We start from the raw sequence: 230,686 nt of genomic DNA, 5'->3' as shown, positions 1-230,686 counted from the left end.
GCGTGCGGGTGCCAGATGGTGTTATTTCATCAGCACCTAATCATATTATTGATACGATCACGACGGCTGTTTTTCAAGCAGAAGATTTTCAGGGTATTGGGCATATGATTGTTGGGTTAGACTTTCAAGTTATTGCGCCTGAATATTAACTACTATTTTCCCAAATTTTGAAATTATTTATGCGAAATATATGAAGTAGTAGGGTATGTCTTCCACTGCTCTTGAAGGGCCATCCATGTCACAGTTACAGAATACCCTACTACTTCATACTACAGGTATGGAACTCCACTAAACTTTATAGAAGATTTTATCTATTGTTTTTAATTTAAAAATCACTTCTAGCTTTTTTATTGTTTAGGGCACCTATAATAATTCACAAACTGGATACTCAAAGCGAATGGCTTTTAAGCGCGGCCGTCGAATGATGAATCTCCAAGGAAAGTCAACTAAGTTATTCGAGAAGAGTATAGAGTATTTAATAATGAAGGAACCTCTAATTATTAAGGATGAACCATTGCCTCCGAGCAGTAATTTGCAATGGTTACATAATGAAGGTATTAAAACCCTTGCTAAGTTAGCGCCCGATACCTGGACGGATCATAATACGAGTGATCCCGGTATTATGCTGTTAGAACAGCTATGTTTTGCGATTACTGAGTTAGGGTTAACATTGTCTTTTCCTATTGAGGATTTATTGGCGGTTAACCAAAAACTCGATAGTTTACAAACCAAACCCAAAAAACAATTTTTTACTGCTAATGAAATTTTAACCTCATCGCCTATCTCTCGTTTGGATTTACGACGGGTGTTGCTTGATCTTGAGGGTGTCAATAATGCTTGGTTAGAGCCAATTGGTCAAACGCAGCCCGTCATGTTTTGGTTGCCTCATTTACAGCGCCGTAGTTGGGTGTCGCAACGGGGTGCTAAGCCCATTAATTTACATGGTTTATATCGTGTTATTTTAGAGCCAAAAGATACCACTGTTGATGTGGCTGCCTTAAAAAAACAGGCGATAGCAGTATTAAATGCTAATCGTAATTTAGCTGAAGCCTTTGTTGAGATTATTAGTTTACCGGCAGAAACGCTGAGGTTGCGGGCAGCGGTTGACTTGGCAGAAACGGCTGTGCCTGAACAGGTATTGGCTGAATGTTATTGGCAAATACAACAGTATTTATTGCCATCCCCCCACCATCAATCATTACCGACGTTACAGGCTCAACAGCTTGCACCTGATCAAACCCATCAGGGTCCTATTCTACATAAAGGTTTTATGCTTGCTGAGCAACTGTTGCTTACCGAAAGACGACAGGATGTACGTACATCAGATTTAATAAAAATAATGATGGAGCAAGGTGGGGTCAATACAATTCGTCAATTGATGGTGACGTTACATGATTATCCATCAGAAAAAGACTGGGAACCCTGGAGTATTCTACTTTCTTCAGGGCGCTCTACCCATTTAATTCCCATAGCAGAATTAATTGACCGGCAAGAGCTAACTTTTTATAAGCGAGGCAATTTACTCAAACTAGATAAACAAAAAGTGCTGGATTATTATGCAACCGTTGTTGCTAAACACCAGCCAGAAAAAGCGGTTTATAGCGATTTACCGATTCCCTATGGGGATAGCCTGGTTTGGCAGGATTACCGTTCAATTCAACATGATTTACCCAGTATTTTTAAATTGGGCAAAGAGCCATTACTGGATCATTCTAATCCAACCCAATTGGCACAACGTAGTCAATTACAAGCTTATTTATGGTTATTTGAGCAAGTGCTGGCTATTTATGGTGAGCAAACAGCTAATGCAGCGAATCAGCTTGCGGTTGAGCCGAATACAGCAAATCCAGTAAAATTAGTCACTATACCAGGGCGTGAATTTTCGGTTGATACAGCAAAACTTGAAGCAAAAATTATCGCAAGTCAACAGGGTGAATATAATGGCAAAAAGGGCCGGCTATTAAGCCATTTATTGGCCAGGTTAGGGGAGCAATTTCCCGATGCCACTTCTTTGCAATTGACTGAAGAAATCTATTGGGAAAAACAACAAAATTATCTAACTGCCTGCGCGCACTTGGTAAGTAAGCGGTGTCAGGCCATTAATTTACAACAACCCAATAGTTCAACCAATAATGGGCTAGGGGCTGTTAAACGATTAAGTGCATTATTGGCATTAAATGAGCAAAACGGTGAGACGCTTACTGTTGTTGAGCCTATATTGCTGCGACCCGCTGGCTTTCCCATTCAGTCCATTGAAGCACAAGGTCAGGACTTGTTGTGTGTTTCAAAAAAACACCAGCTTAATAACCATGCTTCAGTTGAATTAGTCAATGCCATGGGGTTACAAGGCAAGTACCCTATAAAAAAAGTTAATGATGATAGTTTTATTATAAATGACCTGTCATTAGGGGCACGATGGCAGCCTGTAACACGTCAAGTGATTGAGCAGTTTAGCCAAACGGCGCTGGGCACTACAGCTTGCTTTTCACCTGCCCACGGTTTAAAAAACAACCAATTAATACAGCTAATGATTGCTAATGAAGCGTTTGGCCGTTGGCGAGTCAATAAGATTGATGAAGATAATTTTACGTTGGCTCGTCCGTTTCAGCCTAAGTTTGCATCACTAAGGGGTGAATGGCGTCGTATTACTGAAGGTGCAATTATTAACCCAATTAATAAAGTCAAGCTGAGTGATACCGTTTGGGGGCTACGTTGTTTTAGCAAACAGCATGGGCTGAGTGAGCAGGATGCGATTGATGTATCGTTAACCTTATTGGTTAATGATACACCTGGTGATGTTATTCAGCAGAATAAAGTAGTCGTTGTTAAAGTAGTGGATGAGCATAATTTTGATATTTCCCTATTAACTGGTTTACCAATAACAGCCGATGACAATATTGTTAATATTAGTCAAGGCCATTGGCGGCATTCTGCAAAACTACCCATTACCAAGCTGGAACAAGTAGAGAGTGCTGGGCCACAGCAAGATCAGCAAGCGTTACGCTGTTTTGTTCAAGAGCATGGGCTAAATGCTAACGATCGAATTGAGCTGTTTATTGGCGGGCAATTTTTAGGCGTGAACCAAGTGATTGGGAGTGAGGCGTCAGGTAATACGGCATATATAGATATTCAGCGTGAGTTCACTATGCGCTGGCAACCTATTCAGCAGTTAACCCAAATTGGCTATAATAAAACTAAGATTACCTTGATAGAAAAGGCTCAACATGAATTAGCACCCAATGATTGGGTGGAGTTATTAACGCAGGATAAACCACCTTATTTGTCGTATGGGTATTTTCCTATTACGCCGATACCTGAAGATAAACAATCTTTTTATATACCAAAACTATCAGCAATTAAGGCAACTGAAAATAACCAGCAACCGACCCTATGGTGGCGAAGGGTATTTCCATTAAAAGGGTTTTATCCTAAGCAGGAAGTAACAGCCAATAATACTATAAATAATTTAACTATATTATTCGTACCTCAGCGGCCTAGCAGGGAAATGAATCAAATTGAAATATTCATGGCCAGCGAAAGTGTAGGTTTTAGAGCTTTTGCCGGGGATAAGTTTGATAATAAAACCTTGCAATTAAATAATCAGCTCAATTTAGCCGCCAGCTGGGAAATATTTAGAGATAATGAGGTGACTAGCCCAAATACTCCATTTGAAATAAAAGGATTTTGGCAAGGGGAGGGTTTTACAGTATGCCTGTCAGATCGTATTAAAACCGCGGCGAACCCCAGTGGTGAGTTAGTGACCCCTGGCGATGTTATTAAAGTAAGTCAGCAGGGTGCACCGCTTGGGCTTTATACCGTTACCCCTGTAAGCAAAGATAAATTACCCGATTATGTGTTAAGTGCTTTAGATCAGCAGCAGGAGCTATTGAGTTATTTTCAGTTGGATCGCCCCGTAGATTTTAGAATGCATTGGCGTGATGTGAATGATTTGATAAATAAGAGCAGTTATTTTCCCCGAGCGGGTGTGCATTTTTTTGCTTCCCCTGGCCATGGTTTAACTAAAGGAGAGTGGGTAGCTATTAGTGATCGTGCTAGTGATATTATTTCCGATATTCAACAGGACACCGATAATCAAGGGGTTTATCATGTGACTGAAATTGAGTTAAAAACAGAGGGGAATAGTCAATACTCGGATAGCTTTGGGGTAGAGCTTATTACAGGACGCTGGGGACGATATGGCAATGTAAGTGGTTTTGAAGGGACTAAAATAGATTCAAATGATAACTTTCAGTATACCCTCTGTTTAGCTGACAAACACAGTTTATTTAAAGGCGATAGAGTACACCTTTTTGATAATACAGCTATCACCGGTGATTATGAAGTCATTGGTTTAACAGCCAAAGGTTTTATTATTGATCGTGAATACAGCGGCTTAAGGCTAACATCCCCAGCGGCAAAATGGGCCGAAATAAAACACCTAGCTAAAATAAGGAAAAATGGCTCGGGCGGGATAACTTGCCAAGCTAGAAATCATCAATTAACCGTAGGTGAAGCTATTGTTATCTATGATTTGGGTGGGAAAACCCAGTTTATGGATGGTGAGTACGCTTTTTATACAGTAATGAATGCCCAAACCAGTCAATTTAACATTGATAAATCACTTTATGCTATTCGTTCTTATCAACCTGATACAGCTGATCCTTTTTCGATGCGCGTAGTTTGGGTATTTCCTGCAGAAAAAGGTCGTTTTCAAACCAGTGAATTCCGTCAATTTGTTCAACAACTAATACGACAGGAAACTCCTGCTCATTTAGCTGCGCAATGTTTGTGGTTGGATCAAGCAGGATTAACTCTTTTTAATGCAGCATACCAACAATGGCTAGATGGCCTTACAAACACAGCTATATCAGTCACTGAAGTGGAACGAAGGAAAGCTAGGCTGTTTGAGATGGTTACTTACATTTAAAGGCACCTCTAAAAATGTACTTTTAGATAGTGTGAAATTAAAAAAGGAATGCTAAATGGCTGCGTTGGATAATACTAATCGCTTGACTGAAGCGCCGTTAGGTCAGGTGTTAAAAAGTGCTATTGATGGTATTGCTGAAGCGTATCAAAAACAATTACCGACAGAAAATAATACTCAACATAAATTTTCGTTAGAACAAGCTGAAATAGATCTGGCAGTTGCTTTATCTATACAAGAGCTAGCAGATACAGGGTTGTCAAACCCTGTTAAAACAGATATTCAGCTATTGGCGGCTCCCCTTAACCCTGATATTTGCCAGCAATATGGTTGTAGCCCAGGTGCGACCAGTCGTATTACGGCAAATTATCAGAAAACAACTTTATCAGGTGAAGAAGTTAATCAATATAAGCAACGTACTCAAAATGAGGTTAAGCAATGGCATGATATGATTCGGGATTTTGCTGCAAACAACAATGCCAGTGAATTAACGATAGCGATGTTACAAGGACTATCAATCAAAAATTTACAGGCTAATTGGTTGGAATATTATCAGCAAACTATAGCAGGGGTAACACCGGCTAATGTGGACACCCTTGAAGGGATTCAACAATTAATCGATAAAACCAATGCCAGACGACAGTTAATTCGTTTTCATCAGCTAGGGGTAGCGAACGGATTACGTTTAGCCATGTTAACCACGGCAGGGGTTAAACATTGTTCTGAGCAAAATCAAGCTGCTTACCAGCACTTAGTCGAAACGAGTAGCGAGTTGGATAATATCAATGACGGTGAGCTGTTTGTTAATAAGCTGCAAGCACTAGTGCTAAAGCGTAATTTTACTATTATACAGCAATTTGAGGCTGAATTTATTGGTAAAAATGCCACCAAACTTACTGCAAGCCAGTTAACAAACAGTGGTATTTTACGGGTTGTTGAAGATAATTTACTAACCTACCGCACCAGTATTAGCCAAGATCGTCGTTGGGCTGATGAGGAGCCTACTGCCCTGCTAAAATTGCAAAACAGAATTGATCGTATTAATTTAAGTTTGTTGCGTGAAGCCAGCTTTTCTTCGCAAAACAGCGGGCAAGAAAGTTTATCTATGCCTCAACTGGCTAGTACTCAGTTAGAGCGGCTTATTGATGACTTTATCCCCTTTTACAACAATATCCTGAATGAATCGAGTGCGGGCACTGGAGCATATCAACCAAAATCTAAACTATTAATTGAAAAGTTGAAGAATTATCGGGTTTTATTAGCTGGGGATAAGATTGCAGAATATTTTTCAGGTATTGGACAAATACCCTTAACCCCTCCTATTGAGTTACAACACTTGGTAGATGCATTAAATGGTGAGCTAATTACCACCCAATCGGAAGTAACAATAGCGCAGCTTCAGCAGGCAGGTATCGCTGATGAGTTGTTGATATCGACTTATTTACCTTTTTATCAACAGGCTCTGAATCAAGCATCAGTTTTATTTAACGAGATAATGAGTGATAACACCGTTGAACGGTTTGGCTTATTAATCCGTAGAGAAAATAGATTGGCTGAATTAAGGCAAGCCCGTTCAGAAGGTGATAGGGAACGCTTACAAGTATTGCTATTGGCCTTATCTGAGGAACAATTACACTTACCTGCCCAACTATGCTTGCAACGATTAGAAAAGTTAAATGACCTGCCATTAGCAATTTATCATGAAGTTATTTTCGCTTTTCAGGCTGGCTTTCCTGCTCGCTTAACTGATTTACAAAACTTAGTAGACCGAACGAATGCACTGATTATTGATGAAGCCAAATTAAGTGGTTATTTAGAAACATTGACGGACTATCAAGATACAGCAATTCAAGATTATTGGCAGGCATTATTAGCGAAACCTCAGGGACAATTGACCTTGCTTCAAACCTTAGTTAATCAAGTCAATGCATTGAATAACCTGGCAACCATGTGGCGTGCTGGTCGGTTAACGGAATTGACCATGTTATTACTGCATGAAACCGGTGTTGAAGCACTCAACACTGATCGTCTAGAGCAATATCGCTTTACCTTTGAAAAGTCTGCCTTATGGAGTCAATTAACCGCAGGCTTTAATCAATTGCGTAGTTTATTTAATAATAATACTTATCAAGCTATTCAAGGATTGATTACAATAACCAATGCAGTCATTGAAAAAACAGTTACGCTAGAACATTTAAAAGCGGTTGGTATTGAGCGATTAATTATCGAAAACAAAGCAATGTATCTTGCAAAACTTAATACACTGACTGAGGTTGATTTGGCTCTTGTGCAAAGCACTATTGATGAAATTAACTTAGCACAGGTATTAGCTTATATCGGTAAGGATACAAGTGATATTGAGCCTTCGTTACTGGTTAGTCAATTAAACGGTATTGAAAATCTAACCGTTGTAGCGGCGAATAGTACTGACTATGTTTATGGAATAAGTGATCCTACCATTGTGGGTATTGAGCCAGACGATATTAAGGATAACTTGAGTTTACAACGTTGGCTGCAAGCTGTGAACTCACTGGTAATGATTCGTCACTATCGTCAGCAGGGTAATTTAACAGCGTTGACAGTAGATGACCTATACCGTGCTAATATTCAACAAGTTGAACCCAACTATTTACCTCAATATAAAGCGGCTATTGCCCAATCGCTGTCGACTGTACATCGTGATCAGTTACAAGCTCTAATTTATCAAGTAAATAAAAACCAATAATTACTCTTCGTGAATGATTTTTAGGCTTTGTTGTCTTCTTTCTTGACCACCCATGGATGGTGGAAATGCAGTTAATGCAGGCTATTAACTGTCACCCCAGTCACTTAGTTTTGTCTAAGCTCTTGGGGCTTCATCTCTTGACGGCCTCGCCTAAAGAACCCTTCACTATGAGTATATACTATATTATTTTTTCTCTGAAAATGAGTAGTGATAGGTGTCGCTATGTCAAAAGTTATTAATTTTTTAGCGGATAGCTTTTTAAAGCTGCCTGCTGAATTAACCTTAACCCAGCAAGGATTTTTTACTTTAGAGTTATGGGCAAAATTAGCTCCAGAACAGGAAAGTGATAAATTATGGCTATTACATAAAGCTAATCAACAAAAAATACAATACGGCTTACAAATTATTCTTGAGAATAATATTGCTAAGTTACAGGGCTATTATGCTGAAAATGGTGTTATCAGCGAGACACTAACTGTTGATAGCCAACAATGGCATCATTATGTACTACAGGTGAGTTATGATGAAGCAACACAACAGTCAATGGCTAACCTGTATGTTGATGGCCTACTAATTGAAACCACCAGTGCTCTAGGGGAGCCAGGCAAAACTCCTAATGTGAGCGAACCGTTAGTGATTGGCGAAGATTTTATTGGGCAAATAGCTGAGGTGAGAGTTTGGAATGAAGCCAGGTCCGAAAGTCATATTCGCTCCAATCGTGTACATCCATTGACGGGCTATGAGTCGGGTTTATTAGCCTATTTACCTTTACACCAAGGTCATGAGTACCTTGTAGAAAAAGTAAGTAATACCCGAGAAATAGCAGCATTTAATATCAACTCACTCACGGAAGCATTTCCAATTCATTTGGCTACTGAGCCTTGTGTTCAGTTTGACCGACCAAAGCATTATGGGCTGTTGCCGGAAATAACTAATTTCCCTGATACCCGTTTTACTTTTGAAGCATGGATCAAGACGACTAACAGTAGCGACAGTTGTGTTTTGTTTGAGTACCGTGGAGCAGGAGAGAGTCAGCCTACAGTTACGCTGAGTAATGCTCATCGTTTAACGGTGACAATCATAGGAGAATCAGTATTTCATTCTGATGGGTCAACCCAAACGGTTAAAGTCGATGATGGTGTTTGGCATCACCTGACAGTGAGTTGGGATGCGTTAACTGGTGTACTATTGATTTATGTAGATGGTTTAGTTGCGATTAAAAACACAGTCGCTAGAGGTAAATTGCTGCCACAAAAGGGTATGCTTACCATAGGGCAAGCCACTAATATTGTTAACCCGCAACCACCCGATCAAACACCATCAGCCTTTAATGGGCTGTTTGCTGATATTCGGCTTTGGGATACGGTAAGAAGCCAACAAGGAATCATCAATGATCGTTTTTACCGTTTAACAGGCAAAGAAGTTGGTTTAATAGCCTATTGGCCACTGAATGATGGACAGGGTAACCAGGCAAAAGATTCTAATAGTAACAGACCTGCATTATCGTTAATTGGTGCTGATCTATGGATAGCAGCAGATTTATGGATAAAATCTTCTCTCATTAAACAACTTTATGAGTTGAGAGATAAACAGTTGAATGATGATTGTTATGATTTAAAAGAAAAAATCAAACAATTAGAAGCAGAAATTGCTCGATTGAAACAAACGCAACCCACAGAAATCTCTGTTGAAGCACTTATTAATAATATTTCTGAACAAGTAGCTGAAGCGAGAAAAGCCGCGAAGCAAAATAGAGAGTATTATCTAGGTAAAGTCACCATGAATATTAAAGCTGTACCAGTAGCCGGTGATACAGATCAAAAGGTGATTTTACCGAATAAAGAAGATTTAAAAAGTATGTGTGATGGGGTGTTGAGTGATATCTCAATCGAGTTAAACCCACAGTATACTCTTCGCGAATAATATTTTGGGTTTGTTGCACCCATAGGGCATCGAGATCTTCATTCCTAATCACCTATTACTTATAGGCTCATGAGGTTCCTCATTTGACGGCCTCGCCTAAAATATCCAGTAACACATTTTTAGAAATTAAAGGCGTTACCGCAAGTTTTACAGTAGTAAACTTGCCCTTCGCTTTGGATAAATAAGGTAATTTTCACTATGTCTGACAACCCTTACGATATTGATTACGATGTGCCGGAAGCCTTAGCAGCACGATTAAAAAATTATCAGCTAACTAATAAAGATATTGAATATATTAGTCACCATTTAATGGTGGCGATTAGTAGTCGAGCTAAAAAAAATGGTGGTGAAGAAGATTTTCAAGCCAATCAATTATTATGCAACATATTGAAAGTCATTGGTGATACGACAATCCAAGGTGGTTTAGTCCTAGTAAATGGCCATAAAATAACCGCTTTTAGTGATGAATCCTTAGATGTAGATGCTTCTACGGAGAGAGTACCTACTCAGCAAGCAGTTAAAACTTATGTTGATACCCTAGCTAACACCAAAGCTAATAAGGCCGGTGATGCCAGTCAAGACTTTGCTGCTAACCATCTAAATGCTGCAGGCAATATGTCAGTATCTGGTGATATTGCTATAGAAGGTGATGCAAACTTTGCTAAGTCTGTTTTAGTCAATAAAACCTTGACGGTGGACCAGGAACTAACAGCGAATGATCTGTTGGCCTGTGAAAAAGATGTAAGTATCAAAGGTAACCTGGTGACTACAAATGCAACAGTTGATAGCCATCTACAAGCACAGAGGTTAACTGTTACTGAAGATTTAGCCGTGCAAGGTAATGAAAGTATTGAGGCCAATCTATCAGTGGCGAAGGGGCTTTCAATTGGTGAAACAGTCACTTTGGGTAGTGGGCCAGTTATCAATAAGATTTCTCTAGATGGAAGCTTATCTACTAATAGTGATACTCATTTACCAACAGAAAAAGCTATAAAAACTTATGTTGATACACAAGATGGAATCAAAGCCAATATGGCTGGAGATATCGATCAAGATTTTTCTGTGCGAAGACTAACTACAAGTGAAGATATTTTTTGTAAAAAAAATGCTACTATAAGAAATAGTTTGAGTGTAGAAAGCGCAGATATTAATCAAAGATTAAATGTAGGTTTAATTAATGCTAATGGCATAACTATTAGTGGCGATGAAGCGGTAAGTGGAAGTTTGTCTGTGGATAAGACTCTCATTATAGGTGAGACATTTTCTATAGATGGTGGGCCTGCGATTAATAAAATTTCAAGCGTTTCGCCTACTGATAGTGCTAATAATAGCACTATACTTACAGAGTTTGCTATAAAAGCTTATGCTGATACAAAAGCAGAGATCGAGGGGAGCCTTCAACAACGTTTTAATGCAAAGAGTCTATTAGTTGAAGAAAATATTAAAGTTAATCAAGATGTTGAAATTAATGGTAAAATAAAAGCAGGTGAGTTTGTTGGCATACCTTTAAATAATGTTGTTTTTTTTGAAAAGCCAAAACATATTATTCTTCTAACTGATGAGGGTAATAAGAAATTTGAGGATAAAGAAGTGCCTCAACTGCCTGCTAAATCTAAGGCTCTCCTTGTTTCTATAACGACTTACTCAGAAAAAGCTCAAGGTTGGTTTGTGCATGGATTTGGGAGGAAACATAGCACGCCATCTGAGTTAAGAGAATTCAGGATAACGGCTTCTTATTTTTTATATGATATAACGCTTAGCCACTTTGGCAACAATAATAAGAACCAGGCAATGTTTCATGGTACACAAGTAATACCTCTTAAGGATAATAATACATTTGATGCAGAGTTACTGTTAACTCCGGATACTAGTAATAGACAACCAAGATTTTCAGGAGATAAACATTCTGTGATAATCCAGGTTGTTGGATATTTTGAATGATGCTTAAAATTTTGTAAAAACTTATTATAGCTGATTCGGGATGATTATAAATGGCAAAGCGAACTAGATTAGAGTTAAAAAAACTATTTAAAACAGGTGCTCGTCCAACAGAGTTAGACTTTATTGATGTGTTTGACTCATTGTTAAATGTGCAAGATGATAAAATAGAAAAACAACCAGATGCTTCACAACCGCTAAAAATCATCGCAAGTGGTGAGCAGCAAAATATTTTTGATTTTTACGACCAGCAAGGTTCACATAACTGGCGTATCAATCAATACCCAGATTCTAGTCAAGGGAAGCAATTTGCTGGCTTTAATATAGAAGATGGTCAGGCACAAACACGGTTTTTTATTGAACAAGATAATGGTCATATCGGTCTAGCAACCACTTACCCAAAAGCCAGACTGCATGTGGTAATGGAAAGTAGTAGTGGTGATGTTTTTCGCATAGATGATGCAGGGATTAATGCCGCAGGTGATAATGATGCAACCCCCTTTGTCATTAAAAATAATGGTGATGTAGCGATTGGAGCAGAAGAAAGTCAAGGGGCAAAACTGTATTTAAATGGATCACTGCAGGTTGTTAATGAGGAAAAGCAAGCGACCTGGTTTCATATTAATGAAGATGGCGCTATAGCTGTAAATGGAAAAGCGACAAAAGCCGAGCCTCATGTGGATATTAATGGAGATGTAGAGGTTAATGGTAAAATCGTTGGTGATGGTTCTCAGGTTACAAATTTAAATGCTTCAAATCTCTCTGATGGCACAATTCCTTATAATGTATTAGAAAATTCAGGACTAATAACAAAACAAGAAGTGGGTGATTTAGTGTTTTGGTATGGGGCAAAATATGGCTTACCCAAACCTGACTATTATTGGCCATGTGATGGATCAATAATTGATCATGAGAGGGCACACCCAAAACTAAAAGGTAAAAGAGCACCTGATACAAGAGGAAGTGTAATAGCAAATACTGATAGTACTCATAAAAATAATGATAAACACGGAAGACAAAATGTATATCTCTCGTCAAGTAATTTACCAAAAGTTAAAAGAAGCGTTACAACCGGTAAATTAACCCCAAGTGGAAGTATTTCAATTGATTATGGGTATGCTACAAAAGCAAATGCCTATGTTTGGACAATGAAGGATACAAGTGGTAAATACATTGAAGAAGGTGATGATAAAGGTGGTGATGGTTACTATTATGCGATGCAAAGTGGGCGACATCCTGGGACTGATAGTACATGGCATTCACATTCTGGTAGTTTTACGGGTAGTGAAGGAAGCGTTAGTGGTCAGACATGTAATCTTAATCCAGGTGATCAGACCTCAGTTGACTTATATCAGCCTACAATATATTGCGAAGAGTATATCGTTATTTATTAGTAGACTCTGTAATTAAAAGAAATCTTATCTTATATAAGGTGGCTTTATTTGTAAAAATGCTATAAGGGTGGTGTGTGGATAAGGTGAGTTATTTAATTGATTTAGACAACGTAGGTTTTATAATTAAGTCGGTTGAAGTATAGAGTAGTTGGTTTTACTTATATATGAAGTGTTGTTTGACAAACTAAGCCTTTTTTCTTTTTTTATAATTTCTTTTTGGTTGTTTTTTGAAACCTTGGCCTTTCCCTTTTAGCTGGCTAAAAGCACGCACATCTACCTGAGTTATTAGTTGATGAAGAGTGTTTGTCATCGGCTCCATAAAGCGTTGATAGCTAGTTTCTTTGTTGCTGATAGACGTCAGTTGCGATTCCCACTGAGCTGTCATATCTGGGGTAGTAGCAACTTCCGGTAAGCTTTCTATGAGTTGCCGTCCAGTCTCGGTCGAGCGAATTTGTTTGCCTTGTCTGGTTAAAAACTGCCTTTTAAATAATAACTCAATGATACCAGCACGGGTGGCTTCGGTACCGAGGCCATCGGTTTCTCTTAATATTTTTTTGATTTCCGGGTCTTTTACAAAGCGGGCAATACCTGTCATCGCTGACAGTAATGTAGCATCAGTAAAAGGCTTGGGGGGCTGCGTCATGCGTTCGGCCAGCTCACCTTGTAGGCACTGAACAATATCACCTTTTTTTAAGTTAGGCAGTTTTTGTTGTGTTTCTTGATCGTAGGTAGTTTCACCTTCTTTAATTTCACTGCCTTGTTCATTGAGATTATTTTGATTATTTAGTTTATCGCTTGTTTTTTCGTTATTTTTTATAAATAATTTTTTCCAACCTAAATCGACGGTTTGTCTTGCTGTTGCGACAAACTTCCCGCCGCTGATTTCTACTTCTATTTTTCGGTCATCGTATTGCCATGCTGGATAAAACTGAGCGAGATACTGTTTTGCTATGAGTTCATAGATTTGCAATTCGCTTTTAGCTAGACGACTTGGGTCGAGTTTCCGCTCAGTTGGAATAATGGCATGATGCGCTTCAACTTTTTTATCATTCCAGGCTTTGCTTTTTAAACTTAAGTCAGCTTCGTTTGTAGCTGTTCTTAATGTTTCGCATACATGATGAATGGCTGCAGTGACAGTATTTATTTGGTTTAAATGCTCTTTAGGTAAATAACGACAATCGGAGCGAGGGTAAGTAATCAGCTTATGTTTTTCGTATAAATCCTGGCAGGTACTCAACACCTGTTGGGCATTTAAGCCATAACGTTTGGCTGCATCAATTTGTAAAGCGGATAAGTTATAGGGCAGGGGAGCGGCCTGTTGTTTACGTTTTTTTGTGGCAGCGGTAATTAGCCCTGGTTGGCCGGTAATCCGTTTGACGACAGTTTCAGCCAGTTTTTTGGAAAGTACTCGACCTTCTTCATCTTGATAAGGCTGGCAGGCTTCGCTGGGTTGCCACTTGGCTCTAAATTGTTCGCCTTTTTCTGTTTCTAGTAGCGCAAATACTTCGTAGTAGGGCTTTGGCTCAAAGTTTTCGATGGTTTGATCGCGCCGAACCACTAAACCTAGCAAGGGGGTTTGGACTCGACCAACCGATAATACGCCTTGATAACCTGCCTTTCTCCCTTGAATAGAGCAGACCCGACTCATATTAATACCATATAACCAGTCAGCTCTAGCCCTAGCCAGGGCTGAAGTTGCTAAGGGTATAAAATCTTTGTTATCGCGCAAACTCGCCAGTGATTTACGAACAGAGTTTGGATTTAAATCACTAATAAGGCAGCGTTGGATGGTTGAGCGTTTGGTTGCAGGTATACCAATGAAATTAATTACTTCATCCACCAGAATTTGGCCCTCTCGGTCAGGGTCACCAGCATGGATGATATGGTCTGCTTGTTTTATGAGCTTACGTAACACACCGAGCTGCTTTTTGGTGTTTGCTTTAGGGACCAGTTGCCATTGGCTTGGAATAATGGGAAGGTGTTCTAGTTTCCACTGTTTGTAGGCTGGGTCATAGACATCAGGTTGTGCCTGCTCTAGTAAATGACCAATACACCAACTGACGTAATCGCCATTGCCAACTTGAATATACCCTTCTCCTTTTTGATGGGGCTTGGGGAGCACATCGGCAATGGCTCTGCCTAAACTGGGCTTTTCGGCAATAAACAGGCGCATAGGGTGTATCTTGCATCACTTATTAAACTGTTGATTTGTACAGTATGCTACCAGTTTGCAGGGTAAAGACCAAGTTAGGCTATTGTTAATGATCTGTCTTGTAATGAATAGCGACTTCTGCAGAGTTTAAGTTCTTGGATGAATTCATCAATATTCTATGTCATGATTGGCAATGACCTTATATTCTCTGCCCAGTAATCAAGGAGTGGATATGTAAAAGGGTTTGTATAATGGCTGAATATATACCCAATACGAATGGTTTTTAGGTGCGGCCATCGAGTGACGAAGCCCCATGAGCCTATATTAATAGGTAATTGGGATGAGGAATGAAGATAACAAAACCTAGAAATCACTCGTGAAGGGTATAGGTATAGGATGGCTAGGAATAGGAGAATTACACCTTCATCAGCCAGTGCCTTCAGCATTTTAAATGCGTTCTTTTATGCTGAATGGATAGCATATGAATAATGGAGTTTATTTTTATGGCAGTAACTGTTCCTTGTCTGAATAAGGATAATTTAATCATAACACTCCCTGATCCTAGTGAAGCTAACATTATTTTGCAGTATTACATGGATAATCGTGATCATTTAGCTCAATGGGAGCCTAAGCGGGATAGTCATTATCATACCTTTCAAGCTTGGCAAAGTCGTTTACGGTTGTATTTGGCTGATTATAGTTCCGGTCGAGGAGTATACTGGTCAGTATTTGATGGAGAACGTAAACGGATTTTGGCGGTTTGTAATTATAGTAATATTGTCCGTGGTGCTTTCCAGGCATGCCACTTAGGTTACTCGGTAGATTATCGTTACCAAGGGCAGGGGCTGATGTTTAAGGTGCTATCAAAGACCATTGAATATATGTTTAAAGAACATAAACTTCACCGGATAATGGCAAATTATATTCCAGAAAACAAAAGAAGTAGGCGTCTTTTACAACGCCTTGGTTTCGAAAAAGAAGGGTATGCAAAAAAATATTTGAATATTAATGGTCAGTGGCAAGATCATATATTAACTGCAAGAGTTAATGAGCAGTGGAATATATAGTGTTGATTTGACGTTTCCTATTATTGATCAAGATACTATAGGTTTTGTGGCAATTGTAATTTCTCCAGGCAGATACATAGTGCTTGATTCTGTAATTTTATCTATTTTGATGCGTTTGTTTTTTAACAGTGTTTTTGCTTGCTGTTGAGCGGTAAAAATGTCTTTAATCGCGTTTGGGGTGGTGGGGAAGTATTCTTTTTTGACAATGTCAGAGTGAATAGAGTAGTCAAATGTTATTTCACAGCCTATTGAGGTAAAACCCACTTCATGTAATAAAGAGTATAGTTCGTGGCGTAGTAGAAAATAACGATTTGTAACAGAGTCTGTTGCGCCGATAAGGTTATCTTTTATTCTCGTTATTTGAGTAAACTCTTCACGTTCACGTTGATTACTGAATAGAAACCCCAGGTTTATAAATACCCCTCCTGGCTTTAGCACATTAAATATACTTTTATAAAGCTGGAATTGTTTGGCAAATGGTATTTCGTGATTACCACTTTTTATCACAACTCGATCAAAATAATTTGCAGCTAATGCTTGCTGAGAAATGCGGTCGCTCATAGTAAGGACATCGCCATTAATAATGTTCACATTAGCTTCGTTAAAGGTTGTACGTGCCAATTCAGTTTGAACGGATGAGTATTCTAGTAGTGTGAAAGAAGGTAATTTAATGTTGTGATGGTGGCAGTAGCTCATCATTCGGTGGGTTAAATTGCCATTCCCTGCCATGGCATCCAAAACATGTTGAGCATTGTTGAGGGATATGAATTGAAGAAACTGGTTTAAAAATGCTTCATCAAATCCATTAATTTGATCTTGATTATAGGAGCCAACGCGGTCAAATGCAGAAAGGTTTTTTTTAATTAATACTGAGGTTTCTTCACTCATAATGTGCGATTTCCTTATATTCCCTTCACGAATGATTTCTAGGTTTTGTTATCTTCACTCCTCACCCTAATCACCTATTAATATAGGTTCATGGGGCTTCGTCACTCGATGGCCGCACCATCTGCATTAGAAGACATAGGATAGTCTTCTAATGCAGGATGAAAATTAACGCTTTACCGATTAAGACAACTTTTGCTGTAAAAGCTGATTTACCTGTCCTGGGTTAGCACTGCCTTTCGAGGCTTTCATAACTTGCCCCACAAAGAAGCCAATCATTTTCTTACGTTTGGCATCATCCGCTGCTTTATATTGCTCAACTTGTTCAGGATGCTGGGCAATAATCTCATCAACAATAGCTGCAATGGCATTGGTGTCGGTGACTTGCTTTAATCCTTTAACCTCGATCACCACATCAACATCATCAGCACCTTCCCATAGTGCCTCAAATGCAGCTTTAGCGCCTTTACCATTAATGGTTTGATCTTTTAAGCGGCTAAGTAATTTGGCTAAGCGATCTGCAGGTACTGGGCTTTCTGTAATCTCCAGGTTATTTTTATTTAGTCTTGCTGCTAATTCACCCATCATCCAGTTGGCTGCCAGTTTGGCATCATCACACTGCGTTGCCACTTGCTCAAAATATTCTGCTGTTTCTCGCTCTTCCGATAAAATCGTTGCGTCATACTCGCTGAGTTTAAACGCATCCATAAAGCGTTGGCGTTTTTGTTCTGGCAACTCAGGCAATCCATCTCTTATAGACTCCAAGTCTTCATCAGTAATGACGACGGGCAATAAGTCAGGACAAGGGAAGTAGCGGTAGTCATTGGCCTCTTCTTTACCCCGCATGGAGCGAGTTTCATCACGCTCGGAGTCATAAAGGCGGGTTTCCTGCACAACTTTATTACCGGCCTCAAGTACATCAATTTGTCGCTCTATTTCATAGTTAATGGCTTTTTCAATAAAGCGAAATGAGTTGACGTTTTTAATTTCGGCACGGGTACCTAAAGTGGTTTCACCTTTGGGACGAATCGATACGTTAGCATCACAACGCATGGAACCCTGAGCCATGTTGCCATCAGAAATCCCCAAGTAACGAATCAGGCCATGGATATACTTCAAGTAAGCCACTGCCTCCTTGGCTGAGCGAAGATCTGGCTCAGACACAATTTCCAGCAACGGTGTGCCTGCACGGTTTAGATCAATGCCGGTCATACCATGAAAGTCTTCATGGAGCGACTTACCTGCGTCTTCTTCCAGGTGAGCACGAGTCACCCCAATGCGTTTAATTTCACCACTTTCTAAAGGAATATCCACATAGCCTTGTCCCACAATCGGTAAATCCATTTGGCTGGTTTGGTAGCCTTTGGGGAGGTCTGGATAAAAGTAATTTTTACGGGCAAATATATTGGTTTGATTAATGTGAGCATGTATACCCAAGCCGAACATGACGGCCATGCGAACTGCTTCAGCGTTCAGTACAGGGAGTACACCAGGCAAGCCTAAATCCACTGCACAGGCTTGGGTGTTTGGCTCTGCACCAAAAGCAGTGCTGGCGCCTGAGAATACTTTTGACTTAGTTGCAAGTTGTACGTGAACTTCCAACCCAATAACCGCTTCCCATTGCATGATTGCTATAACCTCGTTGTTTACCTTGTTGATTAGTCAAGTGCCGCAGGGCGTTGGCGGTGCCAATCGGTGGCTTGTTGGAATTGATGGGCAACTTGCAGTAGTTTTGCTTCAGCAAAGTAGTTGCCAATGATTTGCAAGCCTATGGGTAAACCATCCACCAAACCGGCTGGCACTGACATAGCAGGCAAACCAGCCAGGTTAACTGCGATGGTATTAATATCTGAGGCATACATAGCAACGGGGTCATCCATTTTTTCGCCAATATTAAAGGCGGTAGTGGGTGCTGTTGGGCTCATAATGACGTCTACGTCATTAAATACATTCGTAAAGTCCTGTTTAACCAGGCGACGAATTTTTTGGGCTTTAATGTAATAAGCATCGTAATAGCCAGCTGATAACGCATAAGTGCCGACTAGAATACGACGTTTAACTTCAGCACCAAAACCTTCACCACGACTACGTTTATAAAGGTCTTCTAGATCTTTTGGCGCTTCGCAGCGATAACCATAACGAACACCGTCAAAGCGTGATAAGTTGGAGGAAGCCTCCGCCGGAGCAATGACGTAGTAGGCCGGTAGTGATAAAGCGGTATGCGGCAGGCTGACTTCTTTGATGGTTGCGCCAAGTTGGCGATAGACGTCAAGTGCAGCATGAATGGCTTTGCTGACATTACTATCAATACCCGCTGAAAAGTACTCTGTTGGCAGCCCTATCGTCAGACCTGTCAGTGGCTGATTAAGTGACTCAGTATAGTCAGGTACAGGTTGATCAACACAGGTTGAATCCTTGCTATCAAAACCTGACATCACATTAAGGAGGAGTGCGGCATCTTCTGCAGTACGCGTCATTGGGCCTGCTTGATCTAAACTAGAAGCAAAGGCAATCATTCCCCAGCGAGAGATACGGCCATAAGTTGGTTTAATGCCAGTGATACCACATAGCGCTGCAGGTTGACGAATAGATCCACCGGTATCTGTGCCTGTGGCTGCGGGTGTGAGTTGGGCAGCTACGGCTGCTGCAGAACCACCGGATGAGCCTCCGGGCACACGTTTGATATCCCAAGGGTTACAGACTGAGCCAAAATGGCTGGTTTCATTGGATGAACCCATGGCAAATTCATCCATGTTGGTTTTACCCAAGGTGATAAAGTTGGCTTGACTGAACTTTTCGGTGACGGTTGACTCATAAGGCGCAATAAAGTTAGCCAGCATTTTAGAGCCACAGGTTGTTTTTATACCCTTGGTGCAGAAAATGTCTTTATGGGCAATAGGGATACCTGCAAATTGATTCGCTTGACCACTGGCTCTGAGTTGATCTGCCTGTTTGGCTTGATTCAAAGCGTCTTCTTCGTTAACCGTAATAAAACTGTTGTATTTTTTGTCAAGTTGATTAATTCTGGAGATATAGTGTTGCGTAAGTTCTACGCTGGAGAATTTTTTATCAGCCAGCCCATGAACCAGCTCAGCGATTGTCAGTTCGTGCATTGCAGCAATATCCTGTTGAACCATTAGCCTTTAATCATTAGCTGTCTGGAACAGTTTCTCATTGAGTGCTAGGCAGCGCCGAATTCACTCTATGAGCTACCCAACAAATAGGGTATGTAACAGCTAGATGCAAAAAAGTGATGGTTTATCTATCTTTGGTGTAGCGGTAAATACTTTGCGGTATTGTTAAATAGTATTGGTGTGGTTATTCGATAACGTTTTACTCGATAACTTTAGGCACCAGGTATAGCCCATTTTCGGTTTGGGGTGCCAGCTGTTGAAAGTGGTCACGCTGGTTAGTCTCAGTAACCTCATCACTACGCAAGCGCTGAACAAGTTCAAGCGGGTGGGCTAAAGGCTCGATATTGTCAGTATTGACAGCCTGCATTTGATCAACCATGTGTAAAATGTCTTTGAGGGTAGCGGTGGTGTTTTCAATGTCTTGTTCATTGATCGCGATGCGAGCCAAGTGGGCAATACCTTCCACATCTGAGCGGTCAAGCGCCATGAGTATCTCCACAAATTGGGTTGAGAATTGCTTATCATAGACAATTATACCTGCAGGCTAAAGTGAAAAGCATACAGATACAGTACAAAATAAGCAGTTTAATTTAGGGGTATTAATACATAATCTCAAGCCGAAAAATGTCTATACCTCGATGAATGTGTATTGAACTTGCTCAAACTTGCTGCCGTTGTTAGAGTTCGGCAGCATTGGTTTTAGTTTTTTTGTTGGGAAGATAGCGACGCATGCTAAAAAAATTACGGGGATTTTTTTCCAGTGACCTGTCGATAGACCTGGGAACCGCCAATACCCTCATTTATGTTCGCGACAAAGGTATTGTACTGAATGAACCTTCAGTGGTGGCTATTCGCCATCATGGCAACCAAAAGAGTGTTGCGGCCGTGGGGATGGACGCGAAACGAATGCTTGGACGGACTCCTGGCAATATCACGGCTATTCGGCCACTTAAAGATGGGGTTATTGCTGACTTTAATGTAACTGAAAAAATGCTTCAGCACTTTATTAATAAAGTACATGAGAATAGTTTTATTCAGCCTAGCCCCAGAGTGTTGGTGTGTGTGCCTTGCAAGTCTACCCAAGTCGAACGTCGTGCAATTCGTGAGTCGGCCTTAGGTGCTGGAGCACGTGAAGTATACTTGATTGAAGAGCCGATGGCGGCAGCTATTGGTGCCGGTCTTCCGGTAGAAGAAGCGCGTGGTTCTATGGTGGTGGATATTGGTGGTGGTACCACGGAAATCGCAATTATTTCATTAAGCGGTATTGTTTACTCTGAGTCAGTTCGAGTTGGGGGGGACCGCTTTGATGAAGCCATTGTCACTTATGTGCGTCGTAACTATGGCAGTCTCATCGGTGATGCCACCGCAGAACGAATTAAACAAGAAATCGCTTGTGCTTACCCTACAGAAGAATTACGTGAAATAGACGTCCGTGGTCGTAATCTTGCCGAAGGTGTGCCCCGTAGCTTCACCTTAAACAGCAATGAAATCCTTGAAGCGCTGCAAGAATCCCTGTCTGCTATTGTGCAATCTGTTAAAAGTGCGCTTGAGCAGTCACCTCCTGAGCTGGCATCCGATATTGCAGAGCGTGGTATGGTGCTCACGGGTGGTGGTGCATTACTCCGTGGTTTTGACCAGCTGCTTAGCGAAGAAACAGGTTTACCTGTGGTAGTGGCAGAAGACCCACTGACCTGTGTTGCCCGCGGTGGTGGTCGAGCGCTTGAAATCATGGATAAACATGCAATTGATTTGCTATCCACTGATTAGCTTGTAAGCTATTCCCCTTCATCATGGGGATATATAGTGCTAGGGCCTGTTAACACTAAAATATAGCTGCATGCTTGAGTGGGGCTGATGAACATATCTGGCTTCCCCACATCTCTGTAAATGAATTGCCCAATACCTTCTGATGCGGTATTGGGCTTTATTTGTTATTTTTTTGTGACATATAAGAGGTCTTTCTATTAAGTCGTTATTTGCTAAACAGCGGTCTTTGGCTACACGACTGTTTTTGTGTGTTGTGCTTTCCGTAGCATCAATGATCGTTGATCACAAATATAATTATTTGGACACTGTACGTGCATGGTTAACAGTGATTGTGACACCTATTCAGTGGGTGGCTGACATTCCTGCGCGAATGTGGGGAATGGCGGATAATGCACTACAGACGCGTGCTGAGTTACTGGAAGAAAATGCTCGCCTGGAAGCCAAAAATTTAATACTAGAACGAAAGTTGCAAAAACTGGCAGCGCTGACGGCACAAAATATTCGTTTACGTGAGTTACTAAACTCCTCTCGCTCCATTGATGAAAAAGTACTTATTGCTGAGTTAATGGGGATTGACCCTAACCCTTACACCCACCAGATTATAGTCAATAAAGGTTCACTGGATGGTGTCTATGTGGGCCAGCCGCTACTGGATGCTAAGGGGCTAATGGGACAGGTTATTACTGTCAGCCCATTTAGCAGTCGTATTATGCTGATTACTGATACTCACCATAGTATTCCTGTTCAGGTTAATCGTAATGGGGTTCGTGCTATTGCAGTGGGAACAGGTAAGCTTGATGAGCTGGAACTAAGGCATGTGCCGGATACTACTGACATTCGTCAAGGTGATATTCTGGTGAGTTCGGGGTTAGGACAAAAATTTCCGGTGGGTTATCCGGTGGGTGAAGTTATTTCAGTGGTCCATGATCCAGGTAAACCCTTTGCTGTAATTAAAGTAAGACCTGCCGCTAAGTTAGATCGTAGTCGACATGTGTTGTTGGTGTTTACCCATCATCAAACACAAGCGCTGACTGATGAGATTATACAGGAAGACCAACGTGACGCTGCAGAAAGCTAATCGCTCTTGGATAATTTGGGTCACGTTATTTATGGCCTATGTGTTGTGTTTACTGCCGATGCCTTCCTGGCTAGCCATTGGACGACCTGAGTGGTTAGCAATGGTTGTCATTTATTGGGGAATGGCCCTGCCAGAGCGTATGGGCATTTTCACCGCTTGGACACTGGGTATCTTGCTTGATGTTATGCAAGGTGTGCTGTTAGGACAAAATGCATTGGGTATGGTGGTTGTGGCGTATGTTGCATTACGTTTGCATCGCCGGATTCGGGTTTTTCCTTTATTGCAGCAGTCGCTTTTTATTCTGGTGCTAGTGGGTATTTATCAGTTGATTAGTTTATGGGCACGATCGGTTGTTGGTCGTATGCCACCTAATTTGTTGTTTATGATGCCTGCTGTGGTGAGTGCCGTATTGTGGCCCTGGTTATTTATTATTCTTCGAGATATTAGAAGGCGCTACAAAGTGTCCTAAGAATATTTTTTGCTGTGACTATGTCCTCTTAGCAAACAGCTTGCAACGCTAGGGTTAGCATTGCTAAGGCTAGGTATACGGTACATTTAGTATTGTCTAAGGGGACATTGCTAGTTGTTCTTTCCGCTACTTTCGCGTTAAATCTATAGTCTATTAGCGTACTACCTCAGTATTGGCCCTTTTTTGAGCGGGGTTAGTTGTTTACTGCCACGGTATGTGCTGAATTAGTGAGATGCGATGAATTAGCTAGAGCGATCTTATTTTATATTGGTTAATCTTATATCACTCGTGTAGTCCCTTGTGGATTTTGTTTGTGCTAGCACAAAGAGGCATTGATGATTTACCTCGCTTCTCAGTCGCCAAGACGCCAGGAACTGTTAAAGCAGATTGGTGTTAAGTATGTGGTTATTTCAGCTGCAATTGATGAATCTCCCTATGCTGGTGAAGTTGGAGAGGCCTATGTGCTGAGGATGGCAAAGGAAAAAGCAGATGCTGGGTGGCACACATTGCAGGCTAAGGCGAATGCCGTAGTTAACAGTGCGAATAGCCCTTGTGTTTTAGCGGCAGATACCAGTGTCATTGTCGATGGCTGTATTATGGGGAAGCCCAAAAGTACAGCAGATGCGCAGGTAATGCTGATGCGTTTGGCCAATCGCACGCATCAAGTTATAACGGCAGTTGCCGTGCAATCCAGCAACCAGCTGGAAACCCGCTTGAGCATCAGCAATGTTACTTTTCGTGCGCTGACAGAGGCAGAGGTACAAGCTTACATAGAGAGTGGTGAACCTTTAGATAAAGCTGGTGCCTATGCTATACAAGGGCTAGGTGCAGTTTTTGTGCAACATTTAGCGGGCAGTTATTCTGGAGTGATGGGACTGCCCTTGGCTGAAACGGCTGAGTTACTCCAGTTAATGGGTGTACCCACAGGGCTTTCATCTTGGAGAAAACAACTAGAGCGTGCAGATGAGTGAAGAAATACTGATGAATATCACACCCATGGAGTCGCGGGTGGCTGTGGTAGAAAACGGTGTACTGCAAGAGGTGTACATCGAACGCACTCAACGTCGTGGTATTGTTGGTAATATTTATAAAGGCAAAGTAGTCAGGGTATTGCCAGGGATGCAGGCAGCGTTTGTCGATATTGGCTTAGAGCGCGCTGCGTTTATACACGCCAGTGAGATTATTCCTAAAAATAATGATGCGAAGGAGACTGAATCTTCCTCAAGCAATGACACTGAACCTCACATTAGTTATTTAGTCCATGAAGGTCAATCCATAGTGGTTCAGGTTACCAAAGATCCTCTGGGAACCAAAGGTGCTCGACTGACAACCCATATTTCTATTCCTGCTCGTTATCTTGTGTTTATGCCTCACACCAACCATGTTGGTATCTCGTTACGTATTGAAGATCAGCAGGAGCGTGAGCGGTTAAAGGTGATGGTGGAAACGCTCCTTGAGGAGCATGGGCTTCAAGATAAAGGCGGCTTTATTCTTAGAACGGCGGCGGAAGGTGTTGGTGAAGCGGAAATACTAAATGATATTTTTTTCTTACACCGCTTGTGGGATTCAATTTCAGAAAGTATTGCTTCCATTAAAGCACCTGTTGCAGTTTATGAAGATCTTCCTCTTTATTTGCGTACTTTAAGAGATCTGGTTGAGCCTATCATTGAAAAGGTTCGTATTGACTCTAAAGAAACCTACTTAAAGGTACTTAAATTTGTTAAGAAATTAATCCCGCAAATTGAAGATCGTGTTGAATACTATCCTGGCGAGCGTCCCATTTTTGATTTATACAGTGTTGAGGATGAAATACAACGTGCGCTCAGCCGAAAGGTTCCACTTAAATCTGGCGGCCATCTGATTCTTGATCAGACTGAAGCGATGACGACAATTGATGTAAATACAGGGGCTTTTGTTGGTCATCGTAATCTGGAAGAGACTATTTTTAAAACGAATTTAGAAGCAGCCACAGCAATAGCCCGTCAGCTCCGTTTGCGCAATCTTGGTGGCATTATCATCATCGATTTTATTGATATGGAAGATGAGGAGCATAAACGACAAGTCTTTCGTATGCTGGAAAAAAACCTTGAGCGTGATCATGCGAAAACCAATATTACAGGGGTTTCCGAGTTAGGGTTAGTGGAAATGACCCGTAAACGGACACGTGAAAGTCTGGAAAATGTGCTGTGCGAGCCTTGTCCAACTTGCCAGGGACGCGGTTCATTGAAAACTCCAGAAACCGTTTGTTATGAAATATTTCGGGAGATCCTTAGAGAAGCAAGGGCTTATGATAGCGATACCTACTTGGTATTGGCGGCACAAACTGTGGTGGATCGCCTACTGGAGGAAGACTCTGGTAATGTCGCTGACCTGGAAGAATTTATTGAAAAAAATATACGTATTCAGGTTGAACCTATGTATACCCAAGAACAATTTGACGTTGTCTTGGTATAAAGCAAGTTGCGTGTAATTTTATATTCCCTAATGAGCCTTCGTTTGGGATATAGGCTTGGTGTTTTGGATAGCTAAATGCTTTGGATTACCCGTTGGTTTTCTCGAATTGTTTGGTGGCTTGCAGTCACTTTGGTTGTGCTCGTAGCACTTTATGTCAGCCTCGGGCGTTTTCTTCTGCCACACTTATCAGACTACCGTGAAGAATTGGCTCAGACACTGACAGAGTACTTTAGTGCTGAGGTGTCAATTGGGCAGTTAGCGGGGAGTTGGCAAGGGTTTAATCCAGCATTGGTTGCGACTGATGTTGTGGTTAAAAGCCCACAAGCCCCCCAGCAAAATACACTGTCTGCAAAGCAAATCATCCTATCCTTTGATACGTTAGGCTCCATTTTGGCGGGGTCGTTAGTGTTTGAGCAGCTGGAAGTGAACGGTGCCAATGTCCAGCTACAGGAATACAGTGCCAAGCAGTGGCGCTTGCGAGGCTTTCAGGACACTCGCACTGGGGAAAGTGACTTTAGCCTGATTTCGAAGCTTATTTTACAGCAAAATCGCCTGCATCTACTGGACAGCACTGTTTTATTTGAGCCTTTACAAGGCACAACTCAAGCGCTGAGCGACGTTCAGCTGACATTCGAAAATACCCGTCAGGGGATTCATGTGACTGGCTCTGTTCGGGATAGTCATGCAGATCAACCTTCTGGACAGATATCGATTGCAGCCAAAATAAGTCAATGGGGGAAGACCTGGCAAAAAACTATACTGTCCGCCATGCTCGATGTTGAGGGTATTCATCTAACGCCCTGGTTTGCTATGTTTCTTCCTGAGTCTGTTCAAATGAATGTAGAACAGCTTAATGGGAAGCTATGGATAACGTGGAATGGGCAACAGTTAAATGCACATAGTAAGCTTGATCTGACTGAGGTCAAGGGCCGTTGGGCTGACTACCAACTGCCTGTCATCCAGCATTTCAAGATTAACAATAGCCAGCTACAGTGGTCTTCCAGTCAACAGTGGCAGTGGCGTGCTAAAGATTTAGCACTTGCGGTAAATAATCAACCGCTGTTAACGCTGCCATATATATCGGCAGACAGCCAGCTAACCGAAGTTACACGACTTAAACCGCCTACTACACAAAGAGATGTTGCTCAGCTTACCGCAACAACACAAAGCAGTCAGCCTGACTCTGTTAATCGCTCTAATCAAACCCTGACTAAGACACCACAAATTACTTTGGCACTTTCCGAAATTGATTTGGCTGCGCTGAAGAATATAACACTTTCCACCCAATGGCTGCCCAAAGAAGCACACCAGTTGTTGAGTACGCTAAATCCGGTAGGGAAATTACGACAGGTGTGGTTGGACTGGCAACCCGCTAACACATCCGCTTTTGTTGCCAGTGCACGCTTAGATCAAGTAGGTGTTGATGCATGGGAGAATGCCCCTTCTGGCTCAGGTATTTCAGGTTATACATTGATCACACCCGCCCAGGGCGTGATTTTGCTGGACACTAAACGCTTTAGTTTGGGTATGGAAAACCTGTTTCGTAGGACCTGGTACTACGATCAGGCGGCGGGGCGCTTAGAGTGGCGTATTTTTGATAACCAGTATGAGCTTTATACCCATGACGTAGCCTTGTCAGGGGATGATGGTCATTTTAAAGGGCAGTTTAGGCTCCAGTTTCCCTTTGATGATAGACCTGCACAAATGGCTTTAACGGTTGGCGTGACAGATGGCGATGCCCAGTACACTGGTCAGTATTTGCCAGCACGAGGTGGGATATCTGAAGAACTGGTCGACTGGCTTGATCAAAGTATTAAGCGGGCAGATATTGAGTCAGGCGCATTTGTTTATAACGGATCTCTTGATCCTGAGGATTTAGATTCTGCCAGCAATTTTGGTTTGTTTTTTAAGATTAGCCAGGGAACCTTGCAGTATGACCCCGCATGGCCAGTGGCTAACGGCTTGAAAGCATTGGTGCATGTCAGTAGTGATCACTTGAATGTTGAGGTCGAAGAGGGGGGGATATACACCAATAGTAAAATTGATGGTTTGCAGGTAACTGCAGATTTTACCGCGTTGGAAGATAGCCAACCGCTAGTGCTGAATTTAACTGGTAATGCACAGTTGGTGGGCAGTGATGCAAATAAGCTTCTTCATGAAAGCCCTATAGCTGAAGCGTTAGCTGAGGTTGATGTGCCATGGTCTGTTGCGGGTGACTATGATGTCAATCTAGGTTTAAGCATACCACTTGAGGAAAAGGCACAGCCAACGGGGGCGGTCGATATTGGTGTAAAAAATGGCCAAATAAAACTGCCTAAACAGGCTATCCACTTCGACAATATTAATGGCGCGTTGCGCTATGAAGCTGGGCAGGGCATGGTTGCGAAGGATTTAAGGGGAGAGTTTTTAGGTAGTCCATTGGCTGCAAAGCTAGCGGTGAAAAAAGAAAAGCAACAAACCGTGCAAACTATTCAGCTGCAAGGCCCTATACAAAGCCAGTCATTAATGAGTTGGTTGGGTGCACCGAAGCCTGTTCAGCAAGTGGTACAAGGCAAAACTGATGTTACAGCTGAACTAAAAGTGTATGCATCCCAGAAGCAGGCTCCACAATTAACCATTGAAACGGATTTGCAAGGGGTTGGCTTAAACCTGCCTATTCCTTTTGCTAAATCTTCCAGAGAGAAACGCCCATTACAGTTGAGCATTGCTTTTCAAGAGCCTTTGTTGTTGAGGGGAATGCTTCAAAATCAACTCAGCGCAGCACTATTACTGGGTAAACAGGGTTTAGTCTCAGCCAATCTGCTGGTGGGCCGCAGTGGGTTGATTTCGCCTATACCCAGAGGGATTCAAGTGGCGGGCTGGTTACCTGTGCTTGATGTTAGTCAGTGGCAAAAGCTATGGGCTGGCTTTGACAGTCAGGGAACGCCATCGATTAAACCCGTCACTATTCGCAACTTCGCGATAGATAAGTTAATTGCAGCAGAACAGCAGCTAAACAAAATCAATGTGTCGCTGCTGACGATGAGGGATCATTGGCGGGTGTTACTGGATAGTGCTGATTTAAAGGGGCAGGTCAATATGCCTTTTAGTCGAACTCAACCTATGGATATTTGGGTTGATAAAGCGGTGATACGAAGTCTTGCGGACAAAAAAGTAAGCTCATCCAAAAGCAATCAGGATACGACAATACAGCCGCAGTCTATTCCTGCTATGAACCTTCGAATACATGATTTAACACTGGACAAGCGAAAGATTGGCTCATTATCCGCCAATATCCGTCCAAATCCAAAAGGGCTTCAGGTACAAAATATCGTCGGGGATATGCAGGGGCTTTCCATTACAGGGGACTTGTCGTGGAATTACCAACGAGGTTTTCATCGTTCGTTTTACAAAGGTGTGATGCGCGCTAAAGATATTGGCAAAGTCCTCGAAAACTGGGGGTATGCAGCGACACTGACCAGTAAAAAAACAAAAGTTTCTATTGATGTCAATTGGCCCGGCTCACCATTGGCTTTTGCGTTAAAAACGCTCACGGGTAAAGTGGATAGTAAAATAGAGCATGGCCGTTTTGTGGAAACTGAGCGTTCTGCCAATGCATTGAAACTGCTGGGTATTCTTAATTTTAATTCAATTGCTCGACGTTTACGCTTAGATTTTTCTGACTTATTTTCCTCTGGTGTGAGTTTCGATAAGTTCAAAGTTTATGGGCGTTTTAATGGAGGGATTCTGACATTTGATAAGCCCGTAACCATCGAGGGACCCTCAGCCGATTTTCAAATGGATGGAGTGCTTAATTTTATTACGGATAAGGTTGATGCTTTTCTGGTAGTTACCCTACCAGTGACGGACAATTTACCCATTATTGCAGTACTGATGGGTGCTCCCCAAGTAGGCGGTGCCATTTATTTATTTGATAAGCTACTCGGTAATACCGTCCAACAGTTTGCCAGTGCGCGCTATCGTTTGACGGGAACACTGACCGATCCAAAAGTGTCATTTGATAAAATATTCAGTGCTGACACACAAAAGATGAATAAAGGGAAGAAATGAAACATAAAGTAGCTGCTGTACAAATGAACTCTGGTATGGATGTCGCAGAGAACTTAACGCATACTGAGCGTTTAATTAGTCAGGTCGCTCGACTCGGTGCTCGTTTGGTGGTGTTGCCAGAGTGTTTCGCTGCGTTTGCTGCATCTGATATGCTAGCCATAGGGCAGGGGGAGCAAACTAATGAAGGGCCTATTCGATCTTTTTTAGCGGAGCAGGCAAGAACTCATAAAATCTGGCTGGTAGCAGGCTCTATTCCTTATTTTCCCGAAGGGCAAACAGATGATCGCTGCTTGGCCAGCTGTTTTGTCTATAATGATCAGGGAGACGAAGTCGCGCGTTATGATAAAATCCACTTATTTGATGTCAATGTGGATGACAGCAAAGGGTCGTATCGGGAGTCAAAGGAGTTCCTGCCAGGTAAACATCTTGTCGTTATTGATACCCCGTTTGGTCGAGTAGCACCCGTTATTTGCTACGATTTACGTTTTCCAGAAATATTCAGGAAGCTGGCTGAGCAGCACGTCGATATTTTTTGTATTCCGTCTGCGTTTACGGCAGTTACAGGTGCTGCGCACTGGGAAACATTAGTAAAAGCTCGCGCGATTGAAAATTTTAGTTATGTCATTGCCGCCAATCAGACAGGTATGCATGGGGATAAGCGTGAAACTCATGGTCACTCAATGATTGTCGATCCTTGGGGACAAGCAATTGCTTCTACCACAAAAGGTGAAGCCGTTATTCTGGCTGATATTGATTTACAAAAAGTCAAACAAATTCGTGATCAGATGCCTTCATTATCGCATCGATGTCCTTATGAACTGGCTGTGATCAAGAAATAGGTTTCTTATTATTTATGACTGATTTATTACTCTCTGCAAAAGAACAACTGTTGATGCCTGCTGAGCTCACAGAAAATCATGTTGCCAATATTATTGATGGCATGTTGGGTCATCAGATTGATGCAGCAGACTTATATTTTCAAAACTCGCGTTTTGAGTCTTGGGTTTTAGACGATGGCATCGTTAAAGAGGGCAGCTTCAATGTTGATCGTGGCGTAGGTGTGCGCGCCATGAGCGGTGAGAAAACTGGCTTTGCTTATTCCAATGAAATCATTCTTCCCGCATTAAATCAGGCAGCAGAAGCGGCTCGGTCGATTGCAGTACGAGGGCAAACTCAGTCAGTACAGGCTTGGCAGCGTTCACGCCCGTTAGCACTGTATCCTGCCAGTAATCCTCTTAATGTGATGACACAGCAGGATAAGGTAACACTGCTAAAAGATATGGATCAGCAAGCACGACAACTGGATCCAAGAGTAAAACAGGTGACGGTTAGTTTAGCGGGAGGCTATGAAACAGTCTTAGTCGCTGCGAGTGATGGTACTTTAGCAGGTGATGTAAGGCCATTGGTGCGTTTAAATATTTCTGTGATTGTAGAGCAGGATGGGCGTCGTGAGCGAGGATCTGCTGGTGGTGGAGGGCGCACGGATTACCAGCTATTTATCAAAGAAAATCGTGCTCAAGATTACGTGCGTGAAGCTGTGCGTCAGGCGCTGGTCAACCTTGAAGCAGAGCCTTCTCCAGCAGGTGCTATGCCTGTGGTGCTTGGACCTGGCTGGTCTGGTGTATTACTCCATGAGGCTGTAGGCCATGGCTTGGAGGGGGATTTTAACCGTAAAGGTAGCTCTGCATATTCCGGTCGAATTGGTGAGCAAGTTACGTCTTCTCTCTGCACAGTGGTTGATGATGGCACATTACCAGGGCGGCGAGGGTCGCTGAATATGGATGATGAAGGGGTGCCAACCGAGTGTACGGTATTGATTGAAAAAGGTATTCTGAAAAATTACATGCAAGATAAGCAAAATGCTCGTCTGATGGGTATGAAAGCAACGGGTAATGGACGTCGGGAGTCTTACTCTCACTTGCCTATGCCGCGTATGACTAACACTTATATGCTGCCGGGTGAACATGACCCAGAAGAAATAATTGCTTCAGTTGATAGAGGTATTTACGCCGCGCAGCTTGGTGGTGGGCAGGTTGATATTACCTCAGGCAAGTTTGTATTTTCGACCAGTGAAGCTTATTTAATCGAAAATGGAAAAATTACACGGCCAGTGAGGGGTGCTACTTTAATTGGCAATGGCCCTGATGTAATGAACAACATCACGATGGTAGGTAATGATTTATCACTTGATCCTGGTATAGGTGTGTGTGGTAAAGAAGGCCAGTCAGTACCAGTAGGTGTTGGGCAGCCAACCCTAAAAATTGCAGAAATAACTGTGGGAGGCACAGGGGCATAAGCCCCTGTTTATGAGTTATACCTATAGCGCAGGACTATGGTTTTAACCTAAAAAGTTCTGCTGCAGGTCCAGCTCCCGCAGGTAACGAAAGAGTTTACGGCTAGCACTGGGCGGCTTATTGTTTGCCGCTTCTTTGTGAGCCTGTCGGATCAGCTGTCTTACATGTTGAACTTCAACTTCAGGGCACTGCGCCATTAATTCATTCAGGGATTCCTGGCTAGTAGACTCGTCAATTAACCGGTCACGCCAGCGTTCCAGCAAGTGAAAGCGCCGTGCAGATTCTTCGCTGGTACTGTCAAGGCGGTCTAATGTTGCAATAATTGCTTCAGTATCTTGGTCACGCATCAGCTTGCCAATAAACTGCAGGTGGCGTTTTTGGGCATTGAAGCTTTTAATGCGTTTACCTTCTTCCAGGGCTTGGCGTAACCTGTCGTTTAGTGGAAGCTGGTTAAGAATATCTGGTTTTAGCTCTAGTAAGCGCTGGCCTAACGCCAGCAAAGCATGCATTTCACGCTTGAGCTGGGATTTACTTTTATAGTCGTCAAATTCTTCAGGTAAGGCTTCGTCAGTCATCATTCTGCTAAGGAATCTTTGTTACAGTATGGCGCAATTGTAGCCTGAATCATCTTAGTTAACACTACTTGATTCATATACCCAATACGAAGGGTATAATCACGAGCCTGGATCACTTGACTCAGCCTGTTTAACACTAACAAGTTTAAATATATTTATGACTGTGCAACAACATTCTCACTCAATCGATCCTAAGGTCGAGCAAAAACAGCTGGAAAGCCTGGTTGAACAAATTCTAGCTGAAGCGAAACGACAAGGTGCCACAGCAGCTGAAGTCGGTGTTAGCTTGGATACCGGCTTATCTGCCAGTGTCCGCAAGGGCGAGGTTGAAACGGTAGAGTTCAACTGTGATCGAGGCTTTGGTATTACAGCGTATATCGGGCAGCGAAAAGGGTCAGCCAGTACGTCAGATAGCTCATCCCAAGCGATCGAGGATACTGTTGCTGCAGCAGTGAATATTGCTCGATATACATCAGAGGATAACTGTGCAGGGTTGGCTGATCCTGAGCAAATGGCTCAGCAAGTCCCTGATCTGGACTTGTATCATCCCTGGGGTATCAATCCAGAGCAAGCCGTGGAGTTGGCCAAAACGACTGAAGCTGCAGCCTTTCAACAAAGTGAGCTTATCAGTAACTCAGAAGGCTCAACGGTTGCTAGTCATCAGGGCTGCCGGTTGTATGGCAACTCCAATGGCTTTTTGGGTAGCTATTTATCCAGCCGCCACAGTATCAGCTGCGTTATGATTGCCCAGCAGCAGAATGAAATGCAGCGTGACTATTGGTATACCATTGCCCGGAATAGCAATGACCTGCAAGCTGCTGAGCAGGTAGGTATTAAAGCCGCTGAGCGTACAGCAGCCCGCTTGGGATCACGTAAAGTGGAAACCTGTCAGGTGCCTGTGCTTTTTTCGGCGGAGCTGGCGAGTAGTTTACTGGGGCATTTTCTTTCTGCTGTAACAGGTTCTAGTCAGTATCGCGAAGCATCATTTTTGTTAAATAGCCTTGGTCAACAGATTTTTCCTGATAATGTACGCATTCATGAGCAGCCACACTTAAAGGGTGCCATAGGAAGTGCAGCGTTTGATAATGATGGGGTAGCGACTTATGCAAAAGATTTTGTAGCAGATGGGGTGCTGCAAAGTTATATCTTAAGTACGTATTCTGCCCGTAAGTTGAAAATGCAGAGTACAGCAAATGCGGGTGGAGTTCATAACCTTTTCATTGAACCCAATAACCACTCTTTTGAGGATTTGCTGAAAAAAATGGATCGAGGGCTGTTAGTTACAGAGCTAATGGGGCATGGTGTTAATACAGTTACAGGGGACTACTCTCGCGGTGCTGCGGGCTTCTGGGTTGAAAATGGCAAAATCCAGTTTCCGGTGTCAGAGGTTACGATTGCTAGTAACTTAAAAGATATGTTTAGAAACTTAATTGCTATTGGCAATGATATTGACTGGCGAAGTAATGTTAAAACCGGTTCGTTGCTGGTTGAGCAAATGACAGTGGCTGGACACTAGTCATCATTACCTTTTAAGTTACATTAATTATTAAGTTCCTCTGATGCTAGCCTCATGCGAAAAAGTATGAGGCTAATCCAAGAAAAGCAACAAAGCCTACAACATCTGTGACTGTGGTTAGTATTACGCTTCCGGCTAATGCAGGATCAATACGCATTGCTTTTAACAATAGGGGAAGCGCAGCACCAGCAATGGCTGCTACTAATAAATTTGCGACCATTGCTAGTGCAATCACAAGAGAAATGATGGGGTCTTTAAACCATAGCATTGCTGCTATGGAGACGACTATGGCCCAAAGGCAGCCATTCAGGAAGCCAACAATACACTCCCGTGATAATAGCCAGCGCACATTGGATTGACCAATTTGGCCAAGCGCCATCGCACGAATGACCAGAGTGAGTGTTTGGCTTCCTGCAATACCTCCCATGCTGGCGACAATCGGCATAAGCACTGCCAGGGCAACGACTTTGTCAATGGTGTCCTGAAACATGCCAATAACCGCTGAGGCTATAAACGCTGTTAATAAGTTAATCCCTAACCAGATTGCTCGGCTGCGGGCTGTTTTCATCACCGGAGCAAAGGTATCGGCATCTTCATCCAGGCCTGCCATACTCATCAATGAGTGCTCACCTTCTTCACGAATGACATCAACCACATCATCAACGGTGATACGGCCCACCAGCTTGCCTTCTTCATCTATTACCGGGGCTGAAACTAAGTCTTGGCGCTCAAATAACAGCGCTACTTGGTTGGCTGACATGCTGGCGGGAATAGCCTGGATATCGGTCTGCATGACTTCTCGTACACTGATGGAGGGGTGAGTTGTCAGCATCTTGCTGATGGGCAATACACCAATAAATTCATCACGACGATTAACGACCAGTAAAGCATCGGTCATTTCTGGTAGTTCAGGATGGCGGCGTAAATAGCGAAATACAACATCCAGTGTATTACTGGGACGGACAGTAATCATATCCGTATTCATCAAGCCGCCAGCAGTATCTTCTGGATAAGATAAAACCTGCTCTACACGATGACGGTCTTGGGCATCCATGGATGCCAACACTTGTCGGGTAATAGTATCTGGCAGCAGTTGCAGCATATCTGCCAGATCATCGGTATCAATATTTTCAGTGAGGGCTGCCACCTCATCTACATTCATCTGCTCCAGATAAAATTGGCGCAGATCATCACCAAGCTCTTGAAGCACTTCTGCAGCAAGCTCTTTATCCAACAGCTGCCAAATAAGCGTTCTTACTTTGGGGGGGGAGGATTCCAGTAGATGAGCAATGTCCGCTGAGGTTAGGCTGTTCAGCATCATTGATACTTGGGGGGATACCCCTTGTTCCAGTGCCTCATTTAAGACCTGGATTTGGGTATCGGAAATGCTGCTTTGTTGTTGAGCCATAACCCCCCCTGTTGGGCAGTACAGAAGTTACAGGAAGCATAAGAGCGCAAATTCTAACGAAAATTTGCTATAGGCCAAAGTATCTTCTTGATTTGTTTTGCTAAATCAGAGTATGTAGAGGTTGGAATAGGCACCGTTAAGTGTGTTTTTGCTTGTTTTTGGGTAGTCTTAGTAGTTTGTTAAGATTGGCAAGAGGCAAAAGCAGAGGCTGACTTGGTGGTAACTACTCGCCTTCTTCAAAATAGTTATCAACCAATGCCTTAAGTGCAATAAATGCCTGCTCTTCATCTTTGCCTTCAATAAGGACATCAAGTGTTGTACCTTGGCTGGCTGCTAGCATCATTACAGACATAATGCTTTTGCCGTCTACCATTTTGCCTGCTTTACCAACACGAATTGTGCTGCCAAAGGCTGCAGCCGTTGTTACAAACTTTGCAGCAGCACGGGCATGAAGCCCTAGCTTATTTATGATGATGAGTTGCTCTTCTATCATGGTGACGGCTGAAGTCTTAACGTTTAATTAAGGAAGTTCTCGATGTCTAACTTGGACGTTACGGTACTTAGCTTGAAAAGAAGATGCAAGCCGTTCAGCTAAATAGACCGAGCGGTGATGCCCGCCGGTGCAGCCTATGGCAACAGTAAGGTAACTTCGATTGCAGGCTTCAAAGCTAGGTAACCATTTCTCAATAAACTTATAAATATCCTCAAACATCACTTCAACTTGAGGTTCAGCCATTAAAAACTCTTTAATGGGTTGATCTTTACCCGTGTACTGTCGTAAATGATTCACCCAATAAGGATTGGGTAAGCAGCGTACATCAAAAATATAGTCTGCATCATTAGGGGCACCTTTTTTAAAGCCAAAGGACTCAAATAAAAGGGCAATACTATTGTCCTGTTTACTGGCTACACGTTTATTAAATATATCCCGTAAATCATGCAGGGTAAGTCCGGTAGTATCCATTGTGAGATCAGCCAGGTTAGAGATAGGGTCTAAAACCTGTTGTTCAGCTTTAAGTGCTTCAGCCAATGAACAGTTATGGCTGCTTAAGGGATGTTTTCGCCGAGTCTCACTGAATCGCTTTAATAGCTCTTCATCATCAGCATCAAGATAAATAACTTCTGCATCAACTTGCTGCTGCTTAATTCGGTTAATTATTTCCGGAAAGCGTGATAGCTCTTGTCGTATATTTCGAGCATCAATACTTACAGCTACTCGGTCTAAATACGCCTTTTGCAGCTCTTTCGCTAAATCGGGAAGTAAAACCAGGGGTAAATTATCAATACAGAAAAAGCCTTGATCTTCAAGAACATGTAGTCCCGTACTTTTGCCTGAACCTGATCGACCGCTAATGATAACAAGTTTCATACGACTTTAATCTGTACCCTGGTAGTGAGTCGGCTTTAGTTAATTGCGCCATATTATTATTACACAGCAAGTATAGTGTACACCAAAATGACAGCTTCTTGTTGTAGCCAAGCTACAATGAAGTCCGTCATTTAGTGTAAATAAAGACGAAACGCTAAAATAAGTTGGTTGTGTGTGGCTTGTTAATTGGGAAGAGGAGCAATAGCAAGCTCAAAAAGCTCATGGTTGCTTTGAGCATTACGTAACCGGTTTCTGAAGCTGGCATTTTCAAATCGTTCGGCAACAAGTTGCAAAATCGCCAAATGCTCTGAGGTGGCTTCTTCAGGGACTACAAGTGCAAAAATTAGGTCAACAGGGTGATTATCCATAGCATCAAACTCAATAGGTTCACGCAGTTTTAGTAAGGCTGCCATGGGTTTATCACAGTTAGTTAATCGGCAGTGGGGCAGGGCAATACCTTTGCCAAATCCAGTGCTGCCCAATCGCTCTCGGGTAATAAGACTATCAAAAAGTTCGCTAGCACCTATGCCTGGCCGGAATCCGGCCAGGATATCTGCAATTTGCTCTAACGTTCTTTTTTTGCTGCCACCCTCAACATCACAAGCGGTGCACTCCGGGGCAAGAATCTGTTCGAGTTTCATTGCGTTTTTACAGTCTCCAGCAATCGCCAGTTTAACGGGCTCCTGCGCCCTGTAAACGGTCAAGGTTTTTCTCTTTGTGTTTTAGAAGTTGACGATCCAACCGATCGACAAGCATGTCAATCGCTGCATACATGTCCTCAGATTCCGCTTCAGCGCGAATATCTGCACCTCGTGTATGTAAAGTGGTCTCAGCTTTTTGTCGAAGTTTTTCGACACTTAAAGTGACTTGCACATTGGTAATGTTATCAAAGTGCCGCTCCAAACGCTCAAATTTATTGATGACATATTGGCGCAGCGGATCGGTAATATCAACGTGGTGACCACTAATGTTTATTTGCATGCATCGATCTCCTAGGTGATCCGATTTACAGTCTATCAGTAGAAACTGTGTACTACTACTGACTCCACACTCCCCTCCTTGAAAAGGGGCTAACTGGGGTGTTTGTCACCCTATAACGCTTTTTTACACCAACCGTTTTCGCTCGTTAGAAGGTGGAATAGAAAGTGATTCTCGGTACTTGGCGATAGTTCGTCTTGCCACTTTTATTCCTTGTTCTTCCAGAAGCTTGGCTATTTTACTATCTGATAAAGGTTTTCGTGCATTTTCCGCCGCAATCAATTTTTTTATGATGGCTCGGATTGCTGTTGATGAGCACTCTCCACCCGATGATGTACTAACATGGCTGGAGAAAAAATACTTCAGTTCGAATATACCACGAGGGGTGTGCATATATTTTTGAGTAGTTACTCTTGAAATGGTTGACTCATGCATACCAACCGCTTCAGCAATGTCATGAAGCACTAAAGGCTTCATGGCTTCTTCACCATACTCTAAAAAGCCTTTTTGATGCTCAACAATACAGCTGGCTACACGCATTAATGTTTCATTACGGCTCTGCAAGCTTTTAATGAACCAGCGGGCTTCCTGAAGGTGATTTTTAATGTAAGTATTATCAGAGCTACTATCTGCACGTTTGACTAATGAAGCGTAGCTGGCATTGATGCGAAGACGGGGAGTGGCATCCGTATTTAGCTCTACAGTCCAACGATCACTTCTTTTTTGGACAATAACGTCGGGAACAATATATTCAGAGTTCTCGTCTTGAATAACAGAGCCAGGCCGTGGATTTAAACTTTGTATTAGCAAAATCGCTTGCTTTAACTGCTCTTCTTTCAACTTTGCTTTTCGCATAAGTTGATTGTAGTCGTGATTGCCTAATAAATGGAGATACTTTTGGGTAATTAGCTTTGCTTCTTCCAGAAAAGGTGTGTCTGCACTGAGTTGCGTCAACTGAGTTAACAGGCACTCTTTTAAATCACGCGCGGCAACACCAACCGGGTCAAACTGCTTTAATAATCGGTGTACAACAACCACTTCGTCCAGGTCAATTTCTAACTCTGGATCAAAGCTTTCATGAATATCCTCAAGGCTACAGGTTAAATAGCCGCTTTCATCCACAGCATCAATGATTGCTATTGCAATAAGTCGGTCGTTATCACTTAAGGGGGTAAGGTTAAGCTGCCAATGTAAGTGCGACTGAATAGTTTCTGCTGTACTGTTTCTGGCGGTATAGTCAAAGTCTTCATCGGAGCCGGACGATGAGTTTCCAGTCGAAGGAGGTAATGAGTCATACACATCCTCCCAGGCAGTATCTACCGATAGTTCAGAAGGGATTTGCTCAGCCCATTGGTCTTCATAGAGTGAATCACTGCTTTCGTTTTCTTGATCTTGGGAAGAGGTGTTGGCTGTATCAGTGCTGTTGTCGTCACTACTGGAGTTTGAGGAAGCTTGTTGAGTAAGCTCATTCTGATGTTCATCAGAAGAGTCACTGGACTCGCTATTTGAGCCAGTATCAGAGGTATCTTCAATAAGTTCTAGCAAAGGGTTTGAGTCTAGGGCTTGCTGAATTTCTTGTTGCAAGTCAAGCGTAGACAACTGAAGTAGTTTAATGGCCTGTTGCAGCTGGGGGGTCATTGTCAGCTGTTGGCCCATTTTTAAAACTAGGGATGGCTTCATAGTTAGTTGATTTACCTACACTGCAACAAAGCAAATGCTAAAGTTTATCTATTAGTATGCCACTAACATTACCTGTCGTTGTGGTGAAATAATGCTGCCACATTAATTATTCAGTAAACAGTGAGTGATAATGATGAGTGGCCGCATCTCATACATTAACACATTATATGCGCGACCAGGCTACTTGTCTTAGATTTTGAATTGATGTCCAAGATAAACATCCTTGACTTTTTGGTTGGCCATTACATCACTCGCTGTACCTTGAGCGATTATTTGTCCTTCACTTACTATGTAGGCTAACTCACAAATATCAAGTGTTTCTCGAACATTGTGATCCGTAATCAGTACACCTATGCCTCTTTCTTTTAAGTGAGTGACTATCATTTTTATATCATTTACTGAGATGGGGTCAACCCCAGCAAAAGGTTCATCCAGTAGAATGAAAGAGGGTTCAGTCGCCAGTGCACGAGCAATTTCAACTCGTCGACGCTCACCACCTGATAAGCTCATACCCATACTATTTCTGAGGTGAGTGACATTAAACTCTTCAAGCAGATGGTTAAGTTTTTCTTCTCGTTGTTGACGATTTAAGTCTTTACGGGTTTCCAAAATACCCATTATATTTTCGCTGACGGTCAGCTTGCGGAAGATAGACGCTTCTTGTGGTAAATAACCAATTCCTGCACGTGCCCTGCCATGCATGGGTAGATGTGTAATATTGTGTTCATCTATTTGCACTTGACCATGATCTGATCGAACCAAGCCAACAATCATATAAAAAGTGGTTGTTTTTCCCGCACCATTTGGACCAAGTAGACCAACAATTTGACCACTTTCGATATGGAGTGAGACTTCTTTGACAACTTGACGACCTTTATAGCTTTTGGCCAGGTTTGTGGCTTGTAGAACGGGCATAGAGTTACTTCGTCTTTGTAGGTTGCAGGATCATCTCAACACGTTGCTTGCCGCCAGCTTTTGAAGAGTCGCCTTTAGCATTCACAGTTTGGGTTTTCATGTTATAGTCAATACGCTTGCCTGTGAACTTATTGCCTTCCTGAAATAATTTAGCATTAACAATAATTTCAACTTTTTCTTGAGGAATCATATAGTTGATTTGCTTGCCATAGGCGCGAATCAGTTCTTTGTTAGGTTCAGGCTTTTCTTCATAGTGTGCTGGGCTACCCAGAGCAATCACTTTGTTGATATTTCCCTGTTTGTCGGTATAAATGGTGACTTTGTGACCAGTAATTTTTATGGTGCCTTGAGTAATGACAACATTTCCCGTCAGTATACGCACACCATCTTTTTCGGCATTAGCACTATCAGACTTTGCGTGAATTGGTTTTTCTCTATCAGCAGGTAAAGCCCAGGCTGTTTGCTGGCTTATAAGGCTAAAAAGTAGTCCTAGTGTGAAAAGGTTAATCCTGCACTTCATATGTTCCCCTAACATTGGATAGCAACTCCACACGCTCCTCATCTAAATATGCATTCATGCCGACCGCGTTTACAACTGAGTTGTCAGTTTTAATGGTTACTGGACGTTTGGTTTTCGCTTGATTTTGTTCTGCGTAAACAGTCAGAAACTCTGTGGTTATAATCATGCCAGGATTTCCAGTTGTTTTCTGTTCCCTAATTACGACATTATCCCAGAGTTCCATCACATCTCCACCAGGAAGTATCCTTCCTTGCCGTGAGGTCGTATGCCAGTCGCTACTTTGTTTTCGCGTAATCAAAATATCAGGCTGATCAATCAGTGAAATATCATTATGAGGAAAGTGACTTACTTTCTCAGCAACAACAACGTAGTCTTGCTCACCTTTTGTTGTATATTGGGTAATAACAGGAGACTCCATAAAAACATCTGGAGAAACTGCAGTATTTTCTTTTTTATCACTTTTAGGTGCGGTTAAGTTAAATGCATCTGGCTGGTTTAAAAAAGTAAACAAGCCATACCCCAGTATGAGTAATAATGTCAGTGTAGTAATACGTTTTAAGCCCATGGTGAACAAAGCTCATAGCGTTAAGAAGTCAAAGACAGTTGCGTCATGTTAACAACATAAGTAAGGAGCTAGCTGGGCATCAAGCGTACCTTGGCTTGCCATTATAAACTCGCATACTTCTCTAGCAGCTCCAAGTCCACCAAGCTGTTGGGTGACACCAGCTGCATAGTGTTTTACCGTTGGATTTGCATTAGCAACGGCTAGGCCCAGACCAACATAACGGATTGCAGGGAGGTCGGGTAAGTCGTCTCCTAAATAGGCCACTTGTGCAGGTGTGAGTTCAAGCTGTTCAAGGATTTCTTTTAAAACGACCAGCTTGTCTTCACGCCCCTGATAAACAATATCGACACCAAGTGCAGCCATACGCTGGCTGACAACTTTGGATTTTCGGCCAGTGATAATAGCGATTTTGACCCCAGTTTGCTGCAAAAGTTTGAAGCCTAAACCATCCAGAGTATGAAATGTCTTAAATTCCTGGCCGTCTTCTGTAAAGTAAAGTCGACCATCAGTCAGTACCCCATCAACGTCACATACCAGCAAACGAACCGCAGCGGCTTTTGTGGCTAAATGCTGTAAGTTCATACTACACCTGCGCGTAAAAGGTCATGCATATTAAGTGCACCGATGGCTTTATGGTTGTCATCGACCACAATCAAACCATTAATTTTGTGCTTTTCCATAATGTTGAGCGCTTGTGCTGCGAGCATATCTGCTTGAGCGACTTTGCACTTTGCTGTCATTACACTGTCAATGGTGGCTTGCTGAATATCAACACTCTGGTCAAGTGCTCGGCGTAAGTCACCATCAGTAAATACTCCTTGCAGTAAACCATCAGCATCTACAATAGCGGTCATCCCCAAGCCTTGTTGAGTCATTTCCAGTAAGGCATCTCTTAGCGAAGTACCTGAGCGAACAGCAGGCAAGCGATCATCTTGATGCATAATATCTGCGACTTTTAACAGGAGTCTTCGACCTAGGCTACCGCCAGGATGCGAGAAGGCAAAGTCTTCTGCTGTGAATCCCTTGGTTTCAAGTAAGGCTATTGCTAATGCATCACCCATTACTAATGCGGCTGTGGTACTTGCTGTTGGTGCTAAGTCCAGAGGACAGGCTTCTCTTTTAATTGATACATCAAGGCTCACATCGGCAGCTTTGGCAAGGGTTGACTGAGGGTTTCCAGTCATGCTGATTAAAGAGGTACCGAGTCGTTTTAAAAGTGGCAGTAGGGTAACCACTTCTGCAGTGTTGCCTGAGTTAGACAGAGCAATAACAATATCATTTGAAGTAATCATGCCCATATCGCCATGACTGGCTTCTCCAGGGTGCACAAAAAAAGCTGGTGTGCCAGTGCTGGCAAGCGTTGCGGCAATCTTGTTACCAATATGCCCTGACTTACCCATTCCTACGACAACCACTCGGCCTTTACAGGCAAGAATAAGCTCACAGGCTGCAACAAAGTCAGCATTCACTGAAGCTGCCAATTGCTGCAGTGCCTCAATCTCAATGTCAAAGGTGCGTTTACCTGATGCTATAAGCTGATCTGCCTTGGTCATAATTTACCTATCTAAAGAGTGAATCAAAGGCGCATAACAGGGCTGCTTATTTAATATGTGTTGTGGGCAGTAATCACTAATAATGCTCATTAGAATTAGCTGGCGCGAATTATGACAGACTAAAGACTGTGAGTTAAGTAGAGAACAACGCAGTATCCCACATAACATGCAACCAGACAGGAGCCATTAACACGGCTTAGTGAAGACTGACGGATTTTACCCCAGAAAATCATACCAACCAGTAACCCCGTCAGTAACAACATGGTCAAGTAATCTCGTTGGAAAACCAGGCTACTGAAGTGGTCTGGATGTATCAGTGCAGGCATGGGTAATACGGCCAGTAAATTAAAGAGATTCGAGCCAACCACATTACCAATTGCAATGTCATGATGGTTTTTCTTGGCGCTGGCAATGGAGGCGGCAAGTTCTGGCAAGCTGGTGCCAATTGCAACAACTGTTAGCCCAATAATAAGTTCACTGACACCTAGCCATTGTGCAACTTCTGTGGCACCCCATACTAAAATTCGTGAACTGAAGAGGAGTAGGGCCAGTCCACAAATAAAAAGTACCGTAGCTTTTTTTTGAGAAATTTCTGGGATGGCTTCTTCTTCCTCAGTAATTAGAGGGTCTGTACCTTTTGAAGAGCTGCGCTGCCAGCGGTAAAAGAAGTAAAGTGTTGCTCCTAGTCCACATAGCAGTATGGTGCCATCCAGCAAGGTTAAGCCTGAGTCAAATAGACAAATACCAGCAAGCAAAGTTACTGCTAGTAATAGAGGGACTTCTTTGCGTAATAGTGAAGATTTTATGGGAAGCGGTGCTACCAGTGCAGTAATACCTAACACTAAGCCAATGTTGGCAATGTTGGAGCCTAGTGCATTCCCCGCAGCCAAGCCTGAGTGTCCATCTGTTGCTGCCATGATTGAGACTAAAATCTCAGGGGCTGATGTACCAAACGCAACAATGGTTAAACCAATCATCATGGTTGACATGCCTAGATTTCGTGCAGAAGCGGCTGCACCATCAACAAACATATCTGCACTCCAGATGAGTATGGCAAAACCAACCAAAACGGCGATAAAAGCTAATAGCAGAGACATAAATTCAACTCGTTTATATTCTCATGTAGTTGGGGCGCTATTAAAGGAAGTCTGTAAATGAAATGCAAGTAAAGAAAAAAGAATAAATATATGCTTTGTTGCGGGGGTGTAATGATACTAAGCCGTAAAGCTTGCTGGTAGTTTGCACTATTTATACTTTCACAATAATACGATGATGAAAATCATTACTCTGGTGGGATATGTTATACAGATCAGCGTTTTAGTAAGTAAGTGGTAATAATTTGCGACTTACTCCCCGCAGCCCCCTCTTCATTAACTGATAAGCTTGGCTTAGTTCTGTACGACAGGTGTTTGCTATACCCATCACAAATCATTTTTTTAGGTTTTTTGTCTTTAAAGCAACTGTGGTTACTATCGCTAGTCTTAACAGGTCAGATTAGCCCTACTAAAAAGGCTTTGAAATGGGTTTAATTATACCTTCTTTGTGAAGTATTTTGATGTTGATGGTAATGATATTTTCACAGGTGGTATTTCTATTTGCAAAACACTTATAAATAAAAAACTTTCAACTTTAAGTATTCATCTGCTGTAACCCTTGGCAAAGGGCATATTAGGGCAGCAGCACAGCTAAGCGCCTTACGTACAGTCACTACAAGCCGAAATTATTCGTTGTTATGAACTAGTTCTATCACGAGGGTTTAGCCGTGAAGCTTCTACCATTAAGTCGTGTGTTTCTCAGCAGTGCACTGTTAGCTACCATCAGTATTCCTGGTTGGGCGGATGATGGTTTTTGGATCACCATCGATAAAGAGACGCGAGAAAAAATACGAGCAGAAATGCCTTTCCTTTTAGAGGATGTTGATCTGTCATCAGTGGCAACAGATGAAGCGTTTTCAAGTAGTAGTTCGACTGTCGCCAAAGTTTCAGAGAAGAAAATTGATGCATTAAGCCAATTTATCCACTTGCGGATGAAGCGTTGTGGAGGCTTTATTGTTCATGATGATTTTCAACAAGCGCTGTCACTAGTAAAGCAGAATGAAAATACCCCCCTTAATAGCTTTGTAAAACCTGATTATACAATTGATCAAGGTGAAGTTGTTACTGCGCTTATTCCTTCTGTGCAGGAGTCATCCTTAAAAGAAACCATTAATAATTTAACGCGGTTTAATAATCGGTACTATCAAAGTGACACGGGTGTTGAGGCAGCCAGCTGGATTAAAAGTCACTGGGAGCAGTTAGCCAAAGGTCGTGAGAAAGTATCAGTTGAGCTGGTTAAACACAGTCAGTGGAAACAGCCTTCAGTGGTGTTGACCTGGAAAGGCAGTGAGTCACCTGATGAGGTTGTTGTTGTTGGCGGGCACCTTGATTCAATTAATCAAGGCAGTGGTGATAAAGTCCGAGCAAAAGCCCCTGGGGCTGATGACAATGCTTCAGGGATTGCATCAATCACTGAAACAATGCGCGTGCTTTTTGCCAGTGATTTTAATCCTAAGCGAACTATAAAATTTATGGGGTATGCTGCTGAGGAGGTAGGTTTAAGAGGCTCAGGAGATATTGCTACACGTCATAAACAAGGTAATACCAATGTTATTGGGGTTATGCAGCTAGATATGACGCTCTTTAATGGTTCACGTGCTGATGTTGTCTTTATGCAAGACAATACATCAAATGAGCTGACTCAGTTTACGGCTAAGCTGGCCGAGACCTATCTGCCAGAAATCAGTGTGGGCTATGGACGTTGTGGATATGCCTGCTCGGATCATGCTTCTTGGCACCGCAATGGATATCCGGCTGTTATGCCATTTGAAGCTCAGATGCGTGAGTCGAACAATAATATTCATACCACAAGAGATACGCTGGAAAGTGCTGGGGGGAATGGCTTGCATGCTATTAAGTTTGCCAAGCTAGCAACGGCTTTTGCTGTTGAATTGGCAAAAAGTGCTGGAGGTAACCCTGATACGCCAGATCCGACCACGCCGGACGATGGTTCCTATAGGACTTTAAAAAATGGCAAGGGCTTCTGCTTGGGAGTCAATAAGCAAAGTGGAAATCGGATAACAGCAAGCAAGTGTAATAATTCAGCAAACCAAAAATGGAAAATGGACGGCGCTGGCCGTATTCATCCAAAAGCCGATGAAAAACAATGTTTGGTTATGAAGTCTTGGTTTACAGGTGCCAACATGGCTCAATTGAATGCCTGTAAAACGACAGATAATACCCAGCGTTGGGCATTGGTTGGCGGCAAATTGCAAAACGCTGAGCACACAAAATTTTACTTAACCCACTTTGGTGAGAAGTATGGTGACTGGATAGGTGTTTGGCATGATCTATCCAATGACTACCAGCAGTGGCAGTGGAGTAACTAAGATTTCATAAATGACAACCTCACCCCTCCTTTTTATTTCAACGTAGGAGGGGTGAGGTTAAAGCTGTTTTCAAGTGATATTGCTACCGCCTTACATAGGCTTAGTTATCATTTTTGTTGTTGACTGTTTACGCTGTGTAATGTTTTTTTACATTACGCATGTGTAAATGTAAAAAATAGCCATTCTATTTATATTGGTATTGATGTTTGTCGCACAACATGTTGTTTATGAAAATAGGCTGAAAGTGTTTCGTTATTGTTAAACATGCTGTTTTTTTAGGTTAGTTGTGTGGTAAAAAAGTACTCATTGGAATGAGACAATATCGATACGGTCATTTTACAAGATGCAATTACATAAAAAATATGATTGTGCTTATATGACTGTGCGTAGTGTCGATGGGTGAAAAATAGACGAGTGTTTTAGATGCTCAGAGTTTTTGTGAGTACATTCACTTGTTGTTTGGTGTATAAAAAAGCTGCTTTTTGTTTCCCTCATAAATAGTGCTAAAATGCGCGCCCTAGTAACAAATTACTCATACTGTCAGTCAGTACTAAGTACTTCTACCTAACTATGGATCCATTTCCCTGCTGTAAAAAAGGGAGAGATGGTTACCTCTCTTTGTAGTTAAATAGTAGGTGGTTGTATAAATTGTGCACTATTTTCAAATAAAGCTTACGTAATCAAATAAAATGAGTGTGGTATTTATTTGGTCCAACCTGACTCACAGTTAATGTTGTTTTGTGTTTAACAAAGGTTAATAAGTTATGGCGTTTGCCTCTGATAATGTTGTCGAAATTAACGGCTTAACGTTTAGGCGTTCAGGTCGTGCTATTTATGACAATGTCACAATTCACATTCCCAGAGGAAAAGTGACAGCTATTATGGGGCCAAGTGGGACAGGTAAAACCACACTGTTACGCCTAATTGGTGCCCAGCTTAGGCCTGATGCTGGCGATATTATTGTGGATGGGCATAGTATTCCCTCTTTAGGGCGTAGTGATTTATTTAAAGTCAGACGAAAAATGGGCATGTTATTTCAAAGTGGTGCTCTTTTTACTGACTTGAGCGTGTACGAAAATGTTGCTTTTCCATTACGTGTTCATACTCAGCTTCCTGAAGCTATGATTCGTGATGTTGTACTCATGAAGTTGCATGCGGTTGGCCTTCGTGGTGCAAGAGACTTAATGCCAAGTGAACTCTCTGGAGGGATGGCACGCCGGGTGGCTTTAGCTAGAGCCATTGCTCTGGACCCGATGATGATTATGTATGATGAGCCTTTTGTTGGGCAGGATCCCATTGCCATGGGGGTATTGGTTCAACTGATTCGCTTACTGAATGATGCTTTAAACTTGACCAGTATTGTGGTCTCTCATGATGTTCATGAGGCTGCCAGTATTGCTGATTATATTTATGTAGTAGGTGATGCCAGTGTGTTAGGACATGGAACACCTGGTGAACTAATGAACTCTACGGACGATAGAATAAGACAGTTTATGAAGGGACTACCTGATGGTCCAGTGCCTTATCATTATCCCGCACAAGACTATCGTCAAGATTTGCTGATGGGGGAACTGTTATGAAGCAGCAACGACTCGATTTAATAACCAGCTTCATTACTTTTCTTCGTCGTCTTGGGCAATCTGGTATTATGCGGGTTGAGTCAATAGGCCGCTCAGGTGTCTTTTTACTGCTCGCAATCTTTGGTCGTTCAGGTTTTGGCTCGCGCTATCAATTATTAGTACAACAACTGTACTCAATAGGTGTTTTATCGCTGGTCATCATTTCAGTATCAGGACTTTTTATTGGAATGGTGCTGGGCCTTCAAGGATATAACATACTTGTTACCTATGGCTCTGAAGAGGCTGTTGGCCAGATGGTCGCGTTAACGCTATTACGAGAGTTAGGTCCCGTTGTGACAGCACTGCTTTATGCAGGGCGGGCAGGCTCTGCGCTTACAGCAGAAATTGGCTTGATGAAAGCAACAGAGCAACTGTCCAGTATGGAAATGATTGGTGTTGATCCACTAAAAAGAATAGTTGCACCACGCTTCTGGGCAGGTTTTATTTCAATGCCTTTACTCGCTGCAATTTTCAGTGTGATTGGCATTTATGGAGGGGCTATGGTCAGTGTTGACTGGCTTGGCATCTATGAGGGGTCGTTTTGGTCAAACATGCAACAGTCCGTTAACTTTGCGGATGACGTCTGTAATGGTGTGATTAAAAGTCTTGTCTTTGGTTTTGTCGTAACCTGGATCGCCGTTTTCCAAGGCTACGATACTTTGCCCACTTCAGAAGGTATAAGTCGAGCAACAACAAGAACGGTTGTTTACTCGTCATTAGCTGTACTGGGTTTGGACTTTATTTTAACGGCAGTGATGTTCGGAGAACTGTAATGGTGCGCATGAGAACCGTTGAGATCAGCGTGGGTGTTTTTATGCTGGCAGGCATATTTGCGCTGATCCTGTTGGCTTTGCGAGTCAGTGGATTATCCATTCAGACAGCCCAAAGTACTTATCATGTTCATGCTTTCTTTGATCACATTGGTGGTCTGAAAGTGCGTTCCAAGGTGGCTATTAGTGGTGTCAATGTAGGAAGAGTCGTTTCTATTTCCTATGATAAAACGGAAATGCGTGCCAAAGTTGTTATGGAAATTGACAGCCAGGTTAACAATATTCCAACAGATAGCACAGCAGCCATTTTGACTTCTGGCCTTTTGGGTGAGCAGTATATTGGTATTTCGTTAGGTGGTGAGGAAAAGACTTTGCAGGAAGGTGGGGAGATATGGAATACCCAACCAGCGCAAATTCTTGAAGATTTGATTGGAAAGTTCCTTAAACAATCAGTCAAAGAAGTTGAATAAAGATAAACAGGATTAGCTAGACGAAGGTATATTCATGAATTTGCGAAATAATTTTACTAAAGCGATAGCCGTAGTATTTGCGCAATGTTTGCTTATCTCAAGTGCTTTAGCTGTAACAGATAGCCCTGATCAGTTGGTGAAGCAAACCACTGAAAAAATGATTGCGGTTATCAAACAAGAAAAGCCTAACTATAAAACTAATCCACAACGCTTTTTTAATGAGCTGGATAAAGTGCTCTCGCCCGTTGTTGCATTCGATAAGATTGCCCGTAGTGTTATGAGTGTTCGTCACATTAAAAAAGCGACACCAGCTCAATTACAGCAGTTTGAAAAAGCGTTTAAAACCAGCATGATTGAGTTTTATGGGAAAGCGTTACTTAAATATGATAACCAGCGTATTGATGTAAAACCTATCCCTGCTAACCAACTCAGTAAGCCTCGTGTGCCCGTGCACATGACTATTTATGCTGCTGATGGAACAACTTATCCTTTAACTTACACGATGTTTAAAGATGGTGCTGGAGAGTGGAAGTTACGCAATGTTGTTGTTAATGGCATTAATATTGGGAAAGTCTTCCAGTCTCAGTTTGATCAAGCTATGCGTGAAAACCAGCGCAACATTCAAAAAGTGATTGATGACTGGTCTAATATCATGAAATCTGCTCAAGAAAAGACCCAGGCTAAAGGTGCTTAAGCTGTGACAACTGCAACAGTAGAGCTTATTCAGCCAGGTGCGCTTAAGGTTGCTGGTAGTCTTGAATCCGCCAATGCTGTTGTTATTGAGCAGCAGGGGCGGGATTTAATGAGTGGTGACAACTCAGTTACAGCCTGGCAGATTGATCTTAGTGGAATCACTGCCTGTAGTAGTGTAGGGCTTTCTGTCTTACTTTGCTGGCTGCGCTTTGCTAAGAAAAGCTCATACCAACTTAAATTCATAAACATGTCAGCTGATTTGTTTGATTTAGCCAGAGTAAGTGGTCTTGATAGTGTGCTTCCCTTAGGAATTGAGTAAAAAGTCAAATTTGCTATGGTAATTAAAACGCAGTTAAGGTTTCGCCGCTGCGTTTTTTTTTATATCATACTCCCCCTTTTTTTCAGCATTTTATGTTGAGGTAGCGATGGGACCAGAGCAAATAAAAGCACTATTAGAAGCTAAGTTGACAAACACTGACGTTATTGTTGAGGGTGAAGGCTGTAATTTTCAGCTGATACTTGTCAGTGATGAGTTCGCAGGTTTATCCCCAGTGAAAAAACAACAAATGGTTTATGCTCACCTCAACCACCTTATCGCTGATGGCACTATCCATGCGGTTACGATGAAATTCTTCTCGCCTGCTGAGTGGCAACAGTATCTCCAACAAAATGGACAGCAATAGAAATAAAATACTCCTTGTGCTGTCAGAGTCGATCTGGCTCAGTATTTAGTAAGTGCTTGAGGAATAATTAATGGATAAATTGATTATTACCGGTGGTAGTCGCCTGGATGGAGAGATTAGAATTTCCGGAGCGAAAAATGCCGCCTTACCCATCCTGGCAGCAACGCTTCTGGCTGATGAGCCAGTGACTGTGTGTAACCTCCCACATCTGCATGACATAACAACCATGATTGAGCTATTTGGCCGGATGGGCATTGAGCTTGTGGTTGATGAAAAGCTAAACGTTGAAGTTCATGCAAACTCAATTAAGAGCTTAAGTGCTCCCTACGAACTCGTGAAAACCATGCGGGCTTCCATTCTCGTGCTGGGACCCATGCTAGCGCACTTTGGTCGAGCTGAAGTCGCTCTGCCAGGGGGCTGTGCAATTGGCAGTCGACCTGTAGATCTGCATATCCGTGGTCTGGAAGCCATGGGGGCAGATATAAAGGTTGAAGATGGTTACATCAAAGCCAGTGTTAAAGACCGTTTAAAAGGTGCACACATATTTTTGGATACGGTGACCGTTACTGGGACCGAAAATATTTTGATGGCTGCTTGCCTGGCTGACGGGCAGACGGTGATTGAAAATGCGGCTCGGGAGCCAGAAGTGGTCGACTTAGCGCACTGCTTGATTAAAATGGGAGCGAAAATCTCAGGTCACGGTAGTGATACGATTGTGGTTGATGGCGTGCCAAAGCTTCACGGCTGTGTTTACTCGGTACTGCCTGATCGGATTGAGACTGGAACCTATCTGGTAGCGGCTGCGGTGACTGGTGGTCGGGTGAAAGTGAAAGACACTGATCCTTCTATCCTTGAGGCAGTGTTGAGTAAGCTAAAAGAAGCGGGTGCTGATATTACTGTAGGGGATGACTGGATTGAGTTGGATATGCATGGCAAGCGCCCGAAAGCAATCAGCTTAAAAACAGCACCTTATCCTGCTTTCCCAACTGATATGCAGGCGCAATTCACCACACTAAATGCAGTGGCTGAAGGGACAGGTAGTATCACCGAAACTGTATTCGAAAATCGCTTTATGCACGCCCTGGAAATGATGCGGATGGGTGCAAATATTACTATTGAGGGCAATACGGCTATTGTCACTGGTGTTGAAAAGCTTAAAGCTGCGCCCGTTATGGCAACTGACTTACGCGCTTCGGCCAGCTTAGTGGTAGCCGGCTTGGTTGCTGAAGGCGATACTGTGGTTGATCGTATTTATCATATTGACCGTGGTTATGAGTGTATCGAAGAAAAACTGCAATTATTAGGCGCAAAAATCAGACGTGTACCTTAGCATATGCTACTAAAACAATGAAAAATCAACTTACGATTGCGTTATCTAAAGGGCGGATTCTCGATGAAACCTTGCCCTTACTCAAAGCTGCAGGCATAGAGCCTGCAGAAGATCTTAAAAAAAGTCGCAAACTCATTATTCCCACCCATCACCCTCATGTTAACTTGCTGATTGTACGTACCACCGACGTTCCTACTTATGTTGAATATGGTGCTGCTGATGCAGGTGTTTCTGGCAAAGATGTTCTGCTTGAACATGGTGCCCATGGCCTTTATGAACCTCTGGATTTAAAAATTGCGCGCTGTCGTTTAATGACTGCTGGTCCTGTGGATGAAAGACCACAATTTGGCAGACGACGGGTGGCTACCAAATTTGTCAACATAGCTAAGCGCTTTTATGCTGCTCAAGGGCAGCAAGCAGAAATTATAAAGCTGTATGGTTCTATGGAGCTAGCACCTTTGGTAGGGTTGGCTGATGAAATTGTGGATGTGGTTGATACGGGCAATACACTTCGCGCAAATGGCTTAGCGCCTAGAGAGCTGATTGCTCATGTCAGCGCGAGGCTGATCATTAATAAAGCAGCTATGAAGATAAAGCATCAGTTATTGCAGACCCTGATTCAAGACCTGGAGTCAGCTGTGAATAAGCAGGAAGTGCTGTAATAGGCCAAATATTCTTGCTTATTTAATACCGTGCAGCAGTCTTGGTTGGAGAGTGGATTCATGTCTCTTGATATTCAGTGGCTAGATGCCACAGCAGAAGATTTTTCTACCCGCTTAAATGCATTGGTTGCCTGGGAGGCTGTTTCTGATCAGCAGGTGTTAAGCGCTGTTCAGTCTATTATTGGTGATGTGCGACATCGTGGAGATCAGGCTTTAGTTGACTACACCTGTCGTTTTGATCAACGCAAAATCACCTCGATAGCTGAGTTATGTCTTGAGGCAGAAGTACTTCAAGAAGCTCGTCAACGCTTGAGCGCTGGTGATCAGCAAGCCCTGGTCGCGGCGGCTGAACGGATTAGGCGTTATCATGAAAAGCAGGTCCAAAGTTCCTGGCAATACGAAGAAGAGGGTGTATTACTTGGGCAACAGGTTACACCTATGGAACGAGTGGGTATTTATGTTCCAGGAGGAAAAGCAGCCTATCCTTCATCGGTGTTGATGAATGCGATTCCTGCCAAAGTGGCTGGGGTAAGCGAAGTGATTATGGTTGTGCCTATGCCCAAAGATGTGGTGAATGACTGGGTATTAGCTGCAGCAGCCATAGCTGGGGTTGATAAAGTGTTCACCATTGGTGGTGCTCAGGCAATAGCGGCTTTGGCTTATGGTACCGAGTCGGTACCAAAGGTCGATAAAATTGTAGGGCCAGGTAATATTTATGTGGCTACTGCTAAGCAGTTGGTGTTTGGCCAGGTAGGCATTGATATGATTGCGGGCCCTTCTGAAATCCTGGTGATTTGTGATGGTAAAACAAACCCAGATTGGATAGCCATGGATTTGTTTTCTCAGGCAGAACATGATGAAGATGCTCAGTCTATTCTGGTGTCTCCTGATCGTGACTTCTTAAACAGGGTAAAAGAAAGTATACAGCGCTTGTTGCCAACCATGGAAAGAAAGGATTTTATTGAAGCCTCATTAAAAAATCGTGGCGCGTTTATCTGGACACCAGATATGGATACGGCAATTGATGTAAGTAATAAAATAGCCCCTGAACACTTGGAATTATCTGTAGAAGATCCTCAAGCACTCTTACCTGCAATACATCATGCAGGTGCTATCTTTATGGGACGTTATACGGCAGAAGCATTGGGTGACTACTGTGCAGGCCCAAATCATGTGCTACCTACATCTGGGACTGCACGCTTTTCTTCTCCTTTAGGGGTTTATGACTTTCAAAAACGCTCTTCACTGATAAGCTTTTCTGCTGAAAGTGCCAGTGAAATTGGACAAATTGCGTCAACACTTGCGAGAGCTGAAGGTCTGACCGCCCATGCGTGTTCAGCTGAGTACCGGATCGTAACCAAAGAGTGACGAAATAATAGCTAACAATAAGAAGACCACCTATGGCGAGTGATAATCGTAAACAGGCAGTAAGCGCTCGTGTTGAGCGCTGGGTGAGAACCGATGTCCAGGCTTTAAAAGCGTATCATGTACCGGCCATTGAGGAGCATGTCATCAAACTTGATGCTATGGAAAATCCTTATCATTGGCCGTCAGCAATGCAGCAGGCATGGCTTGATGCGCTCCAGCAAATTCATGTTAATCGTTATCCTGATGCAGATTGCTCTCAGTTAAAACAGGCTTTTCGCGAGGCTTTCCATGTAGCAGAAGACTACGAGCTGCTATTTGGCAATGGTTCAGATGAGTTGATTCAGCTATTGGCAATGGCAGTCGCAGGCCCAAAGCGAACGATACTGGCACCTGAGCCAAGCTTCGTGATGTATAAGATGATTGCACAATTCCTACAAATGAATTACGTAGGGATACCACTAGGCACAGATTTTTCTCTCGATGTCAGTGCTATGCTGAAGGCTATTGAGACGCATAACCCAGCCTTAATCTTTTTAGCTCAACCCAATAACCCAACGGGTAATGTCTTTGGAGAAGAAAAAATCCGGCGCATTATTGAAGCCACTTCTGGTTTGGTGGTCATAGATGAGGCTTATACAGCATTTTCCTCAAGTGATGGTTACCCTTTGCTGGCTGACTATAGCAATGTGGTCATTATGCGAACCCTTTCTAAAGTCGGGTTAGCAGGTTTACGTTTGGGTTATTTAATTGGCCATCCAGGCTGGTTGGAAGAAGTAAATAAGCTACGCTTGCCTTACAATATTAATGTGCTCACGCAAGCCAGCACGGCATTTGCGTTACAACATGTGGATGAGTTGTTTAAACAAACTGCTCAGATTTGTGCGGATCGAGAACTACTTAAAGAAAGGTTGTCTGCCTTTGATAATCTTCATGTTTGGCCTAGTGAGGCAAACTTTTTACTCTGCCGCACACTGGAACATGATGCCGCAGAGATCCAGCGCTTACTACTGGCAAGAGGCGTGCTCATCAAGTCACTACATGGCAGTCATCCCTTATTAAATAACTGCTTGCGGATTACTGTTGGCACACCCAACGAAAATGAAGTGTTGTTAAGAGAATTAGCAGCATTGTTAGCCAGTTAAGCCTGCTTGAGCAGAAATACACTCATCTTGGTTTTAGTTTTAGCCTGGATGAGTGGTGTTTAAATGCATTACCTTGAAAAAGTAGATCGATAACGTTTGACTAATGCCTTGAGCGAGAAGGCTCTTGCAAGCCTGATAGGGATGGCCTTAAGCCAATAATACATTTGATGTCTTGCTCAATACCATTACGAATAATTTTAATGGAAACTTCTTCGCCGGGGCGCATTTGAGCAACCTGATACATCACTTTGCGCCCTTCCCGCGCATGCATACTGTTTATTTCAAGAATTAAATCACCAGGCTTTAAACCGGCTTGAAAGGCAGGGCCATTACGGTATACGCCAGTAATTAAAATGCCTTCTATATGGGGAAGACCAAAAGCATCCGCTAGCTCACGAGTAAACTGTTGTGTTTCTAGCCCCAACCAGCCGCGAATAACTTTACCGTGCTTAACGATTGATAGCATGACATCACGGGCAATCTCTGAAGGAATAGCAAAGCCAATGCCTTGGGAGCCTCCTGACTTAGAAAATATCGCAGTGTTGATACCCAGCAGGTCACCATGAACATTAATGAGTGCACCACCAGAGTTACCAGGGTTAATGGCAGCATCTGTTTGGATAAAATTCTCGTAGGTATTAAGATACAGCTTACTTCGTCCTGTAGCACTAATAATACCCATTGTGACTGTTTGGCCAACCCCAAAAGGGTTGCCTATTGCTAATACTACGTCGCCAATTTCTGCATTTCTAGTGGGGGCCAAGGTAACTGAAGGTAAATTATCCAAGTCTATTTTCAGGATAGCTAAGTCTGTTTCAGGGTCAGTACCCACAACACGGGCGGGAGTCTCTCGGCCATCTTGAAGTAATATAAGGATTTCAGAAGCACCAGCAATTACGTGGTTATTGGTAACAACGTACCCCTCAGGACTCATGATAACGCCAGAACCTAAGCTCGATTGCATCCGTTTCCGTTTAGGCATTTGGTTATAACCAAAAAAATCCTGGAAAAAAGGGTCATCAAAGATAGGGTGCTGACGTTCTCGAATAATCTTGGTGGTATAAATATTCACTACGGCAGGGGCCGCTTTTTTGACCGCATGACTATAAGAACTGGGTCCAGTTCTAGCCGCTGAAACAGTGACATTTTCTTGTTTTATCACGACAGGATCTGTGGAGCTGATAGGACTGTTATTACTGTTGTATACTGCTTGAGTAACCTGTGGTGTATCTTGTTCGGCAGTATTATTTATTCCAACCAGACCGGGGAATTGCTGCATCAGAATGATGGCAACCAAGACACCGCAGATTGTTGGCCATGTAAGAAAATGCACTAGTTTTTTCATAGTCATGCTTTCGTATTAATTTGCCTTTGGCTTATAAAGTGAGGCCAAGCTATTCAGGTGTTGCAACCCCCTGGGCGTAATCATTATACGGATTCACGACTTATTCTGTCATCCCATATTCTGCTAATGTAAGACATATACACTATGGTTGAACGTAAAGTCCTTATAAATACTTTAAGTGAATGGTTGCAGCCGCAGCTATTTAAAGATTACTGTCCCAACGGCTTACAAGTGGAAGGCAAGTCGCATATTAAGAAAATTGTGACTGGTGTCACTGCGAGTCAAGCCTTGGTCGATCAAGCAATTAGTTTACAAGCGGATGCGCTGCTGGTTCATCATGGATATTTTTGGCGTGGTGAGGCGGAACCGGTTGTAGGTATGAAGAAAAAGCGTTTACAAGCGTTATTGGCTAACGATATTAACTTGTTAGCTTATCACCTGCCTTTAGATGCCCACCCTGAATTAGGTAATAATGCTCAATTAGCTAAGCAATTAGGTTGGAAGGTAACTCAAGGCATGGATGCTGATATGAATACCAGCATTGGCTTGGTGGGAGAAGTGCCTGATGAGCTGACAGTAGAGGCATTTTCTCAGCAAATAACCAAAGTATTGGGACGTTCCCCCTTAGTTATCCAGTCTGGTAATCAGCCCATTAAAAGAGTCGCTTGGTGTACTGGAGCAGCGCAGGGCTTTATCGAAAAAGCAGCACAACTGGGTGTTGATGCGTATTTGTCTGGTGAAATATCAGAGCCTACGGTACACAGTGCAAGGGAGTTAGGTATTCATTATTTTGCTGCAGGCCATCACGCAACGGAACGCTACGGCATTAAAGCCTTAGGGGCTGCGCTTGCGGGCCATTTTGGTCTTGAACACGTATTTGTTGATATCGATAATCCTGTTTAATCCTGTCTTATATTGTTCTGTATTTTAGCCGCAGCTTATAGTTTGAAGACATTGGGTTGTGGCTACCCCTCCCTCAGCGACAACAGTTATCCCCAAAAAACATATTTATATGATAAAAACGTCTAAATAGCCGGCTTATTATAATTATTATTAATTTGGTATAGTAGGTTTCTAGTAACATAACCCTGCTGGACAGGGGGATAAATGAAAGCTTGGCAACGGATCTGATAATCCATGCGGTAACCTTGTGACTTTCACAAGGGAACAAACCGTGTAATAAATTTAACTGCGATTATCCGTTTTGAAGTTAACTACGTGAAGAATCGCTATGGTAGCCTGAGATGCAAGCAAATAATCTGACCCACTTAAAACAGCTTGAAGCTGAAAGTATCCATATTATCCGCGAGGTGGTCGCAGAGTTTGAAAATCCAGTCATGCTTTATTCTATTGGCAAGGATTCTTCTGTCATGTTGCATCTCGCGTTAAAGGCTTTTTACCCAAGTAAACCACCATTTCCGCTGCTTCATGTTGATACGGGGTGGAAGTTTCGTGAAATGATTAGTTTTCGTGATCAACGTGCCAACGAAGTGGGTATGGAGCTGTTAGTTCATAAAAACCCTGATGGTGAAGCTTTAGGGATTAATCCATTTATTCATGGTAGTGCCAAGCATACTGATGTTATGAAAACCCAGAGCTTAAAGCAGGCACTGAATAAGTATGGTTTTGATGCTGCATTTGGTGGTGCTAGACGAGATGAAGAAAAGTCTCGTGCCAAAGAGCGTGTTTACTCTTTCCGTGATAAAAATCACCGTTGGGACCCTAAAAATCAACGTCCTGAATTATGGAATATCTACAACGGTAAAGTGAATAAGGGCGAAAGTATTCGTGTATTTCCTTTATCAAACTGGACTGAACTCGATATCTGGCAATACATCCATTTAGAAAATATTCCCATTGTGCCACTGTATTATGCAGCAAAACGTCCTGTTGTGATGCGTGATGGTGTGGATTTAATGGTTGATGATGAGCGCTTTCCTCTCCACGATGATGAAAAGCCAGAACTGAAAATGGTCAGGTTTAGAACCCTTGGCTGTTACCCCCTGACAGGTGCTATTGAATCCTCTGCTACAACTTTGCCTGATATTATCCAGGAAATGCTTCTGACTAAAACTTCAGAGCGACAAGGTCGTGTGATTGATCATGATGGTGCAGGCTCCATGGAAAAGAAAAAGCAAGAAGGATATTTCTAAGCTATGGACAATAACTGCCGTCTTATTAGCCAAAATAGCACTAATGCAGCCACCGGTGTGGTATTAACATTTGCAGCATTAAAAGTGGGGCCTGGGTATGTCACATCAATCTGAACTGATCGCTACTGATATTAATGCTTATCTAGCACAGCATGAACAGAAAGAGCTACTACGATTTTTAACTTGTGGTAGTGTTGATGATGGGAAAAGTACTTTAATTGGCCGGCTATTGCATGACTCTAAAATGATTTATGAAGATCATTTAGAGTCAATTAAAAACGATAGTAAAAAAAGTGGTAATGCGGGTGAAAAGTTAGACTTAGCGCTGCTGGTTGATGGTTTGCAAGCTGAGCGCGAGCAGGGCATTACGATTGATGTAGCCTATCGTTACTTCTCAACAGCAAAACGAAAATTTATTATTGCGGATACCCCTGGCCATGAGCAATATACTCGTAATATGGCGACGGGAGCATCTACCTGTAATTTAGCCATTATTTTAATTGATGCGCGAAATGGCGTAAAAACACAAACCCGTCGTCATAGCTTCTTGACCTCGTTATTGGGTATCAAGCATATCATCGTGGCCATTAATAAAATGGATTTGATGGGTTTTTCAGAGGATGTTTTTACAAAAATTAAGGAAGATTATACGGCATTTGCAGCTGAATTGGGCTTTAAAGATATTCACTTTGTGCCAATCTCGGCGCTGGACGGTGATAATGTTGTAAACCTAAGTGCAAATACGCCCTGGTATCAAGGTCAGCCATTGATGTCTATTTTAGAAACAGTAGAAATCAGCGCAGATCGTAACTTTGATGATTTTCGTTTTCCCGTTCAATATGTTAACCGGCCGAACCTGGATTTTCGTGGCTTTAGTGGCACTATTACGTCAGGTGTTGTGCGAACTGGTGATGAGTTGGTGGTATTTCCTTCACAGCAGCGCAGCCGCGTAAAAGCAATAGTGACTTATGACGGCGAGTTGTCTGAAGCCTTTGCAGGGCAAGCGGTTACACTGACATTAACAGATGAAATTGATATCAGTCGTGGAGACTTACTTGTTAAGCCTGACAACCTGCCATTGGTGGCGAGTGATATACAGGCTACGGTAGTGTGGATGGCGGAGGCAGCGCTTCAGGCGGGCAAGCAGTATGATATTAAGTTTCTGACAAATAAGGCCATTGCTACGTTAACCCGTATTGAATACAAAACAGATGTTAACACCCTTAAGCAACAACAAGGGCATCAGCTACAACTCAATGAGATTGCACTGTGTCATTTTGCGTTAAACAAAGCGGTTGCTCTAGATAATTACCAGGCTAACCCAGGAACGGGAGCTTTTATTTTAATTGACCGAATGACCAATGTTACTGTTGGGGCTGGTATGGTCAAAGGTATTGGTGAACAACAGGTGAAGCCTGTTAGTCAACAAGAGCGTGCAGCACGCTTTGATCAACAGCCTCAGATTATTGAAATTACTGGCCAGGAGCGCCAGACTGCTGCTAAGCACTTAGAGCGGCGTTTATTTAATCAAGGACGTAATGTTGTGGTGCTGGATCAGGAGTCTTTACCTGATACAGAAATAGAGTCCATGATGAGTATTGCTGAGTACCTTCAGCAACAGGGGCTTATTGTATTGCTAGTCTGTGCCAGCCCACAAAACAGTTATCGTGTTGCGACCCAACAGCTTACAGTTGATGATGTTTCTCACTTAGCCAAAACAGTTGAAGAGTTAGCGCATCAACTGTAGTCAAAGTGGCTAGAGATGCTTATACCCAAAACGAAGGGTATAGAATGATCAAAAGCCCTGCTGAATCAGTACAGCAGGGCTTTTTTTGTGTCAGTAGTTGGGTTTACCTTTTAGATGAGCCATTGCGTTAAGGTAGAAAGGTAAACAGGAATTATGAGTACGCCCAGTGCGGTGCTGGTTAGTACTGCAACAGAGGCTTTTTGGGGGTGCACATTGAGTTCAACAGCAAGCGCGATGGTATTCGCAGCTAGAGGGACAACAGATATTAGCAGCATCACTTGAATCATAATGTCATCCAACCACTGATGGAAATGTTGGTCTAGTAATATCACTATAATGACACAACAGGGCCACAGTAAGTATTTACTTAGGGTGGTCAGGCCGATTAATTTCCAGTCAATATCCTTCCGTGTTACGGAAGACAACGCAAAGCCAATCATCATCATCCCCAGCATGGTATAGCTGCTTTTGAAAATGGGTAGTTGATCAGTAATGATTGAGGGCAGTTCTAATTGCGTCAGGTTTATCAGCAAGCCCGCTAAAAATGCATAAAAGAAGGGCAGCCTAATCAGTTTTTGTATGCTTTTGCGCACATCATACTGACCTCGTGCAGTGATATAAAAGCCCGCTGTATATTCAAAGAGAGTAATGCCAAGCATGGCAAAAATAACCAGCGCTACACCGGTTTCGTCAAGAATTGCCATGGCAACAGGTAGACCAAAATAGCCGGTATTACCGGTACTGCATGATAGGGCAAATAGGTGGCGTGTATTGTCTTGCCAAAACAAGCGACCAAACTTAAGCGCTATGAGCGCCATTGTCAGGCTGAAAAGGAAAAAGAAGATGGGAATGAGTGAGTACATTGGTAAGAGCTTAGCTTGAGCAATGCCACTGAACACCACAATAGGGGAGAGCAAATAAAGTAATAAAGTAGAAATTGTTTTTAGCTCGATAGTGAAACGTTTGCCCAAGGTAAAGCCAATCATCACCAAAATGAATAGGAAGCTCACTTTGGTCATTAAAAAACCAGTACTAACCATAACTATGTACTTCTAAGTAATGAGAATAGAGTAAGTCTGAAGTGATTTCAGTGATTAAACTTACTGTTGTAAAACATGGTGATTACAACGAGTTAGCATAAAATAAGCAAACGATTAAACTTAGGGCTATCATGAGTTTTTCTCATAACAGGTTGATGCATGGCACGTAAACTTCCACCACTTAATGCATTAAAAACATTTGAATCGGCAGCGCGACTTCAGAGCTTTACGCTAGCAGCGGAAGAGTTATGCGTGACACAAGGTGCAGTAAGCCGGCAAGTGAAAAAGCTGGAGGCTTATTTAGGGTTTGATTTATTTGCTCGGCAAGGTCAAAAACTAATTCTGACGGCAGCAGGTCTTCAATATCAAGCAGCGATTGCGAGTGCCTTAAATATTTTAAGTGATGCCACTCAGAGTGTCATCAGTGCTCATCGACCCAGTGAGCTGTTGACTATTAGTGTATTGCCTTCACTCAGTACACGCTGGTTGATTCCACGGTTAAACCAGTTTAAGCAACATTACCCACACTATGTCCTTAATGTCATTACCCGAGATAACCTGACAGAGTTATTTCCTCCAGGTGTTGATGTCGTTATTCGTAGTGGGCAGGGTGGCTGGCCTGGTATGCAAGCGGACGAACTCTTTATTGAAAAACTTATTCCTGTCTGTCATCAGGATATTATCAAAGAGAAAGTTAGCACTGCCGCTGATTTAATGAAGTACACCCTTTTAGAGCATACGTCGCGGGATAAAATCTGGCAGCGCTGGTTTAATGCACAACATATTGATAAACCCCAATTTCAGCGGATAGGTATGGAGCATTTTTTTATGCTTATCCAAGCTGCCTGTGAGGGGCTGGGGATTGCTCTAGTACCAGACTTTCTAGTGAAAGATGACCTTGAAAGTGGGCGACTGGTGCAACCTATCAATATTACCTATGAATCAGGTTATCGTTACTTTGTCCTTACTAAAAAGCAACAAAGTAATCCTAAAGTGGCTGACTTTATTCAGTGGTTACTTACTTGGTATAAATTCTCATAAATTAGTTAAAAGGTATCTCAAAAAATGCACTTCTTCCTAGATAACGGTGTCAGTGCTGAACGCTAATCCTTATGAGTTTTCTTATACACTCTTCGCTAGGCAATATACTGTGGCTCTCTATGCAGCTGCTTACTTTTTTTCAGAAAGTCACTATTCTTAGAAGTGCCCTAAAGACAAAATTTGTTGTATAGTTCACAAAAAATACACTAAAAAAGAAACTAGTTCACTTATATGGAATTTATGAGCTAGAATTAGGTCTCATTATGAGCAATTGAAGATAATTCTGCTGCTTAAGAGTAATCAATATTTAGATATTGATAATTCTGCTGCTTAAGAGTAATCAATATTTAGATATTGATAATTCTGCTATTATTGATTGTCGTCCCAAGTAATGCATTTAGGTGCATGAGTACCCTGAAATATATATTATAGCGTAGACTTGAGTGGTGCTACGCCAAGTTTATTGTAGGCATGCCTACAGTCTCGTATATGCCCAAACTCAGGGCAAAAATCACAACGATAATAATTAATTATATATTGGATATACTCTTTATGAATTGTCATAAAGTGGAGTGTATTCCTTTTGTTTTTAAATGGTTTTTTTAGAGAAAATAAATTTTTTAATAAATTAAAGTTATGAGCTTGTAAGGTAAAAAAACGGGGTGTTAGTTTTTAAAGTGAGGGTCCAGTCAGCTGGATTTGGGAGTTAGCTTGATTAAATTGAAAGAAGTATTTGAAAGGAACTCACGAATGAATGATAGATTAATGTATTTTGGTAGTATGCTAGTGCAGAAAGGTATCGTAAAAGTTATAACTATTATGCTGATAAGCGGTATCTTAGGTTACATATACTCACTTAATAGTGATCGTACGTTTTACCATGTTATTACCTTAAGTATTTTAGTTAGTTTGTTGGTGTCTTTTACTGAGCTAAATAGGGTTATGACGAAAGTTGCAGAAGTTTTTGTGCAGTTAAATCAGCTCATATTTGCATTAGTCTTAAGCGTTGTTGCAACACTGATAATCAGTGTTGTTGAGTATTATAGCTTGGTGAGTACGCAGATATTTATACCCCAATGTAGTCAGCCTTTTTTAGCACCTAAAATGTGGCATGATATTATTTATAGTTTTTTGCTGGCGCTGGGTTTGAATTTTATTTTGCGTATTAAAACTCATTTAGGTACAGCAACATTTTGGGGGCTTTTTCTAGGGAAGTATAGAACACCGATAAACGAGCAGCGCGTATTTATGTTTATTGATTTAGTGGGATCAACTGGCTTAACGAGAGAATTAGGTGATAAGTTAGCACAACAGTTTTTTTCTCATTTTTTTGCTGATATTGCGGGTATCGTTTCAAAATATGGTGGCTTTATGCAGCGAGTAATTGGTGATGAAGTACTGGTGACATGGCAAATGAAAAACAATGCAGATAATCAGCGTTGTATTCAGTGTGTGGAGTCACTTTGTACGTTAATGGAAGCAAGAAAAGATGAGTACCTAAAACGGTATGGTAAAGCACCTGACTTTCGTATCAGTATTCACTCTGGAGATGTTTTAGTCGCTGAGGTCGGTACGATTAAACGAGAATTAGTTTTTTTTGGTGATACGATAAATACCGCAGCAAAAATGATGACAGTAAGCAAAGAAAAGAATGCAAGAGTGATCGCTTCAGCACGTTTTATGGAAAGCATAAAACTACCCGAAATCTTTTTAAGTAGAACAGTGACGACATCAAGTCAAACGCTGCCTGTTAAATGTATAGCGCTAGAACTGAAGTGATTTTTCTAAAATTTTGAGAATAAAATATTGTAACTTTCATAATCTAAAAGGAAATAACTTTTCTAGTTGTTATTACGAGTTACTCTGGACTTTTAGTTTGCAGTGAAAATTAGTAGTGATCAAAGTTAAATTTTTTCGAATTAATGGTAAGTGCATGAGGTTACAAAAGGTTGTAGTACTTAAGTTTCTAACTGTAACATTGCTTTACTGTTTGTGATTAAACGTAGATTCGTTTTAATTTAATTTTAAATATTTGAAGTTCGTCAAATCTTTTCAATTTATTAATCATTTCAAGACGATTTTCACGTTGCATTGTGAAGGGATTGTTGTTTAATTAGCCCACGCACATTCGTCTTTTACGTATTGTACTGCGAAAAGTCCTTATCAAGGTCTCTGACGGAGTGCAACGCAAAAAGCGAAAGTAATATTCCCAAAACGAAGGGTTTTTATACCCCTAGGGCACAAGGGTGCGGCCGTCAAGCAATGAAGCCCCAGAAACTTATATAAATAAGTGACTGGGGTGGCAGTTGAATGCTCCTGCATAAACTGCATTCCCACCATCCTTGGTGGTCAAGAGCGCTGACAACAAACCCTAAAAAGGATTCGTGAAGGGGGTAACAAAAGGAATTCCTGTTGTAGCTTTCGAGAAGGGTTACAACCAAAGGATGTTAAAGAGAGTGTTTATAGGTTAAGGGGCCTATTTAAGGAACAAGCGAGTACTGCTGTTACTGACCAGTAGTAAAGGAAGACCCCCTGTAAAATTCTAATAAGATAAAGGAAAAGTGATGAAAAAAATAAGTATATGTGCAGTATTAACAGCTGTTTCTGTATCTTTTCCCATGATGGCAAGTGCTGCTGATAGCACAGTTAAGTCTGTGCAAAAACGTGGCTATGTCCAGTGTGGAGTAACGACTGGCTTGCCAGGGTTTTCTAATCCTGATGACAAAGGCAAATGGCAGGGAATTGATGTGGATGTTTGCCGTGCAGTTGCTGCTGCAGCTTTGGGTGATGCAAACAAAGTAAAATATACTCCCTTAACCGCAAAAGAACGTTTTACCGCACTTCAGTCTGGTGAAATTGATTTACTGTCTAGGGTAACTACCTGGACAATAACGCGAGATGCCTCCCTGGGACTTAACTTTACAGGGGTTACCTATTATGACGGCCAAGGATTTATGGTCAGTAAAGAGTTGGGCGTTAAAAGTGCAAAAGAGTTAGATGGTGCTTCGGTGTGTATTCAGTCTGGCACCACTACCGAATTAAATTTAGCTGACTATTTTAGACAGAATGGAATGAAGTTTGAGCCGGTTGTTTTTGATACGGCAGACCAAACTGCAAAAGGATTTGAAGCAGGACGTTGTGATGTCTTAACGAGCGACCAATCTCAACTTTATGCATTACGTATAAAACTATCTAAACCTGATAACGCAATGGTATTGCCTGAAGTGATTTCAAAAGAGCCTTTAGGGCCTGTTGTTCGGCAAGGTGACGATCAATGGTTTAACTTGGTGAAATGGACACTTTTTGCCATGGTTAATGCTGAAGAATTAGGTTTGACTTCATCGAATATTGAAAAAGAAAAGAAATCAAAGAATCCAGAAGTCCAACGCTTTATTAATGGTGAGGGTTCCAAAGCACTTGGTGTACCTGGTGACTGGGCTTATCAAATTGTTAAGCAGGTGGGTAATTATGGAGAAATCTTTGAAAGCAATGTAGGAGCAAGTTCACCGCTTAAAATTGAGCGTGGTTTGAATGCCCTTTGGACAAAAGGTGGGATTCAATACGCGCCACCTATGCGCTAAATATTCACTAATAACATAAATATCAGTAGCTGCTTTATGCTCATTAATACAAATCACTCGTTAAAGGTATAAAGTAGTTGCTGAAATAATTGTAAGCACAGGAAAAGTGCGATCAAAAAACAATAACCCTGAAGTGAATTGTCGAAAATAACAATAACCTGACCACTTACAGATACAGTGGAGATCATTGCTTATGCCGGAAAAAAAGAAGGATCTGGCTAAGGGACGTACGGCTTTTTGGAATGACCCTGAAAAGCGATCCATGCTTTATCAAATCATTATGTTAGTGATTTTGATAATATGCGGTGCTTATATTATCTCGAATACACTGCATAACCTCGACTCTAGAGGTATCAAAACAGGGTTTGACTTTTTATGGTCTGAAGCCGGATTTGGTATAAACCAGAGTCTTATTGAATATGACGAAAGTCACTCATATGGGCGTACATTTTTTGTTGGCTTGTTAAATACCATACTGGTGGCATCGTTGGGCATTCTTCTGGCTACCATACTTGGTTTTACTATTGGCGTCGCGAGGCTATCTAACAACTGGTTAATTGCAAAAATTTCTGCTGTTTATATTGAAACATTTCGTAATATCCCTCTATTGCTGCAAATTTTCTTTTGGTACTTTGCGGTACTTAGACCCTTACCTAGGCCCAAGCAAAGCATTGAATTATTTGATGTTTTCTTTTTGAATAATCGTGGGCTTGCCATGCCTGCGCCTAACATTTTGGAAGGCTTTGGTTGGGTGCTGCTTGTATTTGCATTGTCTTTGATTGCGGTTATAGGCGTAAAGCGCTGGGCTAAGAACAGGCAGGATACGACAGGTAAGGGCTTTCCTATTATTAGTGTGTCTCTTGCTATCATGCTTGGTTTACCTGCCCTGACATACCTTTTCGTTGGTAGTCCCATTGATTGGGAAGTACCTACTCTGCGTGGGTTTAACTATCGGGGTGGTATTACGGTTATCCCTGAATTACTTGCGTTATTACTGGCTTTGAGTGTGTACACTGCGGCATTTATTGCAGAAATTGTCAGGTCGGGTATTTTATCCATTAATAAAGGCCAGACGGAGGCATCATTTGCATTAGGCCTTTCACGTCCTAAAATGCTTAAATTAGTGATTATACCTCAAGCGATGCGGGTCATTATCCCACCATTAACCAGTCAGTACCTTAACTTGGTTAAAAACTCTTCTTTGGCCACAGCGATTGGTTATCCCGATTTAGTATCTGTTTTTGCGGGTACAACGTTAAACCAAACAGGTCAGGCCATAGAGGTTATTGCTATGACAATGGCTGTGTATTTGACGTTGAGTTTGCTTATTTCATTGTTTATGAATTGGTATAACAAACGAATTGCATTGGTGGAGAGGTAATAGCATGATTCATAGTGATAAAAAATTGCCTGATTTACCCCCACCACGACGTTCTGATGGGGCCTTTGGCTGGATTCGAGCGAATCTATTTTCCTCCGTTACGAATACATTATTAACGCTACTAGCAGTTTACTTACTTTATATTGGCTTAGTGCCATTGATTCAATGGGCATTTATTGATGCCAGTTGGGTTGGAGAAACTCGTGATGATTGTGCGGTCGGTGGTGCATGCTGGGTATTTATTAAGACACGTTTGAATCAATTTGTTTATGGTTTTTATCCTGAGGAGCTTTATTGGCGAGTCAATTGGGTTTTTATTCTTTTTGGTGTGTTAATTACGTTGCTTATTGCAGAAAAAACACCTTATAAAAAGTGGATCGTTATCTTTACGTTGACGGTATTTCCCATTATTACTTTTTATTTGGTTTATGGTGGTGCATTTGGCTTAGAGGTTGTTGAAACCCATAAATGGGGTGGTCTGATGTTGACCCTGATTCTTGCTGTTGTGGGAATCGTTGCAGCATTGCCGTTTGGTATTTTGTTAGCGCTTGGTCGACGCTCAACCATGCCAGTAATTAAAACGTTTTGTACGTTATTTATTGAAATTTGGCGTGGTGTACCACTAATTACCGTATTGTTTATGGCTTCTGTTATGTTGCCACTTTTTATCCCAGAAGAAATTGTTTTTGATAAGCTGGTAAGGGCATTGATTGGTATTGTGATGTTTCAATCAGCTTATATGGCAGAAGTTGTCAGAGGTGGGTTGCAAGCCATTCCCAAAGGGCAATATGAAGCTGCGAGTGCATTGGGATTATCTTACTGGAAAATGATGGGGCTCATTATTTTACCACAAGCACTTAAGTTAATGATACCTGGTATCGTTAATACGTTTATTGCCTTATTTAAAGATACCAGTTTGGTCTTGGTTATTGGCTTATTAGACTTGTTGGCTATCGTTCAAGCAGGTTTGGCTGATGCAAAGTGGGCGGGTTACTCGGTTGAAGGGTATGTGTTTGTAGGGCTGGTTTTTTGGGTGTTCTGTTTTGGAATGTCGCGTTATAGCCAGGCATTAGAAAAGAAATTAGATACTGGGCATAAATCATAATAATTAGGGAGTCGTATCATGAGTAATGAAGTACAGCAAAACCTTATGGCAATCTCTGATGAGGTTATGGTGGAAATGCGCAGTGTCAATAAATGGTATGGTGAGTTTCATGTTTTAAAGGATATTAATATAACCGTAAGGCGTGGCGAACGAATCGTATTATGTGGTCCTTCAGGGTCAGGAAAATCAACCACAATACGATGCATTAACCGGTTAGAGGAGCATCAAACCGGTGATATTATTGTTGCAGGTACACCTTTAACTAATGATCTTAAAAATATAGAGGTGATCCGGCGCGAAGTGGGTATGGTGTTTCAGCACTTTAATTTATTTCCTCATTTAACCGTTTTAGAAAACTGTTGTTTGGCACCTGTCTGGGTGAGAAAAATGCCAAAAAAAGAGGCTGAGGAAATAGCAATGAATTACTTAAAACGGGTGAAGATTCCTGATCAGGCACTTAAGTATCCTGGGCAGTTATCAGGAGGACAGCAGCAGCGGGTTGCTATTGCAAGAAGCTTATGTATGAATCCCGAAGTGATGCTGTTTGATGAGCCAACTTCAGCTTTGGACCCAGAAATGATTAAGGAAGTGCTGGATACCATGATTGAGTTGGCTGAAGATGGTATGACCATGCTCTGTGTAACTCATGAAATGGGCTTCGCGAAAACAGTTGCAAATCGGGTAGTCTTTATGGACGGGGGGCAAATTATCGAAGAAAACTGTCCACATGAATTTTTTAATAATCCTCAGTCAGAAAGAACCCAACTCTTTTTAAGTCAAATCTTACAGCACTAGTCTAGATGAACTTGGCAGCAGACTATACCCTTCGTTGTGAGTAGACAATCAAAGGGTATCTGCTGTTTAGTGTTAATGAAAAAAGAGGATGCAAGCTTTCCAAAGTTTTGTTATCTTGAAGTATATGAACAGATCAACAGAAATATCTCTATTCAAAATGATGCCCATGACTACACAACGAATGTTGTGCGGAATGGGCTGCCTGCTTTTCTGATTCTTTTTTTGGTAGTACCCATTCCTGATCAAAGTGTGTTGACTGGAGTGGGGAAAATAGCCGCCTTTTATTAAGTCTACATTTCAGTCAAGTTTAACCTTGCTATATGGAGACTTAATCATGACTAATATAATTACAACCCCCATTTTTTATGCTAATGGTGCTCCCCACCTTGGACATGCTTATAGTGGATACCTTGCGGATGTATTTAAACGTTTTCATTCGCTGACCAGTGATAATCCCTGTTGTTTGATTACTGGTACTGATGAGCATGGACAAAAAATTCTTGAGGCTGCGGAATGTAGTCAAGTAGGCATACAGCAGTTTGTTGATGATAAAGCACAAACATTTAAAGCGCTATGGCCAGAGTTAGCGGTTCAAGTTGATGTTTTTGTAAGAACCTCAGAAGAACAACACCTAAAATTAATCCAGACTATTTGGCATAAACTACTGGAAAAAGGGGATGTATATCTCGGCTATTATCAAGGGTTATATTGTCTAGGTTGTGAACAGTATTATACAGCCTATGAGCTGGAAGATAACTGTTGTCCGATTCATAAAGCGCCAGTTGAAAACAAAAGTGAAGAAACATACCTGTTCAGACTTGATGCTTACCGACAACAGTTGATTGAGCATTACTTAAATTCATCGGACTTTATTACACCAAACTATTACTGTCAGGTGATTCTAGACTACTTAAATCAAGGGCCACTAGAGGATTTATCCGTATCCCGTGTGAATATTCCATGGGGCATCAAGGTGCCTAATCACCAAGAGCACACCATTTATGTTTGGATAGATGCTCTTTTTAGTTATATCACGGCTATACAAAAAGCGGGATTTGATTTGGGTGTATTGGCGCAAACGACCCATATTATTGGTAAAGATATTTTAAAATTTCATGCTATCTATTGGCCAGCACTGTTACTTGCCGCAGACTTACCGCTACCTAAAAAACTAATTGTGCATGGTTGGTGGACGATTAATGGTCAAAAAATAGCTAAGTCTAATCCTAAGACACTGATAAGTCCTAAAGATTTAGTAGATAAGCTGACCTGTGATGGTTTACGGTATGCGTTATTTCGGCAAAAACACGTTGCCAGGGATGGTAATATTGTAATTAATGAGCTGATTGAGAGTATTAATGCTGATTTAGCAAATAATTTTGCTAATTTGGTAAAGCGAAACCACACCATTGTATTGAAATACTTTGCTGGCAATATTGATGCAAAGGTTATTAGTCAGCGTGCTTTGGCTGACGAAAGTAAACTTACTATTCAGTGTTGTGAGCAGGCCATTAATGAGATATTTAATTATTACAAGCGATTTGACTTTCATAATGTTTCTTTATTATTAAAAGATACACTAGACCATTGTAATCGTTTTTTTCACCAGCGAGCGCCATGGGAAATTAGTAAAGGAAAAGATAATATATCAGTACAAGAGACCTGCCTCGTTATTTCAAACTTGTTACGGTTAGTGGCTACTGCTGCTTATCCACTTGTGCCAACTTTGGCTAGACAGGTGCTGCAAGAACTTGGTGAGGATATAGTGACGTGTCAATGGCCGTCAGTATGTGACATTAAATCAATTACAATTAATAAAGCGCTTAGTCACTTTAAAAGGCTAGAAAAAGAACATTAGCATTGGCTTTTATTGGTATCGTAATTAGCCTACCTGGTCTAAAAAGCGTTTTTTGAAGTGGACGCCTGCTTGTTTAGCGATTTTTTCACAGGTGGCGGTATCGACCCCAGGCAGCCCTTCTATAGCGGTGATGGTAACATGTTTGATGTAGTGCGGAGAGAGTTTTATAAAGTCGAGTAATTCCTGATAAGCATTGGGGAGTTGAGGTTTACAGTGTGTGTTATATACATTCTCATTTTGGGCATTCAGTGAAATGGATATGCGGTCAACGCAGGCTGCAAGCTCGGGGAGAATATTGCGCTTATGAAGACGATTACCTAAGCCATCCGTATTTACCCGAACATTTCCACCATGGGCTTTGACATAGTGGGCTACGCTGAGCAAAGTTTTAAGATTTAATGTTGGCTCACCAAAGCCGCAAAAAACGACTTCTTTGTACTGGGCAGGGTTTTCTAATAGGGGAATAATGACTTCAGCCGTTGGACGCTTTGATAACTTTAATTGATAGTCATGGACCTGAGTAGAACCATTGTGTTTGGGGCAAAACTGGCAGCGAAGTGTACAACGGTCAGTCAGATTGATATACCGACTGTTGCCTATATCGTAAACTAAGGTGTCCGCTGTCATAAGTCTGTTATCCTGAATGCATGAGAAATAGCTAAGCGTAGTGTATGAGTATTGGCCGCTATCTACCTTGATGCTTGTCAAACGCATAGCACAGTATGATAACTAGAAATAAAAGCTATTCTATTGGGGTATATACACGCATTGTATGCTTATATAAGTAAGGAGAAATGCCTCTTTCATCTTAACGTTAGATTTTAAAGACAGGGTTGCGACTTTCTCATAACATCATAAACTATGTATGAGTAATCAATATCAAATGATAATAATTAATGCTGTAAACCATAACAGTAACCTATAGGGATGTAGACATAAGGATTATGGCAACAATTACCATTGTTTCTTCAGATCAGGCTAAGCAGAGTCGATACTGGGTACATACGATTGTAGAACGATTGGCAGCTGAGCACTTCACTATAGAACAACAACAGCCTTCTTTATCGTCGGTTTCTCCGCCTCACCGTCAGGTTATTTTGGTGTGTGAGACTTCTCCTACTAATATGGCGCCAATAGGTTATCAAGAGCTTTTTAGTGAAATAAAACAGGTTAATCCTATCTTAGCGGGGTTAAGCTATGGCGTTATAGTTTTTACACCCCTCACAGTGATGGAAAGTGTTGGTCACTGTTCTACCACACTGATCGATGAGCATTTGCTTGAGTTATATGCAAAGCGCATCTTAGAGCCGTTGAAACTTAAACTTGATCAAACAGACACGGTTGACCATAAGTTGTCGGCATGGTTGAGTCGTTGGGTAGCCAATACGCAGGTTCCTCAACATATTCAGAATTACTCTTAGAGTACACAAAGGATAATCGAGCCTTTACTATGGATGGATGTTCTAGCCATAAATTTTCTCAAGTAGTTTCTATTAAACTGTTTAAAGTATATCACTATAATTTACGCCTGTTTTTGGGGTTGATACTGTGCTCATCACTAGCTTATGCCAAATATGATTTTCCGATAAAAAACCCATTCTTTGCTACGATTGCCACTTCTCCACCTGAGTTTAGACCTCAGCTTATCGATGAAAAGGAAATTTTAGAAGAGACATTTAAATTAAAAGTGTTTCCTAAACGAAAATTACCTAAAAATCTATGGGATGTAGCTGAACTACCTATTAATATTGCATGGCAAGAAAAAAAAGCACCAATAATAGTTATTATTGCTGGCACGGGAGGAAGTTATAATGAACAGAAAATGGAGTATTTAAAGAAGCTTTTCTACGGAGCAGGTTTACATGTATTACAAATATCCTCTCCAACAAACTATGACTTTATTGCGTCGGCTTCAACGAGCTTTGTGCCTGGTATTAGTCAACATGATGCAGTTGATCTGTATTACGTTATACAGCAAGCTTTTGAATATATTAAGGTTAATCATTCTATAGATGTCTCTAAAATATTTTTGACAGGATATAGTCTTGGTGCTTTAGATGCAGCATATTTAGGTGATCTTGATGCTAGAAAAAAACGTATTAACTTTTCTAAAATATTATTGCTCAACCCTCCAGTCAATCTTTACACGTCTATCACTAACTTAGATAAAATGATTCATGCTAAGATCCCTGGCATTGAATCAGCTGAGCAGTTTTTTAATCATATTTTTAATAAATTAGCTAAATTTTTTGCTGAGTATGGTCGTATTAATGTTGATGATGCTTTGCTTTTTGACTTACAAGGCTCTGGTCATGCAATGACTCGAGAAGAGATGGCTGCACTTATTGGTATTGTTTTTCGTTTTGCTGTTGCTGACATGAATTTTACATCAAATCAGCTTGGTAAAACTGGTATATATTTGCCGGTTAGTCAGCGGGTAACGGTAAGTACATCATTGACCCGTTACCTGCGGCGAGTACTTATTTGTGACTTTGAGTGTTATGTTCAACAACGGGTTTACCCTTATTGGAAGCAGGAAAACCCCACTAAAACATTGAATGACTTAATGAACAATGTCAGTTTATACCGTATTCAGTCTTTCTTGAGAAAAGCGGATTATATTGGCGTTATGACAAATGCGGATGACTTTATTTTGGGTGAGGGCGATCTGCAATTTATTAAGGATACTTTTCAAGCCGGTCGTTACACCATATACCCTTATGGTGGTCACTGTGGAAACTTAAATTACAAACAAAATGCTAGGGATATACTCGCATTTTTTGAATTAGCGTTAAGTAGGTAGGAAAACAGCTCATTATGAAATATTTTCTTTCTATCGTGTTATGCTTATGGGCGTTTTCGAGCTATGGTGATAAACAACTCCCGGAGCCAGCTAAAGATGGCTTTAAACACCCTTTGAAAACGATTGATTATACACAGAAAGCAGATCGTTTAACACCGACCCCCGATAGTTTAAACTTTCTTATTGTGTATGACCCTTTGGAAGGCATTAATCGACGAATCTATAAGTTTAACTATCTTTTTGATGAGTATGTTTTTTTACCCGTTGTTTCAGGTTATAAAACCGTAACTCCTGAGTTTATGAGAGCAGGAGTTTCAAATTTTTTTTCGAATATTGGTGAAGTACCCACTATTGTCAACTCATTGTTACAATTGCAAATAAAAAATACGACGAAAAGCTTCGGACGTTTGTTGATAAATACAACCTTAGGTATTTTTGGCTTGTTTGATCCTGCATCTGCAATGGGATTGACCGCATTTAAAGAGGACTTTGGTCAAACATTAGCATACTGGGGAGTGGGTGAAGGCCCTTACCTTGTTTTGCCTTTTTTAGGTCCCAGTAACTTGAGAGATTCGACTGGAATCTTTGTGGATATTGTTACAGAAAAAGAAATTAATTTTTTAAATGTTGCTAGTGTTAGAAAAGATCATAATGAACTTTTCGCTTTACAAGCTATCAACCAACGTTATGTAACACCCTTTCGTTATGGAGATTTGGGGTCACCATTTGAATATGATTTAGTCCGCTATTTATATACTGAAGCAAGAAAGTTAAAAGTTGAAATAAAAGAAAATGTGAATCAGGAAGTTATAAGTGAGTAGTTGAGTAGTAACCAGGGGGATCATGTATTAAAGCAATTTCTATAAAAGCCATTTTCCTATAGCTAAAGCACTGTGATACAACAATTGGATAAATCCCGTTGAACACGCCGTGAATCGATCCTTGGAGGCTTGGTTGCCGCATCCTTGCGGCAAACAGTTCAACTTGAGTTATCCAACCGTTGCTTACTAATAACATATATCGAAGTACAATTGGTGTTTGTTTAATATATACCCGTCACGAATGATTTCTCGGTTTTGTTATCTTCACTCCTCACCCGCAATCACCTATTAATATAGGCTCATGGGGCTTCGTCACTCGATGGCCGCACCTAAAAACCATTCGTATTGGGTATGGCGTACGTGAAAATAGAGCAAGAAGGTTGTTTGCAGTGCTTAAATTTGTTTATGAAACAGGTAATTAGCCATTATTTATTTTTCGTGTAAATACCCAATTATCATTAGTTGAGAGCTGTTCGTTAAACTGGTAGCCTGCCTCGTTAAACTGTTTGATGTCGGCAGGATGAGTAATTTTGTTTTGAATAATATAACGCGCCATCATGCCCCTTGCTTTTTTGGCATACATACTGATTATTTTATAGGTACCATTTTTATAGTCCTTGAAGCTAGGGGTGATAATATCAGCATTGAGCGATTTTTTATCAATTGCTGAGAAATATTCGTTTGAAGCCAGGTTGATGAGAATATTATCACCCTGTTGATCGAGTTGTTGGCGAACATGTGTGGTTATAGTACTTTGCCAAAAGTCATACAGTGATTTTCCTTTTGGGTTAAGCAGTTTTGTGCCCATTTCCAATCGATAGGGCTGGATGAGGGTTAAAGGTTGAAGTAAACCATATAGACCAGAAAGAATACCTAGGTGGGTATTAGCAAACTGGAGGTCTTCCTGACTGAATGCATCGATATCAAGTCCTGTGTAAACGTCGCCCTTGAAGGCATAAATCGCTGGACGACTATTCTCTTTAGTATGCTTTGCTTGCCAGCTAGCGTAACGAGCGACGTTTAAACTCGCTAATTTATCGCTAAGCTTCATCAGTTGACTAATATCGGAAACGGAGAACTGGCGGAGTATCTCAATAAGTTGTGCAGCTTGCTGTGTATATTGTGGCTGTAAAACTGCAAGGTTGCTAAGAATTGGGCTGGCAAAGTCAAGGGTTTTTGCCGGAGAAATAAGCATTAACATTGTGTGTTCTCATCCAAAGCTGGGTTTCTATACTTCTCTTACAGAGTATTTATTGGTCTTATAGTGAACTATACCGAGTGAATGTCAGAGAAGTAAAGGTGAGAACAGTTGTTAAGAAAAAAGGGCCTCACGTTAAGTAAAGGCCCTATACTGACGGAGTAGGTATTACAAGTGAGAAACCCTAACTATTAAAGGGATCTCTGGTCAGGCATATAAGGTTGATTATAAGTGGATATCACCTTTTTTGTTGATGCCATGACCGAATGCTTCAAGGTCTACAACATAGTGCAGCACTTTTTTGTCAAAATCTACTGAGAGCATTAATTTTGCTGTTGCAAAGCCAACACTGCCACCAAGTTGAGCTTCAGGATGCTGAGGATCAATTTGTACATGACCAACATTAACACCTAGTAACGTTGCATTTGCGACTAAAGAGAGTTTTGACAGGTTCAGGCTATATGACAGGGAAAGTGGTCCCCAGTTTATTTGTCCATGAGTATTCTGTAAAAGCTCTTTGTCAAAGTTATAAGGAGCTGCATTCGTTGCCATATCATTATCCTCGGTAAGGAAGTCTATTGGTTTTGAATACCATTGATTAAAGTCGCTAGTAGAATGGTTGCGTGACAGCTGGTCACCTTAGCTGACTTGCATACCCAAATGAAAAATCAGGTAGTTAATCAGAGATGGTATAACTTATAAATGCATGGACCTGGGTAAGGTTATGCATTGGTTATGGATAATAGAGGATGTTCTTGTACTTGTGATGAAGGATATATGTAGGATGGATGGAGTAATCATGATACTAACATTATAGTGTTAGTATCATGATGATATTTAATTTTTAACTAACGATGACAGTGTTTCACTCACAAGATAAAGTAATCATTTTTTTACTCTTAATTATTTGGGGAGTGTTATTTTTAATTGAGGTTGATTAGTTTAGTGAATTCTAACTGCTGCCCTAATGACAGACGTAAATTCAATCAAATAGAGAACATTCTAAATTATATACCCACAACGAAGGGTTTTATGTGGGACTAGTCTTAACAGACCAGTTTAGCTCCACTTAAAAATTCTTCGCTTTGGGACTCTTCAAATGCTACTGTGGAGATCGATACTTGCAGCCGAAGAATTTAAGGGCAAATTTAAGACTTTATTCTGGACTGATTTTATTTGCATTTGTGTTGATGCACTTAGTTAATCACAGCATGGGGTTGTTTGACATTCATTGGCAAAATGCTGCCCGAAAATGGTTACTGGCACCTTGGAATACCCCGGTTGGCCAAATGCTTATGTTAGTAGCCGTTTTAACCCACTTGGTAAATGCTATATGGGTTTTAGCCCGAAGAAATATGCTGGGTATTGCAGGGTGGGAGTGGCGGCAGATTGTTTCAGGCTTGTTGATACCGCTCATGTTGGTACAGCATGTATTGGCGACAGATGTTTTAGTCGATAGATTTGCCGTAGACCATGACTATTATTCTATTCAACTGATTTACTGGTATTTAGCGCCAGATAAAGGCCTTTGGCAGGCAGTGACTTTACTGCTTGTTTGGTATCATGGTTGTTTGGGTATTCATTATTGGTTACGAGTTAATCGTTGGTATCAAGGTCAACAAAGTTACTGGCTTGGGGTTGCAGTATTAATACCTGTTTTAGCACTTGCTGGGTTTATAGCAAGCGGACGTCAGTTAGTGAGAATGCTCGATGAAACGCTTATTGCAACAATAAAAGCTCAAGCAAACTTAACGGGTGACTATTTTACTGTGGTTGAAAACTATACTTCTTATGCTTGGATAGTTTATGCGTTTATTTTGCTATTACCGCTAATAGTGCGAGGGCTAAATTACTTTTGGTTACGGCAGCAAACGGTCGGTCAGTTATGTTTAGCCAATGGCCAAAACATACGTCTTTTTCGAAATACCTCACTATTAGATACCTTTAGACAGCATGGTATTCCTCATGCTGCTATTTGTGGCGGTAGAGGAAGGTGCACTACTTGTCGGGTATTAATTACTGCTGGTGAAGCTGCTTTAGCACCACCTAATGCAGTTGAAAAGCAGGCTTTGGATAAAATCAATGCACCAGCACATACTCGTTTGGCATGTCAGTTATATCCAACAGGTACCATTTCAGTCCAGCCGCTTTTATCTCCTGATGTAAGGGCTTCCGCAAGTAAACGGCCGGGTGGGCTGGATGGGCATGAACGAGAAGTCGCAATACTCTTTTTAGATCTTCGAGATTCAACGCGTTTAGGAGAGCAACGTTTACCCTATGATGTGCTGTTTATTTTGAACCAGTTTTTTGCGGAAATGACTGCTGCATTGCATGAAACTGAAGGGCATTATGCTCAATTTGCTGGTGATGGTTTGATGGCATTGTATGGTTTAACTGAAGAGAAACACATGCGTATTTGCCGGCAAGCCTTAAAAGGTGTGGCGTTAATGCAGGAAAAATTGAAGCGTCTTAATGGGGTACTGTCTTCTGAGTTGCTAGCACCCTTGTCATGTGGCATAGGCTTACATTTTGGACGGGTAATTGTGGGTACTATGGGACCACCTGCGGCACAAATTATCAGCGCAATTGGTGATGATGTGAATATTGCCGCGAGACTGGAACAGCAAAGTAAGGTGGCAGGATACCCTATTATTATTTCCTGTGCATTTTTATCAATTTTGGAGATCGATACCCATGAGTGGGCAAGCTATACCATGCAGCTAAAGGGTAAAACTCAAGAAATTACTTTTTATGGTTTTTATGAAATTCCTGAAAGTTGGTTGCTTGGTAATTAATGTTTGATGAGTACATTGATCTCATTGTCAGCGAATAATTAGTAGTCATGATTGTAGAACTGTTAAAAATACTTCATAAAATAATCATGAATTTTCGCTAAAAACGTGTTGCAGTTAGTTAACGAGCTGCTAACCTCTTAGTTGAGTTGATTTACAGTTTTTAAGCTCTTTTCCAAAGTATACCCATAATGAATCATTTTTAGGTGTCAAAATAAAGTGGTATATACTCACAGCGAAGGGTTATTTAGGCGAGGCCACCGAGCGATGAAGCTCCAGGAGTTTAGATAAACTAAATGACTGGGGTGAAGAGCGATGGTAACAAAGCCTAAAAATCATTCGCGAAGAGTATAGGTAAACTAGACTTTAAGTTTTTTTTAGATAATTTATTTTAATTCTGCGTGTAGGAAATTACATAGAGAAATTCTGTTTACCTGTTTAGGTAAAAGATAGCCAAACTTATTTCAAAGGGAGATTGGTAAGTTATGTCCACAGAAATTAAAAACTATCATGTTTTATTTTATGGTGGCCCAGAAGGCTATCAAACAAACCGTGCCCAAATAGCATTGTATGGCTCAGATGGTAAAACAAAAGGGTATGTTCGCTTTAACGATCCAGGAATGCAATACGAAAATGACTATGAAAGTAGTGGCATCATTCGGATGCACTTACCATCAGCTATGTTTGAAAATGTAATTGATGTATTACGTAACGAGAAGCCTGTTTATCTTTACTTTGCTCAAGGTAGAGGTTTCTTGTCTACTTCGAAAGAGCCTATTGGTGAAGGCGAATAGCGACATTACTATTTCCCTCCTTAACGAGGGACTTTGAGTTTATCTTCCCTGATGTACATTACCCTTGCCTTTAGCAGGTCAGTGACTGGCCTGCTTTTTTGCGTTTGGTGTAAAAATTTATTATGATGCTGCCCCAAGTTCGCAGCTTGCAGCATATGCATCGCAGCGAATAACTTGTGGGATCAATTGTTTTAAAATGGAAACCAGGAAGATAAACTATTATGGCAACTTCAACAAAACCTAAGCGTCGAGCTCTGGGTAAACAGTTAGTGATGCAGCGACAGTTCCGCAGCCAGACAGAAAAGCCGAAAAAAGGTAAAGGCTCATACAGTCGCAAAGCCTTTAAAAAAGCCTCCAAGTATTCATGCTCGGAGGCTTTTTTTATGGTACACCTTAAACGCGCTATTCACGTTAAAACTGCTTGATCCTTCCGTATATCCTCTTTTCATTAAGCGCCTTCTGCAGTTATTGACTCCCGCTCAAATTCCTACATCATATCATTCAAATAGTGTTAACAGGCCCTAGTATTGGATGCAATGAGCGATGATCTCACTTAAAGACTTATTGGCAGACATCAGACAGTGTGATATCTGCAAGGAGCACTTGCCGCTGGGAGCTAACCCCGTGTTGCGTGCAACCGAAACTGCAAAGATTTTAATTGTGGGACAAGCTCCTGGAACGCGTGTTCATGCTACCGGTATTCCGTGGAATGATCCTAGTGGCGATCGGTTGCGTATGTGGCTGGATTTGGACCGTGAACAGTTTTACGATGAAAGTAACATCGCCATTATACCTGTTGGTTTATGTTATCCGGGAAAAGGTAAAAGTGGTGATCTTCCTCCTCGTCCTGAATGTGCTCCTAAGTGGCATCCCTTACTCCGTCCCTTAATGCCCAATATTCAGTTTACTTTATTAGTAGGGCAATATGCGCAGCAATACTACTTGCAAGATCAGCATAGAACACTAACAGCTCGTGTTAGTCATTGGCAGCAATGCTTACCTGACTACTTGCCACTCCCTCACCCATCCCCTCGAAATACGTTATGGTTAAGAAAAAATCCATGGTTTGAGGCTGATGTTGTGCCTTTTCTTCAATCCCATATACGTAAAATATTATTATAAAATGACTGGCCCTGCTGCTCAGGGCTGTCACCTATAAATTTGCCTTAAAACCACTCTTTAATAAGCATTTTTGCCCAAAGTTTGGGTCGCACTTGTCGAACACGCGGCAAATCCCTCTCCTTGGAGTCTTGTTTTTATGGACTTAACTGGCACAAAGGTAGTGCTGTCGCTTATCCACGTGCTGGTAGTGGTCAATAAAATACTGTATATCCTGTTCAGGAATAATGTTTGCGTGTCGAATAAAACGTTGTAAGTCATGATTACAGTGTTTTTTTGTATTGAATACGCGTTTGGTTTTTTCTAAATCTATTAAGTAGATTTGAAAAGATGCGGGATTTTCAGCATTAGTGACAAAAATATGTTTTGGATAAAGACAGTTATGAACTAAATGATGGTTGTGAAAGTTCCGTAAGCATATTGCCAGAGAGCTAAGTAATTTTTCACGAGTTGTTAATGTTGCTTTTGAGTAACGTTGATACCAGTTTTCTAAACTGCAGTAGCCATCGAGTGCTTTGGTGATTAATACCGCTTGTTTTTTGCCATGGTGAGTGCGTTCTGCGTAGAGGAGGGGTTGAGGGGCACCAATACCAAGATGATAAAGTCGTTTTAAGTTATTAAATTCGCGGTAAAAAGTAGGAATGCCAGTAATAGGATGTTGAATGCTAAAGGTATTATGATTTTCTTGGCGTTTTATAAATATGTTGATGTGATTACCGGAAGCCGTATGTAACTGATGTTCACTGACACCACTCCAACCATTTCGTCGTTGATTGGGTGGTTCAAACCATGGGAGTTTAGCCTCCCATACCTGCTCAAAACTACTCAGTTGATTTTGCTTTAACAGCTCCGCAACTGCTTGTGAGGCAACAATAAAGTGACTTAAACGGCTTAAGTGATTCATACAGCTTTGCTACCACTTTTTATTTATTATTGTCACCGTATGGTAATGACATTGCCCCAAAAGGGAAATGTCATAGCTTTTATGTAGTTCTCACTTTCAAAAATAAAATGTAAAGCCCTCCATTTCTGAGTACAACTTTACTGTTGGGATAGCTGCTGTATGAGCTTGTGCTGAATATGTGAAAATTTCGATAAGTTTTTGAAATACTCATCGAAAAACATTTTTAAGTGACTGGGTGAAAAACCCGAGGCGTGACGCAAGAAACAATCTAAATCTTTATAGCGGCCTTGGGCAGAAATCGGGGTATAACGGACTTTTTCTAAGTCAATTAGACGCATATCAAATGTATTTTTTTCATCAGATTTAATGAAAACATGATTAGGGTATAAGCAGTAGTGTGCGAGTTTATGGTGATGAAGCTGTTTAATAATGGCTGCAAGCCGCTTAAAAGCTGTAGCTAGCTGATGTTCATCTGGTTTGCTTTTGTACCACTCGCCAAAACTTTGATAATTCTCAAGGGCTTTAGAAATTAAAATAGCTTGATGGTTGTTTTTTTCTTTTCGTTCCTGGTAATACACAACATCTAAAGTAGGGACATTGAGTGCCTGAAGCTTCAGAATGCTAATCAATTCGCGACGATAGGTTGGCTCGCCAGAAAACGGGTGACGTAAACTACGCGTATTGTGATTTTCTTGTCGCTTAATAAAGTAGCGGTGAGGATGCCCATTTGAGTCTGTTAATGTGTACTCAATGACACCACTCCAACCATTACGTCGGTGGTTGGGAGCTTCAAACCAAGGTGTGGTTAAGTCCCAAAAGTCATTAAAGTGGATAAGTTGTTGTTGCTTTGCAAGTGTGGCAAAAGAGGGACATAGATACTGCATATCAGTCCTTAATCTTGCTGGTGTGGGCTAGAAAGCATGGGATGCTGCCAACGCCAGTTAATAAGTGGCAGGTGTTTAAAGCCAGGGATGAGTAATCCATAACAAAGGATACCAGAAGTATCAGCCAGCAGGTCTAGCCAGGAGGCGGAGCGGTAAGGGATAAAATACTGCACAGCTTCGATAAATACACCATAACCTAGTAAGCCAAGCCATTTCTGATAATTAAATGTGCTTGTGGGCCAGGCGGCATCGACTAAATAGGCTAACACTAAAAAAGCAAATCCGTGCTTAAGTTTATCGCTGGTATGTATGAGGGGATCAACGACTGCTGGGCTGAAAGCAAGTATTGAAATTGCAATTAAACAAATGCTCAATGCCAGCCGTGCTAGCAATACATAGTTATTTTGTAAGAATTTAGTAATCATTTGCATAACATATTGATAATCATATTTTTTATCGAAGTTTAGATGGCTTGCGTTGAGATTGCTGTGACCGATAGCGCGCTATTAATTGCCAAGGGTTTTGTAGGATTATTGATTCACCAGGCTGCAGCTTTCCTATATGCCAAGGGCCTATTTGTGCACGGATTAATCTTAAGGTTGGATAACCAACAGCGGCTGTCATACGCCGGACTTGCCGATTGCGTCCCTCAATGATTGTTATTGCTAACCACTGGGTGGGGATTGATTTACGCTCTCTAATGGGAGGCTCTCGTTGCCAAAGTGCTGTAGGAGGGGGGATGAGTTCAACAGTGCTCGGCAATGTTAATCCATCATTGAGCATGACGCCATCGCGTAATTGCTGTAAGGCATGACTACTGGGGATGCCCTCTACTTGTACCCAGTAAGTTTTCGGTAATTTGTGCTTAGGGTGAGCAATAGTGTGTTGTAGCCGGCCATTATTGGTTAAAAGCAATAAGCCTTCGCTGTCACGGTCTAAACGTCCTGCAGCGTAAATGTTTTGAATGGATAAATAGTCAGCGAGTGTTTGCCGTTGTTCACCATCAGTAAATTGTGACAGTACTTGGTAAGGTTTATTAAATAAAACCACCATCACGTTTGGGTCATGCTGGTTGACATCTGTGCGATGAGTTTTCTGTTTATGCGTTGACTTCTTAAAGGGCATAGCTATGTCTTAACCCTTAAACATGGTGCCCTTGAGATCATAACGAGTGGCTTAATAGTCAGACTAAGGTGAGTGATATTTGGGGCTGTTAACACTATTTGGGTAGTCTCTACTGAAAACATTATTTGATGGACAACGAGTATAACATGGTCACTCTGGCTTGAGTATGTGGTGATAGTTCTATGACTATGAGGTATGGGAAGCAGTAGATATTGGCACTTAAGTATAAAAACTGGAGGGGGGGTAATCTACAGCAATAACTAAGTGTTACTTTGTGAGCTGATCATAACTTAGTCAGTATTTGTACGGATTGTAGTCAATAAGGCTATTGACCAAAATGAATCAAGATAAGCTGCACCAAGCCTTATCTTATCATGTTCGTTCTTGTCTCGCCTGGCTGTTAAACAACCAGGCTTTTTTTATGGGTATTTTTTTAAAGATAGATAGCTGTTATAAAAGAACTGGTTTTAGCTGTAGTAATCATCTTTAACTGTTTGTTAACCACTCCCTGCCCTTAGTATCCACCAAAGCTATCAACGACTACTGCCTTGATTATATAAGCAATAACTCCCAGGCAGAGCGCTCCAAATAATACGAAAGAGCCTAACTTTCCTGCTTTAGTTTTTCTGGCCAAATCAAAGACAATAAAAAACATAAAAATAATAAGTACAGCGATGAGGCCTTGCATGAAAAGTGCTTCGTATTCTTCCCAGGTCATGGCGATACTCCAGAGAAAACAGCAAAAAAATAGCGCTATAGTGTATCGCAAAAGCAGGTTATTGATAATCGTTTGTCTTAAGCTATTCAACAGCTTTTCAAACGTGACTGTTTTTGTCACTTGTTGACCTGGTTAATGACAAAAAAAGTAACTAAATCAGCCACTATAGTGATATAGATCGCATTTTATTTTTGAATTTGTGATGAGGTTAACGTTAATTTGGGGCGTTAATTTGGCACATTAACTGCTCATAGTGCAGTGTTGTATTTTATGCCTCGTGTTGAGGTATATCGTTCCCGTAACGCTTCCTTAATTGGCATGTAATGCTTAAGTGCTCTTGGGGAAGCAACTAAAGAGAGTGGTTTTGCAGCGTGTTGAGTAAGATATGCTAAGTTCGATACCTCTAACATTAATCCTGTGTTTGTACACAAGTGGTTAATAACAGGGACAGCTTTAATAGCTTCTTGTGAGGTAAAAGCATATGGCGTTTGCGGGAACTTTTTACAAGCCTGAGGGAAAAGTTATGTCGTTTTACACTACAAACGAAACATTTCAGTCTGCCATGTCGTTAGTGCTTGGTCATGTCTCAGATCAAAACCAGATTAATGCTTTACCCTTGCTCAAATTATTGTTTTGTGTGTACTTGCCTGATGCTGCAAAGCTAATCACCAACTATCAGTTAAAATGTAGTGATGAAAGTATTTTAGAAAGCAGTAATTTATCCAGTCAGAAAAAGGTAATTGTTCAGCCCGATAAGTCAGCATTACATCATACTTTTTATAATATTCCCCAAGAGGCTATTCGATATACGGGTATTGAGGTCCATTGTTGCCAGAAAAGTCAGGAGTTTCCTCATGGACTTGCATTTCGTCAGCCTACTTCTTCGAATGCAATGCTTTCAGTGAAGGAAGGGATTAGTGAACTATTACGTCTGGCGTTACATACTAAGCCAGTGTTGCCTGTGATTGTTGCGGGTAAAAGTATTACTGGAGGGAAGGCTATTCGCATTTATCGATTGGAGTTATCTGCCATTCAGCATTTAAGTAAAATGGTCAATAGTGGTATTCAGCAGGTCATCACTGATAAGCTACAACGTGTGTTTCAAAAGAAAGTGGCTTAGATTTAAAAAATACGAAACTCGTTGTCAGTCCTCTACAACGAGTTTATATGTTTTTAGTTAAAGATGAATCATCTTGCACAACTCATTATTCTTCAGCCGTACTGACGCCTAAGTGGCTAATATCATCATTACGCGAGAGGTTCCTAATTTCTTTAATTAAAGGAGAGGTCAGTTTAGCTTTAGTGAGCGTAGCAAGGAGCTCATCATAAAAATCAAGCTGCTGAAGGTACAGGGGATGTTGCTCTATATATTGCTGTAGCTCTGTGCCTTTAAGTTCAGTAGCTTCGCTGTACTTTAGAAATTGTCCAATCGTTTTTAATGCAAGCTGTGCTATACCATCAACTTCTTCCGTGCTAGGTGATAATGCGCAGTGCATCGCCATACTTAAACTCAGTATTGCATCAGTGGCTGGATGTACTCCATACATATCAAATGCTTCACGATCCGGAATGTGCTGCTCTACTTGTGGTAACCATTTTTCTAAGGCTGCTTGATTTTGTTGGCCTGAAGCAAAGTCCCAAAGCAGATTTAATGCTTGTCGAAAAAGCTGTGTGTCACCGCTTTGGGTTAACTCTAAAAACAGCTGATAGTTTGGCATACTCCGAGTAATGATGGCGGCTGCAAAACATATTTGCTGAGGGTGGGTTAATGGATTTAGTTGGCTAAGAAATGACGGGGTTTTCATGAGTGCGGTATCAATTAAAATTTTCTGACAGTTGTCGTATTGATTGCTTTATGCCTTGATATTTAAGTTAGGCACGGGACATAAATTTTCCAGTACTGGTATTCACTTTTACTTTTTCACCTGTAGTTATGTATTCAGGTACTTGTATTTCTAACCCCGATGATAATGTGGCTGGCTTTGTTCTACCTGTAGCTGTGGCGCCTTTGATGCCTGGACTGGTGTCAGTAATCGTTAGTACCACTGTTGTGGGTAGCTCAATGGCTATAGCTTGATTATTAACCAGTAATAGCGTGATTTCCTGATTTTCTTCTGGCAAGTAATACACTTGCTGTCCAATATCAGCTGCTGCCAGGCTATATTGCTCATAGTTTTCAGTATCCATGAAGGTTAGCAGGTTATCCTCCCGAAACAATAAAGTACACTGTCGGCGCTGGAAGTCTGCATCGTCAAGCCAGTCATCACCAGTATAGGTTTTTTCCAGCTTCTGCTGCGATGGAATCAGTGTAAACCGGACTTTATACAATGTCTGAGCACCCCGAGATGAAGGCGACTTTACCTCAATATCTCGAACTAAGCCCAGCGAATTGTTTATGTTGATAACATGACCTTTCGCTAAATCACTTGCTTTTGGCATCTAAGGAAGTCTCCCATTATTGTAAAAACGTCTGCCGAGATGACTCAGTGTCATCGGGGGTGTCTAAATGTATATGCTTTATTCGGTGACCCAGCAGTTGTACGGAGCCTTTGTAGCGGTGTTCACCTGTTTGTGTAAACTCAAAGCGATAATACCGGAGTAAAGTGATTGAGCCTTGTTGGTTGCGTGAGAGCCGCGTTTTGATATTAGCAACAGTGTCATCCAGTAGTTGTAGTTGTAAATCATCACATGCCCGTTTGCCCGCGGCCCGGGCAATATCTTTGCATTGAATGCCATCAAGCCAAAGCCAGGTTACGGCAATACAGGTACAAATAAAAAGTCCTTCAAGCATAGTCTTAGTGGTACTTACATAGTTTAGGTGGTACTAACATAGTTTAAGTGTTACTTGGTGGTTAGAAACGAAGAGTATAACGTAACTCGTAGGTAGGCATGCTATGTTGAAACACAGAAATTGTATATTGGCCAGTGGCTGGAAGAAATAACAATCTTTCTATCAAAATGTGATGGCTAAATAGGGTGAGTTGTTTGACAGGGTTGTCTAAAACAAGTGAGACTGATAATAAAAACGCCAGAGGACATGCGGAATGATAAAACTATATCGCTTTGGACCCGGCCTGGGGTTACCTGAGTTAAGTCCTTTTTGTATGAAAGTAGAAACATTCATGCGCATGTTTGATATACAGCACAAATCTCAATTTATTCGTAACCCTCAGGCTGGACCAAATGGAAAGCTACCTTTTATTAAAGCAGAAGATTTATTAATAGCTGACTCTTTTTTGATTATTGACTACTTAGTTGAACGCTTTTCATTGGATATAAAACAGGGGTTGTCTGCCAAAGCATTAGCATCGGGATACATGATGTGTCGCATGCTGGAAGAGCATTTTTATTGGATAATGATGTATAGCCGCTGGGTGGACAAGACAAACTGGCCTGTTATTAAAAGCTTATTAATGGAGAATATGCCCCCCGGGGTCGGGAGCTTTATTTCACTGATGACTCGAGGGCATGTGAAACGACAGTTATTAGCCCAAGGTTTAGGTCGCCATAAACCTGAAATTATTTACCAGCTTGGTTGTCGAGATTTATCAACCGTTGCCGATTTATTGTCTGGCTCACCATTCCTGTTGGGAGAAGAACCCTCAGTCTATGATGCTACTGCTCATGCCTTTTTGGCTGGAACGTTATGCACTACTTTCCCCTCACCTTTGCAACAACATGCTCAATCATTACCAATACTGACTGAGTACTGTGAGCGAATGAATCAGCGCTACTATCCAGAAGGGGAATAATGCAGTGAATAAGCCTGAGGGCAACTAACAGGCTTCACTCTCAACAGAGAAAACGACAGCTAGTGTGTGAACTGCTTGCATTGAGTGTCAAATACTGATTATGCTAGTGTTTTTGGAGGTGACTTTAAGAATCACGGCTTATAGCGTATTTCTTGCTGTGATTTTATAAATCACATTCATCCTTTTCAGTTTTATTAGCTACACTGGATAGTAGTGATTCTGGCATATTTAAATGCCAGTCAATAAAAATAATACACAACACTTGAAAACGGGATTCATCAGTTGTGAAACGAAGAGTCTTTCTTGAAGGGGTATTAGCAGGCTCAACGGTAACCGTATCCTGTGCGTTTATGTGGGGGCAGTTAGCAAAGCAGGTTCAGCATCGAGTGACTGTGCCTGGTGAACAGCCTATTGTCCTAACCGACCTGGAAGATATCCCGCAAACGATAATCGAGACAGTAACTACCCAGCCTGCAGTGGCTGACAATGCCTTGTTGGTGCCAGGGGGCAAAAGCCATGAGTATTTTGCTATTGATACCTTGACGCCAAGTCAGTCTGTACTTCCTGAGCCGCTAGCCTATGAGCAGCCACCGTTATCTCATGTTCAGAGCTCTCAGGCTGAACCTCCCTTTAACTTTGCCCAGAGTTACCAAACTAAAATAGATAATTTTGATACGTACCATGAAGGTGATGTAGTACTTTCTGAGCAAAAGTTTGAGCTGTTAAAAGCTACACTAGCGACTCTCACAGAGGCTCAACGTATTGTTGGGCACGGTAATTTTAATATTATTAATTTAGATACTATGCTGAAAACCTATTCTCGGTATTCAAAGCGTGGTGATTTTCCAAAAGATCAACTTGCGTTTATTGAGGAATTATTTTCTGCAGAAGCAAAAGAATATGGCTTTTTTGGTGAAAAAATAATCACCCAGCTCTCTGCAGTAGTGCCAGAAAAAGACATCAATAAAATTCCTGGAACAGGGCACTTTCTATTTCAAGGCGAAGCTTTAAAACTCTACGAAAAAGTGCGTTCAGAAGTGGGTGATTCACTCATTCTCACTTCTGGTATTCGGGGTGTAATGAAACAGCTACATTTATTTATGGCGAAGGCTGTACATGCCAAAGGCAACCTGTCTCAGGCGTCTCGCTCTTTGGCTCCACCAGGCCACTCCTACCATGCTATCGGTGATTTTGATGTGGGCTGTAAAGGCTTAGGCAAGCGAAATTTTACCAAAGACTTTGCAGAGACGGATGAGTTTAAAAAGTTGCAGGATCTTGGTTATGTGAATATACGTTATACGTTGGATAATCAGTTTGGTGTTCGTTACGAACCGTGGCATATCAAAGTGGTTTAAGTCGCTTATAACCTTTGTTGTGGGTATATGGTTTCCCTGAAAATAAGCTAAGGAAGGTCTTTTTCAGTAAAAGGCAGGGGTGGACGAGGATACTGGGGGGCTAATTGAGAGAGTGAATGATGAAGGATGCTGATAATTAGCCAGTCTCGAAACCAGGGGTGGTTAGCAGGCACAATATACCACGGGCTTGCCAAGCAATGGGTGAGCATAATTATGCGCTGACAGCCCTGGATGGCAAGCTCCCAGTTTTTTTGAATAACGTAGTCTTGTTGATTGATCATCCAATGTTTATCAGGGTCTCGAATACGTTGAACAAGGCGGCGTCGATGTTCTTGTTTACTGATATGTAAGTAAAACTTTATCACTAGAGTATGGCTATCACTCAGTAGCTGTTCAAAGTTGTTGATATGGTGGGCCTGTTTAAGTAGTTGTGCATTGTCTGGAAACTGTGTTGTTATTTCCAGCTCATGGATGATGTCATCGTAGTAGCTGCGACTGAAGACAGCAATATGACCTAAAGCCGGTACCCGTTGATGAAAGCGATATAAGAAGTCATGTGCTCTGCTCAAAACAGTACTTTGAAAGTCGTGTACAGCGAGTCCTTGGGGGTTTAGTCCATAAAAAACATGTTTAATGGAATGCGCCTTTCCTGCAGAATCCAACCCTTGGAACAACAGAAGCAGAGATGCTTTTTTTTCTGCGAGCATACATTGCTGTAAAGCACTTAACTCATGGTGTAATCGCTCAGTTTCTTTTTTGAGCAGGACTTTATCAGCATTGAATGTGTAGTTGGGATCATATGCCTTTAAATCAAGATCACCTTGAACAGGGGGGTTGAAGTAGGCAATATCCAACATATAGGTTCTCACTTACACCATACTCTACTCTGTAACTTACTGTGATATGGGCCTTCCTTAGCGCCTTCCCTTTCGGGTTAACCAAGCAAATAATGGTTGGACTCTTTGATAAATTTAGTTTAACCACTCAAGCCCGCAAGCAAGTAACTGTAATTATTGCGTGTAAGTGAGCATTTACTGCTAATTTAAGTTGCTAATTCCTTGAAGCAAGGTACTGGTCATAATCAGGAATGCTTCTGGCGTAACGCTCTTCCATGAGTGGTGAGCTGATGAGGAAGTCCGCAGAAGTCAGATTACAGGCTATTGGGATATTCCAAACTGCTGCAATTCGTAATAGTGCTTTTACATCAGGATCATGAGGCATTGGCTCAAAGGGGTCCCAGAAAAACACCAAAACATCTATTTCACCTGTCGTGATTTTAGCACCAATTTGCTGGTCTCCACCCAATGGACCACTAATCAGTTTATGAACCGGTAAATTGAGTTCTGACTCAATAAGGGCACCTGTTGTGCCAGTGGCGAATAATTTATGTTGACTCAGTTGTTGCAGGTTTTTATTTACCCAGTCAATAAGCTCTTGTTTTTTATTATCGTGAGCAACTAAAGCGATCTTTTTGTTTTTATCCATTTCGGCGTTTTTATACTGCATAACACACCTACCTAAACCAATAGTGGAGTAAAGTAGACCAGTTTACGTCAGTTTATACCCAAACGTGTATATCCCGATTTGTGGTGGAGCTATATACTGCTTACATTGGTCTCTGTATAGCTTCATCACAATGACTGCTCTGGTCTAAAGTCAAGATCATCTCACTAGTTGAGTCTAGCTGCTATGACTTATCCCCTAATTATGTGTTAACCATCAACAATGCGAGCGCTTAATTGTTGATGGTGGCGATCTACCAAAAGTAAGGGAATCCAATAGCTGATACCATATCCAAGCAAAAAGCTCCGAAGGCTTTGTGCTAGCAGGTATAGCCACTCCTCTAAGAAAACGCTTTTAGAGAGTATACCGCTAGTTACCCAGTACATAAGACCAATACCTAAACCCAGAAGAATGTTGGGAAAGCGGATGATGAATAGTGAGTTTGGCTTTGTAGACATCAGCTTCAGATAGCCAAAGATAAGTCCGGCGAGTAGAAAACAGTCTCTCACTAACCCTTTTAAAGACCATGGACTATGAATAATGTCTATGAAAGTTTGGTCATTAAGAGAGAATGAACCAGCAGTAAAAGAGGGAGGGTTTATTAAGCGGTAGCAAATGGCGGTGATAAGTAACAAAACGATTGGCCCAATGAGTGCCAAAAAACGGTGACTAGAAGCATTTTGGCATAGGCTGGTGAGTCGAGGCAGAGCTGTCAGACACAGTAGACCAAGTAGAACGCCTGCCAGGGTCTGCGATGGAAAGTGGACACCCAGTGTGATACGTGAAATGGCGGTTAATAACACAATGGCAATGGCCAGCACCCAAAAGAACCAGTGCCGAACCCATAACGCTAGTCCTAACCAAAAAACAGTGGCACTGAGGGCATGTCCAGAGGGCATACCAAAAGCAGTATCAGGCAAGTTGAGTAACAGCTCAGGATAAAGCCAGTAAGGGCGTGGGGCTGCAATAAGTAACTTGAGTAAATGATTGAGTGCACTACTAAAAAGTAATAAAAATAATAAAGGTTGTGCCTGCTGGCGATGATTCCGCCAAATTAAAAGCACAAGGATTAACACATAGGCTTCGCCATAGCCGAGCAATGAAAGCCAGCTAAGTCCACTGACGGCTACTGAGGGTAGAGACTGGAAAAAGTCGATCAGGGGTAGGTCTATAGGTAAGGTCATTGCAACTCCACGAGCATTGATGATGTGAAATAACCTGATTCACACTTGCTTTACTCGGCTTTCCACTTGATATTGCAACCCATACTGGGTTTTTGTTCTGTACTAATGGGGTCATTACCTAACAATGCATCCATTGCCATTCGTAGGTCTTGCCCCGTAACAGGGATAGTATTACCAGGGCGGGCACCATCAAATTGGCCTCTGTACACACAGTACAGATTATGATCGAACAAAAAAAAGTCTGGTGTGCATTCTGCGTGATAGGCGCTTGCAGCTTGTTGGCTTTCGTCGTGCAGGTAAGGGAAGGGAAAATGTTTTTCTTTGGCGAGTTGATGCATTTTTTCTGGGCTATCGTCGGGGTGAGTTATCGCATCATTTGAGCAAATCGCCACAATGCCAATCCCTTTATCTTGATAGTCATGCCCTAAAGAAATGAGACCATCTAAAATATGTTTGACATAAGGACAATGGTTGCAAATAAACATAACCAATAGACCCAAATCTTTTTTGGCTTGGTTTAGAGATAGGGATTGTTGATTAATTGTATTAATAAGGTTGAAGTCGGGAGCTTTTGTGCCTAGTGGCAGCATTGACGAAGGAGTAAGAGCCATAGAAAATCCTTTTTTTCGAGGGGATAAATCCTACTGCAACTGAATTATACTGCAAGAATATAGGTATTATGCTACATTGATAGCGGCTAAAACATTATATCCTGTACAACGGGTATTTATACATAATATACAAAAATAACGCCTTAGAAATATGCCATTGTATCGAATTAGTTTTATGGCTGCAGGCCTAAAAACATATGAAGTTCTTGAACTGCCTTATCAAATAAAACGCGATAATGCCGATAATCTTTGTATTATTAATAATCGGCATATTATTGGTGATGAAACATTATTAGAGCGTTTAGTTCAGGAACGTTTACAGATAACACACCAAGTGTGTATTTTGGAAGCGACGATGCTGTGTGATGAAACAGATGGCTTTGTTTAGCTTGCGTGAGTTGCAAATAAAGCACTATTGGAAAATGGACCTGTAAACAGGCCCACGTGGTCCATATTTAACCCATGGACCACTAGTGAGTGACTACTTTGGCTGTGATGTTTTCTTGAAAAATGCACTAAAAGCCGCGTGTGCTTCAGGGCTTTTTAAACGCTCCGTAAATAGTTTCCCTTCTTGCTGCATGACATCTTGTACCGTGGATTTAATGCTTTGCTTCATTAACTGTTTTGTGAGAAGGATTGCTTGTGTAGGCTGTTTGCTGAGCTGGAGCGCAGCTTGCTTTGCGATAACCAGTGTTTGTGATGGGTCTTCGACTATTTGCGTGGTGAGTCCTGCTTCTTTGGCTTTGTAGCAGTCAAATGGCTGGCCGAGTAATAAGAGTTCAGCGGCTAACCGATGGCCGGCCAAAAGCGGTAATAAATAGCTTGAAGCAGCTTCGGGACATAAACCTAAATTAACAAAAGGTAATTGAAAAATAGCGTTTTGTCCGACATAAACTAAATCGCAGTGAAGCAAGAGTGTTGTACCAATACCAACAGCGTTGCCATTTACAGCTGCAATTAACGGTTTTTTTAAATTAGCGAGTGCTTGTAAAAACTGAAACACAGGGCTGTCACTATCTTTAGGTGGGTTTAACATAAAATCATTTATGTCATTGCCACTGGTAAAGCACGTTCCACTGCCAGTAATTAAAAGGTTTTTAATGGAGTCATCTTCATCCGCGGCAAGTATCGCCTCAGTGAGTTGGGTATACATTGAATGGGTGAGTGCATTTTTTTTCTCAGGCCGATTAATTTGCAGAATTAGGCATCCATTCTCTTGCTCAACTAGAACTTCACTCACAGGTTAACTCCTTGCAGATAGGTACACATTAATTTTTTTGCTTATTACTCCACCCTCAATATGGCAGAGCGCATTATTGGTTTTAGTATTATTTGTAGTGCTTGTTATATAGCGGGTATGCTGAGATAAGCTTAATTTAAACGGCTGTTTGAAATAAGCTTAGAAAGATAGGTCCAGGTTGTCAACAGCCTGGTTAGAGACCTCTTCTAGACCAAATGAGATAACAGAGCATTGGCTGAGTGGAATATTAAACTGTTGCAATGTTGTCCAGTATTCCATGATACGTGGTGTTGCGCCTGCAAAGAAAAAATGGCTTTGTTGCAGGTAGGTAAGTTGAGGCAAGCTATCTTTAGTCCAGCTACCAACCACTGTGTGGTAGGAAAGTTGCTGATTGCGTTGGCACAGCTCTCGTAAGGAGTCTTGTAGATAAAGATCTGCAACACTGGGGACATGATGTATTAAGTGAATAGGGCCTCGATGCTGATGCCAAAGTGCATCTTGAATAACACCAAGCATTGCACCTAAGCCTACTTCGGCAGCTAATAGTACCAGGGGAGAGTGAGGGTTTTTCGACTGGTAATAACAGTCTCCCTGAACATCACACAGAGTGATAGTATCTCCTGGAGCTGCGCTTTCACAAAGCCATTGGCTGATATTGCCTCCCGCAATTCGTTGCACATGAATAATGAGTTCTTGGTCTTGCTCTGGGTGACTCACCAACGTATAGGTGCGTTCATGTCCATGGTGGGTAAGCTTAATCTGCTGGCCGGGGTGATAATCAATTAATCTTGAGGGTGAAATTTGTACCTGTTTGACGACCTGATTCAAGGCTGTAACAGATGTAATAATCGCAGGCATTGCATCGTGTTGGCGGTTAGGTAGACGTACCACTAAATCTGCGTCAGGATGGCACTGACAGGCAAGAAAGCCATTTTTCTGTAACTGCTCCTGATTTAGGCCTTGCTGGGCAGCTTTGGGGGGTGTTCCTGCGGTAGCGTACATTAAGCAACTATGACACAAGCCTGCTCGACACGAAAAGGGGACTGAACAGCCTGCTGCAAGTAATTCGTCTAGCAGTATTTGCTGTTTGTCACAATGGATGTTCTGGTCCTTGAATTGAATAATTGGCATCGTTTTAAACCAATACTTGCAATAAGCGCTGTTTAACTTCAGCTAAGACCCTGCGCTACTTGTTGTACTTTCTATTTAAGTTATCCATCTCCAACGCCAGAAGTGAATCAGTAAGGTGGATCTTCCACGTTGGCTCGATTTCACTATAGCGGGGTATATTCGATCTTAAGCTAATTTGAAATTACCTGGAGATGTCAGACCTGTAAAGGGGGAAGTGCTGCCAGGTATGAAAAATATGTTACTATTTCGGGCGAATAATATTACTAAGGTGAATTAACCGAGTATAAGGAAAAACTTGTCTGTCATTACATGTAAAGGTTCTGAGATAGACCTGTTGCGGTAGTAGCAGATATTTGTTGAATTAGATCCTTGGAGCCTTGAGTAAGCCTCATTAGAAAGGTAACTCTCGATTCATAGCCTAGCCTAACTAGCCTAAAAAGGTGTCGACAAAGGTCATTGCTTAGCACTGACAATAAAAGAGGCTGTACAGGTTCTGTCGTCTTTTTCATTGTCTTGGTAGGTCTGTTGGTTGCCGGCATCTTGTATACAAGAGGAGTATGTATCCGCATGACCACCATTCGTCAAGAAGACTTTATCGCCAGTGTCGCTGATGCATTGCAATATATTTCTTATTATCACCCCGTAGATTTTATTCAGGCAGTCCATGAAGCCTATCAAAAAGAAGAGTCAGAGGCTGCAAAAGATGCGCTTGCTCAAATTTTGATTAACTCTCGGCTCTGTGCTGAGGGACATCGTCCTATCTGTCAGGATACAGGCATTGTAACGGTCTTTCTAAAGATCGGTATGAATGTTCAGTGGCAAGCAACGCTAAGTGTCGAAGATATGGTCAATGAAGGTGTGCGCCAGGCATACACGCATCCTGATAATGTACTGCGTGCATCAATTCTTGCAGACCCTGCAGGCAAGCGGGTAAATACACGAGATAATACACCTGCGGTGATTCATATGCAGGTGGTGCCTGGTGATACCGTGGAAGTTCATGTTGCCGCTAAAGGCGGTGGTTCTGAAAATAAAACTAAGATGGCTATGTTGAACCCAAGTGACAGTATTGTTGACTGGGTAGTGAAAACAGTTCCAACGATGGGAGCAGGTTGGTGTCCTCCTGGTATGTTGGGTATTGGTATTGGAGGGACGGCGGAAAAGGCTGCAGTATTAGCCAAAGAGTCATTAATGGCACCCATAGATATTCATGAGCTACGAGTACGTGGACCACAAAACCGTATTGAAGAGCTACGGCTGGAAATTATGGATGCAGTAAACAGCCTGGGAATTGGTGCTCAAGGCTTAGGAGGCTTGACGACGGTGCTGGATATTAAAATTCTTGATTATCCAACACATGCTGCCTCATTACCGGTGTGTATGATTCCTAACTGTGCAGCGACTCGTCATGCTCATTTTACGCTAAATGGTGAAGGCCCAGCACTACAACAGCCACCGAAGTTGGAAGAGTGGCCAAATATTACTTGGGATGTGGGTCCCCAAGCGCGGCGAGTTAATTTGGATACGTTAACAGCTGAAGATATTAAAGAGTGGCAACCTGGTGAAACGGTTTTACTTTCAGGAAAAATGCTGACAGGGCGTGATGCAGCCCATAAGAAAATGACGGAAATGTTAGCCAATGGTGAGAAGTTGCCCGTAGACCTAAACAATCGCTTTATTTACTACGTAGGCCCAGTTGATCCAGTCCGAGATGAAGCCGTTGGTCCTGCAGGTCCTACCACATCTACCCGTATGGATAAATTTACTGAAACGATGCTTGCTGAAACAGGGCTAATTGGCATGATTGGTAAAGCAGAGCGTGGCCCTGTAGCCATTGAAGCCATTCGTAAGCACCAGGCTATATACCTTATTGCTGTGGGTGGAGCAGCCTATTTAGTGTCTAAAGCGATTAAAAAAGCAGAAGTGGTGGCTTTTCCTGAACTGGGAATGGAAGCTATATATGAGTTTGAGGTTGAAGATATGCCTGTGACTGTTGCAGTCGATAGCAATGGTATTTCTGTTCACCAAACGGGACCTAAAATCTGGCAGGAAAAAATTCTGGCGAAACAAGGTTAATGAGATTACAAGTGGAGTGGAACACTCTTTAAATTTTGCTGCATAACTTAAAAGCATAAAAGCCGATCAAGCTCAACGGCAGTATGTATTGCCTCATGGTAATGGTAAAACGCATAGCATCATGAGGCAGATGCTGACCGTTCGCTTTCTCCTTCTTTTCTTCGACGCTTATAAACGAACTGAATTGCATCTTCTACGGCGTCTTTGACTTTTTTCTCCATTTCTTTGCGTTCTTTAGGAGAAAGGTAGTAGGCCATATCGATATCATGATGAATGTACCGAGGAGGAAGGTGATTTAATGCAACACAGGCCACATCGACAATCATTTCATCTATCTCGGCTTGACCTCGATATTCCTGAGTAATGTACTCTATGACCATTGTTTCATAGTAGTTATGAAACTCTTCTTGCAAAGCCATGCTAGTAACCTCAACACACGCATTCATTAAGTCCACAGCTTAAGGGGTAAGCCTTTATCCAAAGTGTAGATGATCATGAAGGAAAGGACATGATTCCAGATGGCTTAGCAAATAATCTGGTTTTAGTTGATAAATGCAAGACGGACATAGGTTATTGGCTACAATCTTGATTTGTGACCGCAGTGACTGCATTTTATGCCATGTTTTATTGGGTAAAGTGGAAAATCGATACATAAGAACACAAGAAAAGCACATCGTTTTCCAAACTGGTAGTATTTGGTGTCAGTGCTACCACATTGAGGGCAAGGTATGCTGCTACTGCCTTCTTGTGAGAGCAGGTCGTGTGCTCGATCCTCACTTAAAAGGTGCTGTGCTTGATCAGCGTACTCTTCAGGAACTTGTAAACGAACTCCGCCTAGGGCATTTGAATACAACCACTGCATGTTAATCGTATGCTCATCAGCAATAAAAGCAGGAATGCCCTCAGCATCAAGCTTTGCCCATGCTATCTGGGCTTCATAGGGAAATGTAAATCTAGAAATTGTTACTAGCATTATCTTATAGAGTAATTTATTAACTAATGAACAGATATACCCTTCACGAATGATTTCTAGGTTTTGTTATCTTCACTCCTCACCCCAATCACCTATTAATATAGGCTTATGGGGCTTCGTCACTCGATGGCCGCACCCTTGTGCCCTTGGGGTATAAAAACCATTCGTATTGGGTATGGTTCGACCATAATACGGCAGGAAAGTTGCGGTTAATAGTCTAATAATCAGGCAATAGTAAGTTAAAAAGACCACTTATTAACCTCGGTGGCTATTAATGTATTAGGGCCTGTTAACACTATTTGAATCACCACTGCCGTAGACTATTTTTTCGCCTAGCAAGGCACAAGGAATGCTGTGTAGTCATTCTACATAAATGACTTGTAACACTGCTAGGTGGAAAAATAATCACGGCCCGAAGGGTTATGACGGTAAAAGCACTACTCGTTGTTGCTCATTGTTCATTTAGAACAACTAAACTTCACTCTTCGCGCCTAGATTAGTGCTTTTACCGTCATAACAGTGATATTCAAATAGTGTTAACAGGCCCTAGAATTGCAAAGAGCAGGTCAATTTACCAAAGATAAACGCTGGCCTTTTTATTTAAAATGGTTAATTCAAAATATTGTGAGCATGCTTGTTTCGTTGCACCATAACACACATGTAGTGGCAAAAGATGTTCCTCTCTTGGATGGCAGAATCTTGCATGAGGTGCATTTTCCCAATTTGTTAAGCGTCCAGTTCTTTCTTTTTCTGAGAGAGATTTATTTGAGCATGTATCAATAAGCCATGCTTCAAAAGCTTCGTTTTTGGTTTTAGTATCATGAGTATTAGCAGAATAAAATGCTTTCATATTATGAAATGAAAACCCTGAACCAATAATTAATAAGTCATCATTAGCTAGCTTGGTTATTGATTCACCTAATTTGATATGCTCCAAGGGATTGAGGTTATTTTTAAGAGAGAGCTGTATACAAGGTATATCTGCATCTGGATACATAATCTTTAAAGGGATAAATAAGCCATGATCAAAACCTCTTTGCTCATCAAGCTTTGCGCTTATACCGTCTTTATTGAGTTGCTGATAAAGAGCATGAGCCAGCTGGGGAGCACCGGGGGCGGGGTACTGAATACGGTAGGACTCTTCTGGAAAACCATAGTAATCATAGATTAAGGAAGGGGTGTTGCCACTTGTTATTGTTGGGATGTCTTCTTCCCAATGAGCACTAATAACTAAAATCGCAGAGGGCTTTAGTAGAGTTTCAGCAATCATCTTTAGATTGCCAACCATTTCCTGGTGATCTTTATCACCTAGTAATGGCATAGGGCCACCACCATGAGATAAAAATAGTACTGTCGGTGCCGTTGATGTACGCATGTTCATTTATACACTTCCAATGGTGGTAGTCATTTAAGGCCTTTATATACAGAAAAACTTATAAGTGATTCGTGATGGGGTTATTTTAAGCAATTATTTACCTGCTATATTAGGGTGTTTTCGTGACACGCTACAACCTATAATTTAGCTTCCCCCCCCAGCCTAAAACCTTCGTTTTGGATACAGTATAGTTGAAGTACTTTATGAGTTGATCTTTGTCAGGAAAAATCAATATACCCTTCACGAATCATTTTTAGGTTTTTTTGTCAGCCAAGGATGGTGGAAATACTGTTTATACAGGAGCATTTAACTGCTACCCCAGTCACTTATAAATATAAGCTCCGGGGGCTTCATCGCTTGACCACCCAGCTAGCACCATTAAAAAACTGTTGATGCTATCGCTAGTCTTAACAGACCAGACTAGCCCCACTAAAAACCCTTCGTTTTAGGTATAACATTCGAAAGTAAATAGAGATGACAGTGTCTTGAAAAGACTTGTTGAATTGTACTAAAGGGTAACAAAATGCATTAAAAAATAACTGATCAAGAACTTTGGGTTTAGTTAAAGCTTGAGAAATGGAATTAATAGAGCATAAAAAGAAAGTAGTTAATGCTTTTTTTATAATGGTGGGTTTTTGTAACAAGGCTGATATTTTTTGCGATATTTAAGTATTTTTTAAATTTCTAACTGGAGGTGATGTTTTTTTGTTGTAAAAATTAAATGTTAAAGTGAAAGCTATAAAAATGAGGAAAACATTTTTCTAAGGTTGCTTGTTATCAAGTGATGAGTGAAAATTTTATGCTGCTACTTCAATTAAGGCTATTATTTGTATTGATGGCTTTTATTGTCTTGCCAAACATATGTTACTCAAAAAATGAGTACATGACATCAAGCTTTATGAGTCCGCATGACTTTCAGCACATTGCGAGTCTTATTTCTTTTGACTTTAAAGAGTGCACCTTGGAGACAAATAAAACGGCTACCTGTATAGAGCTTATTTTTATGAGTAGCCCATTACCGGAAGGTCCTTATTGTCCCAAAAGTATTGACCAAACTGGGGGGATTTATGATTACGATGGTGCTAGCAGTCCTGGGTTGCAACCGATTAATCGTAAATTACTGATGGCAATGGAAGCAGATGGATTTGATATTGTCGATAATCACGGCAGGGTTCGTATAGCTCATCCTGATGATGTTGTTCACCAAAAAAATAGAACGAAGAAGTATTGCCTAGAAGCCGATGCTGACTATAGTTTGAAGTTAAAATATTTAATACCTGCTAGGCCTATGCTACGAGAAGAACCTAGCCCTATTGATAATGTGTTGAGTCTCGTTGGTGTTTCAGTGTATGGAGTACCTATTAATGGTCCTGCACCTTCAATCGTTAATGGACCTAAGATGCCAGATGGTAGTCAGGGACCGGTAGGTGATTTACCGGCTGTAGATCCCTGTGGAGGCCATCAAGACCCATCTGGTTATTATCACTTTCATATGTTTCCTGAAACTATTAATAATGTTCTATTAACACATAAAATACATGATGTACGTTGCCTTTACGTACCTCAAACAGCCAATAGATTGATTGGTTTTGCTATGGATGGTTATCCTATTTATGCGAGCCTTGATGTAAACGGACAAGAGCCTACGGATTTGGACCAGTGTCGTGGACATATGGGTATTACAAAAGACTTTCCATTCAAAGTGTATCATTATCATGCCTCTAGCACGCAATCACCGAATACTTTGCCTTGTTTGAGTGGAGTTCAAGCAGATAGTCCGTTATCTGTTGAGTAAAAAATCACTATTTTTAGAGGTACCCATATGTTATACCCAATACGAATGGTTTTTATACCCCAAGGGCACAAGGGTGCGGCCATCGAGTGACGAAGCCCCATGAGCCTATATTAATAGGTGATTGGGGTGGCAGTTAAATGCTCCTCGGCAATAGCTCCTGCATTGCTCTACTATATGACATACATGTCATTATGCATAAAACTGCATTTCCACCATCCTTGGTGATCAAGAGCGCTGACAGCAAACCCTAAAAATGATTCGTGAAGGGTATATTAGCTTTAAAATGTGATTATTTTGGACGTCATGTCATTGAGTATTTGCAATGAGCTGTAACTTTTGTTTACGAGTTAGACGTTTTATTTGATTTTCTCGCTGACTTGCGTCTGCTCGATTAGCACAACATTCAACGTAGACTATTTGCTTAGGAGCGGCGCGACGAAAAAATTTAGCGCCTTTCCCTGACAAATGCTCACTAAAGCGTCTATTAACATTGGTAGTAATGCCACAGTAAAGACCAGCATCTGAATCAATAAGGTAAACAAACCAGTTTTGTTGTGTCGGTGGCTCTTTTTTCATTAACAATAAATGCACTGAAGCTTGCTTAATTGACGTATAACGGTTTAGCTGTATTGCAGCTTTTACCATGAAATTGAATTACTATACCTTGTTAGTTTTATATGACCGTAACGCTTTTTGCAAGGTTTCGTGGCTTATCTGGATTTAATCCTCTTTGGGTTGCCAGATAATAAGCGAGTAGCTGGCAGGGTATGATATGACTGATTACATTCGCGGGGTTATCTGGTGAGGGGAGTCTGATCATATGATCAAAAAGTTCATTTGGTTGTTCGCTAATGCCTATGATCATCCCGCCACGTGCTTTTACCTCTGAGGCAATGGCTGTCATATAGTCTTCGTTGCGTTTATTCATAAAACAAATAACGGGAGTGCCTTTGTCGATTAGGGCAATGACGCCATGTTTTAATTCGCCAGCAGCAAAGGCTTCCGCATGAATATAGCTGGCTTCTTTAATATTTAGTGCACCAATTTTACTTGCACCGATAAATTGCTGGTTGCCTAGTAAATAAATATGTTCACCCGTGATTGTTTTGGCTAAATCTGCGATGGTTTGTAGACTATCATCAGTAAAATAGTGACTTAACTGGTGTGAGAGCCGGTCAATATTGCATTTTGCTGATTCATATTGATCGATAATTGTTTGTGCAAGTAAGTAACCAAAGGCTAATTGAGAAGTGCTGCTTTTGGTCGATAATACACAGACCTCAGGGCCGGCAGAACTTAAAAATGGAAAGTCAGAAAGCCTTGACATCATCGCCCCAGGCATATTAACGACGCTGGCAATAAGCACATTTTTTTGTTTGGCTTGTTCAATAAAGTGGAGGGTATCAGCCGTCTCACCACTTTGGCTAATTGCAATAAGCACATCACCAGCCTGCATAGTAAGTAAATAACTTTGTGCCTCATAAGCAGGAATAGAGATAACAAAAATATCAGCTATTTCTCGTAACAAGGAAGCAATTTGCTCTCCAATAAAAAAAGCGGCACCGGCTCCAGTGATGTAAATATTTTGTGCTTGACTCATTGCATGGATAAGCTTTTCGAGTGCCTGTGGGTCAACTGCAGTTGCTTTGGTTAGGGTTGCCCACTGTTCTTGAATTTCTTTTAACATAAAGTGAGAAAAGCCATCTCGAGAAAGTTCTAACGAGTAGCGCTCAAATACTTGCCAATTGCTGGGTATTATCTCATTAGTTTTTAAGTCAATAACCCTAACATTTTTTTGCTCGCAGCGAATCAGTTGCCAATCATCAAGGAGCAAGCAAGTATTGGTATACTTTGCAAAGGAATAATAGTCAGATGCAATAAAAAGTTCACTATAGCTGTCTTGGTTATGGGCGTGATCTGAGATAATACCAGCTATCAGCGGCGAACCATTTCTTATACCAAGCAGTAGATTGAGACCTGCACAAATCAGTACTAGGGTATTACGCCCTTTAAGCATTTTAAATACACGACTTAATGCTTCCTGATAGTCATCAGCGGTTATTGGGCTTTTTTCACAGAAGTTATCTACTGATTTTATTTTGTTGAGCTCTATTTCAATGAGGCGAACAATAACCTCTGTATCCGTATCGCTGATTAAATTGATATTTAGTGATTTTAACTGTGTTTTTAACATCTGAAAATTTTCAACAATACCGTTGTGTACCAAGGCAAATCGCTTGGATGTCGATACATGGGGATGGCAGTTAGTTATATTGACAGCACCATGGGTAGCCCAGCGGGTATGGCCTAGCGCGATTGTACTTTTGAAATCGATAGGTACTGTATCTGCCGTATGAAGCGGATCCAGTGTTTTATAAACCTCAACATTGTTTTTGATTGGAATTGCTAAACCCCAGGAATCATAGCCTCGATACTCTAAGTGTTTTAAACCTTGGACAACGGTTGTTACTGCATTGTCTTTACCGATATAACCAAATACACCACACATTGATTGTCATTCCTTTACTGACATTAGTATTGCTGAAGAATGATATATAAAGGATAATTTAGCGAATAGAGCAATTGTCAGCAGAAAATTGACAAATATGAATATTAAACAGGTATTAGCACAACTGGATTTTGAAGCGCGTGAAGTGGATATTTACTGTGCACTACTAACGCTAGGTACAGCTTCTATTCGTGATATTGCAGAGCAATCGGGTATTAACCGAGGGACTACCCATGAAATTCTTAAAAATTTACTAAAACGTGGCATCGTTAGCTTTTACCCAAAAGGTAAACGACGTCATTTTTGTGCCGAGTCACCAGAGAAGCTTGTAGAGTTAGCAAATGACAAGCAGGAAAAACTTCGATCAGCAACACGACAGTTGGTCCATGACGTTATTCCTGATTTAAATCGTATGCGTTCAGATACCGGCTCCCCACAAGTTAAATACTATGAGGGTGATGATGGGATAGAAAGCGTACTAAAAGATATCTTGAATACTGCTGATAAAAGTGAATCTAGAAGTTACGATGTCTATTCTTCGAAAGCTATCCGTAAATATCTTTATCGCCCATTTCCTCATTACACGTTACAGCGTGTAAAACGCAATATTCGCGTAAGAGCCATTGCTATTGGGGAAGGGGGAGAAGATGCACCACTCTCAGAACGAAAATGGATTGATGATGGTGATGCTGGAGGGCAAGCAAGTTATGTTGCTATATATCCACCAAAGTGTGCCATGATATCACTACAGGAAGGCAATTATCCTACCGCTGTTGTGATTGAGTCAGCGGCAATTAGTCAGGCGTTAAAATTATCGTTTAATACACTTTGGATGTTGTTGTGACAATTAACAATTTTTATCCTTAAAAAAGGCAGCTTTCGCTGCCTTTTATTTTTTACAAGCAATTTAAATAGATAATTCTGAATTAGTATCTACAATTGTTGCATTTTACTGAGTTGCTCAGCGAATTTCTGTAGAGCATTTTCAACTTCTTTCAGTTTATTTTGCTCTTTTTCAACAACAACAGCGGGTGCTTTACTAATAAAGTTATCATTGGTTAATTTGTTGTTTAACCGGGTTTGCTCTTTGGTTAGCTTATCAATTTCTTTTTGTAAGCGAGCAATTTCAGCGGTTTTATCAACAAGGTCTGCCATGTTAACAAGTACTTCCAAGTCGCCCACCAGTTTTGTTGCGACCATGTCAGGTGCTTTGCTGCCAGCAGGTAAGATTTGAATATCAGCCAACGTCGCCATACGTTTGAGGAAGGTATAATTACTGGCCAAGCGTTCTGCATCCAATTCAGTGGCATTATTAAGCAGCACATTAATTTCAGCGCTAGGCTTAATTATCATCTCACTGCGAATGGTACGAATCGCAACAACGATACCTTTTACCCATTCCAACTCAGCAACCGCGGCTTCATCAATATTGTTGGGGTCACAAGCGGGGTAAGGTTGCAACATGATGGTGTCGCCTTCTTTACCGGCCAGTGAGCGCACTTGCTGCCAAATTTCCTCGGTGATAAATGGCATGAAAGGATGTGCTAAACGAAGAATAGCCTCTAGCACGCGCACTAAGGTATAACGTGTACCACGCAGCTGCTCTTCTGTGGCATTTTCGTCTCGCAGTACAGGTTTGGAAAGCTCTAAATACCAGTCACAATATTCATTCCAAATAAACTCATAAAGAGCTTGGCTGGCTAAATCAAAGCGGTAGGATTCAATCGCATCGCAAACGGCTTTTTCGGTATGCTGAAGCTTAGATACAATCCAGCGATCTGCCAGGCTGTAGTCAACTTCACCACCATTTTGACGACAGTCTTGGCCTTCTGTGTTCATTAATACATAACGTGCCGCATTCCAAAGCTTGTTACAGAAATTACGGTAGCCTTCTAGTCGCTTCATATCCCAATTGATATCACGGCCTGTTGAGGCCAGAGAGAACAACGTATAACGCAGTGCATCCGTTCCGTGAGCGGCAATACCTTCAGGGAATTGTGTTTGTGTACTTTGCTTGATACGCGCCGCAAGTTGTGGCTGCATCATATTGCCTGTACGTTTATTCAACAGGTCTTTTAGGCTGATGCCGTCAATCATATCCAAAGGATCTAATACGTTACCTTTGGTTTTCGACATTTTTTGACCGTTTTCATCACGAATCAAGCCGGTGACATAGACGGTTTTAAAGGGGACCTGCGGATTACCTTGTTCGTCTTTCATAAAGTACATTGTCATCATAATCATTCTGGCAACCCAGAAGAAAATAATGTCAAAGCCGGTTACTAAGACGTCAGTTGGGTGGAATGTTTGTAGACGCGCTGTATTTTCTGGCCAGCCTAGGGTACCGAAGGTCCATAACGCTGAGGAAAACCAGGTGTCCAGTACATCATTATCCTGGCTTAACGCTAAATCAGCAGCCAGCTTATATTTACTGCGAACTTCTTCCTCTGAACGACCTACATAGACATTGCCATTATTGTCATACCAAGCAGGAATACGATGACCCCACCACAGTTGACGGGAAATACACCAGTCCTGAATATCGCGCATCCACGAGAAGTACATGTTTTCATACTGTTTGGGTACGAACTGGATATCTCCATCTTCAACCGCTTTAATTGCAGGTTCAGCCAGTGGTTTGATTTTTACAAACCATTGGTCTGTAAGTAGTGGCTCAATAACTTCACCTGAGCGATCACCACGAGGAGTCTTCAATGTGTGTGGCTCAATTTTTTCTAAAAAGCCCAGATTATCAAATTCTTTGACGATTTTTTTGCGAGCGCTAAAGCGGTCAAGACCGTGATACTGCTCTGGAATAACATTCGTAACGGTTGTGTTAACCGTACCATCTAAATTAAAGACTTCCGCATGTTCACGAATGTTTGCATTGATCGTCATGACGTTAATCAGCGGCAGCTGGTGGCGCTTACCCACGTCGTAGTCATTAAAATCATGAGCAGGGGTGATTTTTACGCAACCGGTTCCAAATTCGCGGTCAACATAGTCATCCGCAACTATTGGAATACGACGACCTACCACTGGTAGCTCAACATACTGGCCAACAAGATGCTGATAACGCTGATCTTTAGGGTTTACAGCAACTGCAGTGTCACCCAGCATGGTTTCTGGACGGGTCGTAGCTACTACTATAAAGTCGCTGCCATCAAGTGTTTTAGCACCATCTACGAGTGGATAACGGAAGTGCCAAAGGCTGCCTTGTTCTTCAGTAGACTCAACTTCAAGGTCGGAAATGGCTGTGTGTAATTTCGGGTCCCAATTGACCAGTCGTTTACCACGATAGATCAAACCGTCATCATGCAGCCGGATGAATACTTCTTGTACTGCATTGTAGAAGCCATCATCCATGGTGAAACGTTCGGTTTCCCAATCAACAGAGTTACCCAGACGGCGCATTTGTCGGGTAATGGTATTACCTGACTGTTCTTTCCATTCCCATACTTTTTCAATAAAAGCATCTCTACCAAGGTCATGGCGAGATTTACTTTCTTCAGCGGCGAGTTTGCGCTCCACCACCATCTGCGTTGCAATACCTGCGTGGTCGGTACCCACTTGCCACAACGAGTTATATCCTTGCATACGACGATAGCGCGTCAATGCGTCCATGATGGACTGCTGAAAAGCGTGGCCCATATGCAGTGAGCCTGTGACATTGGGAGGAGGGATCATGATGGTATAGGATGTACCTTTACCACTGGGTGCAAAGTAGTTTTTCTCCTCCCAGTTTTTATACCAAGAGCGCTCAATCTCGTGTGGTTGGTAGGTCTTTTCCATGGTTGTGTCTAAACTCACCGTTTTTCCAGAAATGCAAACCGCTGATTATACATAGGGGAGTGGTTTGCGTGCCAGTATTCGTTCAGAGATGGTGTCTTATTTAGTGTAGCGCTAAAAAAAGTTTAAGATTTAATCATCTCAACATGAGTATACCCGTCCCCTCCAGCTAAAGAGGTTGCTGCAAAACTGTGGCACATGCAAATACTGCGTTAAATATCAGTATAAATTATTCATTTATAAGCTATGAACTCCGCTTTTTTGCTGATTTTGCCGTGTCTTTACTTGGTGCGACACCTTTTAAAATAGTTATGGGGGTATATACGGGTAATGGAGTGGAATAGCTTATCGAGTTGATAGTTAAATACAATGGCTTTAGGGCCTGTTAACACTATTTGAATATCACTGTTATGACGGTAAAAGCACTAATCTAGGCGCGAAGAGTGAAGTTTAGTTGTTATAAATGAACAATGAGCAACAACGAGTAGTGCTTTTACCGTCATAACCCTTCGGGCCGTGATTATTTTTCCACCTAGCAGTGTTACAAGTCATTTATGTAGAATGACTACACAGCATTCCTTGTGCCTTGCTAGGCGAAAAAATAGTCTACGGCAGTGGTGATTCAAATAGTGTTAACAGGCCCTAGTAAAACTAAAGCGTGATAACCAACGTAAAGTGAACCTACTAGTAGAAATAGGGGACTAGTAATACCCAGAAAGTATGTACTAACGGTGAGTTTGCTTAATTATCCATGAACCGGTTTACAATCTGTTGTATTTGGGAGCGCAGCCGCTTATGAAACTCAGCTTCTATTTGTGGAATATATTCATCGATAATTTCTTGTAAAATAAGCTCGCTTTCTAACTCTAAGGCGCGCTTTAGTTTATTTTTTTTAGCTTGGTTTAACGACTCTGCTTGTGACACTTCGGTAAAAATAGCCTGTTTATGTTGTTCTGCTTCTTGTTGAAGCGAGGTAGATTTAGGGGAGCTAAGTTTATCTAAAGTTTCTGCAGGAAGAAATGGGTTTATCGATCCATTGAGTGTAGGTATTTCTTGTAACTCAGGCGTTTTTTGCTGATCAGCTTGATAATTGGTTTCTGCGATATCTTCCAGAATAGGAATATTATCGTCATAGCGCTGGACTGATGCGCCATCATCATCAAACACCAGGCTTTCAGAGACAAAAAAGAGGTCAGTTTCACCACTATTGTCCTTTTCGCTAGCGTGGTTCAAGTTATCTATTTCAGCGTTTGCACTGACCAGATTGAAAGCGGGTGCCGCTGATGTATGAGGAAAAGTAGGTTGTTCATCATCCAAAAGGCTTTTTATTGACTCAAGGTCATGGATTAAGGCTTCTGTTTTTTCTCTGGATGGTTTGAGCTTAGTCATTCTCGCATCGTTTTTCGTAAGTCATGTGTGTGCAAAGGATAACCACTTTCACGATAAATCATGAAGTTCTTACGAGAGTTTTTGCGACTTTCTTCATGACCATAAACGATTTCTGAGACACGGTTAAAATGTGAAAATGCTTCAGGAATCGTGTTGGCTAAATTGATTAAAACATCATAAGGGGGATGAGGAGGATTTTGCCAGCCAATGGCCACTTTATTGTCCTTGGTACGCGGACTTTGTGCGTCAAGAATATGATGTGGAATAAAACTATCAGGGCGAAAAGACCACAGAAGCTGGTCAAAAAGTTGAGCATCAGCTTGCGTATTTAAATGTGCGTAAATGTGATGCCCCATTTTGTAAGCTTTTTCAATAAGTCGGCAAGCAAACTGCCATTGGGCATCCTGTGTTGTGCCTTGGACAATATAAAAATCAACTCGAGGCATAAAAACTATTACTACTCATTTGTGGCAAGGAAAAGACTGAAAGAATTGAAGTGCTCGATACTCATGAAGCATTGTATTTGAGTGAGCTTGCATCAGCCGTATACCCATAAGCACCAAACACCAGCTTTGGGTACACGTGATGTATAGTTTAGTGACTTGAGGCCAAAATAGCCATTTTGCTTAGCTAGGGCCTTTTAACACTATTTGAACTCATCACTGCCGAAGACTCTTTTTTCGCCTAGCTCAAATAGTGTTCACAGGCCCTAGTAGAAAAGGCTAGTTGGCTTGGTCAATAAGATACTGCGTCAACAAAGGAACAGGTCGTCCAGAAGCATTCTTTTTCTCACCACTTGTCCAAGCAACACCTGCAATATCTAAATGTGCCCAAGGGTAACTTTTGGTAAAGCGAGATAAGAAACAGGCGGCTGTGATGGTGCCTGCTTTGGGACCACCGATGTTGGCCATATCGGCAAATGGGCTATCAAGCTGTTCCTGATAATCTTCCCACAGAGGAAGCTGCCAAGCTCGATCATAAGCGGTTTGACTTGCATCAAGTAGCTGGTTGGCAAGCTCATCATTGTTGCTGCAAAGTGCAGAGGTATGTGCACCCAGTGCCACGACACAAGCCCCTGTCAGGGTGGCAATATCAATCACTGCTGCAGGCTTGAAGCGCTCTGCATAGGTTAGAGTGTCACAAAGAACTAGGCGTCCTTCTGCATCTGTATTTAGAATCTCAATCGTAAGGCCTGCCATTGAAGTGACAATATCGCCTGGCTTTGTGGCTTTACCGCTGGGAAGATTTTCTGCCGCAGCAATAATGCCTACCACATTAATGGGTAATTGAAGTTCAACAATGGTACGTAAGGTGCCCATTACGCTGGCAGCCCCACACATGTCGTATTTCATTTCATCCATGTTAGCCGCAGGCTTTAGGCTGATACCGCCACTATCAAAGGTTATTCCTTTGCCTACTAATACGTAAGGCGCCTGGTTTTTTTTGCCGCCATTATACTCAACAACGATAAGGCGAGGGGGCTCCTCTGTGCCAGCCGTTACTGAAAGAAAGGCGCCCATATTTAAAGCTTTTATCTCTTTTTCAGTTAATGCTGTGGCTTTAACATTGTTAAAGTCTTTCTCCAAAGCTTTTGCTTCTTTTGCTAAATAACGTGGTGTACAGACATTTGCAGGAAGATTGCCAAGGTCTTTGGCTTTATAGATACCATTGATAAGGGCTTTACCATGCAGGCAGGCTTGTTTCAGGCTTTGCTGCTCATCTTTGTCACTGTGACAGAAGGTAACTTTGGTGAGAGCGTATTTTTTTAGTGCTTTTTTATCTGTTTTAAACTGATCAAATGAGTAGCTTTGCTGGCCAATAGCTTGAATAATGTGTCGTGTTTTCCAATAAGCATCATGACCACCTACAGATAAATCCTCTGCTAAAGTGATTACGGCATTTTTACTTGCGGTATTCAGCAAGGTATTAATAGCACTATTGACAATGGAAAAGAATTTTTTAGGGGTTAAGGATTCTGCTTTACCTGCACCCACTAATAAAACACGTTTTGCTGTAATGTTAGGTACATGAGGTAGCAGGAGTACTTCTCCTGGTTTTCCTGTCATATCGCCTTGCTTTAATACTTGGCTTAAAAATCCTTCACTCGCTTGGTCTAGTGCTTCACCTGTAGTGGATAAAGAGCGATTAGCAAAAACAGCGGTCACTAAACAGTCTGTATTTTGTTCACTGGGGTGAGTGGATTTGGTAACGAAATCCATGAATACTCCATTATTGATAAGTCAGTACACAGGATATGTCCCCTTCATGATGGTGGTAAACCATCTTCTGTGGGGCATGCTAAAAGTACGTAGGTGTGATTAGCTTTGCAGATAATGAACGAAGAGTAGTGAGATTTCTTATGTTTTGTATTGAACAATGCTGCAAAAACATTCACACTTCTGGCGACCTAGTGTATCAGTTAGTTTCCTTAGTTCACAAATCTATCCCTTTAAGCCAAAAGAGTGAAAACAAGCGTACACTTTTTGGGTGGACTAAAAGTGTGCAAATAGCTTGAGTAGCGTAACTTTTATCGCTCTTTGAGGTCTCAGGTATAGTTCTTGGTGGTCATAGACTCAGAGGTTTTGTAATTATGTACTAAGCATCTAAGTCTGTATTTTTTACCCTTTTATTTAGGGTAACTGTACTACAAAGTCCGTGTTCTTGGTTTTTTGGGTTATAGAATCAGTTATAGAAAAGGGCGTCAGCCGTTGATTATTTTTCGGTATTTGGCAAAAGAAGTTGTTTATACAATGGCAGCCGTCAGTGGTGTGCTGTTATTGATCATTATGAGTGGCCGATTTATCCGCTATTTGGGAGAAGCTGCTACAGGGCAGTTACGGGCGGACTTTTTATTTGCCATTATGGGCTACCGGCTGCCAGGTTTTTTAGAGTTGATTGTACCACTGGGTTTATTTTTAGGCATATTGCTTGCCTATGGCCGTCTTTATGTAGAAAGCGAGATGGCTGTATTAACCGCTTGTGGGGTTAGCCAAAACCAGATTCTTAAGATGACCATGATTCCTGCGCTGTTCATTGCCATTTTAGTGGGGTTTATGGGAATTGTGGTCAGTCCTTGGGGGGCAAACCATGTTGAAAATATTTTTGCTCAACAGGATGCGATGACTGAATTTGAAACCTTGGTACCTGGCCGTTTTCAGGGGCAAGAAGGTGCAGGGCGTGTAACCTATACAGAAGAATTGTTTGATGACCGGCAACGTATGCGCAATGTTTTTATCTCTCACAGTAACCCTGATGATATTAAACGACGCTTGACGGTTTTGGTTGCTGAGGAAGGAACTCAGCAAATTGATGATGCAACAGGTGCACGTTACTTGGTATTACATAATGGCTATCGTTATGATGGCACACCTGGCCAACCTGATTATAGAGTGACGAAGTACAAGATATACGGCATCAAGATGCCTGAAAGTAAAGTAACCAAAGAAAGCCCCAAAGAAAAAGCAATCGCAACAAGTGTCTTATGGCACTCTGATAAACCAGAACACCAGGCTGAGTTACAGTGGCGCCTTTCGCTTCCTATAATTGTCTTGGTAGTTACCTTCCTAGCCGTCCCTCTTAGTAAAGTAAATCCACGCCAAGGACGCTTTTTGAAACTACTGCCTGCGGTATTAATCTACTTGCTATATCTTGCGCTGCTAATAGGTCTGAAAGGGGCAATTGAAGACGGTAAAGTGAGTTCTTTCCCTGTGTTATGGCCTGCGCATCTTATATTTATTGGTGTTGCGTGGTTGCTTCTTAGTAAAGATAACTTACCACGTATGATAAAGCGTAAAACGAAGCCCATAGCGCAGGAGGGTTAAGCCAGTGCGTCTTTTAGATCGTTATATTGGTCGTCATGTGCTTGGAGCAGTGCTGGTTGTTTTATTAATCATTGTTGCGCTGGATACACTGTTTGGCTTTGTCGCCCAGCTAGAAAGTATGCGGGCCAATTACCAGATGGCAGAAGTGTTGGAATATACGTTATTAACGATACCAAAGCGCATTTATCAATTTATACCCTTTTCAGCCATGATCGGTTGTTTAGTGGGGCTAGGAGCATTAGCCAGCAATAGTGAATTGGCCGTTATGCGTGCTGCTGGTGTATCGCTGACACGCATTTTATTTGCAGTATTAAAGCCAACCCTGCTGCTTATTTGTGTTGGTTTAGCAATCGGAGAATATGTTGCCCCATTAACTGAGCAGCTTGCGGATAGTGGACGAGCTATTGCACGCAGTGGTGATGGTAAGCAGAGCTTTTCTCAGCAGGGACTTTGGCACCGAGAAGGTGACGAATTCATGCGTTTTAACGCTGTGGAGCCCAATGGTAAGCTGCATGGTGTAACACGGATGAAGTTTAACAAGCAGCGAGAGCTGTTGGAGTCGAGCTTTGCTGAACAAGCAATTTATCAAGGCGATCACTGGGTTTTGCAGAATTTAACCCTAAATAAATTTGAGGATGGCCAGATCACAACGGTCACACTCCCAAGGTTAGAGTGGAAAACTTCACTTTCCCGAGAGCTGTTAAATGTTGTGGTTGTTAAGCCTGACGATTTAGCCATACAAGGACTTCATACTTATGTTGCATATCTTAAAGCACAAGGTTTGAACGCTGGAGAATATGAATTGGCATTTTGGCGAAAGGTTATGCAACCCTTGGCAGTGATTGCCTTAGTGCTTATTGGTATCTCATTTATTTTTGGTCCTTTGCGGACTGTGACGATGGGCTTGAGAGTTTTTACTGGTGTTGTTGTCGGGTTGATGTTTAGTATTTTACAAGACTTATTAGGGCCATCTAGTTTAGTGTTTGGTTTTCACCCACTGTTTGCCATCTTAGCGCCCATTGTGATTTGTATCGTGATTGGAAGTGCTCTTTTACGCCGGGCTGGCTAATTCCAAACTTCACGATGCTCTGTTATTTCCTCACCATTCCTAGCCCAATTGCTTAATGACTATAGGGCTAGGAGTTGGTGTTCTTAGCGGTTGACGGCCAGTAAAAAGATAGCGCAATAAGCTACTTAACTTTTGAGCTGTTTTTTGGTTTGGGAGGTAGTAATACCACGTTTGACATGGAATAGCGGTCATGCCAGGTTTTTTTATCTTTATCCACTAGCATCCACCAAAAGCCTAACCCTCCTAATCCAAGTGATACCATCCCGATCATAAAGCGTAGCAAGCACTGGTTTAATCGAATCATAGAGCCATCAGGATTTTGTACTCTTACCCGCCATACTTGCATACCAAGGGTTTGGCCACTCACGGTCCAAAACTTGGCGAAAAATCCAAATAAGACAAATAAGAGTATGGAAGCGAGTAGGGGGTCAAAGCCATTATGAGCTGATCGCGCTTTAACTTCTTCTGCCCCTAAAATGAGTGCAAGGAGAAATAAATATAAGCCAGTTGTAAGTAGTGCTAAGGCAAGCAGCAGCAAAGCGTCATAAAACATCGCTGCTACTCTTCGCCAGAGTGGCGCGGAAGGCAAAGTGATTGTCGTTTTTTCCATAGATATTAACTAACTTTCTAGTGGTTGTTTTTTCATTGCCTGTATATGTCCTCTAAAGTCACTTTTTTAGCATTCATCAGATGATATTCCTGGTACTTCGTGAGTAGGCTTTTTCACTGATCGAAAAACCGCTCATGAAATGAGCTAAAAAATAATGCGAGCATATTTTCATCAGACAAAGACGGTTTAACCCTACTTGCAGAATCTATGTTTTTTCTCGAATGACGCTTTAACTAGAGTGACTCTCAAGTTATAGCGACACTTAAGACTTATTACTCATTATGAGGTAAGTCGCTATGTGCCAGCCTACTTTCTTTAGTGACAACCCCATATTCTTTGTATATGGGATTGAATGTTAGAAGTTTGCTGAAGACATACATTCCTCTTTACCTCCAAGCGGACCATATTAACAAATTTTATGTGTTGTGTGTTGACTTGTTATCACATCACTGGTGATTTGATGACATGAAGAAAATACGAGTTGAATGTAATACTTGAAATAAAACAGGTTTATTATTTTAATTTGATCACTTTATTTATGTGATGAAAGGTTGTGAGCACACAGATGCTGAGATTAAGAAATATACCGATTAGAGTGAATGGTCAGAGAGTCTGCTTAGATGATTTATGGCTAGCATCGGGTGTGGGAACCAACTTGTCACCTACTTGCTGGTTGCAAGAGAAAACAACTCAACAGACTTTACTGGAGATGAACTTAGAGATGTCTATGAGTGAAACGGACTTGGTGTGTAGCTTAGAGGGGGCTGTTTATGCTACGCATGAGCTAAGCCAAATGTATGCTAGCTGGGTTGATGCAGAGTATGGTATTGAAGTCATAAATGCACTGCTAGCATTTGATGACTCAAGCGTACAACCAGTCAAGGAGGTGACTGATACAGTAGAAGCCGGTCATGCATTTATTGCTGCAGTAGAAAAAGAGCGAGCGCTTATCAGCTAGATAATTTATGGTAATAGACTTTATGGATCTATAACTTAAGAAATTATCGCTATCTTTCTATATGATTGACTGTCTCGAAAGAACCTCAGGCTCTTTCGAGGCGCTCTAGGAAGCCTTCAAGCTGAGTATAGTACCCCATATGGTGTGGGTGTAAGTGCAAGCCACTTAATATTTCAGCTACCCGCTTCTTCTCATCTTCTTCAAGTACGGCATGGGCTTTTTCTAAAGCAGATGCGGCAATGAGCGCTACATCAAGATACTGAGAGTGAAGGAGTCTTGTTAGGATTGTGATGCGCTCGTTATAAGTAGCTTGATGCATGACTTTAGCAATACGTTCCTGCCAGTATTTAGGCTTATTTAAAATTGTATTTGCTAAAAAGTTCCTATCTTCTGGCGACAAGTTTTGTAGAAATCGAGCCGCAGCATACATATTCTCATCATGCCAGCCGGAGTAGCTGTTCCCAATGATGGCTTTAAATGTGTTGAGTAATTCTGAATGTTCCATGATATATGCGCAATTTCGTAGTTGGATTGTGTTAAGAATTAGTGTTTTTATTTCAAATGGTCCGGAATAATGATAACGAATTGTCGCATAAATAACGTGAATAAAGTCTTGAAAAGCTATTTTATTACCAGTGCAGACTTATTTTTTGTTAAATGTAGATGTTTGTATGTCGCAATTTTGAGTGGATAGTAAGTTCAGCCCAAAAAAATATTTGTGAGATATTTCAAGTTGTAAAGGACTGGTTTTATTTATAGAGCCAGTCTTTAACAGACTGGATAAGCGTGTTAATAAATGTAGGATTTTTGTTGGTTTTTTTGTTTGATTGCTGTGCTTGATAAACTCCATGACGAAAACAGACTTTATCTTCATGGTAGTTTGCTTCTGTTTCCTTGTTGGTTGTTACTTTTTTGCTTTCCATAGGTGCTTTATGATGTTGATACTGTTGATAGGTAGTGTTAGGTCAGCATAAAACTGTGATGAGCTTTTGTTTTTGCTGAGAAATCAATTGTTTTGCACAAATAAAAGATGATTTTGAGTAGAAGCTTTTATTAGTCAAGTGACAGAGTCTATGCTGTCTGTGTGAACAAATTATACTGGAAATGTTTATTTTAAAACTGTGACTAATTCACAATTCAATTAGCGATCATTTATACCTAAAAGGTATCTAGGCTTTTAATAGCTTACTTATACTGAACAAGCTAAATGTGCTTTGGGGTAAATCAATTTAGACTATCAAGGTATTAAAAAAATAAATGTTGAGTTTCTAGAGCTGAGTTCTGCATAGCTTTTCTTGTTGGCTGTTATCAAAGTCAATATCGATATGATGAATGCATAAAATAAAATAGTCATGCTGACTAAATACCTGTTTAGATTCGTTAATATATTGCTCCCTTTATTACAATATATGGCTTAGCCATGGGTATTACCTGGTTTCAAGAAAAGCAAAAAAATGAAATGTAAAAACTGAATTACTGTTTGATGATAGCAATGGAGAGCACTGTAATGTTTAGCAGAGCCAGTCCTAAGAATAGTAGAAATCCAGTGTTAGATAATGGTGATAGTGTTTGTGGGTAACTTACTAAGTGTGGAAGCTCTGAAAGTAAAATAGTTGAGGTCATGTGAAACTCTCCTTTGGTTTATGCTAAGAAGAGTAGTTGGTTGGTGAGTATGTTTGAACAGTGTTAAATGAGGTATTAGAGGCTAATACTCGACGTTTAATTTTCTTGTTTGAGGTTTGAGGTTTGAAAGGAACTGACTGGGTAGCAGTGATGCTTAATTAGACTGTAATGAATGCGTAAGAATCATTAAGGAATCGAAGCTGCTATGGCACTAAGCAAGTGCTGATCAAGTAAGATCGTGAGTTGTTAATTAATGAGGTCTTAAGTATGCAAGCAAACGCTTTGCATGCTTAAGCTTTGGCGATGGTGCCCGGGGTCGGACTCGAACCGACACACCCGCAAAGGCGGGGGATTTTGAATCCCCTGCGTCTACCAATTTCGCCACCCGGGCTAAATGTGCGGCGCAGTATAGCAAACCCGTTGTGAAGGTCAATGCTTTTACACCCCGGCAGGATGTAAAAAGTGAATTAAATCAGCTGACTGTATACAGTTTGATCAGTACTGTACATCGAGTGTCTTGATAAAGTTAATGTCTCAAAAAACTATTTCCGTTAAAATGGCCGTTTTTTGCGGTTTAATTGAATAGTATGCGCGTTAAAGATTTCAGTTTCGAATTACCAGCAGAGCAGATTGCTCGTTACCCTACCGATCAGCGTTCTTCAAGCCGCCTCATGGTTGTTGATGGCAGCTCTGGTGCTATTGAGCATAAGTCATTTGTGGACATTGCTGATTACATGCAACCAGGTGACCTGCTTGTACTCAATGATACAAAAGTCATTCCTGCAAGGTTATACGGTACCAAAGCTACTGGTGGGAAAGTGGAAGTACTGGTTGAGCGTATCCTAGAAGATCAGCACTCAGTACTTGCACATGTTCGTGCCAGTAAAGCGCCTAAGCATGGAACATTACTCTGCTTTGATGAGGGCATACAAGCGGAAATGTTGCGGCGTGAAGGTGATCTTTTTGTACTCCGCTTTTTAGGTGAGCAGCCTGTGTTAGCGCTGCTGGATAAAATTGGACATATTCCTCTACCACCATATATTGACCGTGATGATGCACAAATTGATCGTGAGCGCTATCAAACAATATACAGCCGAACTGCAGGTGCAGTGGCTGCACCCACCGCTGGCTTGCACTTTGATCAGGCACTGTTCGACAAATTAGCAGCTAAGGGGGTTGAAAAAGCCTTCGTTACCCTTCATGTAGGAGCAGGGACGTTTCAACCTGTTAGGGTTGAAACCATTGCTGAGCACAAAATGCATAGTGAGTATCTAGAGGTAAGCCAAGCTGTTTGTGACCAAATAGCTGCAACGAAAGCGCGTGGTGGCAGAGTGGTTGCGGTGGGAACAACAACGGTCAGGTCGCTCGAAACGGCATCACGCTCAGGGTATGTTCAGCCTTATCATGGAGAAACTGATATCTTTATATACCCTGGCTATCAGTTTCAGTGTGTTGACCTTATGGTTACTAACTTTCATCTGCCAGAATCAACGCTGCTGATGTTAGTATCCGCATTTGCGGGCTATGAGCATATCATGCAGGCCTATCAAATAGCGGTGGCAGAGCAATATCGTTTTTTTAGCTACGGTGATGCTATGCTGTTGAGCCGCAGAAATGCGTAAACTGTTGACTTTATTGGTTACAAATTAGCAATTATATGAGTAGATCAGAATGCTTTATGCGCTTTGAGACACTGACAACTGATGGTCAGGCTCGGCGTGCTCGCTTGGTATTTCCAAGAGGTGTGGTAGAAACACCAACTTTTATGCCTGTTGGAACCTATGGCACTGTAAAGGGTATGTTGCCGAAGGATATAGAGGCTATTGGTGCCCAAATTATTTTGGGAAATACCTTTCACCTGATGCTAAGGCCTGGCACAGAAATTATCAGCAAACATGGTGACTTGCATGACTTTAATGGTTGGAATAAGCCTATTTTGACTGACTCTGGCGGCTTTCAGGTATTCAGCTTGGGAGAAATGCGCAAGATAACAGAAGAAGGGGTCTCTTTCCGCTCGCCCGTTGATGGTGCTAAGGTGTTTTTGAGTCCTGAGCGTTCAATGGAAGTTCAGCGTGCACTAGGTTCTGATATCGTCATGATTTTTGATGAGTGTACGCCTTATCCCGCAACAGAATCCGAAGCCAAAAAGTCGATGGAAATGTCCCTCCGTTGGGCTAAGCGAAGTCGAGAAGCTCACGGTGATAGTCCAAGTGCACTGTTTGGTATTATTCAGGGTGGGATGTATCAGCACTTGCGAGAGCTGTCTTTAGCAGGATTAAAAGCAATCGATTTTGATGGTTATGCCATTGGTGGCCTATCTGTGGGCGAGCCAAAAAACGATATGTTTCGTGTATTAGAAGGCATTACTCCGCTAATGCCGGAGAATAAACCCCGCTACTTGATGGGGGTGGGTACTCCAGAAGACTTGGTTGAAGGCGTGCGGCGTGGGGTTGATATGTTTGACTGTGTTATGCCTACTCGCAACGCAAGAAATGGGCACTTATTTACGGCTGCAGGTGTTGTAAAAATTCGCAATGCAGTACATAAGCATGATACAGGGCCTTTGGATGAAACCTGCGATTGTTATACCTGTCAGAACTTCAGTCGAGCATATCTACATCACTTAGATAAGTGTGGTGAAATTCTTAGTTCGCAGCTAAATACTATCCATAATTTACGCTACTACCAGCGGGTAATGGCCGGTTTGCGTGAAGCAATTGAAGCCGGTAAATTGAACGATTTTGTGACAGCGTTTTATCATGCGCGTGGCATGGATGTTCCGCCACTCACCACTGAGTAATTACTCTGGTTTGTATGATGGGGCTGTATTTTTAGGTTTTGACATTGTGAATGTTGAGGAGTTTGTTGCATGAGTTTGTTTATTGAGCAAGCGTTTGCGGATGCTGCTGCAGGGCAGCCTGCTGGTGGTGGCTGGGTGACGACTTTGATGATGGTTGGTTTTTTTGCCATCTTTTATTTTCTTTTGATCAGGCCACAACAGAAAAAAGCAAAAGAGCATAAGCAAATGTTGTCCCAGCTCCAGAAAGGGGATGAGGTGGTCACAAATGGTGGCATTATTGGCAAAATTACCAAAGTGTCTGATGAATTTATCACTCTTCAGGTTAATGATAACACCCAGCTTAACTTTCAGAAGGCTGCTGTTGTGGCCAGTTTACCGAAGGGTACAATCAAAGCCATTTAATCATCACTCGTCAGGGCTAGTGTAATAACTGATTAGTGTTGTGTGCCCTGACATGTTTGTTAACCAAAAGGAACAGGGCACAGCTATGCTCAATAAGTACCCGTTGTGGAAGTACTTGCTTATTGTGTTTGTTATTGTGGTAGGCGGTATTTATGCGTTGCCAAATTTATATCCCGCTGATCCAGCCATACAAATTCGTAGCAATAGTCGCTCAATAACTGTTGATGATCAACTCGTTGAGCGTACCAAGCAAATTCTTGAAACTGCGAAAATTCCTGTCAAAGCCATTGAACTGGAAAACGAAAGTTTACTTGTTCGCCTGACTGAAATGGATAATCAGGCATTAGCCAAGTCTTATCTTCATGACCAGTTAGGGACAGATTATATTGTCGCTTTAAATTTAGCACCTACCACGCCTGAATGGCTTGCATCTATTGGCGCTGAACCAATGAAGCTAGGCTTAGACTTGAGTGGTGGTGTTCACTTTTTGCTTGAAGTGGACATGAATAAAGCCGTGGATGCTCGCCTTAAAGTACTGGATAGTGAAATCCGGACAATGTTACGAAAAGAAGGTATTCGTTATCGAAATGCACCGGTTTTAGAGGATAAGTCTCATCAGCTTTCATTTCGTTCTGCGGCTGATCGAGACAAAGCTGAGCGTATGGTAAAAGCTGAACATAACCAACTGACCACGCGTGCTTTCGATAATGGTGATAAATACCTGTTGGCATACAATTTTGCGGAATCCAGGCTAATAGAAATTGAAGATTATGCCATTAAGCAAAACCTGACTTCCCTCCGTAACCGAGTGAATGAGCTTGGGGTTTCAGAGCCATTAGTCCAACGCCAAGGTCGTAATAGAATTGTTGTTGAGTTACCAGGGGTACAAGATACTGCGCAGGCTAAAGGTATTATTGGTAAAACAGCGAATCTTGAGTTTCGCTTGGAAGCTAAGGCAGATTCCACAGCAACTGAACAGTATCGTTTCAGAGATGATAAAAATCCGCCTGCTAATTTAGAGCGTGATGTCATTTTAACGGGTGACTTAGTTTCTGATGCATCTGCCAGCTTTGATGAAAATGGTCGACCACAAGTAAACATTACCTTAAACGGTAATGGTGGTGATCTTATGAATCGGGCAACACGTTATAATGTTGGACGCCGCATGGCTGTGGTTTTTATTGAGCAAAAGCCACTTCCCCCAAAGGAAATCACCAAAGTAGTTAATGGCAAGGAAGTGACTGAGATTAAGCAGTCTTTCCGGGAAGAGAAGCACATTATTAGTTTGGCGACTATTCAAAGTGCGCTTAACACTCAATTCCGTATCACTGGTTTGGATAGTGTTGCTGAGTCTTCTGAGTTAGCGCTATTACTTCGTGCTGGTGCACTAGCCGCACCTATGTACTTTGTTGAAGAGCGCACAATTGGCCCAAGCTTAGGTAAAGCAAATATTGAGATGGGCTTTAAGTCAGTTGCCGTTGGTTTTGCATTGGTGCTGGCATTTATGCTGGTGTACTACAAAGTGTTTGGTGTGTTTGCCAATATTGCTTTGACCTTTAACCTTGTCTTGCTCATAGCGGTCTTGTCGATGTTTTCGGCGACCCTGACTTTGCCAGGAATAGCAGGAATAGTGCTAACGGTGGGGATGGCTGTTGATGCCAATGTGCTGATATTCTCAAGGATTAAGGAAGAACTGGCACAAGGCCTGTCCCCTCAGCAAGCTATTCATGAAGGATATAATCGAGCATTTGTGGCTATCCTGGATGCTAATATCACCACATTTATCGTTGCAATCATTTTACTCTCTGTTGGTACCGGGCCAGTTCAGGGCTTTGCTGTTACCTTGGCGATTGGGATCGTGACTTCACTATTTACCGCAATTTTGTTTACGCGGGCAATGGTTAATATGGTCCTGGGTGGTAAGCAGTTGCAAAAACTATGGATTTAATCGGCCAGCAAGAGGATAACGATTATGAACAATGAGCGTGTCATTCAATTTATGAGTGCTCGAGTGCTGGCGGTTTTCTTTTCGTTAGCACTAATAATAGGCTCAATTGGTACCCTGGTTATTAATAATCTGCAATATGGATTGGATTTTACCGGTGGAACGCTGATTGAGTTAGGCTACGAACAACCTGTTCGCCTTGATGACATTCGGGAGCAGCTAAAGCAAGCCGGTTATGATCAAGCTACTGTACAGGAGTATGGCTCAGCAACAGATATTCTGGTTCGCTTACCTGGTGATGATCCCAAGCAGGGCGATAAAGTTGCTGGGGTTTTATCAAAAGCTTCTACAGGCAATGTTGAGCTGCATCGAGTAGAGTTTGTCGGGCCGCAAGTTGGAGAGGAGTTGCGAGAAAAAGGTGGATTAGCAATGCTGCTGGCTTTAGCTGTGGTGCTGATCTACATTGCTTTGCGTTTTCAGCTGAAGTTTGCTTTAGGGGCTGTCTTAGCTCTGGTCCATGATGTGATTATCACTTTGGGCTTTTTTGCGGTAACAGGATTTACCTTTGACTTAACCGTGCTTGCAGCGATTTTGGCGGTTATTGGTTATTCGTTAAATGATACAATTGTGGTCTCTGACCGTATTCGTGAAAACTTTCGGGTTATGCACTCTGCAACACCCATTGAAGTTATTAACTACTCGCTGACACAAACACTGGGTAGAACGTTGATAACGTCGATAACTACATTGTTAGTATTAGCGGCACTGGCAATATTTGCGGGTGAGTCATTGCAGAGCTTTTCTCTTGCACTAATAGTGGGTGTGGTCATTGGTACTTACTCATCTATTTATGTTGCAGCAAATGTGCTTATTGCTATGAAAGTCAGCAGGGAAGACTTGCTACCACCTGAGAAAGAAGAAGTTGTTGATGATATGCCTTAACATAAATTAATGGTTTCTTCTATATATTTAAAAAAAGCGGCTAATGCCGCTTTTTTTAAATATAAAATAAGACAGATATCGTCTAGTTAATGAGGTTATTTATGAAAACAATGTTAATTACAGGTGCGAGTCGGGGATTAGGCTTAGAGCTGGTAAAACAGTATGCCAGTGAGCATTGGCAGGTTATTGCCTGTTGTCGGCAGCCAGGGCAAGCAAATGAATTAACAGCTTTGGCAGAGCAATATCCAAGCATTAGTATTGAACAAGTGGATATTCTGCAAGAGGTTGATATTCAACGTTTAGCAGAAAAGTATAAACAACGGCCTATTGATTTGCTTTTTATGAATGCAGGTGCTTATGGACCTAAAGGGTATGGGTTTGATGATATTTCTACTGAGGAATGGCTCAATGTACTGCATGTAAATAGTGTAGCGCCTTTTATTTTTATTAAATACTTTTTAAAGCAGGTAATTCAAAGTGAGTTAAAACAGATTGCGTTAATGAGCAGTAAGATGGGTAGTATTGCTGATAATGGCAGTGGGGGGAGCTACATTTACCGAAGTTCTAAAGCAGCTTTAAATGCTGCTGCCAAAAGCTTGGCCATTGATTTAGCTGGAGATAATGTCAAAGTTGCAATTATTCATCCAGGTTGGGTTAAGACTCGTATGGGTGGGCCAAATGCACTTATTGATACTCAAACATCAATTAAGGGTATTAAACAATTGCTGGAAAATTTATCACTGGAAAACTCAGGTAGTTTTGTAGCCTATGATGGGCAGTTAATTCCTTGGTAAAAAGCGAGAATATCGTCAGCTTTTATTATTAATAAAGCTGACGATAACCTTGGCAATTAACGCAAGGCCGTTAGGCTTTTTTCATATCAGGTGTCAGGTAGGGGTGAATTAATTGTAAAAGTGATTTAAAGCACTTTGGGTTACCACAAGCGACCTGACCACTTTCAAAGTAACTGTGAGAGCCACTAAAGTCACCTATCAAGCCCCCAGATTCGAGGATTAACAGAATGCCTGCTGCCATGTCGTATTGATTCAGCCCATATTCCCAAAATCCATCAAGTCTTCCAGCAGCAACATAAGCAAGATCAAGTGCAGCAGAACCACCACGACGAATACCTGCAGTTTTTTCAGCAACGTTTTTCATCATGCCAAAATAGGCTTCAGCGTGTTTCATTTGATCCTGACGGAAGGGGATTCCTGTACCGATTAAAGCATCATGCATTTGCTTTCTGTTGCTGACTCTGATGCGATGGCCATTAAGTTGTGCCCCTTTACCTCGCGAGGCAGTAAATTCTTCTCCCCGGATAGGGTCAAGTACAACGCCATGTTCAATACGGCCTTTGTACTGGCAGGCAATAGAGACAGCAAAATGGGGAATACCGTGGATAAAGTTACTGGTGCCATCAAGGGGGTCAATAATCCAAAGATAATCTTTGCCGCTGCCTTTACCTTCCTGATGACCAGACTCTTCACCGAAAATACTATGGTCAGGGTAAGCCTTACGCAGCGTTTTGATGATGGTTCGTTCTGCAGCAGTGTCAATTTGAGTAACGAAATCGTGTGGAGCTTTTTCAGCAACTTCCAAGCGGTCTAATTGTTCATAGCCACGGAGTATGACTTCTCCTGCGCTTCTAGCTGCACGCAGGGCAATGTTGAGCATAGGTTGCATAGCGACTCATCTACTTGAGGTGTTAAAGAACATAAGGTGCTAACTATAGCAAATACTTTGCAGTTCAATAAGCCGCATGACTACTTATTTTTATAGCTAGTGGGGAGAGGGAATAGCGTCAACCATTTGTACTAAGAGGTGCGGATAAAGTTACATAGAGCCTGAACATAGGTTTTGTTACACTAAGCGTAATCATTCAACCTAGATGTCACTATTATTAGTATTTATCAATTGCTGCCAGTTTTTTGCTATATAGGTTGGAAGCGATTGGAGTGGTCAGTGATTTAGATATATCGAGATAAAGTATATAGTTAGCGTCTGTTGTATTTTCATTATCCTGTAAGTTATATCCATGGTGAAGTACTTAAGAGGTTGTTTCGGCTATTGTTGATTACAAGCTTAGAGCAGCTTGAAATGGATATACTCAGAAAGGATGACTAGATTTTTTAGTGAGTTGAGGATAGTAAGGTCAGTGTTAGAACGCATTCGTATTGTTTTAGTAAATACTTCCCATCCAGGAAATATTGGTGCGGTTGCTCGAGCGATGAAAACCATGGGGCTTACCAAACTGGTGCTTGTTTCCCCCGATGAATTTCCTCACCCTTATGCTACCAGCCGTGCAGCCGGTGCAGATGATATCTTGGCGCAGGCAATGGTGGTTGAGTCACTCGCAGATGCTGTGGCTGACTGTCAGTTAGTCGTTGGAACCAGTGCCCGACAGCGCAAAGTACCCTGGCCCTTAGTGAATCCTCGGGAATGTGCTCAACAGCTTTTAGCAGAAGCGCAACAGGGAGAAGTTGCATTGATATTTGGTCGAGAAGAGCATGGTCTGACAAATGATGAGTTAGCAATGTGTCAGCTACATGTTCATATTCCTGCTAATGAAACGTATAGCTCGCTTAATCTTGGTGCTGCAGTTCAGGTCATGACCTATGAAATTAGAATGCAAGCGTTGCAACTCACCCAAAGCCAATCGCTTGAAGCTTTGTCTGGGCATGATGCGCCACTGGCTACCAGTGCGGAGTTAGAACATTTGTACCAACATCTTGAGCAAACACTACAACAAATTAACTTTCTTAAAAGTGCCTCAGCACACTCAATGATGACTAAACTTCGACGAATATATCAGCGTGCTCGTTTAGAGCGACAGGAAGTTCAAATCTTGCGCGGTATTCTAAGCCAGACACAAAATAAGTCGAAAAATAAATAATTTAGCTCAAGGGTAGGCTTTTTAATAACTACAAAATTTATAGCGAAAGTCGCTATAGCCAGGAGCGATTACACAATTATTTGTTACAGGAGTGGTTATGTTTGAACGGGTCAAAGAGGATATTGCCAGCGTATTTCACCGTGATCCTGCTGCACGCAATACTTTTGAGGTATTGACCAATTACCCTGGCGTACATGCAGTGTTACTCCATCGTTTAAGTCATAAGTTATGGATTAAAGGTTTTAAGTGGTTTGCCCGTTTTGTTTCTAACTTTGGACGCTGGATGACAGGAATTGAGATCCATCCTGGTGCTAAGATCGGTCGTCGCTTTTTTATCGACCATGGTATGGGGGTGGTCATAGGTGAAACCGCTGAAATTGGTGATGATGTCACGCTTTATCAAGGCGTAACCCTGGGTGGTACAACCTGGAATAAAGGCAAACGACACCCAACACTTGGAAATGGTGTGGTAGTAGGTGCTGGCGCTAAGATCCTGGGACCTTTTGTGGTCGGTAATAATGCTAAGGTTGGCTCTAATGCAGTTGTCACCAAGGAAGTACCTGAAGGGGCAACAGTTGTTGGCATACCTGGAAGAATTATTCGGCATGCAGAAATGTCTCAGGAGGATGCAAAACGACAAGCAATGGCAAACAAGATGGGGTTTGATGCTTATGGTGTATCTGATATGCCTGACCCTGTTGCGAAAGCAATGACAGGTATTTTAGACCATATGTTGGCCGTGGATGATAAAATTGTTGTTATGTGTAAAGCACTGAAAGACTTGGGCGTTGATTATTGTGATAACAACTTGCCTGCTTTGAAAGAGGAAGATTTTGAGTGTGTCAGTGAGCATTCAGTTGATAGTCATGAACCATCTTTAAAGACTATTAATGAAGAAGAGCGGGCTGTTCATAAAGAAAAAATGAAAGAAACCAATGAGAGTTAGAGAGTGTGTCTGGCTAAATAGGCACATACTTGACTAAACCATAGGGTTAAATACTTGATCAATTTACTTGGTTAAAGCATAATACGTCGCAAGACTTTTTTAATGAACTGCGGCATATAAAGAGACTGATATTATGCGTTTAACCACCAAAGGGCGCTATGCCGTTACGGCAATGCTTGATCTAGCGCTGCATGCTGAAAAAGGCCCTGTTGCATTAGCAGATATTTCTGAGCGTCAGGGCATTTCTCTTTCTTATCTTGAACAACTTTTTGCCAAACTACGTCGTAGCCAGCTAGTGAGCAGTGTACGTGGGCCTGGTGGTGGTTATCGTCTTAGCCGTGAAAGCACAGGTATTCATGTCGCTGAGGTTATTGATGCTGTTAATGAAACCGTTGATGCCACTCGTTGCCATGGGAGTAATGATTGTCAACGGGGCGATATTTGTCTCACCCATCACTTGTGGTGTGACTTGAGTAACCAGATTCATTCCTTTTTAAGTAATATCAGTCTCGCAGATTTGGTGGCACGTCGAGAAGTACGCTTTGTTGCTTCGCGTCAGGATGAAAAACAGCAAATAAAACAAGATCATCCTTCACTTGATGAGCGCATTAATACGTCACAGATTATATAATTTGCCTGATTGAATAGATTAGCCTTTTGTTGGAGTTGTTAACCTCATGAAGCTTCCGATTTACTTTGACTATGCAGCCACCACACCTGCAGATCCCCGTGTCGCCCAAAAAATGGTTGATTATTTGACGGTTGATGGTGTGTTTGGAAACCCTGCTTCTCGCTCGCATGCCTTTGGCTGGAAAGCAGAAGAGGCTGTAGAGTTGGCACGAAAGCAAGTCGCGGAGCTGGTTAACTGTGATCCTCGTGAAATTGTCTGGACCTCTGGCGCGACAGAAGCAGATAACTTAGCTATCAAAGGTGCTGCTCATTTCTACAGTAAGAAAGGTAAGCACATTATTACTTCCCGTATAGAGCATAAAGCAGTGTTGGACCCTTGTCGTCAGTTAGAACGTGAAGGGTTTGAAGTGACCTACCTTGATCCAGATAAAGACGGGATTATTCACCCTGAAGCCGTAGCAGAAGCTATTCGTGAAGACACCATCTTAGTATCTGTCATGCATGTTAATAATGAAATTGGTGTGATTAATGATATAGCGGCGATTGGTGAAATTACCCGTAGTAAAAATATCCTTTTCCATGTTGATGCCGCCCAAAGCACTGGCAAGGTCGCGATTGACTTGGAAGCCATGAAGGTCGATTTAATGTCCTTTTCTGGACATAAGAGCTACGGGCCAAAAGGTATAGGTGCACTATATGTGCGTCGTAAGCCAAGAGTTCGGCTAGAGGCTTTGATCCATGGTGGTGGTCATGAGCGAGGAATGCGTTCTGGTACTTTGCCAACTCATCAAATTGTCGGTATGGGTGAAGCTTTTCGAATTGCAAAAGAAGAGATGGTCGCTGAGCAAGCTAAATTGTTAAAGCTACGTAATCGTTTCTGGGATCAGATTAAGGACATGGAAGAAATATATGTCAATGGTAGCTTTGAGCAGCGTGTGGCTAGCAACCTAAATGTAAGCTTTAACTTTGTTGAAGGTGAGTCACTCATTATGGCACTAAAAGATCTGGCTGTTTCTTCGGGGTCTGCATGCACCTCCGCTAGTCTTGAGCCATCCTATGTATTGAGAGCGCTAGGCCTGTCTGATGAATTAGCCCATAGCTCTATTCGCTTTAGTTTTGGCCGCTTTACCACAGAAGAAGAAATAGATTATGCCGCACAGAAAGTGCGCACTGCCGTGGATAAGTTAAGAGAGTTATCGCCTTTGTGGGATATGTATAAAGATGGTGTCGACCTGAGTAAGGTTGAATGGGTTGCCCACTAATAATTTTGCCTGATTTCGTGCTGAGGAGTTAATCAAATGGCTTACAGTGATAAAGTCATAGACCATTACGAAAACCCCCGTAATGTCGGTAAAATGGACACCGCAGACCCTGCAGTAGGTACGGGTATGGTTGGTGCACCTGCATGTGGTGACGTTATGCGTCTGCAGATTAAAGTGAATGGTCAAGGTGTGATTGAAGACGCCAAATTTAAAACGTATGGCTGTGGCTCTGCCATTGCGTCAAGCTCACTCGCAACAGAATGGATGAAAGGTAAGACGCTTGATGAGGCTGCAGAGATTAAAAATGCAACCATCGCAGAAGAGCTTGCACTGCCACCAGTAAAAATTCACTGTTCTGTATTAGCTGAAGATGCAATTAAAGCAGCTATTCAGGATTACAAAAGCAAGCAATCACCTGAGTCTGATATTACTAACAGCGCAGCTGCTGGCTAAACGCTACTGACAGTTGAAGCGAACAATGCTGTAAAGCGCTTGCCTTTACAGCATTATTGCTATGAGAGGAGTCATGTATGGCAATCACAATGACCACAGCTGCCGTCAATCATATCAGTCAGCAGATAGCTAACCGTGGTAAAGGGGTCGGGATTCGCTTAGGGGTCAAGACGACAGGCTGCTCTGGTTTGGCTTATGTACTTGAGTTTGTTGATGATGCAGCACCTGAGGATAAACTGTTTGAGCAAGGCGGTGTTCAGCTCTACGTTGATCCCAAAAGCTTAGTTTACTTGGATGGTACTGAACTTGACTTTGTCAAAGAAGGACTCAATGAAGGCTTCAAGTTTAACAACCCAAACGTGAAAGGCGAGTGTGGTTGTGGTGAGAGCTTTTCAATTTAACTAAGTAGTGAAGAGATCTTCAAATGCTTGAGCTAAAGCAGAATTATTTTGAGTTGTTTACGCTTGCGCCTAGCTTTAATGTCGATAAAGCAAAACTTGCAGAAAAATATCGAGCATTACAGCGATCATTCCATCCTGATAATTTTGCCGCTGAGTCTCAGCAGCAACAACGTTTAGCTGTTCAGTGTACAGCACATATCAACCAAGCCTATCAAGCATTGCGTTCAGATTTACTTCGTGCAGAGTATTTATTGAAATTACAAGGGATAGACCCTCAGCTAGACCGTACGACGGTATTTGATAGTGAGTTCTTGATGGAGCAAATGGCACTTCGTGAAGCGCTAGAAGAAGTGCGCTCTGCAGTAGACACTGAGGTAGCCCTTCAAGAGTTGCAAACAACCGTAGATGAGCGATTAAAAGACCTTTTTAAAGCCTTTTCAAACCTATGGGATCAAAAAGACCCTGTCGCATTAGCGCAAGCTGTTGTTGTCGTTCAAAAATTACACTTTTTCTCGAAATTACAACAACAGGTCACTGAGCTTGAAGCAGAGCTTTTAGACGATTTTTAACCCACATTAAGTTAAACGATTAAAGATGGCGTTGTTACAGATATCTGAACCCGGCCAAAGTCCTAAGCCGCATCAAAGAAAGCTGGCAGTAGGCATTGATTTAGGCACAACCAACTCATTGGTAGCGGCTGTTCGCAGTGGTTCGCCAGAAACCCTTGCTGATGAGCAAGGCCATCACATACTACCCTCAGTGGTACATTATCAGACAGGTGGCGTTCGTGTGGGGCTTGAAGCCAAGCAACAGGCAGCTGAAGACCCTGAAAATACCATTATTTCTGTTAAGCGAATGATGGGGCGCGGACTCCATGATATTCGGCAACAGGGTAACTACTCTCCCTATCGTTTTGTTGATACTGATGGGATGCCTAACCTGTTGACATGTGCAGGTGAAATTAACCCTGTGCAGGTTTCTGCTGAAATCTTAAAGGTGCTCATCGCTAGAGGTAAGGCCAGTCTGGGCGGGGACTTAGTCGGGGCTGTTATAACTGTACCTGCTTACTTTGATGATGCACAGCGCCAAGCAACCAAGGATGCAGCGCGGCTGGCAGGCATCCACGTGCTGAGGCTGCTAAATGAGCCAACCGCAGCCGCAGTGGCTTATGGTTTAGACCAGCGTCAGGATGGCGTTATAGCTGTTTATGACTTAGGTGGAGGCACCTTTGATATCTCCATTTTGCGTTTGTCAAAAGGCGTCTTTGAAGTATTAGCAACAGGTGGTGATTCTGCTTTAGGGGGTGATGACTTTGACCACTGTATTGCTGAGTGGATCATGCAGCAGGCTGGATTAAAGGCTGAGGCACTTTCAACGTCAGAACAGCGTTCCCTTCTTTCGATTGCATGTAAGGCAAAAGAAGCGCTAACGAATAGTAATGAGGTTGAAGTTAGCTTTCTAAACTGGTCAGGTTTGTTACAACGTGAAGAGTGTGATGAATTATTTCGGCCACTGATTCAAAAGACATTGCGCGCAGTCAAGCGAGCAGTGCGTGATGCTGACTTAAACGTTAATGAAGTTGATGAAGTGGTTATGGTTGGAGGCTCAACGCGTGTTCCAGCGGTTCGACAGGCGGTCTCTACGTTATTGAATCGGGAGCCTTTAATTTCTATAGACCCTGATCGTGTCGTGGCCTTAGGCGCTGCTATCCAAGCTGATGTCCTGGCAGGTAACAAGCGCTCTGATGACATGCTGTTACTGGATGTCATTCCGTTATCACTGGGACTTGAAACGATGGGGGGATTGATGGAAAAAGTGATACATCGCAATACCACCATCCCAATTGCGAGAGCCCAAGAATTTACCACCTACAAAGATGGCCAAACGGCGATGTCTATTCATGTGCTTCAAGGAGAACGTGAGCTGGTAGAACATAACCGCTCCTTGGCTCGCTTCGTGCTGTCAGGTATTCCTCCCATGGTAGCTGGTGCTGCTAAGGTACGGGTTACATTTCAGGTTGATGCTGATGGGCTTTTGAGTGTGAATGCCCAAGAGTTAAGTACGGGAATAGAAAGTACAGTTGAAGTTAAACCATCATACGGTTTATCTGATGAGCTTATTTCTTCCATGTTGCAGGACTCTTATCAACATGCTCAAGATGACGCGGATCAGCGTAACCTTAAAGAGCAACAGGTAGAGGCTGAACGACTGCTGGAAGCTATAACCTCTGCCCTAGCTGAGGATGGACACTTGCTGGCGACTGAAGAGCGCCAGCAGGTTGACCGTGAAGTGGCTCAGTTGCAACAACTAGCTGAAGGTGAAGATGCTGATGCTATAAAGCAAGCTATTGAGCAAACAGCCAAAATAACCGATGAGTTTGCAGCCCGTAGAATGAATGCAGCAGTCAGCAAAGCGTTGTCAGGTCACTCGATTGTAGATTTTGATACTGAGGAACAACAGTAATGCCACAAATTGTCTTTTTACCTCATGATGAGCTATGCCCTGATGGCGCTGTTGTTGAAGCTGAAGCAGGTGAGTCTATATGTGATGTGGCATTGCGTCATGATATTGAGATAGAGCATGCGTGCGAAAAATCCTGTGCATGTACTACGTGCCATGTCGTTGTTCGCGAAGGTTATTATTCTATGGAACCTGCGGATGACTTGGAAGAAGATATGCTGGATAAAGCATGGGGCTTGGAGCCTGAGTCTCGTTTGAGCTGTCAGGCGTTGGTTGGTGATACTGACCTCGTTGTAGAAATTCCGAAGTATACGGTTAATCAGGTCTCTGAAAGACATTAGGTGATTTTCTTACATTGAGGTAGCAGACAAATGAGTTTGTGCTGGACTGATGTAAATGATATTGCGATTGAGCTGGTAGAGCAGTATCAGGATATTGATCCGCGTTATGTAAACTTTGTAGATTTACGCAACTGGGTAATGGCGCTTCCGGGCTTTGATGATGACCCTCAGCACTGTGGTGAGAAAATACTCGAAGCGATTCAAGCTGCCTGGATTGAAGAAGCCGACTGATTAGCGGTCACCTCATCGGTCAAGAGGCTGTTATTTTACTTGAACCTGCGTATAATCCGCGGGTTTTGTGTATTATGCCCATCATTAATGATGCTGTTTAATTGACGGGCATAGAGCATTGTAAACCACCCATTTGCCATTAACTGTTACGGTTTTGTGGAGAATAACATGTCAGTAGAACGTACTCTCTCAATTATTAAACCCGATGCTGTTTCTAAAAATGTCATTGGTAAAATTTTCAGCCGCTTTGAAGAAGCAGGCCTGAAAATTGTTGCTACTAAAATGCTTCACTTGTCTAAAGAGCAGGCTGAAGGCTTTTATGCTGAACACAAAGAGCGCCCTTTCTTTAACGACCTCGTTGCATTCATGACATCAGGTCCAGTGGTTGTTTCAGCGCTTGAAGGCGAGAATGCCATTGTTAAAAACCGTGAGTTGATGGGTGCTACTAACCCTCAAGAAGCTGCTGCTGGCACTATTCGTGCTGAGTTTGCATCAACAATTGATGAGAATGCAGTCCACGGCTCTGACTCTGAAACGTCTGCTGCGCGCGAAGTAGCTTACTTCTTTAGCAACGACGAAGTATGCCCACGCACTCGCTAGTTTGATTGATGTCCACGTCTGTACTGTAGGTAAGTTCACGATGAGTGATGCACAAAAAGTTAACCTGTTAGGTTTGCCACGCCCGATGTTAGAGGCGTATTTCGAGTCTATTGGTGAGAAAAAATTTCGTGCAACTCAGGTTATGAAGTGGATTTACCACTATGGCGTGGATGACTTTGAGCAGATGACTAATCTGGGTAAAGGGCTAAGAACAAAACTCAGTGAGTGTGCTGAAATCAGAGACCCTAAAGTTGTCAGCTGTGATCATTCCGCAGATGGAACCCGTAAATGGATTATTGAAGTAGCCAGTGGTAGTTGTGTAGAGACGGTATTTATCCCTGAGAGCGGGCGAGGAACGCTATGTGTATCCTCTCAAGCTGGCTGTGCATTGGACTGTAGTTTTTGCTCAACGGGCAAGCAAGGGTTTAACTCTGATTTAACGGCTGCAGAGATTATTGGTCAGGTGTGGATTGCGGCTAAGTCTTTTAACAATGTTCCTCATAAGCAAGATCGAAGCATTACCAATGTGGTTATGATGGGGATGGGAGAGCCTCTTCTTAACTTCGATAATGTAGTGGCATCCATGAATTTAATGATGGATGACCTTGGTTTTGGCCTCTCAAAGCGTCGAGTCACATTAAGTACTTCAGGTGTCGTACCCGCGTTAAAAGAGCTAGGCAAATACACTGATGTCTCTCTGGCGCTGTCGTTGCATGCACCTAATAATGCCTTGCGTAATGAGCTTGTACCAATTAACAAGCGTTACCCTTTGGAAGTTTTATTACCTGCGTGTCAGGATTACATGAATGGCCTGGCGGATAAGCGGCGTATTACCATTGAGTATACTTTAATTAAAGGGGTTAATGATCAGCAGCAACATGCTGAAGAGTTGATACCACTGTTAAAAAATATTCCTTGTAAAATAAATTTAATTCCCTTCAATCCCTTTTCTTTGTCTTCATACCAACGGCCCAGTAATAATGCTATACGCCGTTTTCAAGAGATTCTTTTGGCAGCTGGGTATAATACGACAGTTCGAAAAACCCGTGGTGATGATATTGATGCTGCCTGTGGTCAGTTAGCAGGAAAAGTCCAAGATAGAACCCGTCGTAGCCAACGTTATCTCAATCAAACTCAGTTAATTAACACTAAACAGTTGCCAGTGTGAGATAGATCATAAAAAATAACAGTAACACGTGGCAATTGTCTTATTATCTGGGGGATCAAATGAGAAAAGCCAAAGCGTTATTGTTGACAGGTTTATTAGCATGGCAGTTAACAGGGTGTGTTACGACAGGTGGTAAACCTGAAGTTGATCGAGAAAAAGCAGCAGAGAGTTATGTGAATTTGGGCATCGCCTATTTGCGTGAAGGTGATACCGAAAATGCTCGGGAAAAGCTTGAGCGTGCTTTGAAGTATGATAGTGACTCCGTTAGAGCATTAAGTGTTTTAGCCCTAACCTACCACCAAGATGGTGAAGTAGAGTTGGCAGAAAAGTATTTCCGAAAAGCCTTGTGGGAAGATCGGAGTGATCCTGAAACTAACAACAACTATGCTGCTTTTTTGTATGATATTGGGCGTTATGATGAGGCAGCTGAGTATTTTAAAAAGGCTGCAGATAATACCGACTATTCTGAGCGGAGTCGTAGCTTTGAAAATTTGGGATTAACGCTGTTAAAACTAAAAGATAACGAGGCTGCAGAGGCTAGCTTTCGCCGTGCACTGCGCTTAAATAAAGGCTTACCTCGCGCTCATTTAGAGTTGTCAAATCTTCTGTTTAAGCAGTCTAACTTTAGTGAAGCGCAAAAGCATTATGAGGCCTTTACTCAACTTGCCTCACAAGATGCACGTTCACTGCTGATAGGGATACAAATAGCTAAGGCTTTCAATGATAATGACCGTATGGCAAGTTATGGCTTACAGCTGCGTAAAATGTATCCTGGTTCTTCTGAACTAAAGCAGTATCAAGGTATGATGGCGAATGAAAAACCTTAAGAAAGAAGACAATTTACCCCCTCAAGAACAAGCTGTCTTAACGCCTGGTGCTTTATTGCGCCAGGCACGCCTCGATCAAGGCATAACGCAAGAGGCGATCGCCAACCAACTGAAAATCTCAGTAACCTATGTAGCCGCAATTGAGCAGGATAACTTTGAAGAGTTACCAGGCTTAACCTTTGCACGAGGCTATGTTTGTAACTATGCAAGAAGAGTTGGTTTGAATCGCGATATTGTAGCTAAATCCTTTGATAGCTATACCGGGAAAAAGCCTGAAGCACACTGCCCTGAGCCGGTTCAAAAAGTATCTACTCAAGCGGCGGCACATACCCCGCTGGTTAAATGGTTTAGCTATTTAGTCATTATTGTTTTAGTCATTATGACGATTGTCTGGTGGCGATATGACTTACTACAACGTCAAAATAGTGAAGCATTGGATGCAGACACCAGTGCTGAGCAAATAATGGTTGAGACAGTTGATGGTGAAAATGTTGTTTCCGATTTAATACCTGATCCTGCTGAAGAAGTAACAACTGACCATGCGCTTTCTGCTGAGCAGCCTGAAGAGTCAATAGAGGAACAGCAACTACTTACTGAAGTCCCAGCTACTGAGATCTTGTCACCAGAGCAAGCTAGCAATACGGATGAACAAAACGACGTTGAAAGTGTTTCTGGCGGACCTCTATCTGGTCAAGCGGTAGCTGAAGATCATGATGCTGATACGGCTGTAACTGAAAGTACATCATCAGGTAATGAGTCAGCAGCAGTGGTTACGGTAAAGCATGAAAATACCCTTACAGCTGTTTTTAAAAATGAATGCTGGGTAGAAGTACGTGATGCAAAAACCAATAAAATGTTGGCCGCAGGTTTGAAACAGGCTGGAAATTCTATAAGTGTTTCACACTCTGGACCGGTGAAAATCGTTTTAGGTAATGTAAACGCTGTTGAGCGATTGACATTTAATGATAATAGCGTGAGCTTGGAGGGACGTTCACGAGGAAATGTAGCTAACTTTGTACTAGGACAGGACTCAGAATAAATCGCTATGCAAGTTGAATCACCCATTAAAAGACGTAAATCCAGACAGATTATGGTGGGTAATGTGCCCGTAGGTGGTGATGCACCCATTTCTGTCCAGAGTATGACTAATACTGAAACCTGCGACGTTGCGGCAACCGTTGGACAGATTAAACAGCTGGAAGAAGTTGGTGCAGATATTGTCCGTGTTTCAGTGCCCTCTATGGACGCTGCAGAGGCATTTGCAGCCATTCGCCAGCAGGTGAATGTGCCGTTAATTGCTGATATTCACTTTGATTACCGTATTGCGCTTAAAGTCGCTGAGCATGGTGTTGACTGCTTAAGAATTAATCCTGGCAATATTGGTCGAGAAGAACGTGTGCGAGCTGTAGTGGATGCTGCTCGAGATCGTAATATTCCTATTCGTATTGGAGTCAATGCAGGCTCACTAGAAAAAGACTTGCAGAAAAAGTATGGCGAGCCAACACCTGCTGCGTTGGTTGAGTCAGCGTTACGCCATATTGAAATACTAGATCGGCTGGATTTTCAGGAGTTTAAAGTCAGCCTCAAAGCATCAGATGTATTTACTACAGTGGCAGCTTATCGCTTACTGGCAGCACAAATAGAACAGCCATTGCATTTAGGCATCACAGAAGCAGGAGCCTTTCGCTCGGGTACAGTTAAGTCATCGATTGGCTTGGGTATGCTCTTGATGGATGGGATTGGCGACACATTAAGGGTTTCGTTAGCTGCAGATCCTGTACAAGAAATCAAAGTAGGCTTCGATATTTTAAAAAGTCTCAAATTGCGGGCAAAAGGCATTAACTTTGTAGCATGCCCAAGTTGCTCAAGACAAAACTTTGATGTCATCAAAACCATGAATGAGCTTGAGGTTCGGCTGGAAGATATCACTACTCCTCTGGATGTTGCAGTTATTGGTTGTGTGGTAAATGGTCCTGGTGAAGCTCGTGAAGCCGATATTGGCTTAACAGGTGGCTCACCCAATAATCTATTGTATGAAGATGGAAAGCCTAGTTATAAAGTCACTAATAATGGTTTGGTGGATGAGCTTGAGCGAAAAATTAGGGAAAAAATAGCTCAGCGCCAGGCTGAAGAAGCTAACACCATCGTCAAAGTTTAGTAAGAGATGTAAAAAGAGTGTGCTGCTGTGCTGGAAGTCTTATAAATAATCCGTAAACTATTTCCCCTTAATACATGTTGTGGCCACGGTGCTTAGCGGCGTCGTGGTTTTAGTTTGTCACTTTAATTTGATAGGTAAAGAGCGTTGGCCACACAAATTCAAGCAATTCGTGGAATGAATGATATCCTCCCTAGCCAAAGTCCCTTATGGCAGTATGTGGAGCATCATATCCATGAGGTGCTGAGCGCTTATGGCTATTCCGAGTTACGCACACCACTCGTTGAAAGCACAGATTTATTTAAGCGGTCGATTGGTGAAGTGACGGACATTGTTGAAAAAGAAATGTACACCTTTGCTGACCGTAATGATGAAAGCATAACATTACGTCCGGAAGGTACAGCTGGTACTTTAAGAGCTGCACTGCAGAGAGGCCTACTGCATAACCAAGTACAGCGTTTGTGGTATATGGGTCCAATGTTTCGTTATGAAAAACCACAAAAAGGTCGTTATCGCCAGTTCCACCAGCTTGGTTTAGAGTGCTTTGGTATGGCCGGACCGGACATTGATGCAGAGGTTATTATCTTGACTGCGCGACTCTGGCGCAGACTGGGTATTGATAAAGCGGTGTCTTTGCAGCTTAATTCATTAGGTACACCTGAAAGCCGAAAAGCACATCGTGAGGCACTCATTGCTTATCTGGAAAAGCATCAAGATAAGCTGGATGCAGATAGCCAGAAGCGTTTATACAGCAACCCTCTGCGTGTACTTGATAGTAAAAATCCGGACACTCAGGCTATTCTGACTGATGCTCCCATGTTGCTGGATTATCTGGATGATGAATCCAAACAGCACTTTGAACAGCTTAAAGCGTTGTTATCGGCAGCAGGTATTGAATTTGAGGTTAATCCAAAGCTGGTAAGAGGACTGGATTACTACTCAAAAACTGTTTTCGAATGGGTTACTGATGAGCTTGGTGCACAAGGCACAGTTTGTGGCGGCGGACGTTACGATGGTCTCGTTGAGCAACTGGGAGGTAAACCCACACCAGCAGTTGGTTTTGGTATGGGTATTGAGCGCTTAATTCTGCTTTTGGAAACCTTGAAGGTTGTGCCTGAGACAGTTTATAACCATGTTGATGTCTACCTGGTTGCTGCCGGCGAAAATATTACGGCGTATGCATTCCAAGTGGCTGAGACTATTCGGAATAATGTCCCAGGTATTCGACTGCAGATGAACTGTGGTGGTGGTAGCTTTAAGAGTCAGATGAAAAAAGCCGATAAAAGTGGAGCGTATATCGCCATCATCATTGGTGAAAATGAGCTTCAGGAAGGAACGGTTGCCATTAAACCATTGCGGGGAGAAGGCGCTCAACAGGTGATGTCTTTGTCTGAAGCGACAGCCTGGGTTGCTGAGCAGTCTTTTGCAGAATAGGCTTATTTATAAAGAAACCTGTCAGGGCTAACCTTAGATTCCTGACAGGTTTTTGTTAGTCATTTTTAAGGATCTTTTAACAAAACTGGGCTTTTATGCCAAATGCCGCATGTGAAGTATAAAAATCTGATTAACAAAATGTGTGGCATTGTGGTCAAATAATTCTAAACACATACGTTTTACTTAAGCGCATCATACCCAAAGCACATGATTTTTCGGGTTTGGGCTTTTCGGGTTTGCTGGCCGTAGATGTCCCTTGCAGGCAACATGCAAGCAGTTGACATGCAGATTTTGCAGATTTTTGCAGACTTTTTATAGGAGCTTAGGGTGGATAGTTACCGTACTGAAGAAGAACAAATTGAAGTCATCAAGCAATGGTGGAAAGAAAATGGGTCTGCGATCGTTGTTGGCCTAGCTATCGCACTAGCGGGTGTTTTTGGATACAAAGCCTGGAATAACTACCAAGATGCGCAAGCTGCAGAGGCTTCAGCCCTTTTTCAAGATGTTATAAATGTCGTTAACAAAGGACAGTTTGGTACGTTATCTGAAAATGACTTATCTACCTTTAATCATTTAGTGGGTAAGCTGAAAGCTGATTATAGTGGCTCAACATATGCTCAATTTGCCGCCCTTTTGCGAGCACAGCAGGGTGTAAAAGATGATGATCTGGAAAAAGCGCAGCAGGAGCTACAATGGGTATTAGATCAAAAGCCTGAAGAAAACATAGCGCTGTTAGCAAAGCTTCGCTTGGCTCGTGTTGTTTTTGCTCAAAATGCTGAAAATGCACAACAGGCTCTGGATTTGATTAATAATGTTGATGCCAAAGCTTACCTAATGTCGTATGAACATGCGAAAGGTGACTTCTATGTAGCACTTAATAAGCTGAGTGAAGCACGTGAGGCGTATACGAAGGCAATTGCTGCAGGAGAAAAAGCCGAGCAGGTTGACCCTACTATCCAAGTTAAGCTTGATAACATCGCTGTTGCGAAGGAAGGTGCGTAGATGAAGCGCGATATTCCTAAACCTTTAAAAATAACCACTGTTCTCTCGATGGCGGTAATACTTTCAGCATGCAGTATCTTTGATTCGGAAGATGAGGTTGTGCTGGAGCCAAAGCCGTTAGCCAATTTCGAAGAAACCATCAAAATTGATGAAGTGTGGAGTAAACAAATTGGTGACGGGGTGGATGGTCACCGCTATGTCAAGCTAGTGCCAGCAATTGATGGTGGTAAGCTGTTTGTCTGCGATATTAATGGCGACGTATATTCACTTAACTCAGACTCAGGTGAGGAAAACTGGTCCATTGAGCTTGACGAAAAAGTGATGGGTGGCGTTGCTGCGGGTTATGACAAAGTCTTTATTGGAACTCAGGCGGGAGAGCTGGTTGCACTGAGTCAAGCAGATGGCAGTGAATTGTGGCGTGCCCAGTTAAGTAGTGAGATTTTAGCGCCAGCAGCAACAGATGGTTCGGTAGTTGTCGTACATACCAAAGATGATAAGTTGATTGCACTTGATATTAATAATGGTGATCAAGTTTGGATTTATGAAGGGAGTCAGCCGATTTTAAGTCTGCAAGGTACCAGCACACCTCTCATTGTATCTGGTGCTGTATTCAGTGGTTTTGCTGATGGTGAAGTTAAGGCCTTTGTTGCGGATCGAGGCTTCCAGATCTGGAAGCAAAAGGTGGCAATTCCAAAAGGACGTAATGAGCTAGAGCGAATGGTTGATATTGATGGACCTTTGCTACTCAATGAGAACAAGCTTTATGCCGTTAGCTATCAGGGAAATGCTGTGGCAATAGATCCACGCAGTGGAGGTATACTTTGGCAGCAGGAAGCCTCAAGTTATGGTGGTTTAGCTCAAGGGTTTGGTAACTTGTATATGTCAGGTACTAATGGGCATGTTACAGCACTAGACCAGGAAACAGGTGATACACAGTGGACGCAAACTGAACTTGAGTATAGAAAAGTTACCCCACCAGCCGCACATAGTAATTACATTGCAGTAGGTGACTATGAAGGCTACGTGCACTTTTTGTCTCAGCTGGATGGGCAGTTTGCCGGACGAATTAAAGTCGATGGTGATGGCGTCGAGGTGGCTCCTCAGTCTGATGGTGTACTACTTTTTGTTTATGGACGAGGCGGCGAGCTGGCTGCATTGAAAGTAGACTTAAAAGACGAAGACTAATATGTTAGCTTAAACAAAACGGCTGCTTACTCGTTAAGCAGCCGTTTTGTTTATACTCGTAGTAGAGCTAGTATCCTGCTGGGTTTCAGGAGGATATGCTTTGTAAGACTATTTTGAAAGCTGGTGAGCTTAGTTGCAGAGTAGTTTTACAAAGTAGCAATGTATTGATCATTAAATAAAGTAGTAGCTTATCTGTGTAGTCGATGGGACAACAAGAAACTGCCCTAAAGTTAAACAGTTGAGTAATCTGCTTGTGTTGAGTATTCAGTGGTATGAATCCAGTTATCGCGCTAGTCGGCCGGCCTAATGTTGGTAAGTCAACATTATTTAATCGTTTAACCCGCTCCCGAGATGCTTTAGTAGCAAATTATGCAGGGCTCACTCGCGATCGCCAGTATGGCGAAGGCAAGTTGGGAGATCGGGATTATATTGTCATTGATACTGGCGGTATTTCTGGTAATGAAGAAGGCATTGATGCTGCTATGGCTCAGCAGTCTCTGCAGGCCATAGAAGAAGCTGATGCCGTGCTTTTCATGGTCGATGCCAGGGTAGGACTGACTGCTGCTGACGAGATGATTGGACAGCACTTGCGCACAAGAAATAAACCAACATTTTTGATTGTGAATAAAATAGATGGCATTGATGATGATGTTGCCAAGAGTGAGTTTTATCAGTTAGGCATCACTGAAACAGTTGGTATAGCTGCAGCCCATGGACGTAATGTGCGCAGTATGATCAATCAGGTTATGACATTGTTTCCTCAGCCTGAGGTTGAAATTACTCCCTTTGTATCAGAAGAAGAGTTGCTTGCTGAAGGTCTATCAGCCGATGGAGAGATATCGGCTGGAGATGGTTCTATTGAGTTAACTGAACAATCAGCTTCTGCAGAATCTGAGGTTGAGCGTGAGCATGGAACCAAAGTGGCGATTGTGGGCCGTCCTAATGTTGGCAAATCAACACTTGTAAACCGCTTGTTGGGTGAAGAACGGGTTGTGGTCTATGACCATGCAGGTACCACTCGTGATAGTGTATACATCCCTTTTGAGCGCAATGATCAGCGATATACCTTGATTGATACTGCAGGTGTACGTCGCCGTGGTCGCGTAGCTGAGTCAATTGAAAAGTTTTCTGTTGTAAAAACCTTGCAGGCTATTCGTGATGCCAATGTTGTCATTTTAGTACTGGATGCAAGAACAGGGCTGGTTGAACAAGATCTTCATTTATTAGGCTTCGTAATTGAAACAGGTAGAGCTTTGGTGATTGCCGTCAATAAATGGGATGGCTTAGAGCAGCGCGTAAAACAAGATATAAAAGACGAGCTTGAATACCGGTTAGGGTTTGCTAATTTTGCCCGAATTCATTTTATTTCCGCGTTACATGGCAGTGGAGTAGGCAATCTATATGAGTCTGTGAATGAAGCCTATAAAGCAGCAACAACACGCTGGTCCAGCAACCGTCTGACACGTTTGTTGGAAGATGCTGTTGCAGACCACCAGCCTCCTTTAGTGAATGGCCATCGTATCAAATTACGGTATGCTCACTTGGGAGGTTTAAATCCGCCACTTGTTGTGATTCATGGCAATCAGACAGCAGCAGTGCCGCAAACTTACCAACGCTATCTGGAAAATACTTTTCGTCGAGAACTTAAGATTGTAGGTTCACCCATTCAAATTGAATTTAGAACGGGGGAAAATCCATTTGCAGGCAAAAAAAATAAGCTAACAGATAGGCAAGTTGCTAAGAAAAAACGATTAGTTCAGCATGTTAAAAAACAGGAAAAAAAGCGTAAAAAGAAAAAGAAGTAATTAATTGAAATTTAAAATAAAGGTTGTACATTAAAAGCTGCATATTGCAGCTTTTTTTATATATTCAAATAGTGCAAACAGGCCCTAGGTAATTAATAAACAGCCTTACTTGGATGTATATACCCAATACGAATGGTTTTTAGGTGCGGCCATCGAGTGACGAAGTCTCATGAGCCTATATTAATAGGTGATTGGGGTGGCAGTTAAATGCTCCTGCATAAACTGCATTTCCACCATCCTTGGTGGTCAAGAGTGAAGATAACAAAACCTAGAAATCATTCGTGAAGGGTATAGTTTAAAATTGGATAGTCTGATGAATTTTTATAGCTCTTCAACACATTGTTAAATGAATGAACAAAGTGCTCTGGTATATTTTTTTTACTAAAAATAAAGTGTACTTCATTATCATGCACCGGATAATCAATGACGGCTAATTTATCTGAAATCCCCATTTTTTCGGCATCCTGTAAAAGTGAGACTACTTCGCCTAAAACACCATCAACCCGTTCACGAAGAAGCATTTTTAAACGCTTCTGATTATTGGTGCCTGAGAAAAGTAAACCTTGAAAGTTAGGATTTTTTGCTACTTTTTCAAACTCAAGACCATACCATGTGCCTAAGTGAAAGGATATTCTGTAGTTTTGTTTTAACATTGCTTCTAGGCTGGTTAAAGGCCATTGATGTTGAGTTTCTTTGCGCACGACAATACGCATTCTTTCGGCTCGGAAAGGTTTACTGTACCAAGCAAATTGTGCACGTTTAGGGTTATAAGATGCTGGGGCCAGTACATCGAGTTGACCATGTTCAAGTTCATATATTGAGCGATTCCAAGGTTGGTTACGCCACTCTATCGGGCAATCCAGCTGTTTACTGACATGGTTAAGAATTATTACATCAAATCCAGCTGGCGCCAGACTTCCATCAGGGTCTTTATGCATAAAAGGTGGGAGTTGAATCCAAGCAGAAGATAGCGCAGGCTTTATGCAGGCCGTTATACCTTTTAAGGGTATGGTTACCAACAACAATAACATTAAATGTAAAATAAGCGATTGATAACTTTTCACTGGTAATTACGTTTCATTTTGCTAATCCCCATTTAAGGGTAGCACATGAACTTTTCCTCACTCTCCGCTTAAGTGGAGAGCACTAAGATTTATACCCATATTGAAAATTCATAGTAATGGATATACTAAAGTCTAATACTAAGAAATGAAATAATAGTGTAACTTTATTGAAGCTAAGATTTGGTTTTACGTTGTTTTTATAAATAACTGACTGACAATGCAGTTTTATTTTTAAGTAATAAAACTTTTCTTTAGTTCGCTATGTGTGCCAAACAAAAAATACAGTAATACACTTTTTTAGTTGTGTAAGGAGTCACTGCTATGCCGTCAAAACTTATTGGCTTTATAGATATTGAAAAATATAACATTAGTGAGGAAGTAAGCTATTTAAATGCTATTCCAAAGCAACGTGAGGAGTATGATGAGTTTGGTCAAGGGTACTGGAAAAACTTATCATTGTATAATAGTAGCGGGCGTAAGAATGATACTCAGTATAAAAATGCTAATCAGTGTATAGCTACAGAGTATATGGATCGTTGTCCTGAAGTAAAACGCTTTATAGAAGACAATTTTAGTATGGTCTCATTGCGCATGGTTCGCGCGCGAAACTTGATTGACGGTATGGTTATTCCGCATAGAGATTTTGTTGAGTTAGATAACAATGTAAGTTATTTTAGAGTGTTTATCCCTCTAGAAAAAAATGAAGATGCATACCACTCTGATAGCACTGGCGTTTTTCAAATGAAGCCTGGTGAAGTGTGGTATTTAGACGCAGGTATAGACCACGCTGCTATAAATTTCTCCTCTCAAAGCCGCATGTTTTTATGTCTTGATTTTGTTTTTAATGATGAGTTTAACGATGTTGATATCTTTAAGCAAACATCTAGTGTTGTATTTAATGTAAAACCAACGTATAAACAGCGTCAAGCGTTGCCTGAATCAGTTAGAGAAACTATTGTTGAAAGCATGTCGCTTATTCTGAGCAAGGAAACGTTCAAGGATATTTTGTTTGCTATATCAAAATATCATTTTATTTATGACATTGAAGTGGCAGAGTGCTATGAGTGGTTTATTGATGCCTGCGTTAAAGGTGGACATCAGGATTTGGAACTTAAAGCACGTGACTTACAAAGATATCTTATTGAAAAGCGAGAATTAAATGAACGTTTTTCAATAAATGATTGGACATCAAAACAAGTAGCATGATTAAACTATTAGAAAAGTTTGCTCCAGTGCTGTTTCTAGTGATGTGGAGCAGTGGCGCAATTTTTGTAAAGTTGGGATTAGCCAGCGCATCTGTGTGGTCTTTTTTAGCAGTACGAGCAGCAGGGGCATTGCTTCTGCTGCTCGTCATTATTTGTATTTTTTTCCGTTCTGTGTTTTCGGAAATACGTGATTTAACTAAAAAAGATCTTTCTAGCTTACTAATTACGGGCCTTTTATTACAGGGCGCGTATCAGAGCTGTTTCTTTTTAGCCATATATTATGACTTGTCTCCTGGAGTACTTGCGTTAGTGTTGGGTTTACAGCCTATGCTGACACCTATCGTTGGGCGGGAACGCATTTCTATGTCTAAATATGTGTTCCTGTTGATTGGACTTTCAGGGCTTGCAGTTGCAATTGTGGGGTCAAAAGATACGACTAATATCACTGTATGGGGTATCGTGTTTGGTTTGTTATCTGTGCTTGCGATTACTATTGGCTCGGTACAGCAAAAACAAAGTAACCAACCACCATTAATTTCTGCACTATTACAATACTGTGCGGCTTCTGCTTTATTTATTACCATTGTCTCATTGGTAGGGTGGAGTGCAAAAGTTGATATTAATTTTGTCCTAGCCTCTTCATGGATGATTGTTGTGGTTTCAGTAGGTGCAGTATTATTGTTACTGTTTATGTTGCAGAAAGATGCCGCCAGTAATGTGAGTGTTTTATTTTATTTTGTACCGATTTTAACCATGTTGTTTGATTATCTTGTATTTGGTACACAGTTATCTTGGATTATAGTGATTGGAACTACCATTGTCCTTTCATCCATTTATCTTTATCGGTTACCTGATGCAAAACCGCACTTACTCAGCGTAGAGTCCAAAGGTGAGTAAAAATCTCTTTGCTACGCATAGGCTGAACACTAATCAGTCATGCAGTGTTATAGCAAGGTATGTATGTTAGCCCTTTAATGATTAAAGGGCACAGGCAAGTCGCGCATACTTTGCTTTTCGAATATTTAGTTTTTTAGAGGGCCATTGCCCACTAAAGTACCATTGCTCCAAAGTTTGTATACCCTTCACGAATGATTTCTAGGTTTTGTTATCTTCACTCTTGAACACCAAGGATGGTGGAAATGCAGTTTATGCAGGAGCATTTAACTGCCACCCCAATCACCTATTAATATAGGCTCATGGGGCTTCGTTACTCGATGGCCGCACCTAAAAACCATTCGTATTGGGTATATAATGCCCATCGGATACGCCGTAAATCCTCCTCTGGAGGCTTGGTTGCCGCAAGGAATATCGCGACAAGCTGGTAAAAAGTGGTTAAGTTTGTTTGAGTTTGATCAATAAACACTGGAGTAAATGAGTTATATATATTGAGAGATACCTATTTATAGGTATCTGGAGTTGGTGCTTGTTAAACCCTTATTGACGTCTTTTCATGCTGCTTCTTGAGGGACAGCCTACAACTAAATAGGTATAAATTACGTTATTTGATGTGCGAATGAAATTTTTAGTGATAACTCATGTTCTCATTATAAGAGGTACAGTATGGTTACAGAAAAAGTAATAGTGTGTTTTAACCTGTGTCAGTTGTAGTGAGCTGTTGACGGAGAGCATGTTGTGAATCAGCGCGGAGGTTCGATTTGCGCCTTAGCACTAAGTCATTATACTTAGCGCTAGGGTAACTGACTGTCAATTACCCACAATGAAGGGTCTTTAGATGAGTGTGACCCTCTAGCTTATTGATAATGCGTCAAAACTCCGAGCTTTTATACCTAAACCGGATTGGCATGGTGTACTGGCCGTGGTTTTTACCACCGGGTTATCAGAGAAATCAGGTAGCCTCCCGAATTTGGAAAGGTGTTTTATGCTACAAGACTCATTTGGCCGTCGTTTTTACTATTTGCGGCTTTCAGTGACGGATGTTTGCAATTTTCGTTGCAACTACTGCTTACCTGATGGTTTTCAATGTGATAAATCAATTCCTGAATTTTTATCATTAAAAGAAATTGGTGTATATGCAAAGGCTTTTGCAGCCTTGGGTACAGAGAAAATACGTCTCACGGGAGGAGAACCTGCACTGCGGCGTGAATTACCTGAAATCATTGCACAATGTAAGCAGACGGAAGGAATCAAAAAGGTTGCTGTCACAACCAATGGATATAACTTGCCATCAGTGATTGATTCATGGCATGACGCTGGCTTAGATGCACTGAATGTGAGCATAGACAGCCTCAATCCAGCCAACTTTAAAAAAATAACAGGCCATGATCGCTTACATAAGGTGTTAGTGGGTATTGAACGAGCACAATCTTTGGGTATTAGCTCCATAAAGATTAATGCTGTTTTATTAAAAAAAGATAATGCATCAGAGATTGATCAGTTTATTGAATGGCTAAAAAATAAGCCGGTTACCCTACGGTTTATTGAGTTAATGCAAACAGGAGACAATGAAGCTTTTTTCAAAAAGCAGCATCTAAGTGGTGCTTTAATTATCGAAGAATTAATAAATAAAGGTTGGCAACCTATTATTAAGGCGCATGATGCAGGGCCTGCCGAAGAATATTGGCATCCTGACTTTCAAGGCCGTGTTGGCGTTATCAGGCCATACAGTAAAGATTTTTGCAAAAGCTGTAACCGTCTACGTATCTCTGCACTTGGTAAGCTTCACTTATGCCTGTTTGCAAATCAGGGCATAGATTTAAGGGAATATGCTCAAGCAGGAGATGCTGAACAGCTTTCAAAGGCAATTACTGGTTTGATTATGAATAAAACACCTAGTCACTTGTTACATCAAGGGCATTCAGGGATGATCCAGCATCTCTCTATGTTAGGAGGATAGGCTGACAGGATTAGGTGAATTAACTTCAGTTTGCAGCCATAACTAATTATCTTTATTGGGTTTTTAGCATGATTAATGTACTTTTTTTTGGGCAATTACGTGAGCAGTTAGATTGTGATGCATTGACTATTGATTTAGATAAATTACCAGTTAAAACAATTGAGGAATTAATTAAATTATTAAGCCAACGAGGAGAGCTTTGGCAGCAATTACTGCAACAAGAAACCACTTTGGTAGCGTGTAATCATGAAGTGGTAAAGCGGCAGGCGAGTATTAAAGTGGGGGATGAAGTCGCATTTTTTCCACCAGTAACAGGCGGGTAAATGTTACCGTATAAATAGTGTTTTTTATATTAATGCACTACTTATACGGCAATCACAACCTTTAGCGAACTCTGGCCCTTACTAATTGATAGCGTCGATTCAAGTAACCTACGGGCACACTCCAAATATGGACTAAACGACTAAAAGGAAATACTAAAAATAATGTCATTCCAAGCCACACATGTAGCTTATAAATCCAGTGAACGCTTGCAATGGATAAGGCTGCATCGTTTGCCTGAAAGGTGACAATTGACTGAGCCCAGCTCATTAATTTAAGCATCTCTTGCCCATCCATATGACCTGCCGATACAAAAATACTAAGTAAACCAAGCACTAGTTGAGCCAATAATAACCAAAGAATAGTAAAGTCCATGATGTTTGTATTTGCACGAACACGAGGGTTTGTGAGACGACGTCTAATAAGAATGATTAACCCAGCTAAGCAGACTAAACCAAAAACGCCACCGAGTAACATGGCAACTAATTGTTTGAAGCTGGCTGATATTCCTAAGACATGCCATACCGCAGTGGGTGTCAGTAATCCCACAAAATGCCCAAGCAAAATCATAATGATGCCAATATGAAATAAAATACTACCTCGTCGTAACTGGCGACTTTCGAATATTTGGCTGGAACTGGTTTTCCACGTATATTGATCGCGATCGTAACGTATTAAGCTGCCAACAAAAAAAACGCTTAATGCAATATAGGGGTAAATGGCAAATAATAATGTATTGATATAATTCATGGCTGTTCCCCTTCGGCAGTCTTTGCTACAGATTTAGTCGATAGAGGTGATCGATTCTGTTGCCAGTTAACCGCTAAATAATGATCCTTGCGCTGAGCTTCGCTAGGGCGAAATTGAGTATGAGCACAATGATTCGTTTGTGTATGATTAGCGACACTGGATAGGGCATCTTGGTGTCCAAAACTGATCGCTTCTTCCTCCCAGACTTTGTCAATGGCTTCTGGAGTATCATCTTTGGCTTCATCTGCGATCTGAGCTCGCATTGCTGTTAAATCGACACTGACGTGTGCAAACGTAAGTAATGCTTTGAATAAAAGATGATACGGGCTGTTTCGTTGTTGGAGACGAGCGGCTAACAGGCTGAGAATATGTGCAATATCGTGCAACCATTCTGTAGCTTGTGATATGCCCTGGGTTGATACAAACTCAAGATAAAGTGGCAAAAAGTCGGGTAGTTCTTGTTTGTTAAGTTCTAGTCCGGCTTGATGATACTGGTCTAATAAGTTGACCATGGCTTGGCCACGGTCGCGAGATTCACCATAAGTGTGTTCAAATAAATGCAAGGAAAGTGATCGACTGCGATCGAATAGCCCTTCATACTCACTTTGCCAGTCTAGTAAAGAATATGGTGAGTAGTGTTCAATAAAAGACAATACATGTTGTTTAGTTTTTTCATCTAGGGCGATATCTTGCAAGATAATTTGGTGGACTTCATCCATACTGCTTGCAATATCTTGAGTAGGGTAGTCCAGTAGTCGAGCAATAATAATAAGGCTTTTCATCACTTACTCCTTCATCACTACGGGAATAATATTGCGTGATGTTGCCGCTTTACCGCCAAACAGGTTGACATGGTTATCACCTGTGCTGCATCCATTACCAAAACTAAAGCCACAACCATTTTTTAGATCATAAGCATTCTCTGCATACTCTCGATGACTGGTGGGAATAACAAAACGATCCTCATAATTGGCAATGGCCATATAGCGGTACATACTTTCCACAGACACTTCATCTAAACCAACTTGCTGTAGAACCTCGTTATCATTGACTTGGTCAACATGTTTTGCTCGCATGTAGGCGCGCATAGCAATCATTCGTTCTAATGCTCTAATGACAGGTTTTTCGTCTCCGGCTGTTAATAAATTAGCTAAGTATTTAATGGGAATACGCAATGATTTAAGGTCAGGTATTTCACCGGTTTTACCTACATAACCAGCTTCTACTGCGGTTTGAATGGGACTCAGCGGTGGCACATACCAGACCATGGGTAAGGTTCGGTATTCAGGGTGTAGTGGTAAGGCAACTTGCCAATCTATTGCCATTTTATAAACAGGAGATTGTTGAGCAGCGGTTAACCATGCTTCGGGAATACCTTCTTGGCGAGCTGCTTTGAGTACCTCGGGATCATTAGGATCTAAAAATAAATCACATTGCGCCTGATATAAGTCTTGGGTATTTTCAGTGCTGGCAGCCTGATGAATTTGGTCTGCGTCGTATAATAAGACACCTAAATAGCGAATTCGGCCTACGCAGGTTTCAGAACATACGGTAGGTTGCCCACTTTCGATACGAGGGTAACAAAAGATACATTTTTCTGATTTACCACTTTTCCAGTTGTAATATATTTTTTTATAGGGGCAGGCTGAAACACACATGCGCCAGCCACGACATTTATCTTGGTCGATCAGCACAACGCCATCTTCTTCACGCTTATAAATCGCGCCGCTAGGACAAGAGGCGACACAAGCAGGATTTAAGCAGTGCTCGCATAACCTTGGTAAATACATCATAAATGTATTTTCAAATTGCCCATACATATCAGCTTGAATTTGTTCGAAGTTTTTATCGGCTCGTCGTTTGGAAAATTCCGTACCTAATATTTCTTCCCAGTTAGGACCTGATGTTATTTTTTCCATGCGCTGCCCACTGATTAATGAGCGGGGACGCGCAGTAGGTGGGTGGTTGCCTGATTTAGCTTGGTGTAAATGCTGATAATCAAAATCAAAAGGCTCGTAATAATCGTCAATTTCAGGCAATGCAGGGTTTGCGAAAATATTGGCCAGTATTTTTCGCTTGCTACCCATTTTGGGTTTAATCTCGCCATTGCTATGGCGTTGCCAGCCACCTTGCCATTTTTCCTGATTTTCCCACTGCTGGGGATAGCCAACACCTGGCTTGGTTTCGACATTGTTAAACCAGGCATACTCCATACCTTCGCGGGAGGTCCAGACATTTTTACAGGTTACTGAGCAGGTATGGCAGCCAATACATTTATCAAGGTTGAGCACCATGCCAATTTGTGCACGTATTTTCATGATTTTGACTCCCGTTACTCGTTATCTAGCCAGTCGACATGATGCATTTTTCTCACGACAACAAATTCATCGCGATTGCAACCAACCGTACCGTAATAATTAAAACCATACGCTTGCTGGGCATAACCACCAATCATGTGAGTGGGTTTCATTACAGCGCGGGTGACAGAGTTATGAATACCTCCTCGGGTTTTAGTTAATTCTGATCCAGGGGTATTGACGATTTTTTCTTGGGCGTGATACATCATGGCCATCCCTTCAGGCACACGCTGAGAGACAACAGCACGGGCAGAAATAGCACCGTTAATATTGAACACTTCAATCCAGTCGTTATCCTCAAGACCAGCTTTCTGGGCATCTGTTTCACTTATCCAGACGATGGGACCACCGCGGGATAGTGTCAGCATCAGTAGGTTGTCAGAGTAAGTGCTGTGTATACCCCACTTTTGGTGAGGCGTAATCCAGTTTAATAAAATTTCTGGATGTCCATTGGCTTTTTGTTGATAGACGTCTTCTATCGTTTTTAAGTTAATGGGGGGTTTATATAAACACTGGGTTTCACCAAAGTCGCGCATCCATTCATGGTCTTGATAAAATTGTTGGCGGCCTGTGAGTGTACGCCAGGGAATGAGTTCGTGGACATTGGTATAGCCAGCATTGTAACTAACGTGCTCATCCTCTAAACCAGACCAGGTAGGTGAAGAAATAATTTTTCGCGGTTGAGCTACCACATCATGAAAGCGAATTTTTTCATCAGCTTTGGGGTTAGCTAAATGAGTGTGATCTCGCCCTGTAACTTTACTTAGTGCAGCCCATGCTTTGACGGCTACCTGACCATTTGTTTCAGGTGCAAGTGTTAAAATAACTTCAGCGGCATCAATCGCACTATCAATTTTGGGGCGTTGATGACGAGGGCTGTCTTCGGTATAGGTATGATTGAGCTTACTTAATAATTCAACTTCAGTTGTGGTATTCCAGGAAATGCCTTTACCACCATTACCTAATTTTTCCAGTAAAGGACCCAGTGACGTGAAGCGATTATAGGTATTAGGATAATCACGTTCTACGACAACCATATTAGGCGCCGTTTTTCCAGGAATTAATTCGCACTCTTTTTTCCACCAGCTTTGGACGCCAAAGGGTTGCGCTAACTCAGCAGGTGTATCATGTAAAATAGGTACAGTGACTAAGTCTTTTTCAACACCTAAATGACCTTCAACCACCTGACTGAATTGCTTGGCAATTCCTTTAAAAATATCCCAGTCACTGCGCGCTTCCCAGGCAGGATCAACCGCTTTGGTAAGAGGATGAATAAAGGGATGCATGTCTGAGGTATTTAAGTCATCTTTTTCATACCAGGTGGCAGTGGGTAATACAATATCGGAATACAAACAGGTGGTGGACATCCGAAAATCAAGTGTTACCAGTAAATCAAGTTTGCCCTCAGGAATTTCATCATGCCAAGTGATATCCTCCGGTTTTTTACCACCGGTTTCACCCAGGTCTTTATTCATCAATCCATGGCGAGTGCCTAATAAATGCCGAAGCATATACTCATGGCCTTTCCCTGAGGAGCCTAATAAATTTGAACGCCAAATGAAAAGATTTCGAGGATAATTTTGAGGATTATCGGGGTCCTGGCAGGCAAATTTTAATTGACCTGAATTTAACAGATTACATGTGTAGTCTATTGGATCTTGCTGTTGTGCAAATGCTTCGCGCATTAATTGGAGTGGATTAGTACCAAGCTGAGGGGCAGAGGGCAGCCATCCCATACGTTCAGCGCGACTATTAAAGTCTATTATCGATGCTTGCCATTTTTGGGGATCGGCTAAGGGCGACACTACTTCTGACATCTGAAGTTTTTCGTAACGCCACTGGTCAGAATGATTGTAAAAAAAGGAAGTACCATTCATTTGACGAGGTGGACGCTGCCAGTCTAAAGCAAATGCCAGAGGTAGCCAGCCAGTTTGTGGTCGAAGTTTTTCTTGCCCTACATAGTGAGCCCAACCTCCACCACTTTGCCCCACACAGCCACACAGCATCAGCATATTAATGAGACCACGGTAATTCATATCCATGTGATACCAGTGGTTTAATGCAGCCCCCACAATAATCATTGAGCGACCTTGGGTTTTATCTGCTGTACGGGCAAACTCTCTGGCGATGCGAATGACATCTGCTCGAGGGACACCGGTAATTTTTTCTTGCCAGGCGGGGGTGTAAGGAATGTCACTGTCATAGTCACTGGCAGTGTTCTCATCGTGGTAACCATTATCAATACCATAATTGGCTACACTTAAATCAAACACGGTTGCAACTTTGACTTGCTTGCCATCCGCTAAGGTGACACTTTTAACAGGGACTTTTCTGGCAAGCAGCTCTTCATGCTGAGTATGTTGAAAGTAACCATGTTCGTGTTGTTGGCCACCAAAATAAGGAAATAAAACCTCAGCAATTTCGTCGTGACTGTTTTTCAAACTTAATAATAATGTCGTTTGCTGACCTGTTTGACTATTCGTGGGTTCAATATTCCATTTGCCTTGCTCTCCCCAGCGAAAACCGATAGAACCATTGGGTGTTACGATTTGCTGTGTATCCTGATCAATACCTACGGTTTTCCATTCAGGATTATTTTTCTGTTCTAAATTATTCGCTAAATCAGATGCTCTTAAAAAACGGCCTTGAATCAATGCTGGTTTATCATTCTGCTTATATTCATCGAGAATAACCAGCATTGGCATATCGGTATAACGTCTAACATAGTCTGAAAAATAGGTACTGGGCTGCTGTAAGTGAAACTCTTTCAAAATAACGTGCCCAAAGGCCATTGCTAACGCAGCATCTGTTCCTTGTCGAGGTGCTAGCCAACTGTCGGCAAATTTTGAGCATTCGGAGTAATCAGATGTGATGACACAGGTTTTTGTGCCTTTATAGCGAACTTCAGTAAGAAAGTGGGCATCTGGGGTGCGCGTTTGAGGAACGTTAGAACCCCAGACAATAATATAGTTAGCGTTATACCAGTCAGCGGCTTCAGGTACATCAGTTTGTTCACCCCATATCTGAGGAGACGCAGGAGGTAAGTCACAATACCAATCATAAAAACTAAGACAGTTGCCACCAATAAGCGACAAATAGCGTGCACCCGCTGCATAGGAGACCATAGACATAGCAGGGATAGGAGAAAAACCTGTGATACGGTCAGGACCATACTGTTTGGCCGTGTAGACATTAGCGGCAGCAATCAGGGTATTGACTTCTTCCCAACTGGCACGCACAAACCCACCCATACCTCGTTGTTGCTTATAGCTTTTTGCAGAGCTGGGATTTTCGACAATGCTTTGCCAGGCATTAACAGGGTCAGAATGCTGGTTTAATGCATCGCGCCAAAGTTGTAATAATTGTTTGCGAATTTTAGGGTATTTGAGACGGTTTGCACTATACATATACCATGAATAGCTGGCTCCGCGAGGGCAGCCCCGAGGTTCATGGTTTGGCAGGTCAGGTCGAGTTCTTGGGTAATCAGTTTGCTGAGTTTCCCATGTGACAAGGCCATCTTTAACATAGATTTTCCAACTACAAGACCCTGTACAGTTTACTCCATGTGTAGATCGAACAACTTTATCGTGTTGCCAACGACGACGGTAACCATCTTCCCACTGGCGATTGGCGGTGCTGGTTTCACCATGACCATTCGCAAATGTTGATTTTTTTTGTTTGAAAAACAGTAACCTGTCAAGAAAATGGCTCATTCTGAACTCCTCAACGGCAGGCTTAAAACGTCATTCCAAGGTATATATCGCCACCTGCAAAAATAAATGGACTCATTGCTTGGCTGATATATTGGCGGTGTTATTAATTTTTTGAGTACTAAAAAAAACGGCATTACGGTTAGTTATTAAGTTTTTTATAAACAATGAAAGTCAGGTATTGTGTCTACCTGTCGCTGACTTTTTAAATAATTATTTTTATCCCTGAGCAACAATATAACTGTGATTGTATGGGGCTAGTTAAGTAAGAAGTTGATATACGTCAAAAGAGTTTATTGGCTGAAAATTAATGGCTATGGCGTTATACCCCATAATAGGTAGGGTACAGTTATTCAATTTAAGTGAATTCAAGTGGTTGACTCGAAATTTGAGTCAGAAAATGAATGTAACGAGCGGCTAGTGGTTTTTTGGTGGTATATCCTTTGTCATATACCCATAGCGAATGGTATAGAAGCCAAACGCTCTTTGCGGCAGGTACTCGTGTCACGTAAATAGGAAATCACATGATACTGCAGAAACTAAGAAAATCGATCACTTTTCGCATGGGTGCACTCATGGTGATGTTAGTGATGCTGACGCTTATCACAATATCTTCCTCCTATTTTATTTCAGAAAGTACTGATCAGGATGCAGCTGCTGTCAATATAGCCGGCTCATTACGTATGCAAAGTTATCGGTTATTGAATCTGGTTATGCGTAATGCAATAGAGCGTCAAACCAGTCAGTCAGTCTATCCGCTTATAGAGGAGTTTAGTCGCAGTTTGACGGCACCTGCTTTATTACAGGAGGTTAAGGGAGAAACGACAGCTCTCAGTAAACAGTATCACGTTGTGAAGCAGCAGTGGTTCTCGGATATCAAAAAGCAAATTGAGAAAGAGACTTATTCTTGGAACTCATTACAACTAAATTTTTTGCAACATAAAATAGAAAGCTTTGTGGTAGAAATTGATAAGCTCGTACATTTGTATCAACGGCTGGCGGAAAAGAAAATAGATACATTACGTTTGGTTCAGATTATAGCGTTGCTTGCAACAACATGTTTAGCCTATTTTTCTGTAAAAATTTTTCAGCAACATGTTGTGCTGCCTTTACAGCATCTAACTCATTGTGCGCATAAAATAGGCTTGGGTAATTTTTCGCAAAATATCAAAGTAAGTCATGATGATGAGTTGGGATTGTTGGCTAAAACAATAAATAAAATGTGTGTCGATATTTCTCAAATGTACGCTAAATTAGAACAACGTGTTGAAGCTAAGACTAAAGCATTAAATCAAAGTAATCAGTCATTAAATTTTTTGTATCAGGTTGCACGAGACATTAATGAGAAGAGTGAAGGCCACAATTTTTTCAAGCAGTGGCTGGAAAGCTTGGCAAGAATTATTAATGTGAATGCTATTGATCTTTGTTTAAAAACGATAGATGCGCAAATTCCCTACGAACACTATAAGACACATACGATTGAAAATGCTTGTCTTCCTTTAGATTGTGAAGAATGCATGCATTCAGAACTGACCCTCTCATCAAAAGATGGTTGTACCAAAGTGCGATTTCCTTTAATAAAAGATGGTAATAATTATGGCGTATTAGTGTTTACTATGAGTGAAAATCGTGAGTTACAACCCTGGGAGGAGCAATTAATCAATTCATTTGCCAGTCAGGTTGCGGTGGCACTTAGCTTGCGAGGTCAATTATACCAGGAGCGACGTATAGCGTTAATGAATGAACGAACAGTGATTGCTCGTGAGTTACATGATTCTTTAGCACAGGCGTTATCTTATTTAAAGATTCAGGTTACTCGGTTAAAACGCGCTTTGCCAACGGAGGAGCAGCCTTCTCATATCAGTGATATTGTCATTGAGCTGCGAGAGGGAATTACCTCTGCGTACCAACAACTTCGGGAGTTGCTAACAACATTTCGATTGCAGATTCCAGAAAAAGGATTACAGGCGGCTTTAGCTCAAACAGTGAAGCAGACTTACGACCAACATGCTGGCTTTGAAGTTCAACTGGATTATCAGATACAACATTTACCACTTACACCGAATGAAGAAATTCATCTTTTGCAACTGATTCGTGAAGCGATGCAAAATGCAATACATCATTCTTTAGGCAATAAATTATTGGTGTCGTTGGTTGTTAATGATGATCAACATATAAAAATTTCTGTGATAGACAATGGGGTGGGAATTAGTGAATCTCCTGAAAAATTAAATCATTATGGTTTGGCTATCATGAGAGAACGCAGTCGGCATTTAAAAGGTGTGTTGGAGATTAAGCGGTTAGAGCAAGGAGGAACGGGTGTTTTCTTTGAGTTTATACCATTTTGCCTTCAGGAAAAGGGGTGATGTGGTGCTTTATAGCCTGCTTTGAGAAAGTGTACTCTCAAAGCAGGCTATAGGGGGACTCAAAAAATGCACTATTTCTAGAGTAAACTAAGGGTTATAAAACTCTCCATTTTTACGTAAATAAAACCAGTAATTGATGACTACGCAGATAGCATAAAATATTGCGAAACCAATTAAAGCGACTTCAGGCGTAGTGGCAGTGATTTGCTCACCTATTACTTGCGGAATATAAAATGCTCCATAAGCAGCTATTGCAGATGTCCAGCCCAGAACAGGACCCGCTTGCTCTTTAGGGAAAACGATTGCAATGGTGCGAAAGGTGGAACCATTTCCTATGCCTGTTGCGGTGAATAGAGCAAGGAATAAAATAAAAAAGGGCACAAAGTAATTTTCAGGTGTTGCTGAATTATATGCAGCTTGCATGTAATAGGCGACACCTAGTGCACTGACAACCATAATAATTGAGCAGAATTGCGTTACTATTGCACCACCTACCTTGTCTGCTATCCAACCACCGACAGGACGAATGAGCGCACCAATAAAGGGTCCCATCCATGCATACATGAGTGCACTTGGACCATTAGGGTTTACGGTATCATGGGTCATCTGGCCGTCAGTCATAATATGGCTATAACCAAATATGACTTTGATCGCTAATGGAAAGGCTGCTGCAAAACCAATAAAGCTGCCAAAGGTCATGGTGTAAATGATACTCATAATCCAGGTATGCTTATTATTAAAAATCTTATATTGCCGTGACAGGCTGGTTTTTATTTGTCCAGGCAAACTTTTCAAGGCAAACACGGTCACAGTGATAATACCAATGAGAACAATTTCTTTGGGAATCCCCCAGCCAGAGCCATTTGCAGTTTCTGGCAGCATCAGCCATAACCCAACACCAGCGGTTAGAAAACCGATAAGAAACATAAAGGTTATCTTGGTAAATGCACTTGATGCATTGCCTATGTCTGGTGATACTTCAGGAGTACATAAATTATTCATACCAAACCAGCCTAAAAAGGCCAGAGGAATAAGTAGCAGCAGCCAGACGTAGCCAGCATTTTGAATCCAGGTTTCTGAGCCTGCTGGGATTTTTCCTATCAGGGTTCCTGAGCCGTTAATTAATACCATTGGCTCACCGCCTAATGTACCAAAAGCACCAAAGGTCATAAATAAAGGAACAATAATTTGCATTGTTGTTACACCAAAATTCCCTAGTCCCGCATTGAGACCCAGGGCAAGACCTTGCTTTTTTTTAGGAAAGAAAAAGCTAATGTTTGACATTGAAGAGGCAAAATTACCCCCACCTATTCCAGATAAAAGTGCTAAAAGCTGGAATACCCAAAGCGGAGTATTTTTATCTTGCAGGGCCATTCCTGTTCCTAAGGCCGGAATAATTAACAACGCCGTCGTAAAGAAAATAGTATTTCGACCACCACATAAACGAATAAAAAAACTACTCGGTATGCGTAAGGTTGCACCTGTTAAGCCGGCAATAGCCATCAGGGTAAAAAGTTCCGCTTTAGCAATAGGAAAGCCTAGGTTCAACATTTGAACTGTGATAACGCCCCAGTATAACCAGACTGCAAAGCCACACAGCAATGATGGAATAGAAATCCAAAGGTTTCTTGTTGCAATATTTTTTGCTGATGCTTCCCATTGCTGGGTATCTTCAGGGTTCCAGTGTGTTATATCTGTCATAGTGATCTCCCCCACTCATGAGGCGTGACGAAATGTAAACTCACTATGAGAGGATGGTAAGTAAGGGACAATGCCCAGGAATAGGTAGACTGCATGTATTATTTTTTCAATATAAGACGGTTAGATTTTTGTATTAGTAAGGGCTTAAGTAAACTGTATGACAGTATGTAGAACAGGATATGTTTATTTGATAACATGAAATACAAAAATAAAAATACCAATTAAGAGGTATAAAACTATTTACATAAGGGATAAAGCAATTTATCCACTATAATTGGTATTTAGCATAATGCTGACACAGATCAAAGGTTTATCATCGTTTGAGTGAAAGCGATTATGCGAATTTTTGATGATATTAATTATATACCCAAAACGAAGGATTTTTAGCGGGGCTAGTCTGGTCTGTAACGATTCGTGAAGGGTATAGCTATTATAGAACTACTTAGAGACCAACGTAATGTCTTCTGAAGTTGCTACTATTTTAATGGTCGATGACCACCCTTTATTTAGAAAAGGGTTAAAACAATTACTTGAGTTAGAAGATAGTCTACAGATTATTGGTGAGTTTAGCCGCGGGCAAGATGCGCTTGACATGGTCAAACATAGTGAGCCTGACCTGATTTTGTTAGATTTGAATATGCAAGGGCTTGATGGTATAGAAACACTTCGAATGATGCGTAATCAAGGTGTGACTGCACGAATTATTATGCTTACGGTCTCTGATAATGAGGCTGATGTTATTCAGTGTATACGAGCAGGTGCAGATGGCTACTTACTAAAGGATATGGAGCCTGAAGATATTCTCGATAAAATAAAGCAGGCTGTTCTTGGTAAAATGGTGATTAGTGAGCGTTTAGCTGAAGTGTTAGCTACAGCGCTTCGTAAGCCCGACCAGACAGATGAAAATCTTTTAGCTTCTTTAACCAGTCGTGAATATGAGATATTAATGCGAATTGCCCAAGGGTATAGCAATAAAACAATTGCGCGTGAATTAGGTATTTCTGATGGAACAGTGAAAGTGCATGTGAAACATTTATTAAAAAAACTTAATATGCGTTCACGTGTTGAAGCAGCAGTGTGGGTAATTAATAAACAAAAAAGAAGTTAATAGTTGACTGAAGCGAGTTATCCATAAGAATCTTGGCAAGGAAACGTAAATGAGTTGTTGTGACCAACCTGGATTAATCTCTGTTAATGATGCCCTCAATAAGCTGTTAGCGGCAGTTAAGCCTCATGCTGAATATGAGGAGCTTCCACTGCCTCAAGCATTACATCGTTATCTAGCGCAACCTATCTATGCTCTAATGGACAACCCTGCTTGGCATAATTCTGCTATGGATGGGTATGCAGTTAGGTTTGCAGATTATCAGTCAGGTCAACCTTTAACAGTCGTTGGTACTGCGCTGGCAGGTAAGCCATATACTAGATCTGTTGAAAAAGGGCAATGTGTACGCATTATGACTGGAGCCCCCATACCAACTGGAGCAGATACAGTCATTATGCAAGAGCAGTTGTGTGATAAGCGTTCTGATAAAGTCATATTTTCTGGAGAGGTGAAGCAAGGTGATCACGTTCGCTTAAAAGGTGAAGATATAAAGCAAGGAAAGATATTATTACCCGCAAAACATCAATGCTCGGCAGCAGATATTGGCTTTTTGGCAGCGCAAGGTATTTCAACTGTCACCGGTTATCGACAGTTAAAGGTTGGATTATTATCTACGGGTGATGAACTTAAAGCATTAGGTACAACACTCCATTTGGGGGATATTTACGATAGTAATCGCTACATGTTGAATGCGTTACTTTCGAATATGGGATGTGATGTTCATGATTTTGGTATTATTGCTGATAATGTTCAATTGATAAAAGACACTTTAATTAAAGCAAATAACCAGTGTGATGTTATTATCACCTCAGGAGGTGTTTCTGTTGGTGAGGCTGATTATATTAAAGATATTATTAGTGAGCTGGGTGAATTACACCTTTGGAAGGTAGCGATTAAGCCAGGTAAACCTTTCGCATATGGCTGGCTGTCAAACGCTTTGTTTTTGGGATTACCGGGTAATCCGGTATCTGCTTTGGTTACGTTTTACAAATTGGCATTACCAGCGATGGTAAAAATGACGGGTGGAGAGTATCTTCCTCCAAACTATTTATGTGCAACACTTACACACCCATTGAAGAAGCGACAAGGCCGTACAGAATACATCCGTAGCCATTATACATCGAACAATGAAGGTGAGTTATTAGTAACACCAACAGGGAAGCAGGGAAGTGCAATCATGTCATCTTTAGTAGGCGCTAACTGTTTTATTGTGTTAGATGAGAACCAAGAAAGTATGGTGGCTGGTGAAAAAGTAATGATTGAAGTATTCCAACCTCCTTTGCTTTAACGTTGTTGTTATTTATGCCTAATACGAAGAGTATAATGTACTTTTTTCGAAATATCTAAAGTCTTCATCTATATAAATACGTTGAATACTGTCAATCCTTTCATTGAGGTGCTGTAAGCAGTAGAAGTCAAGGATGGCCTTCTGCTTTAGGAAATTATCCCTTGTAAACTAGTAAATAAGCAAAATTATAGTTTTAATTATTTAACATACTTTGAAAACGCTCGCTAATAGTCGCTGTGATTGATCTTATTTCAAACTGGCTTAGCCCGGTAACAGCTGTTGGATCAAATCTATGCAAGTGTAAATAAGGTGACTTGGCTTTGAACTCTTTTAAATCTCCATTAAGTAATATAGGTAAAAATGGTGTATTAAAGCGGCGTTGGTAAAGTCTGTTTAAAAAAACAGAAGCACTATCCAGTTCAATATGCTGTACTTTTTTCGTTTTGGTTTGTGTAATGCAAATAATCAACCCTTTTTTTTGAAATACTTCACCAGGAAATAATAAAATTCCTGTAGATTTAATGGCTTCTTCATTGACACGATTGAATGTATCATGAAATGCAAAAGGGTTTGGTAAAACAATCAAACTACTGTGGTAATCTTTAGGTAGAATAACTTCAAAGTTGCTGTATATTTTTTTTACTGTGGGGCTGTATACACAAAAAGAGGATGATACTGATTGAAAAAAATGAATGGCTTTGGTTTTGTTGGTAATGGAAGATATGTCCCAGAATAAGTCAGGATTATCCTGAGATCTATTTAATAAAGATGAGTCGCTCATTGTTAATATTTTTAACTATAACCTACTGCTTATGTTTGAATGTTTTTTATACGATACGGCTATGAAAATAAATAAGTCATAGTTGTATATCATAATTTTTATACAAATTCCTTAATACGATTATTAAAACTTACATATCGTCCTCGCCCGTTATCCTTCATAATATTGTACTTATGTACTATTTATTTTGCTAAAATATAGCATTGTACATTATTTAATATGTTTGACTAGTTATTTTTGTGGAGCATGTGTGCCAAATTATGATGTGTAATGCTTGTATATTAATCAGGTGAACTGACCGTAAATATACCCAAGACGTAGGATTTTTATACACACTATCCATAGTGTTTACCCTAAAGGGTCTGCGAAGCGATTCTAAGGTGCACTTGAAACATTTTTAGAGTTTATTGTCGTTGTTCTTCTGTAACTATAAATAACAGAGGGGATTGATTATAGAGAAAACAGGCTTAGCCTGACACCTATACTATTAATTAGTAGTCTAATTCTTCTGTGGTTTTATCAGTACTTAACGATGGTTTTTTAAATGACTTTGGTGTAGATAAGCTCAGTATGACGTTAACTAGCTCGTTGACATCAATAGGCTTAGAAACAAACGCATTGATTCCAGCTTTGAATGCTTCATTCAGTTGTTTTTTTAAAGTGCTTGCAGATAACGCTACAATAGGCAACTGATCAAAAGATGGTATAGTCCGTATTTTTCGTGTGGCTTCATATCCATCCATAACAGGCATTTGCATATCCATCAAAATAATATCAAACGCAGATGCTTTACTATTGTTTTCTAAAACTTTTAGCGCGTGTAACCCGTTTTCGGCAACTTCGACAATAGCACCCTCCGTGATAAGAATATCTTTGGCAACTTCTCGATTGAATTGACTATCATCAACTACTAATATATGTATATCTGCTAAGCGATTTAATTTGTGTGAGTTAAGCTGATTTATTGTTATCTTGTCGTTATTTTTAACATTCATCACAGCCTTATATAGGCTGGAAATAGTAATAGGCTTTATTAGGGTAGCATTCACTAATTGATGTTTTGGGTGTTTAAGAAACTGCGCTTGCTCGTATTCTGTCAACATGATAATGACTGGTGTTTGCCAATCAGGTCGTAGCGTTTTTATTTTAATAATGGTTTCAAGCCCATTTAAGTTCGGCATACCCCAGTCTACTAATAAAATGTCATAGTTTTCTTCAGGAGTATTATTTATACTTTCAATCATTTTTTCTCCAGAGTTAACCGATTTTATACTCCAACCTAAACTTTTAGCTATATTCGCGAGTACATCTCTAGTAGTGCTATTGTCATCAGCAACTAAAATATACTGGTTTGCCACTTTTGCTGTTAAGTTTTCGTAAGGTGTACTAAGGTCAAATGGTAGTGTGAAAAAAAATTCGCTTCCTTGTCCAAGCGTACTCCTTAAATGCAGTTGCCCACCCATTAACTCCACTAAGTGGCGACAAATGGTTAAACCAAGTCCTGCACCACTAAAGTTTCTGGTCGAGGATGTATCCACTTGGGTAAAGGGTTCGAATATGTTTTTTTGTTTGTGTGTTGGTATTCCAATGCCGGTATCTTTGATTGAAAACTTTAGATGTATTCGGTGGCTATTTTGGTCACTATTAACAGATGTGACACCCACAACTATTTCTCCCCACTCTGTATACTTGATAGCATTGCCTGTTAAATTCATAAGTATTTGTTCTAGACGAAGGGAATCTCCTTGAAGAAAGTTAGTGCCTTCTGGAGGTGGTGTTATGATAAGCTCAACAGGTTTTTGATTTACTTGAGAGGACATTATAGTTGCTAAGTGATCAAGTACATCGTTGAGTTGAAACGGCTCGTTTTTTATTTCCAAATGATTAGCCTCAATTTTTGAGTAATCTAAAATATCATTAATGATACCGAGTAAAACACGACCAGAGCTTTTGATTTTCTGTACCATACTTGCCGCAGTATTGGGTAGGCTTTCTTGCTTTTCCAATAAGTGAGTGAAACCTATAATAGCATTCAAGGGTGTTCTGATTTCGTGGCTCATTGTGGATAAGAAAATGGACTTTGCTTGATTTGCTTGTTCAGCGGATATTTTAGTGGCTTGAAGTTCCTCTGTTTGTTTAGCCATTTTTTCTGCATAGATATGCTCATTTTCACGCTGTAGTTTCAGTGCTTCTGTTGCTTCAGTCAGTGCATTAGCTTCTTTTTGCTGTAAATGTGTAAGCTTCCAGGTCCCCAGGAATAAAATAGCGAGTAGCACACAACTAGTTGTACCTACCTGAAAAGATTTTGCTTTAAGTTGTGGGCGATACTGGTTCTGTGGCGTAAAATGCACTATATGCCAAGCATACTTAAGCTTATGTAGGTGGAGTGCGGAAGGTTGTAACTGTTGATTCAACGTTGATTTACTGATTTTAACAGTGTGTAGAGGATAAATGGTGTTAAACGTCCAAAAACCTTCAGGGGTTTCATGCGTACCATTAAGTTTTTCAGATAGGTAAGACCAGGCTTCTGGATAACGGTGAGCCATATTCAACTCTTGTTTTTGAAGCATGAAGCCCCACTCGTCTTCTGCTGAAGGTCCAAGTAGCCAGAAACCGTTTTTATTGATGAGCCAGAGGTGATTTTTATTAGCAAGGCGAAGCTGTTCCAGCATATCTGAGCTGGCATAGTTCAGAACTATAGCTCCTCGTCTTTTACCTTCTTTAGTGATTAAGGGTGTAGCAATGCGAATAGTTGGTTTTCTTGGTTCCTCGATCTTGCCATATTCTACGTTTAGATCAAGTCTTGAAATATAAACTTCACCTTTAGTGAGTTGTTGTGTTTTTATAAAATAATCTCGACTGATTTTGCTTTGCAGATTTTCCTTTGCTACGGCATAGGGTTTTCCGTTATTATAATTTATGCGAATTTGTTCTAAACCTGCTTCATCAATCCAGCGAATTTGGTCATAATTTTTTTTGATAGCGGAAAAGCTTGTCCATTGTTTCTTAATATTTTCAATTGAGAGCGTTGTAGTATTATCTAGTGACTTTTTTAGTTCTTGCTCATTGGCTAAAAATAATAAATCGCTAGTAATGACGTCAAAATTTTTGGAGATGGTTGTTCGGCCAGCATCAACACTGGCTTGACTAGAAAGCTTAAGATGACCATAAAGTTGACTTGCTTGAACTTGGTAAAAGAAATAGGCTACTCCTAGCACAAATAGCGATATTGGTATAAAAATTATCAAAAAGTGTTTGATGAAAAAATATTTTTTTTGCTTCATGCTCGTCACCATAAGTCAACGGGGTCACTTTACCCCTTGTTTAAGATTATGGATTTTGATAATTAAGGATAAACTACGATGTTAATGTTGATGTCCCATTAGAGGAAACTTTTGAATCATTAAGATATTCATTGACTGTATTGAGTGTTTGATTCAGTGTTGCGCAAAGCGTCAGAACTTTGTTATGGTCAACTCTTTTGTTAGGTTCTACTTCTTTTCGAAATGTGAGTTCCAGAGCACGAGCATTTTCAGCTACACGAAGCAGTGATAAATCATTGGCAATGTCTTGTAATGTATGAGTAATATTCTTTGCTAACTCAATGTTGTTTTGTCTTAGCGCTTCACAAATTTTTTGTACATCTTTACTATGCTCGGTGATGAATTGTTGTAACTGTGTATGGAAGTTATCAAGCTCTACCCATTTCTCAACCGCAGTATCAATTTCGAATAATGGTATATGGCTGTTCTCATTGGTTGTTAGAGACGATTGATGTTCAGTGATAGGGATATTGCTTTCAACTCCTTTGGTAAGGTTGCGAATAATATAGACTAACTCATTGAGATCAAATGGTTTAGAAATACATTTGTTAATACCATTGCTTAATGCTTTAGTATGTTCACTTTTAACGCTGTCAGTAGAGAGGGCAACGATTGGAATCAATGATAGAAGTGCAACTGATCTTATGTGATGTACTATTTTATAGTGTTCTCTAATGAGCATTTTTAAATCTATAAAAATAATATCAAACTTATTGGGGTGTGCTTGTAAAATTGATAATATACCATCACTCGTTGCAGTGAGTTCAACATAGGCACCTTCGCTTTCAAGAAGGTTACGAGTTACGGTGCAGATAGTTTCGTTATTATCCGCGATAAGCACATGGATACTTTTCAATCGTTGGATAACTTTGTCTTCAGCTTTATTTTGTGCTATTCGACGCGTTTGTTCTTCAAGTACTATATTATATAAACTAGATGCTGTGATGGGTTTGGTTAGTGTATGATTAATAATTGCTGGTGATGATTTATTGTATAAAGATTGTTGTTCAAATGTGCTGGCCATTATGACAGTGTGAAAATGTAAATGTGGAAAGTTTTCACTCACTTTTTTGACGAGAGTGACTCCATCAATACCGGGCATTTGACTATCGATTAACAAAATATCAAATAGTTTATCATTACATTGGCTTAATAGTTTTAAGGCTTCCTCACCTGAAGACGCTGATTCTACTGTCCAACCGAGACTCACGACAGTTTCTGTGATAAGCTTTCGGGCAGAAGCGTTATCATCAACGACTAATACATGTTGGTGAAGGGCTGGATGGATTTGATTGATGGCTGGATTGCTCGATTCAAATGGAATAACGAAAAAAAACTCACTACCTTTTCCTTCTTCACTTTTAACCCCTATTTCTCCACCCATCATTTCGACTAAGTGTTTACTGATAGTTAAACCCAAGCCTATATCTCCATATATATGATCTTGAGATGAATTAGTTTGTGTGAATAAATTAAATATGTCGCGTTGTTTTTCCTGAGGAATACCTATGCCAGTATCAATGACGGAAAAACGTAACAAAATAGGGGCTGAAATAGGCTCATTGTTAACAGGAGAAATATTTACGATAACTTCACCTTTCTCTGTTAGTTTAATGGCATTACTAACAAGGTTTGTCAGTATTTGTTCTAGGCGAAGAGGGTCTCCTTTAAGACTTTCGGCATGTGGAGGCGGTGGAGCGATCGCGACCTCAATAGGTTTTTGACCTACGGTTGAAGCCATAATGCCAGCTAAGTTATCAAGCACTTCAGAGAGCTGAAAGGGTATATTTTTAATTTCTAATGTATTGGCTTCTATCCTGGAAAAGTCAAGAATATCATTGATTATTCCCATTAGTGATTGACCTGTACTGTATATACGTTGAACCATACTTTGTGCAGAGTTTGACAGGTCTTCCTGCTTATTTAATAAGTAAGTCAGTCCCAGAATCGCATTTAAGGCAGTACGTATTTCATGGCTCATATTGGATAAAAATTTAGTTTTTGATAAGCTAGCTTGTTCAGCAATTTCTTTTGCCTGCTGTAATTCATAAGCGCGTTTTGCCATCTCTATAACATGCTTTTGTTCGGCTTTTTGGCTGGCATCTTTGGTGTGTAATACTTGAGATAATGCACGGTTTCTAGTTCGTTGCAGTGAAGAGTATCGCCAAGTGATGACTAATAGAATGACAAGTATTAGCCCGGTTGAGGAAATATATTGAGTTTGGGTCTCTTTTAACAATGGCCAGTATTCATTGGTTGGAGTGTAGTGAATCAGTTTCCAATAAGTGTGAGAATTCATTTTTGTGTGTGGTGACTGCTCTGGATTATTATGAAGGGAAAAACCATGAGCGAATAACGGATTAACGGTTAAAAATGACCAAAAACCTGACTCAGATTCAAGCGTACCAGCTTCATTATTTGCAATATATTGCCAAACGTTAGGAAATCGTTTTTTCATCGTAAGATCAGCTTGTCCCAGCATGAAACCCCATTCATCTTGTTTATTGGGACCTAATAACCAGTAACCATCAGCATTAGTTAGCCATATATGGTTACTGCCTATTGTGCGTAATAGCGAAAGCATATCTCCACTGGTATAGTTAAGTATGACTATACCTCGACGGATGTTGTTATCATCAAAAACGGGTGTACTCACTCGAAGCATTGGTTTTCGCGGTTCTTCAATACGATTATGTTCAATATTTAAATCCAATGCTGAAATGAAAGTATCACCACGAGGTAATTTGTTAGCCTCAAGATAATAATAACGATGAGCTTTATTCTGTAGCTGGTTGGCCGGTACAATAGTCGGTTGACCGTCACGGTTATTATTGACTCGTATTTGTTCCATGCCATGCTCATCAATCCAGCGTACTTGATCATAAATGACTTTACTACGGATAAAGCCAATCCACTCATTGTGGATTCTGTCTGCTGTTTTTTGAGAAGGATTGTTAATATAATCGTTAAGTTCGGATTCTTGAGAGAGAAAAATGACATCGCTAGTAATCAAGTCAAGATGTCTTAAAACAGTAGCATTACCTGTTCTGGCAATTTCTTGACCAGTTAGTGCTAGTCGATTGTAAATACGCTCAGCTTCAAGCTCATAACCCAAATAAGCTATTGCAGAAACTATAATTGCTACCGGTAAAAAAAAGATAGCCAGATTTTTTGCAAAAAAATGAACTAAAGGTTTCATCATAAATAGGTACTTGCAAGATATCCTTTTCACACAAAAGTATAGTTATGTTTTATTTAAAATGGCTTCAACTTTATTAAGATATTATCAGTGAAGCCTTTTCTTTGGGGGATTCTAGATTAAGTTAAACTTAAGTGACCTAACAGTGATAGTTTATATAATTATTAGTATTCCACTGCTAATCAATTTTCGGAAATATTTCTCTTGAAGTATGATGCATCACTCGAGTTAGCAGTATTTTTTAACTGATAGGCTAATAAAAAAACCTCAAGTAGTGTAGCTAAACATACAATACTGGCAAACCAAGCAGGTGTTGCATTGAAATATATTATAGTAAGGGCTGTTACAATTAATACTAAGTTGGCGACAACTGCCGAACGTCCAATAGCAACAGTTGAAGTTTGTACCATATGTAAACCCTGATAATAGTTTTGTAAGGACATTAAGATGGGTAGTAAGCTGCTGGCCAATAAGATACCCTGAATACCATTGATTAGTCTGTCCTGGCTATCAACATAATATTTCAAGAGTGAATAACCCCAAGAAGTTGTGGCAAGAACGAATAGAATTAAGCTAAAACAGCATCCTATGCTTATGGAAAATATATAAAGCGAGGCTTTTTTAATTTGACCTGCGTTACGGATAACAAGTTGTTGCAACATTCTTACTGCATTGCTAATGCTAATGGTTAACGCCCAACCTGCAGCCCAAATGGCGACATTTAAGGTGCCAGTCATTGCTATAAATAGTGGTAATAATAAGCGTGCTCCCCATAGTGAAATCGTAGACTGTGCTAGTGGCCAATAATAGTGGCTCATTGTAATTAAGTTATCAGGTAAGGTTGTTGTACAACTTTTTTCTTCTTTTAGTGTAATTTTATTGACTTGATTTCGTATAAACAACAGTTCCCCCATGGTGCCAGCTAATAAAGCGGTAGCAGCTACCCATGTACCTTGGTCAGTAAAAGCTGCCATCGCAAGAGCTGTGACTGTTAATAAGAAACAGCGGAGTAACGAGCCTTTGGCGATAATGTCAGTAAGTCCTACACGAATAATCTGTCCTTGCCAATATCGTCTTAGACTGATAATTAATGGCCAGGGACACAATAATACAATAAGCAATGAGGTTGACTGCCAAAGAACCGCATCAATTTGAAAAAGAGTAGGGAGGACTGGAATGTAACCAATGATAATCATTCCTATCATAAGACTAATACTGAGGATCAGCGTAAAATTCAATAAAAGGTTGCGAGCTCTTGTCTGATAAGCCATGGCATTGGCTGTAGGTAAAATAGGAATAATTGGACTCTCAAAAAATACAGCAATACTTTTGCCTAATGCAAAGGCTGCAAGATAATGTGTACTATCAGTTAAACTAGCTAATACAAATATAATAATGGGATCACCTAGTGCCATCACTATATCGCTGGTAGCCATAGGTATAAATTGTTTAAATAAATAGCGGGGTGAACCATGAACCTTGCTCATAAACAACTCCTTGTTGCTCCCTTCCAGCTGTGTGATTTAAATGAAGGGAGCAAGTATCTCAAGAGGAATCATGCCTTGTTAGGAGGGTGTCGAAAAAGCGCAGTAGTTTTGCGACAACCTCTTAGGACACGGTAGCAGAGATTTTCTTTACTCTAAGTGGTAGTACTCCTGTATGGCCCTGGCAGGCAAATACTGGTGATTACGTTTTTTAGATGATAAATAAATAGGTTGCAATTGTTGGCAAATGGCAGCATGAAGTTCATGCAACTCTAGGAGGGGGAGGTGATTGCTTTCCAGCCAATTAACGTTGAAGACAGTATCTAAATAACGGTCCCCTCGGTCTGGATTAATAAGTACGATAGATACATCACGTGACTGCTGGTGTAGATAAGCCAGACCCGCGCTGATAATAGCCCCTGTTGATGCGCCCAGTAACAAACCTTCCTGGCGTGCTAAGTGGTGGCACATTGAAAAAGCAATATGATCTGTAACGTTATAGCCATAGTCTAAGTGATCATAATTGAATTCAGGAGGAGCAAATGATAGCCCCAGACCTGTCATTTTATACGCGTGACGTGGTTGTCCTAATACCCCTGAGCCAGCGACATCAACACAAATAATATCGGTATGTGGGGAGTATTCACGAAAGTGGCGGGCTATGCCTGCTAACTGACCAGCAGTGCTGACACCTAAGACAACAGCATCAGGCATTGGATTAAATGCCGCGGTAATTTCCTGAGCCGTGTATACTTGATGTGCCGTAGGATTGTTAGGGTTAAGATGCTGACAAGGATAAAAAGCGTTACTTATTTTTTCTGATAGGTCTTTGGCTTTAGCCATACGTGCTTTTTGCATCGAACCTGCAGCATCAGCTTTACTTAAAGGTACTTCCACCAGCTGGGCACCATAAGCTTTAAGCATTTTTAGAACTGGTGGTGGTGTTTTAGCATCAATAACAATGATGACTTTATAGCCTTTTGCGGCCCCAATACTGGCCAGCGCTAAACCAAAATTTCCAGAGCTTGACTCAATAATGGTTCCTCCGGGCTGCAATAAACCTTGTTGTTCTGCGTGATTAATTAGATAGGCTGCATTTTTGTCTTTGATACTACCGGAAGGATTACATGATTCAAGCTTGATAAAAACGTGATGTTTTTTACAGAGTGGGTGAATTCGATGAAGTTGTACAAATGGCACATGACCTATGGCCTGATCAATAGATTTTGCGATGAAAGCGCGAGTTTCGGTTGTAAAGCGGTTAGATGCTATAGATAACATATTATTCCCTTTAATATTATCTTGTACCCTTGGTGCAGAGCTTTTTAAAATATACCCTGTACAAATAATGAGTAGAGGGTGTTGTAGTCATAAGAGAATTATTTATTATTCATCGCTCTTTTGTTAAAAATGGAGTCATTTGTTCTGCAGGTTTAAAAAGAAAACATGTTGATTTTTTAGGTAATAAAGTGCCTTTTAATGCTGCATTGTACATTGATGAAACACTGGGCGTTTTTATTTTTACCTGAAGCCGGCTTGTTTGATAAGTGCTTTTCTTATAGAGTGAGCTTATTTGACTATCTGCTTCTATTAAGTTCTCACTCATAATCGTCTCAAATCCATTAAACCTCTCCATCACGTTTAAAATATGTGCATATCGAAGACATGAATTATCGTGGTGTCTGCTGTTACCTTGGTCGTTTATTTTAAAACTCGTTTGAAGATCATTAAATAGTATATGGTAGTCTCCTTGTGAGTAGGGGCAGGAAGTGATACCTGATTTTTTTAAATGCTGATGGAATGCCAGCCAGCAAAAGTTTTTATTTATACGAGCAATTAGGTCGAAACTTTCAACTTTAGCTTGAGTGGTGTGAGTAATAAAAACAGGAAGCGGTAGTGATAGACCTTGGTGATGTAATAATCTTTTCTGTGCAGCTAAACGGTGATGTCCATCTGCAATCATAAAGTGTTCAATAGTATTAAGACATAACATGAGCTGCCTAGCATACTGAATATTATTAACTTTAATAAAAGAATGTGTTAATCCGTTGATTGACGCGGAATAAGTAGGAGGATACTGCTCAAACCACGTTGACAGATATTGAAACGGAAAATGTTTGCTCTGTGTAACAAGAAAACACGGAGATTTAATAGGTTTATAGGTCATAGCCTGGACAAGTTCACTTACATGGTATTCATCGACTTTTTCATGTGGGAAAACGCTAGGATCAACATGAGTAGTTGATAGATTATAGTAGCAGCTAATTCCAATGCTCTTATGATAACTTTTTTTGAACTGACCAGAAATCTGATAAATAAGTAGATGTGGCAGGTAAAAGCTATTCCGGTAAGCAGTTTTAGGTGTATGGGTATTAGGTTTGATATTTAGGTGAAAAGACATGATGTGCCCTTACAGATAGCTTGTGTTAATATTTGGTTTGTATATGTGTTTTTTCAAACAAAATGGGCTTTCCCACGCAAAAACAGCATGGAAAAAAGTGTTTTTTTAAGAGCATTGCTAAACGCTTTTATACACTTTGCGCATTAAATTGATTCGTGAAGGGTTTACACGACTTATCTTTTTAAATTGCCAAAGCGTTTAAGCATGGAAGCGAATAGGAGGGCGAAATGGTGAAGTGTAATAGCCAGTTATTATGAATAGAAGTTGAGGTACACTGTATAGGTTTATATTACATGCAGTGATAATATCTTTATATTTTGTTAAAGGAGAACAGTTTCCATAACATCCGTGGCAATCATCGCTACTTGTTTCATGTTTATTAATGATATGGTCAATTTGAGAGTGCGTACTATGAATATGGCTTTCTGTTAAATTAAGCTGCAAGCTATTATTAAAAAAGCTAGTATCCATTATATCGCTGTTGCTTGCCGTACTCCGGAGAGCAAGTAGCACGAGGGAAATTAACAACAATTGAATTGCAAATTTCATAGCAACGCCTGTAATCCATTACACATGATTGCTTTTTACAATAAAAATTACTTGTATACTCTTATTTGAGTATACGTTCACTATCCATAGTAAACCACTAAAAACAATTTTGCTATACCTTTTAGTTGTAAATTTAAATAAAGAGTGTATTTCAGTGTGTGGATATGACGCACAGACTTTGGGCAAGAAGGCTTAAAAAAGGTTTTAAAAGCTACCTTATATGCGGTTGCCCTGAATATTAAAAGAGCAAAGAAAAGTAACATTTATTTTTTAGGCAGCGTTTGAATTACATTACAAATTAGCTCTCCATCGGATATCTTGGCTGTTACTTGGTCGCCAGGAATAACCTCTTGCGTTGTACGTATAACTTGCTGACCTTTCTTAATGATGGCATAGCCTCGCTCAAGTGTTGCAAGTGGGCTAAGTGTCTGAAGGCGTTGTACAAGGTTAACTAATTGTTGTTGATAGTGAGGTAATAAGTGTTGAACTGTTTTAGTTAAGCTTTGTTGCTGGTGTGTTAAACGTTGTTGTAATAAACGGATATGTTGCTGAGGGGAGTGCTGAAGAATTTTAGCCTGTTGGGTGTGTAACTGGTTTTGTTTTTGGAGAAAGTGATGTCGTATGACTTGTCGAAGGCGTAACTCTAAATCATCCAATCGTTGTTGTTGATCTTGTATTCGCTGTCCAGGATGGCGCAAGCGTTTTTGAAGCCACTGTAAACGTTCTTGATGGCGGTGGAGTTGTGTTGAAATAATATCATGAAATAGTTGTTGATAGCCTTGGAAATTCGCCATTAACTCTGCCTGGTCCAAGCTTAATAATTCAGCTGCTGCAGATGGCGTCGGTGCTCGTAAATCAGCGACCAGATCAGCTATTGTTATATCGATTTCATGACCAACGGCACTTATTACAGGGAGCTTACTATCATGAATAGCATAGGCGAGTTGTTCATCATTAAATGCCCATAGATCTTCCAGAGAACCTCCACCACGTGTAACAAGAACTGCTTGCCAGTCACCAATACCACTGTTAGCAAGTTTTAGCGCATGAATTAATTGTGCAGGTGCTTCTTTACCTTGTACAGCACTGGGAATAATGGTGACTTTAAGCGCTGGAAAACGGCGTTTAAAGACAGTGAGCACATCACGAATGGCGGCGCCTGTGGGAGAAGTGATAATAGCAATATGGCGTAACCCTGCAGGAATAGCTCGTTTACTTTCTGCTGCGAATAAGCCTGCTGCAGCCAGCTTTAATTTAAGTTGCTCAAATGCTTGTCTTAAGGCTCCATCTCCGGATGCTTCCATAAAGTCGACAACTAACTGGTAATCACCGCGCCCTTCGTAAAGACCTACCTTGCCTCGGACTAATACTTGTGCACCGTCTTCAGGAATAAAGCCCAGTAACCGGTTTCGGCCACGAAACATAGCGCAACGAATCTGTGCCTGGCTATCTTTAAGGGTGAAATACCAGTGACCAGAGCTAGGGATGGCCAGGTTGGAAATTTCACCTTCAACCCAGACTTGGGCAAAACTGACCTCAAGTAAGCGCCTGACCCTTTGGTTAAGTGCCGAAACAGATAAAATATCCCGCGTTTCAGTCTCTTGGGTTACAGCTATACTCAAAACGGCAGTTCCTTATTTTAAATTACATCTTTAAGTTATTGTCAGGTTGGATAATTTTATAGCAGACCACAATAAAAATCATGGTGAATCCTCGTTTTATGTTGTGAGGTTTTATAGCTAACGTTATAATAAATGAATTTTATCTTCCCACCAGCAATTCGGTAATATTAGGTATGTTGCGCATAGCTCAAGAAGCTCTCACCTTCGATGATGTTCTATTACTTCCTGGTTATTCTGAAGTTCTGCCCAAAAATGTTTCACTGTCTACCAAGCTGACAAGGGAAATCGCGCTCAATATTCCACTACTGTCTTCTGCTATGGATACGGTTACTGAATCGCGTTTAGCTATTGCTATGGCACAAGAAGGTGGCCTGGGTATTATTCATAAAAATATGACCATTGAGCAACAGGCTAGTGAAGTACGAGCCGTTAAAAAATACGAAAGTGGTGTTGTAAAAGACCCCATTACTATTAATGCCGATGCAACCGTTGAATCCTTATTACGTATTACTCGCCAAAATAATATTTCAGGTGTGCCAGTCATGGAAAAGGGTGAGCTGGTAGGCATTGTTACCAGTCGAGATGTACGCTTTGAAACAAATGCACAGAAAAAAGTAGCTGAGGTTATGACGCCTAAGAGCAAACTGGTCACTGTGCAAGAAGGTGCAACACCTGAAGAGGTGAGAGGACTGTTGCATCAACACCGGATTGAAAAGGTGCTGGTGGTTGATGAGCAGTTTAAGCTGGTCGGCATGATGACCGTTAAAGATATTCAAAAAGCCCAAGATTATCCCCGTGCCTGTAAAGACCAGCAGGGGCAGTTACGGGTTGGTGCTGCAGTGGGTACTGGTGCTGAAACTGAAGAGCGAGTAAAAGCGCTGGTGGCTGCAGGTGTCGATGTGATTGTGGTTGATACCGCCCATGGTCATTCTAAAGGCGTACTGGATCGAGTACGTTGGGTGAAGGAAAACTTTCCGCATGTTCAGGTAATTGGCGGTAATATCGCGACAGCTGCGGCTGCCACTGCACTGGCTGATGCTGGGGCTGATGCGGTAAAAGTGGGCATTGGTCCTGGCTCTATTTGTACCACTCGTATTGTGACGGGTATTGGTGTACCGCAGATTACGGCGATTGCAGAAGTCGTTGCTGCATTAAAGGGAACAGGTGTTCCTGTGATTGCTGATGGAGGCATTCGTTTTTCCGGAGACTTTGCCAAAGCGATTGCAGCGGGTGCTCATGCTGTAATGATGGGGAGTATGTTTGCCGGTACCGAAGAGGCGCCTGGTGAAGTTGAATTGTACCAGGGGCGGAGCTACAAAGCTTATCGTGGCATGGGGTCTCTGGGGGCGATGGCCCAGTCATCTGGTTCCAGTGATCGCTATTTTCAGGATGCAGAGTCTGGTATTGAGAAGCTGGTACCTGAAGGAATTGAAGGACGGGTGCCGTATAAAGGACCTATTTCCGCCATTATTCATCAATTAATGGGAGGCTTGCGTGCTTCAATGGGCTATACCGGTAGCCCCGATATTGAGACAATGCGAACCCAACCAGAGTTTGTCAGGGTAACGGCTGCAGGGATGAAAGAAAGTCATGTACATGATGTGAGTATCACTAAAGAAGCGCCCAATTACCGAGTGGGCTAACACATACTCAAGCACGGGGCTGAATATCAGCCCCGTTTGCTATAGACCTTTTAATAACGGGAAAGTGTAAGGCTGGTTGGCTTTTATGTAGAAAGTCGAAGTCATGATAAGTACACCATGTGTTGTGAAAAAGGCGCATAGCAAAAAAACAGTATTTTATTTAGTTACAGTAGAGAACACCTATGTCAATGGATATCCACGCTCAACGTATTCTTATTTTGGATTTCGGCTCACAGTACACACAACTAATTGCACGACGGGTGCGTGAAATTGGTGTGTACTGTGAGATTTATCCTTATGATGTTGATGCGGCAGACATTCAAGCATTTTCACCAAAAGCTATTATTTTAGCGGGTGGGCCTGAGTCTGTTACAGGGGATGATACACCGCGTGCACCACAAGTTGTGTTTGATCTTGGTGTGCCACTATTGGGCATTTGTTATGGCATGCAAACCATGGCCGAGCAGTTTGGTGGCAAGGTAAGCACTTCAGATCACCAAGAGTTTGGTTATGCCGAGGTGAACTTAACCAACAAATGTCGGCTATTCGAAGGCATTGAAGATCATATTAAGGAAGATGGCACACTCTCGCTTGATGTTTGGATGAGCCATGGTGATAAAGTCTCTGCGTTACCAGAAGGTTTTACGCTAGTGGCAGCCACTGAAAGCTGCCCAATTGCAGCCATGGCGAATGATGAAAAAGCCTATTATGGTGTGCAGTTTCACCCTGAAGTTACCCATACTAAGCAGGGTAAGCGTATTCTTGAGCGTTTTGTGCGCAGTATTGCCCAGTGTGAGGCACTGTGGACATCAACCAATATTGTGGATGATGCCATTGCACGTATTCGTGAGCAGGTGGGTAATGAGAAAGTACTGTTAGGGCTTTCTGGTGGAGTTGACTCCTCCGTTGTCGCAGCATTATTACATAAAGCTATTGGCGATCAGTTAACCTGTGTATTTGTGGATAATGGCTTATTGCGCCTTCAGGAAGGTGATCAGGTGATGGCCATGTTTGCAGAAAACATGGGGATTAAAGTTATTCGTGCGAATGCTGAGCAACTGTTTTTATCTAAATTGACTGGCGTAGCGGATCCTGAACAAAAAAGAAAAATTATCGGAAATACCTTTATTGAAGTATTTGATCAGGAAGCAACAAAATTAACCAACGTTAAATTCCTTGCGCAAGGGACCATTTATCCTGATGTTATTGAGTCGGCAGGTGCTAAAACAGGAAAAGCCCATGTGATTAAATCCCACCACAATGTGGGGGGCTTACCTGAAGATATGCAGTTCGAACTGGTCGAGCCATTGCGAGAGCTATTTAAAGATGAAGTTCGGCAGATTGGCTTGGAACTGGGTTTACCTTATGACATGGTTTATCGTCATCCATTTCCTGGGCCAGGTCTTGGTGTGAGAATACTGGGGGAAGTGAAAAAAGAATACGCTGATTTATTGCGAAAAGCTGATGCTATTTTTATTCACGAATTACATAAGGCCGATTTATACCATAAAGTCAGTCAGGCATTTGCGGTATTTTTGCCAGTAAAATCTGTTGGGGTGGTAGGTGATGGGCGACGCTATGAGTATGTTATTGCGTTGCGAGCAGTGGAAACCATTGATTTTATGACAGCCCGTTGGGCACATTTACCCTATGACTTTTTGGAGCGGGTTTCCAATCGGATTATTAATGAAATTAGTGGTGTTTCCCGAGTTACTTACGATGTTTCGAGTAAGCCTCCTGCAACAATTGAGTGGGAGTAACAAGTAGCCAGCCTGATGGCTGGCCTGTTTAGTATAAATATACCCTTGACGGCCCAGCTAGATTAAAAAACTGTTGATGCTATCGCTAGTCTTAACAGACCAGAATAGCCCCACTAAAAAACCTTCGTTTTGGGTATATATTTACCATAGATAAAACTAATCATTTGCATTTATATAATTAGTTTTATAACTTTCTATCTATCGATTACACTGTTTTCATCCTCTAACAAAAAACTTTACCGGAAAACTGATTTTAAGGAGATGACAATGGTTGATGTTCATACCCCTAACCTCGGTATCAGTGAAGAGGCTCGAAGCCAGATTGCTGATGGATTAAGTAAACTATTAGCTGATAGTTATACTTTATATCTTTTAACTCATAATTTTCATTGGAATGTGACAGGTCCTAGCTTTCGAGATCTGCACTTATTATTTGAAGAGCAATATACTGAGTTGGCCAATGCCGTAGATGAAATTGCAGAAAGAATACGGACACTAGGCTTTCCTGCGCCGGGGACATTTAAAGCGTTTGCCAAGTTGTCCAGTATTGAGCAGCCTGATGATGTTCCTGCCGCTCAAGATATGTTGCGTATTTTGGCTGAAGCTAATGAGTCAGTTGTGCGTATTGCGCGTAGTGTTTTACCTATTGCACAAGACGCTAATGATGAGTCCTCAGCAGGGTTGATTTCTGATAGAATGCGTTTACATGAAAAAAATGCGTGGATGCTACGTAGCATGTTATAAATTGCGCTATGCGCTTTGAGATACCCTGAGTGATGTATAGACTTTATTTTAGATATACAACACTCGTTAAAGGGTAAAAAAATAATGCCCACACTATGTGGGCATTATTTTATACTAATCTGTTAACGTAGAAGGTATGAATCAACGGTTAGAGTTGTTTTAATCGTTTAACTTTGTATAAGTCGTCAGGAGTGAATGATGCAGTCATTGACTCAATGGGTAGTATATCTTGCAGTTAGTCTGATATTGAGTGGCTGTCAGCTATTACAAATCAAGCCTGTTGAATTTACTGAAACAGATGTTGTAGATGTTGATTATCGAACCACCTTTACTAAGTCCGGATGGGCTCCTTTGAGTAATGGTCTCTATCGTCATAAAAAAGGGGCGGAAAATGGTGAGGATTTGGTGGTGCGTATTTCCAGTCAGCGAGTGCTAGCTGATGTTAATAATGATGGGCATCTGGATATTGTCGCTATATTAATCACTGATCCAGGTGGTATAGGCTATTATCGTGAACTTTCGGTAGTACTTGGTGGCGAAGAAAGAAAAGCGCTTTCTGCCGTCAATTTAGGAGATCGTACTAAGGTGCAAAGTGTGACAGTGGAGAACCAGCAAATTCTGGTGTCTGTGCTGCAACATGATGAAGAAGATCGCATTTGTTGTCCATCTCAAAGTAAGCAGTTGATTTATACCATCGTCAATGATGAGTTACAGGCAGTAACTGAATGATCTGTTCATTTTGAGCGTCTTGAGTATAATGCCTCTAGTTTAATTCGGGTGAACTTACCAAGAACGCTTGATTTAGCCATTAACAAGAATTTGATCAACGCAGTTTTAAGCGGTTTGCGAATATATTATCCATAATCTTTAACTTCAGTTGTTATGGAGCATTTGAAGGTTATGGTTAACAGATATCTGATTAGCTGGTGTTGACCAGCAATACAGTGGAACCGAAGCTTCAGTCTGTTGCTCAGATGGTTGCAGTGTCATGATCACTGAACCACGCGAACAGCTTTTGGCTGCTAAGGGTGAAAAAAACCCTAGCAACAAAGGTTAGTAAACTCATGGAATCAGCATATATTAACAGCGCCTGGTCGCTACTTGTTCCAGTCGTTGCCATTGGTTTAGCCGTTATTACACGGCAGGTACTACTTTCTTTGGGGGCGGGTGTAATTGTTGGTGCATTGCTACTGACTAATTTTGACCCACTGGCAGCCGTAATACACATTGCCGAGGCATTTAAAGGCGTATTTTGGGAAGATGGTGTGCCTAATAGCTGGGTATTTTGGCAAGAGGGAGGCCCAAACACCTGGAATATTTATATTCTGTTGTTCTTGGTAGTACTGGGCATTATCACCAGCTTTATCAGCCTGATGGGGGGCAGCAATGCATTTGCTGAGTGGGCTAGGCAGCGGGTAAAGACGCAGCAAGGTTCTCAGCTGATGACCTTTTGCTTGGGTATCTTTATCTTTATTGATGACTACTTTAATAGCTTGGCTGTGGGAAATATATGTCGCCCTATTACTGATCGACAACAAATATCTCGGGCAAAGCTTGCGTATATGATTGACTCAACGGCAGCCCCTGTGTGTGTTTTAACACCCATATCCAGTTGGGGTGCCTATATCATCGCATTAATTGGTGGGTTATTAGTGGCCCATGAAGTGACAGGCTATACTGCACTTTCCGCCTTTATTACCATTGTTCCCATGAACCTGTACCCGTTGTTTGCATTGCTAATGGTGCTAGCGGTAATTTTGCTCAAGTTGGATATTGGACCCATGCGGCAGCATACCGAAAATGCGCTTAATGGACAGCTATTTTCTACTGAGCGAGGCACACCACCAGGTTCAATTGAGTTGCAAACGGATCGTCAAGGTAAAGTCATTGACTTGGTTTTACCTGTTGTCGTTTTGATTGCTGCCACTATTTACTTTATGGTTTCAACAGGTGCAGATGCGTTAGCGAAAGATGGTAAGCCTTTCAGTATTTTAGGTGCTTTTGAACTGACTGATGTCGCCAAGTCCCTGGTGTATGGTGGTCTGGGCGGCCTAGCTGTTTCCGTCGTACTATCTGTGTTTAGAAGTCTCTCTATTGGCGATTATGCAAAAGGACTGTTAAATGGCCTGAAGGCAATGCTGCCGGCGATTTATATTCTGGTTTTTGCCTGGATGTTGACTGGCATTATTGGAGAGCTGGAAACTGGTAAATACCTTGCTGGCTTGGTAAAAGATGTACTTAACCTTGCGTATTTGCCTCTAATCTTATTTATTGTTTCTGGCATTATGGCTTTTGCTACCGGCACAAGCTGGGGAACATTTGGGATTATGCTACCTATTGCTGGTGATATGGCGGGTGCAACGGAAATTAGTATGATGTTGCCAATGTTTGCTGCAGTATTAGCCGGCTCAGTGTTTGGTGATCATTGTTCACCGATTTCAGACACGACTATCCTTTCATCAACAGGCGCTTCTTGCCATCATATTGACCATGTGGTGACCCAGTTACCTTATGCACTAGTCACTGCATCAGTTGCTGCTGTTGGCTTTTTGGTATTAGGCTTTACCGACTCAACATTAATGGCTTTAATGTCTTCTTTTATAGTCTTTGCCATTGCTGTTGGGATAATGAAAGTGATCTCCAATAAAGGCTAGTAAAGCAGCGTTAAAAGTTGAGTTGTTACAAAAAAAAAGCAGGCTAAAAGCCTGCTTTTTTATTTTTCAGTGGTAGTCGTTTATTGTACGTGGAGTAGAAAATTGTTTTACCAGGGAATTACTTGGCCATCCCAAGCTAAGAATTTGCCTGTATCTTCAGGCGTGAGCTGGCTAATAACAGATAGCAGATAACCAGCGGCTTGCGTGGCAGAAAATAATTTATGGGGAGCAATATTGTGCTGGAAAGGCGCTGATAGTTCTGTTGCTGTTGAGCCTGGATGCAATGCAACACATACATTATGTTTTTTTCGTCGGCTCCACTCTATTGCTATGTTTTTGATCGCCATGTTGTGAGCTGCTTTGCTTACTCGATAACTGTACCAGCCACCTAAGCGGTTATCAGAAATACTACCTACTCGTGCAGAGAGGCTTGCAAAAACAGTATGAGTCTGACGAGCTAGCAGGGCCTCACTATACTTCGCAAGTAATAATACACCCAGTGTATGTAGGGTTAGGCTGGACTGGAGTAACGCTGGAGAGGCTTCTGCCAGTTTTTTCTCTGGAAAAAAACCAGCACTTTCATTATGAAGAAAGCCTGCACAATTAATAATGAGTGAGAGTGGCTGGCAATTGAGCTGTTGTTTTATATGGTTAAGACTTTTTTGGACACTATGCTCGTCAGTAAGGTCAATCTGTATGGGGTGTAAATGAGAGGGATTGTTGACGGTTAAATCGTTTAGGGTACGCGCTTCAGACGGAGAGCGACAGCCGGCAAAGACTTGATTAATGCATGGTTCTTGCAAAAGTTGCTTAATGAAGGCTAGCCCAATACCTCGGCTTGCCCCCACAATAAATGCATTAATCGGTGACGTAAAACAGTTGAGGTAAAGGGCTTTGGAGCCATTCATTGTCAATGTTAGTTTTGCTGTTTAGCCAACATTAAAAACTCTTGTCGGGTAGCTTGAGATTTGCGCATATCACCTAGCATGACAGATGTGCTCATAACTGAGTTTTGCTTTTCAACACCGCGCATCATCATACACATGTGTTTGGCTTCGATAATAACCCCGACACCTCGGGCGCCTGTGACGCTTTCAACGGCTTTAGCTATTTGCGATGTCAGGTTTTCCTGAATTTGTAAGCGACGGGCAAACATATCCACTACACGGGCAATTTTAGAAAGACCAATAACTTTTCCTGCAGGCAAATAAGCTACATGACACTTGCCAATAAAAGGCAGCAAATGGTGCTCACATAAAGAATAAAGTTCTATATTTTTTACCAGCACCATTTCTTCATTGTCAGACTCAAAAATTGCACCATTGACAATGCTTTCTAAATCTTGGTGATAGCCCTGAGTCAGGAATTGCATTGCTTTCGCTGCACGTTTTGGGGTGTCCAGCAGACCTTCACGATCGGGGTTTTCACCTAAAGACGAGATGATCGTGCGAAAGTTTTCTGCAAGAACAGTTTGAACGTTTTCGTTGCTCATAATGTGATCTCAACTATTTAATATGTCGGCCACCGTCAAGGCCGATGGTGCGCCCAGTAATGTAGCTGGAATTTAATAAAAAGCATAATGTTTCAAAAACTACTTCTGGTCCTGGCTCTATTTTCAGCAGTGATTTGTTCAGAGCATGCTGCTGGTAGTCTGGGGTGTCACCCTCGTTGAACATAATGAGAGCTGGAGCAACTGCATTTACTTTAATGTCAGGAGCATAGTTTTTGGCAAATGATCGCGTCATATTATCCATACCCGCTTTACTGGCACTATACGCAATATGGGAGTAACTACCTTTTTCAACGACACAGTCAGTGATGTGGATAATATCCGCTGCTTCAGGCTTATTAGCCACTAATAGCTTGTGGCATAGTCGGTTAATGAGATAGGGGGTTACCATATGAATTTGCGTCATTCGTTGCATAAGGTCGGCAGGGTCAATGCCTTCAGACTCTGTATGCCAGCTTGATGCGTTATGGATAATTGCACGGATCTTATCAAATCTTTGGTTAAGCGTCCGGGCAAAAGCCTCTACTCCTTCTGGTTGGCTAAAGTCTGCAGCAATACAGCTAACACCTGCTTTATCGAGTTTTTCGAGTGTGTCTCTAGGTGTACGGTAGGAGATGACAACGGGTTGACCGATTTCTGCAAGTCTAAGTGCACAATGAAAGCCAATTCGTTGTGCTCCTCCTGTAATAACTATGGGTGATTTAGACACTTTCAGCATGACTTGGGGAGATACCTCAGCGAGTTCATGTTCTATTTATTCTTATACAAAAAAAACAAAATGTACAATATTTGATTGAGTAGTTTTGTGACTCTTCAAAGCGATACTAAATCTCAAGATAGTGGTTACAACGTTTCTTAGCCTTCTACCCCAAACGGATAGTCCTAGGGAGTATGCCCGTATTTGGCAAAGGTGTGACATTCTATCTTAATGTAGGGAGAAATATGACTTATAAAAGAAAAGGGTATTCCTGCTTACAATTATCAGTAAGTGATCTTAGGTTCATAACTATTATGTCTAGCTATAAAACATTTAAGGCATATTTGGTATTAGAAATGAGTTGACAGCATTTAAGAATATTCATTATTGTGCAAGGCAAACGATTGCGCAATCGTTTGCTTCATGCTTAACAAAGACAAAATACAATTACTGACAGCTGAATAGATGACACGTATAAGGACATAAATAAATATTAAGTTTTTCTAAAGCAGCTTTTTAGGGCCAAAAGATGGATTTTTGATGGAGCTTGTTTGTTGAATGCCGTGATAACAACCGTTGTTGTTTAAGAGTGTGTATTAGCTAGACGTTATTTATTTTTCTGTGAAAAAAACAACATAATTATATGCTAAGAGATGGATGCTATGAAACGAGGTCGACTGCTTAATTCAGAGTTATCATACTGTGTGGCTAAGTTAGGCCATAATGATATGTTGGCTATTGCTGACAGTGGCTTACCGATACCTGGTACAACGCCGCGAATTGATCTGGCGCTTTGTCCTGGAACGCCATCTTTTCTCGAAACATGTGCCACAGTGTTCAGTGAAGTACAAGTAGAATCGTTAATTATTGCAGAAGAATTTGCGGCTAAAAGTCCAACACTGTATGAATCATTTGTACAGCTAGTGAAAGCACAGGAAGCAACGCAAGGCCATCCTATTAATATTTCTTATGTTTCTCATGAATTATTTAAAGCGAATACTCATGGTGCTGCTGCCGTAGTTCGTACTGGTGAGTTTACACCCTATGCTAATGTTATAATTAAAGCAGGTGTCGTATTTTAGTGAGGGTCGGATGCCAGAAACAATACTACAATTGCAGTCTATAAATAAGTCTTTTCCCGGGGTACGTGCACTCCATGAAGTGAGTCTGAATGTTTACCAGGGACGTGTAATGGCTTTGGTAGGAGAAAATGGTGCTGGTAAATCTACCCTGATGAAAGTATTAACAGGTATTTATCAGGCTGACTCAGGCAACATTTGTTACCAGGGAAAAAACTGTGTATTTTCCTCTCCGAAAGAATCTCAAGATGAAGGCATTAGTATAATTCATCAAGAATTAAATTTACTACCAGAGCTGTCAGTAGCTGAGAATATCTTTTTAGGACGGGAATTTACTCGTTGGCCGGGACGAATTAACTGGCCAAAGATGAAGCAGGAAGCTCATTATTTGTTGCAACGGCTTGGCTTATCACTGGATCCTGCTACGCCGGTTGGACGCTTGAATATTGGTACGCAGCAAATGGTTGAAATTGCTAAAGCGCTTGCGGTAAATGCCAAGGTTATTATTATGGATGAGCCGACGGATGCATTAACAGATACTGAGTCGCAAAGTTTATTCCGGATCATTCGTGAGTTACGCGCAGCAGGTTGCGGCATTGTTTATATCTCCCACCGTTTAGCAGAAATATTTACGGTATGTGATGATATTACGGTATTAAGAGATGGTGAGTTTATTAAAGAGGTACCTGCAAAAGATACCGATGAGGACGAAATCATTGAGTGGATGGTGGGCCGTAAACTAACAGAACAGTATCCGCGGGAACTCGGCAGTGGTGAACAACAAACACTCATGGTGGTTAATGATGTCAGTGGTCCAGGTGTTAAGCATGCTTCTTTTGAGCTACATAAAGGAGAAATTCTTGGCGTAGCGGGGTTAATGGGGGCTGGGCGCACAGAATTAATGAAGATTATTTATGGTGCGAATCCAATATCACAAGGGACGATTACGCTTAATGGGCAGGATTTAAACTGTAGCAGTCCGCAGCAAGCACTTAAGGCTGGTATTGCCTATATTTCTGAGGACCGCAAAGGTGAGGGACTCGTGACGGAGCTTTCTGTTGGGGAAAATATGGTGCTTAGTGCTCTTAAATCATTTTCTCGTCAAATAGGAGTGATCAATAAAACTAAAGAACAAGAGGCGATCACTCAGTTTATCCAGAGGCTTCAGGTAAAAACACCCTCAGCACATCAATTAATAAAGTATTTATCGGGTGGAAATCAACAAAAAGTCGCTATTGCTAAAGGGTTGCTCACCAATCCTAACGTACTCATTTTGGATGAGCCTACGCGTGGTATTGATGTGGGAGCCAAAAAAGAAATATATCTATTGATTAATGAATTAAAACGCAGTGGGATGGGAATTATTCTTGTTTCGTCAGATATGCCTGAGATTCTAGGAATGAGTGACCGAGTTTTGGTCATGTATTCGGGGCGTTTAGTGGGTGAGTTTGAAGGCCAAAACGCGAATCAGGAACTTATTATGCGCTATGCAGTAGGCAGGACCACTGAAGAGGAGTATGTATGAATAGCCCTGTACAGTCGACTAAAAAAAGCTCAACTGAACATTGGGTTCAGTGGTTTTCTGTTGAGAATTTAATTCGTCATAAATCATTTTTAGCCTTACTTATTTTGGTGGCGATAGTTTCGTTGTTTAATCCGCAATTTCTTGCTGTTGATAATTTGCTCAATATTTTACGACAAACATCAATCAATGCCATTATTGCCGTTGGTATGACGTTGGTAATTTTGACGGCGGGGATTGATTTAAGTGTAGGTTCAGTATTGGCATTATCTGGAGCTATTTGTGCCAGTTTAATTGGTTATGAGGTACCCGTCATCGCAGCTGTTTTCATTACACTATTGATGGGTAGTCTAATGGGGGCCTGTAGTGGTGTTGTTATTGCCAAAGGTAAGGTACAGCCTTTTATTGCCACATTGGTGGCAATGACATTATTTCGTGGTGTGACCATGGTTTTTACTGATGGTCGACCTATTTCGACAGGGCTTCATCATACTGCTGATCAATTTGCCTGGTTAGGAACAGGTTATGTGCTTGGCATCCCTGTGCCGGTGTATTTAATGGCAATCGTTTTTGGCGGAGGTTATTTTATTTTACACCATACTCGACTAGGGCGTTATATTTATGCGCTGGGAGGTAATGAGAGTGCCACACGCCTATCGGGTATTAATGTCGATAATATTAAGCTGATTGTATACAGCTTATGCGGTATGCTAGCGGCGCTGGCAGGGATAATTGCAACCGCTCGTTTGGCTTCTGCACAGCCTACAGCAGGTGCAGGCTATGAGCTTGATGCAATTGCCGCCGTTGTGTTAGGCGGTACTAGTTTAGCCGGTGGTAAAGGACGCATAGTAGGTACATTAATTGGTGCATTAATTATTGGTATTTTAAATAATGCGCTTAATCTATTAGATGTATCGTCTTACTATCAGATGATTGCTAAAGCAACGGTGATTCTGTTAGCGGTATTGGTTGATACACGTAGTAAATAAAATGGACAGTAGGAGGAAATAATGAAAAAAATAATAATGCTAATGACAGGTTTTTTATTAGCGATTGGGTTAATGGGTTGTGATAAAAAAGAGGAAAAGGCTACAGCGGAACAGCAAAAAGAAAAGCCAACGTTGGCGCTGGTTATTTCCACATTGAATAACCCATTTTTCGTAACATTAAAAGATGGTGCAGAACAAAAAGCCAAAGCATTAGGTTATGAACTGTTGGTTTTAGACTCTCAAAATGACCCAGCTAAAGAATTGGCCAATGTAGAAGATCTTACGGTAAAAAAAGTCTCAGCTATTTTGATTAACCCTACTGATTCTTCAGCTGTGGTTAATGCTATTCGTATGGCTAACCAAGCAAAAATCCCTGTTATCACACTCGATCGTGGTGCAAATGGTGGGGAGGTTTCATCTCATGTTGCTTCTGACAATGTTGCTGGCGGTGAGTTAGCTGGTAACTATATTGCTGAAAAATTAGGGGCTGGTGCTAAAGTCATTCAACTACAGGGTATCCCTGGAACTTCTGCAGCAAGGGATAGAGGTGAAGGTTTTGCGAAAGCAGCTGAAGCGAAACACTTGGCTGTTGTTGCCAGTCAACCTGCAGATTTTGATAGAACCAAAGGCTTGAATGTCATGGAAAACTTATTGGAAGCCAATAAAGATGTGCAAGCTGTATTTGCTCAAAATGATGAAATGGCATTAGGCGCAATTAAAGCTATCGAGGCTGCTCAACGTGATGTATTAGTTGTGGGATTTGATGGTACGGATGAAGGTGTTAATGCGGTTAAATCTGGTTCGTTGGCAGGTACCGTCGCACAACAACCAGCTTTAATTGGTGAAAAAGGTATTGAGGTAGCTGCAAAAGTACTGAAAGGTGAAGCTGTTGAGTCTTCTATTTCAGTACCACTGAAGATGATTACATTGTAAAACGATGTATATAAAAGCCTGGTAAAGCCAGGCTTTTTACATTAAAGCGTATAGTTATACTGACCCAAGTGTACTGATTTAGGAGTAAGTCATGGCCAATACCTTATGGGTGTTAGGCAGTGTGAATGCTGACCATATGTTGCAAGTGCCTTATTTTCCCAAACCAGGAGAAACCCTAACGGGTGACCATTATCAGTTAACAGGTGGTGGTAAAGGTGCAAATCAGGCAGTTGCTGCAGCTCGTTTGAAGGGTAATGTCGCATTTGTCGCTTGTGTAGGGGACGATGCGGTTGGACATCAGTTTTGTCAAGATTTTCATGCGGATGGCATTGATACCAAAAGAGTGGCGGTTATTAAAAATGCACCTACAGGTACAGCGTTAATACTCGTCAATAATGAAGGCGAAAATTGTATTGCACTTCATTCTGGCGCGAACACTGAATTAACTCCTTCGCGGATTATGCCCTGGCTTGCAGAATTAAAAGCTGTTCATACCTTATTAATGCAACTGGAAACACCTCTGGATACTGTTACTTTAGCCGCGAAGTCTGCAAGGGATCAGGGAGTCAATGTCATCTTGAACCCAGCTCCCGCACAACCATTAAGTGATGAGCTTTTGTCTGTGGTTGATATTATTACACCTAATGAAACTGAAGCATCTCTTTTAACGGGGGTGACTGTAAGTGATATCGATTCTGCAAAAAAAGCAGCAGAAGTACTTCATAGCAAAGGCGTTGCAAAGGTTTTAATCACTCTGGGTAAAGCGGGTGTATTACTGAGTGATGCTGGTGAGCAACAGCACTTTCCAGGATTTGAAGTTGAAGCAATCGATACAACAGCTGCAGGTGATACATTCAATGGGGCTTTAGCGGTGGCACTGACAGAAGGTCAATCCATGCCAGAGGCTATTCACTTGGCCCAGGCTGCGGCGGCAATCAGTGTGACACGGTTAGGAGCACAGAGTGCAATACCTGAACGAGCAGAGGTAGAGCTTTACTGTAAACAGTAAATAGCTTGATAAAGGCCACTCATTTCATGGCAACGATAAAAGATGTAGCAAAACTGGCGGGTGTTTCGACAACAACAGTCTCTCATGTACTGAATAACACTCGCTTTGTTGCAAAAGAGACTCAGGAGCGGGTGTATGCGGCCGTTCAGTCATTGAACTACGCGCCTAGCGCTGTTGCTCGAAGTTTAAAAGTCAATCAAACACGGACCTTGGGATTACTCGTCACTTCCAGCTCAAACCCTTTTTTTGCTGAAGTTGTTCAGGGGGTTGAAGCTGAGTGTTTTAAAGAAGGCTACTCTCTTTTGCTGTGCACTATTGAGGGAGACCGTCAAAAACTTCGCCACTATTTGACAACACTTGTCGCCAAACGCATTGATGGCTTGTTGATAATGTGTACGGAGTATGATCCTTTATTATTTTCACTGCTAGAGTCGTATGAGTCTTTGCCTCAGGTTATTATGGATTGGGGCCCTAGCAATGAGTTTATGGATAAAATACAGGACAACTCTGCACAAGGTGGGTACCTTGCCACGCAGTATTTGATTGATCAGGGACATACTGACATTGGTTGTGTAACAGGACCCATGGAAAAATTGCCCAGTCAACAGCGACTTGCAGGTTTTCAAAGCGCTATGGATGAGGCGAAGCTTCCTATTAATCCTAACTGGGTTATTGCGGGAGATTTTGAGGCGATTAGTGGTGAGCAAGCATTTAATATTATTTGGTCATCAGCCAAGCGTCCTACTGCGATGTTTGTAGGAAACGATGTTATGGCGATGGGCATGATATGTGCTGCTTATAAGCAAGGGGTTAGGGTACCTGAAACGTTATCTGTTATTGGTTATGATGATATTCCCATGGCAGAATACTTTATCCCCCCGCTCACTAGTATTTCTCAACCTAAACGTGATTTGGGCAAACTGGCTGTAACCACATTAGTGGATAAAATTAGACATAAACGAAAAAAAGGAAAAACATTATTGTTAGAACCAAGCTTGTCAATTCGGTATTCCGTTAGCAGAAGAAAATAAATTTTTCTTGGAAGCTATTTCTCCTTCAATAAAGCCTGTTTCTTTACCCATTATTATCCAAAACGGCATCATTGTAGCAGGTGATTTTTACATAAGACTGCTTAGGTAAACCTGTTTGTCATGATGTGAAAATGACCTTAAGTGCTAACAGTAATAAAATACAACCTATGAAACGATCTAGCCAAACAGCATTTTTATTAAGTATTGTTTAATACGGTAGGCTTAGAAAGCAATACGGCAATGGCTGAGTACCATAATCCGTCTACTAAAAAAGGGATAATAACAAGCAGTGCTTTTGTAATAAAGGAAGCATCGGGCGAAAAAAACTGACTAAATAAAGCTTTAAGCTAAAAATAAATTTAAGGATTAAAAATATATATTTTTAAAGATTGATGATGTAAACAGTGGAATGTTTACAGTTTACTCTCTCTTATGATTTAAGCTGATGTATAAGTATTCAGGCAAAGAGAGAGTATTTGCATACTCAATGTAAACTAAGAATTAAGCAGCCTGTGTCTGATTTTTATGTGTTTTTTTCGGGAGCCACTTTTTTAGTACTTTGGGTAAGTAAGTGTTATTTTCTGATTCAGTAGCCCACAATATATAGCCATCAGGCCTTATTAGTAGGGCTTTTGGTAATTTGTGTGGTGGTTTAATTTGACCAGTTAACACTATGAGTTGTTCATGATCCATGTTGATATAAGTGTTAATGAAATGACTATTTGTAGTTTGATCAATCAATATAAACGGCTGAGTTCTTAGCATCTCATAAATACGATGGGTATGACCAAGTTCATCGGTCAACACAATATCTGGTATTCTTCTTCCCACGATTTTATGTGATCCTAGCTTAGGAAATGGGTAGCGTAATGTTACACCTGAAAGCTGCTTAATGACTAATAATTGAATAAATGGCACCGTCATGAGTAATACACTTAAACGGCGAAGTATTCTAGCAGGAAGACTTCGAGATATTTCGTATTTAAATACTTTATCTGTATTTTTAAGTATTTTGGTGTTTATGGTGCGTCGTTCTTGTTCGTAGCTTTGCAATAGCTCAGTTGGTGCATGATCTTTTAATACTGCAACTAACTTCCAGCCCAGGTTGATGGCATCCTGAATAGCTATTTGCAAGCCTTGTCCACCAGAGGGTATGTGCGTATGAGCTGCATCTCCAGCTAAAAATACGCGGCCGACTTGGTATTTTTTAGCTTGGCGTTGCTCACTACGAAAACGTGACATCCAGATGGGGTGGTGAATACCCAAGCTCTTCCCAAGAATGCCTTGCACGCTATCATTGAGTTCTGTGAGCGTGAGAGGATTGTCCACTGAGATGTGCATATAGTGATGATCGAGTACAATAATACGAAAGGAACCATTGTTAAATGGGAAAACAGCAACCATTCCTCGTTTAGTGGTACGAGCATAAACTTTAGGATCAGGTGGAAACGTTAAATGAACATCAGCAATACTTAACGTGCAGTCATAACTAAATCCAGGAAATTCAATATTTAGTAACTGACGAATTGTACTTTTTACTCCATCACAACCTACCACGTAGTCAGCTTTTAAATGATTAATACCCTCAGATGACTTTACGGTGGTTGTAACTTGCTGAGAGTTTTGTTTTATATCGATTACTTCCATACCTCGAGTAATTTTTACGCCTGCTTTTAAGGCCATTGATTCAAATTGAGCTTCAGCATTACACTGCGGGATAATTAGCATAAATGGAAAGCGGCTTTGTAAACGACTAAAATCAAGGTTATGTTTGCCATCGCCCAGTGGAGCATGTACCCAGGGTGTGCCATTATTAATAAGTATATCTGCACGACCTCTCATATCCAGTAATTCTAGAGTATGTGGTAAAATGCCAAAGGCACGAGATAAGTTACTAGGCTGAGATCGCCGTTCGATAATATGTGTTTGAACACCTGCATTGGCTAGTTCAGTGGCAAGTGTCAACCCTGCAGGTCCAGCTCCCACTATAATCACGTTGGGTGTTTTTAACATCGGTGACTCCATTAAAAAATAAACTAAGAAATAGTCTTATTGTAAATTCCAATGGTGATTAGGTTTTTATGTGTAAACTATTTTTGCTTTTTTGACTTTAATACGAGAAAATTGTCTTTGGTGATTTCTTCTTTAGTTATTGTTAATCCTGACTCTGTGAGTAATGTTTTGATTTCTTCCAGTGTTTTTAAATTAGGCAAACGTTGAATAATATAGAGAAATAATTTAACAAAATTATTTGGCGGTCTATGCTCTGCCAAAATGAAAATGCCATTAGGACAAAGCACCCGATTAATTTCATTTAGTACAGAAATCTGGCTATGCCAGTGGCCAAATGATGTTGTGCAGATAGCAAGGTCAATGCTATTACTGGCAAGAGGAATTGTTTCTGCTTTTTGAGTAATAAATTTAGCCTGTGGTAATTTTTTTCGAGCTTGTTCAATCATAGCTTGGGCAGGATCCAGACCAATAATTTTCGACTCAGGCCAAAAGGTTGAAAACTGTTGTAACAAAGTGCCTGTCCCGCAACCAATATCCAATATTTTTGTGGGGTAAGAAGAATAGCTATGTGTTGCCCAGTTAAACACCTTAGCTTGTGCTGTAAGACAATCTTTACCATATTTTTTATCATATAATGGAGCTATTCGATTAAAGATATCAATATAGCCTGGATCCCGCTTGATATATTTATGCATTTTTTTCAAATGACTCCAAAATGTTCCCTTTTACTTCAGGTGATTTTAAAAAACTACCTGGTGGTTTCAGCTGTACAGTTAAACCTTGTTTAGCAGTTAAGGAAATTCTCATAATACGATCTATCTGACTGCCATCGATTAGAGAGGGTCTAAAACGTTGCAAGAGTAAAACTAAAATAAGCTTTACTTCTAGTAAGGCAAAATGACGTCCCATACAGTTATGTTCACCTGCTCCAAATGCAATATACTCAAAAGGGGTAGGTTTTAGTGATGCCCAACGTTGAGGATTAAAACGTAAAGGTTGATCAAATATTTCTGGTATACGGTGCGAAACATATGCACTGAAAAAGATAGTGGTATCTTTATTAATTAAATATCCGTTTAACTCAGTATCTTCATTAGCATAGCGAATACCAAAAGCAGCTGGAGGAAATAAACGTAAACTTTCTTTTATCACCCAATCAAGGTAGTTAAGCTTTGATAGATCTTCTATGGTAGGCGATTTACTATTAAGTGTTGTTTGAAGTTCTGTAAATAATTGGGCATACTCTTCTGGGTGCTGGTCTAACAAAAATAAAGTCCATAAAATTGCAGAGGCACTGCTTTCATGACATAGTACCGTATATGCTTCACCAATAAGTTCATCTTCACTGAAGCCAATTCCTTGCTCATCTCGAGCAGCAATAAGAGCTGATAATATATCATAGCCTTGTGTTGAAGCGTTGCGTTTTTGCTGAATAATATTTCTAATGATTGCTTCAATATATGAAGCACTTTGCAACATTTTACGATAGGTGCTTCCTGGAAGATCAACAGGAAAAAGTAGTGTAGCTGGAGAACCTGCTGTTTTTAATAAAAGTGCTATGTAATGTTCAAGCTTTTTTGATAGTTGATTTTGATCAAGCCCAAACATAGTCTTGAGTGATATTCGGGTGATTAAATGAGTTATATCCTGATCAATACGACGTAGTTCGTTTAAACTCCAAGTATCCAGGGTTGACTGAGTGATTGAAGTAATACTATTGAGATACTGATCGATGCTGTTTTTTTTGAAAGCAGGTTGCATTAATCGTCGGTGCTGGCGATGTTTTTCACCATTTATTCTAAGTAATCCTAGACTGAGCCGTTCCATGGACGATCCACTTGGAAAGTGACTTTCTCTAAATGCATCTGCGATAAACTGTTTTGACTGGGTAAATAATGTTTGGTGAAACTCTGGACCAAAGATGGCAATGTATTTTGGGTTTGTATTATCCCAACTACTTATTTGTCCATAGGTTTGGTATGTTTTCATAAAAAAACCTATGGGATCATTTAGCATACGAAGGCCTTGCCAACGCCAACCTACTAATGGTATATGCCGATACCCTGGTACTAAATGAAGGTTAGAAGTAGTTTTTGCGGTAGGTTGATGAGAGTGTCTAGTTTTGTCAATATCGGTGGTTGCTTTAAGGGAGACTGGTGAGTGAGACATAAAGTTATACGCCATACTTTGTGTGATTAAATAGTAGGCCAATAAATAAATACTGAATTAAGTATGAGTGAACTATTGTTAACTTATCAAATGTTTGTGGTTGTTTTATTATCCATGAATAATAAATCATTATGAGGATTTCTCTTTTAAAACTGATAAATAATATTTTTGTTGATCAAATTATTATATTTTATGTGAGCCAGATTTTTTATACTCTATACATAGTGTTTGAGCAACGAAGCTGTATTAATATGTTACAAATGCATTAGTAGGCGTTGTCCTCTGCGTTATTGGCCACCAAGGGTGGTGGAAATGCAGTTAATGATGGGATAGTTAACTTTCACCACAGCCGCTTATATCTATAAGCTTCTGTGGTTTTTTCATTGGATCACTTGTATCTTTAAGACTACTATTTTTTTACTATCTGTAGTCTTAACAGAACAGGCTAGCTCTGCAAAAATGGATATTTTAGAGGTGCCCATTTATATGATGTAAATTACATTAACGTTTTAAAGCAAGAGTTAAACCATCAGCAAATGGCAAGAAACTTAATTCAATTCGATCGTCACTATGAAGTTTATTATTAATTTGTCGTAGTGAATTAGTTTCTTCATCATTTATTGATGGATCAGTAACAGCTCCAGACCAGAGTGTGTTATCTAGAATAAGCAAACCACCTGTTTTGATCAATTGTAATGCTGACTCATAATAACTGTCGTAGTTTTCTTTATCTGCATCGATAAAGGCAATATCAAACGTACCCGCTAGTCCTTCATCAAGTAAGTTAGATAAACTTGATTTTGCATCACCAATCATAGTTTTTATTTTGTGATCAACTTTCGCTTCCTGCCAGTATCGACGTCCTATATTTACCCACTCTTCACTGAGATCACAGCCAATTAATAAGCCATCTTCGGGCAATGCCTTAGCTACACAAAGAGAGCTGTACCCAGTAAAAACACCAATTTCAAGCGCTCTTCGGGCATGTGTGAGCCTTGTTAATAAGGCCATAAACTGTCCTTGTTCTGGCATGATTTGCATGTTGCACTCAGCCATTTTTCCCGTTTCTTCACGGAGTGCCTTAAGTATATTGCTCTCTCTCAGCGAATTATCACGGATATAGTTAAGAGTAGTTTGAGTGATTTCGATATGGTGTATCATATGGTTAATCCTTTATATTCTTGTTTTTTTATATAAGTTATAGAGATATGATGGGAAAAATTATTAATTGCTACTAAAGTTTTTATGCTTCATAAGATAGTGATGTTATGACATAGTTGACTTTGTATGAACTGTATTTAGCCGGGATTTCTTAAAATTGGTAAGTGTATCTGCCGCAGATACTTGGTTTCTGGACTGCATTAATAAGCTTGGAGATTCATCTCCAACAAATTGTGTACAGACAAATTTATGAGCATCGTAACTTGCAGACATAGCTTCATAAAATGACTCTCTGCTGTCATGTAAGTCTGAAGGTAGTTGATTGAATATTTTTTTTGTATTAATGAGTTGTTTAACAAGCTGTTCATGATCTCGCCAATGAAGACCACTCATATCTTCAGGAGCAATGGGTGGGGTAAGTGTAGGGCGCACAGACTTTTCATACTCACTATAAGTATAGTCTCCAGTAAAGCGGAAACTAGACTCAACTCCCCACATGATAGATGTTGCTATGTTTAAATAATAGCGTGCTGATCCAGTATTATTAGCGCTAACTTCATTACGAAAACTCTTTATAGCCAGGATCAGCCCTTGACAGAAAACCATAAATACATAGTGACCTTTTGTCCAACGTTGAAGTGCATCACGTTGAGTATTTTCCAGTGCAGGTGGTGAAACTAAAGGTGGATTATGTGTATGAGATTGCTCTGACTTGAAAAGTTTTAAAAGAGCATGCAATGCATAAATAAGCCGGCCCCATTGTGTTTGATCTAAGGTTGTTCCACCTTGCATTGCTTCTTTAAAAATGAAATTAAATGCTTCAAGTGCGCTACTGAGAATTAATAAAGAAAGGTTGTCTGTGGAACGTACGATATTAAAAGCCTGGTCATTATCTTCATTACCTTTTGTGCCTTTATATACATTATCGGCCTTAGAAAAACCTCTATGTGATGTATTAAGTCTATCAAGAAGGCTTTGTAATGTTTGATGAAAAGTTCTATCTGGTAGTGTAAGAGGGAAAGCTAATAAATGATCAGTGGTCTCTAATACAATAGGTGAAATTTCAAGAAACTTAACATGTTCTGGAATCAATTCTGGAACAGCTAAATAAAAGTTGGTTGGTTGCGACATTGTAAAATCCATAATTCCATGTTTACCCTTTGTCCATAGCCTTAATGCGTACATATAAATTACGCTATTAGCATAGGGTATTTTGTTTTACTATTTATATGAAACTTTATACTATATATTTTGTTATTTATAAATGATTAATTTTTAATAAAGTGTATTGTTCTTATTTTTAATTTCATTAGGTGGCTTAAGAATATAGTTCTCTAGTTTTTTTAAAAAAACTAGATCGATATTGCGTCTTAAACCATGGTCATATGGCATATTACTTTCAGAAACGCGTAAATAAAGGTCACTATTTAGTAAGCGCTGAAAACCTGAAGTATGGGTGTCAATAAGGTAACCTGAACCCATAGTTTTATTAATACTACTTAGTAAAACGTTACTTTTATTAGCTGTGTTTAATTGATTGGTGTTAATGGGTAACCTATGACGTAAGTTTAATTTTTCATCACTACTGCAGCTGTATTTATAGCTGTTATGACAAGAACCACAGTTTGTGTGCATATAACCAGTTAACCACTTTTCAGTTAAGGATCCGGGTAATTGGTAATCCATTAATTGTACAAAATATTTGGGGTCGTTTGTTTTTATACGGTTGTTGAACCAGAGGTCTACTAAATTAATTCCACCGGTAATCATTTGTGGATGGACACTTAGTTGAATAGTGTCAAAGCCAAGTGCAAAGTCATAGTCATTGTGAGAGATATGGCAGCTTTCACAGTCAGATTTTTTAGGGATTGTATGAAGAGTATTGGGTATTTTAATGCGCTGATCTTCGGGGGTTATAAATGCATTGGTTTGCTCTTCATTCCATTGATAAGTTTTGTATTCCCATCGATCTTTGGCTGATTTACCAGTTAAAGAAATTTTGTAAGCAATACGTGTTTCTAAATAACGATCTTCATTACTAAATGATTTCCAAAATACTGTCCCAACAGGAAAATGCCAATTGTTAATATTTATGGCATCAATTTGAGCACCTGGTGGAAGGTAAATGTGTCGTTGTTTACGTTCACCATCTGAAAATAAGGGGTAGATAGGAATATGTAGGTCAACAGCTGGATTTATTTCAGCTTGTTTAAGATTAGTATTAGCTTGTATTAGGTACAAACCTGTGTCTGATAGACGTTTAGCTGTTCTCAAACGCTTAAGTTGTTCAGATATTGTTTTTGTGTCATCAAACAAGTATTTAGTTTGGGTTTGGTTTGTGGTTTCAGCGTTTGTTTTTAAACTCACTAATAAAAAACAGGTGAATATCTGTAAGAGTAGAATATTAAACTTATCTTTAGACTTGAAGTTTTTATATGATGGTATGCTGTTCACTTGTAATATATTCATTATAAATGATATTCCAAAGATGAAGTTAGACATATTGCTATTCAAATAATATGTTTGTTTGTGGCAGTTGGTATACTAACTGTTGAATTTGATCTGGGGAGAGAGTTGTTTCCCTTAGATCTAGCCACTTTAACTGTTGCATAGATGTAAGCAGTAAAGCATTGTGAATGGCTGTACCTCTTAAACTTAAATGAGTTAAATAGGTTTTATTAATAAGTATATCAAGTGGAGGAACAGTAGAGTAGCTGATATAAAGTGATGAAAGATTGTTTAGACTAGAAATGAAATTGAACGACTGACCTTGAATAAAACTGAGTTCAAGTTCCTTTAACCCAGTCAGCTGGGTAAGAGTGCTATAGTCCTTAACATTTATTGTCCAATTAAGGTGTAAGTTTTTAAGATTTTCAAGTTTGCTAATAGTTTCAACTTCTTTAATAGGTGTTTCACCTAAATTAAGTTTCTCAAGAGAAGTTGATGACTGAAGGGCAGAAATATCTTCAAGATGCTCACTGTAACGTGCATTTAGTTCAATAAGTGATTTAGCTTTATCTAAACCATTTAAACTGGTTAGTTTTGATTCTTGTATATTTAGTTTTTCAAGATTATGTAGTTCAATAAGTGGATCTAATGAAAGAATAGGTGTTCCTCTTAAATGTAGTTGTTTTAAACTATGAATGCCTTTGAGTGGCGACAAGTCACTTATTGAGGTTCGATTTGCAAAAATTGATTCAAGTGCTGGGTGTCCTTGTAAGCCGTTTAACGATCTTATGGAGGTATTGTATAGTGTCAGAACTTTTAAATTAGGTAATTTAACGATACCTTGTAATGATCGAATGCTGGAATTGTCTAAAAATAAAGTATCAATATTGCTGAATTGTATGACACTTTGGATATTCTTAATCGGAGTGCCAGATAGGTAAAGTGCACGAATGTCTTTAGGCGATTTGAATGATATAAACTCTTTAATATTTGTCCAGCTTAAATTTAAGCTGCAAATATTTTCTGTATTGGAAATCCAATTAATATCATGCTGAGTTAAGGATTGATAGGCTAAATTGATGCATAAGGGAACATCTTTTTCTTTGTATAGGGTTTGACTGTTGTAAGTATGATTAACTGTGTAGCAAATTTCTTCACAGTTTGAGGCATAGATTGACCCGATAAAGAGTAAGGTAGGTAAAGAAAGGTAAAAACTTAACCACTGGTAAAATAAAACTTTATTTGTCTTTCTTTTAAAAGAGGTATTTATAAACACAAACACTGCCTCCTATATCCTTCAACTACTGCTGTTTTTAATATTGTAATAGAGGTAACTTTTAGATTGATACTTTTTGTGGTATGACTCTTTATAGTTATACTATGCCTATAAAATATCCAAGTAGTATATAAACTAAAACCTGTTTATTGGTATGTCAGTCATAGAGTGAGTTCACCACGTTGAATCTATATTGTTACTTTGTATATACGTATCTCAACTTTAGGAATATAAAGGTTGATCACGGTAAAAGTAGATTTCTTGTTTGAAATACTACCCCTTAGCTTTGACTAAAAACAGTTTGTTAATTCGATCCCTGAATATATTAAGTGATTGTATAAACCTTACTAATCGTAAAGTCAATACGACTAAAGTCTAATTCTTAGCTGAAAATATATTTTATAGACTAGAGTCGCTTACTGGATAGGTTGCATGAAGGAAAATAAGAACTTTTAAGTCGTATTGTGACTTTGTAAATCATTTTAATATTGTATTTTTGGTTAAGGTTGCTAAGTAAACTATGTCTGTAGGTGGTGTAAGTAAAAAATACGTATTTTTTGCTTCTTGATAGAGCAGGTTCTTGATTTGTAAGTGTGATTATAATAATTAAAAAGGTTGACTTTGTGCTAATAAAAATATTATTTTATCTTTAAAGTGTTTTGTTATGCCCTCCTTGTTTGATTAGAATGAAAGTGGTTAAGCCCTATAAGCACTTATAAAAATTTTGTATGCTGATTATAGAAAATCTAAAAAATATGAGCAGCAACACTAATAATGTCGCAGGGAATAGTAAATAATAAAATTAATAAAGTGGATATCAATAACTGGATGTTAAAATGGATTCACTGGTAAGCGTGCTTAGAAATCGAGCATATAACAACTCAACCGATGAAGCATATACATTTATTGCTGATCAATATGAATTAGATAAATGTATGAGCTATCAAGAGTTAGATCAATCCGCTCTTTCAATTGCTGAAGTTTTACTATCTGCAGGGTTAAAAGGTAAACGCATGCTATTGCTTTATCCTCCCAGTAGTGAATATATTGAAGCATTCATAGGATGTTTATATGCGAATGTAATAGCTGTTCCTGTTTACTCGACAGATGAAAGCAGACTCGATAAACAATTAGAGCGTTTAAGTGCGATTATCGACGATTCTGATGTTTCTGGAATATTGACAACATCAACATTAAGTGAACAAACTCGAAGAGTTGTGGATAGCATTGTTTCAACTAATACGCTGAAGTGGATAAATACTGATTTAATCCAAAGAGTTGCTAGTAATAACTTTAATTTACCTGTTATATCTGGCAATGATATTGCGTTTTTGCAATATACATCAGGTTCAACACACTTACCTAAGGGGGTAATACTTACACATAACAATTTGCTTCATAATTTATCATGCATATTCAACCACTTTGAAGTAGCTACAAATACTCGCGTGGTTAGCTGGCTCCCTCCTTATCATGATATGGGATTGATTGGCGCAATTTTAACTCCACTCTTCGGTGGAGTGCCTGTGACATTAATGTCACCCCGGTATTTTTTACAAGCACCTCTTCGTTGGTTATCAATTATTTCACAATATAAAAATGTCATCAGTGGTGGACCTAACTTTGCCTATGAGCTTTGTCTTAGAGCATTCATGCGCCGTAAACCTGACAACCTTTTGAATTTGCACGAATGGAAAATTGCTTTTTGTGGTGCTGAACCAATTCGTCCAGAAACGATGCGTCGCTTTTGTGGTACTTTTGCCCCTTTTGGTTTTGACACCCATGCTTTTTCTTCTTGCTACGGACTTGCTGAAAACACTTTAATTGTGAGTGGCTCTGGCCGTGATTGTGGAACCAGAATTTTAACTGTTGATAATTCGTCTTATCAGTCAAAAATTATTCAGCCTGTAGATCAAAGTACTTTATCCAAATCGCTAGTCAGTTGCGGTCGAGTTGTTTCTGGAATACAGGTGGCAATCGTTGATCCTACTCAACATAAACGCTTATCCGACCATATGATAGGTGAAATATGGGTTAAGGGGCAAAGTGTTGCAAAGGGTTATTGGCGAAATAATAAGAGTGCAGAGACCTTTAGTGCACGATTAGATAATGAGTCAAATCTAACAAATGAAACCGAAGAAAATGATACTGGTTGGTTACGTACGGGAGATTTAGGTTTTTTTGATCGTGATGAATTATTTGTCACGGGTCGTTTAAAAGATTTATTGGTGATTCGTGGTAAGAATTTTTATCCACAAGATATTGAGTATGTTGTTGAAAATAGTCATCCAGCATTACGCCCAGCTTCAACATCTGTATTTACAGTTGATAGTGATTTAGGTGAACAGTTGGTTGTGGTACAGGAGTTGGCTCGAAAATACCATGGGAAAAACTATTTACCCCAACGCACAGATGTCATGATGTCAATTCGCACTGCTGTTGCTGAAAAAATTGGCTTAAGCATTTATCAGCTGGTACTCATTGAAGCCGGTACAATTCCAAAAACATCCAGTGGAAAAATACGTCGAAGCGCATGTAAACAGCGCTTTCTAGAAAACAAGTTGGTGACGCTGGCAAGTGAGAGACAACCCGAAAAATTGATAAATAGTAACATGGTCAATATTGATAGACCTATTAATAATCAGTTTTCAGAAAATTGGGGGGAAAGCTACTCGACTTTATTATGCAATGTGACTAAACATTGTGAAATCGATATTTCTCAAATTAAACAGACAATGACATTATTTAATTTGGGTTTCGATTCGGTGTCGTTACTATGGTTGCAGCATGATTTAGAGCAAGCTTTTCAGTGTGAAGTTCCATTGCGATTATTATTAAAAAAACAGTCTCTTGGAACCTTAAGTTTAGAAATAGATGTCTTATTGTCTGATAAAGCATTTACTAGTAATTATGCAGATAAAACAGCTATAATTAGTGGCGCAACTACTCACTTATTGAGCTCTTCGCTTTATCAGTCAACAGAAATGCAACGTTCATTCTGGTTTCTAAACCAGCTGGAACCAACCTCAACTGCTTATATTGTTGCTCGTGCCGTAAAAATAAATGGTGTATTTAGTAAACAAGCGTTGAAACAAGCACTAAATGATTTATTGAGTGCACATACTGCGCTTCGTAGTCGCTATGTGGTTGAAAATGGTGAGCCTTTATTTTCATACCTATGGCCAGCGCGAGTTGATTTGATTAATGTTGATGTTACGGGTTTATCTGAAGAAAGGATTCGGGAAATAGTTACGCAGAAAGCATATGAGCCTTTTGATTTGGAGAATGATTATTTAATAAGACCAGTATTATTTTCTCGATCAATGCAGCAAACTATTTTCTTGTTGTCGTGTCATCATAGTATTATTGATTTTTGGTCAATGGCTTTATTCCTTCGTGACTTTTGCCAACAATACAATTATTACAATTCTATTCGTAGTCAGCATGATGACCCTAAATATAGGCCTTCTCTAAAAGGAAGTGATTTTTCAATATTTAGTCAGTATTATAATCAGTACTTTCTGCGAGAACAGGACTGGTCATACTGGCAAACACAGTTGAAAGGGAAGTTGCCAAAACTTCGTTTGCCAGAGGCGCAAGAGTCTACCTTACCAGCAAATAATACACCTTTTTCTGCTAGAAAAAGCGCATTGTGTTGTAAGTTTGAAATTGACGAAGTACTTCATCAACGTTTAAATGATTACGCTGATCAACAGGGCACTACCCCATATGTTGTATTGTTAACAGTATACAGTGTGTTATTACACCGTTATTCAGGTGATCAAGAGTTTGTAATCGGCTCACCTGTAGTCAATCGTACTTTTCCAGGATCCGCCGAAATCATTGGCTGTTGTGTAAATACTCTGCCCCTAAGAATAAAAATAAATACTTCTTTATCTACCACTGAATTGATGCAGGGTGTTCAGTCTGTGGTGACAGAGGGGCTAAAACATCAAGCCTTTCCTTTACCTAAAATGATAGAGCGGCTTGCGATACACCGTGATGGTGCTCATACCCCTTTATTTCAAACATTATTTAATTATTTACCTGGAAATAGTACCTCTTTAAATGCATTATCAGCGTTAGCAATGGGAGAGCCAACTGTTGATAATGCAATTCTACTTGGTTCGGCTGAACTGACAGCTTTTCCTTTGCCACCAGCTGATCCTCAATTTTTACTCAGCCTGACGGTGGCAGCAAAACCGTTTTCTCAAACCAAACAGTCTGATAACTCATTAGCACAGGTTGCTAATGGGTTATGGTGTGTTTTTGATTATGATCAGAGTCAACTTTCAGCCTCAACGGTGCAACGCTATGCGAAGCAATTTATTGATTTGCTTAGGGTCTGGCTTGATCACACAGGGGGCTTACAAGATTTACCTTGGTTGTCAGCAGCGGAATATGCTCATTATGAACATCTGCGCTTGACGGAATGGAATAATACTAAAACCGTTGAAGCTTCGACTGAACATCATTTGCCAGCCCTATTTATGCAGCAGGTTGAGAAAACACCCGATTCTCTCGCATTAACGGTGGGACAAGCAGAATTTACTTACTTGCAGCTAAGACAACATGCTAACCAGGTTACTGCACATTTACTTGCACTTGGTTTATCAGCTGAGAGTAAAGTTGGATTATTTACAGCTCGTGATCAGCACTTAATTTTTGCTCTATTAGGAGTACTGCAAGCAGGGCTGGTTTATGTACCCATTGATCCAAGCTACCCAGCATCACGCATATCGTACATTTTAGAGGTCGGTGAGGTTGATGTCGTGCTCGCCTCTGCAAATCTATTGTCCCAATTACCTGATGTTTCATGTCCTGTGATTGAAATAGAGACGTTAACCAATTCAGGCGGAGTGTCCGAATACCCCAATATCCAAATTAACCCTGATCAGTTGTGTTATGTATTGTTTACCTCTGGGTCAACCGGTCAGCCAAAGGGTGTCAGCATCAGCCATCAAAATGCTGCAAACTTAGTACGTTGGGCAGGGCTTGAGTTTACAGAGGAAGCATTATCTGGTGTTTTAGCATCAACCTCAGTGTGTTTTGACTTGTCCATTTTTGAAATATTTGTGCCGTTATGCCATGGGGGAAGGGTCATTTTGGTTGAAAATGCCTTACAGCTTCCCTCATTGCCACCAACGTTAAACGTTACTTTGATAAATACCGTACCTTCTGCAATTGCCAGCCTCTTGAGCCAACAAGCTATTCCAGGTTCAGTACAAGTCATTAATTTAGCTGGAGAACCATTACGTGCTTCTCTAGTGCGTCGGCTTTATCAAGAAACGGATGTCACCCAGGTGATTAACCTTTATGGCCCTTCTGAAACTACCACATATTCAACAATGGCCAAGCTCTCAGCACAGGTTTGTGAGCCTGTAGCGATAGGCTTGCCAATTGCTAATACCGCCCTTTATGTACTGGATGAGTCATTAAACGAGGTGCCAGTAGGAATGGTGGGTGAGTTGTATATTGGTGGCTTGGGAGTGGCTAGAGGCTACTATGCACAGCCAGGGGTGACGGCAGAACGCTTCATTCCTGATCCATTCCAGCATGAGTCTACAGGTAGCCGTTTATACCGAACTGGTGATTTGGTTCGCCGTGGTGATGATGACTTGTTGCGTTACATTGGACGCACTGATCATCAGGTGAAACTCAGAGGTTATCGAATAGAACTAGGTGAAATTGAATCATTGCTTTGTCAGTACTCTGAAGTCAGCAATGCTGTGGTATTAGTGAGTGAGGGTAGTGATGATCAGCGTTACCTAGTGGGTTTTGTTGTCAGTACGGTTAATCCAAGTCAGTCTTTGCAGCAGGATGGTCAGTGGTTGAGGGCATTGCGTACTTATCTTGGGCGTTATTTACCTGAATACATGATACCTAGTCAGTTTGTAGCTGTTGATGAATTACCTCTCACGCCTAACGGTAAAGTAGATCGCCAGCAGTTGGCACAACAAATACCTCTGTTGACAGATCATTTAGTCGCTCAAGGGAACAAATCTGCTTATCAGCCACCCACAACGCCATTGGAACTAAAGCTTCATGCTATTTGGCAAGAACTACTAAGCAGTAACTCATACGTACCTTTGGGTCTTAACCAGGCCGCCTCTAAAGAACACGCTCAGCAACTGCCTCACTTAAGAATAGGTATTCATGATGACTTCTTTCTTTTGGGAGGAAACTCATTGTTGGCCGTTAAGCTGGCCGGTCGAGTGAATGAACAGTTGGGCACTAAATTGAGTGTAAAGGAACTTTTTTCAGCACCAACCATTGCTCAACAGGCTGGGCTGCTTACCAGTACTAAAAAGCAAGGACAGCAAGTAACAACACCAATAAAGGCCCAGCCGCGTGTCACTTACTCAAAGCAGTGAAGCTGGGAACACGTATCAGTTAGGGAGTAACAAGGAATTATGCCAGACCAGCAAAGGGTAACGTATCTTCCACAGCAGGCGGCGTCAACGGAATTAGCAGAATGCTATGTTTTTCCTGCATCAAGTGGACAACAGCGGCTTTGGTTTTTAGGGACTCTGGATCCCGAGTGGTTAAATGCCTATCTCATGTTAGTAAAACTGACCATAGAGGGACCACTTAATCAGGTCATTTTACAACGGGCATTGAATGAAATAGTAAAACGGCATGAAAGCCTGCGTACGCATCTGACTATCATTGATGACCAGCTTGTGCAAGTCATAGATCCTAACAGTACTGTTACAATATCTGTTTTGGATTGGCGCTTACTCAATGTTGGTGAACAGCAACAACGCCAGACTTACTTGGTTAGTGAGCTAAATCAAAATGTCTCACTCGAACAAAATCAGCAGCTGGTTCGCTTGGTGCTAGTTCGTCAAAAGGAGGAGCAAGCAACATTATATATCAGTGTCCATCATGCACTGGCGGATGGACAGTCTATGGAGCAGTTGGTGTCAGAGCTGCTAGCAGCTTACCAGGCGATATCGCTTGACCAACCCTTGCCGTTACCTACATTGCCTGTGCAATTTGCTGACTATGTGAGTTGGCAGCAGACGTGGTTACAAACACCTGAGGCGAAAGCGCAAGAGAATTACTGGATACATTTACTGGATGGTGCCTCTCCTTACCTTAACTTACCTACAGACTTGCCTCGACCATCAATACGCTCCTGTGCAGGACGCACCACCTCCTTTGCGATACCTGAGTCATTGCAAACCCAGGTTGCTGCCTTTAATGCAAAGCATGGTTTTTCCAATTATATGACCCTGCTAGCAGCCTATATTATTTTGCTTCATCGTTTTTCGGGCCAGGATGACTTTTTAGTCGGTGTGCCTGTGGCTAATCGTGTCCAAGAAGAGCTAAACCATGTTATTGGTTTTTTTGCTAATACCTTAGTGGTTCGCGCCCAATTGCAAGACAATTTATCAGTACTGGAGCTGCTCAACACAATAAGACAGCAAACATTGATGGCAATGGATCATCAGCAGTTACCCTTTGACGTTTTGGTCAATGCGCTGCAGCCTGAGCGAAGTCTTAGTTATAACCCTGTGTTTCAGACAATGTTTGGGTTATTTGCAGGAACACCTGTGGAGTTTAGCTGCCATGACTTACAGGTTAAACAACAGCCGGTTGCTTATCAGACATCAAAGTTTGATCTATCGCTATTTATGTTTGAGCAGGGGCAGCACTGGTCAGGTCTAATTGAATACAGTTCTCAGCTATTTAGCGAAGATACAATTCAGCAATTTATTAATATTTATATTGCTGCTTTATCTAGTCTCACAGTAGAGCCTTCAAGCGCTGTAGCTGACTTGCCTCTAGTTTCAAATAGTGAGGACACGCTGACGTTTCTGGGTAGTGGTGATCAACACGAGCAGTCAAATGAAGCTATCAGTTGTTTTTGGTCTGTGATAGCACAACAGAAAACTCTTCGTCCCGATAAGCTTGCTCTGGTCTCAGGAAGTATCTCGCTCACTTATAAACAGCTAGTTGACCAGGTTGAGCAATGGGCTGCTTGGTTTGATGCTCAGGGAGTGAGGGCTGGTCAGCGGGTCGTCATTTGCTTGCCAAGAACACCTGCAATGGTTATTGCATTATTGGCTGTTTACAAGCTGGGCGCTACTTATGTGCCTATTGACCCAGACTATCCTTCAGCACGAGTAAAGTTGACACTGGCTGATGCTGCTGCACATTGGTTACTGGTTACATCTAAAGATTATGAGTCGCTGCAGGAGATTAATCTCAAGGTCAATAATATAGCCTTAGTGGATGCATATGATGATACTGGAGGCTCGCTTCCTACTCGGCTGGACACTGCACCAAATATCTCACCCCAAAAAGTAGATACTGATGAATTATCTACTTATTCAGATTCCACATCACTGGCTTATTTGCTGTACACCTCAGGCTCTACGGGTAAACCAAAAGGCGTCATGGTTACCCGTGAGGGGGTGAACAACTTTCTATCCTCATTTTATCGGCGGTCACTGGTTAAACCTGAAGACCGATTAGCTGCGATCACGACGATTGCCTTTGATATTGCAGCACTAGAGTTATTTTTGCCTTTAATGTGTGGTGCACAGATTGTCCTAGTGGCAAGAGAGCAGGCCGGGGATGGCCAAGCGCTCATCGATATTATTCAACAACATCATATTTCAGTGATGCAGGCTACACCTGCAACCTGGCAGTTGTTAGCGGATGCAGGTTGGCTGCCCCCTTCATCATTTACTGCACTTTGTGGGGGAGAAGCCTTAACCGATAAGTTAGCAAGTCAGCTTCTAAGTGAAGGCGCTGAGGTATGGAACCTATATGGGCCGACAGAAACCACTATTTGGTCGCTATGTAAACAGCTTCAACCCCAACAAAAAGTGACCTTGGGTCAGCCACTGAGTAATACCACATTTTATGTCTTGGATAATAATCTATATCCAGTTGCACCAGGAATGTGTGGTGAATTATTTATAGGTGGACTGGGACTCGCTAAAGGGTATTGGCAGCAGCCAGGTCTGACAGCACGCGCTTTTATTCCTAACCCGTTTAACAGTGAACCAGGTGCTGTTACAGAGCAACGGTTATATCGCACAGGTGATAGAGTGCGGCGTCTGGCTAATGGTGAACTGGAGTTTCTTGGACGTGTTGATGAACAGGTTAAGCTGAGAGGATTCCGTATTGAGCTAGGAGAGATCAGGGCTATTTTATTGGATCAGCCTGGGGTGGCAGACGCGATTGTTATTAGTAGTGGAGACAGTAATCATACAAAACGAATTGTTGCCTATATTGTGTGGTCTGCAGCTACAAAATTGCTTAATCAAGATAATGAACTGCTGCTACAGCCATTATTTGCAGAGTTACAGAAGCAGTTACCAGGCTTTATGATGCCCTCATTCATTATTCCTGTGCCTTCGTTTCCTATGACACCTAATGGCAAGGTTGATAAGCAGCAGCTTCCATCTCCTACTGCATACTCTCAAACCGTTCAAACCAGCACTCGCTTACCCTCAACAGATACCCAAAGAGCATTGGCAGCAATTTGGCTTGGCTTACTTAAGTGTCAGCAGATTTCTATTGATGACAACTTTTTTGTGACTGGGGGGAACTCATTGTTAGCAGGACAGATGATACAGGCCGTTCAGCAACGTTTTGATGTTGCTTTACCTATGCGTGAAGTTTTTCTGGAGCCAACCATTGCCCATCTCAGTCAGGCGATTGACCGACTCAAGCAACAAGCAGCAGAAGCCTCTGCGGTTGAAGATCCCTTTGCGCACTTATCAGAAGCGACCGTTGATAGTTTATTGAGTGACCCACTTCTTGCGGAGAATATGTCATGAGTTTGTTAGTGAGTTCCAAGGAGCAGGAAGCTATTGCCCAGAAGCGCAAGGAGCTTCAGAAGATGCTTCAGCCCGGTCAAAGTAATCTTTCAGTTGAGCAGCTTCGCTTATGGACGCTTCATCAACTAGATGATTCTATGCCGATGCTGAACTTTTTTGCTTATCAATTGAAGGGCAACATTGATTTAGCAAGGCTTCAACAAAGCTGGGCTGAGGTGGTCAGTCAGCATGATGTACTGGGGTGTCATTTTAAGCCTTTTGGGCATACCGCATTGCGTATTCCCTGTCAGCAAAAGGATATCTTATTTAGTGTTGAGGCTAGCGCAGGAGAGCAAACAGCCAATGAGATTCTGATTGAGTGGCTGGAAACTGCAGTTAAGTCTCACCATGTCGCAGGGGAAATAGCTCAGAGCCAACTCGCGGCATTAACATTGAGAGCGTTAAGTACAGACAATTATCTGCTTTTACTAAAGGTATCGCGGCTAGCTGGGGATTTGACTGCTGGCCAATTAATCATTGAAAAGCTGCTTGCCAATTACCAAGCATTAAATACAAGCCTTACTCAGGCTTCAACAATAAAACCACTATCAAAAATCAGCTCATTTACTGAGTTTGCCCTGTATGAGCGTAACTGGTTAAAGTCATCAGCGGCAAAAAAAGCCCTTAGTTTCTGGCAGTCAGCGTTAGAGGATGTACCTCCTTTAAAATTACCAACAGACTTTCCTCGGCCAGCAATTAAAACGAACCATTGTGCGGCTGAAGTCCTTTGGGTAGAAAGTAAAGTCTTGGTGGGTCTTCAAGCGCAATGTCAGAGCTTAAAGGTTGACTTACATGACATACTGCTGAGTACCGTTTTTTTACAGTTAAATCGCTATACAAATCAAACTAAATTTGCACTTGGAATTAAAGTCGATCGTCGGAAACATGAATTTCAACATGTGATTGGTCCGGTTGATAACTGGCTGCCTTTATGTGCAGAAGTTAATACAGAAGTTTCTTTTGCGACTTTCCTGAACTCGATCGTGGCGCAGCGAGCAGCGGTAACAGCTCAGGGCTTTCTACCCTTTGCTTCAATGGTTGAGCAGTTACAGCCTGATCGGGATCTGAGCAGAACACCTTTTTATCAGGTGATGTTTTTATTTGAAGATCTACATATCAATCAGCAACTGTCAGCGAAGGACGACTTGCAAGCAGAGGCTTTATCTTTACCTCAGCAAAATACGCATACTGATATAACGTTGACTGTTTCTCTGACCTCTCAAGGTTTACAGTTAAGAGCTGATTACAACACCGATCTCTTTGGTGCTAAGACTATACAGCGATTGCTTGGCCATTGGCGACAGCTTATCGGCTACATTACTGAAAATCCTCAGCAAATGTGCCATTTATTACCCCTCTTAACTGATGCTGAGCAAACTACACTTTTGCAGGTGTGGAATGCTACCGAACAGCACTTTTTATCAAATGCTGCATTACACCACCTTATTGAGCATCAGGCAGCCAATACACCAAATGCTCTGAGTGTCTTGTGTGAGGGAGAAAAACTGACCTATCAGGGGTTAAATGAGCGTGCCAATCAGTTGGCCTGTTATTTGTGTCAGGTATTAGCGAAACCAAAAGGTCTTGATGAAGCGCGTGTTGCCATTTGTCTGGAACGCACTGTAGAAATGGTGGTGGCGATGTTAGCAGTGCTGAAAGCAGGAGGAGTTTTTGTACCTGTTGACCCTGCTTACCCCGAAGAGCGCTTGGCGCATATGCTAACAGACAGTGATGCCCAGTGTTTAATAACGGAGCAAGGGGTATGGCAGGAACTTCAAAGTAAAGAAGTTTTAACACCTTTGTTGACAGGTCAATCATTACTAACCGTTAAAATCGATCAGCAATGGCCTGTGATTGCTGGAGGCTCTCAAGATAATCTGCAGCTTAAAATAACACCAGAGCATTTGGCTTATCTAATTTATACATCAGGCTCTACTGGAGCACCTAAGGCCGTGATGGTAACACACCGAGGTGTAGTCAATAATTTGTGTTGGCGAAAATCTGTTTGGCCTCTTGCTGGTGGGGATCGAGTTTTACAGAATTTTTCTTTTAGTTTTGATCCTGCTATCTGGGCTACTTTTTTTCCTCTCATTACAGGTGCTTGTACTGTTATTGCACCAACCCGAGTTAGTGCTGATCACTTAACGTTGATTGATTACCTCCAGCGTCACAAAATTACGCTGTTGGGGGGGGTGCCATCAGTGTTGGCATTATTAGCTGAAGAGCCAAGTTTTGCTGCATGCTCTCAATTAAAGTACTTATTAAGTGGTGGCGAAGCATTTCCTCGCAAAGTCTTTAATAAACTGAACAGTATGGTGCCAGCGAAAGTCTTTAATTTATATGGTCCTACTGAAACAACCATCGATGTGACTTGTTGTGAGCACCCTGAACCCTCACTGGATATTGTGCCATTAGGAAAACCTACTGCTAATGTTCAGGTTTATATTCTTGATGAGTATTTTCAGGTTGTGCCTGTTGGTGTTGTTGGTGAGATTTTTATTGGTGGAGCTGGTTTAGCTCGGGGTTACAATAAACGACCCGGTATGACTGCCCAGCGATTTTTGCCTGATCCATTTTCTAAAAAGCCATCTGCAAGGATATACCGGACAGGTGATCGTGGCCGTTATTTAGTCGATGGCTCAATTGAATATTTAGGTCGTGTTGATGACCAGGTTAAAGTCAATGGTTATAGGATTGAGCTGGGGGAAGTTGAAACTGCATTGCGCATGCATCCTGCAGTTAATGATGCTGTGGTGCTGGTGCGTACGAGTGATTCTGGTATCGCCAGGCTAGTTGCCTTTGTTGCTACTAAAGATACGGATTTAACTACGGAGGGTTTACAGCAATTTTTGGCAGAATTATTACCTTCACATATGACCCCTGCAATTATTACATTGTTAGAGCAGTTGCCCCATACCCAAAATGGAAAAGTAGATAAATCATCGTTACCTGATACTCAAGTAGAGCGCTCAGTAGCATTGGGTGAATGTGTGGCGCCTCGTACAGCATTAGAGCGTGTGATTGCACAGGACTTTATCAGTGTACTAGGCCTTAATGAAATCAGTATTCATGATGATTTTTTTGCGTTGGGCGGTACATCGATTATTTTGTCTCAGTTGGCTGCACGTTTGTTAAAACGATACGACATACCTGTTCCCATTCATCGTTTCTTTAGTACACCTACGGTTGCGGGAGTGGTTGAAGTTATTGAGTTCTATCAGCGTGAAGGAGTGCAGGCCGTTATTGCTGACCAACATGCTTCCCGCTTAATGAAAGATGCGACATTAGCGGATGATATTACACCGAATGACTTACCTCTTTGTGATTTTGAAAATCCAACAACTGTATTATTAACAGGAGCAACGGGGTATTTGGGTGCATTTTTATTAGAGCAGCTTTTACTACGTACACAGGCTAATATTTATTGCTTGGTAAGAGCTAAAAGTGAAGAGCAAGCATTCAAAAGAATTCGTCAGGTAATGGTGCAGTATCTAATTTGGGATGAGCAGTATGAGCATCGTATTAAACCACTGGTTGGTGATTTGGGTTTACCAAGGCTTGGACTCGATGAAGCTCAGTGGGAAATACTAGCTGATACAATACAGGCTATCTATCATAATGGAGCTTTAGTCAACTTTGTTTATCCCTACTCAGCACTGCGTGCACCTAATGTGCAAGGTACACAAGAAGTATTGCGCTTAGCATGTACGAAGCAGTTAAAGGCAGTACATTATGTCTCAACAATTGATGTACTACTTTCAACGCATAGCACACGACCTTTTATTGAAAATAATGAGCCTTTACAGAATCCAGTATCTGTACCTGAAGGTTATACTGGGAGTAAATGGGTTGCTGAAAAAGTAGTTGATATCGGTCGGCAACGAGGTATCCCAATTACCATTTTTAGACCAGGTTTAGTGATTAGCCATAGTGAAACAGGGGCAACCCAAACCAATGATTATTTATTGGTTGCGTTACGTGGTTTTTTACCGATGAGCATTATTCCAGATTATCCTCGTATTTTTGATACAGTCCCAGTTGATTATGTTGCCAAATCAATAGTGCATATATCCTTAAATAAAAATAATACGAATAATTTCTATCATTTATTCAATCCTGCTCCCGTCTCATTATTACGTTTTTGCGACTGGGTACGCTCATTTGGTTACACTTTTGATATTGTGCCTTTTGAAGAAGGACGAGAAAAAGCATTAACCGTTAGTGCTGACCATCCTTTGTACTCATTAGTGCCACTTATTCGAGATGCGGAAGCTAATCCACAAAAGGCGCTGGACCCTTTGCATATGGATGAGTTGCAACCGACACGTGAATGTCAAAATACCATTAATGCGCTAGCGGGTAGTGATATTAATTGTCCTCCTATGAGTGAAAAACTGGCCCATCAATGTTTACAGTATTTAGTTGATATTCAATTTCTTCCGGCACCTGAACAGGCCGTAGTGTAACTACATTGAGTCGGTGTAAAGGTAACTAGTTGAAGAAACAGGGAGTTAAAAAGCATGTCTGGATTTCTGTCTAACGATGATCGTGTTGAGTGTAAAGTTGTTGTGAATGAAGAGCTGCAGTATTCCATTTGGCCCAGAGAGCAACCATGTCCTTTAGGCTGGAAAGAGGAAGGATTTAAGGGCGTTCGCTCTGACTGTGTGGCTTATATTGATGAAGTATGGGTCGATATGAGACCACGTTCTGTTCGTACTGAATAAAAAACTACGGCACAATATTTTTTAAGAAATAATAAAAATTGAAAAGGCTTACTAATCCTATTTAAAAGGCATAGCTCTTTTGAGTCACAGGTAAGTAAATAAGGAGATTGAAAAAAATGGGTCTACACCAAAAAGACGTAATGTCAACGACAAAAAATGTCCACTCTATCGCTCACCAGCGTAAACCGTTAACAATGGAAGACTTAACGCCTATTCTATTTGGCGCTTCTGCATTTCAGTATTTAAATGCGGCATGTGATATAGGTTTATTAGATTTATTACATGAGAAACCTAATTTAAACAAAGAAGAAATTGCTGAAGTACTGAATTTACAACCCCGTGCTATTGATATTCTATTATTAGGCACAAACTCGCTTGGGCTAACAGAAATAACAGAGCAAGGGTATGTAAATGCTGATGTCATTGAGCAACTGATTACGGCTGGACAATGGCAAATTTTTAAAGATGTTGTTGGCTTTGAGCAGCATGTGGTTTATGAGGGACAGGTTGATTTTAGTGAATCTTTAAAAACAAACAGTAATGTCGGCATTCGTCGTATTCGTGGCTCCGGTAGAGATTTATATCACCGTTTATCAGAGAATCCTCAGATGGAACAGGCTTTTTATAATTATATGCATTCCTGGTCTGAGCTGAGTAACCCGCTTTTATGGCAACACGCAGACTTTAGTAGTGTCAAAAAAGTGATAGATGTTGGAGGGGGAACTGGCGTGAATGCAATTGCTTTGGCAAAAGCATTTCCTCATTTGGAAATTACGATTCTTGAAATTGCTGGAACAGTGCCTATTGCCAGACAACGAATTGCAAAAGAGGGCTTAGAAGATCGTATTCATGTGGTTCAATGCGATATGTTTCATGATCATTTTCCTCAGGGGCATGATTGTGTTTTATTTTCACATCAGTTAGTGATATGGACACCTGAACAAAATATTGAACTACTAAAAAAAGCTCAAGAAGTATTACCTACTGGAGGTAAAGTTATTATATTTAACTCTATCTCAAATGATAAAGGGGATGGTCCTCTTATGGCTGCGTTAGACAGTGTGTATTTTGCGGCAATCCCTGCTGAAGGTGGAATGATTTATGCCTGGCGTCAATATATGGAGTGGTTGGATGCTGCAGGGTTTAAAGATGCCAAAGCTATTGACTGCGAAGGTTGGACGCCTCATGGCATTATTGAAGCAACTAAATAAATCGAGCGGAAACAATGAACACCTGATGTTCAGAGTAAGTTAATGGCTAAGGAATAATGAGTAATTTATATTGCTGTTAAATAAACTCTGAGAGTAGAAAAGCCGTTAATATCCATTGTATTAACGGCTTTTCATGTTGCATATTATTGTATGTGCTTGCAATTATAGTATCGCTATCTATTTCTATAGAAAAACATTATGTATTCGGACTTGCCTGAAAAAAAAATAGATGGTTACCTACAATCCATGGTAACTGTAGAAAAGAGTAATGACAGACTACCAGTTTTTTTCTGTGTCGTTGCTATTGTGGTGTTGGTCTTCTTAATAAGTTATATGTTACAACCACCCAAGCCATTGCCGACTGATGCCAGTAATACACTTTTTTCTGCCAAGCGTGCTCAGGCTATTTACAAAAAAATATTTTTTCCAGAAAAACCGCACCCAACAGGGAGCTTGGCACAACAGGATGTTAGACTGCGCTTAGTTCAGCAACTTGATTCTTTAGGGTTATTGCCAAAAGTACGTATTGGAGAAGCGTGCAATGGTAATCGTTGTGGACTAGTGAGTAATATCTTGGCTGTTATTCCAGGTAAGAACTCAGGTAAAAAAATCGTCTTAACGGCTCACTATGACTCGGTGAATGCTTCAGCGGGCGCTGCAGATAATGCGATTAATGTGGCTAGCCTTGTTGAAGTTGCTAAAGCGCTATTGCATCAAGGAAACTTAAACGGGGATATCATATTACTGTTTACAGATGCTGAAGAACAAGGTTTACTTGGAGCATCATTATTTTTAGAAAATCCACTCTTTGACGCTGTAGACTATATTATTAATCTTGAGGCTCGAGGTAATCAAGGACTCAGTTTTTTAATTGAGTCTGGTAGCAATCAAGCCTTGACAGCTTTGGCTGCAGCAAAAGCACTTAGTCGTCCGGCAGGAAATTCCATTGCACCGTTTATTTACACGCATCTACCTAATGCATCAGATATGTCGATTTATTTACCAAAAGGTAAATCTGGGGCTCACTTTGCATTTTTTTCAAATATTTATCATTACCACACCCCTCTAGACTCGATAGATAATATTGACTTGGGAAGTGTACAGCATCAAGGTAATAATGTACTCGAATTAGTCAAATATATTGATTCACTTGACGAAAAGTCATTAAATCAAACGTTGAATAAAGAAAGTTTGGTATATTTTGATGTATTGACTCGATGGATTATTCATTGGGATATGAAGTGGACATTACCTGCAATGTTATTGTTTGGTGTAGCATTTATATGGTTGGGTATAGGTGTAGCTCAACATTATGGTGGATGGCGAAAACAATTAAGTCAAATCGGGTTAGGTTTTATTTGTGTCCCTGTTGCTTGTATTTTGGCATTTGCACTCACGCTAAGTGTAGAAATGTTATTAAAGCTCATCACGAAATCAGCTGTTCCTTGGAGTGCTTATCCTTATGTAACACTATCACTACAGGTCATATTAGCTATATTTGTAGTAATGTTGCTAGTTAAAAAACTCATTAAAAGCCAGCGCCAGAGTAGTTTACATTTTTGGTTGGGAATATGGGGTGTTTATGTTGTTTTAGGACTTATTTCTTCTATGATGTTAGCAGTGGCTTCTTATTTATTTATTGTGCCGCTAGTCGTAGTTGTTTTATGTCTTGCATTATTAAAGTTTAATAGTTCAGTGAAGACTAACAATATATATTGGTTACAGGTTTTATGTTGGGTACCTGTATGTTTGCTTTGGTTACCATTAACTTTTTGGATTGTTGATGGTATTGGTATTATGAGCTGTGCCATAATCACCATACCTGTTGTCTTATTAGCTATGCCGCTAACTGTTATCATAAGTCAAATAGTAGGTTCTCGGGGTATAATTTGTAGTATTGCTCTTGTTATATCAGCTTTGTTTGTAACGGCACTATATTTACCTGTCAATAATAAACTTCATCCCGGTGTTCTCAATCATTGGGTTTATCAGAATGAGTCTGAACACTTTAGTCGTCATTATTACGCGTTTGTGCCAATGGATTTGTTTGGCAGTGAAGTGATACCACCTAAGCTATTAAAGAATGTAGAGGGGCCGAGTCCAACGCCAGACTTTATTCCAGCACCGTGGTATCAAGTTTTTGTGAAAAAGAGAGATGTTATTAATATAAAAAGCCCTCAGTTAACACCATGGAATGCATTTGAAAGCATTGAAAAGAGTGAACATACAGATTATAAGGGAAATTCATCAATGCTTAATACATTTCGAGTTAAGTCTAGAAGACAATCACCTTACCTATATATCAAGCTAGATAGTCCACATCATCAATTGGCGTTAATGCCAAGTGTTGTTGGAGGTAAAATTTCTGTCAAGCCTTTGTGGCAGGGTAATGAATTATATTATGTTGGATTACTCCCAGAGGGTATAGTATTGAATGTGAAAGGTCCTAGGCATAGCTCTGATAAACTTACTTTAACTGTTGTTGACTTAGCCCCTATGAGATCATCCGATAAAAGTGCTATTTCAGCCTTACGTAATGAGCTTGATGCAACACCTTCAGGTATTGGTGATTTATTAGCAGCAGGGAAACAAGTCAGGTTGAGCTTAAAACCGGAAAGTGGGTTGGAAATTATACATTAACTTTTACTTATCATTCTTGCTATTAAATTATTTAAAACTGTAATAGTATTAACAGGCCCTAGCAACCTTATATTACAAAACATGGAGGTTAACTATTAAATGAATGATTATAAAAAGTATTCACTCTCTATTCGATTAATTCATTGGGTAATGGCACTATTGATTGCAATTCAGTTTATCTCGGTTTTATATGCAAAAGCGATGGGGGAGGAAGGAAGTTTAACTTTTTTGATGATACAGCTACATCACGCTAGTGGAATATTGGTGTTGTTATTTTTAGTTTTGAGAATTGTGGCTCGTAATATGGGAGAGTACCCTGAATTACCTGAAACTTACTTTTCTAAGCGTGAGCAAACTCATGCAAAAATAGGGCAATTTTTACTTTATACTATGATGTTATTTATGCCTGTGACAGGCTATATTATTATGGATAGTAGCCCATATAATGTACACTTTTTTCAGTTTGCTATGCCTGATATTATGCAAGAAAAAGAGTCAACTATGAATTTAGTTATGAGATTGCATGAAATCGGAGCATGGGTTATTGGCTTTTTTGTACTTGGACACATAGCTTTAGTTATTAAGCACCACTTTGGCAAAAGGGGAGCCATGCTTGTCCGTAGGATGCTTTAAAGCTATTTTATCAAAGTAGTCAGCACCTCTTTTAACAAAATTTAAACAAGATATTTGGGGAGCACGGTTACGAGCCTTCAAGTTAAAGCGACCTTTAAAGCTAATATTATTAAAATACACCCCATGATACGGTCTAGCCAAACTGAGTATTTATTAAGTTTGCTTAATACTGTGGGTTTAGAAAGTAATACCGCAATGGTTGAGTACCATAACCCATCGACTAGAAAAGGGATAATAACGAGGAGGGTTTGGTTAATAAAGGATGCATTAGGAGAGATGAATTGGCTAAATAAAGACAAAAACCATAGTGCAATTTTTGGATTGAGAAAAGCTATTAGGAATCCATCGCATAAAGCCTCTCTTACGGATAGCTTATTTTCGGAGCTTTCACTGTGAATACTTTTCCCTTTGGAGCATAAACTTTTGATCCCTAACCATGCTAAATAGAGTGCACCAAGGTACATTACAACATTAAATGCAAGTGGAAATTGTTTGATTACTACTGAAAGGCCAATTACTGTAAACAATGCATACATTGCAAATCCTGTTGCATGAGACCAGGCTGTCATTAATCCATGTGAACGCCCACCGTTCATTGTATGCTTTATCACTACAGCAAGACTAGGGCCTGGTGACATCGCGCCAAGCAAACAAACAAGAAGTACTGAAGTCAGGATGGTTAATGTCATATTTTTAACTACAAGTTACTGATTCGATAGTCTGGAGAAATGTACTCTAATTCTCATATATACCCACAGCGAAGGATTTTTAGGGGCGGTGGTCAAGAGCGATGACAACAAACCCTCAAATTGATTTGCGAAGGGTATAGAAGTGCTTATCTTACAGCCTCAATTTAAGAAAGTAACGTTAGGATATTTAATTGCCATATAAGGTTGCTGATACCCTCCACGGTAAGTGGAATTGAACTCTTCCTGAGTTGTCATGAAAGCTACACAGATTTGTAAATGGCAGGTAAAACTTGAATCAAACCATTTTTAGCAATACGCTAGATTCCGGGTGATTCATTTATTGAGCTATTGACTACATGAAGTTTTCTAAACAGAGCTTAGAAGAGCAAGCGGTTGAGTACCTTCGGGAAAAAATTATTTCTGGAGTCTATGGGGTTGGTGAAAAGCTGGTTGAGAGCACGCTTTCCAAAGATTTAGAGCTGTCCCGTACGACCATTAGAATGGCGTTGAATACGTTAGCAAATGAGGGGTTAGTCATCCAAAAACCTTATGCTGGCTGGCGTGTTGTCTCTTTCTCTGAAGACGATCTTTGGGAGATTTATCATTTGCGTGTGGCTTTCGAAAGCCAGGCTGCGGAGATGCTGGCGGAGCGAATAACGGATGAAAAACGAGAAAAGTTAAAAGCATTCTTTGAGCAATATGTTGCGCTATGTGAATCTGATAATGTTTGTCTGAATGACATATGCCAGTTTGACTTAAAGCTACACCAGCTTATTGTGGTGCTTAGTGGGAGTCAAAGGCTTGCTCGCATGTACAATAGCGTACTAAATCAATTACTGATGTTTATACACATGACTCATTTAGATTTTGATGCGAAGGAAAGTGCTAATAGTCATACGTCACTTGTGGAGGCTATCTGCCAAGGTCAGCCAGCATTGGCAGGAAAGTTAGCAAAAGAAAATATTACTACCTTTACTGAATTAGGTAAAAAGTTAAAAGAAAGTCGAAAATAAAAAAGCCGAGATTTTAATCTCGGCTTAACTGGTTGTGTGAAATCTTTTAAGCTAGCTTTCAGTTGCAACAGTAGCGGCAGGGATTGCAACATCATCTTTGGGGATAATATCTGACTCCTGCATTATTTGCTCTGCTGTTTGTAGACCATAATCTGTTTTTAGCCAATTGATGAAGCCATACACCATGTAACACAGAATAAATGTGAGCGGTATCGAGGTCACGATGGCGCAGGTTTTTATGGTATTTAAAGGCGCATTTATAAACAGCATAGCCAGTGGTACTGCGGCTAGTAAAATACACCAAAACAGTCTGTGCATGGGTGATGGGTCTTCTCCAGCTTTTAGTCCAGGGGTCACAGTTGCGGCCATGGTAAAAGCAGCTGAATCAAGAGTTGTTGCTAAGAACAAAATTGAGATTGCAGCAAATAGAATGATGAATATGGTACTCATCGGTAAAGTATTGAGAAGCTGTACAATCGCTGGGTTACCTTGGCCTGCTGCAACAAGTCCGGCAACATCGACGGCATTTGTAATATTCGCATGTTGCGAAAAATTACCGATGATACCAAAGAAGAAGAAGCAACCTGCACTACCACTTACCAGCATATTACTTATGACTGCACGTATGGTACGCCCTTTGGATACTTTGGTGACAAATAAGCCGACAAATGGTGTATAGGTAATCCAGTATAGCCAGTAGAAAATGGTCCAACCTTCTGGGAAGCCGCCGTTATCAACAGGATCTGTCCACAGGCTCATCTTAATAAAGTTTTGGAACATGGTGCCTAGGCCATTCACTGTTGATTTTGTAATGTACAGCGTTGGTCCAATTAAAAAGACGGCCAGACAAAATCCAATTGCCAAGTAAGTATTCATGCTGCTAATACGTGCCATCCCTTTACTAATGCCTACATAAGAACTTAGGGAAAAGACTGCAGAAATAAGCAGGATGATTGATAAGTTCATCCCAAAGCTTGGTTGAATACCCATGATTGAGGCAAGGATTTCTGCCACCATAGGTACTGAAACCCCTAAGGTGATTGAAAGGCCGCCAAAACAGGTAAAAATAAAGATGGTGTCAATAACGCGACAGGTGCTACGCCATAAGGGAGTTGATTCCTTCTTGCCGCGTACAGCAGAACAGACTGCAGATAAACTTAAACCAGGGTTTTTACGTACATGGAAATGGTAAGCAACAGGCAGTGCAGCTATGCAGTAAGTTGACCAGGCACTAACTCCCCAATGAAATAGGTTATAAGCAGTACTGATTTCATAGGCTGCGGTGGTTCCAGCATCAACACCTAAGGGAGGGGCGTTGAAGTAGTATGCCCACTCAGCAAATGCCCAATAAACAGTGGCTGAGCCTAAGCCAGCACAAATCATCATAGCTACCCAACTAAATGTTGAATAGTCGGGTGTACCTTCACCTAGTTTGATATTGCCATATTTACTAAAGGCAAGTAGCACAAGAAATATGACAGCACCGAATACAGCCAGTAATACCGGCGTGCCAAAGATCGCTGTCAGTAGGTTAAACAAGTAGTTTGCACCAGCTTTACCGGCTTCAGGAAACATTGTCAGGCTAATAACAATGATGCCAACGGTGATAAGGCTAGTCGTGAGTAGAAATGAGTCTAATTTTTTTGTCGTTTTCATCGGTATCTCCTTTGCGCATTCCTTATGTTTGTCGTGAAGGAATGCGCAACTGAAAGGATTACATCACCTGATATCTTTTTATAATCTGTTCATTTAGCGCGATGCCCAGCCCTGGGCGGTCAGGAACTTCCAAATAACCTTGGTCGAAACGTATCGGATCAATGACAAGTCCATTGTCATTGGCTAACAGGCTTGGACTTTCTGAGTACTCCATCAGGGTGCCATGCTCTGTTGCAGCAAGAAAATGTACTGATGCTGCAAGCAGGATTCCTGTACTGAAACCATGTGGAATCAGTTGCACCCCATATAACTGCGCTAAATCATTTATTTTGCGCATTTCAGTGATACCACCGCAGCGGGTAATATCCGGTTGCACAATATCGGGCTGGTGAAACTCAAGAAAATCTTTAAATTCATAACGGGTTGTGAGCGCTTCACCTCCCGCAATTTTTTGCGGCACTTGGCTAGCAAGCTTTTGATAGCCGTAGCGGTCATCGGCTAATAAGGGTTCTTCAATCCAATTCAGATTGAATGGTTCAAGTCGCTTGCACATGGCAAGTGTATGGCCGGCGGTTTTCCAACGAGTCGCTAAATCAATTTGCAACTCAATATCATTCCCAACAGCCTCACGGATACTTTTCACGGTTTGATAATCTGTATCAGGATGATTACCCAAAATACCACCACCAAACTTAATACTGGTAAACCCTTTTTTTACCAGATTTTGCGCAAATTTAATATTTTCTTGAGCACAGTCAACAGGAATAAAGGTGCCATAGGCTTTTATTTTATTTCGATATTTTCCTCCTAAAAGTGTATGTAATGGAACGTCATAAAATTGTGCGGCGATATCCCAAAGTGCAATATCAATTGCACTAATAGCATGAATCCCTGCACCACGACGTCCAACATAGTTGGATGACCAGTACATTTTTTGCCACAAACGCTCTATTTCAAGAGGATTTTCGCCAATTAATAAGGTTTTTAATCCATTGCAATAAAGGTTTGAATTGGGGGCTTCAATAAGGGCTTTTATAACCATGGGTGAGCTATCTGCTTCTCCCAAGCCAGTAATGCCTTTATCGGTATGGACACGTACAACCAATGCATCTTCACCCCATTCACATTCCTCATCTATTGCAGGTATGCGTAGGTGAATAACTTCAACATCGGTAATTTTCATAATTAAACCTCTCAATTTTGAAAGGGCTATTTAGGTGCAATATTTAATAATTTTTCTACACGCTGATCCTTTTGGTACAACGTGCAATAGGCATAACCAATTTCTTCAATCGCGGTAGGTTCGCCGTTTATAACGGTATTTAATGTATTAATTATTTTTTCTGAAACAGCCTCGATACTGTCTGTGCCGGACATAATGCCAGTTGCATCGATATCAATATCTTCATTAATTAATGAGGGGTTGCCACTTACGCGTATTACAGGAACGATAGGGTTGTTAAAACCTGCACCGCCCGTTGTCCATAAAATTACCTGGCAGCCTAAGGCCGCAAAATGCATCCCGGCACCACCACATAGCATGGTTGTTTCAGAAAGATATAAACCTGGTTGTTTACGTTTATCTATCTGTTGAGCATTTATTTTTAAAATATCTTGAATCGGACGTGACCCTGTCTTAGCCAGTGCCCCTAAAGATTTTTCTTCTAAAGTTGTTAAGCCACCGATACTGTTACCAATACTCATTGTTTCCAGGTCGGTACCTGCAACATGCCAGCGTTTCTCTTCATCTTGAATTAATTGCTCAATGTTATCGGCAACTTGATCATTAACAGCTCGCTGTCTTAAAACATCTTCACAACCTAACAGCTCAAGAAGCTCACCAGCGACGGCAGAAGCACCAAAGTCAATCAACTTATCAACAGCTCGGCCAACGCTTGGATTTGAGGCTATCCCTGACGTGGTATCAGAGCCTCCACATTTAACGCCAACAAACAGCTCACTGATGGGTACCTCGACGCGCTCAACATGATTAATTTCATCAGCGATCGCCTCGGCTTTTTCGGTACCTTGACGAATCGTCGTGCGAGTCCCTTGGGATTTGATGCAGGTAAGAGATTCAACAGGTTTGCCACAGGCAGCAATAGGGGCTGTGATAATGGTTGGGTTTATACTGCCACACCCCATGTTGATCACTAGCGCGCCGCCTACGTTTGGATTGCAGGCTGCATTAATGAGGGTTGAGATCATTTCCTCATTACCACCATACATACAGGTGTTGTAGTTGGTGAGAACAACACTATTTTTTACTTTATCGCTGATTGCTCTAGCGATGCCTTCAGCGCATTCATCAACGGCAATAATTAACAGCAGATTGCGAATACCTACAGCGCCATTTGGGCGTAAATACCCTTGGAAATGCTTCATACATCCTCCTGAATATTCATTTGCTGGATAATCTGCTGAATGATTGCGTCAGGTATATCTAGCTTTAGGCTTCGGACATTGTGCACATGAACCATTTGTCCAATAACAATGGGCTTGATTGATTTGCCTATGGAAAAGCTGCCTTTTATAACGGTTTGCCCTTGTTGCATCGGCTGCCAGGCAACTTTATTGCCGAATGGAATATCTTGTAGCAGGGTAATAACACCCTCTAACTCATTGCTCGCAGAAATAACATGGATCTGTTCGCCTTTTTGAACATCAGCCAGCAGGGTTGCCACATTGTCTGCAGCATTCAGGCGGATTGCTTTATTCATATCTAAGACTCATGTTAGCTTTGTTTTTAGAATACTGTAGATTGTATGACAATAAACATACTCCGTCATGTGAAAAAAACAGTGATCTAAGTCAAGAATGGGTAAAGGAGCCTTAGAGCAAGAAATGTTGAAAAAAGTGAGGAGTAGTGTACTAGTCAGAAAAGCGTCCTTGCGAGTCAGCAAATAAATTAGAATGCAGATGAAAGTAAAAGATGCTATGGGAAAAAAATTTAGTCTGTGAGATTGAGTTTTAATATTATTTTTGTGGGGCAAAAACTATCGTTCTATATATTTTAAAAAATATTTAAATAGGCGATAAGCTGTAAATAAAGTGGTAAAAATGATGAGGTTATGTTTGATTAAAAAATAAATGTCTAGAGAAATTAGACCGGCAGTGAAATAAAAAGCAAAAATTAGCAGTATACACTCAAAGAATCGCGTATCCATGGTTATATCTATTTAGTGAATTAGCAAAAGTAATTATTATAATGTTTGGCGCGAGACGAGATTGTGAACTGTTTCTCATTAAGTGGTGATGCGGATCACGTTGAGTCGGTATGTTTTGATACTTAATAAAAGTTTTATTGAGAGTTTTTTATTATGTGAAAATTTATCTATTTATATGCTGTAATTGTATCAAAATTTGTCAGATTTTTTTTGGTGGAGAATGTGAAGAATATTGAAGTAATCGTACAATAGTGATCAGCAATAAATGAGTGAATATTTTGACAAAAAAACTACTTTCGGATAGACAGACACTTCCACTGTGTTTGTCTAAATTGAAGCGTGGTACTCTTACTATTATAAATGTTGAATTTTAAAGTATCTTAACTATACCCTTCACGAATCATTTTTATGTGCGCTATCCATAGCGCTCACCCTAACGGGCCAGCGAAGCTGTTCTAATGTGTTCCCGACACATTGGTAGGCTTTGTTGTCAGCACTCCAAGGATGGTGGAAATGCAGTTTATGCATAATGACATGGATGTCATATACTAGAGCAATGCAGGAGCTATTGCCGAGGAGCATTTAACGGCCACCCCAGTCACTTATTAATATAACCGCCCAGCAGCGCTGTTATATCAATTAAAGTGGCTACCGCAAGTTTCACGGTAGTAAACTTGCCCAGGGGCTTCATCGCTTGACGGCCGCACCCTTGTGCCCTTGGGGTATAAAAACCCTTTGTTTTGGGTATATTAACAATAGCTACTATTTTTCAGTTACTTCAAGTTTATCAATTGCAATTTTATAATTAGGGTTTTCAGAGTAGCCTGTGTAAACTTTTATAGCATCACAGCTTGCATAAATAGAGTTAAGCTGCGCTCTTCCTGTTGATTTGTGCTGTTTTCCGTCACCTTTAACTGACAGTGTACTTTGTGACCCACAGGCACTAACATAAAGCTTGGTATCAATATTATTTAAACCATGCACAATTATATCCAGTTTATATTGCTTGCCTGAGGTAAGTGGATAAATAAGTTCTCCATTTTGTAATGAGGAGTCACTTAAGTGAAACTCATTTTTTCCTTCACACATACTGCTTTGGATTGGACCCGTTAATTTGGCATTTCCCGTAGTCTTCCAGCCTTTGAGTTTATCAACCTTTACAATGTCTTGACATATATCTTTGGAAGTGCCATCAGTATCAGGCCAATTATTATCCGTTGGAAAACTAGGGAAATTAGGAAAGTCAGGGAAGTCAGGAAAATTTGGGAACGACCAATCATCATTGGTTGGAAAGTGACTTGAGAATGGCCAGTTATTATTTGAAACTTTTGTACTGTTGTTTTTAAAGTTACTTCCTGCGTGTGTTGTACACGAAGAATATCCAGTACCTGATTTTTTGCAGCTATCGCTATCGTTAAATGAACTGGCGTTTGAAATTGCTGCTGAAATAACTGAAAGAGAAATAATAGTACCAAAAATTAAATTTGTTTTGGTGTTCATGAAAAAATACTCCAAATAGAATGTTGTTTTTTTGAGGGTGAGTTTTTTATGGTAATTAATGTGTATTAAAAAATGTGTGAAGTGCAATTAATTGTAGTAATTATTTGTTTGCTGTGTTTAACGATTTTATAAAAGGGTAAGAGTTTTAATGGTGTACATAAAATTGTAAATAAGTTGCGTGTAGGGTTTGACTATTATGAATAAGCTGTCGCGAGATGTAATAGTATTATTATTAGGAGTGGTTGTGTGCTGCATGACTGTGTTCTATTCCTAAAATAAGTTGTGTTTAAGTTGTCAAATAAACAACCTGTATTGGTAGGATAAAACAGTATCAGTTATGCTTGACTCCAATAAAATGGCAAATTAGTAAATAATGACGTCGTGAGGCCATAATGAGAAGTGAAACATTTGTCGCATTATTGGTATTAAATTTTCTTGCCTTACCGGTATATGCAGAAGATATTGAAATGAATCCCATGTTTGGTGATAACAGTAATCAACTGGCTATTCATGGCGGTGAAAGTTTTAGAAGTGATGGTTTTGAAAAACTACATTTTGGAGCCATTTCCTATAGTCAACCCGATACTTTTTTTAGACTACCTGCTCGAAATAATATTGAGGTAGGTGCATATAAGGGGGATGGCAGCTTAGCAGAGTTTGATGTTAATTTTTTTGGGTTTTCAAAAGATGTAGCGTTACTCAGTGGCACTAATAGCTATCTTACTTTAGGATTAGGTGCATATATTAAAGATAAAAAAACTGATCGGATTAGTTCAAAGTTTACATTTGGAGAAAAACTGGCTGTGGGATATCGATTTGATAATGGAATCAATGTTGAGTTGTTCGCCAGACATTTTTCAAATGGAGGATTAACAGAAAAAAACAGTGGACAAAATTTTGCTGGACTCACAGTAGGCTATAGCTTTTAGCGTGAATATACCTTTCGCCAATGATTTTTCGGTTTTGTTATCATCAGGATAGTCAATTTATACCCAATACGAATGGTTTTTAGGTGCGGCCATCGAGTAACGAAACCCCATGAGCCTATAAATAATAGGTGACTGGGCTGAGGAATGATGATAACAAAATCTAGAAATCATTCGTGAAGGGGATATGTTAGTCAAGAACACCGATCTAGATGTTCTTTAGCGTGCAGCAAAAACGACTAATGTATTGGGAACAGATTAGACCAGCTTCACTGGCCTGTCATAGTGAGCACTATGGATAGCGCACATAAAATGATTTGTGAAGGGTATAAATTGATTTGTCTGACAGTTGGCATATATTGTGAAGATCATTACTAATAAGTAATTCAATTGCATGGATTTGAATTTATAAATCATGCATGTTAAGGTTTTGCCCCAAGCGGTTATCTACAAGATAACCGCTTTTTTTTTGCGTGAATGGTCTATACACCGTGAAACTGCTAAGAAACAAGTTATAAGCTCGGTTTAATCTGAAGATGCAAGGCTGAGTGTAGTCAGTATTGTACCCACAAAATAGGGTATAACTTAGAGAGTGTACATTATTATGAGTAAGGGTGTTTGTTGTGCAAGTAGACTCAACGCTAAAAGCAGCTGTTGAGCTGCGAAATATTAGTTTAAGCTTTGATAATCAGCCACTGTTTAAGAACTTGTATTTTGAGTTACCTACAGAAAAAATAACCGCTATTGTGGGAGCCAGTGGTTGTGGTAAATCTACTTTGTTAAAGCTCATTAATGGCTTGGTTCCGCCTGATGATGGAGAAATCCATATTTGTGGGCAACAGGTCTCTCATAGTGATCAAGCTGATTGGCGAAGACATATGGGGTATGCCGTTCAGCAAATTGGTTTGTTTCCTCATCTCAATGCGGCAGATAATGTCATATTGTTAGCGCAGCTTGAACAGTGGAGCTCATTGTCAATTCAGGAACGTTTGGACTACTTAGCAGATAAAATGGGGCTTGATCAGGCTATTTTATCTCGGTTTCCTCATGAATTGTCAGGAGGGCAAGCTCAACGTGTTGGGCTTTGTCGTGCCATGATGTTAAAGCCTCCCATTCTCCTGTTAGATGAAGCATTCTCTGCTGTAGACCCTATAACACGTATGGATATTTATCAGTATTTTTTAAGGCTACAGGAAACAGAGCCAAGAACGGTATTACTGATTACTCATGATATGCGTGAGGCAGTGAAACTATCAGATTATATTGCGGTTATGCAGCAAGGCGAGATCGTTCAGTTTGCGCCAGTAGAACAAGTGGTGAGTCAACCTGCCACAGATTATGTTGCTCGACTGGTAAAGGAGCATATTTAATATGAACCGGTGGTTTATCGTTTTCATCGTGGGCTTATTACTACCATTACAGAGTCTAGCAAAAACAGTAGTAGTTGGTAGTAAAGCATTTAATGAAGGCTATTTACTTGGTGAGATTATTGCGCAAAAACTGACACATGACGGCTTTGATGTTGAGCGAAAACTAGGCTTGGGTAAAACAATTATTACCTATGAGGCTTTAAAACAGCGAGAAATAGATGTTTATGTGGAATATACTGGGACCTTAGCTCAAGCGATTTTGAAACTAGAAAATACACCTTCATCTAGCGCGCTACAACAACATGCAAAGCAGGAAGGCATAAAGATATTACCTCGACTCGGTTTTAATAATACTTATGCTTTAGTCATTAGTGAACAAATGGCTAAAAAAAATAACATTTTCAAGATTTCTGATTTAGTTAATTATCCTGATTTAAACTTGGGCATAAGCCATGAGTTTTTAAAGCGTAAAGATGGTTGGCAGCCATTAGCAGCAGCTTATGGTTTACCTTATCAGCCCGTGGGTATTGAGCATAGTTTAGCTTATCAGGCGATTGCTAATAAACAAATCGCGATCACGGATGCTTACACAACAGATGGTGATATTGCTCGTTATCACTTACGGATTCTTAAGGATGATAAAAACTTTTTTCCGAGGTACGACGCCGTGCCCTTGGTTCGCACTGATGCTGATCCTGCATTAATCAAAAGCCTGCAAGACTTGGCTAATCATATTGATGAAGCCAAAATGCAGCAGCTTAATAGCCAGGTTGTTAATGATGATCAAAGTTTTGCAGAGGTTGCAGAACAATTTTTAACTGACGAGGCTTTGATTCAAAAATCCAACACACAGGGTCTAAATAGTCCCTGGCAATCACTGCCTCGTTATATAATCGAACATTTACAGCTGACGATATTGGCATTGATATGCTCCTGTGTAGTGGGGATTCCTCTCAGCATCGCTGTTTATCGTCGACCGCAAGCAAGTCGTATGCTGGTTTACTGCACGGGTTTATTACAAACGATTCCATCAATAGCGCTTTTAGCATTAATGATACCTTTATTAGGGATTGGCTGGGTACCCGCCGTAGTCGCATTATTTTTGTATTCTCTATTGCCTATAGTGCGCAATACATTAACAGCATTATTAACACTTGACCCAGTTATGCAGCAAGTCGCTGTTGGTATGGGCTTAACCCCTAGAGAGCAATTGCGTCATGTTTATATACCCCTTGCAGTACCTATGATTTTTTCGGG

Annotated in this window: 189 protein-coding genes, 1 tRNA gene and 1 riboswitch (2 of these 191 cut by a window edge); of the genes, 109 read left to right on the top strand and 81 right to left on the bottom strand. The window is 41.0% G+C overall.

Features of this window, described 5'->3' with window-relative positions; genetic code table 11:
• The 6 genes from KHS79_RS05840 to KHS79_RS05815 form a co-directional block, all read left to right on the top strand.
• Window positions 1-149: the final stretch of a baseplate J/gp47 family protein gene (locus KHS79_RS05840; RefSeq protein WP_212717452.1), read on the top strand. It extends 4,675 nt beyond the left edge of the window; 149 of the gene's 4,824 nt are visible here — the last part of the coding sequence; its start codon lies beyond the left edge, outside the window; it ends in the stop codon at window positions 147-149.
• Window positions 150-481: 332 nt separating this feature from the next.
• Window positions 482-4,927, top strand: a complete 4,446-nt coding sequence (locus KHS79_RS05835; protein ID WP_212717451.1) for a hypothetical protein — start codon at window positions 482-484, stop codon at window positions 4,925-4,927.
• 55 nt (window positions 4,928-4,982) lie between these two features.
• Window positions 4,983-7,649, top strand: coding sequence for a hypothetical protein (locus KHS79_RS05830; protein WP_212717450.1), 2,667 nt, complete (start codon window positions 4,983-4,985; stop codon window positions 7,647-7,649).
• A 222-nt stretch (window positions 7,650-7,871) separates the two neighbouring features.
• Complete coding sequence (locus KHS79_RS05825; protein ID WP_212717449.1) at window positions 7,872-9,572, top strand: LamG domain-containing protein; 1,701 nt, start codon at window positions 7,872-7,874, stop codon at window positions 9,570-9,572.
• Window positions 9,573-9,770: 198 nt separating this feature from the next.
• Entirely contained in the window at window positions 9,771-11,513 is a 1,743-nt protein-coding gene (locus tag KHS79_RS05820) for a hypothetical protein (protein ID WP_212717447.1), read from the top strand.
• Window positions 11,514-11,563: 50 nt separating this feature from the next.
• Window positions 11,564-12,904, top strand: a complete 1,341-nt coding sequence (locus tag KHS79_RS05815) for a hypothetical protein (RefSeq protein WP_212717445.1) — start codon at window positions 11,564-11,566, stop codon at window positions 12,902-12,904.
• Between the two features lie 184 nt (window positions 12,905-13,088).
• Here the strand turns inward: KHS79_RS05815 and KHS79_RS05810 are convergent, their stop codons facing one another.
• Window positions 13,089-15,077 (bottom strand): DNA topoisomerase III, encoded by a 1,989-nt coding sequence (locus KHS79_RS05810; protein WP_212717443.1) that lies wholly within the window; start codon window positions 15,075-15,077, stop codon window positions 13,089-13,091.
• A gap of 482 nt (window positions 15,078-15,559) precedes the next feature.
• Here KHS79_RS05810 and rimJ point away from each other — a divergent pair, with 482 nt between their 5' ends.
• Window positions 15,560-16,123 carry a ribosomal protein S5-alanine N-acetyltransferase gene (gene rimJ / locus KHS79_RS05805; RefSeq protein WP_212717441.1) on the top strand — a complete coding sequence of 188 codons (564 nt, stop codon included), beginning with the start codon at window positions 15,560-15,562 and terminating at the stop codon, window positions 16,121-16,123.
• Between the two features lie 27 nt (window positions 16,124-16,150).
• On the opposite strand, the gene KHS79_RS05800 is transcribed toward rimJ, so the two are convergent.
• The 4 genes from KHS79_RS05800 to gatC form a co-directional block, all read right to left on the bottom strand.
• Window positions 16,151-17,011 carry a class I SAM-dependent methyltransferase gene (locus tag KHS79_RS05800; RefSeq protein WP_212717439.1) on the bottom strand — a complete coding sequence of 287 codons (861 nt, stop codon included), beginning with the start codon at window positions 17,009-17,011 and terminating at the stop codon, window positions 16,151-16,153.
• A 180-nt stretch (window positions 17,012-17,191) separates the two neighbouring features.
• Entirely contained in the window at window positions 17,192-18,634 is a 1,443-nt protein-coding gene (gene gatB, locus KHS79_RS05795; RefSeq protein WP_212717437.1) for an Asp-tRNA(Asn)/Glu-tRNA(Gln) amidotransferase subunit GatB, read from the bottom strand.
• Between the two features lie 32 nt (window positions 18,635-18,666).
• A complete protein-coding gene (gene gatA, locus KHS79_RS05790) occupies window positions 18,667-20,121 on the bottom strand; it encodes an Asp-tRNA(Asn)/Glu-tRNA(Gln) amidotransferase subunit GatA (RefSeq protein WP_212717581.1) in 1,455 nt (484 codons plus the stop codon).
• Between the two features lie 220 nt (window positions 20,122-20,341).
• Window positions 20,342-20,629: an Asp-tRNA(Asn)/Glu-tRNA(Gln) amidotransferase subunit GatC gene (gene gatC / locus KHS79_RS05785; RefSeq protein ID WP_027707860.1), complete on the bottom strand. Its 288-nt coding sequence runs from the start codon at window positions 20,627-20,629 to the stop codon at window positions 20,342-20,344.
• 242 nt (window positions 20,630-20,871) lie between these two features.
• Between gatC and KHS79_RS05780 the strand changes: the two genes are divergently transcribed.
• From KHS79_RS05780 to tldD, 8 genes are all read left to right on the top strand, one after another.
• On the top strand, window positions 20,872-21,909 hold the full coding sequence (locus KHS79_RS05780; protein WP_027707861.1) for a rod shape-determining protein: 1,038 nt from the start codon (window positions 20,872-20,874) through the stop codon (window positions 21,907-21,909).
• 181 nt (window positions 21,910-22,090) lie between these two features.
• Window positions 22,091-22,987, top strand: coding sequence for a rod shape-determining protein MreC (mreC, locus tag KHS79_RS05775; protein WP_084611181.1), 897 nt, complete (start codon window positions 22,091-22,093; stop codon window positions 22,985-22,987).
• Window positions 22,968-23,456 (top strand): rod shape-determining protein MreD, encoded by a 489-nt coding sequence (mreD, locus tag KHS79_RS05770; RefSeq protein ID WP_027707862.1) that lies wholly within the window; start codon window positions 22,968-22,970, stop codon window positions 23,454-23,456. The genes mreC and mreD overlap by 20 nt, the downstream gene beginning before the upstream one ends.
• 335 nt (window positions 23,457-23,791) lie before the next feature.
• Window positions 23,792-24,427, top strand: a complete 636-nt coding sequence (locus KHS79_RS05765; RefSeq protein WP_212717436.1) for a Maf family protein — start codon at window positions 23,792-23,794, stop codon at window positions 24,425-24,427.
• Window positions 24,420-25,910: a ribonuclease G gene (gene rng, locus KHS79_RS05760; RefSeq protein WP_027707864.1), complete on the top strand. Its 1,491-nt coding sequence runs from the start codon at window positions 24,420-24,422 to the stop codon at window positions 25,908-25,910. Before KHS79_RS05765 ends, rng begins: the two co-directional genes overlap by 8 nt.
• A gap of 75 nt (window positions 25,911-25,985) precedes the next feature.
• A complete protein-coding gene (locus KHS79_RS05755) occupies window positions 25,986-29,960 on the top strand; it encodes a YhdP family protein (RefSeq protein ID WP_212717434.1) in 3,975 nt (1,324 codons plus the stop codon).
• Window positions 29,957-30,799 carry a carbon-nitrogen hydrolase family protein gene (locus KHS79_RS05750; protein WP_212717432.1) on the top strand — a complete coding sequence of 281 codons (843 nt, stop codon included), beginning with the start codon at window positions 29,957-29,959 and terminating at the stop codon, window positions 30,797-30,799. The genes KHS79_RS05755 and KHS79_RS05750 overlap by 4 nt, the downstream gene beginning before the upstream one ends.
• Window positions 30,800-30,813: 14 nt before the next feature.
• The gene (tldD, locus tag KHS79_RS05745) at window positions 30,814-32,256 is read left to right on the top strand and encodes a metalloprotease TldD (protein ID WP_212717429.1); all 1,443 of its coding nucleotides are present in this window, start codon (window positions 30,814-30,816) and stop codon (window positions 32,254-32,256) included.
• Window positions 32,257-32,298: 42 nt separating this feature from the next.
• Here tldD and yjgA read toward each other — a convergent pair whose 3' ends face one another.
• Window positions 32,299-32,832, bottom strand: a complete 534-nt coding sequence (yjgA, locus tag KHS79_RS05740; RefSeq protein ID WP_233468248.1) for a ribosome biogenesis factor YjgA — start codon at window positions 32,830-32,832, stop codon at window positions 32,299-32,301.
• Window positions 32,833-32,986: 154 nt separating this feature from the next.
• On the opposite strand from yjgA, the gene pmbA reads away from it, so the two are divergent.
• Window positions 32,987-34,345 carry a metalloprotease PmbA gene (gene pmbA / locus KHS79_RS05735; protein WP_212717427.1) on the top strand — a complete coding sequence of 453 codons (1,359 nt, stop codon included), beginning with the start codon at window positions 32,987-32,989 and terminating at the stop codon, window positions 34,343-34,345.
• Window positions 34,346-34,397: 52 nt separating this feature from the next.
• On the opposite strand, the gene mgtE is transcribed toward pmbA, so the two are convergent.
• The 12 genes from mgtE to KHS79_RS05675 form a co-directional block, all read right to left on the bottom strand.
• A complete protein-coding gene (gene mgtE, locus KHS79_RS05730) occupies window positions 34,398-35,753 on the bottom strand; it encodes a magnesium transporter (protein WP_027707870.1) in 1,356 nt (451 codons plus the stop codon).
• A 223-nt stretch (window positions 35,754-35,976) separates the two neighbouring features.
• Complete coding sequence (locus KHS79_RS05725) at window positions 35,977-36,246, bottom strand: HPr family phosphocarrier protein (protein ID WP_027707871.1); 270 nt, start codon at window positions 36,244-36,246, stop codon at window positions 35,977-35,979.
• A gap of 27 nt (window positions 36,247-36,273) precedes the next feature.
• Window positions 36,274-37,122, bottom strand: coding sequence for an RNase adapter RapZ (gene rapZ / locus KHS79_RS05720; RefSeq protein ID WP_027707872.1), 849 nt, complete (start codon window positions 37,120-37,122; stop codon window positions 36,274-36,276).
• Between the two features lie 182 nt (window positions 37,123-37,304).
• On the bottom strand, window positions 37,305-37,826 hold the full coding sequence (gene ptsN / locus KHS79_RS05715) for a PTS IIA-like nitrogen regulatory protein PtsN (protein WP_230400382.1): 522 nt from the start codon (window positions 37,824-37,826) through the stop codon (window positions 37,305-37,307).
• Window positions 37,795-38,103 carry a ribosome hibernation-promoting factor, HPF/YfiA family gene (gene hpf, locus KHS79_RS05710; protein WP_027707874.1) on the bottom strand — a complete coding sequence of 103 codons (309 nt, stop codon included), beginning with the start codon at window positions 38,101-38,103 and terminating at the stop codon, window positions 37,795-37,797. The genes ptsN and hpf overlap by 32 nt, the downstream gene beginning before the upstream one ends.
• Before the next feature lie 123 nt (window positions 38,104-38,226).
• Entirely contained in the window at window positions 38,227-39,780 is a 1,554-nt protein-coding gene (locus KHS79_RS05705) for an RNA polymerase factor sigma-54 (protein WP_212717425.1), read from the bottom strand.
• A gap of 189 nt (window positions 39,781-39,969) precedes the next feature.
• Window positions 39,970-40,695 carry an LPS export ABC transporter ATP-binding protein gene (gene lptB, locus KHS79_RS05700; protein ID WP_027707876.1) on the bottom strand — a complete coding sequence of 242 codons (726 nt, stop codon included), beginning with the start codon at window positions 40,693-40,695 and terminating at the stop codon, window positions 39,970-39,972.
• A gap of 4 nt (window positions 40,696-40,699) precedes the next feature.
• Window positions 40,700-41,215, bottom strand: coding sequence for a lipopolysaccharide transport periplasmic protein LptA (gene lptA, locus KHS79_RS05695; RefSeq protein WP_212717423.1), 516 nt, complete (start codon window positions 41,213-41,215; stop codon window positions 40,700-40,702).
• The gene (lptC, locus tag KHS79_RS05690; protein WP_051311212.1) at window positions 41,199-41,780 is read right to left on the bottom strand and encodes an LPS export ABC transporter periplasmic protein LptC; all 582 of its coding nucleotides are present in this window, start codon (window positions 41,778-41,780) and stop codon (window positions 41,199-41,201) included. Before lptC ends, lptA begins: the two co-directional genes overlap by 17 nt.
• 48 nt (window positions 41,781-41,828) lie before the next feature.
• On the bottom strand, window positions 41,829-42,362 hold the full coding sequence (locus KHS79_RS05685; RefSeq protein ID WP_094786316.1) for a KdsC family phosphatase: 534 nt from the start codon (window positions 42,360-42,362) through the stop codon (window positions 41,829-41,831).
• A complete protein-coding gene (locus tag KHS79_RS05680) occupies window positions 42,359-43,333 on the bottom strand; it encodes a KpsF/GutQ family sugar-phosphate isomerase (RefSeq protein ID WP_027707879.1) in 975 nt (324 codons plus the stop codon). The genes KHS79_RS05685 and KHS79_RS05680 overlap by 4 nt, the downstream gene beginning before the upstream one ends.
• A 119-nt stretch (window positions 43,334-43,452) precedes the next feature.
• Window positions 43,453-44,430 carry a calcium/sodium antiporter gene (locus tag KHS79_RS05675; protein ID WP_325167577.1) on the bottom strand — a complete coding sequence of 326 codons (978 nt, stop codon included), beginning with the start codon at window positions 44,428-44,430 and terminating at the stop codon, window positions 43,453-43,455.
• A gap of 665 nt (window positions 44,431-45,095) precedes the next feature.
• Between KHS79_RS05675 and KHS79_RS05670 the strand changes: the two genes are divergently transcribed.
• The 11 genes from KHS79_RS05670 to hisC all read left to right on the top strand — a co-directional run bounded on the left by KHS79_RS05670 (window position 45,096) and on the right by hisC (window position 55,494).
• Window positions 45,096-46,757 (top strand): M20/M25/M40 family metallo-hydrolase, encoded by a 1,662-nt coding sequence (locus KHS79_RS05670; protein WP_094786317.1) that lies wholly within the window; start codon window positions 45,096-45,098, stop codon window positions 46,755-46,757.
• Window positions 46,758-47,521: 764 nt separating this feature from the next.
• Window positions 47,522-48,337, top strand: a complete 816-nt coding sequence (locus KHS79_RS05665) for an ATP-binding cassette domain-containing protein (protein ID WP_027707882.1) — start codon at window positions 47,522-47,524, stop codon at window positions 48,335-48,337.
• Complete coding sequence (gene mlaE / locus KHS79_RS05660; protein WP_094786318.1) at window positions 48,334-49,149, top strand: lipid asymmetry maintenance ABC transporter permease subunit MlaE; 816 nt, start codon at window positions 48,334-48,336, stop codon at window positions 49,147-49,149. Before KHS79_RS05665 ends, mlaE begins: the two co-directional genes overlap by 4 nt.
• A gap of 8 nt (window positions 49,150-49,157) precedes the next feature.
• Window positions 49,158-49,616 carry an outer membrane lipid asymmetry maintenance protein MlaD gene (gene mlaD / locus KHS79_RS05655; protein WP_407704219.1) on the top strand — a complete coding sequence of 153 codons (459 nt, stop codon included), beginning with the start codon at window positions 49,158-49,160 and terminating at the stop codon, window positions 49,614-49,616.
• A gap of 34 nt (window positions 49,617-49,650) precedes the next feature.
• Window positions 49,651-50,310: an MlaC/ttg2D family ABC transporter substrate-binding protein gene (locus KHS79_RS05650; RefSeq protein WP_212717421.1), complete on the top strand. Its 660-nt coding sequence runs from the start codon at window positions 49,651-49,653 to the stop codon at window positions 50,308-50,310.
• A gap of 3 nt (window positions 50,311-50,313) precedes the next feature.
• Window positions 50,314-50,628, top strand: coding sequence for an STAS domain-containing protein (locus KHS79_RS05645; protein WP_212717419.1), 315 nt, complete (start codon window positions 50,314-50,316; stop codon window positions 50,626-50,628).
• Between the two features lie 106 nt (window positions 50,629-50,734).
• Window positions 50,735-50,992 (top strand): BolA family protein, encoded by a 258-nt coding sequence (locus KHS79_RS05640; RefSeq protein WP_027707887.1) that lies wholly within the window; start codon window positions 50,735-50,737, stop codon window positions 50,990-50,992.
• A gap of 70 nt (window positions 50,993-51,062) precedes the next feature.
• The gene (gene murA, locus KHS79_RS05635; protein WP_094786321.1) at window positions 51,063-52,322 is read left to right on the top strand and encodes a UDP-N-acetylglucosamine 1-carboxyvinyltransferase; all 1,260 of its coding nucleotides are present in this window, start codon (window positions 51,063-51,065) and stop codon (window positions 52,320-52,322) included.
• Between the two features lie 17 nt (window positions 52,323-52,339).
• The gene (gene hisG, locus KHS79_RS05630) at window positions 52,340-52,984 is read left to right on the top strand and encodes an ATP phosphoribosyltransferase (protein WP_027707889.1); all 645 of its coding nucleotides are present in this window, start codon (window positions 52,340-52,342) and stop codon (window positions 52,982-52,984) included.
• A gap of 60 nt (window positions 52,985-53,044) precedes the next feature.
• Window positions 53,045-54,352 (top strand): histidinol dehydrogenase, encoded by a 1,308-nt coding sequence (gene hisD, locus KHS79_RS05625; RefSeq protein WP_212717417.1) that lies wholly within the window; start codon window positions 53,045-53,047, stop codon window positions 54,350-54,352.
• Between the two features lie 32 nt (window positions 54,353-54,384).
• Complete coding sequence (hisC, locus tag KHS79_RS05620; RefSeq protein ID WP_212717415.1) at window positions 54,385-55,494, top strand: histidinol-phosphate transaminase; 1,110 nt, start codon at window positions 54,385-54,387, stop codon at window positions 55,492-55,494.
• Window positions 55,495-55,594: 100 nt separating this feature from the next.
• Here hisC and KHS79_RS05615 read toward each other — a convergent pair whose 3' ends face one another.
• Entirely contained in the window at window positions 55,595-56,839 is a 1,245-nt protein-coding gene (locus KHS79_RS05615) for a S1C family serine protease (RefSeq protein WP_027707892.1), read from the bottom strand.
• 144 nt (window positions 56,840-56,983) lie between these two features.
• On the opposite strand from KHS79_RS05615, the gene KHS79_RS05610 reads away from it, so the two are divergent.
• The 3 genes from KHS79_RS05610 to cysN all read left to right on the top strand — a co-directional run bounded on the left by KHS79_RS05610 (window position 56,984) and on the right by cysN (window position 60,739).
• Window positions 56,984-57,742 (top strand): Nif3-like dinuclear metal center hexameric protein, encoded by a 759-nt coding sequence (locus tag KHS79_RS05610; protein ID WP_212717413.1) that lies wholly within the window; start codon window positions 56,984-56,986, stop codon window positions 57,740-57,742.
• A gap of 341 nt (window positions 57,743-58,083) precedes the next feature.
• Complete coding sequence (gene cysD, locus KHS79_RS05605; protein ID WP_027707894.1) at window positions 58,084-58,992, top strand: sulfate adenylyltransferase subunit CysD; 909 nt, start codon at window positions 58,084-58,086, stop codon at window positions 58,990-58,992.
• A 97-nt stretch (window positions 58,993-59,089) separates the two neighbouring features.
• Window positions 59,090-60,739: a sulfate adenylyltransferase subunit CysN gene (gene cysN / locus KHS79_RS05600; RefSeq protein WP_212717403.1), complete on the top strand. Its 1,650-nt coding sequence runs from the start codon at window positions 59,090-59,092 to the stop codon at window positions 60,737-60,739.
• Between the two features lie 110 nt (window positions 60,740-60,849).
• On the opposite strand, the gene KHS79_RS05595 is transcribed toward cysN, so the two are convergent.
• Window positions 60,850-61,779, bottom strand: coding sequence for an AEC family transporter (locus tag KHS79_RS05595; protein WP_094786326.1), 930 nt, complete (start codon window positions 61,777-61,779; stop codon window positions 60,850-60,852).
• A gap of 159 nt (window positions 61,780-61,938) precedes the next feature.
• Between KHS79_RS05595 and gcvA the strand changes: the two genes are divergently transcribed.
• From gcvA to metG, 8 genes are all read left to right on the top strand, one after another.
• Window positions 61,939-62,820, top strand: coding sequence for a transcriptional regulator GcvA (gene gcvA / locus KHS79_RS05590; protein WP_212717401.1), 882 nt, complete (start codon window positions 61,939-61,941; stop codon window positions 62,818-62,820).
• 750 nt (window positions 62,821-63,570) lie between these two features.
• A complete protein-coding gene (locus KHS79_RS05585) occupies window positions 63,571-64,599 on the top strand; it encodes an adenylate/guanylate cyclase domain-containing protein (protein WP_212717399.1) in 1,029 nt (342 codons plus the stop codon).
• Window positions 64,600-65,384: 785 nt separating this feature from the next.
• On the top strand, window positions 65,385-66,401 hold the full coding sequence (locus KHS79_RS05580; RefSeq protein ID WP_212717397.1) for an amino acid ABC transporter substrate-binding protein: 1,017 nt from the start codon (window positions 65,385-65,387) through the stop codon (window positions 66,399-66,401).
• Between the two features lie 193 nt (window positions 66,402-66,594).
• A complete protein-coding gene (locus tag KHS79_RS05575) occupies window positions 66,595-67,782 on the top strand; it encodes an amino acid ABC transporter permease (RefSeq protein ID WP_094786330.1) in 1,188 nt (395 codons plus the stop codon).
• A 4-nt stretch (window positions 67,783-67,786) separates the two neighbouring features.
• Window positions 67,787-68,887 (top strand): amino acid ABC transporter permease, encoded by a 1,101-nt coding sequence (locus KHS79_RS05570; protein ID WP_212717395.1) that lies wholly within the window; start codon window positions 67,787-67,789, stop codon window positions 68,885-68,887.
• Between the two features lie 66 nt (window positions 68,888-68,953).
• The gene (locus tag KHS79_RS05565) at window positions 68,954-69,682 is read left to right on the top strand and encodes an amino acid ABC transporter ATP-binding protein (RefSeq protein ID WP_165773569.1); all 729 of its coding nucleotides are present in this window, start codon (window positions 68,954-68,956) and stop codon (window positions 69,680-69,682) included.
• Between the two features lie 75 nt (window positions 69,683-69,757).
• The gene (locus KHS79_RS05560) at window positions 69,758-69,970 is read left to right on the top strand and encodes a hypothetical protein (protein WP_212717393.1); all 213 of its coding nucleotides are present in this window, start codon (window positions 69,758-69,760) and stop codon (window positions 69,968-69,970) included.
• A 46-nt stretch (window positions 69,971-70,016) separates the two neighbouring features.
• Entirely contained in the window at window positions 70,017-71,540 is a 1,524-nt protein-coding gene (gene metG, locus KHS79_RS05555) for a methionine--tRNA ligase (RefSeq protein ID WP_212717391.1), read from the top strand.
• Window positions 71,541-71,564: 24 nt separating this feature from the next.
• On the opposite strand, the gene KHS79_RS05550 is transcribed toward metG, so the two are convergent.
• Window positions 71,565-72,167, bottom strand: a complete 603-nt coding sequence (locus KHS79_RS05550) for a TatD family nuclease-associated radical SAM protein (protein WP_212717390.1) — start codon at window positions 72,165-72,167, stop codon at window positions 71,565-71,567.
• 317 nt (window positions 72,168-72,484) lie between these two features.
• Here KHS79_RS05550 and KHS79_RS05545 point away from each other — a divergent pair, with 317 nt between their 5' ends.
• From KHS79_RS05545 to KHS79_RS05535, 3 genes are read left to right on the top strand one after another with little or no spacing between them, the layout of a single operon-like run.
• Window positions 72,485-72,961 (top strand): hypothetical protein, encoded by a 477-nt coding sequence (locus KHS79_RS05545; protein WP_094786337.1) that lies wholly within the window; start codon window positions 72,485-72,487, stop codon window positions 72,959-72,961.
• Window positions 72,901-74,343 carry a hypothetical protein gene (locus KHS79_RS05540; RefSeq protein ID WP_212717388.1) on the top strand — a complete coding sequence of 481 codons (1,443 nt, stop codon included), beginning with the start codon at window positions 72,901-72,903 and terminating at the stop codon, window positions 74,341-74,343. The genes KHS79_RS05545 and KHS79_RS05540 overlap by 61 nt, the downstream gene beginning before the upstream one ends.
• Window positions 74,344-74,357: 14 nt before the next feature.
• On the top strand, window positions 74,358-75,164 hold the full coding sequence (locus KHS79_RS05535; protein ID WP_212717386.1) for an MlaA family lipoprotein: 807 nt from the start codon (window positions 74,358-74,360) through the stop codon (window positions 75,162-75,164).
• Between the two features lie 418 nt (window positions 75,165-75,582).
• Here KHS79_RS05535 and yaaA read toward each other — a convergent pair whose 3' ends face one another.
• Complete coding sequence (yaaA, locus tag KHS79_RS05530) at window positions 75,583-76,365, bottom strand: peroxide stress protein YaaA (protein ID WP_212717384.1); 783 nt, start codon at window positions 76,363-76,365, stop codon at window positions 75,583-75,585.
• A 222-nt stretch (window positions 76,366-76,587) separates the two neighbouring features.
• The gene (locus KHS79_RS05525; RefSeq protein ID WP_027708106.1) at window positions 76,588-76,914 is read right to left on the bottom strand and encodes a hypothetical protein; all 327 of its coding nucleotides are present in this window, start codon (window positions 76,912-76,914) and stop codon (window positions 76,588-76,590) included.
• Between the two features lie 569 nt (window positions 76,915-77,483).
• Here KHS79_RS05525 and KHS79_RS05520 point away from each other — a divergent pair.
• The 4 genes from KHS79_RS05520 (at window position 77,484) to KHS79_RS05505 (ending at window position 81,070) form a co-directional block, all read left to right on the top strand.
• On the top strand, window positions 77,484-79,157 hold the full coding sequence (locus KHS79_RS05520; protein WP_212717382.1) for an adenylate/guanylate cyclase domain-containing protein: 1,674 nt from the start codon (window positions 77,484-77,486) through the stop codon (window positions 79,155-79,157).
• A gap of 482 nt (window positions 79,158-79,639) precedes the next feature.
• Window positions 79,640-79,948 carry a hypothetical protein gene (locus tag KHS79_RS05515; RefSeq protein ID WP_027708104.1) on the top strand — a complete coding sequence of 103 codons (309 nt, stop codon included), beginning with the start codon at window positions 79,640-79,642 and terminating at the stop codon, window positions 79,946-79,948.
• A gap of 221 nt (window positions 79,949-80,169) precedes the next feature.
• Window positions 80,170-80,373 (top strand): alternative ribosome rescue factor ArfA, encoded by a 204-nt coding sequence (gene arfA / locus KHS79_RS26325; protein ID WP_212717380.1) that lies wholly within the window; start codon window positions 80,170-80,172, stop codon window positions 80,371-80,373.
• Window positions 80,374-80,491: 118 nt separating this feature from the next.
• Window positions 80,492-81,070 (top strand): uracil-DNA glycosylase family protein, encoded by a 579-nt coding sequence (locus tag KHS79_RS05505; RefSeq protein WP_212717378.1) that lies wholly within the window; start codon window positions 80,492-80,494, stop codon window positions 81,068-81,070.
• Between the two features lie 142 nt (window positions 81,071-81,212).
• On the opposite strand, the gene KHS79_RS05500 is transcribed toward KHS79_RS05505, so the two are convergent.
• From KHS79_RS05500 to KHS79_RS05480, 5 genes are all read right to left on the bottom strand, one after another.
• A complete protein-coding gene (locus tag KHS79_RS05500; RefSeq protein ID WP_212717376.1) occupies window positions 81,213-81,971 on the bottom strand; it encodes a lipopolysaccharide kinase InaA family protein in 759 nt (252 codons plus the stop codon).
• Between the two features lie 137 nt (window positions 81,972-82,108).
• Window positions 82,109-82,855 (bottom strand): lipopolysaccharide kinase InaA family protein, encoded by a 747-nt coding sequence (locus KHS79_RS05495; protein WP_212717374.1) that lies wholly within the window; start codon window positions 82,853-82,855, stop codon window positions 82,109-82,111.
• Window positions 82,856-82,863: 8 nt separating this feature from the next.
• Window positions 82,864-83,280: a VanZ family protein gene (locus KHS79_RS05490; RefSeq protein WP_157365428.1), complete on the bottom strand. Its 417-nt coding sequence runs from the start codon at window positions 83,278-83,280 to the stop codon at window positions 82,864-82,866.
• Between the two features lie 28 nt (window positions 83,281-83,308).
• Complete coding sequence (locus tag KHS79_RS05485; protein ID WP_456156798.1) at window positions 83,309-83,980, bottom strand: pseudouridine synthase; 672 nt, start codon at window positions 83,978-83,980, stop codon at window positions 83,309-83,311.
• 514 nt (window positions 83,981-84,494) lie between these two features.
• Window positions 84,495-84,698 (bottom strand): DUF2788 domain-containing protein, encoded by a 204-nt coding sequence (locus tag KHS79_RS05480; RefSeq protein WP_212717372.1) that lies wholly within the window; start codon window positions 84,696-84,698, stop codon window positions 84,495-84,497.
• A gap of 523 nt (window positions 84,699-85,221) precedes the next feature.
• Between KHS79_RS05480 and KHS79_RS05475 the strand changes: the two genes are divergently transcribed.
• On the top strand, window positions 85,222-85,818 hold the full coding sequence (locus KHS79_RS05475; RefSeq protein WP_212717370.1) for a hypothetical protein: 597 nt from the start codon (window positions 85,222-85,224) through the stop codon (window positions 85,816-85,818).
• An 85-nt stretch (window positions 85,819-85,903) separates the two neighbouring features.
• Here the strand turns inward: KHS79_RS05475 and KHS79_RS05470 are convergent, their stop codons facing one another.
• From KHS79_RS05470 to KHS79_RS05460, 3 genes are all read right to left on the bottom strand, one after another.
• Window positions 85,904-86,503: a DUF416 family protein gene (locus tag KHS79_RS05470; RefSeq protein WP_084611200.1), complete on the bottom strand. Its 600-nt coding sequence runs from the start codon at window positions 86,501-86,503 to the stop codon at window positions 85,904-85,906.
• A 67-nt stretch (window positions 86,504-86,570) separates the two neighbouring features.
• Window positions 86,571-87,137, bottom strand: coding sequence for an elongation factor P-like protein EfpL (gene efpL / locus KHS79_RS05465; RefSeq protein WP_094786348.1), 567 nt, complete (start codon window positions 87,135-87,137; stop codon window positions 86,571-86,573).
• Window positions 87,138-87,153: 16 nt separating this feature from the next.
• The gene (locus KHS79_RS05460) at window positions 87,154-87,489 is read right to left on the bottom strand and encodes a DUF3301 domain-containing protein (RefSeq protein WP_212717369.1); all 336 of its coding nucleotides are present in this window, start codon (window positions 87,487-87,489) and stop codon (window positions 87,154-87,156) included.
• Between the two features lie 253 nt (window positions 87,490-87,742).
• Here KHS79_RS05460 and KHS79_RS05455 point away from each other — a divergent pair, with 253 nt between their 5' ends.
• Complete coding sequence (locus tag KHS79_RS05455; RefSeq protein ID WP_094786349.1) at window positions 87,743-88,450, top strand: glutathione S-transferase family protein; 708 nt, start codon at window positions 87,743-87,745, stop codon at window positions 88,448-88,450.
• A 284-nt stretch (window positions 88,451-88,734) separates the two neighbouring features.
• Window positions 88,735-89,805: a M15 family metallopeptidase gene (locus KHS79_RS26235; RefSeq protein WP_212717368.1), complete on the top strand. Its 1,071-nt coding sequence runs from the start codon at window positions 88,735-88,737 to the stop codon at window positions 89,803-89,805.
• Window positions 89,806-89,852: 47 nt separating this feature from the next.
• Here the strand turns inward: KHS79_RS26235 and KHS79_RS05445 are convergent, their stop codons facing one another.
• The 4 genes from KHS79_RS05445 to KHS79_RS05430 form a co-directional block, all read right to left on the bottom strand.
• Entirely contained in the window at window positions 89,853-90,662 is an 810-nt protein-coding gene (locus KHS79_RS05445) for a polyphosphate kinase 2 family protein (protein WP_212717367.1), read from the bottom strand.
• Window positions 90,663-90,855: 193 nt separating this feature from the next.
• Window positions 90,856-91,311 carry a methylglyoxal synthase gene (locus KHS79_RS05440; protein WP_027708096.1) on the bottom strand — a complete coding sequence of 152 codons (456 nt, stop codon included), beginning with the start codon at window positions 91,309-91,311 and terminating at the stop codon, window positions 90,856-90,858.
• Window positions 91,312-91,517: 206 nt separating this feature from the next.
• Window positions 91,518-92,492 carry a phosphatase PAP2 family protein gene (locus KHS79_RS05435; protein WP_212717366.1) on the bottom strand — a complete coding sequence of 325 codons (975 nt, stop codon included), beginning with the start codon at window positions 92,490-92,492 and terminating at the stop codon, window positions 91,518-91,520.
• Between the two features lie 50 nt (window positions 92,493-92,542).
• Window positions 92,543-93,103, bottom strand: coding sequence for a thioredoxin family protein (locus KHS79_RS05430; RefSeq protein WP_212717365.1), 561 nt, complete (start codon window positions 93,101-93,103; stop codon window positions 92,543-92,545).
• 151 nt (window positions 93,104-93,254) lie between these two features.
• On the opposite strand from KHS79_RS05430, the gene KHS79_RS05425 reads away from it, so the two are divergent.
• A complete protein-coding gene (locus tag KHS79_RS05425) occupies window positions 93,255-93,491 on the top strand; it encodes a hypothetical protein (protein ID WP_133296020.1) in 237 nt (78 codons plus the stop codon).
• A gap of 93 nt (window positions 93,492-93,584) precedes the next feature.
• Here KHS79_RS05425 and KHS79_RS05420 read toward each other — a convergent pair whose 3' ends face one another.
• Both KHS79_RS05420 and KHS79_RS05415 read right to left on the bottom strand, forming a co-directional pair.
• Complete coding sequence (locus KHS79_RS05420) at window positions 93,585-94,343, bottom strand: enoyl-CoA hydratase (protein ID WP_212717364.1); 759 nt, start codon at window positions 94,341-94,343, stop codon at window positions 93,585-93,587.
• A gap of 159 nt (window positions 94,344-94,502) precedes the next feature.
• On the bottom strand, window positions 94,503-95,474 hold the full coding sequence (locus KHS79_RS05415) for a 2Fe-2S iron-sulfur cluster-binding protein (protein ID WP_212717363.1): 972 nt from the start codon (window positions 95,472-95,474) through the stop codon (window positions 94,503-94,505).
• A gap of 567 nt (window positions 95,475-96,041) precedes the next feature.
• Between KHS79_RS05415 and KHS79_RS05410 the strand changes: the two genes are divergently transcribed.
• Window positions 96,042-97,550, top strand: coding sequence for a fumarate hydratase (locus tag KHS79_RS05410; RefSeq protein ID WP_094786357.1), 1,509 nt, complete (start codon window positions 96,042-96,044; stop codon window positions 97,548-97,550).
• Between the two features lie 119 nt (window positions 97,551-97,669).
• Here KHS79_RS05410 and KHS79_RS05405 read toward each other — a convergent pair whose 3' ends face one another.
• From KHS79_RS05405 to KHS79_RS05395, 3 genes are all read right to left on the bottom strand, one after another.
• The gene (locus tag KHS79_RS05405; protein ID WP_027708090.1) at window positions 97,670-97,996 is read right to left on the bottom strand and encodes a late competence development ComFB family protein; all 327 of its coding nucleotides are present in this window, start codon (window positions 97,994-97,996) and stop codon (window positions 97,670-97,672) included.
• Between the two features lie 131 nt (window positions 97,997-98,127).
• The gene (locus KHS79_RS05400; protein ID WP_094786358.1) at window positions 98,128-98,523 is read right to left on the bottom strand and encodes a putative signal transducing protein; all 396 of its coding nucleotides are present in this window, start codon (window positions 98,521-98,523) and stop codon (window positions 98,128-98,130) included.
• 571 nt (window positions 98,524-99,094) lie between these two features.
• Window positions 99,095-99,904 (bottom strand): DODA-type extradiol aromatic ring-opening family dioxygenase, encoded by an 810-nt coding sequence (locus KHS79_RS05395; RefSeq protein ID WP_233468243.1) that lies wholly within the window; start codon window positions 99,902-99,904, stop codon window positions 99,095-99,097.
• An 877-nt stretch (window positions 99,905-100,781) separates the two neighbouring features.
• On the opposite strand from KHS79_RS05395, the gene KHS79_RS05390 reads away from it, so the two are divergent.
• Window positions 100,782-101,693 carry a YHYH protein gene (locus KHS79_RS05390; RefSeq protein ID WP_212717362.1) on the top strand — a complete coding sequence of 304 codons (912 nt, stop codon included), beginning with the start codon at window positions 100,782-100,784 and terminating at the stop codon, window positions 101,691-101,693.
• Between the two features lie 306 nt (window positions 101,694-101,999).
• Here the strand turns inward: KHS79_RS05390 and KHS79_RS05385 are convergent, their stop codons facing one another.
• Both KHS79_RS05385 and glmS read right to left on the bottom strand, forming a co-directional pair.
• Window positions 102,000-102,338 carry a GIY-YIG nuclease family protein gene (locus KHS79_RS05385; protein ID WP_233468241.1) on the bottom strand — a complete coding sequence of 113 codons (339 nt, stop codon included), beginning with the start codon at window positions 102,336-102,338 and terminating at the stop codon, window positions 102,000-102,002.
• A 28-nt stretch (window positions 102,339-102,366) separates the two neighbouring features.
• On the bottom strand, window positions 102,367-104,202 hold the full coding sequence (gene glmS, locus KHS79_RS05380) for a glutamine--fructose-6-phosphate transaminase (isomerizing) (RefSeq protein ID WP_212717361.1): 1,836 nt from the start codon (window positions 104,200-104,202) through the stop codon (window positions 102,367-102,369).
• 97 nt (window positions 104,203-104,299) lie between these two features.
• On the opposite strand from glmS, the gene KHS79_RS05375 reads away from it, so the two are divergent.
• Entirely contained in the window at window positions 104,300-105,046 is a 747-nt protein-coding gene (locus tag KHS79_RS05375) for a TrmB family transcriptional regulator (RefSeq protein ID WP_212717360.1), read from the top strand.
• Window positions 105,047-105,135: 89 nt separating this feature from the next.
• Here KHS79_RS05375 and KHS79_RS05370 read toward each other — a convergent pair whose 3' ends face one another.
• The 4 genes from KHS79_RS05370 to KHS79_RS05355 all read right to left on the bottom strand — a co-directional run bounded on the left by KHS79_RS05370 (window position 105,136) and on the right by KHS79_RS05355 (window position 111,599).
• On the bottom strand, window positions 105,136-107,994 hold the full coding sequence (locus tag KHS79_RS05370; RefSeq protein ID WP_212717565.1) for a valine--tRNA ligase: 2,859 nt from the start codon (window positions 107,992-107,994) through the stop codon (window positions 105,136-105,138).
• Between the two features lie 738 nt (window positions 107,995-108,732).
• Complete coding sequence (locus KHS79_RS05365) at window positions 108,733-109,380, bottom strand: hypothetical protein (RefSeq protein ID WP_038291789.1); 648 nt, start codon at window positions 109,378-109,380, stop codon at window positions 108,733-108,735.
• Complete coding sequence (locus KHS79_RS05360) at window positions 109,377-109,826, bottom strand: DNA polymerase III subunit chi (protein ID WP_027709266.1); 450 nt, start codon at window positions 109,824-109,826, stop codon at window positions 109,377-109,379. The genes KHS79_RS05365 and KHS79_RS05360 overlap by 4 nt, the downstream gene beginning before the upstream one ends.
• A 276-nt stretch (window positions 109,827-110,102) precedes the next feature.
• Window positions 110,103-111,599 (bottom strand): leucyl aminopeptidase, encoded by a 1,497-nt coding sequence (locus KHS79_RS05355; protein WP_212717359.1) that lies wholly within the window; start codon window positions 111,597-111,599, stop codon window positions 110,103-110,105.
• A gap of 489 nt (window positions 111,600-112,088) precedes the next feature.
• Here KHS79_RS05355 and lptF point away from each other — a divergent pair, with 489 nt between their 5' ends.
• Together lptF and lptG are read left to right on the top strand one after the other, a co-directional pair.
• Entirely contained in the window at window positions 112,089-113,201 is a 1,113-nt protein-coding gene (gene lptF / locus KHS79_RS05350; protein ID WP_233468234.1) for an LPS export ABC transporter permease LptF, read from the top strand.
• A gap of 4 nt (window positions 113,202-113,205) precedes the next feature.
• Window positions 113,206-114,270, top strand: coding sequence for an LPS export ABC transporter permease LptG (lptG, locus tag KHS79_RS05345; protein WP_027709263.1), 1,065 nt, complete (start codon window positions 113,206-113,208; stop codon window positions 114,268-114,270).
• Window positions 114,271-114,391: 121 nt separating this feature from the next.
• Here the strand turns inward: lptG and KHS79_RS05340 are convergent, their stop codons facing one another.
• Entirely contained in the window at window positions 114,392-114,880 is a 489-nt protein-coding gene (locus KHS79_RS05340) for an RDD family protein (protein ID WP_212717358.1), read from the bottom strand.
• A gap of 565 nt (window positions 114,881-115,445) precedes the next feature.
• Here KHS79_RS05340 and KHS79_RS05335 point away from each other — a divergent pair.
• Window positions 115,446-115,838: a hypothetical protein gene (locus KHS79_RS05335; RefSeq protein ID WP_212717357.1), complete on the top strand. Its 393-nt coding sequence runs from the start codon at window positions 115,446-115,448 to the stop codon at window positions 115,836-115,838.
• Between the two features lie 85 nt (window positions 115,839-115,923).
• Here KHS79_RS05335 and KHS79_RS05330 read toward each other — a convergent pair whose 3' ends face one another.
• The 4 genes from KHS79_RS05330 to KHS79_RS05315 form a co-directional block, all read right to left on the bottom strand.
• Entirely contained in the window at window positions 115,924-116,343 is a 420-nt protein-coding gene (locus KHS79_RS05330; RefSeq protein WP_027709260.1) for a hypothetical protein, read from the bottom strand.
• Between the two features lie 244 nt (window positions 116,344-116,587).
• Window positions 116,588-116,761, bottom strand: coding sequence for a hypothetical protein (locus KHS79_RS05325; RefSeq protein WP_212717356.1), 174 nt, complete (start codon window positions 116,759-116,761; stop codon window positions 116,588-116,590).
• Between the two features lie 550 nt (window positions 116,762-117,311).
• Window positions 117,312-117,461 (bottom strand): hypothetical protein, encoded by a 150-nt coding sequence (locus KHS79_RS05320; RefSeq protein WP_212717350.1) that lies wholly within the window; start codon window positions 117,459-117,461, stop codon window positions 117,312-117,314.
• Between the two features lie 304 nt (window positions 117,462-117,765).
• A tRNA-Leu gene (locus tag KHS79_RS05315) sits at window positions 117,766-117,852 on the bottom strand.
• Between the two features lie 196 nt (window positions 117,853-118,048).
• On the opposite strand from KHS79_RS05315, the gene queA reads away from it, so the two are divergent.
• From queA to KHS79_RS05285, 6 genes are all read left to right on the top strand, one after another.
• Window positions 118,049-119,083 carry a tRNA preQ1(34) S-adenosylmethionine ribosyltransferase-isomerase QueA gene (gene queA / locus KHS79_RS05310; protein ID WP_212717348.1) on the top strand — a complete coding sequence of 345 codons (1,035 nt, stop codon included), beginning with the start codon at window positions 118,049-118,051 and terminating at the stop codon, window positions 119,081-119,083.
• Between the two features lie 56 nt (window positions 119,084-119,139).
• Window positions 119,140-120,261, top strand: coding sequence for a tRNA guanosine(34) transglycosylase Tgt (tgt, locus tag KHS79_RS05305; RefSeq protein ID WP_212717561.1), 1,122 nt, complete (start codon window positions 119,140-119,142; stop codon window positions 120,259-120,261).
• 69 nt (window positions 120,262-120,330) lie between these two features.
• Entirely contained in the window at window positions 120,331-120,663 is a 333-nt protein-coding gene (gene yajC / locus KHS79_RS05300; RefSeq protein ID WP_027708601.1) for a preprotein translocase subunit YajC, read from the top strand.
• Window positions 120,664-120,748: 85 nt separating this feature from the next.
• Complete coding sequence (gene secD / locus KHS79_RS05295) at window positions 120,749-122,611, top strand: protein translocase subunit SecD (RefSeq protein ID WP_212717346.1); 1,863 nt, start codon at window positions 120,749-120,751, stop codon at window positions 122,609-122,611.
• A 24-nt stretch (window positions 122,612-122,635) separates the two neighbouring features.
• Window positions 122,636-123,550, top strand: coding sequence for a protein translocase subunit SecF (secF, locus tag KHS79_RS05290; RefSeq protein ID WP_212717344.1), 915 nt, complete (start codon window positions 122,636-122,638; stop codon window positions 123,548-123,550).
• 101 nt (window positions 123,551-123,651) lie between these two features.
• Window positions 123,652-124,344, top strand: a complete 693-nt coding sequence (locus KHS79_RS05285) for an SDR family oxidoreductase (RefSeq protein WP_027708604.1) — start codon at window positions 123,652-123,654, stop codon at window positions 124,342-124,344.
• Between the two features lie 70 nt (window positions 124,345-124,414).
• On the opposite strand, the gene KHS79_RS05280 is transcribed toward KHS79_RS05285, so the two are convergent.
• Window positions 124,415-125,233 carry an inositol monophosphatase family protein gene (locus KHS79_RS05280; protein ID WP_027708605.1) on the bottom strand — a complete coding sequence of 273 codons (819 nt, stop codon included), beginning with the start codon at window positions 125,231-125,233 and terminating at the stop codon, window positions 124,415-124,417.
• A gap of 472 nt (window positions 125,234-125,705) precedes the next feature.
• On the opposite strand from KHS79_RS05280, the gene trmJ reads away from it, so the two are divergent.
• The 19 genes from trmJ (at window position 125,706) to der (ending at window position 143,343) form a co-directional block, all read left to right on the top strand.
• The gene (gene trmJ / locus KHS79_RS05275) at window positions 125,706-126,443 is read left to right on the top strand and encodes a tRNA (cytosine(32)/uridine(32)-2'-O)-methyltransferase TrmJ (protein WP_094786375.1); all 738 of its coding nucleotides are present in this window, start codon (window positions 125,706-125,708) and stop codon (window positions 126,441-126,443) included.
• 97 nt (window positions 126,444-126,540) lie between these two features.
• Window positions 126,541-127,389: a serine O-acetyltransferase gene (gene cysE / locus KHS79_RS05270; RefSeq protein WP_084611246.1), complete on the top strand. Its 849-nt coding sequence runs from the start codon at window positions 126,541-126,543 to the stop codon at window positions 127,387-127,389.
• A gap of 133 nt (window positions 127,390-127,522) precedes the next feature.
• Window positions 127,523-128,020 (top strand): Fe-S cluster assembly transcriptional regulator IscR, encoded by a 498-nt coding sequence (iscR, locus tag KHS79_RS05265; RefSeq protein ID WP_027708607.1) that lies wholly within the window; start codon window positions 127,523-127,525, stop codon window positions 128,018-128,020.
• Window positions 128,021-128,066: 46 nt separating this feature from the next.
• Complete coding sequence (locus KHS79_RS05260) at window positions 128,067-129,281, top strand: IscS subfamily cysteine desulfurase (RefSeq protein ID WP_212717342.1); 1,215 nt, start codon at window positions 128,067-128,069, stop codon at window positions 129,279-129,281.
• A 36-nt stretch (window positions 129,282-129,317) separates the two neighbouring features.
• A complete protein-coding gene (gene iscU / locus KHS79_RS05255) occupies window positions 129,318-129,734 on the top strand; it encodes a Fe-S cluster assembly scaffold IscU (RefSeq protein ID WP_027708609.1) in 417 nt (138 codons plus the stop codon).
• 77 nt (window positions 129,735-129,811) lie between these two features.
• Window positions 129,812-130,135 (top strand): iron-sulfur cluster assembly protein IscA, encoded by a 324-nt coding sequence (gene iscA / locus KHS79_RS05250; protein ID WP_212717340.1) that lies wholly within the window; start codon window positions 129,812-129,814, stop codon window positions 130,133-130,135.
• A gap of 23 nt (window positions 130,136-130,158) precedes the next feature.
• Window positions 130,159-130,704, top strand: coding sequence for a Fe-S protein assembly co-chaperone HscB (hscB, locus tag KHS79_RS05245; protein WP_212717338.1), 546 nt, complete (start codon window positions 130,159-130,161; stop codon window positions 130,702-130,704).
• Between the two features lie 25 nt (window positions 130,705-130,729).
• A complete protein-coding gene (gene hscA, locus KHS79_RS05240) occupies window positions 130,730-132,598 on the top strand; it encodes a Fe-S protein assembly chaperone HscA (protein ID WP_212717336.1) in 1,869 nt (622 codons plus the stop codon).
• A complete protein-coding gene (gene fdx / locus KHS79_RS05235; protein ID WP_027708613.1) occupies window positions 132,598-132,936 on the top strand; it encodes an ISC system 2Fe-2S type ferredoxin in 339 nt (112 codons plus the stop codon). Before hscA ends, fdx begins: the two co-directional genes overlap by 1 nt.
• Window positions 132,937-132,966: 30 nt before the next feature.
• Window positions 132,967-133,167 carry a Fe-S cluster assembly protein IscX gene (iscX, locus tag KHS79_RS05230; RefSeq protein WP_212717333.1) on the top strand — a complete coding sequence of 67 codons (201 nt, stop codon included), beginning with the start codon at window positions 132,967-132,969 and terminating at the stop codon, window positions 133,165-133,167.
• Between the two features lie 168 nt (window positions 133,168-133,335).
• Window positions 133,336-133,767, top strand: coding sequence for a nucleoside-diphosphate kinase (gene ndk, locus KHS79_RS05225; RefSeq protein ID WP_212717332.1), 432 nt, complete (start codon window positions 133,336-133,338; stop codon window positions 133,765-133,767).
• 40 nt (window positions 133,768-133,807) lie between these two features.
• The gene (rlmN, locus tag KHS79_RS05220; RefSeq protein WP_212717330.1) at window positions 133,808-134,935 is read left to right on the top strand and encodes a 23S rRNA (adenine(2503)-C(2))-methyltransferase RlmN; all 1,128 of its coding nucleotides are present in this window, start codon (window positions 133,808-133,810) and stop codon (window positions 134,933-134,935) included.
• Window positions 134,936-134,994: 59 nt separating this feature from the next.
• Window positions 134,995-135,762, top strand: a complete 768-nt coding sequence (gene pilW / locus KHS79_RS05215; protein WP_212717328.1) for a type IV pilus biogenesis/stability protein PilW — start codon at window positions 134,995-134,997, stop codon at window positions 135,760-135,762.
• Window positions 135,749-136,801, top strand: coding sequence for a RodZ domain-containing protein (locus KHS79_RS05210; protein WP_212717325.1), 1,053 nt, complete (start codon window positions 135,749-135,751; stop codon window positions 136,799-136,801). Before pilW ends, KHS79_RS05210 begins: the two co-directional genes overlap by 14 nt.
• A 6-nt stretch (window positions 136,802-136,807) precedes the next feature.
• On the top strand, window positions 136,808-137,920 hold the full coding sequence (gene ispG, locus KHS79_RS05205; protein ID WP_212717323.1) for a flavodoxin-dependent (E)-4-hydroxy-3-methylbut-2-enyl-diphosphate synthase: 1,113 nt from the start codon (window positions 136,808-136,810) through the stop codon (window positions 137,918-137,920).
• A 144-nt stretch (window positions 137,921-138,064) separates the two neighbouring features.
• Window positions 138,065-139,351: a histidine--tRNA ligase gene (gene hisS, locus KHS79_RS05200; protein WP_212717321.1), complete on the top strand. Its 1,287-nt coding sequence runs from the start codon at window positions 138,065-138,067 to the stop codon at window positions 139,349-139,351.
• A 327-nt stretch (window positions 139,352-139,678) separates the two neighbouring features.
• Window positions 139,679-140,353, top strand: coding sequence for a YfgM family protein (locus tag KHS79_RS05195; RefSeq protein ID WP_027708621.1), 675 nt, complete (start codon window positions 139,679-139,681; stop codon window positions 140,351-140,353).
• Window positions 140,354-141,538 (top strand): outer membrane protein assembly factor BamB, encoded by a 1,185-nt coding sequence (gene bamB, locus KHS79_RS05190; protein ID WP_051311487.1) that lies wholly within the window; start codon window positions 140,354-140,356, stop codon window positions 141,536-141,538.
• Between the two features lie 272 nt (window positions 141,539-141,810).
• A complete protein-coding gene (gene der, locus KHS79_RS05185; protein ID WP_212717319.1) occupies window positions 141,811-143,343 on the top strand; it encodes a ribosome biogenesis GTPase Der in 1,533 nt (510 codons plus the stop codon).
• 275 nt (window positions 143,344-143,618) lie between these two features.
• Here der and KHS79_RS05180 read toward each other — a convergent pair whose 3' ends face one another.
• Window positions 143,619-144,407, bottom strand: coding sequence for a substrate-binding periplasmic protein (locus tag KHS79_RS05180; protein WP_212717317.1), 789 nt, complete (start codon window positions 144,405-144,407; stop codon window positions 143,619-143,621).
• A 321-nt stretch (window positions 144,408-144,728) separates the two neighbouring features.
• Between KHS79_RS05180 and KHS79_RS05175 the strand changes: the two genes are divergently transcribed.
• The 4 genes from KHS79_RS05175 to moaD all read left to right on the top strand — a co-directional run bounded on the left by KHS79_RS05175 (window position 144,729) and on the right by moaD (window position 148,789).
• Complete coding sequence (locus KHS79_RS05175) at window positions 144,729-145,613, top strand: aspartyl/asparaginyl beta-hydroxylase domain-containing protein (protein WP_212717315.1); 885 nt, start codon at window positions 144,729-144,731, stop codon at window positions 145,611-145,613.
• Complete coding sequence (locus KHS79_RS05170) at window positions 145,610-146,509, top strand: DMT family transporter (RefSeq protein WP_212717312.1); 900 nt, start codon at window positions 145,610-145,612, stop codon at window positions 146,507-146,509. The genes KHS79_RS05175 and KHS79_RS05170 overlap by 4 nt, the downstream gene beginning before the upstream one ends.
• A gap of 862 nt (window positions 146,510-147,371) precedes the next feature.
• Window positions 147,372-147,503: riboswitch (molybdenum cofactor riboswitch) on the top strand.
• A complete protein-coding gene (moaA, locus tag KHS79_RS05165; RefSeq protein ID WP_212717310.1) occupies window positions 147,492-148,466 on the top strand; it encodes a GTP 3',8-cyclase MoaA in 975 nt (324 codons plus the stop codon). Its footprint overlaps the riboswitch before it by 12 nt.
• A gap of 68 nt (window positions 148,467-148,534) precedes the next feature.
• Window positions 148,535-148,789 (top strand): molybdopterin converting factor subunit 1, encoded by a 255-nt coding sequence (gene moaD, locus KHS79_RS05160; RefSeq protein ID WP_027709759.1) that lies wholly within the window; start codon window positions 148,535-148,537, stop codon window positions 148,787-148,789.
• A gap of 61 nt (window positions 148,790-148,850) precedes the next feature.
• On the opposite strand, the gene narI is transcribed toward moaD, so the two are convergent.
• From narI to KHS79_RS05140, 4 genes are read right to left on the bottom strand one after another with little or no spacing between them, the layout of a single operon-like run.
• Window positions 148,851-149,537 (bottom strand): respiratory nitrate reductase subunit gamma, encoded by a 687-nt coding sequence (gene narI, locus KHS79_RS05155; protein ID WP_212717308.1) that lies wholly within the window; start codon window positions 149,535-149,537, stop codon window positions 148,851-148,853.
• Complete coding sequence (gene narJ, locus KHS79_RS05150; RefSeq protein ID WP_212717306.1) at window positions 149,534-150,319, bottom strand: nitrate reductase molybdenum cofactor assembly chaperone; 786 nt, start codon at window positions 150,317-150,319, stop codon at window positions 149,534-149,536. The genes narI and narJ overlap by 4 nt, the downstream gene beginning before the upstream one ends.
• A gap of 3 nt (window positions 150,320-150,322) precedes the next feature.
• A complete protein-coding gene (gene narH, locus KHS79_RS05145; RefSeq protein WP_212717304.1) occupies window positions 150,323-151,855 on the bottom strand; it encodes a nitrate reductase subunit beta in 1,533 nt (510 codons plus the stop codon).
• Between the two features lie 14 nt (window positions 151,856-151,869).
• Entirely contained in the window at window positions 151,870-155,607 is a 3,738-nt protein-coding gene (locus tag KHS79_RS05140) for a nitrate reductase subunit alpha (protein ID WP_212717302.1), read from the bottom strand.
• Window positions 155,608-156,128: 521 nt separating this feature from the next.
• Between KHS79_RS05140 and KHS79_RS05135 the strand changes: the two genes are divergently transcribed.
• Window positions 156,129-157,970, top strand: a complete 1,842-nt coding sequence (locus KHS79_RS05135) for a histidine kinase (RefSeq protein ID WP_233468231.1) — start codon at window positions 156,129-156,131, stop codon at window positions 157,968-157,970.
• A gap of 87 nt (window positions 157,971-158,057) precedes the next feature.
• Here the strand turns inward: KHS79_RS05135 and KHS79_RS05130 are convergent, their stop codons facing one another.
• Complete coding sequence (locus KHS79_RS05130) at window positions 158,058-159,671, bottom strand: MFS transporter (RefSeq protein WP_212717300.1); 1,614 nt, start codon at window positions 159,669-159,671, stop codon at window positions 158,058-158,060.
• A gap of 457 nt (window positions 159,672-160,128) precedes the next feature.
• On the opposite strand from KHS79_RS05130, the gene narL reads away from it, so the two are divergent.
• On the top strand, window positions 160,129-160,779 hold the full coding sequence (gene narL / locus KHS79_RS05125; protein ID WP_094786400.1) for a two-component system response regulator NarL: 651 nt from the start codon (window positions 160,129-160,131) through the stop codon (window positions 160,777-160,779).
• A gap of 49 nt (window positions 160,780-160,828) precedes the next feature.
• Window positions 160,829-162,064 carry a molybdopterin molybdotransferase MoeA gene (moeA, locus tag KHS79_RS05120; RefSeq protein ID WP_212717298.1) on the top strand — a complete coding sequence of 412 codons (1,236 nt, stop codon included), beginning with the start codon at window positions 160,829-160,831 and terminating at the stop codon, window positions 162,062-162,064.
• Window positions 162,065-162,257: 193 nt separating this feature from the next.
• On the opposite strand, the gene KHS79_RS05115 is transcribed toward moeA, so the two are convergent.
• The 7 genes from KHS79_RS05115 to xseA form a co-directional block, all read right to left on the bottom strand.
• The gene (locus KHS79_RS05115) at window positions 162,258-162,845 is read right to left on the bottom strand and encodes a hypothetical protein (protein ID WP_094786402.1); all 588 of its coding nucleotides are present in this window, start codon (window positions 162,843-162,845) and stop codon (window positions 162,258-162,260) included.
• A gap of 491 nt (window positions 162,846-163,336) precedes the next feature.
• Entirely contained in the window at window positions 163,337-166,129 is a 2,793-nt protein-coding gene (locus KHS79_RS05110; protein WP_212717296.1) for a hybrid sensor histidine kinase/response regulator, read from the bottom strand.
• Window positions 166,130-166,202: 73 nt separating this feature from the next.
• Window positions 166,203-169,370, bottom strand: a complete 3,168-nt coding sequence (locus tag KHS79_RS05105; protein WP_212717294.1) for a hybrid sensor histidine kinase/response regulator — start codon at window positions 169,368-169,370, stop codon at window positions 166,203-166,205.
• A 179-nt stretch (window positions 169,371-169,549) separates the two neighbouring features.
• Entirely contained in the window at window positions 169,550-170,854 is a 1,305-nt protein-coding gene (locus tag KHS79_RS05100) for a hypothetical protein (protein WP_212717293.1), read from the bottom strand.
• 147 nt (window positions 170,855-171,001) lie between these two features.
• Window positions 171,002-172,132, bottom strand: coding sequence for a cysteine synthase family protein (locus KHS79_RS05095; RefSeq protein WP_212717291.1), 1,131 nt, complete (start codon window positions 172,130-172,132; stop codon window positions 171,002-171,004).
• Between the two features lie 109 nt (window positions 172,133-172,241).
• Entirely contained in the window at window positions 172,242-173,252 is a 1,011-nt protein-coding gene (locus KHS79_RS05090; RefSeq protein ID WP_212717288.1) for a DUF1015 family protein, read from the bottom strand.
• An 812-nt stretch (window positions 173,253-174,064) separates the two neighbouring features.
• Window positions 174,065-175,423 carry an exodeoxyribonuclease VII large subunit gene (xseA, locus tag KHS79_RS05085; RefSeq protein WP_233468229.1) on the bottom strand — a complete coding sequence of 453 codons (1,359 nt, stop codon included), beginning with the start codon at window positions 175,421-175,423 and terminating at the stop codon, window positions 174,065-174,067.
• 173 nt (window positions 175,424-175,596) lie between these two features.
• On the opposite strand from xseA, the gene guaB reads away from it, so the two are divergent.
• The 5 genes from guaB to KHS79_RS05060 all read left to right on the top strand — a co-directional run bounded on the left by guaB (window position 175,597) and on the right by KHS79_RS05060 (window position 182,224).
• Complete coding sequence (gene guaB / locus KHS79_RS05080) at window positions 175,597-177,066, top strand: IMP dehydrogenase (RefSeq protein ID WP_212717286.1); 1,470 nt, start codon at window positions 175,597-175,599, stop codon at window positions 177,064-177,066.
• 182 nt (window positions 177,067-177,248) lie between these two features.
• Window positions 177,249-178,826, top strand: coding sequence for a glutamine-hydrolyzing GMP synthase (gene guaA / locus KHS79_RS05075; RefSeq protein WP_027708473.1), 1,578 nt, complete (start codon window positions 177,249-177,251; stop codon window positions 178,824-178,826).
• A gap of 267 nt (window positions 178,827-179,093) precedes the next feature.
• Complete coding sequence (locus KHS79_RS05070; RefSeq protein ID WP_211233640.1) at window positions 179,094-179,570, top strand: Dps family protein; 477 nt, start codon at window positions 179,094-179,096, stop codon at window positions 179,568-179,570.
• A 195-nt stretch (window positions 179,571-179,765) separates the two neighbouring features.
• Window positions 179,766-180,299, top strand: coding sequence for a hypothetical protein (locus KHS79_RS05065; RefSeq protein ID WP_133296022.1), 534 nt, complete (start codon window positions 179,766-179,768; stop codon window positions 180,297-180,299).
• Window positions 180,300-180,634: 335 nt separating this feature from the next.
• A complete protein-coding gene (locus KHS79_RS05060; RefSeq protein ID WP_212717283.1) occupies window positions 180,635-182,224 on the top strand; it encodes a Na+/H+ antiporter NhaC family protein in 1,590 nt (529 codons plus the stop codon).
• A gap of 107 nt (window positions 182,225-182,331) precedes the next feature.
• Here the strand turns inward: KHS79_RS05060 and KHS79_RS05055 are convergent, their stop codons facing one another.
• The 3 genes from KHS79_RS05055 to folM are packed head-to-tail and all read right to left on the bottom strand — an operon-like array spanning window position 182,332 to window position 184,452.
• A complete protein-coding gene (locus KHS79_RS05055; protein ID WP_212717281.1) occupies window positions 182,332-183,132 on the bottom strand; it encodes an SDR family NAD(P)-dependent oxidoreductase in 801 nt (266 codons plus the stop codon).
• A gap of 8 nt (window positions 183,133-183,140) precedes the next feature.
• Entirely contained in the window at window positions 183,141-183,716 is a 576-nt protein-coding gene (folE, locus tag KHS79_RS05050; RefSeq protein WP_038291287.1) for a GTP cyclohydrolase I FolE, read from the bottom strand.
• 13 nt (window positions 183,717-183,729) lie between these two features.
• Window positions 183,730-184,452 (bottom strand): dihydromonapterin reductase, encoded by a 723-nt coding sequence (gene folM / locus KHS79_RS05045; RefSeq protein ID WP_027708467.1) that lies wholly within the window; start codon window positions 184,450-184,452, stop codon window positions 183,730-183,732.
• 641 nt (window positions 184,453-185,093) lie between these two features.
• On the opposite strand from folM, the gene rbsD reads away from it, so the two are divergent.
• From rbsD to KHS79_RS05015, 6 genes are all read left to right on the top strand, one after another.
• Window positions 185,094-185,513, top strand: coding sequence for a D-ribose pyranase (gene rbsD, locus KHS79_RS05040; RefSeq protein WP_212717279.1), 420 nt, complete (start codon window positions 185,094-185,096; stop codon window positions 185,511-185,513).
• Between the two features lie 10 nt (window positions 185,514-185,523).
• Window positions 185,524-187,035: a ribose ABC transporter ATP-binding protein RbsA gene (gene rbsA, locus KHS79_RS05035; protein ID WP_212717277.1), complete on the top strand. Its 1,512-nt coding sequence runs from the start codon at window positions 185,524-185,526 to the stop codon at window positions 187,033-187,035.
• Window positions 187,032-188,021: a ribose ABC transporter permease gene (rbsC, locus tag KHS79_RS05030; protein ID WP_027708464.1), complete on the top strand. Its 990-nt coding sequence runs from the start codon at window positions 187,032-187,034 to the stop codon at window positions 188,019-188,021. Before rbsA ends, rbsC begins: the two co-directional genes overlap by 4 nt.
• Before the next feature lie 21 nt (window positions 188,022-188,042).
• Window positions 188,043-188,954: a ribose ABC transporter substrate-binding protein RbsB gene (gene rbsB, locus KHS79_RS05025; protein ID WP_212717275.1), complete on the top strand. Its 912-nt coding sequence runs from the start codon at window positions 188,043-188,045 to the stop codon at window positions 188,952-188,954.
• 91 nt (window positions 188,955-189,045) lie between these two features.
• Complete coding sequence (gene rbsK / locus KHS79_RS05020) at window positions 189,046-189,963, top strand: ribokinase (protein WP_212717273.1); 918 nt, start codon at window positions 189,046-189,048, stop codon at window positions 189,961-189,963.
• Between the two features lie 26 nt (window positions 189,964-189,989).
• Window positions 189,990-190,994, top strand: a complete 1,005-nt coding sequence (locus tag KHS79_RS05015; RefSeq protein WP_212717270.1) for a substrate-binding domain-containing protein — start codon at window positions 189,990-189,992, stop codon at window positions 190,992-190,994.
• 501 nt (window positions 190,995-191,495) lie between these two features.
• Here the strand turns inward: KHS79_RS05015 and KHS79_RS05010 are convergent.
• The 7 genes from KHS79_RS05010 to KHS79_RS04980 form a co-directional block, all read right to left on the bottom strand.
• On the bottom strand, window positions 191,496-193,007 hold the full coding sequence (locus tag KHS79_RS05010) for an FAD-dependent monooxygenase (RefSeq protein ID WP_212717269.1): 1,512 nt from the start codon (window positions 193,005-193,007) through the stop codon (window positions 191,496-191,498).
• 77 nt (window positions 193,008-193,084) lie between these two features.
• On the bottom strand, window positions 193,085-193,702 hold the full coding sequence (locus tag KHS79_RS05005; RefSeq protein ID WP_212717267.1) for a class I SAM-dependent methyltransferase: 618 nt from the start codon (window positions 193,700-193,702) through the stop codon (window positions 193,085-193,087).
• A complete protein-coding gene (locus KHS79_RS05000; protein WP_212717265.1) occupies window positions 193,695-195,176 on the bottom strand; it encodes a cytochrome P450 in 1,482 nt (493 codons plus the stop codon). The genes KHS79_RS05005 and KHS79_RS05000 overlap by 8 nt, the downstream gene beginning before the upstream one ends.
• Window positions 195,177-195,677: 501 nt before the next feature.
• Window positions 195,678-196,337: an O-methyltransferase gene (locus KHS79_RS04995; protein ID WP_212717263.1), complete on the bottom strand. Its 660-nt coding sequence runs from the start codon at window positions 196,335-196,337 to the stop codon at window positions 195,678-195,680.
• 105 nt (window positions 196,338-196,442) lie between these two features.
• On the bottom strand, window positions 196,443-197,468 hold the full coding sequence (locus tag KHS79_RS04990; protein WP_212717261.1) for a hypothetical protein: 1,026 nt from the start codon (window positions 197,466-197,468) through the stop codon (window positions 196,443-196,445).
• Window positions 197,469-197,612: 144 nt separating this feature from the next.
• Window positions 197,613-198,806, bottom strand: a complete 1,194-nt coding sequence (locus tag KHS79_RS04985; RefSeq protein ID WP_212717259.1) for a hypothetical protein — start codon at window positions 198,804-198,806, stop codon at window positions 197,613-197,615.
• Window positions 198,807-198,843: 37 nt separating this feature from the next.
• A complete protein-coding gene (locus KHS79_RS04980) occupies window positions 198,844-200,061 on the bottom strand; it encodes a leucine-rich repeat domain-containing protein (RefSeq protein ID WP_212717257.1) in 1,218 nt (405 codons plus the stop codon).
• An 836-nt stretch (window positions 200,062-200,897) separates the two neighbouring features.
• Between KHS79_RS04980 and KHS79_RS04975 the strand changes: the two genes are divergently transcribed.
• The 7 genes from KHS79_RS04975 (at window position 200,898) to KHS79_RS04945 (ending at window position 219,108) form a co-directional block, all read left to right on the top strand.
• The gene (locus KHS79_RS04975) at window positions 200,898-206,435 is read left to right on the top strand and encodes a non-ribosomal peptide synthetase (RefSeq protein ID WP_212717255.1); all 5,538 of its coding nucleotides are present in this window, start codon (window positions 200,898-200,900) and stop codon (window positions 206,433-206,435) included.
• A 39-nt stretch (window positions 206,436-206,474) separates the two neighbouring features.
• Complete coding sequence (locus tag KHS79_RS04970) at window positions 206,475-209,861, top strand: non-ribosomal peptide synthetase (protein WP_212717253.1); 3,387 nt, start codon at window positions 206,475-206,477, stop codon at window positions 209,859-209,861.
• Window positions 209,858-214,366, top strand: a complete 4,509-nt coding sequence (locus KHS79_RS04965; RefSeq protein WP_212717251.1) for a non-ribosomal peptide synthetase — start codon at window positions 209,858-209,860, stop codon at window positions 214,364-214,366. The genes KHS79_RS04970 and KHS79_RS04965 overlap by 4 nt, the downstream gene beginning before the upstream one ends.
• A 54-nt stretch (window positions 214,367-214,420) precedes the next feature.
• Window positions 214,421-214,624: an MbtH family protein gene (locus KHS79_RS04960; protein WP_212717249.1), complete on the top strand. Its 204-nt coding sequence runs from the start codon at window positions 214,421-214,423 to the stop codon at window positions 214,622-214,624.
• A gap of 116 nt (window positions 214,625-214,740) precedes the next feature.
• Window positions 214,741-215,835, top strand: coding sequence for a methyltransferase (locus KHS79_RS04955; protein WP_325167579.1), 1,095 nt, complete (start codon window positions 214,741-214,743; stop codon window positions 215,833-215,835).
• A gap of 198 nt (window positions 215,836-216,033) precedes the next feature.
• On the top strand, window positions 216,034-218,475 hold the full coding sequence (locus KHS79_RS04950) for a M20/M25/M40 family metallo-hydrolase (protein WP_212717239.1): 2,442 nt from the start codon (window positions 216,034-216,036) through the stop codon (window positions 218,473-218,475).
• Between the two features lie 99 nt (window positions 218,476-218,574).
• The gene (locus KHS79_RS04945) at window positions 218,575-219,108 is read left to right on the top strand and encodes a cytochrome b (RefSeq protein ID WP_212717237.1); all 534 of its coding nucleotides are present in this window, start codon (window positions 218,575-218,577) and stop codon (window positions 219,106-219,108) included.
• 77 nt (window positions 219,109-219,185) lie between these two features.
• Here KHS79_RS04945 and KHS79_RS04940 read toward each other — a convergent pair whose 3' ends face one another.
• The gene (locus KHS79_RS04940; protein ID WP_212717235.1) at window positions 219,186-219,797 is read right to left on the bottom strand and encodes a LysE family translocator; all 612 of its coding nucleotides are present in this window, start codon (window positions 219,795-219,797) and stop codon (window positions 219,186-219,188) included.
• Between the two features lie 356 nt (window positions 219,798-220,153).
• On the opposite strand from KHS79_RS04940, the gene KHS79_RS04935 reads away from it, so the two are divergent.
• Complete coding sequence (locus KHS79_RS04935) at window positions 220,154-220,810, top strand: GntR family transcriptional regulator (protein WP_027708459.1); 657 nt, start codon at window positions 220,154-220,156, stop codon at window positions 220,808-220,810.
• Window positions 220,811-220,861: 51 nt separating this feature from the next.
• Here the strand turns inward: KHS79_RS04935 and KHS79_RS04930 are convergent, their stop codons facing one another.
• The 5 genes from KHS79_RS04930 to KHS79_RS04910 form a co-directional block, all read right to left on the bottom strand.
• Window positions 220,862-222,466 carry a BCCT family transporter gene (locus KHS79_RS04930; protein WP_051311458.1) on the bottom strand — a complete coding sequence of 535 codons (1,605 nt, stop codon included), beginning with the start codon at window positions 222,464-222,466 and terminating at the stop codon, window positions 220,862-220,864.
• A 58-nt stretch (window positions 222,467-222,524) separates the two neighbouring features.
• A complete protein-coding gene (locus tag KHS79_RS04925; RefSeq protein ID WP_212717233.1) occupies window positions 222,525-223,649 on the bottom strand; it encodes a mandelate racemase/muconate lactonizing enzyme family protein in 1,125 nt (374 codons plus the stop codon).
• A gap of 26 nt (window positions 223,650-223,675) precedes the next feature.
• A complete protein-coding gene (locus tag KHS79_RS04920; protein ID WP_212717230.1) occupies window positions 223,676-224,851 on the bottom strand; it encodes a UxaA family hydrolase in 1,176 nt (391 codons plus the stop codon).
• Complete coding sequence (locus tag KHS79_RS04915) at window positions 224,848-225,186, bottom strand: UxaA family hydrolase (RefSeq protein ID WP_212717228.1); 339 nt, start codon at window positions 225,184-225,186, stop codon at window positions 224,848-224,850. Before KHS79_RS04915 ends, KHS79_RS04920 begins: the two co-directional genes overlap by 4 nt.
• Window positions 225,187-226,395: 1,209 nt before the next feature.
• Window positions 226,396-227,133, bottom strand: a complete 738-nt coding sequence (locus KHS79_RS04910; RefSeq protein ID WP_212717226.1) for a hypothetical protein — start codon at window positions 227,131-227,133, stop codon at window positions 226,396-226,398.
• A gap of 392 nt (window positions 227,134-227,525) precedes the next feature.
• Between KHS79_RS04910 and KHS79_RS04905 the strand changes: the two genes are divergently transcribed.
• The 3 genes from KHS79_RS04905 to KHS79_RS04895 form a co-directional block, all read left to right on the top strand.
• Window positions 227,526-228,062, top strand: a complete 537-nt coding sequence (locus KHS79_RS04905; protein WP_212717225.1) for an acyloxyacyl hydrolase — start codon at window positions 227,526-227,528, stop codon at window positions 228,060-228,062.
• A gap of 620 nt (window positions 228,063-228,682) precedes the next feature.
• Entirely contained in the window at window positions 228,683-229,429 is a 747-nt protein-coding gene (locus tag KHS79_RS04900; protein WP_212717223.1) for an ATP-binding cassette domain-containing protein, read from the top strand.
• A 1-nt stretch (window position 229,430) separates the two neighbouring features.
• Window positions 229,431-230,686, top strand: partial view of a glycine betaine ABC transporter substrate-binding protein gene (locus KHS79_RS04895; protein WP_212717221.1) — the 5' portion only. Its footprint extends 226 nt past the window's final position; only the first 1,256 of its 1,482 coding nucleotides appear in the window; its start codon is at window positions 229,431-229,433; its stop codon lies off the right edge, out of view.

This window comes from Zooshikella ganghwensis (assembly GCF_018263875.1).
GTDB lineage: Bacteria > Pseudomonadota > Gammaproteobacteria > Pseudomonadales > Zooshikellaceae > Zooshikella > Zooshikella ganghwensis.
The sequence above is the reverse complement of the archived record's forward strand: the minus strand, read 5'-3'. Positions and strand labels throughout refer to the sequence as shown.

Bases quoted from the DNA above. Each gene is read 5' to 3' on its own strand.
- KHS79_RS05835 (WP_212717451.1), top strand. From the start codon at position 482: ATGAAGGAACCTCTAATTATTAAGGATGAACCATTGCCTCCGAGCAGT.
- KHS79_RS05830 (WP_212717450.1), top strand. From the start codon at position 4,983: ATGGCTGCGTTGGATAATACTAATCGCTTGACTGAAGCGCCGTTAGGT.
- KHS79_RS05825 (WP_212717449.1), top strand. From the start codon at position 7,872: ATGTCAAAAGTTATTAATTTTTTAGCGGATAGCTTTTTAAAGCTGCCT.
- KHS79_RS05820 (WP_212717447.1), top strand. From the start codon at position 9,771: ATGTCTGACAACCCTTACGATATTGATTACGATGTGCCGGAAGCCTTA.
- KHS79_RS05815 (WP_212717445.1), top strand. From the start codon at position 11,564: ATGGCAAAGCGAACTAGATTAGAGTTAAAAAAACTATTTAAAACAGGT.
- KHS79_RS05810 (WP_212717443.1), bottom strand. From the start codon at position 15,077: ATGCGCCTGTTTATTGCCGAAAAGCCCAGTTTAGGCAGAGCCATTGCC.
- rimJ (WP_212717441.1), top strand. From the start codon at position 15,560: ATGGCAGTAACTGTTCCTTGTCTGAATAAGGATAATTTAATCATAACA.
- KHS79_RS05800 (WP_212717439.1), bottom strand. From the start codon at position 17,011: ATGAGTGAAGAAACCTCAGTATTAATTAAAAAAAACCTTTCTGCATTT.
- gatB (WP_212717437.1), bottom strand. From the start codon at position 18,634: ATGCAATGGGAAGCGGTTATTGGGTTGGAAGTTCACGTACAACTTGCA.
- gatA (WP_212717581.1), bottom strand. From the start codon at position 20,121: ATGCACGAACTGACAATCGCTGAGCTGGTTCATGGGCTGGCTGATAAA.
- gatC (WP_027707860.1), bottom strand. From the start codon at position 20,629: ATGGCGCTTGACCGCTCAGATGTGGAAGGTATTGCCCACTTGGCTCGC.
- KHS79_RS05780 (WP_027707861.1), top strand. From the start codon at position 20,872: ATGCTAAAAAAATTACGGGGATTTTTTTCCAGTGACCTGTCGATAGAC.
- KHS79_RS05765 (WP_212717436.1), top strand. From the start codon at position 23,792: ATGATTTACCTCGCTTCTCAGTCGCCAAGACGCCAGGAACTGTTAAAG.
- rng (WP_027707864.1), top strand. From the start codon at position 24,420: ATGAGTGAAGAAATACTGATGAATATCACACCCATGGAGTCGCGGGTG.
- KHS79_RS05755 (WP_212717434.1), top strand. From the start codon at position 25,986: ATGCTTTGGATTACCCGTTGGTTTTCTCGAATTGTTTGGTGGCTTGCA.
- KHS79_RS05750 (WP_212717432.1), top strand. From the start codon at position 29,957: ATGAAACATAAAGTAGCTGCTGTACAAATGAACTCTGGTATGGATGTC.
- tldD (WP_212717429.1), top strand. From the start codon at position 30,814: ATGACTGATTTATTACTCTCTGCAAAAGAACAACTGTTGATGCCTGCT.
- yjgA (WP_233468248.1), bottom strand. From the start codon at position 32,832: ATGATGACTGACGAAGCCTTACCTGAAGAATTTGACGACTATAAAAGT.
- pmbA (WP_212717427.1), top strand. From the start codon at position 32,987: ATGACTGTGCAACAACATTCTCACTCAATCGATCCTAAGGTCGAGCAA.
- mgtE (WP_027707870.1), bottom strand. From the start codon at position 35,753: ATGGCTCAACAACAAAGCAGCATTTCCGATACCCAAATCCAGGTCTTA.
- KHS79_RS05725 (WP_027707871.1), bottom strand. From the start codon at position 36,246: ATGATAGAAGAGCAACTCATCATCATAAATAAGCTAGGGCTTCATGCC.
- rapZ (WP_027707872.1), bottom strand. From the start codon at position 37,122: ATGAAACTTGTTATCATTAGCGGTCGATCAGGTTCAGGCAAAAGTACG.
- hpf (WP_027707874.1), bottom strand. From the start codon at position 38,103: ATGCAAATAAACATTAGTGGTCACCACGTTGATATTACCGATCCGCTG.
- KHS79_RS05705 (WP_212717425.1), bottom strand. From the start codon at position 39,780: ATGAAGCCATCCCTAGTTTTAAAAATGGGCCAACAGCTGACAATGACC.
- lptB (WP_027707876.1), bottom strand. From the start codon at position 40,695: ATGCCCGTTCTACAAGCCACAAACCTGGCCAAAAGCTATAAAGGTCGT.
- lptA (WP_212717423.1), bottom strand. From the start codon at position 41,215: ATGAAGTGCAGGATTAACCTTTTCACACTAGGACTACTTTTTAGCCTT.
- lptC (WP_051311212.1), bottom strand. From the start codon at position 41,780: ATGGGCTTAAAACGTATTACTACACTGACATTATTACTCATACTGGGG.
- KHS79_RS05685 (WP_094786316.1), bottom strand. From the start codon at position 42,362: ATGAACTTACAGCATTTAGCCACAAAAGCCGCTGCGGTTCGTTTGCTG.
- KHS79_RS05680 (WP_027707879.1), bottom strand. From the start codon at position 43,333: ATGACCAAGGCAGATCAGCTTATAGCATCAGGTAAACGCACCTTTGAC.
- KHS79_RS05675 (WP_325167577.1), bottom strand. From the start codon at position 44,430: ATGTCTCTGCTATTAGCTTTTATCGCCGTTTTGGTTGGTTTTGCCATA.
- KHS79_RS05665 (WP_027707882.1), top strand. From the start codon at position 47,522: ATGGCGTTTGCCTCTGATAATGTTGTCGAAATTAACGGCTTAACGTTT.
- mlaE (WP_094786318.1), top strand. From the start codon at position 48,334: ATGAAGCAGCAACGACTCGATTTAATAACCAGCTTCATTACTTTTCTT.
- mlaD (WP_407704219.1), top strand. From the start codon at position 49,158: ATGAGAACCGTTGAGATCAGCGTGGGTGTTTTTATGCTGGCAGGCATA.
- KHS79_RS05650 (WP_212717421.1), top strand. From the start codon at position 49,651: ATGAATTTGCGAAATAATTTTACTAAAGCGATAGCCGTAGTATTTGCG.
- KHS79_RS05640 (WP_027707887.1), top strand. From the start codon at position 50,735: ATGGGACCAGAGCAAATAAAAGCACTATTAGAAGCTAAGTTGACAAAC.
- murA (WP_094786321.1), top strand. From the start codon at position 51,063: ATGGATAAATTGATTATTACCGGTGGTAGTCGCCTGGATGGAGAGATT.
- hisG (WP_027707889.1), top strand. From the start codon at position 52,340: ATGAAAAATCAACTTACGATTGCGTTATCTAAAGGGCGGATTCTCGAT.
- hisD (WP_212717417.1), top strand. From the start codon at position 53,045: ATGTCTCTTGATATTCAGTGGCTAGATGCCACAGCAGAAGATTTTTCT.
- hisC (WP_212717415.1), top strand. From the start codon at position 54,385: ATGGCGAGTGATAATCGTAAACAGGCAGTAAGCGCTCGTGTTGAGCGC.
- KHS79_RS05615 (WP_027707892.1), bottom strand. From the start codon at position 56,839: ATGAAAAAACTAGTGCATTTTCTTACATGGCCAACAATCTGCGGTGTC.
- KHS79_RS05610 (WP_212717413.1), top strand. From the start codon at position 56,984: ATGGTTGAACGTAAAGTCCTTATAAATACTTTAAGTGAATGGTTGCAG.
- cysD (WP_027707894.1), top strand. From the start codon at position 58,084: ATGCAAGCAAATAATCTGACCCACTTAAAACAGCTTGAAGCTGAAAGT.
- cysN (WP_212717403.1), top strand. From the start codon at position 59,090: ATGTCACATCAATCTGAACTGATCGCTACTGATATTAATGCTTATCTA.
- KHS79_RS05595 (WP_094786326.1), bottom strand. From the start codon at position 61,779: ATGGTTAGTACTGGTTTTTTAATGACCAAAGTGAGCTTCCTATTCATT.
- gcvA (WP_212717401.1), top strand. From the start codon at position 61,939: ATGGCACGTAAACTTCCACCACTTAATGCATTAAAAACATTTGAATCG.
- KHS79_RS05585 (WP_212717399.1), top strand. From the start codon at position 63,571: ATGAATGATAGATTAATGTATTTTGGTAGTATGCTAGTGCAGAAAGGT.
- KHS79_RS05580 (WP_212717397.1), top strand. From the start codon at position 65,385: ATGAAAAAAATAAGTATATGTGCAGTATTAACAGCTGTTTCTGTATCT.
- KHS79_RS05575 (WP_094786330.1), top strand. From the start codon at position 66,595: ATGCCGGAAAAAAAGAAGGATCTGGCTAAGGGACGTACGGCTTTTTGG.
- KHS79_RS05570 (WP_212717395.1), top strand. From the start codon at position 67,787: ATGATTCATAGTGATAAAAAATTGCCTGATTTACCCCCACCACGACGT.
- KHS79_RS05565 (WP_165773569.1), top strand. From the start codon at position 68,954: ATGGTGGAAATGCGCAGTGTCAATAAATGGTATGGTGAGTTTCATGTT.
- KHS79_RS05560 (WP_212717393.1), top strand. From the start codon at position 69,758: ATGAAAAAAGAGGATGCAAGCTTTCCAAAGTTTTGTTATCTTGAAGTA.
- metG (WP_212717391.1), top strand. From the start codon at position 70,017: ATGACTAATATAATTACAACCCCCATTTTTTATGCTAATGGTGCTCCC.
- KHS79_RS05550 (WP_212717390.1), bottom strand. From the start codon at position 72,167: ATGACAGCGGACACCTTAGTTTACGATATAGGCAACAGTCGGTATATC.
- KHS79_RS05545 (WP_094786337.1), top strand. From the start codon at position 72,485: ATGGCAACAATTACCATTGTTTCTTCAGATCAGGCTAAGCAGAGTCGA.
- KHS79_RS05540 (WP_212717388.1), top strand. From the start codon at position 72,901: ATGGTTGAGTCGTTGGGTAGCCAATACGCAGGTTCCTCAACATATTCA.
- KHS79_RS05535 (WP_212717386.1), top strand. From the start codon at position 74,358: ATGAAATATTTTCTTTCTATCGTGTTATGCTTATGGGCGTTTTCGAGC.
- yaaA (WP_212717384.1), bottom strand. From the start codon at position 76,365: ATGTTAATGCTTATTTCTCCGGCAAAAACCCTTGACTTTGCCAGCCCA.
- KHS79_RS05525 (WP_027708106.1), bottom strand. From the start codon at position 76,914: ATGGCAACGAATGCAGCTCCTTATAACTTTGACAAAGAGCTTTTACAG.
- KHS79_RS05515 (WP_027708104.1), top strand. From the start codon at position 79,640: ATGTCCACAGAAATTAAAAACTATCATGTTTTATTTTATGGTGGCCCA.
- arfA (WP_212717380.1), top strand. From the start codon at position 80,170: ATGGCAACTTCAACAAAACCTAAGCGTCGAGCTCTGGGTAAACAGTTA.
- KHS79_RS05505 (WP_212717378.1), top strand. From the start codon at position 80,492: ATGATCTCACTTAAAGACTTATTGGCAGACATCAGACAGTGTGATATC.
- KHS79_RS05500 (WP_212717376.1), bottom strand. From the start codon at position 81,971: ATGAATCACTTAAGCCGTTTAAGTCACTTTATTGTTGCCTCACAAGCA.
- KHS79_RS05495 (WP_212717374.1), bottom strand. From the start codon at position 82,855: ATGCAGTATCTATGTCCCTCTTTTGCCACACTTGCAAAGCAACAACAA.
- KHS79_RS05490 (WP_157365428.1), bottom strand. From the start codon at position 83,280: ATGATTACTAAATTCTTACAAAATAACTATGTATTGCTAGCACGGCTG.
- KHS79_RS05485 (WP_456156798.1), bottom strand. From the start codon at position 83,980: ATGCCCTTTAAGAAGTCAACGCATAAACAGAAAACTCATCGCACAGAT.
- KHS79_RS05480 (WP_212717372.1), bottom strand. From the start codon at position 84,698: ATGACCTGGGAAGAATACGAAGCACTTTTCATGCAAGGCCTCATCGCT.
- KHS79_RS05475 (WP_212717370.1), top strand. From the start codon at position 85,222: ATGTCGTTTTACACTACAAACGAAACATTTCAGTCTGCCATGTCGTTA.
- KHS79_RS05470 (WP_084611200.1), bottom strand. From the start codon at position 86,503: ATGAAAACCCCGTCATTTCTTAGCCAACTAAATCCATTAACCCACCCT.
- efpL (WP_094786348.1), bottom strand. From the start codon at position 87,137: ATGCCAAAAGCAAGTGATTTAGCGAAAGGTCATGTTATCAACATAAAC.
- KHS79_RS05460 (WP_212717369.1), bottom strand. From the start codon at position 87,489: ATGCTTGAAGGACTTTTTATTTGTACCTGTATTGCCGTAACCTGGCTT.
- KHS79_RS05455 (WP_094786349.1), top strand. From the start codon at position 87,743: ATGATAAAACTATATCGCTTTGGACCCGGCCTGGGGTTACCTGAGTTA.
- KHS79_RS05445 (WP_212717367.1), bottom strand. From the start codon at position 90,662: ATGTTGGATATTGCCTACTTCAACCCCCCTGTTCAAGGTGATCTTGAT.
- KHS79_RS05440 (WP_027708096.1), bottom strand. From the start codon at position 91,311: ATGCAGTATAAAAACGCCGAAATGGATAAAAACAAAAAGATCGCTTTA.
- KHS79_RS05435 (WP_212717366.1), bottom strand. From the start codon at position 92,492: ATGACCTTACCTATAGACCTACCCCTGATCGACTTTTTCCAGTCTCTA.
- KHS79_RS05430 (WP_212717365.1), bottom strand. From the start codon at position 93,103: ATGGCTCTTACTCCTTCGTCAATGCTGCCACTAGGCACAAAAGCTCCC.
- KHS79_RS05425 (WP_133296020.1), top strand. From the start codon at position 93,255: ATGCCATTGTATCGAATTAGTTTTATGGCTGCAGGCCTAAAAACATAT.
- KHS79_RS05415 (WP_212717363.1), bottom strand. From the start codon at position 95,474: ATGCCAATTATTCAATTCAAGGACCAGAACATCCATTGTGACAAACAG.
- KHS79_RS05410 (WP_094786357.1), top strand. From the start codon at position 96,042: ATGACCACCATTCGTCAAGAAGACTTTATCGCCAGTGTCGCTGATGCA.
- KHS79_RS05405 (WP_027708090.1), bottom strand. From the start codon at position 97,996: ATGAATGCGTGTGTTGAGGTTACTAGCATGGCTTTGCAAGAAGAGTTT.
- KHS79_RS05400 (WP_094786358.1), bottom strand. From the start codon at position 98,523: ATGCTAGTAACAATTTCTAGATTTACATTTCCCTATGAAGCCCAGATA.
- KHS79_RS05395 (WP_233468243.1), bottom strand. From the start codon at position 99,904: ATGAACATGCGTACATCAACGGCACCGACAGTACTATTTTTATCTCAT.
- KHS79_RS05390 (WP_212717362.1), top strand. From the start codon at position 100,782: ATGACATCAAGCTTTATGAGTCCGCATGACTTTCAGCACATTGCGAGT.
- KHS79_RS05385 (WP_233468241.1), bottom strand. From the start codon at position 102,338: ATGGTAAAAGCTGCAATACAGCTAAACCGTTATACGTCAATTAAGCAA.
- glmS (WP_212717361.1), bottom strand. From the start codon at position 104,202: ATGTGTGGTGTATTTGGTTATATCGGTAAAGACAATGCAGTAACAACC.
- KHS79_RS05375 (WP_212717360.1), top strand. From the start codon at position 104,300: ATGAATATTAAACAGGTATTAGCACAACTGGATTTTGAAGCGCGTGAA.
- KHS79_RS05370 (WP_212717565.1), bottom strand. From the start codon at position 107,994: ATGGAAAAGACCTACCAACCACACGAGATTGAGCGCTCTTGGTATAAA.
- KHS79_RS05365 (WP_038291789.1), bottom strand. From the start codon at position 109,380: ATGACTAAGCTCAAACCATCCAGAGAAAAAACAGAAGCCTTAATCCAT.
- KHS79_RS05360 (WP_027709266.1), bottom strand. From the start codon at position 109,826: ATGCCTCGAGTTGATTTTTATATTGTCCAAGGCACAACACAGGATGCC.
- KHS79_RS05355 (WP_212717359.1), bottom strand. From the start codon at position 111,599: ATGGATTTCGTTACCAAATCCACTCACCCCAGTGAACAAAATACAGAC.
- KHS79_RS05340 (WP_212717358.1), bottom strand. From the start codon at position 114,880: ATGGAAAAAACGACAATCACTTTGCCTTCCGCGCCACTCTGGCGAAGA.
- KHS79_RS05335 (WP_212717357.1), top strand. From the start codon at position 115,446: ATGCTGAGATTAAGAAATATACCGATTAGAGTGAATGGTCAGAGAGTC.
- KHS79_RS05330 (WP_027709260.1), bottom strand. From the start codon at position 116,343: ATGGAACATTCAGAATTACTCAACACATTTAAAGCCATCATTGGGAAC.
- KHS79_RS05325 (WP_212717356.1), bottom strand. From the start codon at position 116,761: ATGGAAAGCAAAAAAGTAACAACCAACAAGGAAACAGAAGCAAACTAC.
- KHS79_RS05320 (WP_212717350.1), bottom strand. From the start codon at position 117,461: ATGACCTCAACTATTTTACTTTCAGAGCTTCCACACTTAGTAAGTTAC.
- queA (WP_212717348.1), top strand. From the start codon at position 118,049: ATGCGCGTTAAAGATTTCAGTTTCGAATTACCAGCAGAGCAGATTGCT.
- tgt (WP_212717561.1), top strand. From the start codon at position 119,140: ATGCGCTTTGAGACACTGACAACTGATGGTCAGGCTCGGCGTGCTCGC.
- yajC (WP_027708601.1), top strand. From the start codon at position 120,331: ATGAGTTTGTTTATTGAGCAAGCGTTTGCGGATGCTGCTGCAGGGCAG.
- secD (WP_212717346.1), top strand. From the start codon at position 120,749: ATGCTCAATAAGTACCCGTTGTGGAAGTACTTGCTTATTGTGTTTGTT.
- secF (WP_212717344.1), top strand. From the start codon at position 122,636: ATGAACAATGAGCGTGTCATTCAATTTATGAGTGCTCGAGTGCTGGCG.
- KHS79_RS05285 (WP_027708604.1), top strand. From the start codon at position 123,652: ATGAAAACAATGTTAATTACAGGTGCGAGTCGGGGATTAGGCTTAGAG.
- KHS79_RS05280 (WP_027708605.1), bottom strand. From the start codon at position 125,233: ATGCAACCTATGCTCAACATTGCCCTGCGTGCAGCTAGAAGCGCAGGA.
- cysE (WP_084611246.1), top strand. From the start codon at position 126,541: ATGTTTGAACGGGTCAAAGAGGATATTGCCAGCGTATTTCACCGTGAT.
- iscR (WP_027708607.1), top strand. From the start codon at position 127,523: ATGCGTTTAACCACCAAAGGGCGCTATGCCGTTACGGCAATGCTTGAT.
- KHS79_RS05260 (WP_212717342.1), top strand. From the start codon at position 128,067: ATGAAGCTTCCGATTTACTTTGACTATGCAGCCACCACACCTGCAGAT.
- iscU (WP_027708609.1), top strand. From the start codon at position 129,318: ATGGCTTACAGTGATAAAGTCATAGACCATTACGAAAACCCCCGTAAT.
- iscA (WP_212717340.1), top strand. From the start codon at position 129,812: ATGGCAATCACAATGACCACAGCTGCCGTCAATCATATCAGTCAGCAG.
- hscB (WP_212717338.1), top strand. From the start codon at position 130,159: ATGCTTGAGCTAAAGCAGAATTATTTTGAGTTGTTTACGCTTGCGCCT.
- hscA (WP_212717336.1), top strand. From the start codon at position 130,730: ATGGCGTTGTTACAGATATCTGAACCCGGCCAAAGTCCTAAGCCGCAT.
- fdx (WP_027708613.1), top strand. From the start codon at position 132,598: ATGCCACAAATTGTCTTTTTACCTCATGATGAGCTATGCCCTGATGGC.
- iscX (WP_212717333.1), top strand. From the start codon at position 132,967: ATGAGTTTGTGCTGGACTGATGTAAATGATATTGCGATTGAGCTGGTA.
- ndk (WP_212717332.1), top strand. From the start codon at position 133,336: ATGTCAGTAGAACGTACTCTCTCAATTATTAAACCCGATGCTGTTTCT.
- rlmN (WP_212717330.1), top strand. From the start codon at position 133,808: ATGAGTGATGCACAAAAAGTTAACCTGTTAGGTTTGCCACGCCCGATG.
- pilW (WP_212717328.1), top strand. From the start codon at position 134,995: ATGAGAAAAGCCAAAGCGTTATTGTTGACAGGTTTATTAGCATGGCAG.
- KHS79_RS05210 (WP_212717325.1), top strand. From the start codon at position 135,749: ATGAAAAACCTTAAGAAAGAAGACAATTTACCCCCTCAAGAACAAGCT.
- ispG (WP_212717323.1), top strand. From the start codon at position 136,808: ATGCAAGTTGAATCACCCATTAAAAGACGTAAATCCAGACAGATTATG.
- bamB (WP_051311487.1), top strand. From the start codon at position 140,354: ATGAAGCGCGATATTCCTAAACCTTTAAAAATAACCACTGTTCTCTCG.
- der (WP_212717319.1), top strand. From the start codon at position 141,811: ATGAATCCAGTTATCGCGCTAGTCGGCCGGCCTAATGTTGGTAAGTCA.
- KHS79_RS05175 (WP_212717315.1), top strand. From the start codon at position 144,729: ATGCCGTCAAAACTTATTGGCTTTATAGATATTGAAAAATATAACATT.
- KHS79_RS05170 (WP_212717312.1), top strand. From the start codon at position 145,610: ATGATTAAACTATTAGAAAAGTTTGCTCCAGTGCTGTTTCTAGTGATG.
- moaA (WP_212717310.1), top strand. From the start codon at position 147,492: ATGCTACAAGACTCATTTGGCCGTCGTTTTTACTATTTGCGGCTTTCA.
- moaD (WP_027709759.1), top strand. From the start codon at position 148,535: ATGATTAATGTACTTTTTTTTGGGCAATTACGTGAGCAGTTAGATTGT.
- narI (WP_212717308.1), bottom strand. From the start codon at position 149,537: ATGAATTATATCAATACATTATTATTTGCCATTTACCCCTATATTGCA.
- narJ (WP_212717306.1), bottom strand. From the start codon at position 150,319: ATGAAAAGCCTTATTATTATTGCTCGACTACTGGACTACCCTACTCAA.
- narH (WP_212717304.1), bottom strand. From the start codon at position 151,855: ATGAAAATACGTGCACAAATTGGCATGGTGCTCAACCTTGATAAATGT.
- KHS79_RS05140 (WP_212717302.1), bottom strand. From the start codon at position 155,607: ATGAGCCATTTTCTTGACAGGTTACTGTTTTTCAAACAAAAAAAATCA.
- KHS79_RS05135 (WP_233468231.1), top strand. From the start codon at position 156,129: ATGATACTGCAGAAACTAAGAAAATCGATCACTTTTCGCATGGGTGCA.
- KHS79_RS05130 (WP_212717300.1), bottom strand. From the start codon at position 159,671: ATGACAGATATAACACACTGGAACCCTGAAGATACCCAGCAATGGGAA.
- narL (WP_094786400.1), top strand. From the start codon at position 160,129: ATGTCTTCTGAAGTTGCTACTATTTTAATGGTCGATGACCACCCTTTA.
- moeA (WP_212717298.1), top strand. From the start codon at position 160,829: ATGAGTTGTTGTGACCAACCTGGATTAATCTCTGTTAATGATGCCCTC.
- KHS79_RS05115 (WP_094786402.1), bottom strand. From the start codon at position 162,845: ATGAGCGACTCATCTTTATTAAATAGATCTCAGGATAATCCTGACTTA.
- KHS79_RS05110 (WP_212717296.1), bottom strand. From the start codon at position 166,129: ATGAAGCAAAAAAAATATTTTTTCATCAAACACTTTTTGATAATTTTT.
- KHS79_RS05105 (WP_212717294.1), bottom strand. From the start codon at position 169,370: ATGATGAAACCTTTAGTTCATTTTTTTGCAAAAAATCTGGCTATCTTT.
- KHS79_RS05100 (WP_212717293.1), bottom strand. From the start codon at position 170,854: ATGAGCAAGGTTCATGGTTCACCCCGCTATTTATTTAAACAATTTATA.
- KHS79_RS05095 (WP_212717291.1), bottom strand. From the start codon at position 172,132: ATGTTATCTATAGCATCTAACCGCTTTACAACCGAAACTCGCGCTTTC.
- KHS79_RS05090 (WP_212717288.1), bottom strand. From the start codon at position 173,252: ATGTCTTTTCACCTAAATATCAAACCTAATACCCATACACCTAAAACT.
- guaB (WP_212717286.1), top strand. From the start codon at position 175,597: ATGTTGCGCATAGCTCAAGAAGCTCTCACCTTCGATGATGTTCTATTA.
- guaA (WP_027708473.1), top strand. From the start codon at position 177,249: ATGTCAATGGATATCCACGCTCAACGTATTCTTATTTTGGATTTCGGC.
- KHS79_RS05070 (WP_211233640.1), top strand. From the start codon at position 179,094: ATGGTTGATGTTCATACCCCTAACCTCGGTATCAGTGAAGAGGCTCGA.
- KHS79_RS05065 (WP_133296022.1), top strand. From the start codon at position 179,766: ATGATGCAGTCATTGACTCAATGGGTAGTATATCTTGCAGTTAGTCTG.
- KHS79_RS05060 (WP_212717283.1), top strand. From the start codon at position 180,635: ATGGAATCAGCATATATTAACAGCGCCTGGTCGCTACTTGTTCCAGTC.
- KHS79_RS05055 (WP_212717281.1), bottom strand. From the start codon at position 183,132: ATGAATGGCTCCAAAGCCCTTTACCTCAACTGTTTTACGTCACCGATT.
- folE (WP_038291287.1), bottom strand. From the start codon at position 183,716: ATGAGCAACGAAAACGTTCAAACTGTTCTTGCAGAAAACTTTCGCACG.
- folM (WP_027708467.1), bottom strand. From the start codon at position 184,452: ATGCTGAAAGTGTCTAAATCACCCATAGTTATTACAGGAGGAGCACAA.
- rbsD (WP_212717279.1), top strand. From the start codon at position 185,094: ATGAAACGAGGTCGACTGCTTAATTCAGAGTTATCATACTGTGTGGCT.
- rbsA (WP_212717277.1), top strand. From the start codon at position 185,524: ATGCCAGAAACAATACTACAATTGCAGTCTATAAATAAGTCTTTTCCC.
- rbsC (WP_027708464.1), top strand. From the start codon at position 187,032: ATGAATAGCCCTGTACAGTCGACTAAAAAAAGCTCAACTGAACATTGG.
- rbsB (WP_212717275.1), top strand. From the start codon at position 188,043: ATGAAAAAAATAATAATGCTAATGACAGGTTTTTTATTAGCGATTGGG.
- rbsK (WP_212717273.1), top strand. From the start codon at position 189,046: ATGGCCAATACCTTATGGGTGTTAGGCAGTGTGAATGCTGACCATATG.
- KHS79_RS05015 (WP_212717270.1), top strand. From the start codon at position 189,990: ATGGCAACGATAAAAGATGTAGCAAAACTGGCGGGTGTTTCGACAACA.
- KHS79_RS05010 (WP_212717269.1), bottom strand. From the start codon at position 193,007: ATGTTAAAAACACCCAACGTGATTATAGTGGGAGCTGGACCTGCAGGG.
- KHS79_RS05005 (WP_212717267.1), bottom strand. From the start codon at position 193,702: ATGCATAAATATATCAAGCGGGATCCAGGCTATATTGATATCTTTAAT.
- KHS79_RS05000 (WP_212717265.1), bottom strand. From the start codon at position 195,176: ATGTCTCACTCACCAGTCTCCCTTAAAGCAACCACCGATATTGACAAA.
- KHS79_RS04995 (WP_212717263.1), bottom strand. From the start codon at position 196,337: ATGATACACCATATCGAAATCACTCAAACTACTCTTAACTATATCCGT.
- KHS79_RS04990 (WP_212717261.1), bottom strand. From the start codon at position 197,468: ATGTCGCAACCAACCAACTTTTATTTAGCTGTTCCAGAATTGATTCCA.
- KHS79_RS04985 (WP_212717259.1), bottom strand. From the start codon at position 198,806: ATGAATATATTACAAGTGAACAGCATACCATCATATAAAAACTTCAAG.
- KHS79_RS04975 (WP_212717255.1), top strand. From the start codon at position 200,898: ATGGATTCACTGGTAAGCGTGCTTAGAAATCGAGCATATAACAACTCA.
- KHS79_RS04970 (WP_212717253.1), top strand. From the start codon at position 206,475: ATGCCAGACCAGCAAAGGGTAACGTATCTTCCACAGCAGGCGGCGTCA.
- KHS79_RS04965 (WP_212717251.1), top strand. From the start codon at position 209,858: ATGAGTTTGTTAGTGAGTTCCAAGGAGCAGGAAGCTATTGCCCAGAAG.
- KHS79_RS04960 (WP_212717249.1), top strand. From the start codon at position 214,421: ATGTCTGGATTTCTGTCTAACGATGATCGTGTTGAGTGTAAAGTTGTT.
- KHS79_RS04955 (WP_325167579.1), top strand. From the start codon at position 214,741: ATGGGTCTACACCAAAAAGACGTAATGTCAACGACAAAAAATGTCCAC.
- KHS79_RS04950 (WP_212717239.1), top strand. From the start codon at position 216,034: ATGTATTCGGACTTGCCTGAAAAAAAAATAGATGGTTACCTACAATCC.
- KHS79_RS04945 (WP_212717237.1), top strand. From the start codon at position 218,575: ATGAATGATTATAAAAAGTATTCACTCTCTATTCGATTAATTCATTGG.
- KHS79_RS04940 (WP_212717235.1), bottom strand. From the start codon at position 219,797: ATGACATTAACCATCCTGACTTCAGTACTTCTTGTTTGTTTGCTTGGC.
- KHS79_RS04935 (WP_027708459.1), top strand. From the start codon at position 220,154: ATGAAGTTTTCTAAACAGAGCTTAGAAGAGCAAGCGGTTGAGTACCTT.
- KHS79_RS04930 (WP_051311458.1), bottom strand. From the start codon at position 222,466: ATGAAAACGACAAAAAAATTAGACTCATTTCTACTCACGACTAGCCTT.
- KHS79_RS04925 (WP_212717233.1), bottom strand. From the start codon at position 223,649: ATGAAAATTACCGATGTTGAAGTTATTCACCTACGCATACCTGCAATA.
- KHS79_RS04920 (WP_212717230.1), bottom strand. From the start codon at position 224,851: ATGAAGCATTTCCAAGGGTATTTACGCCCAAATGGCGCTGTAGGTATT.
- KHS79_RS04915 (WP_212717228.1), bottom strand. From the start codon at position 225,186: ATGAATAAAGCAATCCGCCTGAATGCTGCAGACAATGTGGCAACCCTG.
- KHS79_RS04910 (WP_212717226.1), bottom strand. From the start codon at position 227,133: ATGAACACCAAAACAAATTTAATTTTTGGTACTATTATTTCTCTTTCA.
- KHS79_RS04905 (WP_212717225.1), top strand. From the start codon at position 227,526: ATGAGAAGTGAAACATTTGTCGCATTATTGGTATTAAATTTTCTTGCC.